Source organism: Mucilaginibacter galii (genome assembly GCF_014635825.1).
In the GTDB taxonomy this organism is placed as follows: Bacteria; Bacteroidota; Bacteroidia; order Sphingobacteriales; family Sphingobacteriaceae; genus Mucilaginibacter; species Mucilaginibacter galii.
Window position 1 is genome coordinate 230,685 of the sequence record NZ_BMDO01000002.1, and the last position, 186,304, is coordinate 416,988.

Below are 186,304 nucleotides of genomic sequence, written 5' to 3' on the forward strand. Positions count from 1 at the left end.
CTTGGCCGCCACTTGGAATCCTAAATTAGGTTATGCTTTTGGTTCGGTATTAGGCAGCGAGGCCGCTTACCGGGGTAAGGATGTAATTTTAGGCCCGGGTATCAATATTATTCGTTCGCCATTGAACGGGCGCAATTTTGAGTACCAGAGCGAAGACCCCTACCTGGTATCGCGCATGGCGGTAGGCTACATTAAAGGGGTGCAGGATCAGGGTGTGGCGGCTTGTGTAAAACATTACGCGGTCAACAATATTGAAACCAAACGTACCAGCATTAACGTGGAACTGAGCGAGCGTGCCCTGCGCGAAATTTACCTGTCAGGCTTTAAAGCAGCCGTGCAGGAAGGTGGCGTATACACACTCATGGGTTCGTACAACAAAGTACGCGGCGAGTGGGCTACCCACAATAATTACTTAATGAACCAGATCCTTAAAAAGGAATGGGGCTTTAAAGGCGCCGTAATTAGCGACTGGGGTGCAGTACACAATACGCAGCAAGCACTATGGAACGGTACCGACGTAGAAATGGGTACTGACCTCTCGTTAGGCAAAGTGCCCGATTACCGCAAGTACTTCTTAGGCGATACGGTGGTAGCGCTGGTAAAAAGCGGTAAAACGCCCGAGTATATTATTGATGACAAGGTTCGGCGCATCTTATACGTGATGCTCAAAACCCACGTTATTGATAAGCAACGTAAAAAAGGTAGTTTCAATACCAAAGAGCATCAGCAAACTGCCCGGAAAATAGCCGAAGAAGGCATTGTGCTGCTGAAAAATCAAAACAACATTTTGCCTTTAACTTCAAAGGTTAAATCAATTGCGGTTATAGGTTTTAATGCTAACCGTCCGCAGGGATTGGGTGGTGGCAGTTCGCAAATTAAGGCCTTTTACGAGGTGACTGCTTTAGAAGGCCTGAAAAGACAAGCAGCCAAAGGTGTAAAGATCACTTACGCACAAGGCTACAAAATTGAGCGCGGCGCACAGGCCGATGCTGCAATGATCAAACAAGCGGCCGATGCGGCGTCAAAAGCGGAAGTTGCCGTGATAGTAGGCGGCTGGACGCATGGTTACGATTACAACGTATGGGCCGATAACGCTTACGATGCTGAAGATACCGATAAGCCGAACATGAACATGCCTTTTGGTCAGGATGAATTGATTAAGGCGGTGCTTAAAGCTAATCCTAAAACCATTGTGGTGCTTATTGGCGGCGGACCTATTGATATGACTCAGTGGGCACAAAACACACCGGGCATTATCCAGGCCTGGTACCCCGGCATGGAGGGTGGCAACGCACTGGCCGGCATTATCTATGGAAAGATAAATCCATCGGGTAAGTTACCTATGAGTTTCCCAAAAACTTTGGCCGAGGCACCAGATCATGTATTGGGCGATTTTCCTAACAGTAAAGACAGTAACACAGTATACTATAACGATGATATTTATGTAGGTTACCGTTATTTTGATACTTATAAGGTAGAGCCGCAGTTTGCCTTTGGCCATGGCCTATCGTACACGCAGTTTGCATATAGCGGCATGCAGGTTCAGGCGGCTAACGGCAAAGCCACCGTAACTTTTACCGTTACTAATACCGGTAAAACTGCCGGCGCCGAGGTGGCGCAGGTATATGTTCACCAGGAAAAATCGTTGTTGCCCCGCCCTCAAAAGGAGTTGAAAGCTTTTGACAAAGTATTTTTACAACCCGGGGAGAAAAAGCAGGTAACGCTTATTCTAAACCAGGATGCATTTCAATATTTTAACGATGTAACGAACAACTGGGTAATGGAAAAAGGAAACTATGATATTTTAGTAGGCGGTGCTTCTAACAGCATTAACCTGACAGGCACAGCCACTTTATAATTTAATAACCAAGACAGGTTAACAGCGCAGCTTTCTTAATTGGAGCTGCGCTTTTTTGTTTGTATGCCATGTAAAAATGTGTGTAAGCCTGGTTGTTTTGTACAAAAAATGAAGTGTAAAAAGCCTCCGATGCAGTTTGCGTTAAGGATTGCAACGGAAAGCCCGGAATGCAGCGTAGCGGAATGAGGACTGGCAGTGTAAAGCCTGACCCGAAGGGTAACGCCCAAAAGGTTTAATTTAAACGTATAATTTAATGAATAAAGCGCTCTTACCAACTTAAGGTTAGTTAGTTGAAAGACTTGTAAAAAACATTCAACCTGTTTTAAAATACATGTTAGCTATACCAATTGCATCTATTTTTCCCTGTAGCGTTTTTTTAAGCTACTTTGCGGGCGTTTAATCAGGCGATCATCGCTATAATATTGTATCATGACCTATTGCTTGGGCATTAAAGTTAAAGAAGGCCTGGTGGCCATTGCCGATACCCGCATTACCTCCGGAACCGATGTTACCATCAAAAAAAAGTTGTTCACCCTGCAAAAAGAGGGCTGCTCCTTATTTATCATGACCAGTGGACTGCGCTCGGTGCGCGATAAAGCCATTGTTTATTTTGATGAACTGATGGAACATGGGCTGGACGATATCAACAAGATGTATAAGGCCGTAAATGCTTTTGGCGAACAGGTACGGCGTGTAGGCGAAGAAGACCGCGAAACGCTGGAGAAAGCAGGGTTCAAGTTTAACCTGAACACCATTATTGGCGGCCAGATGAAAGACGACGAAGAACCCAAGCTTTTTCTGCTGTACCCTGAAGGTAACTGGGTAGAACTGGGGCATGGTGCACCTTACGTTATTATTGGTAACGCTGCCCAGGGCAAGGCTATATTAAACCGGATATTAACTAACGATTGCAGCATGAAGCTGGCCCTCAAAGCCGGGTTCTTATCGTTTGATTCTACCCGTATTAGTGCTGCCGATGTAGATTTTCCAATTGATGTTGCCCTTTATAAGGCCGATAGTTTTAACCTCATAGAGCATCATTACGAAAAGGAAGATCTGGAGAGCGTATCGGCGCAATGGGATAAAGAACTAAAGGGAGCACTTAAAAACATTTCAAACCAATGGATGGATACGGCGTTCGGTAAATTAGGGAAGAGCACGAAAAAGCGTAAAAAAGTATGAAGTTTAAGGTAATGGGCGCGTTAGGGTATGAGGTTAGAGAACCTTCTACCTTTATATTGAATATTCATGCCCTGCGTACACCGGCCCAAGCCGTGCTTCAGGAATCTTTTTTAATTGATCCGTATTACAAGATAGAAGAGTTAACACCACAACACAGCGAAAATCGCTTCATTCGTGTGGAAGTTACCGAGCCTGCCATTGTTAATATTAACTACAGCGCTGTTATTGATACTTCTTACAAGCAAACGGCTGGCAATTTGCTAACCCATGTGCCGGTAATGGACATGGATACCTCTGTGTTGCCGTACCTTTTCCCCAGCCGTTATTGCCAGTCGGATAAGTTATTCCGTTTTGCACACAACAAGTTTGGCAAAATAGATAATGCCTTTGAAAAGGTGCTGGCTTTAACCAATTGGATCCATGACAATGTGGAGTACCTGAGCGGTTCTACCAATTCGCAAACCTCGGCTTATGACACCGTGACCGAGCAGGCCGGTGTTTGCCGTGACTTTGCACACTTGGGTATTGCGCTTTGCCGCGCTTTAGATATACCTGCCCGTTACTTTACCGGCTATGCCTATCAGCTTAATCCGCCCGATTTTCATGCTTGTTTTGAAGCCTTTATAGGCGGTGATTGGGTTATTTTCGATGCCACCAAACTGGTACCCCTTAACGGGCTGGTTAAAATAGCCACCGGCCGCGATGCTGCCGATGCCTCCATTGCCACGATTTTTGGCAACGTTAACTTCCTGTCCATCTCGGCCTCCTGCGAACTGGCCGATGAGGATTTTGAGCCGGTATTTTATGACGGTAAAAAGCCTGCTGGGTTAACCTATTTGTAAACATAAAATTGAAGTAATGAACTTAATTCATCAGTTTATGTCAAGACGAAGCCAAGCCAAATACAGGCTTTTAGTAGCTGGAGTTGTTCTCCTGATGAGTTTTATTTTTAATAAAAACGCCATAGCACAACAGCAAGATCAGGTAGTACGGGTGGCCAAAGTACGGGTGGATGCCGGGCAGTTGGTGCAATATAATAAAGCTTTAAAAGAGCAAATGGAAACGGCCATACGTTTAGAGCCGGGGGTATTATCTTACTATGCCGTTGCCGATAAAAAAGACCATACCAGCATCACTATTTTCGAGATCTACGCCAATATGGCTTCCTACAAAGCACACATAGAAACGCCTCATTTTAAAAAGTATAAAACCACGGTAGCGCATATGGTAAAGTCGCTCGAACTTACCGATGTAGATATTATTGGCGTAGCCAAGAAACCTGGTATGTAGTTTCAGCACATTTGCTGGATGCCATATAATGTTATGCGCTATACCTATTTACTTACATCGTACGGAATATCTAAGCAACTCACATATGGCAATGCTTTGCCGCCCCGTAAGCGTACATTCGAGTGTGCGTTACTGATACAGGTTGCTTAGTATTTTTTAATGTAGTTATCTGTTTTTCAAGTGGTTATAACTATGGCATGAATATCATTACTATGTGGTAAGTAATCTCCTGTTATGATCAAAAATTACTTTAAAACGGCTTGGCGTAATCTCCTGAAAAACAAAATGCATTCGTTTATTAACATTGCAGGCCTATCAGTAGGTATGGCAGTGGCTATGCTTATTGGTTTGTGGATATGGGATGAATTGACTTATAATACCAGTTTCAAAAATTATGATCGTGTTGCGCAGGTAATGCAAAACGTTAAAAACAACGGTGAGATACAAACCTGGGAAGATACACCTTACCCGCTTGCAGATGAGCTAAGAAAAAATTACAGCAATGATTTTAAATATATAGTACTCAATGCCGGGGGATTTGGTAACCATATATTAGCCGCAGACGATAAAAAGCTATATGTTTTAGGCAGTTATTTTGAGCCTCAAATAACAGAACTGCTTTCCCTCAAGATGGTAAAAGGTAGCCGTAATGGGTTACAAGATCCAACCTCTATTTTAATATCTCAAAAAACAGCCAAGTCATATTTTGACAACGCCGATCCTATCAACAAGGTAATTAAACTGGATAACCGTATTAATGTAAAGGTAGCAGGCGTTTATGAAGACATGCCCGCCAATAGCAGATTTGCCAATATGGGTTTTATGGCGCCTTGGAAACTTTATTTTAATACCAGCAGTTGGATATCAACGGCCGAAGACCCCTGGAGACCCAACGCTTTTTCGCTCTACGTGCAACTGGCAGACAACGCCGATATGGACAAGGTGTCTTTAAAAATAAGGGACGTAAAGCTACGTAAGGTAAATGCCGAACTGGCAAAAAAGAAGCCTGCCCTGTTTTTACAGGCAATGCCTAAATGGCATTTATACAGTGAGTTTAAAAATGGCATTAACATAGGCGGGCGCATACAATATGTTTACCTGTTTGGTATTATTGGTGTATTTGTATTGCTGCTGGCTTGTATTAATTTCATGAACCTAAGCACTGCCCGCAGCGAAAAGCGGGCTAAAGAGGTAGGCATACGCAAAGCTATAGGGTCGTTAAAAAGTCAGTTGGTTTACCAATTCTTTGTTGAGTCATTTTTGTGTGTGTTTATAGCATTTGTACTATCAGTAATGCTGCTCCAATTAAGTATACCTTTCTTTAATGAAGTGGCCGATAAACAGGTTCATGTGTTATGGAGCAACCCGGTATTTTGGCTATTATCCATAGGGTTTAGTTTAATAACCGGTTTAATTGCCGGCAGTTATCCTGCATTTTATCTCTCTTCTTTTCAGCCGGTAAAAGTGCTGAAAGGTGCTTTCCGTATGGGTAGTATGGCCGGATTGCCGCGTAAGGTATTGGTAGTAATACAATTCACTGTATCTGTAACGCTCATTATTGGTACTATTGTAGTGTTCAGGCAAATACAGTATGCTAAAAACCGGCCTATCGGTTACAACGCCAACAGCCTGCTGGCCGTGAGTACCGTAACCCCCGATATTCACAACCATTTTGAGGTTGTGAATAATCAATTGCTAAACAGCGGAGCAATTACTGCCATGGCCGAAAGTGACAGCTGGCCTACATATTATGGCTCAACCAGCAGCGGTTTTGAATGGCCGGGCAAAGACCCCAACATGAGCGTAGACTTTCCCACCAACGATGTATCCTATGATTATGGTAAAACCATTGGTTGGACCATTAAACAGGGTCGTGATTTTTCCAAGGCATTTGCCACAGACTCTACCGCTTTAGTAGTTAACGAAACGGCTGTTAAGTTTATGAATTTAAAAGATCCTGTTGGGCAGGTAATTACCTGGGATGGCCATAAATGTACTATCATTGGTGTGGTTAAAGATATGGTGGTACAATCTCCTTACGGGCAAATAAGGCCTGCTATTTATGATTTAACCACCTCGCTTAATTACGTAATACTGCTCAAATTGAACCCTAAAATGAGTGCAGCCGATGCTGTGAGTAAAATTGAAGCAGTGTTTAAACAATACAATCCTGCACAGCCCTTTGCCGGCACATTTATAGATGAAGAGTACGATCGCAAATTTGGCAACGAACAGCGCATTGGTAAACTGGCCAGCTTTTTTGCCGGTTTGGCCATCTTTATTAGCTGTTTAGGCTTATTTGGCATGGCTTCGTTTATGGTGGAGCAGCGGGTTAAAGAAGTGGGGATCCGTAAGGTTGTAGGGGCTTCGGTATTTAGTTTATGGCGTTTACTCTCGCTCGATTTTGCCGGCCTGGTAGTTATTGCTTTAGTAATTGCCACTCCGCTGGCTTATTATTTTATGCATAACTGGTTACAAAGTTTCGAGTATCGATCTGCAATTAACTGGTGGATCTTCATCATTACCGGTTTGGGCGCGTTATTAATTACCATGCTTACCGTGAGTTTCCAATCGGTTAAGGCAGCATTAGCCAACCCGGTAAAAAGTTTAAAAACAGAATAGCATCACTCAATTAGTTGCTTGTAAGATGTATCTCAATTATTAGGCACAACAAAACATGCTACTATAAATTAGGTGTACTATTCTGCTTCATTTTAATGTTAGCTCTCTTTAAGCAGCCATTTCATTTTGATGCTCTACCGACCATACGCCATCGCCTTCAATTAAAAAGCAAACTAAGGCTGCCAATACCGAACAGGAGAGCCAAAACTCGGCGTAAGGGCTAAAAATATTCTGGCTCAGGTTTACAAACAGCACAGCTACTATTAATATAGGCAGGTTTAACAGGCAAAATAAGCGGGTGTGCGAACCTATGGTAATAAAGAAGCCGCCAATAACGTGCAGGCCAATAATTAAATGAGCGGCTAAACTTAGTACAACCGCCGTCCCTAACCGGTGCTGCATCATGAGGGCCGTAAAAGCATCGAGATTTAAGGCAAATAGTATGCCTTTCCATATCAGGATAACACCTAACGCAATCCTGAATAAATCTAACCACTGGGGGTGATGGTGATCGCCCCAAATTTGAATTTTGGTGAGCAATTTCATGATGTTTATAATTGGTATATTTTATAACGTACATGCTCAATAGATGTTGCGTTTTATGCTAAAATTATGTAGTTAAATAAACCAACCAATTCGTTAGTAATAAGTACTATAAAGTCTGTTCCTTTAATATAGAAAGCGCCTTCTTCAAATCGGCTTTAGTTTTATGAATATCCTTCCAAGGGTCTTCTATATTCTTTAAACGTTCGGGCATGGTATAGATGGTGTAATCGGCCAAAGAAAGCTTATTATTTACTTCATTCCAGTTCAGTGGGGTAGACACTGTAGCACCCGGCTTTGGCCTTACCGAGTAGGGTGCCGCAATAGTTTGCCCGCGGCGGTTTTGCAAAAAGTCGATGTAGGTTTTATTCTTCCGTTTAGCCGGACTGCGTTCAATACTGGTGGTATCCGGCAGTTTATCGTGTATAAGATGTGCGGCGTATTCGGCAAAGGTTTTCACAAAATCATAGTCGTATTGTGCGCCTAAGTAACAATAAATATGTAAGCCTTTGGAACCTGAGGTTTTGATGAAAGTTTTCAACTTCATGCGGTCAAACACCTCTTTGGTTTTTAAGGCTACCTCAACCGCTTCGGTAAATGGTACGTCGTGCGGGTCTACATCTATCACTACATAATCGGGGTTATCGGGCGTTTGGTAATTGCTCAACCAAGGGTTTATTTCTATGGAGCCATAGTTAACCACGTACATGAGTGTGGCCTCATCATCGCCAACAATGTAGTTGATGTTCTTATCATTACTTTCCGAGTATAATTTTTCGGTCTTAATCCAATCGGGCAAATGCGTTTCGTCCACATCCTTCTGAAAAAAGCCCGGATCATCAATACCGTTGGGTTGGCGGCGCATAGAGAGAGCCTTGTCTTTCAGGTAAGGGATCATTAGGGGGGCTACTTCTTTATAATAGTTGAGCAGCTCGCCTTTGCTAATGCCTTCTTTTTTCCAGAATAGCTTATTTTGATTGGTAAGCTTAACCTTTTTTTTGCCGTAGGTCACTGTGGTTTCATCGGCCAGTTGCTTGTCGGGTGTTTCCTGTAAAACATGATCGGCTTCTTTATCCATGCGCAGGCCTTTAAATACCGGGTGGCGCATACTGCCGTCTTCTGTCCATTCCGAATATAGTACTTCGCATACCAGCTCGGGCTTTACCCAAGTAGTTTTGCCATGATAGTTAACTTTTTCGGGAAAGGGTTTGTCGTCAGTTACGAGTGGCTGTAACTGCTCGAACAAGTCCTTTAAACTTTCGCCGCTGAAGCCGGTGCCACAGTTGCCCACGTACCTGATGTTTTCGCCCTGTTGTATACCCAATATAAGTGAGCCTATGTGCTTACGGCTGCCTTTTGGCGGCGTATAACCGCAAATAATAGCCTCCTGCGATGCCTGGATCTTGAATTTTAACCAACGGTCAGACCGGCGGCCACCATCGTAAGAGCTATCAGGATCTTTACCTATTATGCCTTCCCAACCTTGTTTTTGTGCTTTTACCAACAGCTCGGTGCCATTGCCTATGCTATGTTCCAGGTAGAATATGGAAGTATCTTTAGGAAAAGTAGCTACGAAGGTTTTCAGCAACTCCTTTCGCTTAATTAAGGGCAGCTCCCGAAGGTCGTGCCCTTCCAGTTTCAACAGATCGAACACATAGTACTTGAGCGTGCGCTTATTTTTTTGGCTATCGTAATTTTGCAGGTCCTGAAAGGCACTACGGCCATGACTATCCTCTACAACGATCTCCCCGTCAAGCACTGCACTTTCAGGAAGGTTTTTTAAGGAATTAAATACTTTTTCGTACTTCTCGTTAAACTCTATGCCATTGCGCGAAATTAAGGAGGCATCTTTACCGGTATAGCCAATGGCCCGGTAACCGTCTATTTTCATTTCATAAAGCCAGTTATCATCGTCAAATATTTTTTGCTCCAATTTGGCCAGCATAGGCTTATAACGGCGGGTATGCACTTCTTCGTCCCCTTTTTTTGCTACCGGCTTTTTCTTTTTTTTAATCTCCTCTTTGGCAACCGGCAAGTCAATGTCCAATAGTTTATGTTTGGGCAGCTTCTTAGTTTTGCCGTCTTTATTGTTTTTAAGCACCTTAATGTTGTCGGGTACAAAAGCTTCGCTATCAAAACTTTCAGTTACGGAGTACTCATCTTTATGTTTGATGAGGAGCCAGGCGTTATCATCGTCCTTATTAGCATTGTGCAATTTAACCAAGGCAAATTCACCATGCAAAATCTTACCATGCAGCCTGAATTTAAGGTTACCCGCCTTAAGGCCGGCATGCAGGTTCTTAATATCGTCTTTACGGTCTTCGGCTAATGATTCGTAAGTGCCTTGGTCCCAGGTAATCACGATTCCGCCGCCATATTCGCCGTTAGGGATCACACCTTCAAAGTATTGGTAATCAAAGGGGTGGTCTTCAACCATCATAGCCAGCCGCTTATCGCCGGGGTTAAGCGAGGGCCCTTTGGGTACGGCCCAGCTTTTGAGCACGCCATCCAGCTCCAGCCGGAAATCGTAATGCAGGCGTGAGGCATGGTGACGCTGTATTACAAAACTCAGGGTTTTGTTATCGCCCTTGCCGCCCTTGGGTTCTGATGTTTTTTTGAAATCGCGCTTGGCTTCATATTTTTCTAAACTCATGGCTTAAGCTCCTTTCTTGTTCAGGCTTTGCATTAACTGGTCGTAAAGGTCATCGCTGCTGGTTTTGGCCACCTTCATTTTCTTAATAGTTGGGCGTTTGCCTTTGGCCTTTGCTTTGATGATCTTCATTAGCTCATCTGCATATTCATCCTTAAATTTCGATACATCAAAATCTTCGGTGTATTGCTTAATGAGCGCTAAACCCATGTCCAGTTCTTTTTTGCTGATGGCGGCATCGGGCAGTTTTAAATCTTCGGTAGAGCGCAGCTCCTGCGAAAAGCGGATACGGCTCACCACCAAGGCATTATCTACCGGGTGAATAATGCACAGGCTTTCGGTATTACGCAATACAAAGCGGCCTAAGCCCGCCTTGCCGGTTTTTTTGAGGGCCTGCAACAACAGATTATAGGCCTTACTATTCTTGGCATCGGGCTCGGCATAGTACGAGGTTTCGTAATACATAGGGTTAATATCCTCGGCTTCTACAAAGCTTTCAATTTCTATCAGCTTAGTTTTTTCGGGACTGGCATCCTCAAAATCGCGTTCTTCCAGTACAATATATTCATCGTCCAACTTGTAGGCGCGTACAATTTTATCATAAGGCACTTCCTTGTGGGTATTTTCGTTAACTTTCAAATAGCGTATATGTGCATGGTCGCGGCCATCCAGCATATCCAGGTCAAGCGAGCTGTTTTGCACGGCCGAATATAGCTTAATGGGAATGTTAACCAGCCCAAAACCAATGGAACCTTTCCAGATAGACCTCATCATAACGTTAAGTATTAGATATGGATAACCAATAAACACAAGCATGGGTTTGCTGTTGTTGACTAATGTTTACAGTTGGAAAGGTAGATGTGTGGTAGTTATCGTTGCCTTTAATACTAATAACCTTGTTTATAAGCTATTACCATCTAAAATCGTAATAGAAAAACAGGGGTTATTAACACGTCTGTTAATAACTTATCAACTTTTGTAGAGAAAAGCATTGTAAAACAAGCACATACAGGCGTGGTTGTTGCTTTGTAATGCACGGGTATGTTTACAGGACACTAAAAAATTTATGCCATGAACAACCGATTTTATCATAGCCTATACACGTTCGGTCAACAAATAAAAACAGTTAGCCGTACCGAGAAAACAAAGCTGAGTAATTACTTTATTGTAGTGCATCCGGGTGTGCCTATTATTGGGAATAAGGAAAAAGCCAAACCCGAACTTGATTTTGTGGAAGGATGTCCCGATCCTATAAAAACTCAGATTTTGCACATCTATCACCAAGCTTTTGCCTCATGACCCCACAATTACAACAAATTCAAACCGCGTTGAAAGAAATGGTGCTTACCTATATTGAAGCACAAAAAATAGATATTGAACCCTCATTCGATACGAAGGTAAACGCTGCGGAAACCAACATCAGGGTGATCGCCAACAAGCGCTTACCTTTTGCCATTTATGATTTAATGAAGCAGCTGCATGTACTTAAAGACATTGAGTTTGAAAACTCCGAAGCATCGGTGCAATACGTGGTGCAGGTGGTGGGCAGCATAACTAATTTTACCGACATATGGGAGCGCTGCCTGGCCAAATGGGGACAACAATCGGCCACGCAGGTGGCCATTCAAAACCTGTTCGAGCTTTGTGAGAGTATTAAAGGGAATTATAAAACCCTGTCGGATTTTATGGCAACCCCTCCTAAATCCTCCCCAAGAGGGAGGACTTTAAAAAAAGCTTTATTATAGCTCCCTCCCTCTTGGGGAGGGCCGGGGAGGGGTTTTACGGCATTGGCTTCAAACCCTCCCACCTTACTTTCCATGTACCATCTTTAGGGAAACCCGGATTATATTTGGTATTGCCATCCCAGCCGGCACACATCATGGCTACGGCAGCCAGTAAGCCGCCATTACCCGGCAGGTAAATGGTTAGGCGATCATCTTGGTAATTATGACCGTTAACCAAATACGTATTGGTTTTAATAGGCATAAACAAACCGTCGATGGCTTTTTGTGGGTCGCCTAAACGGGCGGCACTCATGGCTACCATGGGGAAGTCCCAGCCCCAGGTGTCTTTCCAGTCCCAGGTGTTCCACACCAGGTCGAAGGTTTTTTTCATTACGCCCATATCCAGGCGTTTATTGTAAGGCACCATGCCTAAAGAGCCTAATACCGATGGGTGATCGGTTTCAAATTTGGGATTGGTATATGAGTCGGGCACACTTTCGGCCGCCAGGTAAACACCGTTGGCTTGCGGGAGGGCCGATAGTTTGGCAAGTACATCGGCATATTTTTCATCGGGTGCCATGCCCAAACGTTTGCGCCATTGCTGGGCTGTGGTGAGCGTCCAGTACGAGTACTGCAGTTCGTAGGTTGGGTTAAATGTTTCTTCAGGGTTGTAACGTTCCTGGGCCGGTATCAGGCCTTTGCCTAAAATATAACGGTCTTTATCTTTTTCATAAAAAGGATAAGAAGCCATAAAATCGGCCGTAGCTAAAACCAGTTTTTTATAATTATTTAGCGTTTTGGCGGTCGGATGAGCGCGGTAAGCCAGCTCCGCGAAATAAACAATATGCGGTTGCTGCCAGATGAGAAATGCGCCTACCGATGATGGACTTTCGTTACCCTCAGGGTCGGTCATTTTTTGCCAGCGTACACCTTCGTAACCCTGGCGTTTGGCAATAGCTTTGGCGTTGTTGTAAACCTTGGTATACCACTGCATACTTTTTTCCAGCAGTTCGGGCCGTCCCCAAAGGGCAAAATGAATGCCGTGCCACCAGTGCATTTCCAAATGGGGCTTGCCGTACCAACTGTTATACGTTAAGCCGGTTTCTTGCGGAGGATAAGAGCCTGCACATTGAATTTTAGTAAGGTATTGTGACAGGATAATACGGCGTTCCAACTCCTTAGCCTTGGGGTTGGTGCTACCAGAAAAATCTACCGCACCGCCGCTTTGCCAAAAGGCTTTCCAGCTTTGCATGCTGTTAATCTGTACTGCCGTAAATGCCGGGACAGCTGCCTGCCTTTTAAGGGTAAACAAATAGCTTACCTGTAACTGGTTGCTGTTTCCCTTAGGGGATAGTACAAACTCATGTGCTGTGGTGTTTTTAACCGATGCCGTACCGCTCCAAATTAATTGGGTAAAGTAGTTGTTGGTATCTAACTGGTGTTTAATTACCGCTTGTTGTGCACCATTTTTGACGATGCCCGAAGTATGCTTGCCCGGGTTCTTGTAATTGTCGCCCATATCACCCCACTCATTGGTAGGGAAGGGGTAACGCAGGCGCACCTTTAAGCGGCCCTGAGCCAGCAAGGGCGATTGGATATTGAATGAAACTACATCCTGCTGCTGGTGTCCCACCGTAATAACTTTAACCGGCACACCTTCCAGCGTAAACCAGCTGCTGATCTCACCGGTCCATAAATTCAGTTTCTGGTCAATATTATGTATATCGGCAGGCGTGGCCAGGCTGCCATTCTTTTTGGTGAGCAGCAAGCCCACGTTTCCTAATTGCAAGCGGTGCACATTTTGGCGAAACCAGTTAGCCGCATCCTTATTACGTTGCGGATTATTGATTTGTACCGAGTAAGTAACCGACCTGCCGTTAAGCTGGTAAGTACGCAGGGTTTCGTTAAATTTATAACCGGCCGTGTCAATAAAACTATGCCAGCCCCATTCGCTTTGTGTACCCAGCGGTACCCCCTTGTGGTAATGTTCAGGAAAGGTTTGCATGCCGGTGGCATCTACCGTAAAGGCAAACTTGCCATTGCCTACTGATAGCGAAGCTAAAGAATCCATCGCCTTAACTTCTACATTGTGGCGCTGTACCAAGGCCTGCCGGTTAATGCGTTGGGGTGTTTGTGCATGGGTGTTGAGCACTAAGCCTAAGCAGCCATTTAATAAAAGTGCTATTTTTTTAAGGTTATTCATTTCGTGTTAAAGTTATTCCCATCAGGCCAATCACTACATCGTTGGCCACGGTATTGAGTTCTAAACTTTTGAGTTGTTTGGTAGGGTCCAGGTACATATCCAGTACAGTGGCTGCACCGCCATCTATGCCTTTATTGCTAAAGCCTTTTATGGTGGTGTAGGTTTTCCAGTCGAGCGTGGCGATGCCGGTTTTGAGGTAAACGCGTAAAGGCTTGGCTGCGTTAGTATTGAAAGCGTAACCATCATTATCGTAATCCTGTTCAATGGGTTGCCAGTTTTCAGGGTTGCGCAGGGCCAGCACCTGACTACTGCCATCCTGGTAACGTATGGTGACGGTGCCGTTGGTAAGCCGCGTTTGCATAGGGTTGGTAGAACCCGCCATTAACAAATAAGCATGTGATGCCTTGCCGTTTAAGGGGATGTTTACGCTGCGCGGATAATTATCCCACTGCGAGGTAAAGGCAATATTTTTACCCTCGCCGCCCGGTGTTGCAAACGCAATATGCTGCGGCAGTTCGAACTGATTTTTATTGTTTGCTGCTACTTTGCGCAGTCCGCTATCATCAATATTTGCCATGGTCAACGGATAACACCAGTTGCCAATGCCTTGCACGGGCAATTGCAGCGTTACACTTTTTGGCCGTGGCGATAGGTACTGGTTGGTGAAGATGTTTGTAACGGCATCATTGAAGTTTGCCGCCATATTTACCGTTTGCATGGAATTGGATGTGGCTTGAACGATGTGCCAATTGACAATGGTGGTATCGGTAACATGCCCCTGGTATTGTAGGCGGATATGATTACTCCCCGGCACCAGATGCTTCAGCGGAACCATAATTTCGTTGGATACGCCATTGGATGCAACATCAAGTTTTTGGCTATATCCCTCATTAATTTCAGGATTGACCTGGATTTCAACCTGTCCTTTATTGGCATAATTGCGTAGGATAAATCGAATTGCATCAGCATGCTGTTCTAAATTATACCGAATTTCGACCGGCTCCGGGTGAACAGCCATATCCAAGGGCTGCCACCAGGTAAGTGCACCCTGTTTTAATTGTATAAATGCGGTATGATTGCCCTGCATCGGCTTCAATACATAGTTTAACTTGTGAAGCGTGAAAGATTGTGATGCCAATATGCCTTGCGGGTCGGTTATGTTCACAATACTGGCTTTATCAAACGCCTGCAAATATTTTTGTCCGGCAACGCGGTCAAAGCTTAATGTTTGGTTGTCTAAAACGGCACTTCCCCAAGTGATTTTTACCACATACTGCTTTTGACTTCCGGCCGTAATTTGTATAATGGGGCTGCCTACAGCCATGGTTTTAACCGTCCATTTGGCTGGTTTGCCATTTACCGTTATTCCGGTTATTTGAGCGGCACGGGCATTAATTTCGAGGTTTAAAGGTAATGTTTTGGGCAGCGCAGAGGTAATGGTGTATACATCAGTTGTGCCGGTTCGCTTAAAATCAAAGCGTATATCGGGTACGTTGAGCGATGCATAGTTCCATTCTTGCGGCAGGCCCGGTTTTATGGTTAGTGTATTATCCAGTAAATTGGGCTGTATACCAAATAGGCCTTCTACCAGTGTACGCGCGGTAATGCCAATAGGATCAGCAAAATCGCGGTACAACTCACCCCGTATGGCATCGTAAAAAGATAATTGCTGAAAATTTCCTGGGCTGGCACCCAAATACATGCTCTCCAGCAAAGTGCTTTTCCATAAATTGAAAGCATTGTCCACGCAGCCACCTTGCCAATAAGCCAGCGCCGTGTGCATGTTCTCGGCCATGGCCACATTATTGAGCGACCAGGTGTAAGGCAGCCAGTTAGTGGTAGATAGTACATGATAATTACCCGTTAAGCCTTTAGCTTGTATGGATATATGCGGTATCTCATTATCCACATATTTTAGGCTTTGGTAGGCTTGCATGGCATCCGGTACGCCTTCGTCAATAGCATGGTAAATGGTCCACAGCCCCGGCGAGGTGTGAAGTAATTGATTGCCTAACAAATCTTTAAACTCAGCATAAGTGCCTTTTTCGGGCATCCAAAGTACATTGGCAATAGCTTTTTTAATTTTATCGGCTTCCTTTTCGTACGGCTTCGGATCATCGCCTGCAAGGCGGGCCAGTTGCGCTGCAATTTTATTGGCGCGGTAGTTATAGGCCGATGAATGGGTTACGCCGCCGCCGCTATATTGCAGGGCATCGCTGGCCCAAATGCAGCAATAGGCATCGTACAGGCCATCGCCATCCTGGTCATAATTGCGTTTTTCCCAAACGAGGTGGCGTTTAATAACGGGCCAAAGCTTTTTCACCTCGTTCACATTACCCGTCCAGTAAAAGTGGGTAAGCATCTGGTCTATAAAAACCAGGTTCATATCATAGTGATGCGGGCGGATATCGCCATTTGGATTGCGGCTAATGTAACCGCTGCTAAACATGCTGTTGCCCAGTTTTTCCTGCTGGCGGGCCAGGTGTAAAGCGGTATCGGCAATTACAGGGCCGCTTTCGGGACTGGTAATTTGTGACAGGGCGTAGCTATTAAAGTGCATCGACGCCCGGTCATGCCAGCCTAATGGATCGGCTACATAAGCACCGCGCCAGGCGGGTAACCGTGCCCGCCAGGCAATAGCACCATGCATGTACGAGGGGTTTTCCCAAATGCCATCGGCTGCAACGGCCAAAGCACCACCTAAGGTATTGATGTAAGGGTCGGGTGTGTTGAGCTGCACACGTGAGGTAAGTAGCTTACGGGCAGTTTCGGCAGTATTTAGCAGTTTCGGAATTTCGTTATAGGTGCTTTTGCTGATGCCTGGGCCTATCATCCAGTACAAAGGCTGGCTGGTGTTTTTGATCAGTCCACAAATTAAAGGTTTGCCTGTGGCCGATGAGTTATATAAGGCCAAAGGTGTAGTCTGTTGCTCGGCATTGGCTTGTTTTGCTGCGGATGATGGCGGAAATAAACCGCTGATTATTTTTTTGGTAACAACCGTTTGGTTCTCATTAGCCAAACTTTGCTCGTTCTGGTAACGAGTAGCTTCGGTGGTAGCCTTTGCATTAAAATCGAGCCGGAAAGTGTTTTGATCAATTAAATACCTGTTGTTGGTACAATATTCGGGCTTTAAATAAAAAGATGATTCAGGGTCGGCACCAATGTCGCCATCGCGCGAAAACTTTTTGCCGGTAGCGCCACCATATGCCCAAAGCAGTTGAACACCTGTTGCACCCTTGATCTCGGCTTTGAGCAGCAAATTGTCGGCGGTTGAACCGGCCAGCAGCCAAAGTTCAATACTACCTTTGCCCAGCATAGGGTCGTGAATGGTATACAGCATAGAACCAGCACGGTAACGGGCCTCGATGCTTTGCGCATTAATAAGCCATTTACTTTCGGTTCCGTTTACTATACCTAACTTGAGGTTGCCGCCCATACCAGAAAGGTATAAGGCAAATTCAGGCAAATCGCCGGCCTCCACTCTAAAAGCGGTATTGGTGCCGTATATGGCCCGGTTAAAACGGCGTGTGCCGTTGTTAATTACAAAATCCTTACCATCGGGCCGGTAACGCATACTCCGCTCAATACCATGCCAGGGTGTACCGGTGGTTTGTGCAGTTGCCTGGGGGCCATAAAAGGTAGACAGGCATCCGGCTAAAAACGCCAGTACCCTAAGTTTTTTAAATTCAGCTATTATCACGATATATTCTTAGACCACCGGCATGCCTGCCATGGTTGGCTTTAAATAAAATCAGGGGCGATAATTCCCTAAAGGTGTGCAAACGTTAAGAAATATCAAAATTTAATTTACTGTATACAGGACAGGCAATGACGATTATAATAAGTGTATAAATGAAAAATAATAATTTAAACCAAATATTTTTAAGGCAACTTTTGTTTATTTGTATTGATAACCAATTAACTATTTATAAGATCAGGGACTGTACCTGCACTGTTGCGCGGTATGTTTATGCCTTGAAACTGTGATTTAAGCCTATGAAGATCATTAAACTTGTTACACTAACATTGCTGCTTCCTTTGCTGCTTAAAGCGGCGCCCAATGCACCATTTGTTGTTAAAAGCCCTAATGGTAAAATTGTGGTTAAGGTGGGCTTAACCGGAGGTAAATTAAACTATGAAGTTAGCCGCAACAATGAGCCCGTTATTTTAAGCTCAAAGCTTGGGCTGGTTAGGGAAGACCAGGATTTCTCAAAGGGATTAGCCATGGTATCGGTACCCGAAGAACTTGGAGTGATCGATCATTATGAACTGGCTACGGCCAAACGCAAGAACATCACTTATAAAGCTACCCTACAATATTTTCATTTAAAAAATGCCAAAGGCAAATTGATGGACGTTATTTTTCAGGTCTCTAATGATGGCGTGGCTTTCCGCTATCATTTTCCCGATAAATCTACCGATGTAAAGAAGATCACAGTCGAGGTAACTTCTTATAAATTTAGTACGCAAACTAAGGGCTGGCTACAGCCTATGTCGGTTGCTAAAACAGGATGGGCGCAAACTAACCCATCTTACGAAGAATATTATGAGCAGGGTGTTGCCGTGGGTATGCCTTCGCCTATGAAGGCAGGATGGGTTTACCCGGCCTTGTTTCAAAGTGGCAACAACTGGGCTTTAATTACCGAAACATTTCCTGATGGCGATTATTGCGCTACCCGTTTAAAGGCCGAATCGTCGGGAGGGGAGTACAGTGTAGGTTTCCCGGACCCGGTAGAAATTTTTCCGGGCGGTGCTTTAGGGCCGCAATCTAAATTACCCTGGTACACGCCTTGGCGCATTATCACCTTAGGGTCTTTAAAAACTATTACAGAATCTACTCTGGGTACCGATGTAGCCACTCATGCACCTAAGATGGACCTATCATTCATAAAGCCTGGTCAGGCATCATGGAGCTGGGTTATCATGAAAGACGACTCTACCAAATACAGTGTGCAAAAACGCTTTATTGATTATGCCGCCAGCATGAAATGGGAGTACTGCTTAATTGATGCTGATTGGGACCGCAAAATAGGGTATGAGAAAATTGAAGAACTCGCTAATTACGCCAAAACCCGTAACGTAGGGTTATTGCTTTGGTATAACTCGGCAGGCAGCTGGAATACCGCGCCGTACACGCCGCGCGATAAAATGCTTACCCACGAAAGCCGCGCTAAAGAATTTGAACGCTTAAGTAAAATGGGTATTAAGGGTGTTAAAATTGACTTTTTCGGCGGCGATGGTCAATCCATGATCCAGTATTACCATGCCATATTGAAGGATGCGTTGACTTACAAGTTACTGGTCAATTTTCATGGTGCTACCTTGCCGCGTGGTTTGCAGCGTACCTACCCTAACCTGGTAAGTGTAGAAGCCATTAAGGGAATGGAGTTTGCTACTTTTGAGCAAAGGAACCAGGATATACAGGCACAGCATTGCGCCACAATTCCGTTTGTACGCAACGTTTTCGATCCTATGGATTTTACGCCCATGGTATTTGGGCAAATCCCTAAAATCAAACGCAAAACTACCAATGCATTTCAATTGGCTTTGCCGGTACTGTTCCTTTCGGGTGTGCAGCACATGGCCGAAACGGATGAAAGCATGGCTTCGGCCCCTGATTATGTTAAAAGCTTTTTACGCCAGTTGCCCGGCCAATGGGATGATGTACGTTTTGTAAACGGCTACCCCGGTAAACTGGCCATCATAGCCCGTAAAACCGGCAACCGCTGGGTAATTGCCGGGGTAAACGGCGAAAACGTAGAAAAGGATATTAAACTTGATTTGTCGTTTTTCAAGAAATACACCCGCCGCACTTTGATCAACGATGGCGATAGCGAATTTTCATTTGCTACTAATAATGTAAGCGCAGCAAATGCTCAAACTGTTAAGGTAAAAGGTAACGGTGGTTTCGTATTGACGCTGATGCAATAGTATAGCGTCTAAACCCCTCCCTGCCCTCCCGAGGGGGGAACTTATCCTGCTTCACAGTTCCCTCCCGAGGGGTGCAGTTGGTTGAGCGTTGGCAGGGAGGGGTTTATACGCTTTACAATCCTATATTCATCACTTCACACTATAAGTTTTTACCGCGGTGAAAGGTACGCCTGTATTGGTAATACCTTGCACTACCACCCTAACGGTGGTTTTGCTGTCGCTGTTGTAATAGCTTATAGCGCTGCGGCCGTTTTGTACGGTGCTGCCGTTGGGTTCCCAGTGCAGGGTAGCGCGGCTATCTGTACGTGTATCGTTTTTGGTTTGATTGTACATGGGTTTGTAAAAGTCGCGGGCTTCGTAATAACCGTTCACTTCAGCCTGTATGGCACCCGGTTCGGGTTTTTTAAAGGCATCGGGTTTTAGGGTTAGATAGATAACGAAAACCGGTCCTATAGCTGATGGGTTTTTGCTGTTGAAACGCTCGCGCGGGCTGGCATCGGCAGCGCTGTCGGGCGTTACCATGAGCGATTGCCCGGCAATGAGTTTTTTGATTACCACCTGATCAACTGACGATACCGGCAAATCTAAATAAGAGTTCGATATCATACTGGTTACCTCCGCCGGATCGGCATCGGTAAACAAGGCATCGCGGTTATTGATCACAAAGCGTGGTGTAAGCTGCTTCCCATCAGCCATAAAAAACAAGCGATTGTTCTCTGCGTCTACCCGTGCCTGGGTGGAGGCAAATTGTATGTAATCGCGCAGGGTATTATACCGGTAATCCTCAGGTTTTACCTTTAAAACTTCATCTTTATACCCAAATGAGGTAACGGCGCGGTCGCGCAGCACCAAGGGGTTATTATTCTTTACCTGCACTTCTTTCAGGCGTATTAATGTATCGCTCAGGCTGCGTTGCTTGGCCTGCGTTACCTGTTTTACCAGCGCTGCTGTACCGGCGGGCGATAGCTTTACCGGAGTGCCGTTATCTAACTGATAATTCTCTACAGACGGGCGGTTGGTGTTTAACGAGTCGAGTGTTATAATGCCCAGGGCTTTACCTTTTGCATCTTTGGAGTTTAAACGGAGGCTTTGCGGGCCATAAAGCTGCAGGTTATCAAAGTAGTATTTCCCGGTGGCATCGGTTTGTGCAGAAAACAGGCGTCCGTTGGTAGCTTTGGCGGCAATCAGGGTTATATTAGCTCCCGGTAGTGCAATGTTTTTCTTGTCCTGCACCTTGCCCGAAATACTTAAGCCTTGCTCGGGAATGTAAGCAATACGCAAAGCCGTATCCGCCAGTCGTTTCCAAACAAAATCGCGCCAGCCTTGAGTAAGTAGTAACAAGTCGAGCTGTTTAAAGCGCTGCACATTGGTGGTGTCAAAGTACCTGGCAGCATAGGCAATATCGCCTTTTAATTCCGATTGCAGTAATAAGTAGGAGGTAATGTTCCCCTCCTCGGGTGCAACCAGGCCGGCATCAACAGCCGACATGGAGAAGTTACTTCCTAATGATTGACCTTTATTATCCGTGAGTAACACGTTGGCCACCACTTGTTCGCGTGTGGTGTAAGTGCTCTTGTTGAGGTTTAGTTTTAAATTGATCTTTGCAAAATGCTCATTATAAATCAACCGCTCACAGTTGGGTTTTTGCTGTGCATCATATAAAGTAAGGCTGCATATACCTCCCGGCAACTGCGATGCAGGTATAATTACAGCCGCCGTGTTGCCCTTAAGCTGTAAGGTTTGTTGAAAAGTTAATTTGCCATAGCTGCGTGCTTTAAGCGTTAAAGTTTGGTTAGCGTACTGCGCCGCAGCTTGTTCGCTGCAACTAATTACAGCATACAAGGTAGTATCCTTTTTTAACATCTTTAGTGCAAGGCCACTGCTTAATGGTGCAGGAAGATCTGTAGTTGTAACTTTTCGGCCAATTGTATACTTGGCTTTGTAGGTTTGCCCGGCTAAAGGTAATAGTGTAAACATGCCCATGCCCAGGGTATCGGTCGCGAAATTAGCTACCGTATCGCCAGAGGATGAAAAGATTGCACCTTTTACGGTTAGCCCTTTTTTGGCCGAGGCCTCAGCCTTAACGGCAACCAAACTGCTTACCCCGGCAACTAAAGAGCCACCTTCGGGGAAAAAGCGTACTACTTCTTCCTTAGCAATGGTATTAGAAGCCGCTGCTGGTTTTACACTTACGACAGTGATGTTTTTCTCAAAAATAAAATTATCGCCAAAGTTGCGCATCCAGTTGGTGTATGCCCTGAGGCGGTAGTTGCCTGCCCTGATAGAATCGGGCATTTTAAGGTCGCCTTTGCCTAAGCCGTTATTTAATGCAATAATTTCATGAAAAAGCATTTGATTGGCCGGGCCAATAAGCTCTACATAAAGGTTTTTGCTGGTACCTATGAGCCGACCGTCTTGCGCATTAGTTAAATAGGCTTTATACCAAAGGTCGTCTCCGGGGGTGTAAATCTGCCGATCTGTATGAAGATAAACATTCTCAAAAAAGAGCTTTACCTCCTTTTTAGGCGTATTGTTTTGGGCATAGCAAGATAGTACAGTAAGCAGCCATACTGCACAGGCAAGTAGCAATCTGAATTTTTTCACGGGAAATTGTTTATCTGTTAAAAGACGGTTTAAATGGTTGTTAAAATTACAAATTCCCAACTATTATTTTAATGATTATTACAAAAGTCCAAATAATAGGATGGTGCAGGATGGTTGAATGATAATAAGTAGATAGTTTTAGTAACTGATAATATAGTATTGTTTGCCCCATCTTCAGGCAATTGCTTATTAATCAAAACCAATTGTAAAACCGAACATATGAATAAAAGTTTACTTACGTCTTCATTGGCTAAAACTAAGCCTGTACCAAAATTCGTCAAATTGACACTTATTAGCAGTCTCTTGTCTTAGGCTGTAGCTTAAGCCTTGTATTGCAGCCGCTTTCTATAAAAAATCTAACAGTTATTAGATATTCTATGATGTATAAATTACTTAAAAATTTATTTCTGTTTTTTTGCGTGGTCGTATTTTTCGGAGGCTGCCGTAAAGAAGCCTTTGATGCCTATTACGGCCGTCCCGATAATTTACAACCACCTATATATCAGGTGTTGAGCATTAAGGGAAATTTTACTTCCTTATTAGCGATCATTGATAAATCGGGATATAAAAGCACCCTGTCTGCAGCTGGTTACTGGACGTTTTTTGCCCCTAACGATGAGGCATTCAAGAAGTATTTTACCGAAAATAATACTTCTTTAGCTGCTATTGACTCTACTACAGCCCGTAAACTTGTTACTTACTGTCTTGTTTTCAACGCGTTTCAAACCAATCATATTGCCGATTACCAGGCACCTACCGGTTGGGTAGCCAACAACGCATACAAGCGCCGTACAGCTTATTATGATGGTTTTTATACTGATAATGGTCCTGATGGTCCTGCAACGGTATTGCTTTCGGCTAACCGCAATGCTAATACCTTTGTGTTTGGCGATAATAACAATAAGTATATTCCTTATTTTTACTCGTCGTACATGTCGTCTAAAAATTTGGGTGCGGCAGATTATAATTATTTCTTCCCTAATACGCCATACACCGGTTTTAACGTAGTAGATGCAAGTGTAGTTAATAAAGACCTTATAGCCGAAAACGGTGTAATTCATGAAATTGACCGTGTAATACAGCCGTTGCCAAGCATTGAGCAAAAGCTAGCCGGCAATACCCAATACAGTGAGTTTAAGAAGCTGTTCGATCGTTTCATGGTGAGTTACATTTTAAATAATGATGCCGCCAGCCGTTATAATATACTAACAGGCAAAACTAGTAAGGTTTATATTAAGCAATATGCCGCCTTACTGGCCTTTGCTTTAGGTAACGAAAACTATGTTAAGGCACAGGATAACGACGGCCAGTCTGAGGGTTACTCTATGTTAGCGCCAAATAATGAGGCTTTTACTAAATATCTTAATGAGGTCATATTAGAGTTTTATGGTACCGTTGATAAACTGCCAAGCTCCATAGTTGCCGATTTGCTGAACGCCCACTTGTTTAGCACCACACTTTGGCCTACCAAATTTTCCACTACCAACAACTTTTTAGGCGAGCCTGGCCGCATCAGCGCCAGCAACAACGTAACTGATAGGCAGTTTTGCAGCAACGGAATATTTTATGGTACTAATGCAGTACAGCAGGCCAACGTGTTTAGCACTGTTTATGGCCGTGCTTACTTAGATCCTAATTATTCGTTAATGAGCAGGGTGTTGAGTAACATGAAAGCAACTATAACCAACCCGGGTTTGCAATTTACTATTTTTATGGTGCCCGATGTTACCTTGCGTTCGTTAGGGTATGATTACAGCACCGCTACCTCTCAATATACATATACTTTAAACGGTACAACCACCAGCGGTAACGGTCCGCGCGATAATTTGCAGCGCATTATTAACCTGCATGTGATCTCAACACCTAATAAAGAACTAAACAACCTGAATAGCCAAGGCATTATTGAAGCCTACGGCAGTGAGTATATTAAATGGAATAACAATACGGTATTTGCAGGCGGTAATCTCGAGTCTACCAATGCTTCATACAAAGCAATACCTGTGGTTAACTCCAGAGATTATTCAAATGGCCGCGTTTATTACCTGCCTGCGGGCGCTATGCTTTACCCAACCGGTACTGTGGCTTCGCAAATTGCAGTAAACGCAACAACGCCAACCTCGCCTTACTATAGCTTTTACCAGTATCTGATCAACTCAACAGCTTATAATACGGTCGCCGGCGAAATTGCCGGTTTCATAAGCGGAGCAAACTATACCGTATTTATTCCTACCAATGCTGCAATACTGCAAGCCGTACGTGATGGAATATTACCAGGTACCATTACCAACAATGCACTTACAACGGCTTCTTTCAACCCGGCATCGGTTGATGATAGGGCCAAGGTTGCGCGTTTTATACAGTTTCATATCCTGAATGGTATTAGTATAGCTGCCGACGGGCAAAAGAGCCCCAATGGTGCGGGTTTCCCAACCTTCCTGACCAACTCGGTGGGCGATAAGCTGGAACTGATCATTAACAATCAGCCCAATAATTTGAAAGTAACCGATAATCAGGGCCGTGTGGCTACAGTGGTTAATGGCAGTGCCAGCAACTATTTAGGTACCCGCACATTGCTGCACCAGATTGACAACTATTTACGATATAACTTTTAACGATTCAGGACCACCTTATGAGAAGATTTTTTTACCTAATTATTTATTCGGTTGTTATCCTGTGTGGTTTTACTGCGTTTGATGCCCAGGCACAAATTGCGGAGAAGATCCTGATCAAAGGAAGGATTACCGATGCTAAAGATAAACTCCCTATCATTGGCGCTACTGTAGTAGAGCAGGATAAAGATAAACGTACAATAACCGGTGTTGCTACCGATATTGATGGAAACTTTGCTATCAAAATAAGTGATGCTACTCACAAGCTTACCATATCAATTATAGGTTATAAACCTAAAGTGCTTGATATTGGTACCCGGCGGATATTTAACACCACACTCGAATCTAACAGTAATTCGCTTGGTGAGGTAACGGTTACCGCAAGGCAGCAAACCAATAACGGTAGCGGTTTGGTAATTGACAAACGCGATCAAACTACATCAACCGTAACCTTAAATGCCAAGGATGTAGAAGAGTTGCAGGCTACTACTATTGACCAGGCTATTCAGGGCCGTTTACCGGGTGTTGATATCGTTTCCAACTCGGGCGATCCGGGTGCGGGTATGTCTATCAAGATCAGGGGTACCAGTTCTATCAACGGCGCTACCAACCCGCTTATCGTAGTTGATGGCGTACCATTTGAAACCACTGTGCCTTCGGGCTTTAACTTTGCCACGGCCGATAATACCCAGTACGCCGATCTGTTAAGTATAGCGCCTTCTGATATCCGCGACATCTCTATTTTGAAAGATGCTGCTGCAACAGCGGTTTGGGGTTCAAGAGCGGCTAACGGTGTGCTTATTATCAACACCAAAAGAGGGGTTAGAGGTGCACCAACCATCACCTTTACTTTTAAAGGTACTTCTACACAGCAGCCAAGCGGTATCCCGCTTTTAAACGGCGACCAGTATTCTTCATTCATTCCCGAAATGTACATGAACGTTACCGGTAACCCGTTGAATACACAAACTACCAAAGAGTTTGCTTATGATCCTTATGATAAATACTACTATAGCAACTACAGCCAAAATACTGATTGGGTAAAAGCCTTATCCCGTCGTGGTAGTGTGTTAGATAATAATATCTCCATATCGGGTGGTGGCGAAAAGGCACGCTACTTTGCATCGGTAGGCTACAACAGCCAGGTAGGCTCTAACATTGGTACTGGGTTAGACAGGTTGAACACCCGTTTAAACTTAGACTACATTGTTTCAGACAAAATCCGTTTCACCACTTTCGTATCTTATGCTCACACAAACACGCAGTTTAATTATGCTGGCAGCAGCAACGGTTCGGGTAACGATGCCGTGCGTAACATTGCTTCGGTAAGAGCGCCTAACAGCAGTATTTATGAGTACAACGAGTTTGGTTTATTAACACCTAACTTTTTTACGCCTGCAAATAACGTTCAGGGTCAGTACCCGGGTACTTACAACCCGGTAGCTATGGCGCTGTCGGCACAAAACAACCTTATAAATGATCGTATAACACCACACTTTTACTTACAATACAACGTGAGGCCGGGTATTTTTAACATTACTAGTGATGTGGTTTTCGATATCAGTAATGGTAAGCAAGCCCGTTTTTTACCGCAACAGGCAACCGGTCGTCCGTTTACCGAAAGCACTGTAAACCTTGCCTCTAATTCAGATTACGATACATATAGCATATCTACCAAAACTAACTTTTTATATACTCCCCGTCTTAACGAAAAAAACTCTTTCACAGGGTTAATATCGCTGCAAAGCAATGATATTAAATCGGTAACACAGGGCCAATTGATCACTAATACAGCTTCGAGCGAGTTACAAGATCCGTTGTCGCCGGGACGTGTAAACAGTAACGGTGCTATTGGTTCGGGTACTTCGCAATACCGCAACGTGGCCGCTTTAATAAACGGACAATACAAATACCTGGATCGTTACATTATTAACGTTGCCTTACGCGGCGATGGTAGTTCACGCTTTGGTTCTAACAACCGTTATGGCTTGTTCCCTTCGGTATCGGGCCGCTGGCGCGTATCGGGCGAGCCTTTTATGAAGAAGTTTGGCAAATGGCTGGATGATTTCAGTTTCAGAGGCAGTTACGGCGAAAGCGGTAGTGCTCCAAACGGCGACTACCTGTTTTATAACAACTACGTAAGTACAACCACCAACTATGCAGGCCTATCGGGTTTATACTCTAACAACATACAGCTCGATAACCTGAAATGGGAAACGCTGCAAGGTATGGATGCCGGCGTAAACATTATCATGTTTAAAAACCGCCTGAATATTGATTTTGGTATTTACCGTAACCGTACCAAAGATCTGTTAACTACCATTAACCTTTCCTCGTTCAACGGTTATAACTCGGTATTGTTAAACGCTGGTACGCTGGATAACCAGGGTTTTGAGTTCAGTGTGTTTAGTACGCCTTACAAATCAAAAAACTTCATTTTCGATTTCAGCTTTAATATTTCCAACAACATCAACGCTCTGCGTTCGGTATCTCCTTACTATCCTACGCAAAGCGGAAATACTAACGTAAACGGACAATACCTGTCTTTACTGCAAGTGAACAACCCGCTTGGTTCTTTTTATGGTTACAAGTTTAAAGGCGTTTACAAAGATGCCGATGCAACCATAGCCCGCGACGGTAATGGTAATAAAGTGTTAAGCCCTAATGGTACACCTGTTCAAATGCGCTTTAATTACCCTGCGGTTGATTACCAGTTCCAACCGGGTGATGCTGTTTATGAAGACATTAACCACGATGGTAACATCAACTACCAGGATGTGGTATACCTCGGCAACGGCAGTCCTAAATTTACCGGTGGTTTTGGTCCTACCTTTACTTTCAGGGGTAATCTTAAATTACAGGCTTACTTTAACTTCCGTACCGGTGGTCAAATTATTAACGGTACCAAAATAAGCACTACCAGCCAGTACAGCTTTAACAACCAAAGTACAGCCGTATTAAGAAGATGGCGCTCACCAGGCGATGAAACCGATATACCTCGTGCGTTGTACAATTTTGGTTATAACTGGTTAGGTTCTGACCGTTATGTAGAAGATGGTTCTTTCCTGCGTTTCAGGTCAATTACTGCGCGCTATACCTTTAACAAGGCTTTTGCCCGCCGTTTAAAAACCAAGAATCTTAGCGTTTACTTAACTGCAGAAAACTTGGCCATATTTACCAAATACACCGGTCAGGATCCGGAGGTTTCTACCAGGGGTGAGGGTATAACACAGGCTACTATTGATTATTCAACCACGCCGCCGTTGAAGCAATTCACTTTTGGTTTAACTGCAACATTTTAACATTTTAAACTACATACAATGTTTAAAAAATTACTTTATAAAACGCTCCTGGTTACAGTACTGGCTGTTACGGCAACCTCTTGTAACAAGTTTCTGGAGCTGCGCCCAACCGATGGTATAACCCGCGATAAGTTCTGGCAATCAAAAGAACAAATACAATCGGCCGTTATTGGCTGCTACACCGCCATGCAAACCGGTGGAAGCGGACGTGTACCTACCCCTGCCGAATCTTTCTTTACCTGGGGTGAATTGCGTGGCGATATGATATCACCGGGTATAGGTATGAGCATTGATGAAAACAACGTGGTTAACGTGGCCATTTTGTCTACCAACTCCGTAACCGACTGGCGTAACATTTACCGCGTTATAAATTTTTGTAACAACGTGATCGATTTTGCACCCGGCGTAAAAGCACTTGATAACACGCTTACCCAGGAGCAGTTGAATGCCTACCTGTCTGAGGCTTTGACCATCAGGGCACTTATGTACTTTTACCTGGTGCGCAGTTTTGGCGATGTGCCTTTGAAACTGAAGTCAACGTCATCAGACAGCGAATTGGTACAGCTGGCTAAAAGCAGTAAAGAAGAGGTGCTTAAGCAAATTGAAGCCGATTTAAAACTGGCCGAAAGCTATTCAATTATTTCTTATGGCGACCTTATATCTGACAAAGGACGTGTTACCCGCTACACAGTAAATGCCCTGCAGGCCGATGTTTACCTGTGGATGGATAATTATGCTGATTGTATTACCGCTGCCGATAAGATCATTAACTCGGGTAAGTTTGCCTTGGTTCCGGGTACTAACAATAATACATGGTTTAATACTTTGTATGGCACAGGAAACTCGGTTGAGGGTATTTTTGAATTGCAGTTCGACTCGCAGATCTTAAACCCTTATTTCTCAATGTTTACCACTAACCGTCGCCGTTACCTGGCCGGACCTAGTGTACTTGAAGATGTGTTTACTGTTGATCCTAATAATGAATTTAATATCGACATACGTGGCATAGGTACCTCCGTACGTCCGGGCGATCAGTCTATTTACAAATACATTGGTGTAGATATTGCAAGCCCCCGCACACAGGATATATCTTATGCACACTGGATTTTCTACCGCTATGCCGATATTCTGCTGTTAAAAGCCGAAGCCTGCGCTAACTCGGGACGCGGACAGGAAGCTTTAACCATTATTAACCAGATACGTACACGTGCACGGGCTATTGATTTGTCAGCACAAATTGTATCGCCCGATGATGTAAAAGGTTTAACCGATTATATATTGGCCGAGCGTGCCCGCGAAATGGCATATGAAGGAAAAAGATGGTATGACCTGCTGCGTAATGCCAAGCGCAATAACTACGCAAGGTTAGACATATTAACCCAGGCCGCTATTATATCGGTGCCGGGCAGTGTTCAGCAATCAGCTGTTAATAAATTAAAAGATCCAAATAGCCACTATTTTCCTATCAACCAGTACGAAATACAAACGGATCCTAACCTTATCCAAAATCCTTTTTATAGATAATTAGTAAACCATAATTGTGAGTAAGATGAAAAATATAAAGAATAGGATTATGCCCGCTGTTATAGTAATATTGGGCATACTGTCGGTAATTGGTTTTAATAGTTGCAAACGCGAGCATATTACATACTCTACCACGAGCGATGTAAATATGTACAGCTATCTGGAGCAAAATCCCGATCAGTTTTCCATGTTTAAGCAAATCGTAGATAAGGCGGGTTTTTCCACCTTTATTAATACCTACGGTACCTATACGCTTTTTGCGCCTAATAACACCGGTGTAACCGCTTACCTGAAAGCTAACGGTAAAGCCAGTGTAGATAATATAGATGAGGCCACTGCCAAAAAAATAGTAAGCATAAGCCTCATCGCTGATACGATTAATACGCAGTTGTTTACCGATGGTAAAATGCGTGCTCCAACCACCTCGGGCCAGTTCTTAATTACCGGTGCCAACAACGTTGGTGGCGTATCCAGTATAACCATTAATCGCCAGGCTAACCTGGTAAAAGGTAACGTAAGGCTGGGTAACGGTATATTGCACGTTATTGATAACGTTTTGTTGCCGGCCGAGCAAACTTTGGCGAAAATGGTAGAGCAAAATCCAAATTACTCTATCTTCTCCGAAGCATTAAAAGCTACCGGGTTTTACGATAGTTTAAATGTGGCTGCTACTTCTGCTACAAATCCAAGCCGTAAATTCTTAACCCTTATAGCGCAAACCAATGCGGTTTTCAATGCTGCCGGTATTGCCGATTTTAATGCGCTTAAAGCCAAATATTCTACTAAAGGCAATCCTAAAGATCCTACCGATAGCTTATACTTGTTTGTAGCGTACCGTGTATTCCCGGAGTTGTCTTACCTGTCAGACGTTGTTGCGGCATCATCACACCCTACATTGGCGCCGCTTGAGGTTACCACAAGCATGCTCGATGGCGAAAAAGTGCTGTTAAACAACGATTACTTTAACGGGGTATTGGAGCCGGGCGTGTCTTTAGATCGTACCCTGAGCGACAACTCAGCCTCTAACGGCGTATTGCACTCGAGTGCGTCCAATTATAAAATTAAGGTGCGTAAGCCTACTGCCGTATACTTCGATTTTGGCGACCAGCCCGAAATACGACGTGCACCAGGCGTATACCGTGGTATAGATAAATCGATAGTATTTGAGCCCGGCGAGCTGTCAGAAGTTACCTGGATCAATCAAAGAACCAGTGGTCATCAACAGTTTACTTACAAAACAGAACCGGCCGTTCCACGTGCGGGCGAATATTTCTATGGTAATGATTTTACATACTGGGGTTTACGCTTTCAGCCAGATCCTAAAGGAGGGATGTCTCAAATAGAATTTAAAACGCCTTTGCTGGTTAGAGGCCGTTACAAAGTGTGGATAGACTGGAGACGCGACGCCGGTACATCACCCATCGTGGTTAGCTTTGATGGTCAGGCCCTGCCTAATACGTTTTTTGTAAGCGAAATAGTTAACGACAATCAATCAGACGCATTACTGGAGAGCAAGTTCCTGAAACGCTATTCAGAATCGCCGGTGACCGGAAACTCTAACGGAATGGTGAGTAAGATGGTGGGTATTATCAACGTGACCACTACAGACAGGCATTATATCAGGTTTAACGCAACAGGTGCTGTGGGTAAACAGATCGGTATGGACTGTGTAGAGTTCAGGCCGGTGGATATGGCCAGCCAGATATTGCCTAAGCTTTATCGTGATGGCACACTTAGATATTAATAAGCGCTAACCAATTACACAACACAAGATAATTACCGAATGAATTTATATAAATCAAGATTCCTGCTCTTGCTTCTGTTGGCTACAACGGCCCTCTCGGCCTGTAAAAAGCAGTGGGACGACCGCACCGCCATAGCCGATCAGCAGTTGGATAAGAACCTGATGCAAAAGATACAGGAAAACAGTAACCTGAGCATTTTTGCAGGTTACCTTACTAAAATCGGTTACGATAAAGTGCTTTCTGCCTCTAAAACTTATACCGTGTGGGCGCCTGATAACCAGGCCCTGCAAGGTATAGATGCCACAATTGTGGCCGATACTGCAAAACTGCGCTTATTTGTAAGCAATCACATTTCCAATCAGGCCTATCTTACGGCAAATGCCAATCCATCGTTAAGGGTACGCACCTTTACCGGGAAACGCATAACCTTTACGCCTACCACGGTAGAAGATGCTACCATTACTACCGCTAACCAGTATGTTAATAATGGCGTATTGCACATTATAAATAAAACCCTTGCTCCTAAATTGAATATTTATGAGTACATACAAAGCCTAACCACGGTAGGAGCACTGCACAAAGCTTACCTGCAACGTCAGGACAGTACGTTTGTAGATTCGTCAAAAGCCACGGTAGCCAGTGTTGATCCGGCAACGGGCAAAAATGTATTGGTGCCCGGCACAGGTATAGTTACCCGTAACAAGTACTTTACTAACGTAGCTAATTTAGCCAGCGAAGATAGCTTATATACCTACTTTGTATTAACCGATGATGCTTACAATGCCGAACGCAATAAAGTAAGCCGCTTTTTTATAACCAGTTCGGTTGATACGACTATGAATATGCTGGCAGCTTTTAATGTGCTAAAAGATGTTGCCGTAAAAGGAGTAATACCACAAGCTAATTTGGGCGGTACTATTCTATCGGTTAAAGGCATACAAGTTCCGGTTAACCCGGCAGCCATTGTACAAACCTATAATGCCAGCAATGGTATAGTGTATGTTGTGAATAGCATGAACTTTAAGCTGGAGGAAAAAATTCCACCCATTATTATTCAGGGAGAAACGCCAACGGGCTTTTTAACCACAACTAACAGGGCTAATATACAGTATCGCACCAAAAGAGACAATAACGGGGTACTTTATAGTGATATACAGCTTTCGGGCGCCAACTTGCCGGCCTCTTATTATGCTCGCTACAGGTTAAGTAACCTTTATACTTGCCAGTATACAGTGGCATGGCGTGCTATTAACGATTTTGCCTACGCAACAGCTACAAACCTTTCACAGCGTTTAGGCTTTAGCCAAATCGGGTACTTTTTTGTTCCGGCTACAGGGTCGGTTTATTCTGCGCAGGTGCAGTTTCCGTACACAACGGTAACCCCGCAAAATTTTACCGAAGTAACGTTAACATCGGCTACAACAAATGCCAGTTTTATTCCTATTGCAACGCCAACCATTAATGCAACAGCGGGTACCTTAAACGTAACAAAATATGCATCGGTTAACATGTACTTGCAGGGGTCAACCGGTACAGCACTTAACACCAACGTGTTTACTTTAGATTATGTTAAACTGATACCTATCTACTAATAACCATACAACCTTCACTATGCAAATTTTTACTAAATCAGTTAGTTTAATCCTCTTCCTTTGCCTGTTGTGTGGTATTAAAGCCAAAGCCCAGCAAACAGATAGCTTAACAACCGCGCAAACAGATAGCGTTGCGCGTTACAAAACCGATTCGCTGGCCAGGGCGCAGGGAAAAAAAATAAGTGGTATCTTAAGAGATGCAGCCACAGGCAAGCCGGTATCGGGTATCAATATTAGTGTACCGCAATACGCTGCCGCTATTAGCGATGAAAAAGGTGCGTTTACCGTAAGCGTGCCCGATTATGATGCACTTTTACTTGTAAAAGGCCAGGGCTATCAGTCTAAAGAAATCCCTTTGAAAGGGCGTACCACTTTGCCACCTGTACTGCTTTTTGAAGAAAACTACAATTCTATATATGATGTGGCTAAGTTTCCTTACAACCTGGTGCCGCTTAACCAGGTGGCTAATGCCGTAGGCTCGGTAAACACCTTAGGTGCCTGGGAACCAACCAGCCTTGAAATGCCCGATACTTATTTACAGGGTAAAGTTGCAGGTTTAAACGTGGTACGACGCTCGGGTACGCCAAACGTTGGAGCCAATCTTTTCCTGCGCGGCTTTAATTCATTGTATGGTACCAATGCACCTTTATTGGTGGTTGATGGTATGATATACGATACCTTTCATTATGGTAATTCAATTATTAAAGGCCATATTAATAATCCTTACGGTAATCTTGATCTGCGCGATGTGCAGAACATTACCGTGCTTAAAGATGCTGCTGCAAGCGCTTATGGTACCAAGGGTGCTAACGGTGTAATCTTGCTATCTACCAACGGAAACCCCGACCTGGCAACCAAGATAGATTTGGGTATTTACAGCGGCTATAATTTTACCGGTTCAAATTTCCGCCTGCCTATGATGCAATCGGGCGATTACCGTACTTATTTGTCTGATGTATTGCGCACCAGCAGCATGACAGCTGATCAAATTGCGGCACAGCCTTATTTTAATGATAATGTAAATAACGGCATCTATGCCAATTATCATAATAATACCGATTGGCAAAAGCAAACCTTCAAAAACGGGTTTAACCAAAACTACAACCTGCGTGTATCTGGTGGTGATGATGTAGCCCGTTATGTACTGGCTTTAGGTTATGGCGATAATAAAGGCATAACCCGCATGACCGATATTACCAAATTTAACACCCGCTTTAACGCCGATCTGAATATCAGTAAAAACTTCACGGTTAACGCCAATTTGTCTTTCAACTACAACGAGCAAAAACTACGCGATCAGGGTATATCACCAAAAACCAACCCGCTGTTTGTAAGCCTGGTTAAATCGCCCTTATTGCGTGTAAGGCAGGTAAATGCACAGGGGGTTGAATCGCCAAACCTGGCCGATGTTGATATTTTTGGTTACAGTAACCCCGAAGCATTGATCAACAATGCACAGGAGCTTAACCGTAACTACCGCTTTTTTGGTAACCTCAATTTCAGGTACCAAATAAACCGTTACCTTTCTGCACAAACCCTCATTGGCATAACAGCCGACAAGGTTCGCGAAAATTACTTTATACCACGTGCAGGCGTAGTTAACGATACCACCGCAACCGCTATTGTTGATAGCCGCCTGGGCAGCCAGGTGCAGCGCTTGTTCAATATTTACAGCGATACCCGTGTGTCTTACAACCGTACATTTAACCGTATACACGCTTTGGCCATTAACCTGGGCACACGTTATACGCAATATAATACCAATACTAACTTTAACTTAGGTGCCAACTCGGCTATTGACCAGTTAATTACCGTAGGTACCGGCGATCCGTTGCTGCGCCAAACCGGTGGCGATATTGGTAAATACCGTTGGGTTAACAATTACTTTACTACCAATTACCAGCTTTACAATAAATACATTGTTACGTTTAACTTAACTGCCGATGCTTCTTCAAGGTTTGGTACCCAGGCCAATGGCTTATCGTTAGGTGGTGTGAAAATGGCCCTGTTGCCATCATTATCTGCCGCGTGGGTAATGTCATCAGAAAAGTTTATGGCCAACCTCAATTTTATTGAGATGTTAAAGCTGCGTGCCAGCTACGGCTTAACCGGTAACGATGATATAGGTAACTATTCTGCCCGTCAGTTCTATGTTTCTCAAAATTTACTGGGCTTGCAAGGCTTGGTAAGAGGTAATTTTGGCAACCCGCAATTACAATGGGAAGTAGCCAAAAAGCTGAACTTTGGTTTGGATGCATCGTTTTTACAAGAGCGTTTAAATATTACGGCCGATGTTTTTCGTAACACCACCAGCAAAATGCTAACCCAGGAAAGCGTGCCAAGTGCATCGGGTTTGGTGTATGCCTTAACCAATAACGGTGGTATGCAAACCAACGGTGTTGAGCTATCGGTAAGCGGCCGCATTATTAACAGCCCCAATTTGAAATGGGATTTAGGCTTTAACATTGCCACATACCGTAATAAAATCACCAAACTGCCGGGCAACAGCATGCAAACACAATATGCAGGTGCCACTATCTTAACCCAGGTAGGTATGCCGGCTAACTTATTTTACGGTTACAAAACCAACGGCGTATATGCTAGCAATGCCGAGGCAACAGCCGCCGGTATATCTTACCGCAATGCACAAGGTAACCTGGTTGCACAACAAGGTGGCGATATGCGTTTTATAGATGTAAACGGCGATAAGATTATTGATGATAATGACAAACAAGTTATAGGAAACTCTAACCCCGATTTTACCGGCGGTATTACTACCGGGCTTACCTACAAACGCTTTAGCTTGAATGCTTTGTTTACCTACACCAAGGGTAACGATCTGTACAACTACACCCGCAGGCAAATAGAGTCGGCTAACGGCTATCAAAACCAATCGCTGGCTGTGGTGAACAGGTGGCGTGGCGATGGCCAGGTAACCAGTGTACCAAGAGCATCTTTCGGCGATCCGTCGGGTAACTCCAGTTTCTCTGACCGCTGGATTGAGGATGGCTCGTACCTGCGCCTGCGCACCTTGTCTGTTTCTTACGATGTTCCTTTAAAATACAAAGGTTTCAAATACCTTAAAGTATATGCAACCGGTAATAATTTACTAACCTTTACCAAGTACCTGGGTTACGATCCGGAATTTGCGGCCACCGAGAGCCTGCTTACCAATGGAATTGATACTACGCTTGAGCCGCAGTTTAAAACCGTACAATTAGGTATTCGCATAGGTATATAGTAATTACAAGTTTGATTAATAACAACATGAAAAGATTTTCATTAACACTCATAAAAAAAGCCGTATTGTTACTTTGCCTGCTGGTGCCATTTTCCTGCAAAAACATGCTGGATATAGCACCCGAGGCACAGGTAGATATTACCAACCATTACCGCAATGTGTACGATGCCAACGCTGCCGTAATTGGAATATATGGCCAGCTGATGGGTATTGCCGACAGGTACATGGTACTCAACGAGTTGCGGGCCGACCTTATGAGCCCAACCAATAATGCAGACCAGTACCTGCGCGAAATTAGTACGCATACAGTATCGGCCAATAACCCCTGGGCCGATCCTAAGCCGTTTTACAAGATCATTTTAAATTGTAATGATGCGCTTAAGAACTTCGACATTATGTTAAAAGATGCCAAGTTTCGCCGCGATGAATACAACCAGCGTTATGCTGATGTGGCTGCGGTAAGAGCATGGTTGTATTTACAATTAGGTATTCACTGGGGTTCGGTGCCATACGTAACTGATGCTTTGGAAACTGTGGAAGATTTGAAAGATGAAAGCAAGTTTCCGCGCATTCCTTTTAACGATATGCTGGATAAACTCATCGCCACGTTGGCTAATGGTTATCTTGATGTTTACACCACTTCGGCCTCAACCACCGGTTCAACCAGTACTTCGTTAAATACCACGGTAGATGGTTACCCAACTAATTTGTTCTTCATTAACAAGCGTTGTTTACTGGGTGATTTATACTTGTGGAGAGGCAAATACAGCGATGCTGCCACACAATACCGTTATGTAAGCGAAACTGGTTACCGGACCGATCCAGGAGCTGTTAATGCTTTTTGGCAATATAAAGTCACCTACAGTAATTTCAGCATTAATTATAGCCGTCCGGGCGATGAAACCTCCCTTATTGATGATAATACAACAGTAACCGGCTGGCGCTCTATATTCGGTGCTCAACCGGGTACCGATATTAACTCGGAATGGATTTGGACATTGCCTTTTGATAAAAACTTTCAGCCTGTTAATCCTTTTATCGATCTGTTCTCTAACCAGGGTGGCCGTTATTTACTAACTGCCTCTAAACTGGCTTTAGATAACTGGAACTCACAAACGCAAAGCAATGGTTTCCCTTACGATGCACGTGGCAGGCTTACCGTAAAAACCATTGGCGGGCAACCGGTAATTGCAAAACAGCTGTACTACTACTTAAATGGTACTACCCTTGTGCCAACCAATGTTCTGCAAAAGCAAGGCCGCTGGTTGTTGTACCGTTCGGCAACGCTTAACCTGCATTTTGCCGAGGCTGCCTGCCGCGATAATTATGTAGATGTTGCTTATGCATTAACCAACGCAGGTGTATTACAGGTATTTAGCGGGATATTTCCAACCGTAGCGGCTATAAGCACAGGAAGAAACGTACCTGCCGATGCTACTAATATCATGATCACTAATCGCCCGGCACCTTATGACCTGGATGCCCGTTATGGTGATGTGCCTACTTACAGAGGTCCTTGGCATCGTCAAATAGGTACTCGCAGTCGTGCAAATTTGCCTAACCTGCCTATATCTTACATTAACGGTGGACCCGGTTTAGGCGGAGATGTAACCACTATGGAAAACGCCATTATTGATGAAGACGGCCTGGAGCTTGCTTACGAAGGCCAGCGCTGGGGCGACCTGCTGCGCATAGCACTTCGCCGCAACGATGCCTCGTTTGTAGCAACAAAGGTTTACCAAAAACTACTGCGCGATGGCAACCCGCAGGCTGGTGCCGCACTCAACAAATTGTCATCGTTGGACGGCTTGTATTTGCCCTTCAAATTATAATTTAAAAAGAACCCTATCAAGGCAGCTTTTGTAAAAGAGCTGCCTTTTTTCGTTTCAGTGGGTGTACGAAATCGTACATTAATTGTTCGGTTTCGTTCGATGCAAGAATGTATGGTTGATTAAAAATTTAGTAATGAGTCACTTATATTGTGGCTTGGAAAATGAGGCTTATATTTGGCAGCATCAAACAACAATAATGGAAGAACACATATGGAACCTTGTTGAACTATATCTATCTGGCGAAGCATCGACCGGTAATATGGAAGAACTACGGTCGTTACTGGTGCTTTATCCATCTGTTTACCTATCGGTAAAAGAGTTCCTGTTAAACTATCAGGACCCTGACCCCAGGGTTTCTGCATCACAGATCAGTGCTTTTCTGGTTGATACTAACCGGGCTATTGCGGATAGGCAGGAGCAACGTCATAAGCCTTTACAAACTGCATTCGCTCTCCCGCTTGTGGCGAAAACCCAACGGATCAGCCGGTCGCAAAACATCCGTAGTGAGGCAGCCATGGGCATGCAGTTTTTAAAAATCGCACTGCGTAACCTCCAGCGAAACAAAAGCATTTCGTTCATTAACATTACAGGCTTGGGTATTGGCATTGCCAGCGCCGTACTTATTTTATTATGGGTGCAAAACCAATATAGTTACGACCAGTTCCACCAAAACAAAAGCAGTATTTATCAATTAATTAATCGCCAAAAAGCTCATGGTGAAATAAATGCCTGGCCTAATACGCCAATCCCTATGGCACCGGCTGTAAAGGCGCAATTTGCTGAAGTGAAAGATGCGGTGCGTATTAACTGGGTTGGCTCTTTTGTGCTCAAGTACGGCAGTAAGCAGTTAGAAACTGAGGGTTTCACAACTGATCCTGGTTTCCTCAAGGTGTTCAGTTTTCCGCTGTTAAAAGGAAACGCAGCTACGGCGCTAAATGGCACGCATTCCATAGTGCTTACACAAAAGCTGGCCAATAAGTTATTTGGAACCGCCGACCCCATGGGTAAAATTATGGCAGTTGACAGCACCCGCAATTTCATAGTAACCGGTGTATTAAAAGACCTGCCCAATAATACTACGTTTAATTTTGAATACCTGGTGCCATGGAGTTACATGAAAGAGGTAGGTTGGGAAAACAACAGTTGGGATTTCTCTTCTATTCAAACCTTTGTGCAGCTTAAACCCGGCGTAAGCGAACAGCGAGCCAATAACTTATTCAAGAACATATACCGGCAACACGGATTTAATGATGGTAAAGAAATATTTGTTCATCCCCTAAGTAAGTGGTGGCTGTATTCGAAATTTGAGAATGGCCGGTTTGTGGCAGGGCAAGCCAAGGTGGTGCATTTATTTGAGGTAATAGCCTTATTGATCATGCTCATAGCCTGCATCAATTACATGAATTTGGGTACTGCCCGTAGTGCAAGGCGGGCTAAGGAAGTAGGCATCAGAAAAGTATCGGGCGCAGGCAAAGGTTCTTTAATAAAGCAATTCCTGGGCGAATCGGTACTAATTGCTTTTGTAGCAGGACTGTTGGGTTTATGCATGGTTTATGTGAGTTTGCCATTCTTTAATACCCTCATTGGCAAAGAGCTAACTGTACCGGTTAAAGAGCCCTACTTTTGGCTAAGTGGTATTGGTTTCATCCTGTTTACCGGTTTGGTTGCAGGCAGTTATCCGGCATTTTACTTGTCAGCGTTTAAGCCGGTAAACGTTTTAAAAGGAACGTTTAAAGGTGTAACTGCACTTATTGCACCGCGTAAGGTATTGGTGGTTATGCAGTTTACCCTCGCTATTGTTTTCATTATTTGCACCACCGTAGTTTACCGGCAAATAAAGTATGCGCAAACACGCGATACAGGTTACGATGTAAACAACCTGGTATACATATACATGAAGGGTAACACTGCAGCTAAGTACGACCTGATCAAAAACGAGCTGCAAAACAGCGGAGCCATTACCCAAATTACCCGTACCAATTCGCCTGTTTTAGATATCTGGACCGACAATACCTATCAGGGTGCCAAGGATAAACCCGAAGAGAAAATAAGCTTTGCCGAATACCTGACCGATAAAGGCTTTACACAAACCATGAACCTTCCGCTGCTGGCCGGCCGTGACATTAATGTAGACGAGTTTGCTTCAGATACCGCCGCCGTTTTGATAAACCAGGAAGCGGCTAAAAGAATGGGATTTGCCAACCCCATAGGACAGAATATTAAGAGTTGGGCAGGCACGTTTCACATTGTGGGCGTGGTTAAGAATTTTGTTGCCGGGTCGCCCTACAGGTTATCTATGCCGGCTGTAATTCAGGGCTCCAAAAAGAATTTTGGTACCATTAACCTGCGGCTTAATAACAGTAACAGCGTTGCCGACAACCTAAGCAAAATTGCTGCAGTGTTTAAAAAGTATAACCCCGATTATCCCTTCAATTATAGTTTTCTGGATGATTCATATAAGATCAAGTTTAGCAGAGATCATGATGCCGGGAAGCTGGCGGCAGTATTTTCGGGCCTTACTATCTTTATTTCCTGCTTGGGTTTGTTTGCACTGGCAGCCTGTATGGCCGAGAACCGGGTAAAAGAAATTGGCATCCGCAAGGTATTGGGTGCTTCGGTTACACGCATTGCCACCTTATTAACCAAAGACTTTTTGGTGCTGGTGCTTGTTGCGTTTGTTATTGCCTCACCCATAGCCTGGTGGCTCATGAGCGGCTGGTTGCAGGGTTATCAATACCGCGTTAACATAAGCTGGTGGATATTTGGTATTACAGGTGTATGCGCCTTAATAATTGCCATTTCAACAGTGGGCTACCAGGCCTTGAAAGCGGCAACCAGTAATCCTGTTAAAAGCTTGCGATCGGAGTAGGTACGAAGTGCTCCGATAATAAAACATTTTTTATAACATAGGCCGATATTCAGCTATAAAAAAACGGACAGCAGGGGTTATCCACGCTGTCCGTTTTGTATTTGAGATTAAGATTGATTACTTAACACTCACCGTAATATTCTCACGGTTGCTGTGGATGGTTTTGATCCAAAGCAGTTTGTTCTCATTGTCAAAATACCAGCCCGATGCGTTTTGCAAAGCATCGGCATTACCGGCCTTCTTTAAATTTTCACCGTTTTCGGTTACTGTACCCGGAGCAACGCCATCCCAATGTATTTTAGCCATGTAAGCATGGCTTGCAGGCACAAACTTACCCTGTGGTTCAGCAATGTTCAGGCTGTAGCCTGAGGCGTTCAGTGCGCTTGTAATGCGCGTTTGGCTGTAATCGCCTTGTTTGTATTTTAGGCTTAAACCATCATCTTCGTACAAATCAAAGCTTGAACTGGCCGCCGGGTATACATCCAGGGTAATTACGTCTACCGGTTTGGCATCCATGTAAGCCATTTCGGGCTGCATAGGTATAATGCTGCCTGCTTTAACGAACAACGGCAGCTGATCCACAGGTGTTAGTATGTGGATGTACTTTTTACCGGTATAAGCCTGGCCGCTCCAATAATCCACCCAGTTACCCTCGGGCAGGTAAATGGTACGGGTTTGGGTGCCTTTAACGGTTACGGGGCAAACCAGTATATTATTACCAAAAAGGTACTCATCGCCTATATCGTACACATTAGGGTCGTTTTGATATTGCAGTACCAGGGCACGCATTAACGGCATACCGGTTTCATACTGGGTAAAGGCATTACTGTAAATGTATGGCGTTAAGCGGTAACGTAGTTGGTCGTACTTTTTGAAGTTAGCCAGCGCTTCGGCACCATAGTTCCAGGGTTCTTTATAACCGGGGTGATCCATGCCAAACACCATAGCCACCGGGCTAAACATACCAAACTGTACCCAGCGCATGTATAACTCCGGGTCAGCCACGTGCTCAAAACCACCCATGCAGTGCGACCAGTAACCCACACCCGAAAGACCAATGTTTAAACCCGCCTTAATAACCGGGGCGAAGTACTGCCACTCGCTTGGCCAGTCGCCCGCAAAAATGTAGGGGTAGCGCTGTATACCGGCATAACCCTCGCGGGTTTGGTTTACCCCTCTAAAGCCGTTAAATTCCTGAAAGTGCAGGTAAGGCGCTTTAGCATATGCAATAGGAAAAACGTTGTGCAGTTTTTCCACCGCTTTACCGGTTGGGCCTACTTTTTCGCTTTCATTAGCCAGGTGACCAAACGCGCTGCCTTCATCGGTTTTAAGCATCTTCGCGCCAATAGAGGCTACGCGCATTACGCCGTTGTTCCACCACCAGTCGGTAGCTTTAGGGTCAAAAAAGTTAACGAACTCGCCGGGTTTTCCATTCTCGGGGAAGGTGTAGCCTTTGGCGCGGGCCTGGTCTAAGAGGTTGTAAGTTTTACCATTGTCGAAGCGTGGGCGCAGGTGCAAGCCCACTACTTTAAGGTTTAACCCGTAAAGCGTATCGAACATGGCTTTAGGGTTCTTAAAAGTTTCGCGCCACTCAAACGAGGTAGCGCCCTTGCCGCCTACCTTGCCAAATATGCGCCAGGTAGAATCCAGGAATAAAATATCTAACGGGATACCCATTTCGCGCATTTTGCGCACCAGGGCAATTACATAAGCATCAGAGGTAGCCTCTTCATGCCCCCAGGTACCGCCGCTATAAGTGCCCATGTGTAGGCCAAAGGCAAACTTGGGCAGCATAGGGCTTTTACCGGTGATGGATAGGTAGCTTTTCAAGATCGAAGGAAAATCGGGACCGTACATAAAGTAATAGTCCAATTGTCCGCCATGGGTGCTAAAGCTGTATTTATCGCCGCTTTGATTACCCATATCCCACTCGGTGGCATTGGGGGTATGCAAAAATATGCCGTATCCACGCGTGCTCATAAAGAAAGGCACGGGCGAGTAGTTGGCTTCGTTAATATTATAGGCGCCCAAGGCGTTGTTCTTATTTTTGCCGCGGCCAACATTAAGGTTTAAGTTTTTATTGCGCTGGTCAATAAAGTCCATACGCTCACCAAAGCCAAAGAAATGCTCATCGGCCAGTAATTGCTTGCTGCAGCCCGCCGTTTCACCTTTTTGCCAAAAGCCTTCCTGGTCAGCCGAGAGCAGTTTGCCTGCGGGAGAGTAAACGCTTATTTTAAAAGGGGAGGAGTTAACCACCACCTTAATGCCCGATGTGCTTAAAGTTACACCACCCTTTGCAGTTGATGACTTAACCACCACACTGGGCCAGGTGTAGCTTTCCTGCATCAAAAATTCATCGGGCTCAAATTTACCGTTCTGGCTCATGCGTACCCTGAACATGGTGGGCGAGCAGAACTGTAATTTTACGGTTTCGCCCTTTACTTTGAAAACGTAATCGGTACCATTTTTGGCCGGTGCTTTAACTGGTTGGGCCTGTGCAGGCACTGCTATGATAGCAATGCCTGCCAGGCCCAAACACAATAGTTTATTTAATGCTTTCATTATCTGCCTAATCTGTAAACCTCGCTTCCGGCTAATAAATAGCAACCCAAACCGTAATCCTCAAAATCAGGAATATGATCGTAGCTTACCGGTTGCCCGTCTTTGGGTTCCTTGCCGGTGCCCTGTACAAAACCCAGCATCCCATCAGGGTGCAAACAGTCTTTAGCCATGGCGTTCCATGCTTTGGTAATAATAGGCACGTATGTTTTCTTTTTCAGGATGCCATTGTTAACACCCCAGGCCATACCGTAGGCAAATAAGGCGGTGCCGGTAAGCTCTTTGCCGCCAAAGTGCGTAGGGTCCATTAAACTCACGTTCCAGTAACCATCAGTACGTTGCAACGGTACCAGTGCTTCAATCATGTCTTTATACATTTTTAGGTATTCCTCGCGGTGGGGGGCATTTTTAGGCATTACTTCCAGCACGCGTACCATTGCAGCCACTACCCAGCCGTTTCCGCGCGACCAGTAGCAGTTAGCGCCGTTAGGCTCCTTGTAAGGCGGCACAAAGTCCTTATCTCTCCACCATAAACGCTCCTGCGGATTGTATAAGCCCTTGCCGCCATGTACCGTTTTAGAGTAATTGTAAATCTGGTACATCTTCTCGTAATAGCGGTCGTCTTTGTAAATGGCGCCTAATTTGGCAAAAATGGGCATGGCCATTTGAAGGGCATCTATCCAGTGCCAGTCGTCAACTTTATCGCTGGCAAGCATCAGGTCTATGTTCTTTTTGGTAGGCTCAATATACTCTGGCTTTTTATCTAACTCGTATAGCTCGATATAGGTTTGCGAGCAGCACTGGTTATCGGCATTACGGGTGTTAATACCGTCGCGGGGTTCCCATTTGTGGTGGTTGCTCCAGTCTAAAGCATATTGGAGATATTCTTTTTGTGGATTAACCTTGTTAAGCGCCATTAATCCTTCGTAATAAACGGCACGGGTCCACAAGTTACTGGTGCGCACACGGCCCACATTGGTAACTGCACCCGGATCGGGCCATTTTTTCATGAAATAACTATTAGCCAGTGCCATATCGCTCACAATTTTGGCTTTTTTAGGCAGCTTTTGTGCCTGTAAGCTTTTAAAGGGGGCAACCAGCAGCAAGCCTGCTACTAATACCGGAAGGGTTAATTTATTCATCAATTTTTATTGTAGTTTATGATAGATCTCTATTTCGTTAATGGCTAAAATGGCCGTGGCTTTTTTCTCGGGTACGGCCATGCCGTTCGCATCTTTTTTGCCGGTAACCTCTACCAGTCCAAAACCGTCCTTATCGGTATTGGCGCCGGTAAGCTCAACCGTAAGGGTTTTGCCTTTGGTGGGTTTTACGGGGATAGTGACATAACCTAAGCTCTGCGTGGTTTCGCCGGTGTATACCACCTGGTTATCCACTTTGATGCGGATAGGGTACTTGCGGTTACGCCAGTTATCCAGCTTCATGGTTACCTCGTCAATTTGTTCGGGCTGTGCAAATGTATATTTTATCCAGCCGTTTTGTGCGTTACCATCGCTGGTCCAACTGGTAGTTTCGTTGTCATCGTAGCTGTTGTTGGCCTTGTCGGCGTTAGAGCCCGAGCTTACGCTGGCAATATCGATAGCCTTGCGGCTAACAGTGTAAGAAGGGCCTTGTGGTGTTGGCCCACGTTTTAAGCTGCCTTTAAGCTCCGTAGCAGCTATATAATTACTAATGCCTGCATTGACCTGCACCGGCAATGAAGTTAGGTTGATCGTAGCTCCTTTTAAACCATCGGCGTTAGCCATTAGTTGGATATTACCTGCCTCCGGCATGGAACGTAAAATAACACGGTTAACACCACACTCAACCGGCAGGCTCTTCACTAAAATATAATTACCCGGGCCTTGTGCTAAGCCACCGCGCCATTCGGCAGGGCCGCTTAAACCGAAGTTGATCATGCTTAATGCCGTGGGGCAACGCTGACCTTTAGCATCCACCACTTCCACATCCACAATAACCAAATCGGCGCCATCGGCCTTGAAACCGGTTGGGCTAATGTGTGGGGTGAGCTTAATAGCGGCGGGTTCACCTGCGGTATTTAATAATTCTTCGTTTAGTTTTTTACCTGTGTTATCAAAGCTAACGGCTTTCAATTCGCCGGGTTGCCAGTTTATGTTTTTGAAAGTGAATACGAACTGGTTCGATTGTTCGCCATAACCTAACGATTTACCGTTCAATAACAACTGTACTTTATCGCCTGTAGAAATTACATATACATCTTTTTGAGTTCCCTTGGCATAGTTCCAATGGCCTACTAAATGGATGCCGTTCTTGTTAGGATCTACCCAGCCGTCCCAAATTACCTTGTGAGTGTAAAAGCCGTCTTTCGGAATACGCAATGCATCAACCTCGCCGCTGCGGCGGTAGTTTTCGGTGCCACGGAAATGGGTGTTAGAATCGGAGAAGACAATGTTTACCCCGCCCGAGCTTACCCGTTTGCCGGTACCCGGGCGCTCGTGCCAGTAATCGTACCAGCGCACGGCGTTCTCTACCGCGTGCGAGTCGGTGTTGCGGTTATAGTTAAAGCCGCTTTCTTGTTTGTATTTAGGGCCATCACCATTTTTGTGGTAAGGGGGCGAAAACTCGTCCCAGTACTTACGCAAAGCTTCATCGCGCGAATACTCCATAGCCCAGAAAGGTATTTTAGCGCTTTTGTTAACGTAAAGCATTTCGCCGCCATACTCGGCCGCAGGACTTTCCAGCATTTCGCGCGAGCCGGAGGCACGGCCACCGTGCGGGTCAAACTCGTCGCGGATGGCTTTCATGTCTTTCATGTGTTCCTCAATGATCCCTTTGTTGCCCGATTCATAAAACAGGATACTGGGGTTATTGCGGTTGTAAACCATGGCATCGCGCATTACTTCTAACCGTTGCTCCCAGCGGCGGTCTTTAGGGTCGCCCTCGGCATCACCGGCGGGCATAGCTTGTATGAGGCCCACCCTGTCGCACGATTCCACATCCTGTTTCCAGGGGGTAACGTGCATCCAGCGCACTAAGTTGCCGTTGCTTTCCACCATCATGCCGTTGCTGTAATCGCTTACCCAAGCCGGTACAGCATTGCCTAAGGCAGGCCACTCGTTGGTGCTGCGCTGCGCGTAACCATGCATTTGCAGTACGCGGTCGTTCAGCGTAACCATGCCGTTAGCAAATTCAGTTTTGCGGAAACCGGTACGGGTTTTTACCACATCAACGGTGGCGCCATCTACTTTAAGCACGGTGTACACATCATACAAATAGCCATAGCCCCAGCTCCAGAAATTGAGGTTGGTAAGCGGCATGTCGGCCTTGATGATCTGCAACTGGCCGGGGGCAATAGTGGCCTTACCGGCGGTAGTAGTTTTGATCACTTTCCCGTCAGCATCGGCCACCACTACATCTAATTGAACCCTTTTTGGAACCGAATAATCGTTCTTGACCTGGGTTTCAACAGCCACTGTGGCTTTTTGCAATTTTATATCAAAATCATGAGGATAAATGTAAATTCCTGTGGTTTTAAAGGAAGAATATAAGGGAAGCGTTTGGTATACTTTATCGGTTACGTGCAGGTACACATTTTTGTTGATACCCCCGTAATTGGCATAAAAGTTAGCATTGTTCCATTGAAACTGGCTGTTGGTGGCCTTTTCGCGATAGTCCCAGCGGTTGTCTATACGGGCGGCTATTTCGTTGTCACCATTGAGGTTTACCTTATCAGTAATGTCGAAACCGAAGGCCATAATGCCGTTCTCGCTCAAGCCAATGGGCTTGCCGTTGAGGTAAAATTCACCAGCCTGCCGTATACCCTCAAACTCTAAAAATAGTTTTTTACCTGCACTACCGGGCGGCACCCTGAACTTTTTGCGGTACCAGCTAATGCCTACGGTAAGGTCGTGAATATCTTTTTTAAAAGCATCGTCCTCGTTAAATGCATGAGGCAGGGTAATGCTTTGCCAGTTAACGTCGTTAAATTCAAGCTTTTCGGCACCGGTGGTATCGCCTGCATAAAGCTTCCAGCCGGGGTTAAAATTGTATTTGGCACGTGGTACAGGTAGCGATTGGGCAGTAACCCGCCGCATTTCTGCCATAACCATCAAGACTAATAAAGAAATAAGTAATACTCTCCTCATGTAAATTGGTTATAATAATGATGCGTGAAAAGGGCTTAACCCTTGCTTAAGCAGAAAAAAAGCGCCCCTCCCCATCCCCCCCGGAGGGGGAGGGGCTAATAATTAAAGTCCTCCCTCCCAGGGAGGATTTAGGAGGGGCTTATTTCAAGTATTTTCTCAAAGGGCTTTTACTGTCTTTAATGCCTTGGGCTACCAATTTAGCGTTCAGTTGCGCACCTGCCTTTATGGTGTGTGTATGATCTTTATCGGTAAAGTATACGGTGCCTACTTTTTCCTGACCTTCTTTATCGTAAACTTCAGACACTATAGTGTTCAGGTCGATAAACTCAGCGCCGCCTTGTTTGGCAGCTTGAGAGGCCCATAAGCCATAATCGTTAGTGCTGCGATTTACTTTGCCATCTTTCCAGCTGTTGCGAGGAATAAGGGAGCATACCAACACGGTAGCGCCTTTAGCTTTAGCCTCGCCAATCATTTTACGCAGATACCAGCCATAGCTGTGTATCACTTCCTGCTTTTTGGTGAGCGGGTTAAACAGGTCTTGACTCTCGTCGCTATTGCTTTTGATAGTGCCGCGTGCGCGGGAGGTATCAACCAGCGGGCTCGAATCGTTATGCCCGAATTGCATTACTACAAAATCGCCGGGTTTTATATTAACCAGCACTTTATCCCACCAGCCCTGTGTTTGAAAGGTACGGCTGCTGGTACCGCCCAGGGCATCATTCTCTACTGTGATTTTAGTGGTATCGAAGTAGGTACCCACATAGCTGCCCCAACCCCATAGGCCACCATCGCCTTTGCCTTTACCGTTCTTTACGGTAGAATCGCCTACCAGATAGAGCGTTGGCTTCGGTTTTTGCATAAAAGAGAACAACACGCCGGCTATGACTACAAGACCTAAGGCCAGGATACCGGTTCTTAATTTTGTATTTAACATCGTCTTACTTTAAAAGATATTTATTCAATGCAATTGCTTTATTGGCTTTAATGCCTTCTACTACCGATTGAGCGTTTACGGTAGCGCCCATTTTGTTAGGGTGAGTATGATCGCCCGGGAAGAATTTCTTTACCGAATCGGTTCCCCATTGGTCATATTTATCGGCCGTGATACCGTTCAAATTAATGAAAGCCACTTTTTCTTGCTCGGCCACTTCTCTAGCCCACTTACCGTAATCGTTATCGGCACGCAGCACTTTGCCATCGCGAAACTCGTTACGCGGAATCATAGACAGCACGATAGGCGTTGCACCCTTGGCCTTGGTTTCGCGGATGAACTTGCGCAGGTACCAGCCGTAAGTATGTACAGTTTCTTTAGTACCGTTTGGCCAGGTTAATTCCACTGTTTCTTCGCCTGTGCCTTTTAAAACGCCACGGTAGCCGGCTTTACCGGTATCGGGCTTGCTGCCTTCGTTATGGCCAAATTGCATCAGCACATAATCTCCGGGGTGCAGCATGGAGTCTACGCGGTGCCAGCGGTTTTCTTTAATAAAGGTACGCGTGCTGCGCCCTGCCATGGCCTGGTTGTTAATGCTAACTTTGTTTTGGTCGAAGTAATCGGGGAGGATAGAGCCCCATCCCCATTGCACTTTGTCGTTATTATGCACGGTGGAATCGCCTATAAGATAAATAATAGGCTTGGTGGGCTGTTTAAAGGCCAGAGCGGCTATAAGCACAATGAGGCCTAACCCCGAGAGTTTCAATAATTTCATATATAATTGGTTCGTAGTGGTATGAGTGTTTATTGGTTAAATAGTTTAATACCCCTCCCAACCCTCCCCAAAAGGGAGGGCTTTTAAGAGCTTATTTGGTTGCTTGCAAGGTTAACGTAGCATCTGGCAAACCGGCCATGCTGGCGTTGAACGTTATGGTGCCTGTATTGGCATTGGCTTTAACAATGGCTATGCAACTGCCTTGAAACGCCTTGCGCTCGCTGGCCTGGTAGGCTTCATGGCTTAGAATATTGCCGTTATCTACCGCTTGTATTTTGCCCGCACCGCTTACCGCAAACTTGATGAGGTTATCGGCATTAGGGCAGGGGATGCCTGCGGCATCAACCAGGGTAGCTTTGATAATAGATACCTCATCAAATGTATTGGCTAGCTTCGTTTTAGTGGCCGATAAAATGATCTTGGCAGGTGCACCGGCCGATTTAAACTCTTCGCTGGTTACCTCTTTACCTTTGTTGCGGCCTACCGCACGGATGGTTCCTTTTTCAAAGTTAATGTCCCAGTCGCGCGGCGAATCATCGGCAGGTTTAGCTTTTACTCCTTCCGATTTTCCGTTAAGAAACAGTTCCACTTCATCGCAATTGCTGTATATCTGTACTTTGGCGTTATCGTAAGTGTCAAAGTCGGTAGGGGTCCAGTTAGCTACCCAGGTACCGGCACCGGCGTTGTCAGATTTACGGACAATGTGTACCACAGGTTTGTCACTCCACCAGCTTTCACGTTGCAAGCCTTGCTGTTTCCAGTTGCCTGCGCGGTCAAATAGACCTTGGTTATTGGTGGTTTCGGGCCAGTCGGCTTCGCCCAGGTAATCAAAGCCTGTCCACAAAAACTGACCGGCCATGTAAGGTTTATCTCTTAAAGCCAGCCACATGTTTAGCACGTGCGTGTTTTCGGTGCCTATCACCTTCCAGTTGGGATGGGCTTCATGTGCGGCAATCAATTCGTTTTCGCGGTAGTTTTGGCCTACCACATCCATCATATTGGCAAAACCGTTGGCATAAACCCCCGAAACGTTGGGGCGAAACAAGGCCATGGTAACCGGGCGACCTGGGTCTAACTGATGTATCAGGTTTTGCTGATCGCGGTATTTCTTAAAGCCTACCGAGTCTTTAAGGCTATCGTGAATTTCGTTACCCACGCTGTAAAGTACGATAGATGGATGGTTGCGGTCGCGCATCACCATATCGCGGGTGTCGCGTTCCCACCAATCCGTAAAATACAAGTTGTAGCCTTTTTCGCCATTGTTCTTGGCTGCAGTCCAGGTGTCGAAGGTTTCATCCATCACTACAAAGCCCATTCGGTCGCAGAGGTCTAAAAACTCAGGCGTTACCGGGTTGTGCGAAGTACGGATACCGTTAACGCCTGCTTGTTTTAACAATTTAAAGCGTTCTACCCAAACATCCAGCGGTACGGCCGCACCTACAGCACCACCATCGTGGTGTAAGCAAACGCCTTTGATCTTAATATTCTTACCATTCAGCCAAAAGCCGGTGGCCGCCTCAAACTTTGCTTCGCGGATGCCGAAGGTGGTTTTAACATCGTCCAGCACTTCTTTGCCTTTAGTAACACGCGTAACAGCGGTGTATAAGGCAGGCTCATCTAAATTCCAAAGTTTTGGATTATTAACCTGGGCCTCTAAATTAAAATCGGCAGTTTGCCCGGCTGCTATGGTTTTAATACTGCCTGTGGCACTTACGGTTTTACCCGTTGCATCTGTAATAGTAGTACTTATGGTATACTCGCCCGCTGCTTTGGTGGTATTAATTACCTGCGCCTGAATTTTAACGGTACCTTTTGTTGTGGTAGCTACGGGTGTGGTTACGTAAACGCTCCAAGGGGTAAAATGTACCGGGTTTAAAGCTACTAGCCTAACATGGCGGTAAATGCCGGCACCGGTGTAATAACGCGATGCGGGTTGTATGCTATTATCAGCCTTGACAGCTATGATATTGGGTTTGTCAAAAGAAACGTAGGGTGTAACATCGTATATAAAGCTGCTGTAACCGTAGGGGCGCTTACCTAAATGTTTGCCGTTTACCCAAACATCGCTGTTGGCCATTACGCCATCAAACTCTACCGTAATATTTTTACCGGCATCGGCTTTGCCTAAAGTAAACTGCTTGCGGTACCAGCCTATGCCTGCGGGTAAGTAACCTCCGCCGCGGCTGGTAGGGTTTGCCTGGTCGTACGGGCCTTCAATGCTCCAATCGTGCGGCAGGCTAAGCTTGCGCCAAGCTTTATCGTTAAAAGTGGTTTGTTCAGCACCGGTGGCATCACCTTTATAAAACGCCCAGTTATCATCAAAGGAGGTAATGGATCGCTGTGCCTGCGTAGCCGATGTTGCTGCCAGCAGCAAAGCAACCATTAATTGTGTTCTTTTTTTCATGGTGGATTAATGCTGGGTTGTTAAGTTCGGAATGGTTAGGGTGCTGTTATCGGCAGCAGTAATTTTGCTGTTTTCCCACTTCCAGCCTTCGGCAAATTTCACGCTTCCGGCAGTGGCAGCACTAATATCTACGTTTTTAAAATGGAAGTTTTGCAATGCAGATTCTGGTAAGCCAATGGCATTTACTGCTTTTTTAGCGCCAGTGGCTTTAATGTTGCTAATGTATACATCCTTAAAATGAGGAATCCCTTTAGAGGTAGGTTCAACCTTGGTCAATAATTTTTTCCAGTGCGGAGGCAGGTTGCTTTCGGTATATCCCTCGGGCAATTTGGAGTAACTGTAGCTTGGATTCCAGTTCAGGGTAATTTGAAAAGCCGTGCCCACACCGTTCATGGTAATATCGGTAAAGTGTATATCTTCCAAAGTACCACCGCGTGTAACGGCCGACTTTAAGTTTAAGCCGTTGCTGGTGCCGTTGCCGGTTAAACGGGTAGCGTACACGTGGCGAATATCGCCGGATGTTTCGCTGCCCAGCGTTAATAAGCCCGAGCCTGCACGGGCAATACAATCACGAACGACCACGTATTCGGTTGGCTTATTTACCCGTAAGCCGTCCCAGTCTCTACCTGCTTTTAAACAGAAGTCATCATCGTTACAATCAATATCGCAGTTTTGAATTAAAATTTTGGTAGATGAATCTACATCAATGCCATCGGTGCTTGGGCCATGCCCCTCTACGTTGTTGCGAATGGTAATGCCATCGATGGTAACTTGGGTAGAGTATAGCAACTGCACCGTCCAAAAGCCGGCCTGTTGCAAGGTAATGCCTTTAATGGTGACGTCGGTGGCGTTAGTTACCAGTAAGGTACGAGGGCGTTTAGCGTCGTAGTCAATAATCCAGCGTAATCCCTTGGCATCATACTCTTTGCGCATGGTGCGGTACATATCCCAAAATGGTTTACCCTGTGCGTTTACCAGCCCCTTGCCAGTAATGGCTACGTTGCTTTGGTTCAGGATATTGATGAGGGCGGCAGGCCATTTCATCTCAATGCCGGCTACACGAGTATCAATTTCAGGGTAATCGGCTATGTTTTGGCTGCCCATTAATTCGGTGCTTTCATCAAGCTGCAGGTTTACATTGTTTTTAAGAAACAACGAACCGGTTAAGTATTTGCCTGGCTTAAACTTTACAATGCCTCCACCTGCGGCTGCACATTTATCAATAGCCTGCTGGATAGCCTTGGTGTTAAGCGTTGTACCATCGTTAACGGCTGCAAAATCGTTCACCAAGTAGGCTTTGGTTTTTGAAGGGAACTTTTTGGCACCTACAGTTTTTACCCAACCAGGCTCATCTGCCGCTTTGACCAAGGGTATGTAAAGGAATAACAGTAATGCGGTAAAAATATGCAGGTGCTTTTTCATAAGGCAGGTTGCAAGTTTCAATTGCCATCGGGCTTTACAGATGAGTTTTTTGGACTCATTGGCCAGTTGAAACTATCGATAGCATCAGGGTGCGATGGGTTAAAGTTGGGCATATCAACTAAATACTTTTTCAAGCCTAAATCTGATGCCTTGATGCCTTCTACGATGCATTTAGCCAATTCGTAGGCACCATAAGGGTTAAAGTGTGTATTGTCTTCCAGTGCTTTATCCTGGCCGGGAAAGGTGTTGGCGGGGTAATGTACAAATGCTTTTTTAGAGGGTTCCACACCCATAGCATCGTAAAAGCGGGTGGTCATTTCGTTAAGATCAATAAGTTGTACCTTTTCCTCCTGCGCTACTTTACGTGCTGCGGCGGGATAATCGCCCAGGGTATTCACCGTTTTGCCGTCGGCATTAAAAGAACGGCGTGAAGTGGAGGTTACAATAACCGGGATGGCGCCTTTTTCACGAGTTCTGCTGATGAAGGTCTTAAAGCGTTCGGTGTATGATTTATAAGGGCCATCGTTAGGGCCTTTTTCTTTCTGATCGTTATGGCCAAACTCAATAAAGAGGTAATCGCCGGGTTTGATAATGCTCATTACTTTATCTAAACGCCTGCTGCCCATAAAGCTGCCCAGCGTTAAACCCGATTCGGCATGGTTGGCTATAGCTACACCCGGCTTAAAAAAACGCGGAATCATTTGTCCCCAGGATGCCCATGGCTCATCATCTTGGTCTACCACGGTAGAATTACCTGCCAGGTAAACGGTGATCTGGTTATCAACTTTTTCTATCTCCATGGCGTTAAGGCGGGTTTTACCATCAAACTCGAGGGTTAATTTGTTGTCCCAATCCAGTTTGCCAACCTCGCGTGGTTTCAGGGCCACTTTTACGCCGTTGGCTATTTCGGGTATGCGCACGTTGACAATGAAACTTACCTTTTTAATTTCGCCCGGCTTGGTGGTTACGTTTTCGAGCATCAACCTGCGCGATTCGGCTTTTACCGTGGTTTGGCTCGCGTTTTGGCTATCGCCCAAGGTTAGGGTTATTTTGTAATTACCCTCGGGAACCGCTGCCGAAAAGTAAAAAGGCTGATCGGCGGTTATAAAACCGGTACCAGCTTTGCCTTTGCGGACAACGGCCTGCACAGTGGTGCCAAAATCAAAGCCGTAGGTATCTGTATAAGTTTTAGCAGGGGTTATCTGTGTAAAGCCTGGTTTGGCCTTACCGCTGCCAAAGTCAAATTTATAGCGTCTGCTTTGGGCATAGGTGTTCATGACCATGCCTGCAAGTACCGTTGTTAACGATAGTGCAATAATTTTTACGGAGGTTGACCTCATCATTGTAGCGTAAGTTAAATGTTCACAGTGGTTTATACCTGCGCTGATGCAGGTTTGGTTATAAACTGTAGGCTCAAATTTATTTTAAGTGAGCTTAAAGGGTATCCTGTACCGTCCTGCAAAGAGCACCGCAAAAGCCTCTCTGCTCTTAAAATTCGGGATTTATAACAGGATTGATACATGACATTGCCGGTTGCAAATATTACTCCCCCTCAGGGCGCCGGGGCGCTTAGCTTTATGTAAGTTGGTTCGTTATTGTAGTTCAGCTACTTGAAGAAGGCTAAAATGCAGTAGATGAAAGTTTAAAAATCTTCATGTTTTTTTCATAAATCTTCATATTTCCTCAAAAAACTTCATGGCTGGGGTCAACACTAATTCACTGGTTGCAACAAGCTATTTTACTGCCTTCAGTTTTTCATATTCGGCCGCGGTTACTTTAAATACCGTACCATGGCGGATGCCCGAGGGCAGTTGCACTTCGTCAGAAATATCTTTCCAAGTCTTGAGGTCGGTGGAGGTTATGGCACCATATTTATGGTTGCGGTATTTATCGAAGTACACAAACCATTGCTTGCCAATTTGCAGGGTGGTTGGTCCCTCGGCCCAGTAGTCGCCGGTTATTTTAGGGTCGGTTTGTTTGTAGGGGCCGGTCAGTTTATTGGCATAAGCAATCTTAATGTTCTTTTGCACCGGCTTCAGCGTTTCATCCTTAAAAAACATGATGAATTTTTTGCCTTGCGGTACTATGGTAGCATCTATGATGTTAAACTCCGGATCATACAGCAGCTTGGTATTAGTAAAGGTTTTAAAGTCTTTGGTTAGCGTATAGTACAGGCGGTGATTGTAGCCCGCTTCGGCTGTGCTATCGACCGCAGGGTAGCGGCCTTTAATGGTTGTGGCCCAATAGATCATGTATTGCTTCGATTTGGCATCGTAAGTAACCTCGGGTGCCCAGGAGTTACGCGCGCCTTCTTCTTTAGCCATTACGGGCAAAAATTGCTGTTCCGACCAGTGGATCAAATCGGCCGAACTGGCGTATCCTATTCCTTTATCGTTCCAGCTAACAGTCCACACCATGTGGAAAAGCCCATCGGCACCTTTAATAATGCAAGGGTCGCGCATGAGGCGGTCTTTGGCCACCGCCGGTTTCAGGAAAGAACTATCGTTTTTCAAGGCTGTCCATTTAAGACCGTCGGTGCTGGCGGCCAAGTGCAATCCATCGGCACTGCTGCCTTTAAAATAACAGAAAATATAAACCTCTTTAGGTGTGGTTTGCGCCTGCACAAAAGCAGGAATAAGGAGTAAAAACAGGATAAAAAGCTTCTTCATGAATATAAATGGTTTGTAGCAGGCAGCTAAATTAGCCAAAGGTATAGGATTAGGTAAGGATAAAATAGTTTAACCGTCCTACACTGTCTGCCAAAATATAGTACTTTAAAAATTATTGGATTTAATTTGCCAAGCCTAATGTACATTAGTACATAAACCTGTCGGCTCTAACCAGGCCGGTACACAACCAATAGATTATGAAGATAAAAGCCGGATTTTTGCTGTATTGCGCCATGCTTGCAGGGTCATCAACTTATGCACAAAAGGTAAATGATGTAGTTACGCCTTTGCACGCCATGAAGGTTAACTACCCGGTGCCTTATGATGTGCCCAACCAGGCTAAGGTAAAACAAACGCTCGACCGCATACTGGGCTACCTGGACAAAGGTACCCCTGCACAGTTCGTTAACCGCAGTACCAATGCCGTGGTAAGTTTAGCTGCCGCCGATACCAATACCATTTTCAAACCCGGCGATTTCAGGCTCACCAGTTACGAGTGGGGCGTAACCTATGCCGGCATGCTATTGGCCGGAGAGGCCACCGGCGATAGCCGCTATACCGAGTATACCAAAACCCGGCTCAACTTTTTGGCCGATGCCGTACCTGCATTCAAAAAGCTGGATCAGCAACATCCATCGCGCCGTAACCCGCTGCATTCGGTAATGCAGCCCGGTGCTTTGGATGATGCCGGTGCACTGTGTGCGGCCACCATTAAAACCATCTGCATGGGTGGTGCTTCGGCTAACCTGCGCCCCATGGCCGATAACTTTATCAACTTTATATCCACCAAACAGCAACGCTTTGCCGATGGTACGCTGGCCCGTAACCGTCCGCAGCAAAACACCCTGTGGCTCGATGATATGTTTATGAGCGTGCCTGCTCTGGCACAAATGGGCAAACTAACCGGCGATAACAAGTATTATGATGATGCCGTGAAACAGGTGCTGCAATTCAGCGCCCGCATGTTTAACCGCGAAAAAGGAGTTTACATGCACGGTTGGGTACAGGAAATGGATGTGCATCCGCAGTTTCATTGGGGCCGTGCCAACGGCTGGGCTTTAATGGCCATGACTGAGTTGCTGGATGTATTGCCTGCCCAACATCCGGGCCGTGCTGCCGTACTGGCACAGTACCAAGCCTTAGCCAAAGGGTTGGTGGCTTACCAAAGCAGTCAGGGTTTCTGGCACCAGTTATTGGATCGTAATGATAGCTACCTCGAAACATCGGCTACCGCTATTTATGCCTATTGCCTGGCCCGTGGTATAAACCAAGGCTGGCTCAATGGTAGAGCTTATGGCCCTGCTACCCTGTTGGCTTGGAACGCCGTAACCACCAAAGTAAATGCCGAGGGACAAGTAGAAGGCGTATGTGTAGGTACGGGCATGGCCTTCGACCCGGCGTTTTATTACTACCGCCCGGTTAATGTGTATGCTGCCCACGGCTATGGCCCGGTACTGCTGGCCGGAGCCGAGGTTATCAATTTATTGAAGAAACACACCTTTGAGGTGAATGATAGTGCGTTGATGATGAAGAATTAAAACCCCTCCCTAACCCTCCCCAAAGGAGAGGGAACAGGGTTTGTTTTATAATTCCCTTGCCGCCTCTCGAGGGAAGGAATTAGGTTTCGTTTTAATTCCCTCCCTTGTGGAGGGGTGCGGCTGGATGGTGCATTGGCAGGGAGGGGTTTGACGATTATGGTTGATGAACTGCTCCATTAGACCCCTCCCTGCCCTCCCGAGGGAGGGAATTGGAAAGAAGCATTAAGGGCAGCACTGTTCGGCAATCCTACAATATTTTAAAAGAGCGTAGGCCTGTCAGTATACCTACAAATAAGAGCGTGGGGATGACAGAAAAGCGGGCCAGCGTGGGCCTTGTGCGGGTGAAGCTTTTTTCTGTCTTGATTTTTTTGTTACTTTTTGTATCAAGACAAAACTAAGCGATAGCGATCTCATGAACACCTTTAAAAAACAAACGCACGTGAATAACGTAATGGGCCTCTCCGGCCAAGAGGAGACGAAGTACGTTCACAGTACAGAACAAAGTTCAAAACGCAATAACCACTCGTATAAGATTTCACAATCTTTCAAAATGACACCATGCTTACTGAACCTTAATCATCTTCTTACTAACTGCTCCAGCAGGCAAAACCTCAAAACCACTTACATGATGTAACTGGTGGTTTGTCCATGGCCTTTGGTGCCATACGTGCGGATATTACACCAGTTGGGCTGCGCTTGTAATTGTGTAAGGTTAACAAGCAGAATCAGTAATATATAGGTTTGCGGGGGTAGCTTCTTTTAGAGGGCGATGCAATCGCCAGCCCATGTTAAGCACTCGTCGCAGACGAGCGCAGGTTGCGTTTAACTCCCTCCCTCTTGGGGAGGGCCGGGGAGGGGTTACTTCACCTTCTTCACGCCCTCGCTCGTCATGATCACCCGTTTAATGGTACCATCGGCGTTGTAATATAAATCATCAATACAAACCGACCGGTGATAGCTGCCCGCATCGGGTGTGAGAGCGCCGTTGTGGTAAATAAAATAATCTTTGCCTTTAAAGGTAATAATGGCCTGGTGGTTAGTGTTGGAGTTTCCGGCTATTTCGTTAATAATGCCTTTGTATACCCAAGGGCCCTTGATGCTGCGGCTCATGGCATAAGCTATTTTTTCGGGGAATTCGGTAGCGTAACTCAGGTAGTACCAGCCTTTACGCTTGTGCAACCAGGGCGCTTCGGTAAACTTGGGTAAGCCTTCCACTTTCATCATAGGGCCATCCAACTCGGTCATGTTGTTTTTGAGTTTGGCGTAATGGCAGGTGGTGTTACCCCACATGAGGTAAGCTTGCCCGTCATCGTCTATAAAAACAGTAGGGTCAATATCGTCCCAGCTAATTTTGGCCTCGGTGGTCATATCGTTGGTAATAATGGCCGAACCGCGGGCATCTTTAAACGGACCTAAAGGGTTATCGGCCACGGCAACACCAATAGCTTTTCCATGAATGGTGCCGTGTTCTACGGCTGCATACCAGTAAAATTTACCGTTGCGCTCAATTACCTGTCCGGCCCAGGCATCACCTTTGGCCCAGGCAAAATCTTTTACTTTAAGCGGAACGGCATGTTCGGTCCAGGTCACCATATCGGGCGAGGAGAACACTTGCCAATCGTTCATTACGTAGCGCGCCTGGTTTTTTGGGGCCTCATCGTGGCCGGTATACAGGTACACTTTGTCTTTATATACCAAAGCGGCAGGGTCGGCGGTATACTTATGAGTAATAATGGGGTTGCCGGTAGCATGAATCACGGTATCGGCAACAGGAGCAGCTGTTTGGGTGGCCCGGCCATTAAAAATGGATGGAATGGCCAGTAGGAGCGCTGCTTTTAAAATGGTAAAGTAAGTAAGATTCATCATGGAGGTGTTGGCAATTGGTTTATTGTATTAACAGCGCATTGCCATGCCGGGGCCTTATGCCCGGTAACGACAAATTTTTGATAATAAGTAATTTGCGATTGAGGTACTAAAATTTCATGATAGTTCAGGATAGATGAGCCTGCCCGAGTGAGTACCTTGTGCCCTTAAACCAAGTAATAAACAAACATCCTGCAAGCAGTTTTTAGCCGTTCCTATCAAATCAAAGATATAAATGTTAAATTGATAATTATAACTTTAGATATGTTGCCGGTTAAAATCTTCGCTGCTTCCGAAGGAGTTAAAATTTACCTATGAAGTTAAACTTTCTTGCCGGTTGCGCACGTATTTTAAAGCCGGTTCTGTTTACGGCATCTTTGCTGATAGTCAATTGGTATGAGGCCAGCGCCCAATTGGGTAGCCAACAAATTAAATACCTTTCGGGCCGCGACAACCGTACCAAAGTACAATGGGATTTTTATTGCACCGGCGGCCGTAAAAGCGGTTACTGGACTAAAATAGCCGTGCCTTCCTGCTGGGAGCAACAAGGTTTTGGTGCTTACAATTATGGCCGCGATTATAAAACTTATGGTAAAAACTTTCGCTTTGCCGATGAGCAGGGTATCTATAAACTAAACTTCGCTGTGCCTAAAGCCTGGGCCAATATGGATGTGTATTTGGTTTTCGAGGGATCGATGACGGATACCGAAGTAAAGATCAATGGTAAAGCCACAGGCGAAAAACATCAGGGCGCTTTTTACGAGTTTAAATACAACATCAGCAATAAGCTCAAATTTGGCAGCAATAACCTGCTCGAAGCCCGCGTAAGCAAAATGAGTGCCGATGCCTCGGTAAACAATGCCGAGCGTTTGGCCGATTACTGGGTGTTCGGCGGTATTTTTCGACCGGTATACCTGGCCGCTTATCCCAAACAACACATTAGCCATATAGCTATTGATGCCAAAGCCAATGGCGATTTTAAGATGCAGGTTTACCCCGAGCATTTGAAACAAAATATGCAGGTAGTTACCCAGATAACCGACCTAAAGGGTAAGCTGCTGAAAAGCATGACCGCTAATGTACGGTCGACCGATTCGGTAGTAAATATAGCCGCCAAGGTAAACAACCCATTGCAGTGGACTTCCGAAACGCCTAACCTGTATAAAGTAAATGTGGCGTTAAAATCTGGCGGCAGTACCATTTATCAAACGACTGAAAAATTTGGTTTCCGTACTATTGAGATCCGTAAAGGCGATGGTATTTACATCAACGGCGTTAACGTGAAGATGAAAGGCATTAACCGCCATAGCTGGTGGCCCGAAACCGGCCGTACCCTCAACGATGATATACAGCTGATGGACGTAAAGCTGATGAAGGAAATGAACATGAATGCGGTGCGCATGTCGCATTACCCGCCCGATAAAAAGTTTTTGGAAATTTGCGATTCGTTAGGTTTATACGTGTTAGACGAATTAGCCGGATGGCAAAAAGCTTACAGCACTGCGGCAGGTAAAAAGCTGGTGAAAGAAATGGTGCTGCGCGATGAAAACCATCCATCCATTATTTTTTGGGATAACGGTAACGAGGGTGGTACCAATAAGGAACTGGACCAGGAGTTTGTGAAATACGACTTTTCTAAACGCCCGGTTATTCACCCGCACCATAAGCCGGGCAATGCCTTTAACGGTATAGATTGTAACCACTACGAAGATTACTATAGTAGCAAGAACATCCTGAACGATTCGCTTATTTACATGCCTACCGAGTTTCTGCATGCACAGGATGATGGCGGCGGCGGTACCGCCATGGCCGACTTTTGGGACCTGCACTGGAAGTCGAAACGTTCTGGTGGTGGCTTTATCTGGGCTTTGGTTGATGAGGGTATTGTACGCACCGACCAAAACAATATTGTTGATGTGAACGGCGTAAACGCCCCTGATGGCGTGTTAGGTCCGCACCGTGAAAAGGAGGGCAGCTTTTTTGCCCTGCGCGAGATTTTCTCGCCCGTGCATATAACTATGAAAGACCTGCCTGCTAACTTTAACGGCACCATCCCGGTAGAAAACCGTTTTCATTACACCAATTTAAACCAGTGTACCTTTAACTGGGAACTGATTGATTACCGCAAGCCTAACGAAACCGATGGTGGCTACATCACCAAAAAGAAAGGCACATTAACGGCACCCTCTATAGTGCCTGTAGCTGCAGGTAACATGCAAATTAACCTGCCCACCGATTGGAAAAGCTACGACGCGTTAACACTTTCGGCTTACGACCCGTTCAAGAACCTTTTATACCGCTGGGTGTGGAAAAATACCAATGAGCGTTTATTAAATAAGGTGATGGACCTAACCGGCACTAAACCGGTGCAGGTAACCGAAACCGACAGCACCCTGTTGCTCAAAGCGGGTACCATTAGCATGACCTTTAACAAACGCAACGGGCAAATATTGAGCATGACCGGCAACACGGGCGATAACCTGTCGTTTGGCAGCGGACCAATGCCGGTAAGCGGAACCGCAACGTTTAAGGACATCCGTCACCGTACCGAGGCCGATGGTGAACTGGTAGAAGTTACCTACACTGGCGATATGAAATATGCCCGCTGGAAAATGTTCGGCAGCGGCTGGGTAAGCCTTGACTATGAGTACGATCTGCCCAAAGGCGATTACCCTTATGCCGGGATTACCTTTACTTACCCCGAAAACTTTGTACTGGGTGCCAAATGGCTGGGCAAAGGCCCTTACCGGGTATGGAAAAACCGCTTACAGGGTGTAGTTGATAACGTTTGGGAAAACGCCTACAACAACACGCAAACCGGCAGTGCTCCCTGGATATTCCCGGAGTTTAAAGGTTACTTTGCCGATATTGCCTGGATGGAGTTCAACACTGTAGAAGGTAAGTTTGTGGTAGCTGCCAAGGAGCCTAACCTGTACGTTCGCTTGTTCGATTTTTATGGCTTGTCGGGTATAAAGCCTTTCCCAAGTCTGCCGTCGGGTAACCTGTCGTTCTTGGATGCCATACCGGCTATGGGTACCAAACTGGGTTTAAAAATTGACGGTAGTACGGCTAAATTGGGTCCGCTTAGCGAGGCCAACCATTTAGGCGGAACTACAAAACGTACGCTATACTTTTACTTTGGACTGTTAGAGCAGGCCGGAAAAAATACCCAGCAGTTTACTCGCCCTGTGGTAGATGAATTGTTTGACAGTTCACCATCAACAGCCCCGGCTAAGAAGTTAAAAGGGCAGTAGGGGATACATAGAAGTCGAGCATTCTGGCATCCGCACCCTAATGCTCGGTTTATATAACAATTGCCATGTCAGTCTGAGCATGTCGAAGACCTCACCAAGCGGCGAATGCTTCGACAAGCTCAGCATGACAAATTAGTCAGTAAGAAGACGCGTCATTGCGAGGTACGAAGCAATGACGTAATAAAAGTAAAACCAATGTCTTCTTCCCAAACCCTCCCTCCAGGGGAGGGTTTAGGAAGGGTTTATAAACTATACTATGCAGAAAGTAGCCTTTAAAATGAAGCTTAAACCGGGCTTCAGGGATGAATACCAAAAACGCCATGACGAAATATGGCCCGAGCTTTCGGCGCTGTTGAGAACGAACGGCATCAGCGATTATACCATTTTCCTGGATGAGGAAACCAGTACCCTGTTTGGTGTGCAACTGCTGTCTGGACAATCGTCGCAAGATTTAGGTGCTACCGAAATTGTGCAGAAATGGTGGGCCTACATGGCCGATATTATGGAAACCAACCCCGATAATTCGCCCGTGAGCACGCCGCTCATCAAAGTTTTTCATCTCGATTAATATTCTTAAAATAAACTAAACGCATGTTCATCAAGCGATTTATAGCTATAAGTGCCCTATGTATAACCGCAGGTGCGGCCATGGCGCAAAGCAAACAGGCCAGCGTATGGCCTGCCGTAAAAATGCAAACCCGCCCCTGGACCCGCTGGTGGTGGATGGGTAATGCCGTTGATCAGAAAAACATTGGCAACCTACTGCGCAAATATCAGCAAGCCGGTTTTGGAGGGGTAGAGGTAACGCCTATTTACGGTGCCATTGGGTACGAAAGCCGGTATATAGATTACCTGTCGCCCAAGTGGATGGACATGCTTAATTATACCGCCACCACCGCCTCACAACTGGGCATGGGCATGGATATGAACACAGGTACGGGCTGGCCTTTCGGCGGTCCGCAGATCAAAACAGCCGATGCCGCTACCAAGATCATTATTCAAACGTATAAACTCAACCCGGGTGAAATCGTGAAAGACGCCATTAGAGTTAACGACCCTAAACAACGCGATGTAGCCGTATTACAAGCCTTGGTTGCTTACGACGATAAAGGTAACGTAACCAACGTAATGGATAAGGTAGATGCCAATGGCAACTTCAATATGCCACCGGTTACCGTAAACACCGAAATTTATGCTGCCTTTGCCGGTAAAACCCTACAAAAGGTTAAACGTGCTGCCCCGGGTGGCGAAGGGTTTACATTAGACCATCTTTCAAAAACTGCTACTGATACTTACCTGGCCCGCTTTACCAATGCTTACAAAAACGGCAGACCTAATGTACGTGCTTATTTTAACGATAGCTATGAGGTGTATGGTGCCAGCTGGTCGCCGGGCTTATTTGATGCTTTTCAAAAAGATCATGGGTATGATCTGCGCATGCACATGCGCGAGCTGACGAGCACAGATGGAAACGAAATGGTAGGCCGTGTAAAATCGGACTATCGCGAAACCATGAGCAATATGCTGCTGCATAACTTTACCCAAAACTGGACCAACTGGGCGCACGGACTAAAAAGTATGACCAAGAACCAGTCGCACGGCTCGCCGGGTAATTTGCTGGATCTGTATGGTACTGTAGATATTCCGGAGTGCGAAACTTTCGGCTCAAGCAAGTTTAACATACCCGGTTTGCGCCGCGACAGTGCCGATGTGCGCAATGTTGACCCTGATCCAATTATGTTAAAGTTTGCTTCATCGGCAGGGCATGTAAACAGTAAACCGCTCATCTCGAGCGAAACCTTTACCTGGTTAACCGAGCACTTTAAAACCTCTTACTCGCAATGTAAGCCCGAAGTGGAGCAGATCTTTTTATCGGGCGTTAACCATGTATTCTATCACGGTACTACCTATTCGCCCGAGGATGTAAAGTTTCCGGGCTGGTTGTTTTATGCCTCCATGAATATGGTGCCCGATAACAGCCTGTGGAGCCATGCTACCGGGCTGAACGGTTACATTACCCGTGTACAATCGGTATTGCAAGCAGGTAAGGCCGATAACGAGGTGCTGATGTACTGGCCCATTTATGATGCCTGGGCACATCCTAAAGGGATGGATATGCCGCTGGCCATTCATGATATTAAGGAGTGGTTAACGCCTACGGCTTTTTATAAAAACGCCAACGAATTACAGGCCAAAGGCTATAGCCTTGATTTTGTGTCAGACTTAGCCCTTTCTAAAAGTTCAGGCAGCAAAGCTGGTGTAAAAACAAGTGCCAATGCCAATTATAAAGTGCTGGTAATACCTGAGTGTAAATTAATGCCGGTAGAAACCTTACAGCAGATATTGAAACTGGCCGCAGGAGGCGCTACCGTAATATTTCAAAAACTGCCCGAAGATGTACCAGGCTTGGCTAATTTAGAAACCCGCCGTGCAGCATTGAAACAAGCACTGGCTACTTTAAAGTTTGCTAATGCTGGTGGTGTAAAACAAGCGGTAGTTGGCGCGGGGCGCGTTATGCTGTCGGGCGATCTGGATGATGCTTTAACGGCTGTTAACATACAAGGTGAGGAATTGGTTAAAACAGGGCTTAAATTTATTCGCCGCGATGTGAATGGGGCTAAATACTATTATTTGGTTAACCATACCTCTAAGCCTGTTGATAAAACAATTGGACTTAATTGCAGGAGAGCTGGCAATGTCATATTGATGGATCCTCAAAGTGGCCGATATGGCGCTGCTAAGTCTGTAAGCGTTATTGCGGATGGTGAATCAACTGTTGTGTATACAACTCATGTTAGAGTACAACTTCAACCCGGCGAAGCGCTAATTGTATTTGCAGGTGCTAAACCGCAAACCGGATTGCCAAAATGGAAATATCTGGATAAGCAAACCGGTGAAATTGCGCTGGCTAACCCATGGAACCTCACGTTTACCCAGGGCGGCCCTAAACTGCCATCACCAAAAAAGCTGGATAAATTAATTTCATGGACCGACTTGGGCGATACTACGGCCGTTAGCTTTTCGGGAACGGGCGTTTACACCAGTACATTTATTTTACCTACTAACCCCCCGGGCGAGTGGGTGCTGGACTTAGGCCAGGTTGACGAAAGTGCCCGTGTTTGGATCAACGGTAAAGATGCCGGTATTTTGTGGAGCATTCCGTTCAAAACCCGTGTTGGATCGATGCTGAAAGCCGGTACCAATACTATCAAAATAGAAGTGGATAATTTGATGGCTAACCGCATTCGCTACATGGATCAGCATAAAATAGAATGGCGCAAGTATCACGAAATTAACTTTGTGAATATTGACTATAAACCGTTCGATGCCAGTAACTGGAAACCTATGCCTTCCGGCTTGTTAGGGCCGGTTAAGCTGGTACAGTATAAGTAAAGCCCCACCCCGGCCCTCCCCGGGAGGGAGGGAGGGAGTCTAATAAAAGTTGTATTTTAAAAGTCCTCCCTCCCGGGGAGGATTTAGGAGGGGCTTTGTTGTTTGGCATATATCATTTATAAGTGTAGATTTGATATTTATGAGAAGAAAATATTTTGCCGCACTTTGCCTGGCTGCCTTAACCTTAAGCAGCAGGGCGCAAAAAAGCGTGCCCATCACAATTAATGCCGATAAGGTGACCGCACAGGTGAAGCCTACCATGTGGGGCGTTTTTTTTGAAGATATTAACATGGGAGCCGATGGGGGCCTCTATGCCGAGTTAATCAAAAACAGGTCGTTTGAGTTTGGTATGCCACTCATGGGTTGGACGGTTAAAGGCAAGAACCTGAAAGAAGGTGACGCTTTAGTTTTGAACCGTCAGCAACAGCAGCAAGCCAATCCGCGCTTTTTGCGCTTAAACGTGCGTAATGCCTCTTCTAAAAACGATGTTATTTTAAATAATGAAGGTTTCAGGGGTATAGGTACCAAGAAAGGCTTGTCTTACGACTTCTCGATCATGTACCGCCAAGCATCGCCCGGTGTAAAACTGCATGTAGAATTGCAGGACGAAAAAGGGAATGCCATTGGCGAAAGTGTATTAATACCTGCCGAAAGTGGTGCCGAATGGCACAAACAGGGAGTGAGTTTAACTTGTAAGGCAACGGTGTTAAAAGGCAAATTCCAAATATGGTTTGAGGGCAATGGTACCATCGACCTTGATATGATCTCTCTTTTCCCTGGCGATACCTGGAAAAGCCGTAAAGGTGGCCTGCGTGCCGATATGGTACAAATGCTGGCCGATATGAAACCCGGCTTTATCCGTTTCCCCGGTGGCTGTATTGTGGAAGGTAGAGACCTTTCTAACCGCTATATGTGGAAGAAGACTTTAGGCCCTGTAGAAGACCGCGAACTCAACATCAACCGTTGGAACACGGAGTTTAAACACCGCCTCACCACCGATTATTACCAAACTTACGGCCTGGGCTTTTTCGAATACTTCCAGATGGCCGAAGATATAGGCGCCGAGCCACTGCCTATTATCAATTGTGGTATGGCTTGCCAGTTTAATACTGCCGAGGTAGTGCCCATGGAACAGTTAGGCCCTTACGTGCAAGATGCCTTAGATTTGGTTGAATTTGCCAACGGCGCTGTAACCACCACCTGGGGTAAAAAACGTGCCGAAATGGGACATCCGGCACCATTCAATTTAAAAATGATGGGTATTGGTAACGAAAACTGGGGCCCTCAATACCTGGAGCGCCTGGTTGTTTTTACCAAGGCACTCAAAGAAAAATATCCTGAGATTAAAATAGTGAACAGCTCGGGCACCGATCCTAACGGTGATCGTTTTGATTACCTGAACGCATCGCTGCGTAAAAACAAGGCCGATTTGATTGATGAGCACTACTACCGAGCGCCCGAGTGGTTTTTAAGCAATGCCACCCGTTACGACAGTTATGATAAAAAAGGCTCTAAGGTTTTTGCCGGCGAGTATGCCGCCCAAAGCGATGGTATAGCCAAACCCACCAACCAAAACAACTGGCGTACCGCCATTGCCGAAGCCGCTTTCATGACCGGCCTCGAACGTAATGCCGACGTAGTGAACATGGCCTCTTACGCACCCCTTTTTGCCCACGTAGACGGCTGGCAATGGACTCCGGATATGATTTGGGTAGATGATCTGCATGTGTACGGTACGCCTAACTATTACGTACAAAAAATGTACTCTCTGTATAAGGGTACCAGCGTAGTAGGCATCAGCTTAAATAACAAGGTGGTTGCCGGTCAGGATAGCTTGTATGCATCGGCCGTAGTGGATGCCAAAACCAATGAGCTTATTGTGAAGGTGGTAAACGCATCTGCTAATGCACAAACGCGTTCTATACAAATTAAGAGTGCGAAGAAATTACCGGTAAGCGCTATTAATACCTATATTACTAATGATCTAAAGGCGGTTAACTCTTTTGAAAAATCAACCAACGTTAGTCCTCAGGACGAACGTATTGCCGTTAAGGGTAAAAACCTGGCGCTTACGCTAAAACCATATTCATTTAATATTGTAAGGCTGCAGTTAAAATAATTCCCCACGGCTAAAGTATAGATAGTCAGTATACTTGCCTCAAAAGGCGGTTTTTGTAAAAAAGTTCTTGCAGGTAATAACTTAAGTTAAAGTCGGCAAGAACTTTTTTTTGGTGTGCCCGTACAAAGCGGTCTAATCGAAAATACTTCCTTTAAGCCGTATGCGTTTATATACCTCTTTATCCAACATTAAATACTTAGATAAGAGTTACTCCTTAAAGTATCTTTTTATCTCATTTTTGGGAGTACACATTCCGTTAATAGGCATTATTGTATTTGTGCTGATATCTGGCATCAAATCAATGTCGCCACTAATGGTTATAGAGTGTGTATTGGTTTTTACCTTAATTGCCTGCGCCATTACGCTGCTGGTACAAAATGCACTGGCAAAACCCATCATTATTACTAAAAATGCCCTGGTCGATTATCTGGGTAATAAAACGCTGCCTGCGCTGCCGTTAAATTTTAAAGATGAGGCGGGGCTGCTCATGAGCAATACCAACACGGCCCTGCATGAGCTGGATAATTTGATTAAAGAAAAACGCGACTTTATTTACTTGCTGTCGCATGATCTGAAAACGCCGCTGCATAATGTGATCACCCTGGTTCAATTGATGCAGGAAGATTATAATAACCAATCTAAAGACGAGTATTTGCACCTCATCAAGCAATCTACCCGCCATCAGATACAAATGATTGGTAACGTGCTGGATTTGGCCACCAGCGATTTTGCCAGCCTGGCCAACCCCGTCAATATCCATTTAGAACAGGTAATGCACCGCATTGTAAAAGACCTTTACATCAGTTTAAAAAACAAGGAGCTGCAAGTACTTATAGATGTGCCGCTTAACATGCAACTTATAGTGAATGAAGATTTGTTTGCCATGGCGTTAAGCAATTTACTGGTTAATGCTATTAAATTTAGCCCACGTAACACCGATATTATGGTGCGTGCCGTTGATATGAAAGAGCATATTATGATAAGGGTAGTTGATTACGGTATTGGCTTTAAGGCTGGCAAGGCGCCAAGTTTCGAACCATTTTTTAAAGGTAGCCGTCCGGCTGCCGACGGAGAATCGTCTAACGGGTTGGGCTTATACTTTACCAAAAAGATCATCACTTACCATGGCGGCACCATCACTGCCGAAAGTGAAGGCGAAGGTAAAGGTGCCAAATTTATTATCAAGATACCTAAAAGGGCAGCGTAAAATGGTTTTGCTGAAGCTTATAAAACAACAAAGCCGCAGATTTAAATAACCTGCGGCTTTTGTTGTAATTTGGGGTAGCTTTTACTGGTAATTTTCGCTTACGCGGCTATTTACTTTATTCACAGCCTCGTCAGTGTACTGTTTAGCCTTCTCAATCCATTCCGGCGCTCTTTCGTTCCAGTCATCAATAATTGATTTACCATCTTCCACGCGTTTTTTAGTGATGTGTTTAATGCCGTAGGCTGCTGCTGCGCCTACAATTGCCCATTTTAATAAGCCCATGTTGTATAATAATTTAATGTTGTGTCAATAAAAACTAAACAATGCAAGTTTAGTGCCAATTGTAGCTTAACCTGTTGATGCTGAACTTAAAGTGTTTTAACACGCCGGGATTGGTATAGCGGATAACACAAAACCCAGAAGTGCGTGTTTAACCACCTATGCGCCGCTTGCTGCAAAAATGGTTAAAGCAACCTATTATACGTTTATCAGATAAGTACTCTTCACGGCCCGATGCCAAGCGGGTGCATGCTGCCCTTACCGATTTATACAACTCCATCATTGGCAAGCCGGGTAAGCGGGGTGTGGTTATTCCGTTCGATGCCGGGAAAGATAAATTTGTGATCCTTTCAGATCAGCATAAAGGTGCCCGCAATCATGCTGATGATTTTGCCCTGGCCGAAAAAAATTATTTGTCGGCATTGGATTATTACCTGGGCGAACACTACAATTACGTAAACCTGGGCGATAGCGAAGAACTCTGGAAAAACGGAATATTTACGGTACGAAAGTTCAACAAAGCCACCTTTAACCACGAAAAGCTCTTTTTGCAGAACAAGGCTTTCTTTAAAATTTTTGGCAACCACGATCTGTATTGGGATAACGATCCGTTGGCCAGCATTATGCTGCTGCAAATATATGGAGAGCGGCTCAAGGTTTATGAGGGCCTGGTGTTACAAACCAAAATTGAAGGTAAACCGCTCAGTATCTATCTAACCCACGGTCACCAGGGCGATATGCAGAGCGATGGTAATTGGTTTAGCAAATGGTTCGTGTCGAATGTATGGGGTCCGTTTCAGGCTTACCTCGAAATTAACCCCAACACCCCCGCCACTAACGACCATGTAAAAACGCAGCATAACCAAATTATGTACGATTGGAGCAGTCGGCAAAACAACCTGCTGCTCATTACCGGGCATACCCATCAGCCGGTGTTCCGTTCGTTAACACACCTGGAGCGTTTGTATATTAATTTGGAAGAAGCCGAAAAAGCCGGCGATAAGGACAAGGTTAAGAGCCTGCAACAGCAAATTAGCATGCATGTGCAAAAAGGCGAAGATAAGTTTACTTTTCCCGGCTACCGTCCATCATACTTTAACAGTGGCTGCTGTTGTTTTGATGATGGCGACATAACCGGCATCGAAATAAGCGATGGCTGTATGCGACTTATTAAATGGGAGTACAACCCTGCCGGGCAAAGCGAAAGAGTAGTATTGGAAGAAAGCAGCTTAACCGATGTAATGGCCGGCCTGGCCGAAATACCGCAATAAGCCACGTTTAAGCAGCCATTATTGCTAAATTTGCAGCCGATACTATGAATAAAGCCCTCTCTCTTTTTGATTTCTCTCAAAAAATAAATTATAAAAATGAGATCCTGTCCGGTTTAACCGTAGCCATGACCATGATGCCCGAGTCATTATCGTTCGCTATTCTGGCTGGCTTCCCGCCGTTGGTAGGGCTGTATGCAGCCTTTATTATGGGTTTGGTTACGGCAGTATTTGGCGGGAGGCCCGGATTAATTTCTGGTGGGGCAGGGGCTACGGTTATTGTGCTTATAGCGCTCATGAAATCTAACGGTATTGAATACGTATTTGCCGCTGTGGCTCTTGCAGGTGTAATACAAATTTTGGTTGGCGTATTTAAATTAGGCAAATTCATCAGGCTGGTGCCGCAACCGGTTATGTATGGCTTTGTAAACGGACTGGCCGTCGTCATTTTTATGGCGCAGTTAACGCAATTTAAAACAGTGGTAAACGGGCAGGTAATCTGGCTAACCGGACAACCGTTGCTGATTATGGCAGGCCTGGTGGCTTTAACCATTGCCATTGTAATTTTACTGCCGCGTTTTACCAAAGCGGTTCCGCCATCTTTAGTAGCAATTATTGTGGTTTTCGCTATTGTATTGGGCTTTGGTATCCACACCAAAACGGTAAAAGATATTGCAGCCGTAAGCGGAGGGTTTCCACCGTTTCATATCCCGGCCATTCCGTTCAACTTTGATACTTTGAAGCTCATTTTTCCTTACTCGCTTATTATGGCAGGCGTTGGGCTAACCGAGGGATTGCTCACCCTTAACCTGGTAGATGAAATGACCGCTACGCGCGGAAACAGCAACCGCGAATGTGTAGCACAGGGTACTGCAAACATTCTAAATGGTTTTTTCTTTGGGATGGGTGGCTGCCCCATGATTGCCCAAACGCTGGTCAACCTTTCGGCAGGGGCGAGGGCAAGGCTATCGGGTATTATAGCAGCGCTCACCATCTTAGTGATCATTCTATTTGGTGCTCCAGTTATTGAACGTGTGCCTATGGCTGCCTTAACCGGAGTAATGATCATGGTAGCTGTTGGTACTTTTGAATGGGCCAGTTTCCGCATTATTAATAAAATGCCAAAGCAGGATATTTTTGTAGGCATATTGGTGGCCATAATTACTGTTTGGCTGCACAACCTGGCGCTTGCAGTACTCATAGGTGTAATTATCTCAGCACTGGTATTTGCGTGGGAAAGCGCCAAGCGCATTCGTGCTAAAAAGTATGTAGATGCCGCGGGCGTTAAGCATTATGAAATATATGGTCCACTGTTTTTTGGTTCGGTAACGGCATTTAATGAGAAGTTTGATGTAGCTAACGATCCCCAACAGGTAGAGGTTAATTTTATGGATAGTCGCGTTGCCGATATGTCGGCCATTGAAGCATTGAACAAATTAACGGAGCGTTACCACCAGGCGGGTAAAAAGTTATACCTCACCCACCTAAGCAGCGATTGCCGTACGCTGCTTAAAAATGCCGATGAGGTAATTGACGTAAATGTTGTTGATGATCCTGCCTATTTGGTGGCAACGGAGAAGTAAAAAGAAGTTTAAAGGCTTAGGGTATCTTCGCTAACAGCGTAATACTTATTGCGGATCCAAAAAGCCAGGTTAACCAACGCAATGAGTGCCGGTACTTCTACCAGCGGACCAATTACCCCTGCAAAGGCCTGGCCCGAGTTAATGCCAAATATGCCAATGGCTACAGCTATTGCCAATTCAAAGTTATTACCGGCTGCCGTGAACGCTATCGAGGCGCTCTTGGCATAGTCGGCCCCAAGGTATTTACCTGCCCAAAAGCTCACGATGAACATCACCGTAAAGTAGATCATCAAAGGAATAGCGATACGCACCACATCGAAAGGAATTTGAACAATAAGCTGTCCTTTAAGACTAAACATGATTACGATAGTGAATAGCAGGGCAACGAGCGTAATGGGTGATATAAAGGGAATAAACTTCTGCTGGTACCAATTTTTACTTTTGATCTTAATTAATAACAGCCTACTAATTATACCAGCCGCAAACGGAATACCCAGGTAAACACCTACACTTTTGGCTATCTCACCAATGGTTATATGAATTTCTAATCCCCTGAAGCCTAAAAGCGTGGGTAGCACCGTTATAAAAAAGTAGGCATACACACTGTAAAGCAATACCTGGAAAACACTGTTGAGTGCCACTAACCCGGCAGCATACTCGCGGTTGCCTTGCGCCAGCTCATTCCATACAATAACCATGGCTATGCAGCGGGCAATGCCAATAAGTATTAAGCCGGTCATGTATTCAGGCTTATCGTGCAAAAATAGAAGAGCCAGCGTAAACATGAGTATAGGACCAATGATCCAATTCAACAAAAGTGATACGCCCAGTACTTTGGTGTTGCGGAAAACTTCACCTAAACTTTCATATTTTACTTTGGCTAAGGGCGGATACATCATTAAAATGAGCCCAATGGCCAGCGGAATATTGGTGGTTCCGTTCGAGAATGAATTAATAAAGCTGCCCGATGTTGGTACAAAGTAACCTATACCCACACCCAAAGCCATAGCCAAAAAAATCCATAGCGTAAGGTATCGGTCTAAAAAGCTTAGCTGCTTTCGTTTTATAACAGGGTTGCAATTATTGCCGCTCATTGATGTTTAGGTGCTCATTTACGAATTGTTCACTGTAAACTTTGATCATATCCCGTGTGCTGCGGAACGATTGCATTACCTCTTCTTCGGTACCCGTAGCCTTAGCCGGGTCTGGGAAGTTTTGATGAAAACGCTCGGCGGTTGTAGGAATATATGGGCAGCGTTCCTTGGCATTGTCGCACACGGTAATCACATAATCAAATGGTATGTCTGTATATTCATCTACATTGTTAGATGTATGCATTGAGATGTCAATACCATCCTCGGCCATAATTGCAATAGCTTTCGGGTTTACGCCATGGGTTTCAACACCGGCGCTGTAAACAGTTGCGCGGTTACCCGCATAGTGCCTCAAATACCCCTCGGCTATCTGGCTGCGGCAACTGTTGCCTGTACATAACACTAAAATGTTTTTCATAATATATGAGGATTAACAGCAGCCGCTTCCTGGTTCACAAGTTGCGGCACTTGTAGTAGCTAAGTTCTTTAATTGGATAAGCGGCTTAGCGGTAGCGGGTGTACAGCATTCTTCGCCGGTAGCCGTGGTGCCGCAGCTTTGACCGCGGTCTATAGCCTTGCATTGCGTAAAATCGGGGCGCAGGTCAACTACCATGTTATCTCCATCTACTGTGATTTCGCCTGGATACATTTGCCGTGTATCATATACCGAATTACCGAACTCAATTTTAATGGTAGCTATAGGGTTTAAGGGCATTGCTTTTTCAACCAGTTGTATAATAGCCATAGCCTTGCTAACGGTCATGGCACGTTCGCTGTCTTTAACCGAAGGTTCCCATAACTGCACAATAATTTCCGTCCAGGCATTCATCACGCCGCCACAATCCACAGAGGTAATCGGGGCTTGCTTTATTTCGGTGATATGGTAAGAGGCATCTACCAATTGGTTATTGGCATACCTGAATTGCAGGTGCTTATCGGGGTGTATGGCAATAGCGCTTCTAAAGCTTTGCCAATTCATTAACTGTTTAGTTTCCATAGTATATCGTAATATTGCGATGTTTTTAATTAAATTTTTTTAACAGCAGGTGTTAATCGGTTTATATGTTTTTAGCAAGGCATTTATCTGTGAGCCTAATTCTTGCCAAACCGCAGGGTTAATGCAATAGCAAACACTAACGCCTTCAATGGTTCCTTGTATAATACCCGCTGTTTTCAACTCTTTTAAATGTTGAGAAATAGTGGCTTGTGCCAAACCTAACTCGTTTACCAGATCGCCGCAGATACAGGCGTTAGCCTGTATAATTTGTTGCAAAATGGCAATACGTGCCGGGTGAGCCATTGCTTTAAACAGTACAGCCATGCGGTTTTGCTCACTGGTGAATATTTCAGTTTTAGTTAAGCCCATAAATACATTGCAATATTACGATTGATTTTTGATTTTGCAAAATAGGTGAAGATTATTTGGGAGAGACAACATGAATTTTCCGCTTAATTACCCATCTAACAAAAACACAAACAACTCTTTAGGTCCATGTGCACCCAAAACCAGCGTTTTTTCAATATCTGCTGTGCGGCTGGGGCCGGTTACAGTGGTGATCATGCTGGGCAGGCGTTTGCCGTATTTGTCGTTCAGCAGCTTAAAGCCATCTTTAAGGTCTAACACCAACTGAGAGGTATAGGCGAGCACAATATGCACCGGTGGATAAATGCTTAACCTGCGGCCGGCCATGCCGGCGTTGCTCAGCATAATACTGCCATTGCGTGCTACAAGGGCTTCGCACAAAGTAAAGCCAACCTCGGCCTGGTCAAAATCTTTGTCGGTTTCGTAGTAGGGGTACTCATATTGCTCCAATATTTTTTGCAGGTCGGGTTCCCAGCAATAGATCTTGTGCCATTTGCGCTCCTCGGCCAGGTTCAACAGCGATTCGAGGAATTGTATCTCATCTTCACAAAAAACAAACTGACCCGATACCGCCAAAAACTCCTCGGCAAACATAACCTCCAGTATTTCATCCTCTTTGGGCTGGGCATACAAAGGCAGGTCTTCCTGGTTAGGGTAGGGGTTGTCACGACGCTCTAACAAGGCCTTACGTACCTTCTTCAGCATTTTTTCTTTGGACGTGGTATTATCTTTCATGCAAAAAAATAAAGCCACTATTTGCATAGTGGCTTTAAGTATAATCAGAATATTAAATTAATTGTTTTCAGTGCCGTCTATACGGGCAGTTTCGGGGTTAGTAACGCTCTCAGGGATCGCGTTATTATCAACATCCGGGTTTAAAGCCGCTTCGCCGTTCACAAATTTATCATAAGTGGTACGGTTTTCAAACGGACGCTCACCTAAAAGTTCAACCAAATCCTGCTGAAACAATACTTCTTTTTCGAGTAATTTGGCAGCTAACAATTCCAAGCCTGCACGTTTTTCGTTAAGCAGGTCTTTGGTGCGTTGGTAAACGCTGTCAATCAGCTTACGTACTTCCTCATCAATCAGTTCGGCAGTGGTATCTGAGTATGGTTTGTTAAACTGGTACTCACCCTGCGGATCGTAAAACGATACGTTACCCACTTTGCTGTTCATACCATAGATTTTAACCATAGCGTAAGCCAGTTTGGTAATGCGTTCTAAATCGCTTAAAGCGCCGGTAGATATACGCCCGAAAACAATGTCCTCGGCCACACGGCCACCCATACTTACTACCATTTCGTCCATTAATTGGTCGGTAGTATGTAAGAACTGCTCTTTAGGCAAGTATTGAGCATAACCCAACGCAGCAACTCCACGCGGAACAATAGATACCTTAACCAACGGATCAGCATGTTCCAAAAACCAGCCCGATATAGCATGACCAGCCTCATGGTAAGCCACAATGCGTTTTTCTTCGGGTGAAATGATCTTGTTCTTCTTCTCTAAACCGCCAATTACACGGTCAATAGCATCCTGAAAATCCTGCATATCTACCGCAACTTTATCGCGGCGGGCAGCAATCAGGGCAGCTTCGTTACAAACGTTGGCAATCTCTGCACCTGCAAAACCAGGGGTTTGCGCCGATAGTTTCTTGGCATCAACGCCTTCAGCCAGTTTTAACGGACCTAAGTGTACTTTAAAGATTTGCTCACGGCCAATTAAATCTGGCTTATCAATAGAGATCTGACGGTCAAAACGTCCGGGACGCAGCAAGGCTGAATCCAAAACATCAGGACGGTTAGTAGCGGCCAGGATAATGATACCCGAATCGGTACCGAAACCATCCATTTCTACCAGTAATTGGTTAAGCGTATTTTCACGCTCATCGTTACCGCCTACAATATTGTTCTTACCACGGGCACGGCCAATAGCATCAATCTCATCAATAAAGATGATACAAGGCGCTTTATCCTTGGCTTGTTTAAACAAATCGCGCACACGTGACGCACCAACGCCCACAAACATCTCCACAAAGTCAGAACCTGACAGCGAGAAGAACGGAACCTGCGCTTCACCTGCAACAGCTTTAGCCATTAGCGTTTTACCTGTACCCGGCGAACCTACCAGCAATGCGCCTTTAGGAATTTTACCACCCAGGTTAGTGTATTTTTTAGGATTTTTAAGGAAATCTACGATTTCCATTACTTCTTCTTTAGCTTCCTGTAAACCGGCTACATCGTTAAAAGTAACGTTAACCTGCGCTTCTTTATCAAATAGCGTAGCTTTTGATTTACCAATATTAAAGATTTGACCGCCAGGGCCGCCACCTGCACCACCACTCATGCGGCGCATAATAAATAACCATAAACCGGCAAATAACAGCAGCATAATAATGCCTTGCACCAGCCAGTTTGACAGTAAGCTTTCGCGTTGCTGTGCGTACTGGATAGGCACACGGTTAGCATCGGGCACATCTTTTTGCGCTGTAGCTATAGATTGCTTTAAGCTTTCGTAAGAGGCATCTGTAAAAATGTATTGCGGTGCCACGGCATTGCTCATGCTTATTGCACGTTTATCTTTAATGTCTTTGTATTGCGGCTTGGCTTTTAAGCTATCTTTTTTAATGTAAACTTCGGCAATTACACGGTCGCCATCTTTGTAGGCTACCAGTTTCTCAACATCACCGGCTTTAAGCATCTGCGATTCAAATCGCTGAAAGCTTACCTCGGTGGCATTGCTGCCCCCTAATATGTAAGGAACTACCAGCAGGGCTAAAATTACAACGGCGTAAAGCCACATAAAATTAAACCGGGGGGGCTTAGGCGTAATTTTTCTATTCGGAACCCTGCGAAATTTGGGTTTATCTGATTTACTGTTATTATCTTTCATTTTGTTTCGAGCTCATACATTACCATCTTTAAATTAATTAGTACAGGTTAAAAAAGCAGATGGTCAGGCGCTTTTATAGTACTTTATTTCCGCATCGCCCCACAGATCTTCAACGCCGTAAAACTCTCGTTTTTCTGTTTTGAAGATATGAACAACAATGTCAACATAATCCAGTAAAATCCACTCGGCATGTTCAAGACCTTCTTTGCGCCATGGGTCTTGGCCGGTAGCTTTGAAAATTTCGTCTTCTATACTGTTGGCAATGGCTTTAACCTGCGTACCCGAATCGGCATGGCAGATCACAAAATAATCAGACACAGAGCTTTTTAAATTACGAAGATCTAATCTGACGATATCATTTCCCTTTTTCTCCTGAATGCCGTGAATGGCCAGCTCAGAAAGATAAGAGGATTCATTTAGTGCTTTGTTTTTTATCATTAAAAACCTTTAATTTTGAACGATTTGAATGTAATAATTATTATTTACACATTACTACTTTGCAAAATAACAATTTTTTAAGAGCATTTGTTGGGCAAAACCTCATTACCCTAAAAGAAGTTGACTCAACAAATACATTCCTTAAAAATATACTGGCAAATAATGAGCCATTACCTGATGGAACGGTCATTATGGCAGAAAGCCAAATAGCCGGTCGTGGTCAGCAGCAAAACAAATGGTACAGCTCAACTGGTGAAAGCCTCGCCTTCAGTATCTTGCTTAAACCCCATTTTCTTGCGCTTGCAAGCCAGTTTCAGTTAACACAAATAGTAAGCATTGGAGTATACGAAACCTTGCTACCCTTGGTTGGCAACAAGCTGAAAATAAAATGGCCTAACGATATTTACGTTGGAGGGCGTAAACTTGGAGGCATCCTTATTGAGAACCAGGTGCAAGGTAGCGCCATCAAAAATTCGATTATTGGTATTGGCCTTAACGTAAATCAAACGAATTTTCCTGCCTGGGTACCTAATGCGGTATCGCTCAGGCAAATCTTACAAACAGATTATGATTTGAAAGCTTTAATGTTTGAAATTTGCAGCCATATTGAACGTTGGTATTTTAAACTAAAAGAGGGTAACGGTAGTCAATTAAATGAGGCTTACCTGCATTCGCTTTATTGGCTGAACAAAAAAGGGCGGTTTAAAGTGCAAGATGCTATATTTGAAGGCATGGTTACCGGTGTTAGTGCCGAAGGGTTACTACAGGTAATGCAAGATGGCCACGTAAAAGCTTACAATTTAAAAGAGATACAATTTATACATAATTAGAAAACGATGAAGAGAATATATTTAGTGATGTTGGCCATGCTGTTTACCGCCGCAGCATTTGCTCAAATTGAGGCACCTGTAAAATGGAGCTATGCGGCTAAAAAAATAAGTGCTACTGAGGCTGTGGTACTGGTAAAAGCCACTATTGAACCGGGCTGGCATATCTATTCACAAAACTTAAAAGACGGCGGACCGGTTGCCACCAGTTTTACCTTTACACCTGCCAAAAACTACACGGCGATGGGTAAACCTGCCGAGCCAAAGGCTATAACCAAGTATGAAGATTCTTTCAAGATGAATGTAAGCTATTTTGAAAACTCGGTAGTTTTTCAACAAAAAGTGAAGTTGAAAGGTGCCGGAGCCACTACCGTAAAAGGTAAAGTAGAATACATGACCTGCAACGACCGCAAATGTTTGCCACCCGATGAGGTTGAATTTAGCGTTTCGGTAAAATAAGCAGCACCATAATAATAATGAGTATACAACGCAGCCGCCCGGCATTCTTGTTCTTTACCGTACTGTTGGTAGTATTGGGCTTTATATTTAATAACGGCGTGGCTAAGGCGGCCGCAGTGCAAACAGCCGATACCATATCTACAGCCGGCATTGAGTTTACCGAGTCGACCCCGGCAAAGGCCGATACTGCGGTTGCTGTTAATCAAAACAAGCCTACAGCTATTAAAGCTGTTAGTGCAACTGCTGTTAAAGAAACCGAAAAGCCTAAAACGCTTTGGCAAATATTTATTGCAGGGTTAGTAGGTGGCTTTGCCGCACTCATTATGCCTTGTATATACCCGCTATTGCCGCTTACAGTGAGCTTTTTCACTAAAAAAGCGGGATCACGAAGTAAGGGTATCTGGCATTCATTAATTTACGGCATTTCTATCATCGTTATTTATGTAACGCTGGGGTTAATTATCACTTTAGTTTTTGGCTCCGACGCTTTAAACTCGCTGGCTACCAGTGGAGTGTTTAACCTGTTCTTCTTCGTACTATTGGTAGTATTTGGTATTTCGTTCCTTGGAGCGTTTGAACTTCAGCTGCCAAGTTCGCTGGCCAATAAGCTGGATGCCAATTCGGATAAAGGCGGTTTGGCAGGGATATTTTTCATGGCAGCTACGCTGGCCGTGGTATCGTTCTCCTGTACAGGACCAATTATTGGATACTTACTGGTAGAAGCTACTTCCAAAGGAGAACGCCTGGCACCTATTATGGGTATGCTTGGCTTTTCATCGGCGCTGGCTATACCGTTTACCATATTTGCATTGTTTCCGTCGCTGTTAAAATCGCTGCCTAAATCTGGTGGTTGGTTAAATAGTGTGAAGGTGGTTTTGGGATTCCTGGAATTGGCTTTTGCTTTAAAATTTTTATCGGGTGTGGATTTGGCCTACCACTGGAACTGGTTCGACCGCGAGGTGTTCCTGTCTATCTGGATCGCGCTTGGCGTTTTACTCGGATTGTACCTCATCGGCAAGATCAAGTTCTCGCACGATAGCGACCTCAAGTATCTTTCGGTACCGCGCACCTTTATTGCTATTTTGGTATTTGCCTTTACTATTTACATGATCCCCGGTTTGTGGGGGGCACCGTTAAAGGTAATTAGCGGGTTTTTGCCGCCGCCTGCCACGCAAGATTTTATGTTAAGCAACAATGGCGGGGGAGGCGAAGTTGAACCCTCTCAAACAGTTTCTATCAAAGTGAAAAAATATGAAGAACTGTTTAAGCGTGGTAAACATGCTGGCTTGAACGAGTGGTATGATATGGATCAAGCCATGCAGGTTTCAAAAGAATTGAATAAACCCATCCTGATAGATTTTACCGGTTGGTTTTGCGCCAATTGCCGTCGAATGGAAAACGAGGTTTGGAGCGATGCAGCTGTACATAAACGCCTGTCAAACGATTTTGTATTGCTGGAGCTGTATGTTGACGAAAAGCAGGAACTCCCGGCTAATGAGCAGATAGTTTCTAAATTCAGCGGTAAAAAAATTAAAACTATAGGGAATAAGTGGAGCGACTACGAAGCTTCAAAATTTAATGTAAATTCGCAGCCATATTACGTAATTGTAAATGCTAAAGGTGAGGTATTGGTACCTCCTCAGGGTGCAAATTACAGCGTACAAAATTATATTGAATTTTTAGACAGCGGCAAAGCCGCCTATGAGAAAAACAATGGCAGAAATTAAAAATATAGGGGTTTATACCTCAGGAGGCGACTCCCCGGGTATGAACTCTGCTATACGTGCCGTGGTACGAACGGCATTATACTATAACCTCGAAGTTACCGGTATACGCCGGGGCTATGAGGGGATGATTACCGGCGATCTGTTCCCGATGGATCGCAAATCGGTAGCAAATATTGTACAACGCGGCGGTACTATTTTAAAAACCGCCCGCAGCGAAGAATTCAGAACTCCTGAAGGCCGCCAAAAAGCATATAAGCAGTTAAAAAGATATGGCGTTGATGCTCTCGTTGGTATTGGCGGCGATGGTACTTTTACCGGTGCTAAAGTGTTCAGCAATGAATTTGGTATTCCAATTGTGGGTTTGCCGGGTACTATTGATAATGATTTGCAGGGTACCGATTTTACCATTGGTTATGATACCGCCATTAACACAGTGGTAGAAGCGGTGGATAAAATTCGTGATACGGCAGAATCTCATGACCGCTTGTTTATTGTAGAAGTAATGGGGCGTGATTCGGGACTGATTGCCCTGCGTACTGGTATTGCCTCGGGTGCCGAAGCTATTCTGATACCGGAAACCAAAACCAATATTGAAGCTTTATACCATCGTTTAGAGCAAGGCCGCAGAGATAAATCATCCAAGATATTGATCGTGGCCGAAGGTGATGAAGCCGGCGGTGCGTTTGAGATTGGCCGTTTGGTTAAAGAGAAATATCCTAACTACGATACCCGCGTATCGGTATTGGGACACATGCAGCGTGGCGGTCATCCAACCTGTATGGATCGCGTATTGGCCAGTCGTGTAGGTGTAGCCGCTGTGGAAGCCTTAATGCATGGCCACAGCCATGAAATGATAGGCGTTATTAACGGACAAATTTCTTACACGCCTTTCGAAAGTGCTATCAAGCATAATGTAGAGGTAGATGCTAATTTATTAAGAATTGTAGATATACTTTCTTTATAACAAAATAGAATTAACGAAAGGGGCCGGTAGCTATATAAGTTACCGGCCTCATTGCGTTTTATACTTTTAGAAGAAATTTAAATTTCCTCCATAGTACTCAATCTTCGATAAATTTTTTTACCTGAAAAATAAGCTGTTGTTGATAGAAGTATTAACATGATAGCAATGCCTGTAAAGTAACCATAGCCAAACCGCGAGAGGTCACTATAGTTGGTATGTAGGGTTATAATGTTAGCTACTATAATAAAAATTAACAAGCAACTTATAAAAAAGATAAAATACTTCATAAAGTAATGGTCTTTACACTAAAGCGGTAGCTATTGTATAATGAATGGATAATTACTTGGTTACTACGGTTGTAGTAGGGGTGTAAATACCAAAAGTAAGGGCGGCTAATAAGCCGTTTACAAAGCTATGTTTTATAGTTACGGTGTAATCACTTGCGCCAGCTGCAAGTTCATTTGGGTTAGACACGCTTAAAGGTGCTAAACCGTCAATTAAATAATGATTCCATTTTGACACCGAAACGTTTGATTGTGCACCTTTACCTACATTAAAAGTGTTTACATAGCAAGATGATAAAGACATTACAGCTATAACAGCCGCTGAGTAGAAAATTTTTTTCATAAAATGTTATAAGATTAAAGTTGAATAAACTGTAGCAATAATAAGCAAAAACTTATTATTTACTAAACATAAGTTTGGTTTTTGAAAATATTTACTTGTTGTTATTAGTATTACTTATAAATGCTTACTTTACAGGATGGATAAATTACTGATTTCCAGCTATATATTGTGTCGACTTTGCGTGTTTGAGGTCAATGCCCAGCCTTTACGGAAAGACTCGGTGGTTAAAACTGCATATAACGACGTAAAAAGATTTAAACTCTATAAGGAGGAGTTCAAAAAGTTTAAAAAGAATAAGACTAATAGCAATTCCGACTTATTTAAGCCCACAAAAGCAACCGTAAGTGATACCGCCAGTTTAGCAGATTCGGTCTATGTAAATGCGTTTAGGAATGCTGCGTACAATAAAACGCTGAAAAGGCGAACTACCGGGCATTATTTTTTAGTAGGCGGGGCGGTTTATGTGGCAGTAGTTGCAGTAGCCAGCGTTGTTGTATTATTTGTACTTTTAGCCAAAGCCACAAAATAAGTTGGGGAGGAATAAGTACCTATCGGCGGCATTTTTAAAAGTATCATCTATATAAACATTAAGCACATGTGCAAGGCGCTGATAGTTTATATCCTGATTTCCTGTAGCTGTATTTTTGGTGCATCCGCCCAATCATTAAGTCAGTATTCGCTTTCGAAAATTGGGAGGCAGGATGGAACGAGATTTCACCCGGACAGGAAAGGGCTTAGAGCCATCCTTAAAAAAGGAATGAATAAAAGTTCTGACTTCTTTAAACCACATGAAGCTGATGCTTCAACTGCTGCCTACCTTACCGATTCGGCCTATGTAACCGCATACCGGGAAGCTGCTTACATGCGAGCGGTTAGTTATAGCCGTTACACGGGAGGTATACCACCTATGCTGGCATCGCTGATTGCAGGCATTGTGGCGGTAGGAGCCGTTGGAGGCATTTTCTTGCTTTTCCATAAGTTAACTCATTAATCAGCTCAGCAACTTGTGGTTATATTGTTTTTAGTTTTATTATTTTTTTCTATCTTTGCAGCCCCGCAGAAATAACTCCGGGGACATGTTGAATACATAAAGAAAGAAAAATGGCAACTAAAATCAGATTGCAAAGACACGGTAAAAAAGGAAAACCCTTTTACTACATCGTAGTGGCAGATGCACGTGCTCCACGTGACGGTCGTTTTATTGAGCGTTTAGGTTCATACAACCCTAACACCAACCCGGCTACTATCGACATTAATTTTGACAAAACTTTTGAATGGGTAGATAACGGTGCTCAGCCTACTGACACTTGCCGTGCTATACTGTCATACAAAGGTGTAATGTACAAAAAACACTTACAAGGTGGTGTTAAAAAAGGTGCTTTAACTCAAGAACAAGCTGACGAGAAATTTACAGCCTGGACTGAGCAAAAAGAAAACAAGATTTCTGGTAAAAAAGAAACTTTAACCACCACTAAAGGCGAAGCCCGCAAAGCTGCTTTAGCCGCCGAAGCTAAAAAGAAAGAAGAAAGAGCTGCAGCTATCGCTGCTAAAAATGCTCCTGTTGCAGAAGAAGAAGCTCCAGCTACCGAAGAAGGTGCCGAAGCAACTGAATCTAACGAAACAGCTGAGTAATTTTAATACTCAAGTACTATACGCAATAGCGGAGCTGCCCATTAACGGCGCTTCGCTATTGTTGTTTACAGCATAATTAGTTTATGAATACAGAAGATTATTTCAGAATAGGTACCGTAACTAAAACCCGTGGCTTAAAAGGCGAGTTACAGGTATATACCGATTTTGACGGATTGCAGGATATTGACTTCAGCGCTATATTTTTTGAAGTGGCAGGCAAGCTGGTGCCTTACTTTGTAAGCACTGTTAAGTATCCTATGGCCAATACCGCTTACTTGTTTTTAGAAGAGGTAGATCATATTGATAAAGCGGCTATACTGGTAAAGAAAGACCTGTACCTGCCCAACAAATTAAAGCCTGCCAAAGATCCGGATGCATTTACGCTGATGGATTTGAAAGGCTATATTGCTATTGATGAAACCCACGGCGAATTGGGCGAGATTACCGATGTGCTGGAGTACCCGCAGCAGGTAATTGCCTCGGTGCATTATCAAAACCGTGAAGTGCTTTTTCCGCTCAATGCCGATTTTATTAAAGGGATTGACATAGAAGGTGGCGAGGTGTACATTGATTTACCTGAAGGTTTACTGGATGTATACCTGGAAGGATAGTTGAGAAGAGATTACAGAGTACAGAATCAAGAATCCAGATATAATTTGGGGTATTGATATTTCGGTTAAACAATCTGTACTCTTGACTCCATATTCTGTACTCTTACTTTAAATATTATGCGTTTCGATATCATCACTGTACTTCCTGGTTTGCTTGAAAGTCCGTTTGCACACTCTATTTTGCAGCGTGCACAAAAAAAAGGGCTGACCGAAATTCATGTACATAACCTGCGCGATTATTCTACACAAAAACAAAAAAGTGTAGACGACTATCAGTATGGCGGTGGCAGCGGTATGGTCATGACCATTGAGCCCTTTGCTGCATGTATTGAAAAGCTGAAAGCCGAGCGTGAGTATGACGAGATTATATTTATGAGCCCGGATGGCGAAACACTGAACCAGGGCATAGCCAACCAAATGTCGGGCCTGAAGAACATGATGATCTTGTGTGGGCATTACAAAGGTATTGATCAGCGCATACGCGACTTGTTTGTAACCCGCGAGATCTCTGTGGGAGATTATGTACTCTCGGGTGGTGAACTGCCCGCAGCCATTCTTGTAGATGCCCTGGTTAGGCTGATCCCCGGTGTACTGTCTGACGAAACCTCGGCCCTGTCCGATTCCTTTCAGGATGGTTTGCTGGATGCCCCGGTATATACCCGCCCGGCCGATTGGAAGGGGCATAAAGTGCCCGACATCCTGTTGAGCGGTAACACCCCCGAAATAGAAAAGTGGCGCTTTGAACAAGCCATAGAACGCACCCGCCAGCGCCGCCCCGATTTATTGGATGAAGAATAGATGCGGAGATTTAGGTGCGAAGAGCGGGGTTTTGAAAGTCAGGCATTTAGAATAAAATTCGAAGAAGCCTTTTGGGTTAGCAGGTAGTAAAAGTGCTTTGGTTAGCCTTAACAAGAACTTATCTTACCTCGCTCCCTAAACCTCGCAACCCCGCTTCCGTATATTTAAAACTTTTTTCACAAACCACTTTTAATTAATCAAAATTATCCCTATTATTGCAATCCGATTTTTACGGGCTAAAAATCGCTTTAATAGCTTAAAATCATGGATTTAGTAAAATTTGTTGAAGAGCAGTCAGCAGAAAAAAAGCAGCTTCCTTCGTTTAAATCAGGTGATACTGTAACTGTACACTATAAAATTAGAGAAGGTGTAAAAGAACGTATACAGTTATACCAAGGTGTTTGTATACAACGTAACAGCACCGGGAATACCGAAACCTTTACTGTACGTAAAGTGTCTAACGGTATTGGCGTAGAACGTATTTTCCCTGTTAACTCTCCAAACATCGAAAAAATTGAAGTAAACAGCCGCGGTAAAGTGCGTCGTGCTAAGTTATATTACCTGCGCGAACTTACCGGTAAAGCTGCACGTATCAAGGCAAAACGCGTTTAAGCATTTTTACTGATACGTACTTTACATAAGTAATACATTAAAGTCCTGATAACTTTTTAAAGTTGTCAGGACTTTTTGTTTTTTACCAGCTTTCATGCTTGCGAACAATTCTTGTCCATAGTTAGCAAGCAACCTGCCGCCCCTCCACTATTTTTCAAATAAATATTTATTTACACTGTTACCCAGCGTTTAGCTTTTTCGTAACGTATTGTAATTAGCACGGCTATATATATTGTACCTGATTTATTTGAATGAGCATTTTTACTAAGCAGACCACTAAGCTGTTGGAGGGCTGCAAAGCCAACAACCGCGCGGCACAAGAAGCTTTGTATAAGCGCTACTATGCAGATATGCTTAAGCTATGTTATCGCTACCTTAAATATGACGAACTGGCGCAGGAAGCGTTAAACAGCGGATTTTTAAAGGTTTTTCAAAATATAGACAGCTTTGATGAGCAAAAGGGAGAACCCGGAGCCTGGATACGTACCATTATGGTGCGTACCTGTATTGACTTAAGCCGTAAAGAAGCCAGATTTAATGAAAGCATAAGCACCGATGAAGTTGATGATGCCATTTTTGTTAACCCCACCGTGCTCGAAAAACTGTATGCCGAAGATCTGTTAAAACACATACAAACACTGCCAGCCGCAACCCAGCTGGTTTTTAATCTTTCAGTAGTGGAAGGCTTTTCGCACCAGGAAATTGGGGAGCAGCTCCATATTAAAGAAAGCACATCAAGATGGCATTTATCTGAAGCCAAAAAGCAGTTAAAAGCCATACTGGAACCAGCAGTTAATGAAGTTAACGAACCAACTGAAAATCAAAAGAAGTCGACATGAAAAGTTCAGCATGGTATCATAAACTTTGGCGTAAAAAGCTGGATGAATTGCCGGTAAAAGGCAATGCGAATGTCGGCTGGAAATTAATGGAGCAACAGTTGAATGCACATTTGCCGGTGAGTAATGCCGTTACAGGCGGAGGTATGGTTAAACCTTTAGTGAGCAAGTTAATAGCCCTGGTCGGTTATGTATTGCCCGCCGCAGCAATGGTAGGTGTAGGAACTTATGTTGCGGTAAGCACCGGTATAAAGCATAAACATGTAAATAAGAAAATCAAAAAAAACGAGTATCACGTACATAAAGCATCAGATAGCAGCAGGAAAGTGCAATTTGATATTATTGCTCAAGATACGGTGACAGCGGAAGATGCTAAAGAAGGCGATACCGTAGGTCAGATTGCTGTATACAATTCAATGGACAGTAAAAGCATTAATAGCTTAAAATATCAACCAAAGGATATCAGTAGCGACAACAACACGAAAGATGCCGCCGCACGGCTTAACAATAAATTTATTAACGGCAGCACCTCTTCAAACAAGCTAAACATTAATACTGCAAAGTTTGGCAGTAACAATCAAGTATTAAAAAAGAACTTTGTCGGCGTAGCAAAGCTTAGCGGAACTAATTATGGAAAAATTACCAATGGCCAGCGGAGCATTGATGTTGCTAATGGAAAGGTAGATTATAACCGCCGGATGTCCGCAATGCGAAATCCTGATGAGGTGGCTCTGTTTGGCGTACGGCAAAGAGGCAAGCCATTGGTAGTTTACGGAGCTCATACCTCGCCATTCGTTGCAAATCAATTCTCAAATCAAAATGATGCAGGTAAGTATGATTTTCCTAAGAATAAGTATATCAGTAACCAAGTGATTTTTCCTGAAGAGCAATTTCTTGATCGTACAATAGCCATTAAGCCAAAAGGAATTAGGAGTAAGCCTAATAAGGCAGCGGGTAGCCGTACAATTATTGAACTTACTACTCCTGCCTACAATTACGGTTTGCAAGCCGGCCTCACTACAGGCAGCGGGAGCACTGGCTTTTACCTGGGCTTAACAGCAAACTACGCATTAACCAAACGGTGGCTTGCAGAGGGTTCTTTGTTATACAACAGTTCCAGAACTATAACCGGTAATTTTTCTCATCCCAGCTATTATCGCCCCGATTCATCGGCCGCTCTATCGCTCGCCGATTCGAGGAAAGTACAGCCAATTGATGTTTCACTGAATATTCAATACAGGGTAAACAGCCTCATTAGCTTGAAGGCCGGCCCGGTGCTGAGCTTTGCAGGTAAACAATTAAACGTGAGTACCCGGCTGGGCGCTGTCGGTGGTTTCAGGGATACGCTCAGGCGCACTGGTACCATTGATTCTGTGCGTAACACTACTGTGCTTACTAACAAAGTAAACGTAGGTTTAAGCACTGGCATAGGCGTTAACCTCAAGCATTTTAATATAGAAGCCAGGTACCTGTGGCTGCCGCAATACAAAGTAAGTAACAGTTGGGGTAACTACAACCAACCGGCTAACAGGTTGCAAGTAGGGATAAGCTACCTGTTTAAATCAAAATAGCAGCTGATTGCCTTGCGTCAAAGTCCAATCTGCATTGCAGGCTGGCCTTTGTGTTTACAAATTTTGATTTAATTTATGGCTTAGGGTAAGTACGTTTCAACCAGGCCTCCGGTACGGGGATGATACAAATATTCATTGATTTTCCATCTTCCGACAGCATGGCCGACTGGATCTCTATCCGTGTACCATCGGGGCTAAAGGTTGGATGCGGATGATCTGCCGCGGTTTGCTTGTGCCCGGTAGACAGCATCGTCATTTCATGTGTATGCCTGTCTATGAGGTATACACTGCGCGAAAAATCATCGCCTACTGCCCAACGGCCATCTTTAGAGCCCCCTACATGCCATAAGCCGCTGCCGCTTGGCGTTTGCCCGGCTATAACCATTTCGCGGGTGCGGAGGTTTACTATGCCCAAACCAGTCGGCTTCTCGCGTGTGCCCGATGGTCCCCAAGCAGCTTCCTGTCCGGGGTTTGCACCGCCTACTGCCGTGCCGGGAGCGGCTGCACCTTTGGTTCCGGGTACTTTGCGGTGGCCCATAATGGCAATGGCTACCTCGTCGGGCGTAATTACAGCTTCGTGCGTTACCCATTCGGTAGCAGCTTCCGGGTAAAGCGGACGCAAGCCGCTACCATCGGCCTTAACCGTCCAGGTACGTTGCGGCGATTTACCGCCTGTTTCCCAGCAAAAAATAATTTCGCCCGGTATCCAGGGGTTCACCTGGATGTGGCCTATTTGAAACGGCACCGAAACAATGTAGCGTATTTGGCCGGTCTTTACGTTCATAGATGCTAAACCGTTAGGCCCCGCGCCCATTTTACGCGGACCAAAAGCGCTGTCTATTTTAGTGCCCGGCGTTAAATGTTTGTAAGCTTCATCCTTACCTACGTGGAAATAAACCTGGTCTTCGTTGGCATCTAAAGCCATATCGCCACCAGCACCCATTTCGGCGGGTATGGTGCCGCATACCCGCTGATAGGCATTTGCAGGTTGCATCTTGCCGGCCTTGCTGTCGGCTAATACTTTGGCCAGGTCAACTTCAATTACTTGTAACGGGCCGCCGCGGCGCAGGCCATCGGTAGCAGGTGCTGTGCTGCGCATATGGTAAAGCTTCATGCTTTTACGAGCCAGGTTAAGCATACCGGTATAGCCCCCCTCGGTTATTTGTACAATGTCGCCGCTTTTTTCGTTAACCGCGAGGGCTTCGTTCTTTGCCCGGTTAGAGCGGAATACCAGCCATTGCTCATCAGATGTCCATTGCGGGTGGGTTTGATAAATTTTGCTGTCGCCGGCTGGAGTGCTGGTTAAAAAGGTAAGCATAGTGCCGGTCACCGGGTCTTTTACCACCTTGCGTTCGGATGGAAAGCGTTTGCCTATTTGTGCCTGCGCCGATGAAATAATAACCGTGCAAGCCAAAGCGGTAATAAACAAATATGGTTTAATAGTCATAAAAGCAGGATACTTGTTACAGCACATAAACTTTCAGAGAATATATGCTGTACCGATTTAAAGAATAATTGGTTACTCTAAGCTAAAAGATCTGCCTCTGTTTGCTAAAACTTGCAGGATAGTACAGGTTACTGATGCCCTTGGCAGTCATGTGTGAAGGAGCATCTCATTATTGTTTAAGGAAAGTAATTGCATGAAGGTTAAATTATGGTGGTCGTAATTTTAACTACTTGAAGAAGTAAAACAAATGAATGAGTTTTAAGCTTTTAAGTTAAATTATAAGAGAGATGCCTAAGTGGTTAAAAGTTATTTTGAAAATTGTTGGAGCCGTAGTGCTCCTGTTTTTGCTGTTATCGGTGGGCTTGTTTATTTATATTAACTCTAACAAAGCCAAGGTTTTAACCCTTATCACATCAACGCTAAACAAAAATTTAACGGGCAAGCTTACCATTGGCGATATGGAAACCACCTTTTTTAAAGGCTTTCCGGGTATTTCGGTTTCTTTAAAAAATGTGTTGGTGAAAGATAGCCGCTGGGCCGAGCATCATCATACCTTACTTACCGCCAAAGACTTTGATGTCTCAATTAACACTGCTGCGCTGCTGCGGGGTGCGATACGCATCAGTAATATTGAAATAAGTAATGCCGCTATTGACCTGTATAAAGATAGCACAGGTTACAGTAACAGCTCCATTTTCAAGAAAAAAGATAAGACTCCTGCCAAACCTGATGATGATAGCGGAAGTTCGGCTGAATTCGGGAAATTTACCTTAAACAAAGTAACCTTTGCTGTAAATAATCAAAAGAACAGCAAGCTTTTTCAGTTTGATATTAACAAACTGGCAGGTAAAATGACTTATCCTGATTCGGGCTGGCATGCCGATTTGCAAATGGATGTGACCGCCAAAAGCATGGCTTTTAATACCAATAAGGGGAGCTTTATTAAGAACAAGCATTTAACAGGCCAAATGCTGGCCGGGTTTAATGAGGATAATGGCAAGATCAATATCTTGTCAAAAGACTTTAGCATAGGTGGTAATCCGTTTGTTATTGGTGCCAACTTTAATACCGCCAAAAAGGGAACTGATTTCGATATTCATATAGCGGCTAACCAAATTTTATGGCGTAACGCGGCCGGTTTGGTGGCAGCCAACATCAGCAAAACGCTTAATAAATTTAATCTCAGCAAGCCTATAGATATTACCACACTTATACAAGGCAACCTGGGTGGCGGCGATCCGCTAATTTACGCTACTGGAAAAATTCGCGATAATAAGCTTACCATACCAGGCGCCGTAATTGACAGTTGTAATTTTGATGCCGTATTTACCAATAACAATGTAAAGGGTAAAGGCTTTGTAGATGCTAACTCGGCTATACGCTTGTCGAGATTTACGGGCAGGTACAACCATTTACCTTTTGTAATAGATACCGGCAGCATTGTTAACCTCGAAAAGCCTATAGCTACCGGTAACTTTAAATCTACTTTTCCGCTGGTTAATTTGAATTATACCCTGGGGGCAGATATTGCTAAGTTTACTAAAGGACAGGCCGATATGAACCTCCACTACCGGGCGGATGTTGTAGACTATAAATTAAACAAGCCGGTTATTGCGGGTATCATATCCTTCAAGAACGCCGACTTTAAATACCTGCCCCGCAACCTGGCCTTAATCAACACATCGTTAAGTTTAAACTTTGTAGGTAACGACCTGGTATTGAAAGATACGCGTTTGCAAAGCGGGCGCAGTGTAATAACTATGCAGGGGAGGGTTAACAACTTTTTAAACCTCTATTACAGTGCTCCTGAAAAAATACTGCTTACCTGGCAAATTAAGAGCCCCGAGTTACGGTTGGGCGAGTTTCTGGGCTTTTTGAACAGCAGGCAGCAGGTAAAAACATCGGCGGCTACGCCTGCCAATAGCGGTAACGTGATAGACCAGTTAAGCAATGTGCTTGAAAAAGGAAATGCCGAAATGCATATGGATGTAGCTAAGGTTTACTACAAAAAGTTTTTAGCCACCAACGTAAAAGCCGATTTGCTAACCACTTCTAACGGTATCATTATTAAAAATGTAGGGCTAAAACATGCAGGTGGTGGTTTGCAACTAAACGGAAAGTTAATGCAGGGTAAGTTTCTCAATACTTTTGCAGTAAACACTACAGTAAGTAATGTGAATATAAGGGAGTTCTTTTACGCGTTCGATAACTTTGGCTTACACGATATTACCTCAGAAAACCTGAAAGGCTTCCTTTCTGCCAAAACGCAAATTACCGGTGGTATAACCGATCAGGGTAGTTTAGTACCACGTTCTGTTCATGGTACGGCAGCAATCAATTTAAAAAATGGTGCGCTAATCAATTACGATCCGCTGATTAAGGTGGGTAAGTTTGCTTTCCCTTTCCGCGATCTTAAAAATATTGAGATCCCAAAACTTGACGCCAGCTTTAACCTGGAGGGCGATAAGATCTTAATCAACCCCATGCAAATTAACTCAAGCGTGCTTAATGTTGATGTAGCGGGTACTTACGCCTTTACCCGCGGAACCAATATTAGTTTTGATGTTCCGCTGCGCAACCCAAAAAAGGATGAGGATATTACTGATAAGCAGGAACTGCAAAAACGCAGGATGCGTGGTATAGTGCTACACTTGGCTGCCAAAGATGATGGCACGGGAAAAGTTAAAATAGGCTGGAATAAAGACCACAAGTAGCTTACCTCGGCTGATTCATAAAAGCCATCACATCACCCTCGGTACCGGTGAACGGGCCCGAGGCTCCAATTTTTAAACCGGCCATAGCCGCAGCAAAATTACCTGCTTGTTCAATACTGGCACCTTTTACGCGCTGGTATAAATACCCGGCCATGTAGGTATCACCACAGCCTGTGGCATCGGTTATGGTTGGCGGTTTGTAGGCTGGTATCTGGTAAAACTGGCCGTTTGACAGTATAATTGATCCCTGGCCGCCCAGGGTAATAATTACTTCTTTTACACCTTGGTCTGCAAGTATTTGTGCGCCTTGGTTTATATCTGTGCATCCTGTTAAAACCTCAAGCTCATACTCGTTTGCTTTAAGGTAGTGAATGTAAGGCAATGCTTCAATTTTATCATGCCAGTCTACAGGCAGCACTTTGAGATTTTGAACCGTGCGCAGATAGCCCTGCACATCTAAAGACAACGTGCTTTTATCAGCCAGATATTTGATTACCTCCAGCTCCATATCATTGGCCAGTAGTGGGCCTAAGTGAAATATTTTGGCTTCAACAGGCTGCAGCTGCTCTACGGTAAACGGATCTGCTTGTTGCAATACGCGCTGTGTGCGATGGTCGGAGTTAAGGCCGTAGCTATTTTCAAAATAAACAGAATGCGCACTTACAGAGGCTTGTATTTTAATACCTTCGGTACGGAGGGCATCAACTACCGGCATTTCGCTTTGTCCTACTGCGGTAACCAAACCGAAGTTTACTTCCATTTGGCGTAGCGCTTTCGAAAAATAAAATGATGTTCCGCCTGCCATGTATTTGGTGGCCTTCGGAGTGATGATCTTGTCTAAAGTAATGTGCCCTACGCAGCAAATATCTAACATGTTTATGAAATAGTTACAAAAGGCTAAAGATAAGCTGCTATATTTATCTTTAAGCATAAATTTAAACTTATGGCAAAAGTCAGAGATTTAAACGACCCTGCCGGCATCAACGCCTACATTAATAAATTGGGAGCACCCCTAGCCCGACTAGTTGAAGCAACAAGACAAGTGATCCTGAATACAGACCCCATTACTGGTGAGCGGATCAAGTGGAACTCGCCCAGCTTTTTTACCAGGGCACTATGCAGCCTTTCGATCCTAAAGAATACAAGCGCGATATGGTGGTTATGCACCTGCATAGAAAAGCCTATTTCTTACTGGTTTTTCCAACCGGGTCAACCATTAATGACACCTCGAGTTTTTTAGAAGGAATTATGGGGATGGAAGGCGTATGGTAACCATTAAGTCTGTAGAGGAGCTTAATCATAAAACGGAGTTGCTGCAAAGTGCCATTACGGCCTGGTTGCAACTGGTAGATAAATAACTATCTTAGGATGTATTTGTTATGCCAATAACCAGCAGCCTTTTTATGAACTTATTTAACCATCAATCAGGGAAATACATTAGCATAGATACCGCCAGCATATATTATGAAGTGGCGGGTACACCCGGTAAACCGGTACTGCTTATTTTGCATGGCAGCTTAGGTAGTCTGGAAGATTTAAACCCGGTATTAACAAAGCTGGCCGAACGGTATAGGCTGGTGGGTATTGACAGCCGGGGACACGGAAAATCTTCGATGGGTTCATCGAGGTTAACCTATGAGCGCCTGCAGCAGGATGCCGAACTTATTTTGCATCATCTTCATATAGATAAATTAAGCATTTTAGGTTTTAACGATGGTGGTACTGTAGCTTACCGGCTGGCCGCATACAGTAAATTGAAGGTTGAAAAAGTAGTAACCATAGGTGCACGCTGGCATTATAAAAATGCCGATTATTTGCGTGTTATGCTGAAAGGCACATTTGACCATAGTTGGAAAGAAAAGTTTCCGGCTGTTTACAATAGTTATTACAAATTCAATCCGACGCCCGATTTTGATATGCTCACGCAAGCCCTGGTCAAAATGTGGCTCGACCCCGGATCATCCGGCTATCCAAGTTTTAACCTGCAACGTTATACTTCGCCATTGCTGGTAATCAGGGGTGATAATGACCATTTGTTAAGCCTTACGGCTGTTGCAGAGCTTTGCACGCTGCTGCCCACTGCCGCATTTTTAAACGTGCCCTTTGCAGGTAACGATGCACATAACACGCAAAAGGAAATGATTATGCTGGCGCTCGAAGGATTTTTTACAAAAGTCGCTTAACAGAAATTCATCAGCAGGCATTTATATATTTGCAACAAAAAAAAGATCATGATAGCACACCACGTATTATTCTGGCTTAAGGCCGATGCCACTCCCGAACAGAAACAAGCATTTCACGATAGCCTGCAAACTTTAGAGGGCGTAGAAACGGTTAAAAACCTGCATATTGGCACCCCGGCACCTATTGAGCGTGCAGTGGTTGATACCACTTACACCTATAGCCTCCTGGTATTTTTTGATGATATGGCCGGCCACGATGTTTACCAGGGCCATGAGTTGCACCTGGCTTTCTTAGACGGTTTCCGCCAGTATTTTGATAAAGTTGTTATTTACGATGCGCAATAAGCAGCATGTGAATTAAGCACCAAAGCCTCCGCAGTTAAATGGAGGCTTTGTTTGTTAAAGAGCATATTTAATTATTCATCAGCCAGCGTGATCCATACAGGACCGTGATCGCTGGTTTTTTCCCAGCCGCGCACCTGCTTATCAACACCGGCCTCAAGCAGGCGGCCCTCCACCTCAGGGCTCAGCAAAAAGTGGTCTATCCGTAAACCGGCATTGCGGCCATAGGCATTACGAAAATAATCCCAAAAGGTGTAAATGGTTTCTGTAGGGTAGAGCTTACGTATGGCATCGGTCCACCCTTGGTCAACCAGGTTTTTAAACGCGGCACGCACTTCCGGCCTAAAAAGTGCATCGTCTACCCAGCGCTCGGGCTTGTAAACGTCAATTTCGGTAGGCATTACATTAAAATCGCCTGTTAAAATAACGGGTATTTTATAAGTCAGTAATTTTTGAGCATGCAGGGTTAGCTGCTCAAACCAGCGCAACTTATACTCAAATTTTGGGCCGGGCGTAGGGTTGCCGTTAGGTAAATACAGGCAGCCTATTACGATGCCGTTTATAGAAGCTTCTATATAGCGGCTTTGTGCTTCGTCAGGGTCATCGGGCAGGCCACGGCGCAATTCTTTAATTTCAAACTGCTTTTTGGCCAGTATGGCCACACCGTTCCAGCTTTTTTGACCATGCCATATGGCATTATAGCCGGCCTCCTCAATGGCAGTTAATGGAAATTTTTCTTGCGGTGCTTTCAGCTCTTGCAGACAAACCACATCGGGCGCTGTTTCGTTAAGCCAGCGCAGCAATACCGGCAGTCGACCGTTTACGCCGTTCACATTATAAGTAGCAATTTTCATAGGCTTGTATCAGACTCTCTTTACAATAGTATAAAAATCAAGCCACAAAAAAGGGTGTAACCAACAGCTACACCCGGTGTAAGATTGCTGCAAGATATTACTGCGGGTAAAGCCTTTGTATAAGATTTGGAAAATAGCTTTCACTTATTAAACCTGCTGCATTAAGGTGCTGCCAGAAAGCTTCAGGGATGGTCTTGTCCTTCATTTCAATATTAGAGGCAACCCTGTTAGGGTTGGTGGTGCTTAGTGCAATGCTGGTTACGCCAGGGGCATTCAAGCCAAATTTTACGCAGGCGGTGGCTGGGTCTACCTCATGTTCGCGGCATATCTCATAAAACTGGTTACGCCAGTTTATCAATGCATCGCCCTCAGGGGTTTGAGGTAGTACCTCGCGGTAATTGTAAAAATTGCCACCGGTTAAAAAGCCGGCATTAAATACAGCCGAGTTAATGATGGCTGTACCCTTGTTTTCCAGCTCGGTCATGAAGTCTAACAAGTCCTGAGGATGACTGTGCAGGGTCATGCTGTTAGCTATCATCGCCCAGTCGAGGTCAATATCTGCCGAAATTTTTTGGATGATTTTCCAGTCCTTGGCGCCCACGCCAATGGCTTTTACCTTGCCTTGTTGTTTAAGTTCGGCCAGGGCACGGTAAGCATCCAGTATGTCTTGGTAGCGTTTGGTTTTGTCGGCTTCACTGGTAGCAGCGGCCATGTATTCGTCGGGGTCGTGCACCGATACCAGTTGCGCATCGTAAATGCCCAACAACTCATTGCCCTGCTCATAGCATTCCAGGATGCCTTCATAGCTTATTTTCTGAACGGCATCATGTTTCAGGTCTATCCAAACACCGGGCTCAAAGGTAGGTTCGGGTGTTTTAAGCTCGGTACGTACCCAGCCCAGCTTGTTGCTGATCAGTACATCTTTGGGGGCAATGTTAAGCTCTTGGAGGCATTTACCCAAATCTTCGAGTGCAAGGCCGGCGCCGTACTTGCCGGCCGAGTCAAAAACTGCCGGTTTTTGCGAATGCTGAATGCTTTGACTTACGATTTGGCATTTAACTTCGTGCGGCAAGGCTACGTATAGATTGCCAAGTCCGCTGGTGCCAAATATTATTTGAGGTAGGATAAGATCTTTCATTAATAGAAAATTATAAAACGGTAGATACGGGTTGATCTTGCGGTGTAACTTTAACCGCCACACGGTGACCTATTAAACCAAACAATGCAATAACCGCAAAGCATACCAGGGGCACTACATAGCCATACTGGATGTTGCCAGTGCTATCGCTCAGGTAGCCAAACGCGCGTGGAATAATAGCACCTCCAACAATAGACATGATGATGAGGCTGCTGCCAAATTCGGTATCGCCTTTCAGGTCTTTAATACCCAACGCAAATATGGTAGGAAACATGATAGACATGAAAAAGCAGATGCCTATTACCGTGTAAATGGTGATCATGCCATGACCAAAAATGGCCGACAGACAAAGCCCCACGTTAATGATGGCATAGAGCGCCAGCAGGTTCTCTGGTTTAATAAAGCGCATAAGTGCCGTGCCTACAAAACGGCCTATTAAAAAAGCCGTACCGCATACGGTTAAATAATAGGATGCTTTTACCTCCGACAAAGCTGCCGATTGTGACGCATATAAGATGAATAAACTAAATACAGATACCTGTGCCCCCACATAAAAGAACTGTGCAGCAACGCCCCATGACAGATGCCGGTGTTTAAAGGCATGTAAAATGTTTTTGCTGGAGGTCTGGTTATCGTCTGTCTTTTTAACTTCGGGCAGTTTAGTAAATACGAAAAAGAGCGCAATTACGGCTAATATACAGCCCAGTATAAAGTAAGGAGCTTTAACCGTAGAGGCTTCGTTGGCCAGCGCAATTTTGCGGGCACTCTCGGTCATGGCGCTGAGTTGCTTGGCCGAAAAGGCTTTAGTGAGTATGATCATACCTCCAATGGCCGGTGCCAACGCTGCTGCCAGCCCGTTAAAAGACTGTGCAAAATTGAGCCGCATGGTTGCCCCTTCCGGATCACCCAAAATGGTCATATACGGATTAGCCGCTGTTTCTAAAATAGTTAAACCGCAGGCAATGATGAACAGGGCTACCAAAAAGAAATTGTATTGCTGCGTGTTAGCTGCCGGTATAAACAAGAAGCATCCAATAGCAAAAAAGATTAAGCCGGTAACAATACCCCACTTGTAACCAAATTTCCTGATGATAACTCCTGCCGGTAATGCCATAAGGAAATAGGCAATATACACCGCCGAATCTACCAGGGTAGCTTGTACTGTGGTAAGCGTGAAAGACTTTTTTAAATGCGGAATTAAAATAGGATCGAGGTTATGGGCAAACCCCCATAAAAAGAACAAACTGGTTAATAGGGCAATTGCAAACAAGTTCTTATTCTGGCTCATAAATTATGGCGACTAACTGGATTTATCAAGAATAATTGGTTGCTCAAATTAAGGCTATTTCCATAGTAATGTTTAGCGTTAAGTTGTCTTTTTACTATGCTATATTAGCATAGGTTTGTGTACAATGCCTTGAATTGTCGCTATTGGGCTTAACAAGCCGATTGGGAAGCATTGATTTAATCCTGAATACAACCCTTTTTAGTTCGCCTGTGGCTTAAAAATTTCCTTACCGGTTCATCGTAAATTACCATTACTAAATATGCTATGGCAACCAGCATTACCACGGCGGCCGAAACGATGAATGCCAATTGAATTGTTCCCGGCTTGTGGCTGATATAATAGTTGCCAAACATCCATAACGCGGCATAATGCGTCATGTACAAAGGGTACGATATCTTCCCCAAAAAAACACAGGTTGTTTTAAAAAGGGGTTTTGAAGTTGCACCTGCACCTAAGGCGATTAGTAAGGGAAAGTAAAATAACACGATTGAAGGCTCAACTAACCAGTTCCATTTGGAGAACGGTACAATAAAGGCCAGAAATAATAATAGCGCTATACCCGTAAATCCCATTTTGCTTTTAATGATCAGGTTTGAACGGTAAATAAGCAATCCGGCTAAGAACGAGTATGATATGCGGGCGCTTCCGTCCCAAAAAGTAGGGCCGCTCCAGCCACCTAACAGGTTGCCCGAGTGGTAGCTTACAAAGCAAATAGCCGCTGCCGAAAGTAAAGTTAACAGGAGCAGGTAGCCGCGTTTAAGCCTGCACAATACCAGCGCATAGGCAATGTTGGCTATGTATTCCCAAAATAACGACCATGATGGTGCATTAAAACTAAATAGATTAAACCCGCGGTCGGCTATAACAGGCAATGGAATAAGCAAAACCGAGCATAAAAATGTTAGCAGTATTTTGCCGGTGCTATACAGTTGAGGATGGCCGCCAAACGGATCGAACAAAAAAGCCAGCAGACCTAAAACCGATCCGGCTACTACCAGCGGATGCAGCCTGATGATCCTCGCTTTAAAAAATTCCCAAACGCCTAAGGGTGCTATCCTGTCATCGTAAGCATACCCGATCACAAAACCGGAAAGGCAGAAAAAAAAATCAACAGCCAGGAAGCCGTGCCCTATAAAATTCTTGCTGGCATCGATAAAAACCCATTCCATAAAATGGAAAACTACCACAGCAAGCGCAGCCACACCTCTTAATCCGTCAAGAATATCGAAATGCTGTTTGGTTTGCAAAATTGGTGGGGCAGTGTTATTCTCTTGCATTTAATGTATTACAAAGGTGCAAAGAATATAGAGTTATATTGATTCAACTCTGTAATTCGTGGGAAGCTTAAACATTAAGCTTATATTTATTCTAACAACACTATGAATCTCAACTTCTCCGATATGACTTTAAAAATAAAATTTAACGAATTAAATCACGATGAATATATTTTTTACATTGATAATCATAAGAAGTATAAAGACTTCAACACGCTTGGCTTATATCGCTCAATAATCGAGAACGATAAATTGTCGTTACCGGAAAAAATTGCAACGAGAGATTATGCACATAAATCGTTTAAGAAAAGCTTTGATTTTCTGCAACTTAAAGATCCCAAGACTTTTGTCGACGTTTCAAGCTTAGGAATAAACCTCACTAAAGCTGATGAACGTAAGATGTGGGATGATGTAATAAAAAATCAACAAATCATATTGAACGACAAACGTATTAAGCATCGAAATTTTGGAACTCACTCAAAGCACGATTGTCCATACGATGATTGCATTTACAAAGGTTTGATGGTTAGGCCAAGCTCGAGATTAGCCTGGGGAAGCATGCATTTCGATAGTGATAAAAGCCGGTATCAGCAAAAAGCAAAATCAGACCGCCGAAAAATGGACAGAAAAAGGGAACAAGTGATCATCAGCGACCAAATTGACAATTAACGAAAAAGCCTTCAGGTCTTCTGAAGGCTTTAAATATAAATTCTAAACAACTCATACTATTGATATGAGAACTGGTAGCCCGTAGGGGAATCGAACCCCTGTTTCCAGAATGAAAATCTGGCGTCCTAACCCCTAGACGAACGGGCCAATTAACAAGTAATAAGTCTAAAGCATTAAACCGGCAGTTACTTATAACTTCCAACTCAAAACTTCCAACTTTTGTAGCCCGTAGGGGAATCGAACCCCTGTTTCCAGAATGAAAATCTGGCGTCCTAACCCCTAGACGAACGGGCCAATTGTTAATTGGCAATTTAAAACTAAGCCTTGTATGCACCGAAGCGACAAAACACGACTCGAAATTTAAAGAACAATCCCCTATTTTGGGAATGCAAAGATAGACGTTTATCTGAGAAATTAAAAAATTATTGAAGGAAAAAACATACTTTTTATCGGCGCCGCATTTACAGTGTATGCAGTACAAACAAAAGCGCGAAATATTTATTCTAACTGTGTTATTATCAAGGCCGGTGGCTTTATCAAAAAATAGTAACAAAATACATCATGAAAGCCCTTTGGAACAACCAAGTTATAGCCGAAAGCGATCAAACCATTATTATCGAGAATAATCATTATTTCCCGGCTGCAAGTGTTAAAAAAGAATTTATAAAACCATCTTCCACGCATACTACCTGCCCATGGAAAGGCTTGGCATCGTACTATACCCTGGAGGTAGACGGAGAACAAAACCGGGATGCTGCCTGGTATTACCCCGACCCTAAACCGGCAGCTGCCGAAATAAAAGATTACGTGGCTTTTTGGAAAGGTGTTAAGGTAGCCTTTTAATGAAAACGTACGATGCAATTATTATAGGCAGCGGACAAGCAGGCAGTCCGCTGGCGCGTAAAATGGCCAAAGCCGGTAAAAAGGTAGCCATTATAGAAAAGCGCTGGGTGGGCGGTACCTGTGTTAACGATGGTTGTACACCAACCAAAGCTATGGTGGCATCGGCCCGTGCCGCATACCTGGCCGGGCGGTGTAATAACCTGGGTGTATATATTGATGGGTACCGGGTAGATATGCCGCAGATTAAAAAGCGGAAGGATGATATCGTGATGCATTCGCGTAGTGGTAATCAAAAAAGTTTGGAAGATGATGAGAACATTGACCTGCTTTTTGGTGAAGCCAGCTTTACATCGCCTCAAACCGTAGCCGTTAAACTTAACAACGGTAGGAACGAAGAACTGCAAGCCGAACAGATTTTTATTAATGCCGGAACGCAAACTATTATACCCGATATTGAAGGGTTAAAAGATATTGACTACCTCACCTCTACCAGTATTCTGGAGCTGGAAACCGTTCCTCAGCATATCATGGTATTGGGCGGTAACTACATTGGGCTCGAATTTAGCCAGATGTTCAGGCGGTTTGGCAGCCAGATTACGCTGTTAGAGCGGGGTGAGCGCATTCTTTCGCATGAGGATGATGATGTAGCTCACGAAATGACAGGTATTTTAGAAGAAGAGGGCATCGCTATTCATGCTAAAGCCAAGGCTATCAAATTTGAAAAGGATGGTCATGGCAAAATACTGGTAACGGTTGATTTGGATGGCCGTACCGAGCAACTGGAATGTACGCACGTTTTGGTGGCTGTTGGGCGTTCGCCTCAAAGCAAGGCTTTAAACCTAAATGCTGCCGGGGTAGAGGTAGACGAGAAAGGTTACATTAAAGTAGATGATAAACTGCAAACCAATGTACCCGGCATTTATGCTTTAGGCGATATTAAAGGCGGGCCCGCCTTTACCCATATTGCTTATAACGACTTTACCATAGTTTGGCGTAACCTTTTAAAAGGCGAAGATTTGAGCACAAAAGGCAGGCCGGTACCCTATTGTATGTTTACCGATCCGCAGTTGGGCCGCATAGGCTTGTCGGAAAGCGATGCCAAAAAACAGGGACTAAAGTATGAAGTAGCTATCCTGAAAATGGATAGTGTAGCGCGTGCTGTTGAGGTGGGAGAAACCCGCGGACTCATGAAAGCTGTGGTTAACCCCGATACTAAAGAGATACTGGGCGTAGCCATTATGGCCGAAGAAGGTGGCGAAATTATGTCGGTATTGCAAATGGCCATGGAAGGTGGCATTACTTACGACAGGATACGCTATTGCATATTTGCGCACCCTACTTATTCCGAATCGTTAAATAATTTGTTTATGAAATTGGAAGGGTAACGTCCTGAAAAAATAATGGAAAGACAATAGCATTTAAAGCCTCTTTGCCAATACATTTTTGTAAAGGGGCTTTAATGTTCTACGTTAACCTGGTTTTTCAACGCTTGTTTATGAAAGCTATCAATGTTTTGCACCAACTCGGTAAACGGAATCTCGCCTGCTACGCCGCAATCGAACAGGTGAATAAAAGCCGATGGTTTCAGGCTTTCAAAATAATCGATAAGGGTGCAGGAATATACAATTTGGCAGGGGCCTTTAATGTGCTTAATTAAGCGTTCGATGCCTTTCTCAATAATAATTTCGGTAGAGTGGTTAGATACCAGTTCGCCCTGCGGGAATACCACCACCAGGTTTTCGGGCGTGTTGAGCAGATCGGCGGCGTAGTGCAACGATTTAAGCATTTCGCGGGTACCCTTTTCTATCGAAAAACCGCCGAAGAGATTGAACAGCATCCGCTTTTCCAAATGGTCGTGCTGCATCATAATGTACAACTTTCGTTTTAAATGGTAATATGCCAGGTAATTGCCAAAAAAACCATCCCACCAGCTAAAATGGTTGCAGAGTAACAATACCGAGTGTCCCGGTTTTGGGGTAAACGGCATCACCACCACGCGGTTAAAGGCCGTGTGCATGCGGTAGCGCATGTATTTGGCAAACCATTTGCTGAATAAGTTATTGCGGCGGGCGGGTATCATAAATTACAATTTACCAAATATTCGTCTAACTGCGCGGTAACCAGCCAGTGCCCCATGGGCACCTCATGTACTTGCGGATTTTGCAGCCGGTTGATGAATGGCATGGCCGCGCTTTTAGGGAACAGCATATCGTGCTTACCAAATATCAAATGGCATTTGATGTGGTGCTTGTTTATTTGGTCTGTTATTTTAACCACGTTGGGCTGCAACTGTTTGATGAGGTTTAAGGTATAATAAACATCCTGCCGCTTTTGCGGGGTGTCCATTTCGTTATAGGCTATCTTGTAAAGGCTCTCATCAATAAATTTTACCTTTTTTAGGCTTTTGAGTACGCCCGGTGCCAGCCAGTTGCTTTTGGTTACGGTTTTAAACAATAGCTTACCCACCGGCTGGTGCATTAAAAAGTTGAAGCCTTTATAAACCGATAGGCCATCGGGTGCCATCAAAATCACTTCATCAATCAAATCGGCATAATCTTCAAGCAACACCAAAGCCATGTTAGCACCAATAGAATAGCCCATTAAACTAACACGCTGGCGGCCATGCAGGTTAAACCATTCTTCGAGGTAATTGCGCATGAGGCTTTTGGGCATGCCCGATAGTATCTGCGTTTCGGGCCAGTTGTTAAGCCGGGTTTCGCCATGAAAAAAATGATCGAAACTGTAGACCCTGTACTGACTCAAAATAGATTTTTGCAATACCTCAAATTGCCGCCCCGTCATGCCGTAGCCATGAAACGCCAGCATGGGCCTGGTGCCCGTGCCATATTCGTGATAATGTATGTTACCTACCTGTGGTAGTTGTATAAACCCCATGTTAAGGCAATATTAGGAATTGATTTCGAATTTCGGATATTCAATTTCGAATTTGAAGAGATGCTATGTGAAATGTCAGTCTGAGCATGTCGAAGACTTTGCAAAGTGGCTAATGGTTCGACATGCTCACCATGACATAGCAGGCACATTCATAAATCTACTTAACCCAATCACTTACAATTTTAGCCGATAATAATGCCAACGGAATACCACCACCCGGGTGCACACTGCCACCACAAAAATACAGGTTGCTCACATTAGACGAACGGTTGGCATGGCGCAAAAATGCTGCAAATTGGCTATTAGAACTGTTGCCGTACAGAGAACCCTGGTACGAAGACGTTTTACTCTCGATGCTGCGCGGATCGAGTATGCTCTCATTTACAATGAGCGGTGCAATATCCTGCCCTAACTGTGCCGACAGTTTTCGAATGATATTTTGCCGTGCTTCGGTAATGAGCTGATCCCAATCCTGACCGGTGTTGGCCGGCACATTGATCATGGTAAACCAGTTTTCGCAACCCTCTGGAGCATCATCAGCTTTAAATTTAGAACTGATGTTGAGGTAAACCGTGGGATCGTGGTAAATGGTCTTTTCCTTCCAAATGGCGTTGAACTCTGCCTCGTAAACGGCGCTGAAAAAGATATTGTGCAAGTCTAATTGCGGAAACTGCTGTTTTACGCCCCAGTAAAAAATTAGTGCCGAACTGCTGCGCTCCTGTTTCAAAATATTTTCTGGAAATAAGCGCGGATGATTTTTTAGCAACTTACGATACGTAAACCACACATCCATATTGGAAACCACTATATCGGCCGAATGCAAAGTACCTTTCACCTTTAGCCCTTCGGCCCTTCCACCCTTGACCACAATTTCCTCCACAGGCTGCCCGTAATGGAACTGAACGCCTAAATCTTGCGCCAACTTAACCAAACTATCGGTAATGCTATACATGCCCCCATCCGGGAAATAAGCGCCAAAATGCTGTTCTAAGTGCGGAATTACATTGAGCGTTGCCGGAGCCCTATAGGGATTTGAACCATTGTAGGTGGCATACCTGTCATAAAACTGCACCAGTCTTTTATCTTGATAAAAGCTTTGATTGGCCTGATGCATCGTTCTGAATGCATCTATCTGAAACAGCCTTAATATTGATTTTACCGTTTGCTTACTCAGGTATGTTTTTAACCGGTGTAACGATTGCTCCAGGAAAACATGATTGGTAATATCGTAAATGCGGTTACTGTTACGGTAATAGTTTTGAATGTTATTGATAGATTCCCCCGTTTGTATATTTACTTCCTCTGCAAACTTATCCGGGTCGGCATAGGCTTTTAAATGCGTGCCATCCGGGTAAAAATAGTGGCAAACCACATCCAGCTTTTTATAGCTGAAATATTGCTCAGGGTCTTTACCGGCCAACGTGAACAACTCATCTACATACTGCGGCATGGTGAACAAACTGGGGCCTGCATCAAAGCGGTAGCCTGCCTGCTCAAACTCCGATAGTTTTCCCCCGGCGTAACTGTTGGACTCAAACACCTCTACGGCATAGCCCTTAACGGCCAGGCGTATGGCAGCAGCAATACCGGCTACACCGGCACCAATAATAAGGGCTTTTTGTTGGGGCATGGGCTACAAAGATAATTTACCTGGGCACAAAAAAAGCAGAACTGCTGAAGTTCTGCTTCTTATTCAATTAACTCGGTGTTGCTTATTATTCGTGCACACCTTCGCCAATTTCTTCAATAGTTTTGCGGTTAAAGGCATCCAAATCGGCAGGCGTACGGCTGGTTACGAGGCCATTATCTACCACAACTTCTTCATCTACCCATTCGGCACCGGCATTCTTCAAATCGGTTTGCAATGATGGGTATGAGGTTAACCTGCGCCCGCTAATCATGCCGGTTTCAATCAGCATTTGCGGACCATGGCATATAGCGGCCAATGGTTTACCTTCATCTAAAAATGCAGATACAAATGCTACGGCGTCTTTATTCTGGCGTAATTTATCGGGATTGAGCACGCCGCCGGGTAATACCAGGGCATCATAATCATCAGGACTGGCATCGGTTAAAACCACGTCAACATCTACCTCAATGCCCCATTTGTCTTTGTCCCACGCTTTAATTTTTCCGCTTTGCGGCGATATGATATGTACCGTAGCACCGGCGGCCAGCAGGGCTTCTTTAGGACTGGTTAATTCTACTTGTTCAAAACCTTCTTCGGTAAGTATAGCTACTTTACGATTATTTAAATTTGCCATGATGTATCAATTTTTAACCGCTTAACCTAAGCGGCACTTATACTACATTGGCGAATTTTTAAAGTTTTACGAAATTTAATTTATTGATGTTCCAGCGCGTAATTAATAAAATTGGTAGTTAAGCCGTAATCTTCGGTACCCTTGCGGCGGATGAAGTAAAAGTTACGGATGATTTTTAGGCCCTCTATTGGCACCTCTACCAAATCGCCCTCCGCTAGTTCGCGCTTAATTGATGGGCGAGGCATAAAGCCAAGGCATTGGTCGGCCAGGAGGAAATTCTTTAAGGCTTCGGTACCCCCCAGACGTATCTTTACCGATAGGTCTACCGGTTTGATATGATGATCGGATAGGGCTTTCAGTAAGGCATTCAACGTGCCCGAGCCACGCTCCCGTAAGGCCAGCGGGGTTTTAATGAATTGTTTAATGCTCAACGATTTGCCAGCCAGCGGACTTTTAGCCGAACAAACCGGAATTACTTCATCGGTCATAAAAGGCTGGTACGATACGTTGGTAAGCTTGTTATCTACCTCAATAATGCCTACATCAACTTCGTGGTTCAATAAGGCATTCAATATATACTCCGAGTTGCGATTAACCAGTTGCACACCAACGTTGGCATACTTTCTTTGGAACCCCGACAGTATTGGCGGCAAAATATACAGGGCAATAGTGGTACTGGCCCCTAAACGCAAATGCCCCGCTGCGTACGATTGATTGCTCAGCAACGCCATATCATATTCTGCCTTACGCTCAATCTCCGTCGCTTGTAAAAGGTATTCGTTCAGTTTTTTGCCAGCTTCGGTTAAAATGATGCTGTTGCCTTTACGCTCAAAGAGCGGAAGCTTATACTGATCTTCAAGTGCTTTAATGTGCTTACTAATGGCCGGTTGGGTTATAAAAAGCACCTGTGCCGCCTTTGAAAAGCTCAGGTTGGCAGCCACTTCTATAAAAACACGGTGAGCGAAAGAGATCATATTAACCGACGATGATAAGCACCGTTCAAATGTAAATGTTTTAGCGGTTCAAAACAGGTAGTTCATAGAAATACTTACCTTAGCCACGCCTTTACGCTATGGAAAAACGCCTCTTGCGCTATAATAAAACCTATTTGCTCATCCTGCTTGCCCTGGTAACAGTGGCATTTGCCGTAATGTCTTATAACCGGGGTATGCGGGCAGATGTTAACGGCGATTATTACATTTACTGGCAAACCGGCCTTCATTTCTGGAGTGGCGAAAAGATTTACACGCCCGGGCTCATAGATGGTGGCTTTACTTATCCGCCTTTTGCCGCCTTATTTTTTAGCGTTTTCTCCGTATTTCCATTCCATACCTCTGCATTTTTATACAGTTTTATTGTAAACTACGGTTTGTGGATAGCCTCTTTTGTGCTGATTCGAAAAATATTTAAAGAGCTTTATCCCACACAAGATTTTACATGGCCCATAACCCTGGCCTTGCTATTTTCCATTGCGTTTTACTGGCACAACTTTATTTGGATGAACGCCAATATGCCGGTGCTTTGCCTAACCTTGCTGGGCATTTATTACTACATTAAAAAGCAGTTTACCTGGAGCTATGTATTTTGGATGGCCGCCACCTTTTTCAAGATCACACCCATCCTGTTCCTTTTTTTTGCGGCCATTAAGCGCGGACCAAAGGATTGGTCTAAGATTATTTTAACCGCTTTGCCTTTTGTTATTATCCCTGCCCTATTAAGAGGTTTGCCTACCGGGATAAACGATTGGAAAGATTATTACCAGGCCTTTGTGGCTCCCTTTAGCAAAGGGCAGATAGACGAAAATATTATTAGCCTGGGTGTTCCGGCTTTGTTAAATAAACTGAATACCGGCAATGCCGAAATTGGCTATGCCCCGGTACTGCACTTATCGGCACACGCATTAAAGCTGATTATTTTAAGCTTTCAATTGCTGGCTATGGGTGCGTTAACTATTAAGTTTGCTTATGACCGTTATGTAAGGAAAATAGAAGATTTTAGCACTGCCGATTTTTGCCTGATCTTCCTTATTCCCCTGCTGCTGCCGGGACGGGTATGGGCTCATCATCATGTGTGTACCAGCTTTATTTACACTTACTTGTTCTATATCCTGCTTAAGCAAAAGCGAACAGCGCTTTTAATTGTTACCTGCTTTTTATGCCTGCTACTCAACGTGATTACCAAGGATGTGATAGGCCAAACGCTGACCGATGTATTGCGGCATTATAGTATAGTTACGCTGGTGATGTTGTTTGTAAGCGCACTAATCATAGCATTGCGCGAGCATGATGAACTCGGTCGAATACCAGATCAAGCCGTTAATTAACTTGTATGTCATTGCGAGCGATAGCGTGGCAATCTCCGCATGCCTGGTAACTAAGTGTAAAGAGATTGCCGCAAAGACATATTAATCTTTGTAGATCACTTCTTCACTCCATCAACTTCCAAACGCACCACATCATAACAAATACCACTGGTTACATTACCTGCGGGTACCGTTAACACAATGCTGTTCTGACCCGGTTTTAACAGTGATGTATCAAATGTAAAGTCCTTCTCTACCCAAGTGCCTTCTACACCATCGCGAACCATGCTGGCACCACCACCGCCAATATCAGTAAAAGGGCCAACGTCTTTACCGTTCACCATGATGCCTAACGAACGAGCACCCGAACCTACTATGCCAAACCGCAGGGTGGCTTTACCCGATGCTGGTACATCTTTCGGCATAGTAAAGTTGAAGGTCCATGGCGTAGCGCGGCCGTTATCTTTGCCGTCGGGTTTAAAATCGGTATCGTGCGGTACGTGATAGATATACCAGTCTTTAGCCGGGTCAGATTTGCCTATGGTAAAATTCACATCGTTAGGGAAAAGCTTAGCGTATTCAATATACATGCCCCAGTGCCAGTGGTCTTCGCCTTTATAAAACTCCTTAGCCGAGCGGTTTGGCATTCCAATTTGCCAAATCTGTTTGCCAAAGTGTGTCGGCTTCCATTCAATAGTGCCTAAGTCGAGCTTTTGTCCGGGCTTAATGGTTAAGGTGGCGGTAGCATCATAGGCACCTAAAACACCATCGGCAATCGCGTGTAACTGGTAGGTGCCAGGCTTGACGTTAGGTATAGTAAAGTTACCATCTGTAGTGCCTTTAGTCCAAAATTCGTAATGTTTGGCATCACTTTGCCAGTTTACCGGCTGCGGAGGGAAGTTAAAAGCAGGACGACCATTGGCTGCACGTGGCGGCAAATAAGTGCCACGGTTAGCACGTTTTCCATTAGGTAAAACCTTAGTGGCAGTATCGGCAGAAGCAGGGCGTACTGGCTCCGGGTTTGGTGCAATGGCCGGTGATGGTGCAACCTCTGCCATCATAGGGTGGGTAATGCGCGGTAGTTCTTTCTCGTCAGGAAAAGCTAAACCTACCAGCAGGTTAGTGAATTTTGTAATGGGTGCCTGTTCGTCTACCAGCTTCACACTTCCTTTTACAGTAGCACGATCAGTAGCGGGCGTGTAATCTACACCTTTAACCCAATTGTAAGGCCAGGCGGCTTGCTGTGCCTTAGCTTGCTTTTTAGCATCGGCAAATAGCGCCTGAGGATTGTTACCGGTAGGCACATAAATAAACATAGGGCCTACTACCTTGGTCCAGGGTTCGTTGGCGGCAAAGTTTAACTGGCTGCCGCCGTAGTGCGTACCACGCCAGTAATTAAGCAGGGTAGGGTCACCGCCATCGCCATCGTCCAAATGGCCGGTCAATTCAAAGTGATTGGGCCCACTGCTTAAATATTCAAACGATGGATTAATAATATACAAGCCCACCTTTTGTTGGGTAGACGACCAGCCAAAAGCCGGAATTTCGGACTGCTTGGCCGAGTAATCATATTTATGCTCGGCACGGCCCTTATAAATACCGGTAGTAAGGCGGCGTGCTTCTTTCATGTTCAGGTCGTCGGCTTCGTCCCAGTCTTTACCAGTAGGCATCATGGCGTTGCGCTGCTCGTCGATGGATAACCAGTCGAACACATTGCCGGCCAGTTTAAAGCCAAAGCGCGATTCGCCTACCGAACCGGCAGGGTAACTATCCTGGTGGGTGAAGATAGCGTAAGTGTACACACCATGCGCGCCACGTTCTAAGGTGTAGCGTATTTCGAGGTCGGCAATTAAACCACCGCCTTGTCCGGCGGCAGTGGGGTTGGGGCCTAAAATAGATTTACCGTCAGAGTAGCCCTTGATGGAAACTTCGCCGCGGGCACCGCCCACTTTGGCAGGGTCTATAGTAATGCTGGTCACTTCGCGTGCGGCCAAGGCCGGGCTTTGTTCCCAATACCCGGCATGATGGCCCGATACATAACCCATGAGCTCGATATTGGGTGTTGGCGTGTTCGGTGTTTTGAGCGAGGTAAGATCGCCGGTGCGCTTGTTCACTATTACGGTTAGGTAACCGTTGCTCAGGGTGTAGGTGGCACCATTGTCGGTAACAGTAACCGGCGGGTCGGCCGGGGCATTGGTATGGCTTTTTGTATAGATCGGCTGCTTGGGTTTGATGACCACAAATGATGAAAATGCAGCAAGGGCCACCAGCAACAGGAGTTTGTATTTGTTTTGCATAAATACTATTGAACAGGTTTGTAATGAGCTAAGAAAGCTATGATTGGTTATCAGGAAACCAAAGTAATTATCCTGTTTTAGTTAGCCATCCTGTACTGTGGTAGTGTGATGTTATTGTTACAGATGTAATGATACTGCTGTCTGGGCTGAGCAGGCCATTTATGTAAAACAAACATAACTGTTATTGCGCTGGTTATGATACCATACTATTAGCCGAATGGAAAAGTATTGCACGCCGGAGTTTGAATTTAAAAAGGTGCTTATCCTTTCAAACGTAACCGTGTTTATTATTTGCGTGCTTATCACTTGGCCATCCATCATTTTATATGCTTTAAAGGGTTATCGTTATTTGGGCATAGGTGGTATGTCGTTACTCATGGGAGTTTTTTTCATGATATTTTCAGTTCTGTTTAACTACTTGTCTAAAACGGTAACCATCTACTTCGACAGAAAGCGGATGTATGTAAAGGACGGCGACAAAGAATACACAGGGTATTTGAAACGTGATATACTGGGCTTTTACAGTTATAACTACGATGAACGCAGCTCGTCATTTATTACAATTAAAATAATCTTCAAAAACGGAAAGGTGATCAACATCACGGATGCCAATATTTCCTCCAAAAAAGATGCTGACAAAGAATTGATGCTTAAGCAATTCTTATTAACTGCAAAAAGGCAACTTGAATTTACCTTCATTAAAAAGAACCGTCGGCGTTCACTGCTTAAAATAGGCGCACATTGGTACAGCAGAGATCCAAACGAAAAAGACTCGAACGCAAATGAGGCCGACATTGTTTAAAGTCGGCCTCATTTTTATAAGTTATGATTAAGTTTAGCTTATACTCCTACAGCCTCGCCCACCAAATTTTTAGCAACCAAATACTCAGCAATTTGAACAGCATTGGTAGCGGCACCTTTACGCAGGTTGTCAGATACTATCCAACAATTTAGCGTATTAGGCTGGGTTTCATCACGGCGCAGGCGGCCTACAAAAACGTCGTCTTTCTCGTGTGCTTCCAGAGGGGTAGGGTATTGCAGGTTGGCTACATCATCAATAACCACTACGCCAGGTGCTTTGCTCAGCAGGTCGCGCAGTTCGGTTAAATCAAAATCGTTTTCAAACTCTACGTTAACCGACTCCGAGTGGCCACCCATAACAGGGATACGCACGGTAGTAGCCGTAACACGGATGCTGTCGTCGCCCATGATCTTTTTGGTTTCCAGCACCATTTTCATTTCTTCCTTGGTGTAGCCGTTGTCCTGAAAAACATCAATATGCGGCAGTACATTCAGGTCAATTTTATACGGATAAGCCATAGGGCCTTCAATACCGTTACGCTCGTTAAACAGCTGGTCTACCGCCTTAACACCGGTACCAGTAACCGATTGGTAGGTAGATACCACTACGCGTTTAATTTTATATTTATCGTGCAGGGGCTTTAGAGCCACTACCATTTGTATAGTTGAACAGTTAGGGTTGGCAATAATTTTGTCTTCGGCAGTTAATACATTGGCGTTAACCTCGGGCACTACCAGTTTCTTGGTAGGGTCCATACGCCAGGCCGATGAATTATCGATCACGGTAACGCCAGCCTCGGCAAATAGCGGGGCCTGCTCTAATGAAGTGCTTCCACCGGCAGAGAAAAGTGCAATATCCGGCTTCTGCTTTATCGCATCCTCTACAGAAACCACCTTATACGGCTTACCCTTATAGATAACTTCCTTACCTACACTTTTTGCGGATGCCACGGGGATTAACTCTGTTACGGGAAAGTTGCGTTCTTCCAGAATCTGCAACATTTTAGTGCCTACCAAACCGGTAGCACCTACTACTGCGACTTTCATTGTCTTGATTTAAACTTTAAATAATTAATAAACGTTAATTTCAAAGATACACATTTTGAGCATTCAAAATGCCTTTAAATGCCTTGTAATAAGGTTTTGCATGCCGATGGTAGGTCGTTTTTAGCATGAATGCACAGAATTTTATTTCCTCTGATTTTAAATGGCTGCAATAATCACTTATCAACGGCGTGCTTTCGGTAATACACTTATGTATTTAAAACTATCTGAATAATGCGTTTAGCTGCATTTTTTTAACTTTGCAACATCCAAAATATTATTTGCATGAGCGAGAAGATTTTAGTGATTGGCGCTAACGGACAAATTGGTACCGAACTGGTAATTGCCTTACGAAATAAGTACGGTGCCGAACAGGTTATTGCTTCCGACATTAATAATCCGGCTTATGCTATCCGTAACAGTGGCCCTTTTGAGTTTGCCAACGTGCTGGATAAAGATACCCTGCACCACCTTTTTCATAAACATGAGCCTACCCAGGTTTACCTGCTGGCGGCCATGCTATCGGCCACGGGCGAGCAACGCCCTAAAATGGCCTGGGACCTGAATATGAACGGGCTGCTGCATGTGTTAGACCTGGCTGTTGAGTTTAAAACCGCCAAGGTTTTCTGGCCAAGCTCTATTGCCGTGTTCGGGCCAAATTCGCCTAAGCAAAATACACCGCAGTATTGTGTAATGGACCCTAATACGGTTTATGGATTTAGCAAACTGGCCGGTGAGCGTTGGTGCGAATACTACCATACCAAACACGGGCTGGATGTACGCAGTATACGCTACCCGGGCATTATTAGCTGGAAAGCGGCACCCGGCGGCGGCACTACCGATTATGCCATCCATATATTTTACGAAGCCTTAAAAACGGGCACTTATCAAAGCTTTTTATCGGCCAACACCATGCTGCCCATGATGTATATGGACGATGCCATCCGTGCAACGTTAAGCCTTATGGATGCGCCGACAGAAAATATCAGCATACGTTCGAGCTATAATTTGGGTGGGGTGAGTTTTACCCCTGATGAATTGGCAGCACAAATTAAAACACAAATGCCAGGCTTCACCATAAGTTACGCCGACAACGACCCACGGCAGGCCATTGCCGACAGCTGGCCGCAATCTATAGACTACACACAAGCCCACCAGGACTGGAACTGGATACCCGAATATGATTTACCGCGCATGACCGCAACCATGCTCGAAAATTTAAAGAATAGTTTAGTTTTGTAGTTGATTTTTAACGATTGTTACTGATGTCAGTCTGAGCCTGTCGAAGACTTAGCAAAGCGGCAATGCTTCGACAAGCTCAGCATGACAAATTACGTTAGCGGCAACACATATATAATAACCATTAACTAAATAACTACTCACTAAAAATGGGAAGAGCATTTGAGTTTCGTAAAGAAAGAAAATTTAAGCGTTGGGCCAAAATGGCCGTACAGTTTACCCGTTTAGGTAAAGAGATCGTAATGGCCGTTAAAGAAGGTGGCGGTCACCCCGAAACCAACTCGCGCCTGCGCACGGCTATGCAAAATGCCAAGGCGGTAAACATGCCTAAAGACCGTGTAGAAGCGGCCATTAAACGTGCTACAAGCAAAGACGAATCTAACTACGAAGAAATTGTATACGAAGGTTACGCCCCTCATGGTGTGGCTGTACTGGTAGAAACCGCTACCGATAATACCAACCGTACGGTAGCCAACGTGCGCAGTTACTTTACTAAAGTAGGCGGCACGTTGGGTAAAACAGGTTCACTGGATTTTATTTTCAGCCGTAAATCTGTTTTCCATTTTGAACCGGGCGAGCGCGATTTGGAAGAACTGGAGTTTGAACTGATAGACGCCGGACTGGAAGACCTTTTTGTGGAAACCAATGAAGAAGGTAAAGATATAGCCGTGGTGCATGCCGCGTTTGAAGATTTTGGTAAGATGCAGAAAACCTTGGAAGGTATGGGCATTGAACTTACCTCATCTAAATTAGAGCGGATTGCGTTATCAACCACCGAAATTAGCGAAGAAGCTGCTGTAGATGTACTTAAGCTTATTGATAAACTGGAAGAGGACGACGATGTTCAGGCGGTTTATCATAATATGGCGGAGTAAGACCTCTCCCAACCCTCTACAAAGGAGAGGGCTTTAAATAAACGACGTCATTGCGAGGTACGAAGCAATGACGGTTAGGTTGAGATTAAACCCTAAATCAAAGCATGCCATTATCCACGTCGCGTAAGCAGCAAGCCAATATTAAATTAGCCTTTCAGGATGATATGTTGCTGATTGAAAAACCTGATGGAAAGCAGCAGGCTTTTCCGCTGGCATTTTTCCCGGCATTGCTGAATGCCACCGCAGAGGAGAAGGAGGAATGGGAACTAACTACCACCGGTATTCGCTGGAAAAAACTAAATGTTGATATTAGCATTTAATTAATATGCTGTTCGAGGAGTTTTTTAAAAAGAAGAAAATCAACCTGGTTGCCTTGAACGAGGCCGATGCCATGTTGTTTGCCGAATTTAAAGACCACTATGAGCAAATGGGCGAAAAAAGTTTCGACCATACCAAAAAATACTGGTTCAATAAACTGCGCCGACAATTCCCCTTACCTGCCGAACCTAAGGTAGAGAAATTTAAAGCCGAGAATCAGATAGCCGAACAAACCGTTGCCGATACGCTTACCGAGCCTACCCCACGCGATTCGGCCCCCGATCTAAGCAAGGTTGAACCACCGGTAAATGAACAAGCTACTCCTGCGGCACCGGCACCCAAATTAGGATTTAAGCCTAAGTTTAAGACGACCGTTACGGCACAGCCCCCGGCTGATGCAACACCTGCACCTCCGGCCGATGCCACGCCTGTACCATCGGCCGAAGCGAATGAAGTGCCTGTCAGAGAACCCACCTCTGTAACGCCTAAAAAGCCTGGTTTCACCCCTCGCTTTAAAGCCGGTGTAACAGCTGCGGCTAAACCTGCTGAGGAAAGTACAGATGCACCCAAAGCCGAAGAAGCTATTGTTCAAAATATAGAAACTCCCGTTGATGAATCTGCCGCCGTTACGCCAACCAAAATGGGTTTCAAGCCGCGTTTTAAAGCGGGAGTAACATCGGCTGCCAAACCTGCGGAAGAAGTTACCGACGACATAAAACCTGATCTGCCAGTTACAGAAACTCCAGACCAACCTGCTGCAGAGACACCGGCATCCGCACCTGCTAAGATGGGTTTCATTCCGCGCTTCAAAGCAGGGATAACGCAAACAAAAACGGTAGAGGAAGCTGTAAAGCCTGTTGATGAGCCAGAGTCAAAGCCCGAAGTTACCGAACAAAAAGCTGAAGCAAATTACACGCTGCCTTCACCTGCAAAATTAGGATTTAAGCCAAGGTTTAAGGCCGGGGTTACCAACACAAAGCCGGCCGAAGAACAAGCAGAACCGCAAAAAGCCGAAGCAGCAAAAAAGACACTGGATGCACCCAGTGAGCCAACTTCAACTACTATAGAAACTGATGAGGAACCACCTGCTCATCCAAAACCTGCCTATAAGCCTCGCTTTACACCCAATATGGTTAAGCGTAAACCACCTGAAGAGGAATAATTTATTGAATAGCGGGCAATCTCATTCGTTACAGATATACCCCTAAAATAAAACACCCGTTTACTCAATTGTAAACGGGTGTTTTTATGATAATGCGTTTGTTATTAGGCCGCTTTCTTAGTTACTACAGTTTTCTTTACTTCTTTTTTACAGCAATGACCGGCACATTTCTTTTTGTCTTTATCATGAGCAAAAGATTGAGCAGCAGATAATGTCATGGCGGCAGCCAAAATGAATGCTAATTTTTTCATGGTTACAGGGTTTGGTGTGATTAACTCTTAACGGCTAATTCGGCCAGTATGGTACGTCCGCCTTTAACTTTATCGCCAAGGGCTACATTGATCTGCGTACCTACTGGTAAAAATATATCCACCCGCGAACCAAACTTAATAAAGCCAAATTGTGCGCCCTGCTCCACTTCCTGTCCTTCTTTTACATACCATACAATACGGCGGGCCAAGGCACCGGCAATCTGGCGAAACAATACGGTTACGCCTTCGGGGCTTTCAATAGCAATGGTAGTGCGCTCGTTTTCGGTAGATGATTTGGGGTGCCAGGCCACCAGGTATTTACCCGGATGATATTTAAAGTACTTAACGATACCGGCAATAGGGTTACGGTTTACGTGCACATTTACCGGCGACATAAACACCGATACCTGTATGCGTTTATCTTTAAGGTATTCGGTTTCCTCTACTTCTTCAATAACCACCACTTTACCATCGGCCGGGCATATTACATGCTGGTTGTGGGTAGTAATGGCAAACTTGGGGCTGCGGAAAAACTGAAGGATAACAATGAACAGGAAAAACGACAGTACATAAACAAACCATTTAAGTACCATTACATCGGGGTAAAAAAAGTGCACCAGCGCATTCAGTATAAAAATGAACAAAATGCAAAGTGCCATCGAAGTGTATCCTTCTTTATGAAAAGTCATAGTTTTATTATAAGGTTGCAAAAGTACTAATTAACTCAAATTGCTGAACAAAATAATTTATAAACAACCTCTGGTTCGTTAAAATATCAAGCAGCCCCAATAGCAGGGTTTAATTAAAAATAAGATATAAATACACAAAAACCACCGGGGCTGCCAACAGCAAGCCGTCGAACCGGTCTAACAAACCGCCGTGCCCGGGCAGTAATCCTCCCGAGTCTTTAATATTCAGGCTACGCTTAAACATCGATTCTACCAAATCGCCCAATGTGCCCACTGTGCCTATAATAACACCGATAGATACCCAGTTGCGCCACGGTAATTCATGAAAGTAAATACTGATAACATACCCTACAACTGCTGCAATGAGGATGCCGCCTATAAAGCCTTCCCAAGTTTTTTTGGGCGAATGCCGTTCAAAAAGCTTGGTGCGGCCAAACTGACGGCCAACCAGGTAAGCGCCTGTATCGTTAGCCCAAAGCATAAGCAAAAAGGCCATCGGGATGTGAAAGTTAAACGGTTCGTTGGTTACAAAGGCCAATGCATGGAAAAAGATAAACGGCACCACCGTAAATATAAGCCCTAAAAAGGTATACCCAATATTGGCAAATGGGTTGGCCGATGTTTTATACAACTCCAATACAAATACAGCCAGTAATGGTAAAGTAAGCAAAAATATGGCCTTGTGCATTAACAAGGTATCGAGGTAAAAAGAGGCGGCAAATGCTCCGTAAATAACTACGCCGTTCAGCATACCAACAGGCAGGTTGGGTTGCAATCCTGCTTTTTTTAATACGCCGTAAAACTCTTGCAGGCAAAGTAAACCCAGTAAGCCGTAAAATATGGAGAAAGTTGTTGAGCCGGCAAAAAAAGAGCCCAGCATTACCGCAACGAAGAATATTCCGGTTATAGCACGTGTTTTCATAAAGTGATCTGATTCATAACCATCAGTTCAATAGCACGGCTAAAGTCTTCCTGGTGAATGTAGACTTCAATATTGCCAAAGCTATGGTGAGATGATGCCTGCCGGTTAAGCAGCACAGCGCCGATCTCGTTCTCAATGAGAACCTGTTTGGTGATCTCGGCCTGATAGTAATTGTTAGAGGTAAAAATTTTAACCCAGTTTTTTTCCATTAATACTGTTGATGGTCTTTCTTTTGAAGTGCCGCCGTACGGAAACTCCAAAACAAAGCTACGGTAATTATGATACTTAAAACATACAAACTGTAATTAAACGAGTGGGCTTCGTCGGGGTTTATGTCAATTTTTTTGTGCTGATACAGGTAGGTAATTACCACGGCCGATGCATTGTTTAAAAAGTGTGCCCATACCGCCGGCCATATGCTGCCGCTCCAGGCCGCAAAATAGCCAAAGAATACGCCCAGCATTAGCCGGGGTAAAAAGCCAAAGAACTCCAGGTGAAAAGCACTGAAAAGTGCGGCCGTTATCCAAATGGCCACATGGGTATTTTTAGTCCAGCGTATAAAAATAGTTTGCATGCAGCCCCTGAAAATTAGTTCTTCGGCAATGGCGGTTATTAAACCTATCAATAAAACGGCTTTAAGCACATCTACCCAGTTGTTCATTTTTAACAAAGCAGCGGTTATCTTCTGTGCCGATTGTTCTGATGCACGCATCCAGTTTTCCAACCCTCTCAAAAAATCGGGTAATACCATTTTTTGATTTACCAGCACCAGTACTTCCATTATAGGTGTACTCATGACCATGATCGAGAAAACCATCATCAGCAAAACCAACGGGAAACGAATATTGGTTTTAAGGTAGGCATCCGGCTCTTTCATAACAAACCTGCCAAAAATAACGGGGATAATCAGTAACGGAACGGTCATGCTCATGATCTGCAATATCCACATAGCTTCAATGGCATCCGGCGAATTGAGTTGAGAGGCTTTAATTTGTTGTAAAACTACAGTGCCGTAGCGGGCAGTTATATAACCTCCGCCAACAATTCCGCCTAAAAATATGAGCGCTATGGTAATGCTTATTAAGGTGAGGAGCTGTAAAGGCGGCGAAAGTTCCCGCTTATATTGTGGTTTTTCGGTGATCATAGAGTTGTTGCAAATTTCGTATTTTTGCAGCGGTTAAAGATAAGCCATGGCTGTACAAATTGGAAATATAGATTTAGGGGAGTTCCCGCTTTTGCTGGCGCCGATGGAAGATGTGAGCGATCCGCCTTTCCGTTACGTGTGTAAGCAATACGGTGCAGATATGATGTACACCGAGTTCATCTCATCGGAAGGGTTGATACGCGATGCCGCTAAAAGTCGCGCTAAGCTCGATATATTTGAGTATGAGCGCCCTATAGGCATCCAGATATTCGGCAGCGATATTAACAGCATGCGTACCGCTACCGAAATTGCCACCCTGGCCGGTCCCGATTTAATGGACATTAATTACGGTTGCCCGGTTAAAAATGTAGCCTGCCGTGGCGCCGGTGCCAGTTTGTTGCAAGATATTGACAAGATGGTGGCCATGACCAAAGCCGTTGTAGAAGCCACCCACTTACCCGTTACGGTAAAAACCCGCTTAGGCTGGGACGATAACACCAAGAACGTTTACGAGGTGGCCGAACGCCTGCAGGATGTTGGCATTAAGGCGCTTACCATACATGGCCGTACGCGTGCTCAAATGTATAAAGGTGAGGCCGACTGGACGCTCATCCGCGAGATTAAGAAAAACCCGCGGGTGCAGATCCCTATTTTTGGTAACGGAGATATAGATTCGCCCGAAAAAGCGGCTAACTGGCGCCTGGAATACGGTACCGATGGAATGATGATAGGCCGTGCAGCTATTGGTTACCCGTGGATTTTCCGCGAGATCAAACATTTTTTTGCTACCGGCGAACACCGCGAAAAACCTACCATTGCCGAACGTATAGATGCCTGTAAAACCCACCTCGATAAATCAATAGAGTGGAAAGGGCCTAAAACCGGTATATTTGAAATGCGCCGTCATTATTCTAACTACTTTAAGGGGTTAGATAACTTTAAGGAGTTTAGGATGAGGATGGTATCTACAGAGAATATTGAGGAGCTGCACGAGATATTATGGCAGATCAATGAGAAATATTCTGAAGCAATGGCTTGATTATTGAACTAAGAGGGTGTAAATTTGAACTTATGGCAATTACTACTACCATTACTGATGGGGTTAAGATCTCGGTCGAAACCCAGTACCAGCCCGAATACTCAAATCCGGCAAGTGAGCATTACATGTTTGCTTACAAGATAAATATTGAGAATTTAGGCGACTACACTGTGCAGTTAATGCGCCGTCATTGGGATATTTTTGATTCTAACGGTACACGCCGCGAGGTAGAAGGCGAGGGCGTAGTAGGCCTGCAACCGGTTATAGAGCCCGGCGAATCGCACGAATATATATCAGGCTGTAATTTAAAAACAGATATGGGAAGCATGAAAGGTGAATACCAAATGCTGCGCCTGATAGATAATACCATGTTCGATGCAAATATTCCTGAATTTTACCTCATCGCTCCTTTTAAGCTTAATTAAGTTATAATAGTATTTAGTAAAAAGTCCCGGCAACACCGGGACTTTTTTATTTGAGCTTGGCCATCATAGTCTGCAGTAAACATAAACGGTAGAGTAGCGTTACTCCATTAATCACTTTATTATGCCACTTCCCCATCAGGTTATTATTAAAATATCCCGATTTCGTCTTTTGTTAGATGCCAGTGCCGCTTTATTAGTGCCGTTTGGTATCTATTCACTTTTCCACTGGGGAGGCTGGGTCAAATTCATGATGGCTCTGGTTTGTATTGCCATTGGACTACTTACTATTTTCGCCAACTTCCACGAACTGCTTAAATTTAATGCTCCTCAACTTATTATTAGTAAAGACGGTATGCAAACCAGCAACGGTGAATTTTACCCATGGTTGGCTATAAGTAATGAAAAAATTGTTGAACAAGCACAAGGCCGTTACCGCAGCTACTTTTTGTACTTTGAAACGGCCGATGCAAGCAGGCAAATTGACGTTACTTGGCTAACCGAAAGCCCCTCCAAAATTATAGCCCTTATAAAAGAGTTTAAGCAAGGCCAGTACTAAAGCTCATTCCATATTCAAAATTACCCTATCAGTGCTTTTATTGGCTTGATTAAATATTGCGCATAGAAGTTCTTAATAGTACCCGGCCGTTTTACAGCGCCTAAGCCTCCGAGGTACATTCCAGCTGCTTCCATTTTAATGAAATACTTTTTGGAGGTTTGTTTGCCAATTTTTACCGTTTTGGTTTGGTAACCAATGTGCCTTACTTCGAAAGACGGCGTAACTGCCGGTACACTCAGCCTGAAGTTGCCCGCAGCATCGGTAATAACAGATTGTTTATTGGCTACAATGGTAACCTCCGCAAGCGGTTTACCTTGTTCATCTACCACCTTGCCGGTAATTACTGTACTTTTATTCACCGGGCTTTCTACCATTACTTCACCTACGGTAATTTGATCATACTGGCTTTGCACAGTTTTGGCTTTACTAACCGGAGCCTGCGCTTTAACCTGCTGCACAAATGAAAAGAGGGCCAGGGCAAGCATTAACCGTTTCCATAAACCGGCTTTAGGCAATTGCGGTGTACTAAGCTCTGCATTTACCGCCGCAAACTGCCCGGTATAAATGCGGCCGCATGTATTGTTGCCAGAAGCGGATAAGTGATCAATGATCTGCTGGTTGGTCATGCTGGTAAAGTCGATGACGTTTTTGCTGCAACTGCTACAAAAACGGCCATTTTCTGTGGCGCTCATGCCGGCCCAAGATTCGTGGCAAGGCTGCGGTTGTGTAATCTGGGTGATGGTTTGCATAATGTTATGTGTTGTTGGTTATGCATAGGATGCATGCTCATCGACTATTCCATAAAAAAACCTGAAAAATAATTGTCCTGTAAACAGCAGGCTTAACAGGGGCGAAAAGCATAAAATATACAGGTCTATTGTTTTATTGCAGGAAGAACTTACCCGACTGGAGCTGAATAGGCCTAACGGCAGTATTACCACACACTAACCATATTTTCAGTGGGTTAGCTTGCGTTATTGCGGCAAAATTTCATAAGTTTGATATACCAAAAATCTACTTTATGAAAAATGATGAATACGTTTCGAGACGTGGCTTTATACGCACAGCGGCCATAGGTGCGGGTGCCTTAACGCTGAGTACATGGCTGCCGGCCTATGCCCAAACCAAGCCCGGCAAAAAACTGGGTATTGCGCTGGTGGGCTTAGGTGGCTACAGCAGCGGACAATTAGCGCCTGCCCTGCAGCAAGCACAGCACTGTTACCTGGCCGGCATTGTAACCGGTACGCCTGCCAAAGCAACCGAGTGGGCGCAGAAGTATAATATTCCTCAAAAAAATATTTATAACTATGAAAATTTCGATAGCATAAAGAATAACCCAGATATTGATATTGTGTACGTGGTGCTGCCGGTATCCATGCATAAAGAATACACCATCAGGGCAGCGCAGGCTGGTAAGCATGTCATTTGCGAAAAACCCATGGCCCTTAACGTGGCCGATTGCCAGGAAATGATCAATGCTTGTAAAAAGGCCAACCGTATGCTCTCCATTGGTTACCGCCTGCATTTTGACCCCTACCACCAGGAAGTTATGCGCTTAGGACAGAAGCAGGTATTAGGTGCGTTAACCGCATTTGAGGCGGCCAACGGCTTTAAGTGGGGTAATGGTAACTTTGATGCCTGGCGCCTCAAAAAAGCCATGGCCGGCGGTGGCGGTTTAATGGATATGGGCGTTTACACCATACAGGCTGCCCGCTACACCACGGGTAAAGAGCCCATTGCTGTAACCGCACGGCAGGAGAAACTACGCCCCGATGTTTTTAAAGAAGTAGACGAAACGGTATACTTCGAGCTTGAGTTTCCGGATGGTTTAAAGGCCAAATGCCAAAGCAGTTATAACAATAACTGGAGCAGCCTAAAAGCCACCACACAAAAGGGTAGCTTCGGGCTCGATCCGGGTTTTCCGTACAATGGTATCAAAGGTCAATCTACATTAGGCCCCATCAGCTATCCTCCTATGAACCAGCAGGCCGCCCAAATGGACGATTTTGCGCAGTGCGTGAACTCTGGTAAAGCTACCCGCGTACCCGGCGAAGAAGGACTAAAAGATATGAAAGTGGTAGAAGCTATATACCGTAGCTTGGCTAATGGCGGGAAAAGGGAACTGGTTTAATCCGGTATCTGCTTAAACTTTTTGTTGAGTAAACTTTAAGAAATTTATTTATCTTGGTAAAAATGTAACACCCTTGAGGCCAATAATTTATCAGCCACACCCTGCATTGAGCGGCTTTATTAGCCACATTATGGTCATGGAAGCTACGTTTCGGCCAGAGTTGGATCACTTGGTATTTCCGTTTCCGCCTACACCCCAGCACAGCATACATTTTTACCCGCGCGACCCTATGCAAACGCAAAGGGTGAACAGTATTTTTGAGCAAACACCCGATTGCATTGTGATTGGTCCGCAGGTTACCAAAGTAAATCTCAAAATGGGATCGAACCATTGCATCGTCTCCGTAGTTTTCCATCCGGGAGGGCTGCACCGCCTGCTTAAAATGCCCATGCACGAGTTGTTTGATCAGGCTTATGAAGCCACCTGGCTTCTGGGCAGCGGACTAAGCGAGGTGAACTATAAACTGCGTGAGGCCAAGCAGCCCTTGGAAATGAAGACCATTGTAGATGAATATTTCCTTACCAAAATAGTTGCCTCCCCGGTTGCCGCTTTTGATATGGCCCTTAAACAAATGGTTAAAAGCGACGGCCTGTTGCCGATAGAACTGGCCGCTTCGCTGGCTTGTTTAAGCTTACGGCAGTTTGAACGAAAGTTTAAAGAAACAATGGGCTATTCGCCCAAAGTGTTCTCCAGATTGATCAGGTTCTCAAAAGCTTACCGTTTAAAAGAGAGGCAACCCCATTTAAGCTGGACAGTTATTGCTCACACCTGTGGTTATTTTGACCAGATGCATCTCATCCGCGATTTTAAAGAATTTACAGATGCTGTACCGGGTACTATTGCCCTCGAAATTAATAGTGTACCCATGGGTTTACAGGCCGGAATGAAGTTTTAAGATGTCGCTTTTGTACTATCGCGCCCGTTACACGCAAGGTAGTTTTGGTGCTATAAAACAAAGCACCATGAAAAAAAGCATTATTATCTCATTAGCAGCCCTGCTATTCACTTTTAGCGGTTGGGCGCAAAACCGTAAGCAAGATGCTCAGGCCATTGAAAAGCAGGTAGATGCTATGGTAATTAGTTGGAACAACCACGATCACAGCGATATGAAAAACTATACCACCCCCGATTGTGATTGGGTGAACATAGTAGGCATGTGGTGGAAAAACCGGAAAGAAGTTGAATTTAGCACGCAGTTTTACCACGATAGGATGTTTAAAAACACACCGATGAAAAAAAAGAATGTGGCAATTCGCTTTATAAGCCCTACGGTAGCCTTAGTGCATTTCACCAGCCATATAGGATCTTTTACCACCCCCGATGGGCATGCAATGCCCGAAGGTGACAACCTGGCCTTACTGGTATATGTAAAGCAAAACGGAAAATGGTTAATGACCGCCGGCGAAAATGTGGTGGTTGACCCGTTTGCCCAAAAGAATGCCCCGGCTAAATTTATGCCTAAGTAGGTAATACAATCGGCAGTTATTGGAAGAGGCCTAACTAAAAAAGCTCCGTTGCATATGCAAACGGAGCTTTTTGGTATCAAGAAATTAATCTCTGCGGCTGTTAAGCAATTGCAGGTAGTACAGCAATGTAGCCAGCGAGCCCAATGCGGCAACCACGTAAGTCATAGCGGCCCACCAAAGGGCATCTTTGGCCTCATCACGTTCCTGGCGGGTTTGCATAACGCTGTAATTATTATCTAACCAGGCCAGGGCACGCCTGCTGGCATCAAATTCAACAGGCAGGGTAACAAAGCTAAACGCAGTAATTATCCCTAGAGCTATAACGCCAATAAACAACACGGTTGGGCTATGGCTGAAGAATAACAGCATAACGCCAATCATTAAAGTCCACTGCACCAGTGTAGAAGCAGTTTGCACCACAGGCACCATAGCCGAGCGGAACGTTAGCCAACTATAAGCCTTGGCATGTTGCACGGCATGGCCACACTCGTGTGCCGCTACTGCGGCCGCAGCCACACTGCGGCTATGGTAAACATCGGGACTTAAATTTACGGTTCGGTTCTCGGGGTTATAATGGTCGGTTAACTGGCCTTCCACCGAGATAACCTGCACATTGGATATACCATAATCACGCAGCATACGCTGGGCAACCTCCGCACCTGACAATCCCGACGATAGACCTATTTCGGCATACTGCTTAAACTTGCTTTTAAAGCGCCACTGCACCACAAAGCTTACCAAGGCAATACCGATCATGAGGAGCCACGCTGAGTTGAAGCCGTCTCCGCCTATGTAACCTAATATCATGAGTATGTTGTTCATCTTAATTGCTATTTTAAGAAGTTGAGCAAAAAGTATTCCGCTGTGGTTTGGTGCGTGTTACGGTTAATTTTTAGATATTCTTTAATGGTATCAATGTCATTTGTGCAGTAAAGGTGTTAAATTGACATCAGGATATGATAAGCATAGCAGTTTGCAGTATTATAATATTGCGTTAGGCTTACCGGGTATTAACGTTAGATTTTTACGGCTGATAAATACTTATTACCCGGGATATATTATGGTGTTATGAGCATGAACTGGCGTAGGCTAATGCTGTTGGCGAGTTTAAGGTAATGCTGTCTTTTGCACTGCCGCTGAATAGCCAATGTTTGAGTAGCCGGGGTTGTTAAAACAGGGGCACCAATCTTTCTAAGGCCATACCGCGCGATCCTTTTATTAAAACCGTAGCATGGTGTACCGGCCTGGCTTTAATGCTGTTCATGGCCTCTTCGGCCGTTGGATAAAATGTGCCCTTAAAATTGGCTTGCTGCCTGTAAAACTCTGCCCCCACAAAAATATGCTGGTCGGCTGGTACGGCCAAGGCGGCTTCAATTACGGCTTTATGTTCGGCCGCAGCTTCGGCACCCATTTCAAACATGTCGCCCAGTATCATCACTTTATGTTCGGCCTGCATCTTGTTCAGATTAGCAATAGCCACGATCATGCTGCTGGGGTTGGCATTGTAATAATCGCAAATGAGCGTGTTGGTTGCCGTTTTTACAATTTGCGAACGGTTATTTTGCGGTTGATAACCTTCAATGCCGGCATTGATTTCAACAGGACTCAGCTTAAAATAATGGCCTATGCAAATAGCAGCCAGTATGTTGGGCAGGTTGTACTCGCCGGTTAAATGTGAGTTTACCTCGTAGGATGGGGCTTCTTTTTCTTTTACCATCCACTGTATAGCCAGGTAAGGCGTGTTTTGCAGCAAGTTGCCGTCAATGGTGTTTAAGAAAGACTGCTTACCGTAATAGATCACATTTTCGAGGTTGCGGCTTTCCTGCATAATTAACAGATCGTTACTGTCGGAGTTTACAAACGCAATCCCGCCGTTGGCTTTCAGGTAATCATATAATTCGCCCTTGCCCTTTTTTACACCCTCTACACCGCCAAAACCTTCTAAATGTGCCTTGCCAACATTGGTAATTAATCCGTGGGTAGGCTGGGCAATGGTGCATAGTAATTCAATTTCTTTTTGATGATTGGCGCCCATTTCAATTACCGCTATTTGGTGCGAGCTGTTGATAGAAAGCATGGTTAATGGGACGCCGATGTGGTTGTTCAAATTTCCTGCGGTAGCCAGTGTATTAAATTGCTGCGACAGCACAGCATTAATGAGTTCTTTAGTAGTGGTTTTTCCATTGGTACCGGTTAAACCAATTACGGGTATTTGTAACTGCTTGCGGTGGTAACGGGCCAAATCCTGAAGGGTGCTCAATACGTCATCTACCAGGATGGTTTTTTCGGACGTGCGATAGGCCGCATCATCAATGATGGCATAGGCCGCACCTGCTTCAAGCGCTTGAGCGGCAAAGGTATTGGCATCAAACTTATCGCCCTTTAAAGCAAAAAATAAACTTCCCAGCGCAATTTTGCGGGTATCAGTGCTGATTACGGGATGCTGTAAATAAAGGTCGTATAGTTGTTCAATGGCCATGCACAAATATAAAAGAGTTTGACGTAATGAAGTTACGGGATACGTTCAAAATTGCTGCCCTATGTTGTCATTTCGAACGATAGTGAGAAATACTGTTCGAGAAGTCAGTGCGTTTTGAACTTTAGTGTTGTGCTGAAGAACTTACTTTGTCTCCTCTTGGCCGGAGAGGCCCATTACTTTTGGCATAGCCCCAAAAGTAACAAAAACGCCTATCCATCGCAATCCCTGCCACTACACAAGGCCAACTCCCGGCCGGGTGCGCTGGCAGGCCCCCGCTTTTTAATTTCAGTATTGTTTTGAGTAAAATTTCAAAGCCCTGTCCTTTGGGGAGGGTTGGGAGGGGTTACCGATGCGCCAAAATTAACCACAGTTGCTTAACCACATGGTAAGCTGCCAACCCGAAAAACAGCACGGCAATACCGGTATTGATCATCTGTGTGCTTAACGCAAATTTGCCTTGAATATAGGTGGCCGATTTGGCGTAGGCGTATAAACACAAAAACGAACCGGCTGCCGATCCTAAGCTGAATATCACCAGAGGAAACAGTCCGGGTTGTATCCACTCATGGGCCAGCAGGTAGGTGCCGGCTATCATCCAGAAAATAATTTGCATTGGATTCACAATGGCCAGGATGATGCCATAACGGATGCTTTCTTTATCGGAGTAGGTTGATTTAGGGGCTTTTTTGCGGTTAAGCCAGGTAATGGTTCCCAGCGTACCAAAAAGCACCACCATGATCCAGTCTATAATGGTTTCTACATGCGGCTGCTCTGATAACCATTTGGCTGCCTGCATAAAAAAGAAGGTAAATACAAACTCTACGCAAGAAAAAGCCATGATAAAGCGCAAGGCCTGCCGCATGCCCCGGTTAATAGCTAAGGTGGTTAAGGTAAGGTTGATATTACCCGGAGGTATATAACCTATAAAGTTGACAATCAGCCCCAGGAAAAAGGTTAGGAAAATCATGGACCCAAAAGTAATCCGTTTTTTGAGATTTGTACGACCATTTTATTTGAGTAAGCACCGAATTTAAACTTTCTTTGCATTTCGTAAGATAGAATACTGAATGCCTGCTCCAAAGATCATATCCCTGCTGCCCTCTGCCACCGAAATTGTTTGTGCCTTAGGGTTAGAAAGCCAATTAGTTGGCCGCTCGCATGAGTGCGATTATCCTGAAACGGTAAAGCAGCTGCCCGTGTGTTCATACGACCGTATAGGCGCCGGTTTAAGCAGCTTGGCTATAGACCAACAAGTGAAGCGATTATTGACCAACGCTATTTCGGTATACGAGGTAAATACCGAACTTATGAAGCAGTTAGCACCGGATGTGGTTATTACGCAAGACCAGTGTGCGGCCTGCGCCGTATCGCTGCCCGAGGTAGAACAGGCCTTGGCTAATGAGTTGGAGAAACCTGCCCATATTGTTTCCTTACAGCCCGATAGTTTGGCCGACATATTTGATAGCATACAACAGGTGGCCAGTGCATTAAATGTTGTGCCTGCAGGTAATGCATTGCTGGAAGATTTACAGGAACGCGTTGACCTCATACAGCACAAGCTCAAATTTGTAGAGAACAAACCCACCGTAGCCTGCATAGAGTGGCTGGAACCGCTCATGGTATCGGGCAACTGGGTGCCCGAGTTAGTGCAGATAGCAGGCGGTACACCCGTACTGGCCGAAGCCGGCATGCATTCGCCCTATGTAGAGTGGGTAGATTTGCGCCTGCAAGACCCTGAAATTATTGTAGTAATGGCCTGCGGCTTTTCTATAGAGCGCACGTTGAAAGAGATTGACGTATTGCTGCAACTGCCCGGCTTTGCCGATTTGCAGGCCATTAAAAATAAACGTTTTTACATTGCCGACGGTAACCAATACTTTAACCGCCCCGGCCCACGTATAGTAGATTCAATTGAAATTTTAGCTGAGATCATTTACCCTAAGCAATTTATTTTTGGCTACGAGGGCGAAGGGTGGATAAAGTTTGAAGTGTAGTTTAATGAGTTTTGCGTTTGCCTTCATTATAGCGGCCACGGTAGGCCATTAATAAGTGATCTAAATTTTCATGGTTAATAGCATAGTGGCCTATGTCTATCCTTGTTGAACCACCTGCATAATTGTAACGCAATATCCAGCCCATATCGCGCCTGTTTCCGGGGGTTAAATGCTCGTTGAATATAACGTCCCAACTTTGCAGGCCATCTTTAATGGTTTCGATGCCTTTATTACTCAAAATCATTTGTGGCTTATGTTGAATAACATCTCTGATCATTGTAAATAGGAGATAGAGCATCCAAACCATTATACCTATGCCGGGTAAGGCCACCCACTTATCCATCCGTGGGTTGAAAGCGGCCTGCGTAATAAAAAAGCCAATTCCACCTATAACCAGGAAGAATATTATATTCAATAACCTAACGGCAGTAGAATAGTAAACTACGGTTTCGGCCGGTACCTCAACATCATCTTCAAAAACATCGGTTCTTTTAAATTTGCTTTGCAGCTTGGCCCACTGCTCGCGCTCGGTTTTTGTTTGAATAGTTATCCTATCTAAAAAGCTGCCATAGTTTGCATATAAGGCAGCACGCCTTGCAAAGTGTTTAAGCTCGTGTACGTTGTTAACATTGTTGAACGCCCATAATTTCCAGCGGGTAGTGCGCCTGCTCCAAAACCAAAACGGGAGTAAGTTAAAGGGGATGAATGTAACTATCCAGAACAAGCCAAACTTGGAAACAAAGCCAGCATCTTTCAGAGTAGCGTTACTCAAAATGGTAAAAAACATCCACCCTATAAATACGAAAAGGATTAGCCCGAAGGTAAAAAGGATGCGCGGAAAAAGCAGTGTGCTTTTACCTTTACGCACAACTTCCATTACTGATAAATTGTTGCTGTTTTCCTGAATTAAGGGCATTTATAATTGCGTAATTAAATCTTTATATACCAACACTTAGTCCTGCATAATAGTTTCTTAACGGGGCCGGGTTATAATAACGGTTGCCAACGGCATTCAGGTCGTTACCTAAGCTGTATTTTTTGTTCAGCAGGTTATCGCCACCGGCAAAAATATTGAGTTTAAGCTTACGGCTCATATTAATTTGCCAGCCTGCCTTGGCTTGCAGCAAGTGGTACGAAGCGGCGTAAACCGTATTGGCATCGTTAACCGGCAGGCGTGCGGTATAGTTATGCTGTACAAATAGGTAAATAGCCTGTGGGAGCCTGAATTGCAGACTGCTCACGGCTACCTGCCTTGGTACGCCCGTTAGGCGATTGCCCGAGTAGTTGGCATTGTTCACTATGTAATCGCGAAAACTGAAACGGCTCAGCGTAAAGGCTTCGTTAAACTGTATGCCGCGGATAAAGCCGCTGTTTTTAGGCGACATGATCCAACTGGTAAAGTTGACCTCTAACCCTAATTGTTTGGTGCCACCTGCATTGATAAAATAAGTGGTTTCGTTAGCGTTTTGCTGACTTACAATGCTGTTGTTTAAGCGGTAATAAAATACTGAGGCATCCAGTACCATACTCTCATCACGGTTACGCAGGCGGAAACCGGTTTCGTAGTTCCAGCCGTTTTCGGGTTGCAGGCCGGTATTGATAATGTTATTGGTCGGCCTCACCTCGGCAATGGTTGGCGTAGAGTACCCCCGGCTTACCGAGGCGCGCCAGATAAAATCATTAAAGATCTGATAAGAAAGTGCTACCCTCGGCATCAGCTGAGGTGTAAAGCTTTTTGTAGCTAAGGCCAATTGATTCAATGGAAAAACGTTCCTGAACTTATACTGGTAATAGTTAAGGCTCAAGGCAGCTTCTATATTTAAGCGCCGGTACAGGGTGGCCGCATAACGGGTAAAAAAGAAATGCTGGTTGGTATTCACCACATCTAAAGCTTGCGGGTTGCCTTTCGTGCCTTGCAGGTTATCGTAATTGTTAATGTCGGCATTGGTTTGCTGCCACTCGGCACCTAAGTTTAATTTCCAATCAAGTGTATTGGATGGCAGGCTGTTCAATTCAAAATAAGTGCGCCCCCCGTAGGTGTTTTCGTTACGCTGCTCATAATTGGTAATGAAGGGGTTGCCGAAATCAACATGGCTACCAAATATAGTAGCCACGTTACGGATACGGTTGCTGAAGTGATACTCGTTTACCAAACCACCATACAGCACCTTGGTATTGATGCCTATATTTTGCTGGATGGCCCCGGGCAGGGTAGCCGTGGCCGGGCGCGATGCCCGCGGGTTAGCAGCTAACTGCGCAAGCGTTAAACCACCAGGAGTTTGGTATTGCAGATCGGAATAAAAGCCCATGGCTTTTAACTGGTTGCCATTGCCATAACGGTACCTGTCTGCCAGTTGAATATATTGCCGCTGCATATAACTATGGTCGCGGTAGCCATCGTAGCTTTGGTAGCCTTGGTTAATATTTAATTCGTTGCTGCTCCATTGCTGATGCACTGCTGCATTCTCATGTAGCAAACCGTATGAGCCACCGGTAAAACTGAGGGATGCAGTGCTGCTATCTGCAAGCCTGCTTACCGGATTAATTAAGACCACTCCACCCGAGTTAGCGCCAAACAAGCTGCCATCGGGGCCTTTAAGCACCTCTATGCTATTCAAACTTCTAATATCAAGCGCGTTCAAATAGGTATTTCCCCCGGCATCGGTCAGTGGCATTTCGTCATAATATACCTTCACATAGCGCACTCCAAACGGCGACCGCAGTAAACTCCCCCTGATAGATAAGCGGTAACTCCCCGGCGTGCGTTCCTCCATCCGTATACCGGGAATGGTATTCATGGCACTCACCAGCGAATTATTTGGCTGCAAGCTTAATTGTTTGGCTGATAGAACACCCACTGATGCTGGAACGTGAAAAACCTGTTGTTCGCTTAAGTAACCACGCACTGTAACCGGCTGCAATTTGCGGGTGGTGTCTCTTTTAATAGTATCGCGCTGTTGCGCCTGAGCTAACAAGCAGGATAGGATAAGTACAGAAAAAATGAAGGTAGATGTTTTGAGCATGCAGTGCGAAAATACAAAAGTAGAAGCCCCTCCCAAACCCTCCCCGGGCGGGAGGGCTTAAGAAGAGCATATGTTTTAAAGTCTCCCCTCCCGGGGGAGATTTAGTGGGGGTTTACTTCTCCGCACTTACACGCCAGATCTTATTGCCGGAATCATCGGCTACCAACAGCGCACCATCTTTAGCTACGGCTACACCCACAACCCGGCCATAAACTTCATTTTTGGCCGGGTTGGCAATAAATCCGGTTAGGAAATCTTCGGGCTTGCCGGGTTTGGTGCCGTTAAAAGGAATAGCTATTACTTTATAACCTACCAGTTTAGAACTGTTCCATGAACCATGCTGGCCAATAAAAGCAGCGTTCTTATACTTGGCGCCAAAAGCGTCGCCACCGTAAAAAGCTAATCCTAACGATGCCGTGTGAGGACCTAAAGCCACATCAGGCACCAGGGTTTGCTTAACCAGGTCGGGGCGTTCGCCTTTGCGACGTGGATCTTCGTGGTTGCCAAAGTAGGCGTAAGGCCAGCCATAAAAGCCGCCTTCTTTAACGCTGGTCAGGTAATCGGGCACCAGCATATCGCCCAGTTCATCGCGTTCGTTAACGGCTGTCCAGATGGTATTGGTGCCGGGGAAGAAGGCTATGCCAACCGGATTCCGTAATCCGCTGGCATAGATTTTTTCATTTGAGCCATCCAAATTGATCACTAAAATGTTGGCACGCCGAGCCTCGTTGGCAATACCGTGTTCGGCTACATTACTGCCCGATCCTACGGTGATGTATAACTTAGTACTGTCTTTACTCACCAATAGGTTACGTGTCCAGTGATTATTATAACCACCGGCAGGCAGTTTCAGCACACGTTCGCCAGCAGCGGTAATGCGGGTATCGCCAGTGGAGTAAGGGAAACGCCATAAGCCGTCGGTATTACCTACATAAAAGTATTTACCTACAATAGCCATCCCGAAGGGGCGATTTAAGCCTGAAAGGAATAAGCCTTTATTGTCTACCACGCCATCGCCGTTACTATCTCTGAAAATAACAATGCTGTTAGGGCTTTCGCCCATGTTTTGCGACTCGGTTTTACCGGCTAATTTAGATTTGACTTTTTCCAGTCCTTTAGCCTCGGTGGTAGCCTGTGCGGCAAAAACATCGCCGTTGGGGGCTACATAAATGTTACGTGGGTTGTTTAGTCCTTCGGCATATAAACTAACTTTAAAGCCTGCCGTTGCGGTAGGGGTTTTACCCTTGGGCCAGCCAATAACTTTACAGAATACTGCCGAAGACTTGGTTTCGAACGGTGCGGGTAGATCTACCTGCTGACCAACGTTATCGGCAATCGTATCGGCTTTAGAAGGGTCGGGTTTCTGTTTTTGCTGGCAGCTTGTTAAAGCTAGCGAACCTGCTATAATAACGGAAAAGTAATGGAGAAACTTCATAGTAAATGATTAATAATTCTATGAAAATTAACCTTTTAGATAATTTATTGTTTTGAAGGAGAGTTTAAATCGTCTAAAACTTTAGTAATAATCTTAAAGTCCTCCCTCCCAGGGAGGATTAGGAGGGGCTCTTTAAAATTTAACAAACTTTTCTACCTGCTCATCCACAAACTTCATGGTTTTAACTTCAAACAGGTTGTCTTCCGCATTCATCTCTTTACGTATCAACGGAATGTGGATGCGAAGCGGCAATACATGCATATGCAGGTAGCTGCAAACGCCGGCAAAATGGTCAATACCACGAATGTTTCCATAGGTGCCCGATGATAGGCCTACCAGCGCTGCCTTTTTATCGTAAAAACTATCAGGAAAAGTACAAGCATCTACAAATGCTTTAAGTACACCCGGAAAACTGCCGTTGTATTCGGGTATAATAAACAGGAATTTTTTTGTGGCGTTTATTAGTTGCTGGATAGGTTCAAACCCGGAGCTGCGGCTGCCAAACATATCGGTTTGAATAAAGTTGGGAGGTAAATCCATAAGCGAGAGTACCTTGGCCTCTAAACCTTTATTTAACAGTAGCTTTTGATAATATTTAGCTAATTTTAGAGTTGAACTACCGGGACGGTTAGTAGAGGCTACGATGGTGATCATTTAAAAAAGTGTTTATAAGTTACACGAACATGCCGGGCTGCCTAATTGTTTAAATTCGTATCTTTATCCCCTGGTTGGCACGGAGCGAAAGTAGAAAAATTTACCTTCACTTCGGGTTAACGTGTAAGGTGTGGGCGTAGTAAAATTTGAGGTATCAAAAATGAGTAAAATAATTGCTTTGGCTAATCAAAAAGGTGGGGTAGGTAAAACTACATCATCTATAAATCTGGCTGCAAGTTTAGCTGTATTAGAATATAAAACACTGTTGGTTGATGCAGATCCGCAGGCCAACTCCACCTCAGGTATAGGCTTCGATCCGCGTACCATAAAGAACAGCATTTACGAGTGCATCATTAACCAGATTGACCCGGCCGAGGCTATCCAGAAAACGGAAACCCCTAATCTGGATCTTTTGCCTGCGCATATTGACCTGGTAGGTGCCGAAATTGAGATGATCAATTTAACCGACCGCGAGTACAAAATGAAAGCCATTTTGGATAAAATTCGTGATCAGTACGATTTCATCATCATCGATTGTTCGCCATCCCTGGGTTTAATCACCATCAATGCTCTAACTGCGGCCGATTCCGTGATCATCCCCGTACAATGCGAGTACTTTGCATTGGAGGGTTTGGGTAAATTGTTGAACACCATTAAAATTGTTCAAAACCGTTTGAATCCGCAACTGGATATTGAAGGCATTTTGTTAACCATGTACGATGTACGCCTGCGCCTGTCTAACCAGGTGGTTGAAGAAGTGCGCACGCATTTTGAAGACCTGGTTTTCGACACTATTATACAGCGTAATACTCGTTTAAGTGAGGCGCCAAGCTTTGGCGTATCGGTTATTATGCACGATGCTACCTGCAAGGGTGCGGTTAATTATTTGAACCTGGCAAGAGAGATCATCCGTAAAAACGGATTAACGCAAACATCGGGTAAGGCAACACCTGCAGCAGTTTAATTATTCAATGAGCGTAGAAAAAAAGAAAGCATTAGGTAAAGGGCTAAGCGCCCTGCTGAATGATTCGCCGAGCGTTAATACGCAAAAGAATTATAATTCGGTGGAAACTGATGGGCGTGCCAATAATAATAGTAACGGTAATAACGGCGGCGGCATGGGCTCGGTTAACGAAATCCGTATTGCCGAAATAGAGATCAACCCTTTTCAGCCCCGAACCGATTTTGACGAGCAAGCGCTCATTGAACTGGCCGAGTCTATTAAATTGCAGGGCTTAATACAACCCATTACCGTTAGGCGCGTTAACTCGCATTCGTACCAGCTAATATCGGGCGAACGCCGTTTGCGTGCCTGTAAAAGGGCAGGGTTGAATACTATACCCGCTTATATACGTACCGCTAACGACCAGCAAATGCTGGAAATGGCCCTGATAGAAAACATTCAGCGCGAAAACCTGAACGCTATGGAAGTAGCCCTGAGCTTTCAGCGCATGCTGGATGAATGCGGCCTGAAACAGGAGCAGTTAGGTGAACGCGTAAGCAAGAACCGCAGCACAGTAAATAACTACCTGCGTTTGCTTAAACTTCCGCCAAGCATTCAGGCTTCCATCCGCGATGGTGACATTAGCATGGGGCATGCGCGTGCGCTCATCACTATCGAAGATCCTATTAAACAAGTACACCTGCACCAATTAATTTTGCAGCAAAACCTATCGGTACGTAAGGTAGAAGAAATGGTGCGCAACCTGCAGAACGGAACGCCTAAAAAGGAGGAACGTAAGCCCGAACCTGTTCCTTTCCAAATACAGAAGATCCAAGATGACCTGGCTTCAAAATTCAGTACCAGGGTAAAGTTAAAGGTAAGTAACAAGGGTGCGGGCAGTATTGAAATCCCGTTCTTATCGCAAGACGATTTGAATCGTATTTTGCAAATGCTCGATTGGTAAAATGAACAGACATTTCATCATATTATGTTTACTCATCTTTTTTGCAGGTACGGCTTGTGCCCAAAAAATCGACACTGCAAAAACCACACGTAAAGATAGCCTTAACCGGGTAAAGGATTCTATAACCTCGAAACCGGTTATCCCTAAGGTGCTTAGTAAAAAAAATACTAAAAAATATAATCCCGATAGTACGCACAGTCCGGGGCTGGCCTTTAAGCGTTCGGCCATAATACCAGGCTGGGGGCAGTTATATAACCACCGCTGGTGGAAAGTGCCAATTGTATATACCGGGCTGGGTTTATTAGGGTCGGCTATTATATACAATCAAAAATATTATAAGCAATACTTGAGGATTTACAACCTTAAAAGGAATGCACAACAACCCGACGACGGCGACTCGGCGGAAATAAAAAAACTGTATTCAGACCTGGCCGGCGTAAGTACCACGGCTATTGAAGGTGCTGTAAACGGTTACCAGCGTAACATGCAGCTAAGCATATTGGGTGTGATAGGCGCATGGGGCATACAAATGATTGATGCTTATATTGATGCTAAGTTTATACACTCTTATACCATGGATAGGGACCTGAGTTTTAAGGTGAGTCCGGGTATAAATGCATCGCCTCTTTATGCAGGCGGTACCATGGCGGTTATGCCGGTTATAAAACTTACCTTTACGCTTAAGTAAACCAAAAATCAACCTTTAACCATCGTATAAGAGCTTAAAATAATGAAAATAGCATTGTTTGGTTACGGCAAAATGGGCAAGATCATTGAAAAGATCGCGCTTGACCGCCGGCACGAAATTGTATTAAAGATAGACCGCGATAACCAGCACGAGGCCACGCCCGAAAACCTGCAAAAGGCCGATGTGGTGATTGAGTTTAGCACACCAGCTTCGGTAATAAGCAACATAATTACCTGTATGGAAGCCGGTGTACCTATGGTTGTAGGTACCACAGGCTGGTACGAGCACTTAGAAGAAGTAAAGCAGCAATGCCTCGACAGCAACAGTACGGTGATGTACGGCTCTAACTACAGCGTTGGCGTAAATATCTTCTTCCACATTAACCGTTTGCTGGCTAAGGTGATGAACAATTACCCGTATTACGAAGTACAGGTAGAAGAAATACACCATACCCAAAAGCTCGATTCGCCAAGCGGTACGGCTATTACCATTGCCGAAGGGATACTGGAAGGCATTGAAGCCAAGAAGGAATGGAAAAATATCCTGATCAGCGATACCGGCGAAGCGGCCGATGATAACCTGAAATCAAATGAACTGCTGATAGAATCGCACCGGATAGAGAATGTACCGGGCACCCATACTGTGGTGTACGACTCGGAAGTGGATACCATTGAATTTAAACACACCGCTCACAACCGCAACGGCTTTGCCTTAGGCGCCGTGTTGGCTGCCGAATGGCTAAAAGATAGAAAAGGATTTTACCAGGTAACAGATATGTTTACCTTTAACGCCTGATTAATTTAGGCTTACTCTTATAAAGAAATTATGAATTGGAAATTCTGGGACAAAAAAGATAAAAACGAGCCCAAAAAGAAGAAGAGCGCTGCCCGTGAGTGGACCGACGCCATCATATTTGCTGTTATTGCCGCTACGCTCATCCGTACTTTTTTTATTGAGGCATACACCATTCCCACCGAATCAATGGAACGGTCGTTATTAGTGGGCGACTTTTTGTTTGTGAGTAAGGTAAACTACGGTGCGCGTACACCCATGACGCCCATTGCTTTTCCGTTTGCACATCATACCATGCCTATTACCGGCACAAAAGCTTATTGGGACGGTGTAAAACTGCCTTACTATCGCCTGCCTGGTTTCAGCGCTATTAAAAAAGGCGATGTGGTGGTGTTTAATTATCCTATGGAAGCCGATGAGCCTTTTAACCGCCCGGTAGACAAACGCGAGAACTATATTAAACGTTGCCAGGGTACGCCCGGCGATACTTTGTCTATAGCCGATGCCCAGGTATTTGTAAACGGTAAGGCTAACCAAGCCCCGCCTGAAGCACAGATCAACTACGAGGTAACTACCGATGGTTCAATGGTGAATTCCAAAACATGGGAAGAACTGCACGTAACCCTGCCCGATCAAAGCCCATACTATACCATGACCGCCGCCTCGGCCGCAGCCTTGAAGAAATTTAGCAATATTACCCAGGTAAAAGCGCATATAACTCCTAAAGATTCTATTGGCGATGGTGGTGCGGTATTCCCGTACGATCCTCATTATGCCAAATGGAACCAGGATAACTATGGCCCTATTATCATTCCTAAAAAAGGATGGACGGTTAAGTTAGATAGCTTATCGTTGCCTTTTTACAAACGTGCCATTACCGTTTACGAAGGCAATAAATTGGAGTTGAAAGGTAAAGACGTTTACATTAACGGTACCAAGGCCGATAGCTATACCTTTAAAATGAATTACTATTGGATGATGGGTGATAACCGTCATAACTCTTACGATTCGCGCTTTTGGGGTTTTGTACCCGAAGACCACATCGTGGGTAAAGCCATTTTTGTATGGATGAGTTGGGACGACAATGCCTCCTTCCTGCACAAGATCAGGTGGAGCCGCTTGTTTATGGGCATCCACTAAGAAGAATTGAACTTTAAGCCCTGGCAAACGCCAGGGCTTTTTTTATGAGTTGTGCTGTGTTTTTAAACGTGGTCAAGCTAACGGATGCAATAATGAAAGAGAGGCCAGCATAAAGGTTTGAGTGCATCTGTAGTGATACATTCTGATAAGCTTAAAGCATCGGGAATAAAGCACAACCGCCGCATGCCACATCAAGCTGCACTATGTCAATACATGGGTTAGGGGCATTAATAAAGGAGTATGCAATTCTACACTCCAGGTACTAAAAGAAAAAGCTCAAAGATCTTCAGTTGATGTTTGAGCTTTTTAATGTTGGAGCAGTTATAAAATAGGCGACCTGCTTTATACTACTTGTTATTAATCGTTAGTCGATCATGCGGTACAATGTCCAGTAATCGGTAACGTAAATTTTATAAATATTAAGCTTCGGATTTTTGCGACGGATACCATCCAAATAAAAGTCGGTAAGCTGCGTGTAGCCTAACATAGGGTTAGACTCGTTGGCTATCAGCACATAGCCATTGTATTTTTCCGGGGCCTCAATGGCGCTCAGATAGCTTGCCTGGTAAGGCATGGTTAGTTTACTAATGTCTTTAACATAACAGGCCACAGGGTACGCTATGGCGTCGTCTACCAGTATCTTATCGCTTTCGGGTAGCGTGTTAATATAGTCAGACATTTCGCGGTTCTGCTCTCCAATTTTATTGCTGGTGCGGTGTAGTAATACGTTGGCAAAATTATTTTCCTCTGGGATGTAAGATTTTGACAAGAAGATAAAACCGATGTAGAGTTGCACGGCAACCACAATGGCCAACCCCAACTTTAAGGCCCTTTGATTTCTGATAAAACGAACCCTGAAAATAATACAAAGTAATGCCAGTATTAAAAACAGCAGATAGTACTCATACACAAGGTTTACTCCATCGTATTTTACTTTCAAAAATTCAATTAATCCGAAAGGGGTAAGCAGGGTTAGTATCTGATAGGTGTTTTGCTTAAACAGGTAAATAGCCAGAATGATCATAGGGCAAAACACAATAGCCTTTAACGATACCAAAACCGATATTTCGGGGATGGCATATCTTGAAGCTACGCTGGTTAAGCTGTATTCAAACTTGTCGGCTATAATGTTCCAGGTAGCGTAAGGGCTTTCCAGGAAATAGTTTAGATCGTCGGCATGGGTAAGATTCAATACTTTATAGATCGCTATAGAGGCTATAGGAAGAATAAAGATGATGCTGTAAATAGAAAACGTTTTGTTAACCAGTTTACGGCGTAACGATGGATTATTAAAGCTAAGGTGAAGCCTGAATACAGATTCTTTTTCACTTAAATTTAAGCTGTGTATGGCAATTGACAATACCAGGGGTATAAAGAACAACGCCAGCCATATGCACTTGTAATCGCTAAAAACAAGCATCACAAAAAATATACTGGCAATAGAAATATGGTAAGTGGTGTTCGAATTATAGAACCGCAGCATGTTCAAAAAGAACAGGAAGAAAAAGATGAGCACCATGTAAATGGATTTACCAGAACATGCGGTGTAAATAAGTCCCGGATGCAGGGTAAACAAGATCACCAGCAGGAACAAGTAAAAGTTATCTTTATTACGCTTAACCATAGAGCTGGCCATAATGTAGAATAACAGCGCAGTACCCACAGCCGATGCCAGTACGGGTGCCAGTATAGGGTTGAAAAAGCTGAACAGGTAAGATCCGTAAAATGGGAGCAAAGGGGAGGTTAAACCCATTACACGCAATTTATTACCTAAACCATGCGAAATGATCTTTCCTTTTTCAATATAAAACAACGACTCGTAATTACTATAGCCCAGTTTGTTTAAATATACACCAACAAAAATGTAGTAAACAGCAAGTATAAAAGTAATAATAACAAGATAGTAGGATTTAGAGAGTTTCATTATTTGGCCGCGTTGTTTTGATTGTTTACTTTACTCAAACCATGGTTGGTTTTTTCCCAGTAAAAAGGATTCACAATAAGCTGGTAAAGGCCTTTATAAGCCGCAATAGAGTGCATTAACCAGTATAAGGGGTTGGCAATAGCAAATAAGATAAGCTCATAATAACGGCGTTTAAATACGGCCATCATGTTTACATAGATCATGAGGATGTTACCCACCATTAAATTGAAAATGGAGATGAACAATACCCAGTCTGGAAATATGGTACGTATGATACCTAAATCGAACACTACATAACCTATAAAGATGAGTATAAGTATAGGATTGATAAGGAACATGATAGGTGTAGCACCCACAAAGAAGTTAAACCCTAAGAAACCTTTAAACCCAATTTTGCGAATCAATCCAATAGGGTCACGCATGTGTACCAGGTAAGTTTGCATATAACCTTTGATCCAGCGTGAACGCTGGCGTATCCAGTTAGAGAAGTCGTTGTTGGCTTCTTCGTAAGTAGTAGAGTTAATTACCGCAATTTTATGTCCTTTTGCGTAAGCACGTACTCCCAAATCGGCATCTTCTGTTACGTTAAAAGGATCCCAGGCACCCAGTTCAATTAAGCTTGCCATTTTAAAGTGGTTGCTGGTACCACCTAACGGGATAGGAATATCCAGGGTATCCAGTCCTGGTAATACATAATCGAACCAGTATGAATACTCAAGGGTGAACATACGGGTCAGGAAGTTCTCGTTACGGTTAAAGTAGTTTAGCGCGCATTGTACGCATATGTACTCTTCAGGTAGCTTGTTAAACATGGCTACCACTTTCTTCAGCTGATCAGTATCCGGGATATCTTCAGCATCGTAAATGGTAAGATATTGGCCTCTCGAAAAGTGCAAACCGTAGTTGCATGCTTTAGGTTTGGTTTTAGGCATGTGGAAAGGAACCACAATTACTTCAAAAATGGCCGGGAAATCGAGATTACGTACCGCATTCAGCGTTTGATCATCGTCTTCCTCTATCAACAATTTAATGTCCAGACGGTCGCGCGGATAATCCAGGCTTTGTAAGTTCCAAATCAGTTTCTTGATCAGTTTATCTTCTTTGTATACTGGTAACTGAATGGTGTAAACCGGCAGCTCATCATCAACAATGTTTTTGATCTCACTTTTGGTAACCGCCTGGTAAAGTTCAAATTTGGAGCCCACCAGCGACAGGAACAACTTAAACGTAATGGTAAGCAGGAAGAATGTACTTAAAAAAACGTTAAGGATAATAGAAGTAACCTTAAAGTTCAATACCAAGCCGGCTGCAATAATGCCTATTAAACTAAATATGAATATTAACTGTTTTGAAGTGAAGGTTGTTAAAGCCGAACTTCCCTTATCGCTGTTCAAAAGTTCGAATACGGCCGATTTTACATACTTTTGGCCTAACAGTTTATGGCTTAACCAGGTAATATCCAAATCGGATGCTACAATGATGGATGGCTCCATATTATAGGTTAAACGTATAAAATCAATAAAAAGCTGATCATCAGGGTCGGCCATAATGGTTACGATCCTGTTGTTCTCTGCGCGCAGCGGTATCGCTAAACGCTCATCAGCAAATTTAAGGTCAATTTTATTGAGTACTTCTTCATCGTAAGCTTCTTCGCGTATTTGCTCCAATACATAACCTGCATTAGTTAGGGAGCGTTCGTAGTTCTTACGGGAGATAAAGCCAAAGGTAAGCGCAATTTTTATGGCCGATGATCCTATTTTGGCCGAATAGGCATCTATCTTGATACAGTCCTGCTCGGTTAAAAAGCCATCCTGCATCAGCAGCCTGAAAATTGAAGAGTTTTTGGTGCCCGAGTATATTTCGTCGGTATCCGTTGCAGTCAAACCTTCTTTTAGGGTATTGCGCATAGCTAATATACTGTAGTAGTAATTTATAAATAAGCAATAGCAGGAAATGATGATTTCCTGCTATTGCTATAGAAAAGAAGGGTTAATTATTCACCCATGTTATCATGCGACCGTTGTACTCTTGAACGTACATACAGGAAGCCTAATAATATAAGTACCAGTATGCCTAAGAGCACGTAAAGGTTATAGCTTTCCCAAAAACGGGCTAATCCGCTTTTAGCGTCGGTATACTCAATATTATCAGTGGTTTTGTCGATGTTGAACAGATATTTATTGTCGTTAACATCAGATACAGCAACGTTACTGTTAAGAGTTGATAGCTGCTCGGTAATTGCTTTAGAAGCTGATAAGAAAGCACCTGCTAAATCGCGGCCGGTTGCGGTAAGTACCAAAATGGCATTATTGCTGCCACGACCGTAAAATATTTGCGCTAAGCCGTTTGAAACAGAATCAGACAGGGTGTAAACCGGTTTGTTGTCTTCATTGCTGTAGATACGGAAAGCACGGTCAAAACGGATAGGAGCATCCGGGAACTTGCTCATTAACGGATCATCTTTATCCAGCAATGCTACAACGTTATATTTCTTCAGATCTGCATCGGTAACCTCGTTAGAGTAAGCAAATACAGGGAAATTGTTGCTGTTTAAGTTATTGTTTAATGCGTAAATAACCTCACCAACTGCAGCGGCTGCATACTTGGTATAGTTTTTACTTACCACAACGCGGGTACCACCTTCGTTGAAGGCTTCAGGGTATTGGTAAAAGCTTAAGGTGTTGTTAACAAACGGATTTCTTGATTCCAGGTAAGATTTATCAACATCTATTTCACCGAAGAAATTCAGGAAGCTATTCAGGCAATTACCGTTAGAAGGGTAGAATCTGAATTCTGCAGTTAAAGAGTTGTATTTACGGTGTTGGTAACGGTTAACTGCAACAGTTACATTCAACTTACCAGATTCGTTCAGCTTTTCGCTGCTGATAAGCATACCGTTTAAGTATACGTTGAAGAAACCGCGGTCGTTAACACTCATACCACTGTAGTTACCTACAAAGTGCATTTCTACCTCTTTAGGAGTAAAGCTGAAATCGCTGTTTTTAAAGTTGTAAACGCTACGTAACGAACCGATACCCGACATGAAGTTAGATACACCACCCACATCGCGGAAGGTTAATTTGGTACGTTGCTGACTTAGGTTTTTGGCCTTATCATTATCAGCAGTATTTATTACCAAGTAGTTACCGAAAGATGAGTTTAAAACGTTGTAGTTACCCAAAGCGGTAATGGCTTTATCGTAACCGCTATCATCGGCACCGGTAATGAATAGAATTTCGTTGTTTGAAAAAGCCTGGCGTGCAGCCGAGATGGAATTAACAGAACGGAAGCGGTTAGAAGTAGAATCGGTATTTGAGCCTTTGTGAAGGTATATTAAACCCTGACCACCTTGTGGAGTAACAGTTATAAGGCTGCGTTTGTCGGCAGGTAATAAATCCAGGTTACCAACCATAACGTAGTTTCTGATGCTATCAGGAACTTTATCTGCAGCATATACGCGCAGGTCGCTCACGGCAAGTGAGCGTTTAATTTTATTATAAGCCCAGGCTACTGCTTTTAAATCAAGCAAACTTGGGTTACTTGGGTAAACGATAGCTGTTTTAGATTCAAATGAATTGCTAATGTTTACTTTATTGGTTAAGCTTCCGCTGCCTTTAACTAATGAAAGGTAAGAGTTGCTCTTCACCTTGATCCACATGGCCGGGTTATCCAAGTCTTTACACTTGTTATCGGTAATGGTCAACAATGTTTTTACCTGTACCTTTAAAAACTGGCCGTTATCGGTTAGGTAGCTGCGGTTTAAAGGGATAACCAAGCGTTGTATCGAATCGCGCGTCATACGACCGCTGTATACTGGCTTGTCTGCAATTACTATGTTTATGTACGACAGATCTTTTATAAGCGCTTGTGATGGCTCAAAGTATAACACCAGTTTGCTGCTGTTCATATCAACCAGCGGGTCCATTCTAAAGTAAAATGAACTTACACCGCTCATGCCATAAATCACTTCATCATCATGGCCATAAGTTTTGAAGGAGATGCTGGTCTGTGCCAGCGTTGTCTTCGCAAACAGGGCGGTTACTAAAACTAAAAGGGTCAAAAATTTATTCATATCGAGTTGCAGGTTATTATATTAGTTAATGGCGAAAAATTCTACTTTAAAATAATTTCCATTGTCGTCGCTACGGTAAGTAAGCTCACCACCCATCTCAATGGTCATTAGTTTGGCAATGGATAAGCCCAGTCCCAGGCGGCTTTCAGCAGCAGATCCGGTGGCATCGTTAAGCGTTTTCAAACGGTTAAACATAAGGTCGAGCTCTTGCTGACCAATGGCTATGCCCTCGTCTATAATTTCAAATACGAATTTTTGCCTTTGAAGGCTTGTTACTATCCGTATGTTATTGTTGGTTTGTGAAAATTTAATAGCGTTACTCAGCAGGTTTTGAAACACCTGGCTGGTAAACACCTTATCCAACCTCACGTTTAACGGTAATTTAAGAATGTTATTAATCAGGTGAACGTTCTTCATGCTGGCCGTATCAACCAGTCCTTTAAACACCTGTTGGGCTACACTATTTGCGTCAAAGTTCTCAAGGTTAAATTTTATCTCGGTAGATTCAATTTCCTTAACGTCCATCAGCGTTTTAAGCAGGTACTGCATCTTATCGGCCGATTCGCTGATATAATGCGCAAACTCTTTCTGGTCATCGCTCAAACGCGAATCTTCTTCCCTGATCATATTATTACTCATCACGATAGAGCCTATCAGGTTCTTCAAGTCGTGGCCGGCAATATTAATAAAGCTGTTCTTCTGTTCATCAAGCCTGCGCAGCTTATCGTATTGCATATCAATGATGCTGTTCTTCTCTAAAATATCACGGTTCTGTGATTTAAGCTGCTCGTTAGATTGTTCGATGAGCAGGGTAGAAGCCACTTCACGCTGTATAACTTTATAACGGGCTGTAGGAATTAAGCACGATACCAAGGCAATAATAAAAAAGTACTGACCTCCGTTACTGATAAACATATCGAGACTGTACTGGCAAAGTATGTTGTAAAATATGGCCAGCAGCACAATAGCTACTAAAGACTGTATAAGCGAGTTAACCGGCTCCCAAAACACCTGCAAATTGAGGAACAGGATAATGAGGGAGAACATGAGGAAATAAACGGTAAGGTGGCTCAAGTCAACTATACAGCACAAGATGGACATAACCACAGAGAGCATAAAAAAGCTGATATGCAGCAATAAACGGTAATCGAGCTTTCTGGATTGGAAAAAGTTGTACAGGCCGTAAATAACAACTACTATAATAATACGGACTATAAAAAACTCTACCCAATAATTAGGCGTATATACAAAATCAATAATACCTAATAACGGGTACATGAATATGATAGTCCAGATAATGTTATTAGTTAGAAACCACGCTTTTTTACGGGCTTCTTTTTGATATTCTTCTTTATTGATTTGGGCAAGCATTGATTAGTTTTGGCAATAGTTAATTTATAATAAGGTTATACGTTTTTGGCCTTAAATGATTTTTGATGCTAAATATAGATAATTATAATTTACGGTACTCTGCATTAACAAAATTCAAACGTTTATGGCAATTAGTTGTGATAGTTTGCGTTGTAACCGCAAAAAGCACACCAATATTAGCGCAAAGCCGTAATGTTGTCTTTAACAGGGCGGCAAGTTTGGATAATGGTATGAATATTTCGTGGCTTGAACAAACGTGGAATGATAAAGCTTTAAACACAGAGCCGGTTACCGATGCCGACTTTAAATTGTTAAAGAAGTTAGGTTTTAGTAGTATAAGGCTTCCGGTAGCATTTGAACATTACGCCGCAAAGCGTGTACCCATTGCCCGGGTATTAAACCGCATAGACAAGGTATTAACCTATTGTAAGCGTTATGGGTTAAAGTTAGTGATCGATTATCATTATGGAAAGCTTAATGATGCCAATTATATAGCGGAAACGGCGGTTATTATAAATACTTGGACTTTGCTTACAAATAAGTATTTAAGCGTATCAGGGAATGAATTATATTTCGAAATATATAATGAGCCACCGCCTATAAATCCGCAAATTTGGAAAGATGCGGCTTATAATATTGTGAGTGCTATTCATAAAATAGATAAGAAACGCACACTGCTGGTAGGTGCTTCTAATTATAACAGTATTTACGAACTTAGCCGTATGGTGCGGCTGGCCGACGAGAACGTAATTTACACCTGTCATTTTTATGAACCTTTTTTATTTACACATCAAGGCGCGGCTTGGGTTGGTAGCCAGGTAGCAACTACTGGGGTTCCTTTTCCCTATAATGGGGAAAAATTTCCATTGCTTAACTCAAAGGCAAAAGGTACTTGGGGCGAAATCAATTATAATCAGTATAAAACGGATGGTAATGAACAATCAGTTAAAAATAAATTACAAATAGTTAAAAACTGGTCGGCTAAGTATTACGTTCCTGTAATATGCAGCGAGTATGGAGTTTACAACCAATACGCCGATGCTGATAGCCGTTGCCGCTATATTAGGGCCGTAAGGCAGGTACTTAAACAGTTGCAAATACCCGGTATATTGTGGGAATATAATGGCAACTTTTATATTTTTAAAGGAAAGCCAAGCCTCAATACCCTGCCGGTATGCATGCAGAAAGCTATAGGATATGTAGCTAATAGTAACAAATAAATAATATAAAAACCGGTTTTTATGAGTAGCTTTGCCTACTAACTACGATTATGAAATTTTTTGAAGAGAGCCGCCGCGAAGTGATGAAGCATATTGAAAAATACATGCTCGAAAAGATGCATGAATTTTTGAAGCCTATTGACCAGATATGGCAGCCATCTGATCTTTTGCCAGACTCTACCCGCGATACTTTTTTTACCGAAATTAAGGAATTACAGGAGAGTGCACAGGGGTTATCATACGATTTGGTTGCTGTATTAATTGGCGATACCATTACCGAAGAGGCCTTGCCTACATACGAATCATGGTTGGCTATGGTAGACGGTGTAGATAAAGGCGAGCATAGCGGCTGGATGACCTGGACCCGCCACTGGACCGCCGAAGAAAACCGCCATGGTGATCTGTTGAACAAGTATTTATACCTTTCGGGTCGTGTAAATATGCGCGCTATGGAGGTATCTACCCAATATTTAATTGCCGATGGTTTTGACATTGGTACAGGTACCGATCCGTATCGTAACTTCATTTATACTTCTTTCCAAGAAATGGCTACCAATATTTCGCACCGCAGGGTAGCGTCGTTAGCCAAAAGAGACGGAGATGTTTTGCTGTCGAAAATGTGCGGTGTAATTGCTGCAGATGAAGCCCGCCACGCTAAAGCCTATAAGCACTTCATCAGCAAAATATTTGAGGTAGATGCAAGCGAAGCCATGCTGGCCTTTGAAGATATGATGCGCAAGAAAATTGTAATGCCTGCGCATTTCTTACGTGAGGTTGGTTTAAAAATTGGCCAAACCTTTGGTCACTTTACCGATGCCGCCGAGCGCTTAAAGGTTTATACAGCTATTGATTATGTAGACATTTTGAAAACGCTGATAGACGAGTGGCAAATTGAAAGCATGACCGAACTTAACGAAGCCGGTGAAAAGGCCCGCGATTATATTGTTAAATTACCTGATCGTTTGCTTCGCGTAGCCGAGCGTATGAAAAATCCAATGCTTGAATATAAATTCAGCTGGATACACGGATAAGCCCCTCCCAGCCCTCTCCGGGAGGGAGGATGCTAAAATATAAAAGGTGATCTGTTTTGCAGGTCACCTTTTTTTGTAAGAAGAATGTTAGAGCCCTCCCTCCTGGGAAGGGGCTTTAAGATTCCTCCTCAATTCCATCAATATTATCACGCCCAGGATATTCCATGAACAGGTTATTCAGAATATCCTCCAGGGTAAGCGCATTTACATCATCTGTATAGTGCTCAGATTTAGTTACATGAATTTCTTGGTTGCTCTCAACCGTTATCCTGAATAGAAAATCTTCATACATTTCCGGTTGGGTAATTTCAACGCCGTTTTCAATTAGCGTGTATATAAAATCAATATCTGCCTGCCGCTGCTTTTTAAATAAGGGAGGCAGTTGAGTTTCTAAAAACGATTTAAGATCGGTGGTATTTACGGGGCTTTTGGTGTGTATAATCTTCATAAATCAGCAATTAAACGCTTATAAAGTACAAGTTAATTGAGGTATTTGTTTTTCAGTCTATTATTGCCCCACCAAACCTTATACGGTATTGATACGAGAGGATAAACACAAATTGATTTACATTTGTTAATTACGTTATAAGCTAACATATGAACTACAAATTACTGGGCCGTTCGGGGCTTAAAGTTTCAGAATTGTGCCTGGGCACTATGGGTTTTGGTACCGAAGGCGGCTGGGGGGCCGATGCGCAAACCAGTTTCAAAATCATAGATGCTTACGCCGAAGCAGGCGGTAATTTTTTGGATACGGCCAATGTATATAAACTGGGTACCAGTGAAAAAATCATAGGCGATTATTTAGCCAATCATGATCGCGACCAGTTTGTGGTGGCTACCAAGTATACGCTAAAAGATAACGGTACCAATGCTAATGCTTCGGGCAACAACCGAAAAAACATGATGCGTAGTGTTGAGCATAGCTTAAAGCGCTTGCGAACTGATTTTATAGATGTACTTTACCTGCATATTTGGGATAACATAACGCCGATAGACGAGGTTTTACGTGGGTTAGATGATCTTATCAGGCAGGGAAAGGTGAACTATGCCGCCATTAGTGATACGCCCGCATGGGTGGTGGCTAAGGGCAATACGTTGGCCGAGCTCATGGGCTGGAGCCAGTTCATAGCCCTGCAAGTAGAATATAGCTTAATACAGCGCACGCCCGAACGCGAACTTATACCAATGGCTAAACACTTTGGTATGACGGTTACTCCATGGGCACCTTTAGCAGGTGGGGCATTAACCGGTAAATATCTGCGTGGCGAAAATGGCCGTGTAAAAGCCGAGAGCAATCGCCGAAATGAGGACAGCGAACGTATAACCCGCGAGGTAATGTCTATTGCCGACGAACTGGGCGTACAACCTGCGCAGGTAGCTTTGGCCTGGATGATGCAGCAGGATTTCTCGTGTATACCAATTGTGGGCGCTACCAAAATAGAGCAGCTTACGCAAAATATAAAGGCGGCCGAAGTTATAATCAGCAATGAGCATAAGCTTAAGCTACACCAAGCAAGCAAGATAACACTGGGTTTCCCCGGCGATTTTTTTAACGAAGACAATGTGAAACTAAACTCGTTTGGTGGTTTTTATGACCGGGTTCAAAAGCGTTAACGCTTAGTAATCAGAGTCTATTTTTTTATAAGCGTTTAGATTAGATCCAAAATGTTTGCGTTTATCGTCTGTACTCTTGGCATTTTTGGGTCTGGCGCCTATTACGCCGTTAAAGAGCAATATTGCAAAAATTAACAGTGTAAAAAAGGTTACACCGGCAATTTCTGCCTGGTAGGAAGTTATAAATTTGATCATAGAGTGATGGCAATAATACTACCGGTTTGCAAGTTGTGTACCACCGTAATTTATTGGCAATCAATTAAAAGAAATGTATCTTGAAAGTAACCTATGTGCTTAATAAGAAATTAATTAACTAAAAATCTATAGCTAAAAGGAGTGTAGTTTAGTTAGATGGTTTTGCGCGAAACTGTGGTTATAAAGTTCCCCATATTGGGTTATAATTTACTCAAAAATCTACACGCTAATTTGTAGGGCTTATAACATTTTTAAAATAAAACTAAAAGTGTTATTTTTATTTTTGATTTAAAATTAGCTACTTATACGATGGGGTATGTTGGTAAATAGGGACGACTTACCCTGAATTTTTTTCTGACTAAACGTTTAGTCCAAACATCAAAAGCGCCCGTAAGAGCTAATAAGTTAATTATCGTTATCAAACTAATAGTAACGATAGTTATGGCTGGTAGATAATTAAGTAGTTGTGGGATCATCGTTAGTAGTCTGTGGCTAACATGCTCAAATAGCAAACCATTAATTAAAACAATTTATAAATAGTTAATATGTGGCTGATTTATAAAGATTTAAAGTTTAACTGCGGTGAAAGTAGTTTACTAAAGTGTAAGCTATTCTATACATAAATTAATATAAGTGTATCAAAAGTTAATAATAACCTGATTATGCCTTAATATACCTTCAAATCGTTTGAAGTAAAGGAGTACGGCAGTGTTTAACTTTACCTCACGCTGAATTTTCATCATTTTGAAGCCTGTTTTAATTATTATCTTTGCAGTTCGATGCAGTTAACAGAAACAACAGTTAAACAGGGATTTAAGGGCTACAATAATTATGGAGCCTGGTTGCGCAATAAGTATAAAGGCCACCGGGTTTTTAAAGTTATTGTAGATGGTGGTTTTACCTGCCCTAACCGCGATGGCTCTAAAGGCTACGGAGGTTGCACGTATTGTAATGTTGATTCGTTTACGCCATCCGTATCGCGCCAGGCGCCTACCCTGCGCGAACAAGTAATACAAGGTATGGAACGCGCCCGTAAGGGTAACAAGGCCGATAAGTTTATTATATACTTTCAGCCCAATACCAACACTTATGCGCCAACGCATTACCTCAAAATGCTTTATGACGAAGCTTTGAGTATTGATACCGAAAATATTGTTGGCCTTAGCATAGGCACACGTCCCGACTGTATCGATGCCGAAAAAATTGCGCTCCTCGAAAGTTATACTGACCGCTTTGATGTGGATCTGGAGATGGGTATGGAATCTATTTATAACGAAACGCTTGGTCAAATCAACCGTGGCTGTATGCATGACGATCTCATCAAAGCTCTTAAACTGGTAGAGAACAGCAAACTGGATATATGCGTGCACACTATCTTCGGTTTTCCGTGGGAAACCCGGGAGATGATGCTGCGTTATGCCGATGAGATCAACCGTTTTCCGCAGATCAAGTTTGTAAAATTTCACCACCTGCACATTGTAGAAGGCTCGGTAATGGGTGTAAAGTACAAACGCGAACCATTCAAACTTTTTAGCCTGGATGAATATGCCGATTTCCTGTGCGACTTGCTTCCGTTGGTGCGCCCCGATGTGGTAATTCAGCGTTTGTTCGGCCTGTCTGACCGTGAACTTTTAATTGCTCCTAACTGGCAACTTAAAAAATCAGAAATACAGTATTATATAGACCAACGCATAGAAAGCCGTGGTATTATACAGGGCTCTGCGTTCATGTAACCGGTCTTTGGTATTTGCTTTGTAATAAACACGCTATTAAGTAAGAGTTTAATTAAGCTACTGTGTCCCAAAAAACACTTCAAAACTATATTCCTGCCCTCACCGGAGTGCGTGCCCTTGCCGCATACCTTGTTTTTATATCCCACTTTGAATACATATTTGACGGGAATTTTCCTCATGCTGTGCAAAGATTTCTACAGGAGTTCCACATGGGGGTAACTATTTTTTTTGTATTATCAGGATTTTTAATCACTTACCGTTATTATAATAACTTTCATTTAACTAAAGACTGGTTTAAACAATATCTGAAAAATAGGGTAGCCCGCATCTATCCCATGTATTTTTTGCTTACAGTACTGGCCTTTGTATATTATTATTTTACACACGACCCCAAGATTACTAAAGGTTTCTTTTCCCCGGTGCTATTGTTGCTGATGCATGTCACGTTTATCCGTGGGTTTTTTGCCGATTTGTGGGATACGGGTATAGCTCAGGGTTGGTCTTTAACCGTTGAGGAGTGCTTTTACTTTTCGGCGCCGTTCATCTTCCTGCTCTCTAAAAGGTTTCGTAAGCTGTTCATCCAGCCGTTCGTAATAACAGGTGTAGCTTTATTGCTGGTATTGATCTTCCGTAATTTTGATTGGTATGGTTTCTTTGGCAACTTTACCTTTACCATGATCTATACTTTTTTGGGTCGTTGCTTCGAATTTTTTGTAGGAATACAATTGGCACTTATTTTACTTAATAAAGGAGTAGCTCGTACTAATAACATCAAGTATACCTATATAGGCTTTTTGCTCATGATGTTTTGCGTAGGTATTATGTCGCAGCTTAGTATCCCTAAAGGATGGATGGCCGGGTTGCATAATCCATTCGGAATTATTACCAATAACTACTTGTTGCCGCCTTGCATTGCTATGTTCTTTTATGGTTTGTTAACCGAGAGTACGGTTTTTAAAACCATCCTGTCGTTTAAGTTTGTGGAGTTGCTGGGCAAAAGTTCTTATATATTTTACCTCATTCACCTGGGGTACATCCGCGACTTTCTGAACGGTTGGATCAATAAAGCTAACGACTGGGTTTTTGAATATTATGATAAACACAATATAAGCTGGGAACACTCTCCGTTTGAAAATGATATCGTGAACCTGGTTATCCAGTTTGTGGTGCTTAATGCACTGTCTATCCTGTTATTTAAAACAATTGAAGAGCCCATGAATCACTACATTCGCCAATCAGATTTCTTGATCAAAAGCAAGAGTAAAGTTGCAGGCAAAGAATCTGTTATAATAAATAAATAAGCTAAATACGTATTTGTGAAATTAACCATACCATCTATACTGCTTCTTGTGGCCATCAACTTAACTTACGTGGTTAGTTACGCACAGCAAGGCAAGCAGGCAAAGCCCGAAATAAATAAGCCTGAACAAAAGGAGGATGAAGAGGAAGGCGAAATGTTTATTGATGTTAAAGCCGGCGCCAAGAGTTCCATTTTTGAAACTTCTTCAACTATTGATTACAAGGTTAACATCCGCAGTACTTACAGATCAAAACAAGAAGGAAAGTTTAGCTATTTGGTAACTACCGATGATGGTAAAAAAGTGTATGAATACTCATTGCCTTTAAAGATAGGTAGATCGGGTAGCAGGTCTGTTAGCGTATCTATACCCGCTAGAGCTCCTGGTTTTTACAGGCTTAGTGTTCAGTTAAATCTTACCGCTTACGATGATACCATTAGAAAAGTTTTTGGCGTATCTCCACAAAAAATTGTAACTAAACGCTTTAAACCCACCGATTTTGATGCTTTTTGGCAGAAGTCAAAAACAGCACTTCATGCGGTAGACCCACAATATAAAATCACAGAGGATAAAAGACAGTCTACCAAAGATATAAAAGTATACCTGGTTGAAATGCATTCATGGGGTAACGCCTTAATACGGGGCTGGCTTACTATACCGGTAAACCGGCCAAAGCGTTTGCCGGTGAGGTACAGAGTACCCGGTTACCTGGTAGCTATGACCCCAAGTTTTACTGAAGACGATTTTGCCGTATTCCAAATTAACGTAAGGGGTAATGGTAACAGTAAAGATGCCATAGATACTCGTGGACAACAGTATAACTTAATTAATATTAACGATAGGGATAACTACGTGTACAGGGCAGTTTACATGGATTGCTTGCGCGGGGTTGATTTTATTTGCGATAATGCTAAACAGTTTGGGCTCGATACTACACGTATATCAATAGATGGTGGTAGCCAGGGAGGGGCACTGGCCGTTGTGGTTGCAGCACTCGATAAACGTATAAAAGCGGTTACCACCGAAGTGCCATTATACTCCGATCTGCGCGATGCCTCGCGCATTACTCAAATGGTACCTCCAAAAGGGCAAACACCGGTTTGGTTATTAAACAACTATGTTAATACGCACAAAGTATTTACTTATGAGCGGCTTTATAAGTTATGGGATTACTTTGACCCCATAAATTTTGCGCCTATGGTTAAGGTGCCGGTTTTAATGGGTATTGGTTTGTTAGATGATTTATGCCCGCCCAGTTGTAGTTTGGCAATGTATAACCAATTGGGGTCTGAAAGTAAAGAGCTTTGGATAAGTGCTGATAAAGCTCATGAGGTAGATCCCATTTATTACAGGTTTCAATACGTTTGGTTACGCGAAAATTTATTATTGCCATAAAGCATAGTTCATAATGAAAAAATATATACAGTTTTTTATTCTTCCTTTGCTTTTAATTGGCAGTAAAGCTCATGCAGGGTGGCCTGTAGGCAAATATCATTACATATTAGCGCCTTCTTACAGTTTTTATACGGCAACCAGCGGTTGGGACAGAAACGGTAATTACTTTAAAAATAGCGGTCAAAAATTTATTGCACAATCAATAGGTATTTACGCAGCCTACGGTGTAAGCCGCAAGTTAGATTTAAGCGTAAGTGTACCCATTACCTATCAATCCATATCTTACGGAAATATATCTACTAACACCGTTGCCCTGGGCGATTTGCAGTTTGGCGGCAGTTATGTTTTAATTAACAGCAAGTTTGCCAATTACACTTCTTTGTACATAGGAGGTATTTTGCCGCTTTACACTAACACGAAGACGCGGATATTAGGATTAGGCAACGCAGGAGCAACGGCAAAGCTTTCGAATAGCGGTAACATTACCAAAAAAATGTTTTACAGTGCCGAGATCGGTTTTGCGCAATATGTTGGTGAGGGTGCACCGCAACAGTACTTAAGTACTATAACCGTTGGTTACTTGATTGATAAAAGGAACCAGATTGGTGCAGATATAGGTGGAGTAAGATCTATAAGTAACGATAAGCAGCTTACATTAAATACGTTTGCCAACCGTGATTTTGATTATTTAAAGGTGTCGGGTAATTATGGTCATGCTATTTCTAAAAGAATCAATGTAAATATTGCGGGTTTTTACACTATTGCAGGTTACAATACAGGTCAGGGATTTGGCGGCGCGTTGTCTTTACTACTACGTTTGCCTAACCCCTGATAATATGATTAAAGATGGTAGTCTGCATATAGACTGCCACGGTACTAAAAATTATCAATACATTTGGCTATAACTATATGTATTATAATTTTGGTTGTTAATATCAAATATGCTGGTAGCAGTATACTATAAATAATTATTTTATTACAGCATCAATAAATGCCCTATAATGTTCATAGCAGTACTTAGTAAAAGTTTTTTCAGATACAATAAAGTTTGGGGAACTGCACTCCTATTTGTTTGCTTCATAAGTTTAAGTGCATTTGCCGGTAAAACAGGTATGCCTGTCCACAAGGCAGCTGGTAAGCTTAAAAAAAGTGTTGCCACCTCAGCAAGAGTAAATGTTGGCAAAGTTGCTGATGACGATGGAGAGGTGGTTATTAATGCCGTTCCAGGTAATAAAGATGCTATTTTTTCGGCAAACAGTCCTATTAGCTATCATGTAAGTTTAGACAATAGGTACAACAGCAAACAAAGCGGTACCCTAAGCTACAAAATATTTACTTTGGCCGATAAGCAGGTAAGCGAACGTTCGGTTAATGTAAACCTTGGTAAAAAAAGCTCTAAAAGCGTTACATTAAATATACCAAGGCAGTCGGCCGGCTTTTATAAGATCCACATTATGCTAAACCTTACCGAGTATGATGATACCGTAAGACGTGTGTTTGGTGTAGACCCTACCCAAATAAGATCTGAACATGATAAACCTGCTGATTTTGACAGTTTTTGGAATAAAACGCTTGAAGAACTTGCAGTGGTAGAGCCAAATTTTAAAGTAACCGAACTCCCCGATTCATCGCGTGATAACCGCAGGGTATATGCCATTGAAATGAAATCCCTGGGTGACCTTACCATACGCGGTTGGATGACGCTGCCCAAAACCAAGAATAAACGTAAAAAGTTTCCGGTACTGCTGGGTTTACCCGGCTATCAGGTAAATTTAAATCCTATGTTTGGTACAGATGAAGACCTGGCCATTGTAGTGCTTAACGTACGCGGGCAGGGTAACAGCCGCGACCGCATACGTACCCTGCGCGATGACTACATTTTTACCGGACTTGAAGATAAGAACCGTTATGTAATGCGCGGTGCCATTATGGATTGTGTTCGTATGGTCGATTTTATTTTCTCACGGGAGGAATTGGATCATGACAACATCATGGTATCTGGTGGTAGTATGGGCGGCTTCCTGTCTATTGCCACAGCCGGCTTAGATCATCGTATCAAATTATGCTCTGCTCAAAACCCTATTTTGTGTGATGTAAAAGCCTTGCCGGGTAAAGTGGTTTGGCCGCTTAGAGATTTTAGCCGCTTCATCCGTATTAACCGTGGCTTAACCATGGAGAAGTTATTGGATAACCTTTCTTATTTTGATACCAAAAACTTTGCAACCAACATCAAGTGTCCAACCTTAATGGGTATAGGTTTGCTCGATCACCTGGCTCCGGCCGATAATGAGTATACCGCCTTTAACAATATCCCGGTCAAGAAACACATGATTCTTTTCCCTGAATTGGGGCACGAAGTTGCCTTATATTACAAGGAGTACGAAGGCCGGTGGATGAGAGATACATTTGCTTTATTTTAACAGTTAAATTACACAGCTTTGGCTAAAAAAATATTATTCGTTACCTTATTATTCAGTCTGTTCTTGAGTTCAAGGGCTTATTGCGGGTGGCCTACGCGCCCTGGAAGGCTTATATTTTCTCCTTCTATAAGCTATTTTACCTCCAGTAAAGATTGGGATTCAGTATCACGTAGGCGTGTAAAGCCCAACAATGGAAAATTTACAAGTACCATTGTAAATTTATATGCCGAATATGGCATTGTGCGCAGGCTGACGGCTGTTGCATCGTTACCTTACGTAAGTTATAAACTAAGCGATAGTGTTAATGCTCCACTATCCCAATCGGGTTTGGGCGATGCCGAATTAGGCTTGCGTTATTACTTAGCAAACATTAATTACAAGTACTATTTTACCCTGCAGGGTACTGCGGTATTGCCGTTATATAAAAATCAGGGTTTAGGTTACGCACAACCGGGCGGAGAGTTGCGTTTGGGCTTTTCGGGGGCAGGAAAAATTGGCAGTAAATTCTTCTCGTTAAGTTTAGAGAATGGTGTACGCAAGTACTTTGGTACAGATGGCCCGTTGCAAGACCGTTACAGTGCATCTTTCGGGATCACACTCGATAAGAAGTTTCACGACCAGCTAACGGCTGGCGTGTCGGGCATTATATCTACCAGTAGCTTTACCGCCTTTACCCGTAACATTTTTACCGCCCGCGATTACGAGTTTACCCAGGTAAGCTTAAGCTACGGCCACACCTTTAACAGCAGCTTCTCCATGTTTTTAACCGCCAGCCAATTTGTGGCAGGCCGCAATACCGGCATAGGTACTAACGGAGCACTGGCGCTCATTTATAAGATCGATAATTTCTTAGGTAAGAAGGTAAATTATTAAGGTTACTCCATACATAAACCTGTCTTCTCGAACGGCTGAAGCATTCGCCGCTTGGTGAGTTCTTCGACAAGCTCAAACTGACAAATTACCTAAGTAAGAAATACAAATTGCGTTTAATTCCAATTTTTATAAACGCGTGCAAGACAACTTATCTGGTCTTATCCATTTGTCATGTTGAGCTTGTCAAAACATTTGACGCTTAGTGAGCTCCCGATAGGCGCAGATTGCCAGGGTCAGCTGAGCTCTTCAAAGCATCTGCCGGCTTACCCAAATAATTCCTTAACCGCTTTCTCGCGAAATTTAAAGATCTGTTCAATCTTATTTTTGACCAGTACTTTATTGGCAATAGAACCTGCCGGTCCGTAACCAATGGCGTAATTTAGTATATCTGTCATTAATACACCACCGGGCACTTCTTTAAAATGATGCTGGTGGTGCCATAACGAGTAAGGACCAAAACGCTGCTCATCTACAAAGTATTGCTTATCCTGTACATGTGTTATCTCGGTCATCCAGTTTAGCTTAATGCCAAAAACCGGGGTTACTTTGTAGGTAATAATCATTCCTGCATACATTTTGGTATCCTGGCTGTAAGGCGAGGTTACCACAAATTTCATATCGGCAGGTGTAATTTTTTGAAGGTTAAGCGGCGACGAAAAAAAGTCCCAGGCTTCATCTAAGGTAATGGGAATAAATAATTCCCAGCGGCGTTCGTATGTTTTCACTATGAGCTAACGCTTTGCTTGCCAAACTGTTTGCCGGTGCTTACAACCAAAAGAGGAGCTACTGTACCATTTTGTTAGCACAGTAGCTGCTGGCAAATGCCTCGGGCTTAGCCTTAAACACAAAACCCATACTTAATATGTAGCCCATGGCCTCGTGCAGGGCCTGGTTGCTTTTAAACATGGGGTTAGTGTTTATGTCGGCGTGTACCTCCAGGTCAACATCGTACAGGTCAAGCAGGTCACAAAGTTTGTAGGCAATATCAATTGATTTTTGAACTTCGCTCAGCATTCGCTCTTTAATACTCATTTTTTGCGAAGTGCGTTCCTGATGAATGTACATAAAACCGCCACGTTGCTCGCGCAAAAACACAATAACGGTGGCAAAATCGGTAACGTCGCCTTTTACCTGCGAGTCGGTACCAATGCAAACTTTAAGCTTGTTGCCCAGTAGGGTTTCGCGCTCAATGGTTTTCTCAACTTCTTCTAAAATAGGGGTTTGCAGTATTTCACCGCTAAATTTTCTCCAGGTCATAAAAATAGATGGGTTTTTAATGACCTTTTTAAGGTCTATAAAAATAAGCGATAGTTATTTATATAAACGTTAAAGTGAAATCATTTATTTGTTAACATTGCGTTGGTTATCAACAATTTAATCCCTAAAATTGCCCCTACTGTAAAGTGAATGACACAATAGTGTTACTTGCATATCTTGGTTAGGTTAATCATATTAGCAAAAAATAGAATTTTATGAGGACAAATAAATGGCTATGGCTGGCTGCACCCGTGTTGGCAGTTGCGGCTTGTAAACAAACACCCGATAAAAGTGCCGAGGTACCCAAACGTGCCGAGTTTTTTGACAAAGCGGCTATGGATACTACGGTAAAGCCCGGAGATAACTTTTTTGAATACGTGAACGGTGCCTGGTTAAAGAAAACCGAAATACCGGCATCAGAAACAGGCTGGGGCGAGTTCAATATTTTATACAATAACAACCAAGCTCACATTCATGATATACTGAACGATTTAGGTACGCATGAGTATGACAAGGGCAGTAAAGAGCAAAAAGTAGCCGACTTGTTTAAAAGCGGTATGGATACAGTGACCATTGACAAAATGGGGTATACGCCTGTAAAAGGCGAGCTTGCTAAAATTGCGGCTATTAAAGATTATAAGCAATTAATAGCTTACGCTGCAGATAGTTTTAAAGAAGGAGACGGTTACCTATTTGGCTTTTACGTAGCCCCTGATGATAAGAACAGCGAGAAGAATATGGCCCAGCTTTATCAAACAGGCCTGGGTTTACCAAACCGCGATTATTATTTTAATAATGACGAAGCTTCAAAAAAGATACGTACTGCTTACGTAGCCTATATTGCGCAGCTCTTTACCTTAACCGGTACCGATAAGGCTACTGCTGCTAAAAATGCCGACGCTATTCTGAAACTGGAAACCGAAATAGCCAAATCGCATTCTACCCCGGTTGAACTGCGCGACCCGGTTAAAAACTATAATAAATTTACTGTTGACCAGGTTCAGAAACAGGTACCTGATATTGACTTGAAAGATGTATTTAAGCGCATGGGCGTTAGTACTGATACCGTTTTGGTAGGTCAGCCTAAATACTATGTGGCTTTAAACAACCTGCTCAAAACGCAGCCTATAGAAGTTTGGAAGAATAAGATCGCATTTACAGCTTTGAGCAATGCCGCATCTTACCTGAGTAAAGATTTCCGCGATGCGAAGTTCAATTTTTATGACAAGGAATTGAATGGGCAAAAGGTACAAAAAGAGCGCTGGAAACAAATGGCATCTGTGGTTGATGGCGGCCTGGGCGAATTGCTGGGACAGCTATATGCCGAGAAGTACTTTACCGCCGATGCTAAAAAACGTATGTTAGACCTGGTGAATAACCTGCAGTCGGTTTACAAAGAACGTATTGAAAAGCTGGATTGGATGAGTGCCGATACTAAGAAGAAGGCCACAGAAAAATTGAATGGCTTTATCAAGAAAATTGGCTATCCTGATAAATGGAAGGAGTACAAAGATGTTGAGATTGATAAAGCGAAATTCTACGCTAACCAGCAATCTATAGCTAAGCATGATTATAAAGAACGCGTAGATAAAGTAAACAAAAAGGTAGATAAAACAGAGTGGGGTATGACGCCGCCTACGGTTAATGCTTACTACAACCCCAGCTTTAACGAGATCGTTTTCCCGGCGGGTATTTTACAGTTTCCGTTTTTTGATAAAGACGCCGATGATGCTATTAATTATGGCGGTATAGGTATGGTAATTGGTCACGAAATGACCCACGGTTTTGACGACCAGGGTAGCCAGTACGATAAAAACGGTAACCTAAACGTTTGGTGGACCAAAGAAGATGCTGCTAAGTTTAAAGAAAAAACCCAGGCTGTTGCCACGCAATACGATGCTTATACCGTGTTAAACGGTATGCATGTAAACGGCAACCTTACTTTGGGCGAAAACATTGCCGATAACGGTGGACTGGCCATTGCCTACGAAGCTTTCAAAAGAACCGAGCAGGGTAAGGGTAATACTAAGATCGATGGCTTTACACCCGATCAGCGCTTTTTCTTGTCGCTTGCTCAAATATGGCGTAGTAAAAACCGTGATGAAACTGCCCGAATGCGCATCAACACTGATCCGCATTCGCCGGCTATGTACCGCGTAAACGGCCCTATATCAAACACTGATGCCTGGTACAAGGCCTTTGATATTAAACCTGGCGATAAACTGTACAAACCTGAAGATAAACGTATCAGGATTTGGTAAACGATTAAATGTAAAATAATAGAAGGGCTGCTCTTTGGGCAGCCTTTTTTATTACCTTGGTTTACGTATAAAATTATTCTTATGATCAAACGTAAAACCTTAATAGGTGCCGTAACATTTTTAATCATCAGCACTATGCTAAACAGTTGCTTTCTATGGCACGATAAAAACCGGGCCGACCGTGGCCGTCGATTCCCTCACGACGACCAGAAAGGGCAGAAGCAAAAAACTAAATAAGTTTCAAACCTTTCATACCTTAGCAAAAGCAAACCTTCCTTATTCATGAAACTGATTCGTGTAGCATTTCTTGCTTTGTTATTTCCTATAATTACCCATGCACAATCTGGCTATAAACCCGGGTATATAATTAAACTAAACGGCGATACGCTCAAAGGCTATATTAATTATAGCCAGCGGGGTATAACACCTAAAACTGTTGGTTTTAAACCTGAACTTGAAACTGTAAAAGCCTTGCGTTTTGAGCCTGCGCTGATCCGGGGATTTGAAGTGACCGGTGTTGATCAGTTTTTATCATTTACTGGCAAGGTGAGTATGGATAAAAATAAATTCCCTGATGTAGCTGCTACCTTAGATAGCACTACTGCACAATCAAGTATGTTTTTAAGAGTGGGTTATCAAGGTATGCCGCTTAGTGTATTTGAACAGCAAGACCAGCTCAAGGTGCGCCTGTTTTTTATGGAGGCCGGGCAGTTTCCCAAAGAGCTCATATACTACCAGTTTGTAGATAAAAATTCTGGTAACGGCGTGCGTAATGTTGAGTTATATAAAGATACGCTGCTTGCTATTGCGCAAAAATACAATAACAATAGCTCCAAAATTAGTCGGGATGTTAATGCGGCATCTTTTACATTAGCCAATATTGTAAATATTGCCAGGGAGATCAATAATGATCAAAGCAAGAATGTTGGAACAATGAAGGTTGGGCTCTTTGCCGGTATCGCCGTAAATACTGTCAGAACTAAAATGAGGGGACCAACCATATTCGAGGGACAATCAACTTCATACACCTTTCCGCGATTAAGCATCGGTTTAGATATTGCCGATGATAGGTACCTGCGTAATTTTATGTTTCGATTAGAGGCAGCTTATACAGCTAACCAGTCAAGGTTTTACACCAAAGATGGAGCCGGGGGCACAGTAGCACCCGTGGAGTACCGCTATAATTTTAACCAATCGCTGGTTACGGTGACGCCACAAATTATATATCACTTAATAAACAGGCAGCATATTAAAGCCTTTATTGGCATTGGGTTAAATATGACGTATGCTAAGTTTAGTAATGTTGAGTTTTTACGCAATCAAAAAGCAGAAGATGAGCCATATAAATTTAGTAATTCCTGGTTGCTGTTTCCGTTACAAGCAGGCGTAACACTTAACAAGAAGGTTGATATTTTTGTTGACTACACACTCCCTGCAACCAATGCCACTGCTGAGTTAATTAAGTTGAGATATACTAATTATGGTATGGGAGTTCATTACCACTTTGGAAAGTAATGAGAATAGTGAAATAGTCCTTATCCGGTTATTCGGTACCAAAACATTTGCCACCTATGGTTAAATGTTTCTTGTTCCCAATTTATATCAAACTTAGGTTTGCCCCACTTGCTGTAAATGGGTACAGCAACTTTGCAATGGAGCATTGTCGAGTCATTAACCATACTTTGTTGATACTCGACATCTAAAGAAGATTTTAGATAGTAAGCGATTTCTACAATAGTTAGGTTTTTTGAAGATCGGTAGATATATAAATTCAGGTCATGGAGATTTGTATACATCAACATTAAATGAGGTAATACACTATCAAGCGGCTCAGGATTTTTTTTGTCGTTTACTGTTTTCCTTAATCTTCGTAACTCTATAAAATTTTTAGCTGACGAGTCCGTAGTTTCTGATAGTATAAATCTGCAATTGTCGGAAATGTTATTCCAGCAAGATTGTCTGGCCTGTTCCAGCAGGGTTGTAGTCGCATCACGTAGTTGTTCTGATAGGTTTTCTTTTGTGATCATATTTATCCTAACTGTGATGATTGCAAATTTATAGATCTGCTGCAATTTATTTCACTCAATTGCATAAACACTCCAAAACGAAAAAAGCGTCACCACTTCTCACTCGAAGTAATAACGCTTTTTTGGCAGCATTGCTGCAATATGAAAGTATACCCACGTTTCATGAGTGCACTATGTTTTGCTCTGTGAAGCCTGCGTAGTTAACTAAACTGCCTTAACAGTTTTTTTAACCTTAATAGCATTTAAGCCTTTAGGGCCTTGCTCAGTTTCAAAAGTAACTTTGTCGTTCTCCTTAATTTGCTCTAACAGGCTATTGATGTGTACAAACACACTCTCCTGGCTTTGCAGGTCGCGGATGAAACCATAACCTTTCGATTCGTTGAAGAAGGTTAACACACCGTTCCTGATTAAATCGGCCGGGTCAGGTGGTTCCTGGCGTGGCACACCAATTTGAATATCTTCGGCAGTTACGATCTTTTTCTTTTTGGTTGGATCGGGAGGAGTAGAGGTTATATTGCCGTTTTCGTCAATATACGCCATCATATCGTCCAGGCTTTTTCCTTTATCGGAGTTGGCTTTGCGGTCTTCTGCTTTTTCTTTTTTCTCGCGCAGTTTAATAGACTTCTTTTTTTCTCGTTCTTTTTTACTAAATGTTTCTGTTGATCTACCCATGTATTGTTTTTAGTGTTACCCGGCTTTTACTTAAAGCCGGCTTTGTTGTGTGTTATATGCTTTTGGAATACTTTGGCTATTTAATAAATAAACGGCACCCGGTATATGTTTTACAAAAAAAGCATTCTCCCTTGTGCAAGGAGAATGCTTCACGAAATATGATATAGTGATTAAACTAATTTTACATTAACCGCATTAGGACCTTTACGGCCTTCTTCTACGTCAAAAGTTACTTCATTGTTCTCGCGAATGTTGTCGATTAGACCTGAAGAGTGTACAAAGATTTCTTTACCACCGTTGGTTGGGGTAATAAAACCGAAACCTTTTTCTTCATTAAAAAATTTTACTGTTCCTTGTTGCATTATAATGTATTGTAAATAAGTCCACAAGGTACGGTTAATAAATGGATAATCTACTATCGTAAATAAAATTGGGTTATATAGTTACATTATAACGACTATAGAATAATTATTTCTGTGCACTAATCAAAACTTGCTTGGCGCTTCAAACTTTAAACATAGCGGGACTAAGGTAGCTAATGCACTTTAAATAGTATTTATGCATATTTAATTAAAAAGAAACCCTATTTTGGTGTAAATATCCTTTTCATGAAAATTGCACCCCTTGCTAAACAGCTCTTTTTAAGTATTTGTATTGTTTGTTTATTTGCTTCTTGTAAGAAATTTAATGGTGATGTTGAACCTGTGGTTATTGAAAAGCCATCTGTTTGGGAGGCCGACAAACTGTTTCCCACAGGTAATTTTACTTCTTCAACGGTTAAAAATGGAAGCATTAAGCTGTTCAATACAGCAGGTAGTGTATCTGTTTGTACATGGGACACCACTACAGCCAACAATGAGCAAGCTTTTGCTGCCAGAAAGATGAGCACAATAGGGTTACCATATGGGTTTTCGGTAAACATTTATAACGTTAATCAAATTTTAAGTCAAAGGTTCCTGGTTTTTAGCGAAGGTGTATTAGTACCGCTTACTTTAAAAATAAGAGCATTGGATAATGGCAATCACGATAATTTTCTTGAAATACAAGGCAAAAATTTAGATCCTGCATTCAGACAATTTGAATATCAAACATACTCGGGTTTGCCAACTTATAGAATAATTGGTGATTATATTTTGATACCCTATAAAAAGATAGTTCCCAATAGCCCTGATGAGCTAATTTTTGCGGTTATTAAAATTAAAGCTAAAGTGGCTAACCAGCCAGCCGAAGCTACAGATGCGTTGGCCATAGAAAAAGTAACACTTGTAAACGACGTAAACACAGGTATTAATTTTTACGGTGCTATAGAAGATATTACCACATTGAAAGATAAGTTTGTAGTTAGCACCTACGGAAGCAGAACCCCACAAATATGTACTATTGATCTAAATGGAAGAATTGAAAACAAGGTAGCTATTTCATCTAATGGTTTTATACCGCAACCAAATAATGTATTACTGGGCATTAAAAATTCTAATGTTGATGGAAACTCTGGTTTTTACCGTTCAGCCGATTTAGGAAAAAGCTGGAATGTTTTTAATACAACCTTGCCTGCAGGTTTTGGCCTACTTTCCTTTTATACAATAAACAACACGCTTATTGGTATATTTAATAAGCAATTGTTTGAGGTCGCATTTACTGGCGACGATAGCAAACTAAACCTGAATATTAAGGAATTAACTACCGAAGGGCTTCCTGAAGATATTAAAATTAATGGAATATTTGTTTATGGCCCACAAAAAATAGCATTGACTACCAACAAAGGTGTTTATGCTAAAGATTTGCAAGATTTGCTTATTCAAAAATAAGAGTGGTAGTTATTGTATATCTGAAGTGTAGTAAGATTGCCTTTATATAAGGTAGAAACTATTATCAAAAAAATAAATCAGGTACTTGCATTGTATAGCAAGTACCTAATTATTTTGGATGATTAGCCTCCAAATCTTACCCCAGCTTCTTATACTTAATCCGCTTAGGAGCTACATCACCCAAACGTTTTTTACGATTCTCTTCATAATCGCTATAGTTACCCTCGAAGAAATAAACCTGCGAGTCGCCTTCGAATGCCAGGATGTGCGTGCAAATACGGTCCAGGAACCAACGGTCGTGACTAATGATTACGGCGCAGCCACCAAAGTTTTCGAGGGCTTCTTCCAGTGAGCGCAGTGTGTTTACATCAATATCGTTGGTAGGCTCATCCAGCAACAATACGTTCGACCCTTTTTTGAGTGTAATGGCCAAATGCACCCGGTTACGCTCACCACCCGATAGTACTTCGATTTTCTTTTGCTGATCGCCGCCGTTAAAGTTAAAGCGCGATACGTAAGCGCGTGAATTAATAGGTCGGTTGCCTAATAAAATGGTTTCCTGTCCGTCGGTAATGTTTTCCCAAACCGATTTATCGGCTTTTAAATCGTCGTGCATCTGGTCAACATAACCAAGCTTAACGGTTTCTCCCACGCGGAAAGTACCGGCATCGGGCTGATCCTGACCGGTAATTAAGCGGAACAAGGTAGTTTTACCGGCACCGTTGGGGCCTATAATACCTACTATACCGGCCGGAGGTAACGAGAATGACAGGTTTTCGAACAATACCTTATCGCCATAAGCCTTGGTTACATTGTTCACCTCTATCACCACATTACCTAAACGCGGGCCAGGCGGAATAAACAGCTCTAATTTATCTTCGCGGTCCTTGGTTTCTTCAGAGGCCAGCTTTTCGTAGTTGGCTAAACGGGCTTTACCTTTAGCGTGACGTGCTTTAGGGGCCATGCGTACCCATTCCAGTTCGCGTTCTAAGGTTTTCTGGCGTTTGCTCTCGGTTTTTTCTTCCTGGGCTAAGCGCTTGGCTTTTTGGTCTAACCACGAAGAGTAATTGCCTTTCCATGGTATACCTTCGCCACGGTCAAGTTCCAGTATCCAGCCTGCCACATTATCCAGGAAGTAACGGTCGTGCGTTACGGCAATAACGGTACCTTTATATTGTTTCAGGAATTGCTCCAGCCAGTCTATGCTTTCCGCATCCAGGTGGTTGGTAGGCTCATCCAGCAATAACACATCGGGTTCCTGCAACAGCAAGCGGCACATGGCCACGCGGCGGCGCTCACCACCCGATAGTACACCTATCTTGGTTTCTGGGTCGGGGCAGCGCAGGGCATCCATAGCGCGTTCCAACTTGGTGTCCAGTTCCCAGGCGTTTACCGCATCAATTTTATCCTGCAATTCGCCCTGGCGCGCCATGAGTTTATCCATGGCATCCATGTCCTCATAATATTCGGGCAGGCCAAACTTTTCGTTAATGTCTTCGTACTCCTTTAATATAGCAGTAATTTCGGCTACGCCTTCTTCTACCACTTCGCGTACTGTTTTTTCGGGATCAAGCTCAGGTTCCTGCGCCAGATAACCCACCGTATAACCCGGCGAAAACACCACCTCGCCCTGTATAGATTTATCTAATCCGGCAATGATCTTCAACAGTGATGATTTACCCGAACCGTTTAAACCTATAACGCCAATTTTAGCGCCGTAAAAAAAGGAGAGGTATATGTTTTTAAGTACTTGTTTTTGCGGCGGGTAAATTTTACTTACCCCAGCCATGGAGAATATTATTTTTTCGTCGGCCATTTAGTATTGTAATTGATTTTCAAATATCAGCCAAATAAAGCTGTATTGCAAAAAACAGGTAAGGGGTATTAAACTTTTAGTAAGCAGGCGGCATCAGGGCTTACACATTAATTATTTAACGGCAAAACGCATCGAAATATAATAACGTTACGTATACGTTGATAGAAACACAGTTATAGTGCGCTTATGTCGTTATGGCATTACTTGTGACTTAATAGCATACTATTTTGAGCCGGATTGTGGTAGCAAAATATTATTTGTTAAACTTTCTCGAAAAATTTAAATCAAATACTAAATTGCAAATGTAATTAATTGTAAATTACACGTAATTATTCCGTAAACCCTTATTGCAGGGCCCGGCTAACACGGGTTTTTAACAGATTACATTCAACAAACAATTTAAACAGGCCAATGCGTAAATGTTGGCAATATTGTTGATAATTGATAACAGACTTCCGATTGCGTACGTAATGGATTCATCCGGATGTTAATATAAACAAATTAGAAAGGTACTCGATGGAAGCTAAATTTTCGCCACGTGTTAAAGATGTGATCTCTTATAGCAGGGAAGAGGCACTGCGCCTTGGCCACGACTATATAGGGACAGAACATCTGTTATTAGGACTAATCCGCGACGGTGATGGGATAGCCATAAAATTGCTGAAAGGCTTAAATGTGGATACCGCCAAATTACGTCGTGCTGTTGAAGATGCTGTGAAGGGTACAACCGGAACCAATGTTCACATTGGCAGCATCCCTTTAACCAAACAAGCAGAGAAGGTGTTAAAAATCACTTATCTGGAAGCAAAGATATTTAAGAGCGATATTATAGGCACCGAGCATTTGCTGCTGTCTATTTTACGCGACGAAGATAATATTGCATCACAATTATTAATGCAGTTTAATGTGAACTACGAAATTTTTAAAGGTGAAGTAGAATCACACAAAAACGTAACCGATGAAATGCCGGGTTCATCAACCGGTGGCGATGATGACTTTAAAGAAGAAGAATCATTCAGCCAGCCTAAAAAGGTATCAGACATTAAATCTAAAACTCCGGTTTTAGACAATTTCGGCCGCGATTTAACCAAAGCTGCCGAAGATGGTAAACTGGACCCGATAGTAGGCCGTGAAAAAGAAATTGAGCGGGTATCACAAATCCTGTCTCGCCGTAAAAAGAACAATCCTATCCTTATAGGTGAGCCGGGTGTTGGTAAATCGGCCATTGCAGAGGGGTTAGCCCTGCGCATTGTACAACGTAAAGTATCGCGCGTGTTGTTTAACAAACGCGTAGTTACTTTAGATTTAGCCTCATTGGTTGCAGGAACTAAGTATCGCGGCCAGTTTGAGGAGCGTATGAAAGCGGTAATGAACGAACTGGAAAAATCTCCGGATGTGATCCTGTTCATTGATGAGATCCATACCATTGTAGGCGCCGGTGGTGCTTCTGGTTCTTTGGATGCTTCGAACATGTTCAAACCAGCCTTAGCCCGCGGAGAAATTCAGTGCATTGGAGCTACTACCTTAGATGAGTATCGCCAATACATTGAAAAGGATGGTGCTTTAGACCGTCGTTTCCAGAAGGTAATGGTAGAGCCGGCTTCGCCTGATGAAACTATCGAAATTTTAACCCGAATAAAAGATAAGTATGAAGAACACCACGGTGTAACTTATACGCCTGAAGCAATTAATGCTTGTGTGGCTTTAACTTCGCGTTATATTACCGACAGGTTCTTGCCAGATAAAGCTATCGACGCTTTAGACGAATCGGGTTCTCGTGTTCACTTGACCAATATTCATGTGCCAGAAAACATACTGGATATTGAACAAAAGATCGAACAAATCAAGGTTGAGAAAAACCGCGTAGTCCGCAGTCAGAAATACGAAGAAGCAGCAAAGCTTCGCGATACTGAAAAACATTTGCTGGAAGAACTTGAACAAGCCAAAGCTGCCTGGGAAGCCGAAACAAAATCTAAGCGTTACACCGTAACCGAAGATAATGTGGCCGAAGTGGTATCAATGATGACCGGTATTCCGTTGCAAAAGGTTGGCCAGGGCGACAGTCAGAAACTGTTGAACATGGGCACCAGCATTCAGGGTAAAATTATTGGCCAGGATGATGCCATTAAGAAATTAACCCGCGCTATACAACGTACCCGTGCCGGATTGAAAGATCCGAAAAAGCCAATTGGTTCGTTCATTTTCTTAGGACCAACCGGTGTTGGTAAAACGGAGTTAGCTAAAGAACTTGCCCGCTTTATGTTTGATACTGAGGATGCTTTGATCCAGATTGACATGAGCGAGTACATGGAAAAATTTGCCGTGTCGCGCTTAGTGGGAGCTCCTCCGGGCTACGTTGGTTACGAAGAAGGTGGACAATTAACCGAGAAAGTACGCCGTAAGCCATATTCTGTAGTATTATTAGATGAGATTGAAAAAGCTCACCCTGATGTATTCAACATCCTGCTGCAGGTATTGGATGAAGGTCAGTTAACCGACTCTTTAGGCCGTAAAGTTGATTTCAGGAATACCATCATCATTATGACCTCTAATATTGGTGCACGCCAGTTGAAAGATTTTGGACAAGGTGTTGGTTTCAACACTGCTGCCAAGGTTAATCAAAGTGATGCCCACTCAAGAGGTGTGATTGAGAACGCGTTGAAACGTGCTTTTGCACCTGAGTTCCTGAACCGTATTGATGATGTAATTATCTTTAACTCTTTAACCAAGGAGAATATTTACAAGATCATTGATATTGAGTTAGCTTCATTATTTAGCCGCATTAACGGTTTAGGTTACAAAATTGAACTGACCGATAACGCTAAAGAAGTAATTGCCGACCGCGGTTACGACGAAAACTTTGGTGCCCGTCCGTTGAAACGTGCCATCCAGAAATACTTGGAAGATCCGATTGCAGAAGAAATTCTGAAGGGTGAAATGGCCGAAGGTGATATTATGGAAGTTGACTTTGACAAAGAAGCCAACGAAATAAAGATCACTGCTAAAAACAGCGGTGAAAGCAAAACACCCGAAGCAGAACAACAAGGTTAAGCTTTAAATAAACTTTATAATAAAACGGCCGCTGAAAAGTGGCCGTTTTTGTTTTAATGAGTTTTTTGTTCGCAACGTAAGAAACAATATGTCTTTGCGAGCGAGAGCGAAGCAATCTCTGCGTAGGCTACAAACCTATCGTTCAGGGATTGCTTCGTTCCTCGCAATGACGGGTTGGAATTTTGCAACCCATGTCAGTATTACTTCCTATCCTTCTCCGCCGGATCATAATCAACAGGTAAGAGGTTAGCCACGCGCGAAGTACCCCAATTGCCCTCTACAATAACTGCCGTGGGGTTCAGTATCACACCGTTATTATCGAAAAATGCATATTGTTCTGTAATATCCATTAAGCTGGTCAAATTATCCGGAGCGTTCATTAAGGTGTTATTATAACCGGGGTCGCTCTTCTTTTTAGTGTAAAGCACATACAAAATATCTTGGTAAGCAAGGGCAAACACCCCTTTCATGTTGGTACGTTTCACTAGTGAATCCATCCGTAACGGCTTCGTCACCAGGTATTCGGTAAACTTATGCAGCCGGTTCTTGGCGTTCCAGTAGGTTAACGAGTCGCTTATAATGATGATGTTACCTTTATTGCTTACTGGCCTGAACTTTCTAATTTTAGCCTGGATGATGCTATCGGGCGGCCGTTCGGGGTTGGGCTTACGAATAAGTTGCAGGGTTTTAAATCCTTCCTGCGTATTTAAATTGCTGATGATCGATCTTAAATAATGTTCCATAGAACCCCGGTAGGCATTGAGGCGGTTTTTGTACCATCTCTTCATTTGCGACGGTTTGCCTTTCATGGGCTGGAACAAAACGTTGCCCATATAAAAGAACTTGCCGGTATTATAATCGCGGGTAAAATCGAGCAGTTTGTATTTAAGCGTGTAACCCAAAGCCCTGTTTTCAATGTCAAGGTAGTCGCTCGATGAGGCGGTTAATGTTTGATTGGCTTTATCGTAATCCAGGTCAAGCACTTCGGGGTTCAGTATTTTACATTGATCGGCAAACTCGGTAAGGCCAAAAAACTCGCGCTTAAACATGTTATAGTTGCGCTCGCGTTCCGGGTCGGGCTTTACCACAACCGCATTCAGCGAAATGGTTTTTGGCGTAAGCTCTATATAAGGTATGTTTAATAGTCCATTAACTAATACGGTACGCTGATAAGTTTCATAACCAACTACAGATACGATCATGTCATATTGTCCGGGTTTTACATTGTTCAGGGTATAGCTGCCATCTTCACCGGTAGAGCCACCTACCGTGGTATTACTCAAAAATACACTCGCTTTTACTACCGGCTTCTTATTGTAAATGTCAATCACCTTCCCGGTAATTACATGCTGGGCAAAACCCGATACGGCATATAATAAAAGACAAATAATGAAGGATAGGCGCATAAATCAAATTAACTAAATATTTAGTTAATAGTCAACAAAAAAAGCCACGAATATTTTTCGTGGCTTTTGATATAATTTACAGAGGTTATTTACCCATTTGATCAATAATAGCCTGCGTAACACCGGTAAAGGAGAAACCGCCATCATGAAATAGATTTTGCATAGTCACCATGCGGGTAAGATCGGAGAATAAAGTCACACAGTAATCGGCACACTGATCGGCGTTGGCGTTACCCAGCGGACTCATTTTCTCGGCAAAGTCAACAAAGCCATCAAAACCCTTTACGCCCGAACCTGCGGTAGTGCGGGTGGGAGATTGTGAGATGGTATTGATACGAACGTTCTTCTTAACACCATATTGGTAGCCAAAGTTGCGGGCAATGCTTTCTAACATTGCTTTATTATCGGCCATGTCATTATAATCAGGAAATACGCGCTGGGCAGCAATGTAGGTTAAGGCAATCACAGATCCCCATTCGCTGATGGCATCCTGTTTCATGGCTACCTGCAAAATGCGGTGTAAGCTTAACGCCGATATATCCATACCCTTGTGGGTAAAATCGTAATTGTTTTCGGTGTAATGAACACCTTTACGCACGTTAATACTCATGCCTATAGAGTGCAGTACAAAATCAATTTTACCGCCAAAATGTTCTTGCGCCTGGGTAAACAGGTTTTCAATATCGGCAGTAACGGTTACATCGGCAGGTATAACCGGGGCATTCACTTCTTCGGCCAGTTGGTTAATGGTACCCATACGCAGGGCAATAGGGGCATTGGTTAATACCAGTTCGGCACCTTCGGCTTTGCAGCGTTGGGCGGTTTTCCAGGCGATTGATTTTTCGTCAAGGGCGCCAAAAATGATACCCTTCTTGCCTCGTAATAAATTATAAGCCATGTTATTTCTTGTTGTTTATCGGGTTATAAAGGTAGAAATTATTTTTAACGTGCAACGCGTTTTAAAAGACAACTACCGTTTAGGCGATTTTGTATTGTATGGAGTTTAAATCCTCTTATTAAATGTTATTAGAGTTTGATAAATATATTTAATTAAAAAGAAATATATGTATAATATATACGTTAATAACTTTAAGCACGCATATTATATAACCTAAAATTTGCTTTATGGAATATGAGATGACACCCAAAAAACCTCAAACATAAGTTTTGGAAATAATCCGTTTAATAATATCGGCAATGGATTAACTTTTAGTCCCGGGGCGGCTGCCAGAATTTTGTCGTTTGTTAAAGAGAATTTCAATTTACGGCCTTTAAGCGGTAAGGGAGCAGGTAATGTAGATTATTATCTTTACAAAGATGTTCATAGCATCAATGATAAAAAGGTATTAACGGTTTATCCTATTTCGAATACAATCTACTTCGGTGTAGCTGTTTCTCACGGGGGTGATATCTATTTGACTTTTGATGGCTCTACATTATATGTTCAACAATATACCTTAAGCGGTTATGTGGTTGATAAATTAAGTATTCCTGCATTATCTGGAGTGAAAAGTTCTAATGGTACCTATGCTTTAGATCCTTTACCAAATGGAAAATACAAAGTTAACCATGGCAGAGAACGCAAGAAAAGCGAAAAGCATGGTGGCTTTTTTAGTGAGGGTATTGGGTTTACCTTTGATGTGATACCACTGTTCACCACTTTAAATGGGAAGAAGATGGAAAGAACAGATCTGCGTATACATCCCGATGGCAATGTGCCCGGAAGCGCTGGCTGTATTGCGCTTACTGCAAGTAATGCTGTACTCACTTCGTTTTACAAAGAACTAAGTGACTATATTGCCAAAAAAGGTTCTGTTGCGCTTAGTGTGAACGATCCTAAAAACCCCAATGTTATGAGTAATACACATATAGGAAAGAAAAACAATGAATAGAATAATTAAAGTAGCCACAGCATTCTTGTTTTTCTATCTGATTTATGGCGCATTAGCTTATGCACAAAAAAGCCTGCCTGCCAATTCATTTAATTACGATAAGTCAGTATCGGGCATTAGTTTGCAAAATAGAAAGAGTACTTCTCTTGTATTAGGTAATAGTGTATGGGAAAAACGTTTTGAAAAGGATGACGATTTTGGCTTTATACGTGTAGAATGCCTTAATGTTAACGCTAAACAGTTGCTACGTATCGGCTTTTTCGAAGGGGGGACAAAAAATGAAGTTCAGGTTTTCCAGGTATCCTATAAACCAAAAACGTATGATTTAAGTAGTAAAACAGTTAAAACCAAAATACCGGAATTTATAACGGGCCTGAAAATAAAGCTCGGCATGTCTGAACAACAGGTAATGAAAACTGTGGGTGATAATTGTAAAGTATCTGGTAGTAAAGGATTGAAGGTACTTAATTGGCACACTACCGATGCTAAAAGCTCTGTATTAAAAAACTACCAGGCTATTGGCTACTTCATAGAAGGCAAATTTAACAGTAAAGACCAACTGGTTGAATACTCTTTCGGATTCGATTATCCGTAAATTGATATTCCATGATGGTAGATGTTTAAATTCAACAATTTGAACATTTGTATAGGTAATATTAGCCATATAGCGCCAAGGAGTATTTTTCTATTGCATAGATTTACAACAAGGATTTCTTTCTAAGAACCATTGTAACACTATACTTATCTATGATGAACAATAAACGCAAGGCGTTATGGCTGGTGGCTGGCTTTGTAATTTTAGCAGGCACAGGTTTGCAGGGGCGTTCGGCTACTTTTCCGCGTCGGTTAAAATTTACAGCTAAGGCCGATAGTTCACAAAACCTCACACCTTACTTTACACCAGCCACAACTGCCAAAAAAACGCCCAATGCCGAAGGCTTTATTCAGCGGTGGCTGCTCCTGGAGCCCATTAATAAGCCTAACCGCAGCAACGCAGTATTTACCGATAGTTATTTACGTACGGCCTTTGCCACCGAATATTTTCCAAACCAATTTACGGTTGTGCCTAAAAACGGAGAAAAAGTAAAGGTGGGTGAGCAGGAATTAACTTGGCATGCCTTAGATAACACCAATTTCAATGTGAAGTTGTTCCGCTTTTCTACCGGGTTAAAAAAACAGACTTACGGCGTTTTGTATTGGGCGGTAACGGTGGTAAATAGTCCGCGCGAATTGAAAAATGTGAGAATGGCGGTAGGGTCAAACTCGGCATCTATGTGGTGGCTCAATGGTAAGGAAGCATTGCTGCTTTCGGGCGATAGGCGCATGGTGATGGATGACGGCGTTTCTACCCGTTTAACCCTTAATAAAGGAAAGAACATTATTCGTGGCGCTGTAATTAACGGACCTGGAATGAGCGATTTCTGCGTTCGTTTCCTCAACGATAAAGGTGAACCCCTTAGAGATGTTATCATTACTAACCAATAAATTAGCTGCTCATCCTGTTATGAAATCTATACTTAAATTATTAGGCACAATAGCCGTGTTTTACCTTTGTTCAACTCAAGCTGCGAGGGCACAAATTGGAAAACCATTTATCCATGATCCATCAACCATTACCCTATGCGATGGCAAGTACTATACTTTTGGCACACGCGGAGGCGGGTTAATATCTGAAGATGGCTGGACCTGGAACGGCGGCGCAGAAAGGCCCGGCGGCGGAGCGGCACCGGACGTGGTAAAAATTGGCAACCGTTACCTTATAGTGTATGGTGCAACCGGTGGGGGCTTAGGCGGTGGGCATAATGGAAAAATACTAACCATGTGGAATAAAACGCTCGACCCTAAATCTCCAGATTTTAAATATTCGGAAGCGGTGGTCGTAGCTTCGTCTGACGGTAAAGAAGATAACGATGCCATTGATCCTGGTTTATTGTTAGACCCAAATGATGGCCGGCTGTGGTTATCATACGGTACTTACTTTGGTTTTATTCGTTTAATTGAGCTCGACCCTGCTACCGGACAGCGGAAAAAAGGTAATCAGGCGATTAATATTGCAATCGATTGTGAGGCAACAGATCTAATGTATCAGGATGGCTGGTATTACCTGCTTGGAACGCACGGCACCTGCTGCGATGGTACAAACTCTACCTACAATATTGTGGTGGGGCGTTCGCGTAAAGTAACCGGTCCGTATCTTGATAATGTAGGCAGAGATATGATAAAAGGCGGTGGCAAAATGGTATTGGCAGCGGGCGGCCGGTTAATTGGTCCCGGGCATTTTGGCCGCATGGTGTTGGCGGATGGTGTTCAAAAAATGTCTTGCCACTACGAGGCCGATCTGGATCAGAGTGGGCGTAGTGTGTTGGGTATTCGTCCGCTGCTTTGGAAAAACGGATGGCCTGTTGCAGGCGATAGCTTTAAAGAGGGAACCTACGAAATAGAATCGGAGCGTAGAGGATATGCACTCGAGTTAGGTGTTGATTTTGTAAGGATGCCCGGCGGCATGCGAGGTTTTAATCATGATGACAATGAACCGGTAAAATCATTACCGGCGCAGGAACTGGCTGATGTGGTTAAAACCTGGCCGGCAGGTAATATTGGAGTTAGAATAGGCGATTACATGTTTCGGCCACACCAAAAATGGACCATCACTGCAGTGCCGGGTGCAGGTGGGTATTTAGGTGCTCCCTATTACAAAATAGTAATAGCCGGAACAGAAAAGGCATTAGCCGCCACTGCCGAGGCCGAAGTAATTGCCGTTCCGGCATTTACCGGTGCGCCCGAACAGTTGTGGCGTATTGAGCAACTCACCGATGGCACTTACAGAATAATGCCTAAAGTGGTTCCTAATTCAAAACAACAATTGGCCTTGGTTTCATCAGGAGACAGTACACCCACACTGGCCCCGTTTGATATGAAGAGCGATAATTCTAAATGGAATTTTAAGGTGCAATGATGTATAAAGTAGCGTTTTTATGGTTGTCTTTACCTGTAAGGTTGGGCAATGCTAAACCCACCAGCTTTACTGCAGCTTTTCAATTTGGTGTAGCTTTTTAAAAAGTATGACCGGCTTATAAACCTATTAATTAGGTTTAACAAAAGTTAGCAGAAGTCTAAATGAATTGGTGAGTGCTGACCAGCTTTGTTTAAACGGCTGTTTAAGCATTGAAATGATTAACCAGCTTATAGTATAAACTATAAGCAAAGCCCCCATGGCTTTATCGGGGCTGTTAATAACAACACTGCCTTTCAGCAATACTATAATGATCGCTATTACCGCGGTAGCAAATAAAGGAAGATTGTGTTGTTTCATAAGCGTTTAATATTAAATGATTAACCGTATGATGTTGAGAGTGCTATACTCAAAAGTACCAATTATTAATCAGTTAATTTAAACTGTATACTTATACTAGACTGCATTTTATGGGTACCGTTGGGCGTCAAAGCTGGAGCCCACTTGGGTGCTTGCCTTAACACGTCAATTACGGCTTCTTCACAACCGTAGCCAATTCCTTTTAGTGTTTTATAGTTACTTAAGCTACCGTCTTTTTCAATAGTGAATGCTATTTCAACTTCCCCCTCTACATTATGCTCAATAGCTTGCGGCGGATAATTGAAGTGCTGCTTTATAAAAGTTATATAGCGTTCTTTACCATCAAAGAGGTAAGGCTGTGAGTATGCTACGATGCCATAATAATCTAATATCAGCTCATTGGTTACCACTTTAAACACCGGGATTTTTTTGGCGTATTTTCGTTTAGCTGTTAATGCAACAGTTGGTAATAAGTTGATCTTTGTAAAAGTTTCGGGAAGGTGAATTTCAACGTAGCGGCTACCGTTTACTATAAATTGGTATGGGTTATCGCGAAAAGGAGATAGGGTAAGCGTGTCATGAAATAGCGCTCCTTTCAAAACAAATTTGCCCTCTTTGTCCGTATCGGTGCCTACATAGTAACCCGAGTAAATAAAATCTCTGTTTTTAGAGTATAATGTTAAACGGGGTGCTACTGCGCCGGTTGCATCATATACAATACCTGTAATATTAATGGTGTCTTGTCGTATTTTTTTAAACTCGGGTTTGGGATTTCCCGGCCGGAATTGTGCACTTGCTAAAGCGGAATAAAAAAGACAAGCGGGGAATATAATAGCTATTTTCATTTGTCGAATATTTATAGACCACCAAAAAAGCGTCATTACGAGCAATAGCGAAACAATCCCTGCACAACATATAACGCACTACTTTTCCATGCAGAGATTACTTCGTACCTCGCAATGACGTTAGCTTTAAACCTATCAGGCATTCAACAACTCTCTTGCATTTTGCAATGCGCTTTCGCCCGGTTTATCGCCGCTTAGCATTTTGGCAATTTCTAACACACGTTCCTGCTCGTTGAGCTGTTTAATTTGGGTGTAGGTGGTAGCGGTTTCGTTGTTTTTATAAACAAAGTAATGGCTTTCGCCTTTACTGGCAATTTGAGGCAGGTGCGTAATGGTAATTACTTGCAGGTTACCCGCCAACCGTTCCATAATAATACCCACTTTATTGGCTACTTCTCCCGATACTCCTGTATCTATCTCATCAAATATAATGGTAGGCAAAGCAGTGTAACGGGCAATGATAGATTTAATGCTCAGCATCAAACGCGACAACTCGCCGCCCGATGCTACCTTGCTCATTTCGGCCAAATTATGACCTTTATTGGCGGTAAACAGGAAGCGGATTTGGTCGGTACCGGTTTTAGTGAGTTCGTTATTGGTGGTTGGCGTATGCTCAATTTTAAGGTGTGCATTGCCCATGCCCATTTCGGCCAGGGTATCCATTACCTGGGTTTCAATATCGGGCAGGGCTTTAACGCGGTTGGCCGATAGCTGCGCAGCCAGACTTTCTAACTCTTCCTTTTGCAATTTAATTTGCTGTTGCAAGGCCTCAATTTCCTCATCGCCAAACAGTGCCTGTTGTATCTTGCCCGATAATTCTTCATGCAAGGCCAGTAACTCGGCATTACTGTTTACGCGATGCTTTTTTTGTAGGTTATAAATAAGGCTCAAACGGGTATTGATCTCATCAACCCGGGCTTCGTTGGTTTGCGTGCGTTGCTCCAGCTGTTCAATTTCTGAGGCAACATCTTTGATCTCTATCAAGGCGCTGTTAAGGCGCTCATGCAACCCGGCTATCTCGGGGTTAAATTTCTCTAAGGCCGATAGTTGTTGGTTGGCTTCTTTTACTTGCAGCGTTACGGCTGTCTCGCCATCTTGCAACAAGTATAAAGCACCGGTTAAATTGCGCTTTATTTCTTCGGCGTTATTTAAGGTATAAAGTTCCTGCTCTTGTTCTTCCTGCTCGTCGGCCACTATAGCTGCCTTATCCAGTTCATCAAACTGGAACTGGTAGTAGTCCAGGTCGGCTTTTGCTTTGTCGCTATCGGCAATGAGTTGCTGCAGGCGTGTGGTGTTCTTTTTATAAGCGCGGTATTTGGTTTGATAGTCGGCTAACAGGGGCTGATGTTTAGCCACACCATCCACCACTAAAAGCTGGAAAGCTGGGTCATTAATTTCTCGGGTGGCTTGTTGGGAATGAATATCGATCAGTTGTTCGCCCAGTAATTTCAAAGTTGCCAAATTTACCGGTGTATCGTTCACAAAAGCGCGAGATTTGCCGTCGGCCGATATTTCGCGACGCAATACCGTTTCCGCCTCGTAATCCAGGTCGTTCTCCTCAAAAAAAGCTTTCAGGTGAAAGTCGCCAATTTTGAACGTTCCCTCAATTACACACTTCTTTTGCTGATTAAAAAAGTACTTGCTCTCGGCCCGCTGACCTAAGATTAACGATAGAGCGCCCAAAATAATAGATTTACCGGCACCTGTTTCGCCGGTTATAATGTTCAAACCTGCATCAAAATTGATCTCCAGGTTATCAATTAAAGCGTAGTTATGAATGTTAAGCTGGTGCAGCATGTAAGTTTATCCTTGAATACAAAGATACTCAATTGCAAAACTAATGCCTAACAGTTTAAATATTTGGCTAAATAAATTAGCAGAGGTTTTCTGATGGGTAGAAGTAGTGTTTCGCTGTCTTAAGGTTGTGATTAATGGCTTCATCAAACTCCTGCTAAAATTGTCGAGTCTTTTAGAAAGCAATTTTCACAAAAAAAACCTCCAAAAATCTGCTCATCTATTTTTATGAAGTTTTTTAAACTTATATCTAATTATCCAGAAGTTTTCCGAAGAAATATGAGTTTCAACAACCTTAAATACACTTATTTCTGTAATGTTTGGTATAAATTGCCATTGGCCGGGTCGGCCTGCGATAAAATGTTCATGGCCGCCAAACGCTGCTGCGGATCGGCCTTGGAAAATATGGATACGAGTTCGCTGCGCTTGGCTAAAAAGAATAGGGTGGGCAAGGTGGCACCAACCCGTACCCTGTCTAACTGGGTGAGCACCGGCAAGGCATCAAATATGGCTTTGCGGGCATTAGCGGCGTTTTCTACCATCAAGTCCAGGCCTAATCTGTGGTAAGTGTACAAGAACTCACGCAGTGGGATGTAAGTTTTGTTCATCGTATTTTCCGAAAGCCAGTAGCGGTTAGTATTGTTATCAAAGGCTTTCCAGCCACGGTAAGATGAACTCTGTGCATTAATTACAACTGTTTGAGCGTTAGCATAATATGGAGTTCCACCATATCTTGAAAAGCTGTCGTAATCAAATGCCAATATCATATAGGCATAAAATGCCATCACCGAACTCAGGTTGCTCTGGAAATTCTGATTGTTAAAATCAATGGTTTCGCCTTCGGTATAAGTAAAGTCAAAATCGCGGTCATTGATGCTGAAAAGCGGTGTATTGTAGGCTGCATTATATACCGGGCGGGTACTTTGCACCTGTAATTCGCCGCTAAAACTGGTGCCGTTATCCCAGGATGTAACGGTTAATATAAAGTTGCAATCTATCTTTTCTGAGGGCTGTATATTATCGGCGCTCCATTTACGGCCGTTCAAAAACTCACGCATGGCTGTTTGCAGCGAGGCAAAAATACGTTTATTAGTCGTCGCAATTTTGGGCGATAATACCTGAACCCTGGCATTAAGATCTTGTGCTTCAGCGGTAAAGCTTAATACACACAGCAATAAGATATACAAGCCCGGGTACTTCATGTTACAGCAGTGAAATCAATTTTTGGCAAATATCAGCGGCTACTTCTGCTTTACTTTTAGTGTCGAAAGTGGTTTTCTCCAAGCTGCGATCAATCATGGTTATCTTATTGGTATCCAGCTTAAAGCCGGCACCATCATCGTTTAACGAATTCAAGATAATAAGGTCGAGGTTTTTCTTATGCAGTTTATCAATGGCATTTTGCTCTTCGTTTTGCGTTTCCAGCGCGAAACCTACCAGTAACTGGTTGCTGTGTTTGCGTTCGCCCAGTACTTTCAATATGTCGGTAGTCTTTTTCAAGTCAATACAAAAGCTATCTTCCTGTTTCTTGATCTTTTGAGTGGCTACAGTAATTGGTGTATAATCGGCCACGGCGGCGCTCATAATACAGGCATCGGCCAGTTCAAAATATTGAAGGCAGGCATCAAGCATTTCTGCAGCGGTGGTGACATCTATACGTGTAATGTGCTTTTGCTGAGTGCTTTGTGCGGTAGGGCCGGTCACCAGGGTAACGCTGGCACCTTGTTTAGCCAGTTCATCGGCAATGGCAAAGCCCATTTTACCTGAAGAATGATTGCCTATGAACCGTACCGGATCAATAGCCTCATAAGTAGGCCCGGCAGTAACCAGTATTTGTTTACCGGCTAAAGGCAGAATTTTACTTGTATCAGCCGTTATAAAGCTGACGATCTCTTCGGGTTCGGCCATACGGCCTTCACCGTGTAAACCGCTGGCTAATTCGCCGGTGCCGGGTTGTATTAAAATGTTACCGTAACTCTGCAGCTTTTGCACGTTGGCTAAAGTAGCAGGATGACGCCACATATCCAGATCCATGGCAGGTGCAAAATACACCGGGCATTTAGCCGATAAATAGGCGGCCGTTAGCAAATTGTTGCATTGACCGTTTGCCATTTTAGCCAGTGTGTTAGCGCTGGCAGGAGCAATAATAAAGAAATCGGCCCAAAGGCCTAATTCCACATGGTTGTTCCATGTGCCGGTATCGGGCTCAAAATATTTAACCAGTGCCGGTTTTTTGGATAGGGTAGAAAGGGTTAGCGGGGTAATAAAGTTAACAGCATCGGCCGTCATAATTACCTGCACTTCGGCACCAGCTTTAACCAGCAACCTTACCAGCGTGGCCGCCTTATAAGCCGCAATACTTCCGCATACACCTAATACAATTTTTTTGCCTTCAAGCATGATACAAAAATATCATTTAAATATACATTCCATAAAAAAGCCCTTCTTAAACAAAGAAGGGCTTTAAGTATTTTAGTGCTATGTATTAAATAGCCTGATCTTTACTTGGGTTACGGAAGTAAACCTTGTCTTCTAAAAACTCCTGAACTGCTACCAATGATGGTTTTGGCAAACGTTCGTAGTGTTTAGAAATCTCAATTTGCTCGCGGTTTTCAAATACCTCTTCCAGGTTATCGTTTGATGAAGCAAACTCAGAAAGTTTTTGAGTAAGCTCTTCTTTAATGTTGTTAGAGATTTGATTGGCACGTTTAGACATAATGACAATAGACTCATACAAATTGCCTGTTGTTTTGTCCAGGTCGCGTAAATCGCGGGTTACGGTACTGCTGGCTACAGTAGGTTTAACGATATTATTGTTGCTCATGTTCGTATATTTAATTATTGAGGGCTTTTTTGATTTTGACGATCGGTAATTGATTGTTGTTGTCCGGTTGATTTAGTGCTGTCAGCAGCTATCTTCTTAGCTAATTTACCTTCGGCTTCGTACTCGGCTATCACGCGTTTGGCATGGGCTATACCACGCTCGCTGTCTTTGCGGTAATCGGCAGCATCGCGCAGGTACTTACTGGCCGTATACTTTTCAGTAAATTGATCGGCGTAAGCCATAGTTTGTGTGTAACGCTCTTCCTGGCGGTATTCTGCACTATTTTTAGCGTACAAATACTGAGCTTTAACAATTAAGAACTCCATTTCCTCGGCATACTTGGTATCTGGATAGTCGCGGAGTGCGTTATTGAAGGCCATCGTAGCCGAAAGATAATCACCAATATCCAAATATAACCTGGCATTGTTATAGGCTTTGGTTTCCAGCTTATCCCGCAGATTTTGTATCAATTTACCGGCTTCAACACTGCGTTCGCTTTTTGGGTAAAGGTTGATGAACAGTTGTAGCGTTTCGATAGCCTTGGTGGTATTGGTTTGATCTAAAGACGCGTTTGGCGAATCGAGATAAAAGCAGTAGGCCGACATGTAACGGCATTCTTCGGCACGGGCACTGGTTGGATACGAATCGGCGAAGTTTTTGAAGTGATATTGAGCCGAAGTATAATCCTTTGAATTATAATTGGCGTAAGCGTTAAAGTAAAACAAATCCTCTGCCTCGGGCAAGCCGCGATATTTAGGCATCAGCAGCTCAAACAGCTCCAACGCTTTAGAATAGTCTTTTTTATTATAGTATTTTACGGCTTGTTGGTATTGCTTAGCCCGGTCATTACTTTCTTTCAGCTTTTCGTAACTGCTCTTGCAGCCACCAAACACCAAAACCGAAGAAATTAACAAGCCAGCAATAATAGCGCGTTGCTTTTTAAACATCCTGCAAAGATAATTATATAATGTAAATCAATCAATTATTATTTATCGGCTAAGTTACTCCGCTTATTGCTACCCTGAGGCATCCCTTATTACATTTAACATCTTTTAACTTACGGCCACTTTTGTTTTAAAGGATGGTTTTGTGGGTTAGATATTTGCTTTACAACGGTATCAGGGTAGATGACAGTAAAGACGATTGGTGGCGCAACTTTAATTTCACCAGTTGCAACGTTAGCAGCCCGGGCAATAATGCCTTTGAAACCTAAGGTTATATCTGCCGCGACAATATTGTTCAAAATTATAGCGTATCTGGCTATTCTTTTGGCATCGGCGAAACGTAAACATCCAATTATAACACCGTTAAAAATTGCTGACTTAATGGCAACGGTTTTACCCTAGTAGGTGCGCACAGCGTATCAACAGTTAATGCTATACTATATAAACCACAGGTAATTGGTAAGACCACAAGTCTTAAACCTGTGTTGTTTCGGGAGCACAGGTTTGCGTTATAAAATCAACTATCTATACTATAAAGATGCGCACCTATATATATGGAGTAATATGGCTTGCAATGACATTCATTACAAGCTGTAAAAATAAAAGTGCGCATCCGTCGCAAACGCGAGGCACAACAACAGCTATAGTGCCGAAATTAAAGCACGGTGCGAACATTACGGATTATGACGAAACACCTATCATGCTATAATAATAGATAATCAAAACTGGCTGACCGAAAACCTGGAATTAACAGGTTATAACAAGAGCGATAAGATCCTTGTAGTGACTAACGACAAATCATGGCGCTTGCAAACTACGGGCGCTTACTGAAACTGTATATATAATGATGAAAATAACGAAGAAGCCTACGGAAGGCTTTATAGCTGGAATGCCTTAACAAACATGCGTAAGATTGCACCAAAGGAATTGCATCTCCCTACGGAGCAGGAGTGGAAGGTAATGCTTGCTTATTTAGGAGGTAATGGTGTTGAGGGCAGTAAGCTTAGTGCTCTCAATACTGGAAAGCGCCAAATAATACGGCAATCAATCGAACCGGGTTTACCGCCCTGCCTGTCGGTATTAGTAATAACAACGGAATGTACGATAACGGAGGCATTTCTGCTACTTGGTGGACGGTGACCGGCGAAGCACAGGCCGATTTTGCCACCAATTACAGTATATATAATAACAGCATAAAGGTAAAACCGATGTAGATGACCGCAGTTGCGGTTTTAATGTAGGCTGCGTGAAGGATAAGTGATATAAGCTAATACATTCATTAAAACAATTCTCCTTGACAATAAGGCAGTTGCGTTGCCGTAAACAGAAAATCGCATAAGATGTTTGCGAGGGCAAAAAATAAACCTACTTTTGCACTCCCAAATCGAAGGAAAAGGGGTA

152 protein-coding genes and 2 tRNA genes (1 of these 154 running past the window's edge) are annotated in these 186,304 nt (G+C 43.7%); 80 read left to right on the plus strand and 74 right to left on the minus strand.

What is annotated here, in order from left to right; all coding sequences use genetic code 11:
* The 5 genes from IEV61_RS06125 to IEV61_RS06145 form a co-directional block, all read left to right on the plus strand.
* On the plus strand, positions 1-1,858 hold the 3' portion of the coding sequence (locus IEV61_RS06125; protein ID WP_188414776.1) for a glycoside hydrolase family 3 C-terminal domain-containing protein. The gene continues 314 nt to the left of window position 1, outside the view; the window shows 1,858 of its 2,172 coding nt (coding positions 315-2,172); its start codon lies beyond the left edge, outside the window; it ends in the stop codon at positions 1,856-1,858.
* A gap of 429 nt (positions 1,859-2,287) precedes the next feature.
* The gene (locus IEV61_RS06130; RefSeq protein WP_188414778.1) at positions 2,288-3,040 is read left to right on the plus strand and encodes a proteasome-type protease; all 753 of its coding nucleotides are present in this window, start codon (positions 2,288-2,290) and stop codon (positions 3,038-3,040) included.
* A complete protein-coding gene (locus IEV61_RS06135) occupies positions 3,037-3,882 on the plus strand; it encodes a transglutaminase-like domain-containing protein (RefSeq protein ID WP_188414780.1) in 846 nt (281 codons plus the stop codon). The genes IEV61_RS06130 and IEV61_RS06135 overlap by 4 nt, the downstream gene beginning before the upstream one ends.
* Positions 3,883-3,976: 94 nt before the next feature.
* On the plus strand, positions 3,977-4,330 hold the full coding sequence (locus IEV61_RS06140) for a putative quinol monooxygenase (protein WP_229747054.1): 354 nt from the start codon (positions 3,977-3,979) through the stop codon (positions 4,328-4,330).
* Between the two features lie 234 nt (positions 4,331-4,564).
* Positions 4,565-6,952, plus strand: coding sequence for an ABC transporter permease (locus IEV61_RS06145; protein WP_188414784.1), 2,388 nt, complete (start codon positions 4,565-4,567; stop codon positions 6,950-6,952).
* A gap of 108 nt (positions 6,953-7,060) precedes the next feature.
* Here IEV61_RS06145 and IEV61_RS06150 read toward each other — a convergent pair whose 3' ends face one another.
* From IEV61_RS06150 to ku, 3 genes are all read right to left on the minus strand, one after another.
* On the minus strand, positions 7,061-7,498 hold the full coding sequence (locus IEV61_RS06150; RefSeq protein WP_188414786.1) for a DoxX family protein: 438 nt from the start codon (positions 7,496-7,498) through the stop codon (positions 7,061-7,063).
* Between the two features lie 106 nt (positions 7,499-7,604).
* Positions 7,605-10,148 carry a DNA ligase D gene (gene ligD / locus IEV61_RS06155; RefSeq protein WP_188414788.1) on the minus strand — a complete coding sequence of 848 codons (2,544 nt, stop codon included), beginning with the start codon at positions 10,146-10,148 and terminating at the stop codon, positions 7,605-7,607.
* Positions 10,149-10,151: 3 nt separating this feature from the next.
* Positions 10,152-10,916 carry a non-homologous end joining protein Ku gene (ku, locus tag IEV61_RS06160; protein WP_188415072.1) on the minus strand — a complete coding sequence of 255 codons (765 nt, stop codon included), beginning with the start codon at positions 10,914-10,916 and terminating at the stop codon, positions 10,152-10,154.
* 300 nt (positions 10,917-11,216) lie between these two features.
* Between ku and IEV61_RS06165 the strand changes: the two genes are divergently transcribed.
* Positions 11,217-11,444, plus strand: a complete 228-nt coding sequence (locus tag IEV61_RS06165) for a hypothetical protein (protein ID WP_188414790.1) — start codon at positions 11,217-11,219, stop codon at positions 11,442-11,444.
* On the plus strand, positions 11,441-11,890 hold the full coding sequence (locus tag IEV61_RS06170; RefSeq protein WP_188414792.1) for a hypothetical protein: 450 nt from the start codon (positions 11,441-11,443) through the stop codon (positions 11,888-11,890). The genes IEV61_RS06165 and IEV61_RS06170 overlap by 4 nt, the downstream gene beginning before the upstream one ends.
* A gap of 34 nt (positions 11,891-11,924) precedes the next feature.
* Here the strand turns inward: IEV61_RS06170 and IEV61_RS06175 are convergent, their stop codons facing one another.
* Both IEV61_RS06175 and IEV61_RS06180 read right to left on the minus strand, forming a co-directional pair.
* Positions 11,925-14,072, minus strand: a complete 2,148-nt coding sequence (locus IEV61_RS06175) for a hypothetical protein (protein ID WP_188414794.1) — start codon at positions 14,070-14,072, stop codon at positions 11,925-11,927.
* A complete protein-coding gene (locus tag IEV61_RS06180) occupies positions 14,065-17,772 on the minus strand; it encodes a DUF4450 domain-containing protein (RefSeq protein WP_188414796.1) in 3,708 nt (1,235 codons plus the stop codon). Before IEV61_RS06180 ends, IEV61_RS06175 begins: the two co-directional genes overlap by 8 nt.
* Before the next feature lie 296 nt (positions 17,773-18,068).
* Between IEV61_RS06180 and IEV61_RS06185 the strand changes: the two genes are divergently transcribed.
* A complete protein-coding gene (locus IEV61_RS06185) occupies positions 18,069-20,003 on the plus strand; it encodes a glycoside hydrolase family 97 protein (protein WP_188414798.1) in 1,935 nt (644 codons plus the stop codon).
* A gap of 129 nt (positions 20,004-20,132) precedes the next feature.
* On the opposite strand, the gene IEV61_RS06190 is transcribed toward IEV61_RS06185, so the two are convergent.
* Entirely contained in the window at positions 20,133-22,607 is a 2,475-nt protein-coding gene (locus tag IEV61_RS06190; RefSeq protein ID WP_188414800.1) for a carboxypeptidase-like regulatory domain-containing protein, read from the minus strand.
* A gap of 377 nt (positions 22,608-22,984) precedes the next feature.
* On the opposite strand from IEV61_RS06190, the gene IEV61_RS06195 reads away from it, so the two are divergent.
* From IEV61_RS06195 to IEV61_RS06230, 8 genes are all read left to right on the plus strand, one after another.
* Positions 22,985-25,219, plus strand: a complete 2,235-nt coding sequence (locus tag IEV61_RS06195; protein ID WP_188414802.1) for a fasciclin domain-containing protein — start codon at positions 22,985-22,987, stop codon at positions 25,217-25,219.
* Positions 25,220-25,236: 17 nt separating this feature from the next.
* The gene (locus IEV61_RS06200) at positions 25,237-28,518 is read left to right on the plus strand and encodes a SusC/RagA family TonB-linked outer membrane protein (protein ID WP_188414804.1); all 3,282 of its coding nucleotides are present in this window, start codon (positions 25,237-25,239) and stop codon (positions 28,516-28,518) included.
* Between the two features lie 18 nt (positions 28,519-28,536).
* Positions 28,537-30,042 carry a RagB/SusD family nutrient uptake outer membrane protein gene (locus IEV61_RS06205; RefSeq protein WP_188414807.1) on the plus strand — a complete coding sequence of 502 codons (1,506 nt, stop codon included), beginning with the start codon at positions 28,537-28,539 and terminating at the stop codon, positions 30,040-30,042.
* A 49-nt stretch (positions 30,043-30,091) separates the two neighbouring features.
* Positions 30,092-31,786, plus strand: a complete 1,695-nt coding sequence (locus tag IEV61_RS06210; RefSeq protein ID WP_188414809.1) for a fasciclin domain-containing protein — start codon at positions 30,092-30,094, stop codon at positions 31,784-31,786.
* A gap of 39 nt (positions 31,787-31,825) precedes the next feature.
* Entirely contained in the window at positions 31,826-33,379 is a 1,554-nt protein-coding gene (locus IEV61_RS06215; protein WP_188414811.1) for a fasciclin domain-containing protein, read from the plus strand.
* 19 nt (positions 33,380-33,398) lie between these two features.
* Positions 33,399-36,620: a SusC/RagA family TonB-linked outer membrane protein gene (locus IEV61_RS06220; protein ID WP_188414813.1), complete on the plus strand. Its 3,222-nt coding sequence runs from the start codon at positions 33,399-33,401 to the stop codon at positions 36,618-36,620.
* A gap of 26 nt (positions 36,621-36,646) precedes the next feature.
* Positions 36,647-38,452: a RagB/SusD family nutrient uptake outer membrane protein gene (locus IEV61_RS06225; protein ID WP_188414815.1), complete on the plus strand. Its 1,806-nt coding sequence runs from the start codon at positions 36,647-36,649 to the stop codon at positions 38,450-38,452.
* A 196-nt stretch (positions 38,453-38,648) separates the two neighbouring features.
* Positions 38,649-41,321, plus strand: coding sequence for an ABC transporter permease (locus IEV61_RS06230; protein WP_229747055.1), 2,673 nt, complete (start codon positions 38,649-38,651; stop codon positions 41,319-41,321).
* Positions 41,322-41,438: 117 nt separating this feature from the next.
* Here the strand turns inward: IEV61_RS06230 and IEV61_RS06235 are convergent, their stop codons facing one another.
* From IEV61_RS06235 to IEV61_RS06275, 9 genes are all read right to left on the minus strand, one after another.
* A complete protein-coding gene (locus IEV61_RS06235) occupies positions 41,439-43,883 on the minus strand; it encodes a glycoside hydrolase family 31 protein (RefSeq protein WP_188414817.1) in 2,445 nt (814 codons plus the stop codon).
* Positions 43,883-45,022 carry a glycoside hydrolase family 88/105 protein gene (locus IEV61_RS06240; protein ID WP_188414819.1) on the minus strand — a complete coding sequence of 380 codons (1,140 nt, stop codon included), beginning with the start codon at positions 45,020-45,022 and terminating at the stop codon, positions 43,883-43,885. Before IEV61_RS06240 ends, IEV61_RS06235 begins: the two co-directional genes overlap by 1 nt.
* Positions 45,023-45,028: 6 nt before the next feature.
* Positions 45,029-48,004: a DUF4982 domain-containing protein gene (locus IEV61_RS06245; RefSeq protein WP_188414821.1), complete on the minus strand. Its 2,976-nt coding sequence runs from the start codon at positions 48,002-48,004 to the stop codon at positions 45,029-45,031.
* A 139-nt stretch (positions 48,005-48,143) separates the two neighbouring features.
* A complete protein-coding gene (locus IEV61_RS06250; protein WP_188414824.1) occupies positions 48,144-48,938 on the minus strand; it encodes a rhamnogalacturonan acetylesterase in 795 nt (264 codons plus the stop codon).
* A 4-nt stretch (positions 48,939-48,942) separates the two neighbouring features.
* Positions 48,943-49,710, minus strand: a complete 768-nt coding sequence (locus tag IEV61_RS06255; protein WP_188414826.1) for a rhamnogalacturonan acetylesterase — start codon at positions 49,708-49,710, stop codon at positions 48,943-48,945.
* Positions 49,711-49,801: 91 nt separating this feature from the next.
* Positions 49,802-52,114, minus strand: a complete 2,313-nt coding sequence (locus IEV61_RS06260; RefSeq protein ID WP_188414828.1) for a glycoside hydrolase family 2 TIM barrel-domain containing protein — start codon at positions 52,112-52,114, stop codon at positions 49,802-49,804.
* Positions 52,115-52,120: 6 nt separating this feature from the next.
* Entirely contained in the window at positions 52,121-53,536 is a 1,416-nt protein-coding gene (locus IEV61_RS06265; protein WP_188414830.1) for a glycoside hydrolase family 28 protein, read from the minus strand.
* Between the two features lie 17 nt (positions 53,537-53,553).
* The gene (locus tag IEV61_RS06270; protein WP_229747056.1) at positions 53,554-54,879 is read right to left on the minus strand and encodes a rhamnogalacturonan acetylesterase; all 1,326 of its coding nucleotides are present in this window, start codon (positions 54,877-54,879) and stop codon (positions 53,554-53,556) included.
* A 390-nt stretch (positions 54,880-55,269) separates the two neighbouring features.
* Positions 55,270-56,205, minus strand: a complete 936-nt coding sequence (locus IEV61_RS06275) for a glycoside hydrolase family 43 protein (protein WP_188414832.1) — start codon at positions 56,203-56,205, stop codon at positions 55,270-55,272.
* Positions 56,206-56,402: 197 nt separating this feature from the next.
* On the opposite strand from IEV61_RS06275, the gene IEV61_RS06280 reads away from it, so the two are divergent.
* The gene (locus tag IEV61_RS06280; protein ID WP_188414834.1) at positions 56,403-57,743 is read left to right on the plus strand and encodes a glycoside hydrolase family 88/105 protein; all 1,341 of its coding nucleotides are present in this window, start codon (positions 56,403-56,405) and stop codon (positions 57,741-57,743) included.
* Positions 57,744-58,601: 858 nt separating this feature from the next.
* On the opposite strand, the gene IEV61_RS06285 is transcribed toward IEV61_RS06280, so the two are convergent.
* Positions 58,602-59,609 (minus strand): glycoside hydrolase family 43 protein, encoded by a 1,008-nt coding sequence (locus IEV61_RS06285; RefSeq protein ID WP_188414835.1) that lies wholly within the window; start codon positions 59,607-59,609, stop codon positions 58,602-58,604.
* A gap of 311 nt (positions 59,610-59,920) precedes the next feature.
* On the opposite strand from IEV61_RS06285, the gene IEV61_RS06290 reads away from it, so the two are divergent.
* The 5 genes from IEV61_RS06290 (at position 59,921) to IEV61_RS06310 (ending at position 69,579) form a co-directional block, all read left to right on the plus strand.
* Positions 59,921-62,860, plus strand: a complete 2,940-nt coding sequence (locus tag IEV61_RS06290) for a glycoside hydrolase family 2 protein (protein WP_188414837.1) — start codon at positions 59,921-59,923, stop codon at positions 62,858-62,860.
* Between the two features lie 256 nt (positions 62,861-63,116).
* The gene (rhaM, locus tag IEV61_RS06295; RefSeq protein ID WP_188414839.1) at positions 63,117-63,428 is read left to right on the plus strand and encodes an L-rhamnose mutarotase; all 312 of its coding nucleotides are present in this window, start codon (positions 63,117-63,119) and stop codon (positions 63,426-63,428) included.
* A 23-nt stretch (positions 63,429-63,451) separates the two neighbouring features.
* On the plus strand, positions 63,452-66,253 hold the full coding sequence (locus IEV61_RS06300; RefSeq protein ID WP_188414840.1) for a glycosyl hydrolase: 2,802 nt from the start codon (positions 63,452-63,454) through the stop codon (positions 66,251-66,253).
* Positions 66,254-66,392: 139 nt separating this feature from the next.
* Positions 66,393-68,372: an alpha-L-arabinofuranosidase family protein gene (locus IEV61_RS06305; protein WP_188414841.1), complete on the plus strand. Its 1,980-nt coding sequence runs from the start codon at positions 66,393-66,395 to the stop codon at positions 68,370-68,372.
* 160 nt (positions 68,373-68,532) lie between these two features.
* A complete protein-coding gene (locus IEV61_RS06310) occupies positions 68,533-69,579 on the plus strand; it encodes a sensor histidine kinase (protein ID WP_188414842.1) in 1,047 nt (348 codons plus the stop codon).
* 81 nt (positions 69,580-69,660) lie between these two features.
* Here IEV61_RS06310 and IEV61_RS06315 read toward each other — a convergent pair whose 3' ends face one another.
* Complete coding sequence (locus IEV61_RS06315) at positions 69,661-69,861, minus strand: YtxH domain-containing protein (RefSeq protein WP_188414843.1); 201 nt, start codon at positions 69,859-69,861, stop codon at positions 69,661-69,663.
* Positions 69,862-70,019: 158 nt separating this feature from the next.
* Here IEV61_RS06315 and IEV61_RS06320 point away from each other — a divergent pair, with 158 nt between their 5' ends.
* Together IEV61_RS06320 and IEV61_RS06325 are read left to right on the plus strand one after the other, a co-directional pair.
* Positions 70,020-71,129: a metallophosphoesterase gene (locus tag IEV61_RS06320; RefSeq protein ID WP_188414844.1), complete on the plus strand. Its 1,110-nt coding sequence runs from the start codon at positions 70,020-70,022 to the stop codon at positions 71,127-71,129.
* Between the two features lie 44 nt (positions 71,130-71,173).
* Positions 71,174-72,709, plus strand: coding sequence for a SulP family inorganic anion transporter (locus IEV61_RS06325; RefSeq protein ID WP_188414846.1), 1,536 nt, complete (start codon positions 71,174-71,176; stop codon positions 72,707-72,709).
* A gap of 8 nt (positions 72,710-72,717) precedes the next feature.
* Here the strand turns inward: IEV61_RS06325 and arsB are convergent, their stop codons facing one another.
* From arsB to rsfS, 7 genes are all read right to left on the minus strand, one after another.
* Positions 72,718-73,803: an ACR3 family arsenite efflux transporter gene (arsB, locus tag IEV61_RS06330; protein WP_188414848.1), complete on the minus strand. Its 1,086-nt coding sequence runs from the start codon at positions 73,801-73,803 to the stop codon at positions 72,718-72,720.
* The gene (locus tag IEV61_RS06335; protein ID WP_188414850.1) at positions 73,790-74,221 is read right to left on the minus strand and encodes an arsenate reductase ArsC; all 432 of its coding nucleotides are present in this window, start codon (positions 74,219-74,221) and stop codon (positions 73,790-73,792) included. Before IEV61_RS06335 ends, arsB begins: the two co-directional genes overlap by 14 nt.
* A gap of 12 nt (positions 74,222-74,233) precedes the next feature.
* The gene (locus IEV61_RS06340; RefSeq protein ID WP_188414852.1) at positions 74,234-74,800 is read right to left on the minus strand and encodes a DUF6428 family protein; all 567 of its coding nucleotides are present in this window, start codon (positions 74,798-74,800) and stop codon (positions 74,234-74,236) included.
* A 39-nt stretch (positions 74,801-74,839) separates the two neighbouring features.
* Positions 74,840-75,169: an ArsR/SmtB family transcription factor gene (locus IEV61_RS06345; protein WP_188414854.1), complete on the minus strand. Its 330-nt coding sequence runs from the start codon at positions 75,167-75,169 to the stop codon at positions 74,840-74,842.
* 87 nt (positions 75,170-75,256) lie between these two features.
* Entirely contained in the window at positions 75,257-75,901 is a 645-nt protein-coding gene (locus tag IEV61_RS06350; RefSeq protein WP_188414856.1) for a LutC/YkgG family protein, read from the minus strand.
* Between the two features lie 57 nt (positions 75,902-75,958).
* Entirely contained in the window at positions 75,959-78,058 is a 2,100-nt protein-coding gene (gene ftsH, locus IEV61_RS06355; protein WP_188414858.1) for an ATP-dependent zinc metalloprotease FtsH, read from the minus strand.
* A 63-nt stretch (positions 78,059-78,121) separates the two neighbouring features.
* Positions 78,122-78,496 (minus strand): ribosome silencing factor, encoded by a 375-nt coding sequence (gene rsfS, locus IEV61_RS06360; protein ID WP_188414860.1) that lies wholly within the window; start codon positions 78,494-78,496, stop codon positions 78,122-78,124.
* A 59-nt stretch (positions 78,497-78,555) separates the two neighbouring features.
* On the opposite strand from rsfS, the gene IEV61_RS06365 reads away from it, so the two are divergent.
* Genes IEV61_RS06365 through pfkA form a run of 4 tightly spaced genes read left to right on the plus strand, consistent with a single transcriptional unit; the run spans position 78,556 to position 82,473 of the window.
* Positions 78,556-79,326: a biotin--[acetyl-CoA-carboxylase] ligase gene (locus tag IEV61_RS06365; RefSeq protein WP_188414862.1), complete on the plus strand. Its 771-nt coding sequence runs from the start codon at positions 78,556-78,558 to the stop codon at positions 79,324-79,326.
* A 6-nt stretch (positions 79,327-79,332) separates the two neighbouring features.
* Positions 79,333-79,782, plus strand: a complete 450-nt coding sequence (locus IEV61_RS06370; protein WP_188414864.1) for a protein-disulfide reductase DsbD N-terminal domain-containing protein — start codon at positions 79,333-79,335, stop codon at positions 79,780-79,782.
* Between the two features lie 17 nt (positions 79,783-79,799).
* The gene (locus IEV61_RS06375) at positions 79,800-81,509 is read left to right on the plus strand and encodes a protein-disulfide reductase DsbD family protein (RefSeq protein ID WP_188414865.1); all 1,710 of its coding nucleotides are present in this window, start codon (positions 79,800-79,802) and stop codon (positions 81,507-81,509) included.
* Positions 81,496-82,473, plus strand: a complete 978-nt coding sequence (gene pfkA / locus IEV61_RS06380) for a 6-phosphofructokinase (RefSeq protein ID WP_188414867.1) — start codon at positions 81,496-81,498, stop codon at positions 82,471-82,473. The genes IEV61_RS06375 and pfkA overlap by 14 nt, the downstream gene beginning before the upstream one ends.
* 339 nt (positions 82,474-82,812) lie before the next feature.
* Here the strand turns inward: pfkA and IEV61_RS06385 are convergent, their stop codons facing one another.
* Positions 82,813-83,100, minus strand: a complete 288-nt coding sequence (locus tag IEV61_RS06385; protein WP_188414869.1) for a Bor family protein — start codon at positions 83,098-83,100, stop codon at positions 82,813-82,815.
* Positions 83,101-83,236: 136 nt separating this feature from the next.
* Between IEV61_RS06385 and IEV61_RS06390 the strand changes: the two genes are divergently transcribed.
* From IEV61_RS06390 to IEV61_RS06425, 8 genes are all read left to right on the plus strand, one after another.
* Positions 83,237-83,629, plus strand: a complete 393-nt coding sequence (locus IEV61_RS06390) for a hypothetical protein (RefSeq protein ID WP_188414870.1) — start codon at positions 83,237-83,239, stop codon at positions 83,627-83,629.
* A 228-nt stretch (positions 83,630-83,857) separates the two neighbouring features.
* Entirely contained in the window at positions 83,858-84,091 is a 234-nt protein-coding gene (locus tag IEV61_RS06395) for a hypothetical protein (protein WP_188414872.1), read from the plus strand.
* Between the two features lie 110 nt (positions 84,092-84,201).
* Complete coding sequence (locus IEV61_RS06400) at positions 84,202-84,732, plus strand: 30S ribosomal protein S16 (RefSeq protein WP_188414874.1); 531 nt, start codon at positions 84,202-84,204, stop codon at positions 84,730-84,732.
* Between the two features lie 83 nt (positions 84,733-84,815).
* Complete coding sequence (gene rimM / locus IEV61_RS06405; protein ID WP_188414876.1) at positions 84,816-85,343, plus strand: ribosome maturation factor RimM; 528 nt, start codon at positions 84,816-84,818, stop codon at positions 85,341-85,343.
* 117 nt (positions 85,344-85,460) lie between these two features.
* Positions 85,461-86,141: a tRNA (guanosine(37)-N1)-methyltransferase TrmD gene (trmD, locus tag IEV61_RS06410; protein ID WP_188414877.1), complete on the plus strand. Its 681-nt coding sequence runs from the start codon at positions 85,461-85,463 to the stop codon at positions 86,139-86,141.
* Positions 86,142-86,405: 264 nt separating this feature from the next.
* Positions 86,406-86,753 carry a 50S ribosomal protein L19 gene (gene rplS / locus IEV61_RS06415; protein WP_188414879.1) on the plus strand — a complete coding sequence of 116 codons (348 nt, stop codon included), beginning with the start codon at positions 86,406-86,408 and terminating at the stop codon, positions 86,751-86,753.
* A gap of 251 nt (positions 86,754-87,004) precedes the next feature.
* Complete coding sequence (locus tag IEV61_RS06420; protein ID WP_188414881.1) at positions 87,005-87,592, plus strand: RNA polymerase sigma factor; 588 nt, start codon at positions 87,005-87,007, stop codon at positions 87,590-87,592.
* The gene (locus IEV61_RS06425; protein ID WP_188414884.1) at positions 87,589-89,160 is read left to right on the plus strand and encodes a porin family protein; all 1,572 of its coding nucleotides are present in this window, start codon (positions 87,589-87,591) and stop codon (positions 89,158-89,160) included. Before IEV61_RS06420 ends, IEV61_RS06425 begins: the two co-directional genes overlap by 4 nt.
* Before the next feature lie 73 nt (positions 89,161-89,233).
* Here IEV61_RS06425 and IEV61_RS06430 read toward each other — a convergent pair whose 3' ends face one another.
* Entirely contained in the window at positions 89,234-90,607 is a 1,374-nt protein-coding gene (locus IEV61_RS06430) for a TolB-like translocation protein (protein WP_188414886.1), read from the minus strand.
* A gap of 287 nt (positions 90,608-90,894) precedes the next feature.
* Here IEV61_RS06430 and IEV61_RS06435 point away from each other — a divergent pair, with 287 nt between their 5' ends.
* Positions 90,895-93,321 carry an AsmA family protein gene (locus tag IEV61_RS06435; protein WP_188414888.1) on the plus strand — a complete coding sequence of 809 codons (2,427 nt, stop codon included), beginning with the start codon at positions 90,895-90,897 and terminating at the stop codon, positions 93,319-93,321.
* Position 93,322: 1 nt separating this feature from the next.
* Here IEV61_RS06435 and IEV61_RS06440 read toward each other — a convergent pair whose 3' ends face one another.
* A complete protein-coding gene (locus tag IEV61_RS06440; RefSeq protein ID WP_229747057.1) occupies positions 93,323-94,252 on the minus strand; it encodes a PfkB family carbohydrate kinase in 930 nt (309 codons plus the stop codon).
* A 152-nt stretch (positions 94,253-94,404) separates the two neighbouring features.
* Here IEV61_RS06440 and IEV61_RS06445 point away from each other — a divergent pair, with 152 nt between their 5' ends.
* From IEV61_RS06445 to IEV61_RS06455, 3 genes are all read left to right on the plus strand, one after another.
* Positions 94,405-94,593, plus strand: a complete 189-nt coding sequence (locus IEV61_RS06445; RefSeq protein WP_188414889.1) for a hypothetical protein — start codon at positions 94,405-94,407, stop codon at positions 94,591-94,593.
* Between the two features lie 131 nt (positions 94,594-94,724).
* Positions 94,725-95,504: an alpha/beta fold hydrolase gene (locus tag IEV61_RS06450; RefSeq protein ID WP_188414891.1), complete on the plus strand. Its 780-nt coding sequence runs from the start codon at positions 94,725-94,727 to the stop codon at positions 95,502-95,504.
* A 48-nt stretch (positions 95,505-95,552) separates the two neighbouring features.
* A complete protein-coding gene (locus IEV61_RS06455) occupies positions 95,553-95,849 on the plus strand; it encodes a Dabb family protein (protein WP_188414892.1) in 297 nt (98 codons plus the stop codon).
* A 71-nt stretch (positions 95,850-95,920) separates the two neighbouring features.
* On the opposite strand, the gene xth is transcribed toward IEV61_RS06455, so the two are convergent.
* The 4 genes from xth to IEV61_RS06475 all read right to left on the minus strand — a co-directional run bounded on the left by xth (position 95,921) and on the right by IEV61_RS06475 (position 100,403).
* Positions 95,921-96,700, minus strand: coding sequence for an exodeoxyribonuclease III (gene xth, locus IEV61_RS06460; protein WP_188414893.1), 780 nt, complete (start codon positions 96,698-96,700; stop codon positions 95,921-95,923).
* 97 nt (positions 96,701-96,797) lie between these two features.
* Positions 96,798-97,838 (minus strand): aldo/keto reductase, encoded by a 1,041-nt coding sequence (locus IEV61_RS06465; RefSeq protein ID WP_188414894.1) that lies wholly within the window; start codon positions 97,836-97,838, stop codon positions 96,798-96,800.
* A gap of 10 nt (positions 97,839-97,848) precedes the next feature.
* Positions 97,849-99,126 (minus strand): L-fucose:H+ symporter permease, encoded by a 1,278-nt coding sequence (gene fucP, locus IEV61_RS06470; protein ID WP_188414895.1) that lies wholly within the window; start codon positions 99,124-99,126, stop codon positions 97,849-97,851.
* 176 nt (positions 99,127-99,302) lie between these two features.
* Positions 99,303-100,403, minus strand: a complete 1,101-nt coding sequence (locus tag IEV61_RS06475) for an acyltransferase family protein (protein WP_188414896.1) — start codon at positions 100,401-100,403, stop codon at positions 99,303-99,305.
* A 123-nt stretch (positions 100,404-100,526) separates the two neighbouring features.
* On the opposite strand from IEV61_RS06475, the gene IEV61_RS06480 reads away from it, so the two are divergent.
* Positions 100,527-101,069, plus strand: a complete 543-nt coding sequence (locus IEV61_RS06480; protein ID WP_188414898.1) for a hypothetical protein — start codon at positions 100,527-100,529, stop codon at positions 101,067-101,069.
* Positions 101,070-101,141: 72 nt separating this feature from the next.
* Here IEV61_RS06480 and IEV61_RS06485 read toward each other — a convergent pair.
* Together IEV61_RS06485 and IEV61_RS06490 are read right to left on the minus strand one after the other, a co-directional pair.
* A tRNA-Glu gene (locus IEV61_RS06485) sits at positions 101,142-101,216 on the minus strand.
* Between the two features lie 75 nt (positions 101,217-101,291).
* A tRNA-Glu gene (locus IEV61_RS06490) sits at positions 101,292-101,363 on the minus strand.
* 267 nt (positions 101,364-101,630) lie between these two features.
* Here IEV61_RS06490 and IEV61_RS06495 point away from each other — a divergent pair.
* On the plus strand, positions 101,631-101,912 hold the full coding sequence (locus IEV61_RS06495) for a DUF427 domain-containing protein (RefSeq protein ID WP_188414900.1): 282 nt from the start codon (positions 101,631-101,633) through the stop codon (positions 101,910-101,912).
* Positions 101,912-103,297 carry a mercuric reductase gene (locus IEV61_RS06500; RefSeq protein ID WP_188414902.1) on the plus strand — a complete coding sequence of 462 codons (1,386 nt, stop codon included), beginning with the start codon at positions 101,912-101,914 and terminating at the stop codon, positions 103,295-103,297. Before IEV61_RS06495 ends, IEV61_RS06500 begins: the two co-directional genes overlap by 1 nt.
* A 71-nt stretch (positions 103,298-103,368) precedes the next feature.
* On the opposite strand, the gene IEV61_RS06505 is transcribed toward IEV61_RS06500, so the two are convergent.
* From IEV61_RS06505 to IEV61_RS06525, 5 genes are all read right to left on the minus strand, one after another.
* On the minus strand, positions 103,369-103,992 hold the full coding sequence (locus IEV61_RS06505; protein ID WP_188414903.1) for a lysophospholipid acyltransferase family protein: 624 nt from the start codon (positions 103,990-103,992) through the stop codon (positions 103,369-103,371).
* Complete coding sequence (locus IEV61_RS06510; RefSeq protein WP_188414904.1) at positions 103,989-104,807, minus strand: alpha/beta fold hydrolase; 819 nt, start codon at positions 104,805-104,807, stop codon at positions 103,989-103,991. Before IEV61_RS06510 ends, IEV61_RS06505 begins: the two co-directional genes overlap by 4 nt.
* Positions 104,808-104,964: 157 nt before the next feature.
* Entirely contained in the window at positions 104,965-106,437 is a 1,473-nt protein-coding gene (gene crtD / locus IEV61_RS06515; RefSeq protein WP_188414905.1) for a 1-hydroxycarotenoid 3,4-desaturase CrtD, read from the minus strand.
* Positions 106,438-106,522: 85 nt separating this feature from the next.
* Complete coding sequence (locus tag IEV61_RS06520; protein WP_188414906.1) at positions 106,523-107,071, minus strand: type 1 glutamine amidotransferase domain-containing protein; 549 nt, start codon at positions 107,069-107,071, stop codon at positions 106,523-106,525.
* Positions 107,072-107,151: 80 nt separating this feature from the next.
* Positions 107,152-108,045, minus strand: coding sequence for a LysR substrate-binding domain-containing protein (locus IEV61_RS06525; RefSeq protein WP_188414907.1), 894 nt, complete (start codon positions 108,043-108,045; stop codon positions 107,152-107,154).
* Between the two features lie 98 nt (positions 108,046-108,143).
* Here IEV61_RS06525 and IEV61_RS06530 point away from each other — a divergent pair, with 98 nt between their 5' ends.
* A complete protein-coding gene (locus IEV61_RS06530; protein ID WP_188414908.1) occupies positions 108,144-109,394 on the plus strand; it encodes a glycosyltransferase family 87 protein in 1,251 nt (416 codons plus the stop codon).
* A 95-nt stretch (positions 109,395-109,489) separates the two neighbouring features.
* Here IEV61_RS06530 and IEV61_RS06535 read toward each other — a convergent pair whose 3' ends face one another.
* Positions 109,490-111,670 (minus strand): polysaccharide lyase family protein, encoded by a 2,181-nt coding sequence (locus IEV61_RS06535; RefSeq protein WP_188414909.1) that lies wholly within the window; start codon positions 111,668-111,670, stop codon positions 109,490-109,492.
* Between the two features lie 217 nt (positions 111,671-111,887).
* On the opposite strand from IEV61_RS06535, the gene IEV61_RS06540 reads away from it, so the two are divergent.
* Complete coding sequence (locus IEV61_RS06540) at positions 111,888-112,472, plus strand: PH domain-containing protein (protein WP_188414911.1); 585 nt, start codon at positions 111,888-111,890, stop codon at positions 112,470-112,472.
* A gap of 38 nt (positions 112,473-112,510) precedes the next feature.
* Here IEV61_RS06540 and IEV61_RS06545 read toward each other — a convergent pair whose 3' ends face one another.
* Complete coding sequence (locus IEV61_RS06545) at positions 112,511-113,518, minus strand: aspartate-semialdehyde dehydrogenase (RefSeq protein WP_188414913.1); 1,008 nt, start codon at positions 113,516-113,518, stop codon at positions 112,511-112,513.
* 282 nt (positions 113,519-113,800) lie between these two features.
* On the opposite strand from IEV61_RS06545, the gene IEV61_RS06550 reads away from it, so the two are divergent.
* From IEV61_RS06550 to IEV61_RS06565, 4 genes are all read left to right on the plus strand, one after another.
* Positions 113,801-114,757: an NAD-dependent epimerase/dehydratase family protein gene (locus IEV61_RS06550; RefSeq protein ID WP_188414915.1), complete on the plus strand. Its 957-nt coding sequence runs from the start codon at positions 113,801-113,803 to the stop codon at positions 114,755-114,757.
* Positions 114,758-114,903: 146 nt separating this feature from the next.
* Positions 114,904-115,629: a YebC/PmpR family DNA-binding transcriptional regulator gene (locus IEV61_RS06555; RefSeq protein ID WP_188414917.1), complete on the plus strand. Its 726-nt coding sequence runs from the start codon at positions 114,904-114,906 to the stop codon at positions 115,627-115,629.
* Between the two features lie 104 nt (positions 115,630-115,733).
* Positions 115,734-115,949, plus strand: coding sequence for a DUF2442 domain-containing protein (locus IEV61_RS06560; protein WP_188414919.1), 216 nt, complete (start codon positions 115,734-115,736; stop codon positions 115,947-115,949).
* Between the two features lie 5 nt (positions 115,950-115,954).
* Positions 115,955-117,109 carry a hypothetical protein gene (locus tag IEV61_RS06565; protein WP_188414921.1) on the plus strand — a complete coding sequence of 385 codons (1,155 nt, stop codon included), beginning with the start codon at positions 115,955-115,957 and terminating at the stop codon, positions 117,107-117,109.
* 104 nt (positions 117,110-117,213) lie between these two features.
* Here IEV61_RS06565 and IEV61_RS06570 read toward each other — a convergent pair whose 3' ends face one another.
* The 5 genes from IEV61_RS06570 to IEV61_RS06590 form a co-directional block, all read right to left on the minus strand.
* Positions 117,214-117,360: a hypothetical protein gene (locus IEV61_RS06570; protein ID WP_188414923.1), complete on the minus strand. Its 147-nt coding sequence runs from the start codon at positions 117,358-117,360 to the stop codon at positions 117,214-117,216.
* A gap of 20 nt (positions 117,361-117,380) precedes the next feature.
* Positions 117,381-118,049 carry a phosphatidylserine decarboxylase family protein gene (locus IEV61_RS06575; protein ID WP_188414925.1) on the minus strand — a complete coding sequence of 223 codons (669 nt, stop codon included), beginning with the start codon at positions 118,047-118,049 and terminating at the stop codon, positions 117,381-117,383.
* Positions 118,050-118,158: 109 nt separating this feature from the next.
* The gene (locus IEV61_RS06580) at positions 118,159-118,971 is read right to left on the minus strand and encodes a phosphatidate cytidylyltransferase (RefSeq protein WP_188414927.1); all 813 of its coding nucleotides are present in this window, start codon (positions 118,969-118,971) and stop codon (positions 118,159-118,161) included.
* Entirely contained in the window at positions 118,968-119,180 is a 213-nt protein-coding gene (locus IEV61_RS06585; protein ID WP_188414929.1) for a putative signal transducing protein, read from the minus strand. The genes IEV61_RS06580 and IEV61_RS06585 overlap by 4 nt, the downstream gene beginning before the upstream one ends.
* Entirely contained in the window at positions 119,180-120,115 is a 936-nt protein-coding gene (locus IEV61_RS06590; protein ID WP_188414931.1) for a CPBP family intramembrane glutamic endopeptidase, read from the minus strand. The genes IEV61_RS06585 and IEV61_RS06590 overlap by 1 nt, the downstream gene beginning before the upstream one ends.
* A gap of 46 nt (positions 120,116-120,161) precedes the next feature.
* Between IEV61_RS06590 and dusB the strand changes: the two genes are divergently transcribed.
* The 3 genes from dusB to IEV61_RS06605 all read left to right on the plus strand — a co-directional run bounded on the left by dusB (position 120,162) and on the right by IEV61_RS06605 (position 122,135).
* Entirely contained in the window at positions 120,162-121,154 is a 993-nt protein-coding gene (gene dusB / locus IEV61_RS06595) for a tRNA dihydrouridine synthase DusB (protein ID WP_188414933.1), read from the plus strand.
* A 32-nt stretch (positions 121,155-121,186) separates the two neighbouring features.
* Entirely contained in the window at positions 121,187-121,579 is a 393-nt protein-coding gene (gene apaG / locus IEV61_RS06600) for a Co2+/Mg2+ efflux facilitator ApaG/CorD (RefSeq protein ID WP_373867826.1), read from the plus strand.
* A 121-nt stretch (positions 121,580-121,700) separates the two neighbouring features.
* Positions 121,701-122,135, plus strand: coding sequence for a hypothetical protein (locus IEV61_RS06605; RefSeq protein WP_188414935.1), 435 nt, complete (start codon positions 121,701-121,703; stop codon positions 122,133-122,135).
* Between the two features lie 20 nt (positions 122,136-122,155).
* Here IEV61_RS06605 and IEV61_RS06610 read toward each other — a convergent pair whose 3' ends face one another.
* Positions 122,156-122,884 (minus strand): carboxypeptidase regulatory-like domain-containing protein, encoded by a 729-nt coding sequence (locus tag IEV61_RS06610; protein WP_188414937.1) that lies wholly within the window; start codon positions 122,882-122,884, stop codon positions 122,156-122,158.
* A 272-nt stretch (positions 122,885-123,156) separates the two neighbouring features.
* Here IEV61_RS06610 and IEV61_RS06615 point away from each other — a divergent pair, with 272 nt between their 5' ends.
* The 3 genes from IEV61_RS06615 (at position 123,157) to IEV61_RS06625 (ending at position 125,732) form a co-directional block, all read left to right on the plus strand.
* Positions 123,157-124,266: a Gfo/Idh/MocA family protein gene (locus tag IEV61_RS06615; RefSeq protein ID WP_188414939.1), complete on the plus strand. Its 1,110-nt coding sequence runs from the start codon at positions 123,157-123,159 to the stop codon at positions 124,264-124,266.
* Positions 124,267-124,339: 73 nt separating this feature from the next.
* Positions 124,340-125,161, plus strand: coding sequence for an AraC family transcriptional regulator (locus IEV61_RS06620; protein ID WP_308472320.1), 822 nt, complete (start codon positions 124,340-124,342; stop codon positions 125,159-125,161).
* 67 nt (positions 125,162-125,228) lie between these two features.
* Positions 125,229-125,732, plus strand: coding sequence for an SgcJ/EcaC family oxidoreductase (locus IEV61_RS06625; protein ID WP_188414943.1), 504 nt, complete (start codon positions 125,229-125,231; stop codon positions 125,730-125,732).
* Between the two features lie 84 nt (positions 125,733-125,816).
* On the opposite strand, the gene IEV61_RS06630 is transcribed toward IEV61_RS06625, so the two are convergent.
* From IEV61_RS06630 to IEV61_RS06640, 3 genes are all read right to left on the minus strand, one after another.
* Entirely contained in the window at positions 125,817-126,554 is a 738-nt protein-coding gene (locus IEV61_RS06630; RefSeq protein ID WP_188414945.1) for a zinc metallopeptidase, read from the minus strand.
* Between the two features lie 346 nt (positions 126,555-126,900).
* On the minus strand, positions 126,901-128,211 hold the full coding sequence (locus tag IEV61_RS06635) for a UDP-N-acetylmuramoyl-tripeptide--D-alanyl-D-alanine ligase (protein WP_188414947.1): 1,311 nt from the start codon (positions 128,209-128,211) through the stop codon (positions 126,901-126,903).
* Between the two features lie 343 nt (positions 128,212-128,554).
* The gene (locus IEV61_RS06640; protein ID WP_188414948.1) at positions 128,555-129,178 is read right to left on the minus strand and encodes a LysE family translocator; all 624 of its coding nucleotides are present in this window, start codon (positions 129,176-129,178) and stop codon (positions 128,555-128,557) included.
* Between the two features lie 100 nt (positions 129,179-129,278).
* Between IEV61_RS06640 and IEV61_RS06645 the strand changes: the two genes are divergently transcribed.
* The gene (locus IEV61_RS06645) at positions 129,279-130,205 is read left to right on the plus strand and encodes a cobalamin-binding protein (protein WP_188414950.1); all 927 of its coding nucleotides are present in this window, start codon (positions 129,279-129,281) and stop codon (positions 130,203-130,205) included.
* 1 nt (position 130,206) lies between these two features.
* On the opposite strand, the gene IEV61_RS06650 is transcribed toward IEV61_RS06645, so the two are convergent.
* From IEV61_RS06650 to IEV61_RS06665, 4 genes are all read right to left on the minus strand, one after another.
* Positions 130,207-131,121 carry a hypothetical protein gene (locus IEV61_RS06650; protein WP_188414952.1) on the minus strand — a complete coding sequence of 305 codons (915 nt, stop codon included), beginning with the start codon at positions 131,119-131,121 and terminating at the stop codon, positions 130,207-130,209.
* Positions 131,122-131,143: 22 nt separating this feature from the next.
* Complete coding sequence (locus IEV61_RS06655; protein ID WP_188414953.1) at positions 131,144-133,228, minus strand: TonB-dependent receptor; 2,085 nt, start codon at positions 133,226-133,228, stop codon at positions 131,144-131,146.
* Positions 133,229-133,340: 112 nt separating this feature from the next.
* A complete protein-coding gene (locus IEV61_RS06660; protein ID WP_188414954.1) occupies positions 133,341-134,663 on the minus strand; it encodes a PQQ-dependent sugar dehydrogenase in 1,323 nt (440 codons plus the stop codon).
* A 132-nt stretch (positions 134,664-134,795) separates the two neighbouring features.
* On the minus strand, positions 134,796-135,317 hold the full coding sequence (locus tag IEV61_RS06665) for an NADPH-dependent FMN reductase (RefSeq protein ID WP_188414955.1): 522 nt from the start codon (positions 135,315-135,317) through the stop codon (positions 134,796-134,798).
* A 160-nt stretch (positions 135,318-135,477) separates the two neighbouring features.
* On the opposite strand from IEV61_RS06665, the gene IEV61_RS06670 reads away from it, so the two are divergent.
* From IEV61_RS06670 to lepB, 5 genes are read left to right on the plus strand one after another with little or no spacing between them, the layout of a single operon-like run.
* On the plus strand, positions 135,478-136,281 hold the full coding sequence (locus tag IEV61_RS06670) for a ParA family protein (RefSeq protein ID WP_188414956.1): 804 nt from the start codon (positions 135,478-135,480) through the stop codon (positions 136,279-136,281).
* A 7-nt stretch (positions 136,282-136,288) separates the two neighbouring features.
* The gene (locus IEV61_RS06675; protein WP_188414957.1) at positions 136,289-137,224 is read left to right on the plus strand and encodes a ParB/RepB/Spo0J family partition protein; all 936 of its coding nucleotides are present in this window, start codon (positions 136,289-136,291) and stop codon (positions 137,222-137,224) included.
* Between the two features lies 1 nt (position 137,225).
* Positions 137,226-137,912: a DUF5683 domain-containing protein gene (locus IEV61_RS06680; protein ID WP_188414959.1), complete on the plus strand. Its 687-nt coding sequence runs from the start codon at positions 137,226-137,228 to the stop codon at positions 137,910-137,912.
* Between the two features lie 42 nt (positions 137,913-137,954).
* The gene (gene dapB, locus IEV61_RS06685; protein ID WP_188414961.1) at positions 137,955-138,707 is read left to right on the plus strand and encodes a 4-hydroxy-tetrahydrodipicolinate reductase; all 753 of its coding nucleotides are present in this window, start codon (positions 137,955-137,957) and stop codon (positions 138,705-138,707) included.
* A 30-nt stretch (positions 138,708-138,737) separates the two neighbouring features.
* Positions 138,738-139,844: a signal peptidase I gene (gene lepB / locus IEV61_RS06690; RefSeq protein WP_188414980.1), complete on the plus strand. Its 1,107-nt coding sequence runs from the start codon at positions 138,738-138,740 to the stop codon at positions 139,842-139,844.
* Positions 139,845-140,208: 364 nt separating this feature from the next.
* Here lepB and IEV61_RS06695 read toward each other — a convergent pair whose 3' ends face one another.
* The 4 genes from IEV61_RS06695 to IEV61_RS06710 form a co-directional block, all read right to left on the minus strand.
* Positions 140,209-141,768 carry a hypothetical protein gene (locus IEV61_RS06695; RefSeq protein WP_188414982.1) on the minus strand — a complete coding sequence of 520 codons (1,560 nt, stop codon included), beginning with the start codon at positions 141,766-141,768 and terminating at the stop codon, positions 140,209-140,211.
* Positions 141,768-143,675, minus strand: coding sequence for a glycosyltransferase (locus tag IEV61_RS06700; RefSeq protein ID WP_188414984.1), 1,908 nt, complete (start codon positions 143,673-143,675; stop codon positions 141,768-141,770). Before IEV61_RS06700 ends, IEV61_RS06695 begins: the two co-directional genes overlap by 1 nt.
* Before the next feature lie 86 nt (positions 143,676-143,761).
* The gene (locus IEV61_RS06705) at positions 143,762-145,840 is read right to left on the minus strand and encodes a cellulose biosynthesis cyclic di-GMP-binding regulatory protein BcsB (protein WP_188414986.1); all 2,079 of its coding nucleotides are present in this window, start codon (positions 145,838-145,840) and stop codon (positions 143,762-143,764) included.
* 21 nt (positions 145,841-145,861) lie between these two features.
* Positions 145,862-147,211 carry a sensor histidine kinase gene (locus IEV61_RS06710; protein WP_188414988.1) on the minus strand — a complete coding sequence of 450 codons (1,350 nt, stop codon included), beginning with the start codon at positions 147,209-147,211 and terminating at the stop codon, positions 145,862-145,864.
* Positions 147,212-147,441: 230 nt separating this feature from the next.
* Between IEV61_RS06710 and IEV61_RS06715 the strand changes: the two genes are divergently transcribed.
* Complete coding sequence (locus IEV61_RS06715) at positions 147,442-148,431, plus strand: glycoside hydrolase family 5 protein (RefSeq protein WP_188414990.1); 990 nt, start codon at positions 147,442-147,444, stop codon at positions 148,429-148,431.
* 50 nt (positions 148,432-148,481) lie between these two features.
* Entirely contained in the window at positions 148,482-149,462 is a 981-nt protein-coding gene (locus IEV61_RS06720) for an acyl-ACP desaturase (protein WP_188414992.1), read from the plus strand.
* 115 nt (positions 149,463-149,577) lie between these two features.
* Here the strand turns inward: IEV61_RS06720 and IEV61_RS06725 are convergent, their stop codons facing one another.
* Positions 149,578-149,910, minus strand: coding sequence for a hypothetical protein (locus IEV61_RS06725; protein ID WP_188414994.1), 333 nt, complete (start codon positions 149,908-149,910; stop codon positions 149,578-149,580).
* A gap of 149 nt (positions 149,911-150,059) precedes the next feature.
* Between IEV61_RS06725 and IEV61_RS06730 the strand changes: the two genes are divergently transcribed.
* A complete protein-coding gene (locus tag IEV61_RS06730) occupies positions 150,060-151,079 on the plus strand; it encodes an aldo/keto reductase (protein ID WP_188414997.1) in 1,020 nt (339 codons plus the stop codon).
* Between the two features lie 3 nt (positions 151,080-151,082).
* On the opposite strand, the gene IEV61_RS06735 is transcribed toward IEV61_RS06730, so the two are convergent.
* Positions 151,083-151,274: a hypothetical protein gene (locus IEV61_RS06735; protein ID WP_188414999.1), complete on the minus strand. Its 192-nt coding sequence runs from the start codon at positions 151,272-151,274 to the stop codon at positions 151,083-151,085.
* Between the two features lie 779 nt (positions 151,275-152,053).
* Here IEV61_RS06735 and mnmL point away from each other — a divergent pair.
* From mnmL to IEV61_RS06765, 6 genes are all read left to right on the plus strand, one after another.
* The gene (mnmL, locus tag IEV61_RS06740) at positions 152,054-153,007 is read left to right on the plus strand and encodes a tRNA modification radical SAM protein MnmL/YtqA (protein ID WP_188415001.1); all 954 of its coding nucleotides are present in this window, start codon (positions 152,054-152,056) and stop codon (positions 153,005-153,007) included.
* A gap of 62 nt (positions 153,008-153,069) precedes the next feature.
* Positions 153,070-154,308 (plus strand): acyltransferase family protein, encoded by a 1,239-nt coding sequence (locus IEV61_RS06745; RefSeq protein ID WP_188415002.1) that lies wholly within the window; start codon positions 153,070-153,072, stop codon positions 154,306-154,308.
* A 15-nt stretch (positions 154,309-154,323) separates the two neighbouring features.
* Positions 154,324-155,700: an acetylxylan esterase gene (locus IEV61_RS06750; protein ID WP_188415004.1), complete on the plus strand. Its 1,377-nt coding sequence runs from the start codon at positions 154,324-154,326 to the stop codon at positions 155,698-155,700.
* A 13-nt stretch (positions 155,701-155,713) separates the two neighbouring features.
* Positions 155,714-156,532: a hypothetical protein gene (locus tag IEV61_RS06755; protein ID WP_188415005.1), complete on the plus strand. Its 819-nt coding sequence runs from the start codon at positions 155,714-155,716 to the stop codon at positions 156,530-156,532.
* Between the two features lie 169 nt (positions 156,533-156,701).
* Positions 156,702-158,120, plus strand: coding sequence for an acetylxylan esterase (locus tag IEV61_RS06760; protein WP_188415006.1), 1,419 nt, complete (start codon positions 156,702-156,704; stop codon positions 158,118-158,120).
* Between the two features lie 18 nt (positions 158,121-158,138).
* A complete protein-coding gene (locus IEV61_RS06765; RefSeq protein WP_188415007.1) occupies positions 158,139-158,993 on the plus strand; it encodes a hypothetical protein in 855 nt (284 codons plus the stop codon).
* 263 nt (positions 158,994-159,256) lie between these two features.
* Here IEV61_RS06765 and IEV61_RS06770 read toward each other — a convergent pair whose 3' ends face one another.
* Both IEV61_RS06770 and IEV61_RS06775 read right to left on the minus strand, forming a co-directional pair.
* Complete coding sequence (locus IEV61_RS06770) at positions 159,257-159,718, minus strand: SRPBCC family protein (RefSeq protein WP_188415008.1); 462 nt, start codon at positions 159,716-159,718, stop codon at positions 159,257-159,259.
* 58 nt (positions 159,719-159,776) lie between these two features.
* Positions 159,777-160,250 carry a ribonuclease H-like YkuK family protein gene (locus tag IEV61_RS06775; protein ID WP_188415009.1) on the minus strand — a complete coding sequence of 158 codons (474 nt, stop codon included), beginning with the start codon at positions 160,248-160,250 and terminating at the stop codon, positions 159,777-159,779.
* A gap of 215 nt (positions 160,251-160,465) precedes the next feature.
* Here IEV61_RS06775 and IEV61_RS06780 point away from each other — a divergent pair, with 215 nt between their 5' ends.
* From IEV61_RS06780 to IEV61_RS06790, 3 genes are all read left to right on the plus strand, one after another.
* The gene (locus IEV61_RS06780; RefSeq protein ID WP_188415011.1) at positions 160,466-162,511 is read left to right on the plus strand and encodes a M13 family metallopeptidase; all 2,046 of its coding nucleotides are present in this window, start codon (positions 160,466-160,468) and stop codon (positions 162,509-162,511) included.
* An 81-nt stretch (positions 162,512-162,592) separates the two neighbouring features.
* Positions 162,593-162,748, plus strand: a complete 156-nt coding sequence (locus tag IEV61_RS06785) for a hypothetical protein (protein WP_188415014.1) — start codon at positions 162,593-162,595, stop codon at positions 162,746-162,748.
* Positions 162,749-162,793: 45 nt separating this feature from the next.
* Positions 162,794-164,026 carry a hypothetical protein gene (locus tag IEV61_RS06790; protein ID WP_188415016.1) on the plus strand — a complete coding sequence of 411 codons (1,233 nt, stop codon included), beginning with the start codon at positions 162,794-162,796 and terminating at the stop codon, positions 164,024-164,026.
* Between the two features lie 20 nt (positions 164,027-164,046).
* Here the strand turns inward: IEV61_RS06790 and IEV61_RS06795 are convergent, their stop codons facing one another.
* The 3 genes from IEV61_RS06795 to IEV61_RS06805 all read right to left on the minus strand — a co-directional run bounded on the left by IEV61_RS06795 (position 164,047) and on the right by IEV61_RS06805 (position 165,572).
* On the minus strand, positions 164,047-164,538 hold the full coding sequence (locus IEV61_RS06795; protein ID WP_188415018.1) for a hypothetical protein: 492 nt from the start codon (positions 164,536-164,538) through the stop codon (positions 164,047-164,049).
* 204 nt (positions 164,539-164,742) lie between these two features.
* Positions 164,743-165,210, minus strand: a complete 468-nt coding sequence (locus IEV61_RS06800; protein WP_188415020.1) for a cold-shock protein — start codon at positions 165,208-165,210, stop codon at positions 164,743-164,745.
* 170 nt (positions 165,211-165,380) lie between these two features.
* The gene (locus IEV61_RS06805; RefSeq protein ID WP_188415022.1) at positions 165,381-165,572 is read right to left on the minus strand and encodes a cold-shock protein; all 192 of its coding nucleotides are present in this window, start codon (positions 165,570-165,572) and stop codon (positions 165,381-165,383) included.
* 246 nt (positions 165,573-165,818) lie between these two features.
* Here IEV61_RS06805 and IEV61_RS06810 point away from each other — a divergent pair, with 246 nt between their 5' ends.
* Positions 165,819-167,018 carry a hypothetical protein gene (locus IEV61_RS06810; protein WP_188415024.1) on the plus strand — a complete coding sequence of 400 codons (1,200 nt, stop codon included), beginning with the start codon at positions 165,819-165,821 and terminating at the stop codon, positions 167,016-167,018.
* Positions 167,019-167,154: 136 nt separating this feature from the next.
* Here IEV61_RS06810 and ettA read toward each other — a convergent pair whose 3' ends face one another.
* Positions 167,155-168,834 (minus strand): energy-dependent translational throttle protein EttA, encoded by a 1,680-nt coding sequence (ettA, locus tag IEV61_RS06815; protein ID WP_188415026.1) that lies wholly within the window; start codon positions 168,832-168,834, stop codon positions 167,155-167,157.
* A gap of 516 nt (positions 168,835-169,350) precedes the next feature.
* Here ettA and IEV61_RS06820 point away from each other — a divergent pair.
* On the plus strand, positions 169,351-171,885 hold the full coding sequence (locus IEV61_RS06820; protein ID WP_188415028.1) for an ATP-dependent Clp protease ATP-binding subunit: 2,535 nt from the start codon (positions 169,351-169,353) through the stop codon (positions 171,883-171,885).
* Between the two features lie 200 nt (positions 171,886-172,085).
* Here IEV61_RS06820 and IEV61_RS06825 read toward each other — a convergent pair whose 3' ends face one another.
* Positions 172,086-173,291 carry a carboxypeptidase-like regulatory domain-containing protein gene (locus IEV61_RS06825; RefSeq protein ID WP_188415030.1) on the minus strand — a complete coding sequence of 402 codons (1,206 nt, stop codon included), beginning with the start codon at positions 173,289-173,291 and terminating at the stop codon, positions 172,086-172,088.
* A gap of 85 nt (positions 173,292-173,376) precedes the next feature.
* On the minus strand, positions 173,377-174,189 hold the full coding sequence (locus IEV61_RS06830; RefSeq protein WP_188415032.1) for an enoyl-ACP reductase FabI: 813 nt from the start codon (positions 174,187-174,189) through the stop codon (positions 173,377-173,379).
* A gap of 337 nt (positions 174,190-174,526) precedes the next feature.
* On the opposite strand from IEV61_RS06830, the gene IEV61_RS06835 reads away from it, so the two are divergent.
* The 4 genes from IEV61_RS06835 to IEV61_RS06850 all read left to right on the plus strand — a co-directional run bounded on the left by IEV61_RS06835 (position 174,527) and on the right by IEV61_RS06850 (position 178,139).
* Complete coding sequence (locus IEV61_RS06835) at positions 174,527-175,183, plus strand: hypothetical protein (protein WP_188415034.1); 657 nt, start codon at positions 174,527-174,529, stop codon at positions 175,181-175,183.
* Positions 175,176-175,778, plus strand: coding sequence for a hypothetical protein (locus IEV61_RS06840; RefSeq protein ID WP_188415036.1), 603 nt, complete (start codon positions 175,176-175,178; stop codon positions 175,776-175,778). The genes IEV61_RS06835 and IEV61_RS06840 overlap by 8 nt, the downstream gene beginning before the upstream one ends.
* Before the next feature lie 152 nt (positions 175,779-175,930).
* Entirely contained in the window at positions 175,931-176,668 is a 738-nt protein-coding gene (locus tag IEV61_RS06845) for a hypothetical protein (RefSeq protein ID WP_229747058.1), read from the plus strand.
* A 19-nt stretch (positions 176,669-176,687) separates the two neighbouring features.
* Entirely contained in the window at positions 176,688-178,139 is a 1,452-nt protein-coding gene (locus IEV61_RS06850; RefSeq protein WP_188415038.1) for a family 43 glycosylhydrolase, read from the plus strand.
* 422 nt (positions 178,140-178,561) lie between these two features.
* Here the strand turns inward: IEV61_RS06850 and IEV61_RS06855 are convergent, their stop codons facing one another.
* The 7 genes from IEV61_RS06855 to IEV61_RS06885 all read right to left on the minus strand — a co-directional run bounded on the left by IEV61_RS06855 (position 178,562) and on the right by IEV61_RS06885 (position 185,202).
* Positions 178,562-179,341, minus strand: a complete 780-nt coding sequence (locus tag IEV61_RS06855; protein WP_188415045.1) for an energy transducer TonB — start codon at positions 179,339-179,341, stop codon at positions 178,562-178,564.
* A gap of 135 nt (positions 179,342-179,476) precedes the next feature.
* Complete coding sequence (recN, locus tag IEV61_RS06860; protein WP_188415047.1) at positions 179,477-181,138, minus strand: DNA repair protein RecN; 1,662 nt, start codon at positions 181,136-181,138, stop codon at positions 179,477-179,479.
* A 302-nt stretch (positions 181,139-181,440) separates the two neighbouring features.
* Complete coding sequence (porD, locus tag IEV61_RS06865; protein WP_188415049.1) at positions 181,441-182,337, minus strand: type IX secretion system protein PorD; 897 nt, start codon at positions 182,335-182,337, stop codon at positions 181,441-181,443.
* A 1-nt stretch (position 182,338) separates the two neighbouring features.
* Positions 182,339-183,535, minus strand: coding sequence for a bifunctional phosphopantothenoylcysteine decarboxylase/phosphopantothenate--cysteine ligase CoaBC (gene coaBC, locus IEV61_RS06870; protein ID WP_188415051.1), 1,197 nt, complete (start codon positions 183,533-183,535; stop codon positions 182,339-182,341).
* Between the two features lie 85 nt (positions 183,536-183,620).
* Complete coding sequence (locus tag IEV61_RS06875) at positions 183,621-183,959, minus strand: DNA-directed RNA polymerase subunit omega (RefSeq protein ID WP_188415053.1); 339 nt, start codon at positions 183,957-183,959, stop codon at positions 183,621-183,623.
* Positions 183,960-183,973: 14 nt separating this feature from the next.
* Complete coding sequence (locus IEV61_RS06880; RefSeq protein ID WP_188415054.1) at positions 183,974-184,906, minus strand: outer membrane protein assembly factor BamD; 933 nt, start codon at positions 184,904-184,906, stop codon at positions 183,974-183,976.
* Between the two features lie 110 nt (positions 184,907-185,016).
* The gene (locus IEV61_RS06885) at positions 185,017-185,202 is read right to left on the minus strand and encodes a hypothetical protein (RefSeq protein ID WP_188415056.1); all 186 of its coding nucleotides are present in this window, start codon (positions 185,200-185,202) and stop codon (positions 185,017-185,019) included.
* A gap of 538 nt (positions 185,203-185,740) precedes the next feature.
* Here IEV61_RS06885 and IEV61_RS20770 point away from each other — a divergent pair.
* Positions 185,741-186,043 (plus strand): FISUMP domain-containing protein, encoded by a 303-nt coding sequence (locus IEV61_RS20770; RefSeq protein ID WP_188415083.1) that lies wholly within the window; start codon positions 185,741-185,743, stop codon positions 186,041-186,043.
* Positions 186,044-186,304: the final 261 nt, after the last annotated feature.

What these genes read in the sequence shown, in the direction of transcription:
- IEV61_RS06425 (WP_188414884.1), top strand. Translation starts at nt 87,589, where the DNA reads ATGAAAAGTTCAGCATGGTATCATAAACTTTGGCGTAAAAAGCTGGAT.
- IEV61_RS06730 (WP_188414997.1), top strand. Translation starts at nt 150,060, where the DNA reads ATGAACTACAAATTACTGGGCCGTTCGGGGCTTAAAGTTTCAGAATTG.
- ku (WP_188415072.1), bottom strand. Translation starts at nt 10,916, where the DNA reads ATGAGGTCTATCTGGAAAGGTTCCATTGGTTTTGGGCTGGTTAACATT.
- IEV61_RS06265 (WP_188414830.1), bottom strand. Translation starts at nt 53,536, where the DNA reads ATGAAAAAGCACCTGCATATTTTTACCGCATTACTGTTATTCCTTTAC.
- rhaM (WP_188414839.1), top strand. Translation starts at nt 63,117, where the DNA reads ATGCAGAAAGTAGCCTTTAAAATGAAGCTTAAACCGGGCTTCAGGGAT.
- IEV61_RS06480 (WP_188414898.1), top strand. Translation starts at nt 100,527, where the DNA reads ATGACTTTAAAAATAAAATTTAACGAATTAAATCACGATGAATATATT.
- IEV61_RS06170 (WP_188414792.1), top strand. Translation starts at nt 11,441, where the DNA reads ATGACCCCACAATTACAACAAATTCAAACCGCGTTGAAAGAAATGGTG.
- IEV61_RS06325 (WP_188414846.1), top strand. Translation starts at nt 71,174, where the DNA reads ATGAATAAAGCCCTCTCTCTTTTTGATTTCTCTCAAAAAATAAATTAT.
- fucP (WP_188414895.1), bottom strand. Translation starts at nt 99,126, where the DNA reads ATGAGCCAGAATAAGAACTTGTTTGCAATTGCCCTATTAACCAGTTTG.
- IEV61_RS06505 (WP_188414903.1), bottom strand. Translation starts at nt 103,992, where the DNA reads ATGATACCCGCCCGCCGCAATAACTTATTCAGCAAATGGTTTGCCAAA.
- IEV61_RS06635 (WP_188414947.1), bottom strand. Translation starts at nt 128,211, where the DNA reads ATGGCCATTGAACAACTATACGACCTTTATTTACAGCATCCCGTAATC.
- IEV61_RS06290 (WP_188414837.1), top strand. Translation starts at nt 59,921, where the DNA reads ATGAAGTTAAACTTTCTTGCCGGTTGCGCACGTATTTTAAAGCCGGTT.
- IEV61_RS06320 (WP_188414844.1), top strand. Translation starts at nt 70,020, where the DNA reads ATGCGCCGCTTGCTGCAAAAATGGTTAAAGCAACCTATTATACGTTTA.
- pfkA (WP_188414867.1), top strand. Translation starts at nt 81,496, where the DNA reads ATGGCAGAAATTAAAAATATAGGGGTTTATACCTCAGGAGGCGACTCC.
- IEV61_RS06465 (WP_188414894.1), bottom strand. Translation starts at nt 97,838, where the DNA reads ATGAAAGATCTTATCCTACCTCAAATAATATTTGGCACCAGCGGACTT.
- IEV61_RS06220 (WP_188414813.1), top strand. Translation starts at nt 33,399, where the DNA reads ATGCAAATTTTTACTAAATCAGTTAGTTTAATCCTCTTCCTTTGCCTG.
- rimM (WP_188414876.1), top strand. Translation starts at nt 84,816, where the DNA reads ATGAATACAGAAGATTATTTCAGAATAGGTACCGTAACTAAAACCCGT.
- IEV61_RS06695 (WP_188414982.1), bottom strand. Translation starts at nt 141,768, where the DNA reads ATGAAACTCTCTAAATCCTACTATCTTGTTATTATTACTTTTATACTT.
- IEV61_RS06705 (WP_188414986.1), bottom strand. Translation starts at nt 145,840, where the DNA reads ATGAATAAATTTTTGACCCTTTTAGTTTTAGTAACCGCCCTGTTTGCG.
- IEV61_RS06435 (WP_188414888.1), top strand. Translation starts at nt 90,895, where the DNA reads ATGCCTAAGTGGTTAAAAGTTATTTTGAAAATTGTTGGAGCCGTAGTG.
- IEV61_RS06640 (WP_188414948.1), bottom strand. Translation starts at nt 129,178, where the DNA reads ATGATTTTCCTAACCTTTTTCCTGGGGCTGATTGTCAACTTTATAGGT.
- IEV61_RS06225 (WP_188414815.1), top strand. Translation starts at nt 36,647, where the DNA reads ATGAAAAGATTTTCATTAACACTCATAAAAAAAGCCGTATTGTTACTT.
- coaBC (WP_188415051.1), bottom strand. Translation starts at nt 183,535, where the DNA reads ATGCTTGAAGGCAAAAAAATTGTATTAGGTGTATGCGGAAGTATTGCG.
- IEV61_RS06660 (WP_188414954.1), bottom strand. Translation starts at nt 134,663, where the DNA reads ATGAAGTTTCTCCATTACTTTTCCGTTATTATAGCAGGTTCGCTAGCT.
- mnmL (WP_188415001.1), top strand. Translation starts at nt 152,054, where the DNA reads ATGCAGTTAACAGAAACAACAGTTAAACAGGGATTTAAGGGCTACAAT.
- IEV61_RS06255 (WP_188414826.1), bottom strand. Translation starts at nt 49,710, where the DNA reads ATGAAATTATTGAAACTCTCGGGGTTAGGCCTCATTGTGCTTATAGCC.
- IEV61_RS06370 (WP_188414864.1), top strand. Translation starts at nt 79,333, where the DNA reads ATGAAGAGAATATATTTAGTGATGTTGGCCATGCTGTTTACCGCCGCA.
- IEV61_RS06590 (WP_188414931.1), bottom strand. Translation starts at nt 120,115, where the DNA reads ATGATCACCGAAAAACCACAATATAAGCGGGAACTTTCGCCGCCTTTA.
- dapB (WP_188414961.1), top strand. Translation starts at nt 137,955, where the DNA reads ATGAAAATAGCATTGTTTGGTTACGGCAAAATGGGCAAGATCATTGAA.
- IEV61_RS06475 (WP_188414896.1), bottom strand. Translation starts at nt 100,403, where the DNA reads ATGCAAGAGAATAACACTGCCCCACCAATTTTGCAAACCAAACAGCAT.
- IEV61_RS06335 (WP_188414850.1), bottom strand. Translation starts at nt 74,221, where the DNA reads ATGAAAAACATTTTAGTGTTATGTACAGGCAACAGTTGCCGCAGCCAG.
- IEV61_RS06535 (WP_188414909.1), bottom strand. Translation starts at nt 111,670, where the DNA reads ATGCAAAACAAATACAAACTCCTGTTGCTGGTGGCCCTTGCTGCATTT.
- IEV61_RS06150 (WP_188414786.1), bottom strand. Translation starts at nt 7,498, where the DNA reads ATGAAATTGCTCACCAAAATTCAAATTTGGGGCGATCACCATCACCCC.
- IEV61_RS06840 (WP_188415036.1), top strand. Translation starts at nt 175,176, where the DNA reads ATGAATAGAATAATTAAAGTAGCCACAGCATTCTTGTTTTTCTATCTG.
- IEV61_RS06270 (WP_229747056.1), bottom strand. Translation starts at nt 54,879, where the DNA reads ATGATGAGGTCAACCTCCGTAAAAATTATTGCACTATCGTTAACAACG.
- IEV61_RS06530 (WP_188414908.1), top strand. Translation starts at nt 108,144, where the DNA reads ATGGAAAAACGCCTCTTGCGCTATAATAAAACCTATTTGCTCATCCTG.
- IEV61_RS06615 (WP_188414939.1), top strand. Translation starts at nt 123,157, where the DNA reads ATGAAAAATGATGAATACGTTTCGAGACGTGGCTTTATACGCACAGCG.
- IEV61_RS06720 (WP_188414992.1), top strand. Translation starts at nt 148,482, where the DNA reads ATGAAATTTTTTGAAGAGAGCCGCCGCGAAGTGATGAAGCATATTGAA.
- IEV61_RS06205 (WP_188414807.1), top strand. Translation starts at nt 28,537, where the DNA reads ATGTTTAAAAAATTACTTTATAAAACGCTCCTGGTTACAGTACTGGCT.
- IEV61_RS06260 (WP_188414828.1), bottom strand. Translation starts at nt 52,114, where the DNA reads ATGAAAAAAAGAACACAATTAATGGTTGCTTTGCTGCTGGCAGCAACA.
- IEV61_RS06830 (WP_188415032.1), bottom strand. Translation starts at nt 174,189, where the DNA reads ATGGCTTATAATTTATTACGAGGCAAGAAGGGTATCATTTTTGGCGCC.
- xth (WP_188414893.1), bottom strand. Translation starts at nt 96,700, where the DNA reads ATGAAAATTGCTACTTATAATGTGAACGGCGTAAACGGTCGACTGCCG.
- IEV61_RS06550 (WP_188414915.1), top strand. Translation starts at nt 113,801, where the DNA reads ATGAGCGAGAAGATTTTAGTGATTGGCGCTAACGGACAAATTGGTACC.
- IEV61_RS06140 (WP_229747054.1), top strand. Translation starts at nt 3,977, where the DNA reads ATGAGTTTTATTTTTAATAAAAACGCCATAGCACAACAGCAAGATCAG.
- crtD (WP_188414905.1), bottom strand. Translation starts at nt 106,437, where the DNA reads ATGCCCCAACAAAAAGCCCTTATTATTGGTGCCGGTGTAGCCGGTATT.
- IEV61_RS06210 (WP_188414809.1), top strand. Translation starts at nt 30,092, where the DNA reads ATGCCCGCTGTTATAGTAATATTGGGCATACTGTCGGTAATTGGTTTT.
- IEV61_RS06195 (WP_188414802.1), top strand. Translation starts at nt 22,985, where the DNA reads ATGATGTATAAATTACTTAAAAATTTATTTCTGTTTTTTTGCGTGGTC.
- IEV61_RS06215 (WP_188414811.1), top strand. Translation starts at nt 31,826, where the DNA reads ATGAATTTATATAAATCAAGATTCCTGCTCTTGCTTCTGTTGGCTACA.
- IEV61_RS06625 (WP_188414943.1), top strand. Translation starts at nt 125,229, where the DNA reads ATGAAAAAAAGCATTATTATCTCATTAGCAGCCCTGCTATTCACTTTT.
- IEV61_RS06670 (WP_188414956.1), top strand. Translation starts at nt 135,478, where the DNA reads ATGAGTAAAATAATTGCTTTGGCTAATCAAAAAGGTGGGGTAGGTAAA.
- recN (WP_188415047.1), bottom strand. Translation starts at nt 181,138, where the DNA reads ATGCTGCACCAGCTTAACATTCATAACTACGCTTTAATTGATAACCTG.
- IEV61_RS06775 (WP_188415009.1), bottom strand. Translation starts at nt 160,250, where the DNA reads ATGACCTGGAGAAAATTTAGCGGTGAAATACTGCAAACCCCTATTTTA.
- IEV61_RS06385 (WP_188414869.1), bottom strand. Translation starts at nt 83,100, where the DNA reads ATGAAAAAAATTTTCTACTCAGCGGCTGTTATAGCTGTAATGTCTTTA.
- rplS (WP_188414879.1), top strand. Translation starts at nt 86,406, where the DNA reads ATGGATTTAGTAAAATTTGTTGAAGAGCAGTCAGCAGAAAAAAAGCAG.
- IEV61_RS06345 (WP_188414854.1), bottom strand. Translation starts at nt 75,169, where the DNA reads ATGGGCTTAACTAAAACTGAAATATTCACCAGTGAGCAAAACCGCATG.
- IEV61_RS06795 (WP_188415018.1), bottom strand. Translation starts at nt 164,538, where the DNA reads ATGATCACAAAAGAAAACCTATCAGAACAACTACGTGATGCGACTACA.
- IEV61_RS06605 (WP_188414935.1), top strand. Translation starts at nt 121,701, where the DNA reads ATGCCACTTCCCCATCAGGTTATTATTAAAATATCCCGATTTCGTCTT.
- IEV61_RS06400 (WP_188414874.1), top strand. Translation starts at nt 84,202, where the DNA reads ATGGCAACTAAAATCAGATTGCAAAGACACGGTAAAAAAGGAAAACCC.
- IEV61_RS06805 (WP_188415022.1), bottom strand. Translation starts at nt 165,572, where the DNA reads ATGCAACAAGGAACAGTAAAATTTTTTAATGAAGAAAAAGGTTTCGGT.
- IEV61_RS06875 (WP_188415053.1), bottom strand. Translation starts at nt 183,959, where the DNA reads ATGAGCAACAATAATATCGTTAAACCTACTGTAGCCAGCAGTACCGTA.
- IEV61_RS06245 (WP_188414821.1), bottom strand. Translation starts at nt 48,004, where the DNA reads ATGAGGAGAGTATTACTTATTTCTTTATTAGTCTTGATGGTTATGGCA.
- IEV61_RS06780 (WP_188415011.1), top strand. Translation starts at nt 160,466, where the DNA reads ATGAGGACAAATAAATGGCTATGGCTGGCTGCACCCGTGTTGGCAGTT.
- IEV61_RS06135 (WP_188414780.1), top strand. Translation starts at nt 3,037, where the DNA reads ATGAAGTTTAAGGTAATGGGCGCGTTAGGGTATGAGGTTAGAGAACCT.
- IEV61_RS06500 (WP_188414902.1), top strand. Translation starts at nt 101,912, where the DNA reads ATGAAAACGTACGATGCAATTATTATAGGCAGCGGACAAGCAGGCAGT.
- IEV61_RS06845 (WP_229747058.1), top strand. Translation starts at nt 175,931, where the DNA reads ATGATGAACAATAAACGCAAGGCGTTATGGCTGGTGGCTGGCTTTGTA.
- apaG (WP_373867826.1), top strand. Translation starts at nt 121,187, where the DNA reads ATGGCAATTACTACTACCATTACTGATGGGGTTAAGATCTCGGTCGAA.
- IEV61_RS06175 (WP_188414794.1), bottom strand. Translation starts at nt 14,072, where the DNA reads ATGAATAACCTTAAAAAAATAGCACTTTTATTAAATGGCTGCTTAGGC.
- IEV61_RS06230 (WP_229747055.1), top strand. Translation starts at nt 38,649, where the DNA reads ATGGAAGAACACATATGGAACCTTGTTGAACTATATCTATCTGGCGAA.
- IEV61_RS06495 (WP_188414900.1), top strand. Translation starts at nt 101,631, where the DNA reads ATGAAAGCCCTTTGGAACAACCAAGTTATAGCCGAAAGCGATCAAACC.
- IEV61_RS06675 (WP_188414957.1), top strand. Translation starts at nt 136,289, where the DNA reads ATGAGCGTAGAAAAAAAGAAAGCATTAGGTAAAGGGCTAAGCGCCCTG.
- IEV61_RS06850 (WP_188415038.1), top strand. Translation starts at nt 176,688, where the DNA reads ATGAAATCTATACTTAAATTATTAGGCACAATAGCCGTGTTTTACCTT.
- IEV61_RS06420 (WP_188414881.1), top strand. Translation starts at nt 87,005, where the DNA reads ATGAGCATTTTTACTAAGCAGACCACTAAGCTGTTGGAGGGCTGCAAA.
- arsB (WP_188414848.1), bottom strand. Translation starts at nt 73,803, where the DNA reads ATGAGCGGCAATAATTGCAACCCTGTTATAAAACGAAAGCAGCTAAGC.
- IEV61_RS06715 (WP_188414990.1), top strand. Translation starts at nt 147,442, where the DNA reads ATGAATATTTCGTGGCTTGAACAAACGTGGAATGATAAAGCTTTAAAC.
- IEV61_RS06825 (WP_188415030.1), bottom strand. Translation starts at nt 173,291, where the DNA reads ATGCGCCTATCCTTCATTATTTGTCTTTTATTATATGCCGTATCGGGT.
- IEV61_RS06315 (WP_188414843.1), bottom strand. Translation starts at nt 69,861, where the DNA reads ATGGGCTTATTAAAATGGGCAATTGTAGGCGCAGCAGCAGCCTACGGC.
- IEV61_RS06525 (WP_188414907.1), bottom strand. Translation starts at nt 108,045, where the DNA reads ATGATCTCTTTCGCTCACCGTGTTTTTATAGAAGTGGCTGCCAACCTG.
- IEV61_RS06630 (WP_188414945.1), bottom strand. Translation starts at nt 126,554, where the DNA reads ATGAACAACATACTCATGATATTAGGTTACATAGGCGGAGACGGCTTC.
- IEV61_RS06455 (WP_188414892.1), top strand. Translation starts at nt 95,553, where the DNA reads ATGATAGCACACCACGTATTATTCTGGCTTAAGGCCGATGCCACTCCC.
- IEV61_RS06680 (WP_188414959.1), top strand. Translation starts at nt 137,226, where the DNA reads ATGAACAGACATTTCATCATATTATGTTTACTCATCTTTTTTGCAGGT.
- IEV61_RS06375 (WP_188414865.1), top strand. Translation starts at nt 79,800, where the DNA reads ATGAGTATACAACGCAGCCGCCCGGCATTCTTGTTCTTTACCGTACTG.
- IEV61_RS06650 (WP_188414952.1), bottom strand. Translation starts at nt 131,121, where the DNA reads ATGCCCTTAATTCAGGAAAACAGCAACAATTTATCAGTAATGGAAGTT.
- IEV61_RS06305 (WP_188414841.1), top strand. Translation starts at nt 66,393, where the DNA reads ATGAGAAGAAAATATTTTGCCGCACTTTGCCTGGCTGCCTTAACCTTA.
- IEV61_RS06645 (WP_188414950.1), top strand. Translation starts at nt 129,279, where the DNA reads ATGCCTGCTCCAAAGATCATATCCCTGCTGCCCTCTGCCACCGAAATT.
- IEV61_RS06540 (WP_188414911.1), top strand. Translation starts at nt 111,888, where the DNA reads ATGGAAAAGTATTGCACGCCGGAGTTTGAATTTAAAAAGGTGCTTATC.
- IEV61_RS06240 (WP_188414819.1), bottom strand. Translation starts at nt 45,022, where the DNA reads ATGAATAAATTAACCCTTCCGGTATTAGTAGCAGGCTTGCTGCTGGTT.
- IEV61_RS06855 (WP_188415045.1), bottom strand. Translation starts at nt 179,341, where the DNA reads ATGAAAATAGCTATTATATTCCCCGCTTGTCTTTTTTATTCCGCTTTA.
- IEV61_RS06340 (WP_188414852.1), bottom strand. Translation starts at nt 74,800, where the DNA reads ATGGAAACTAAACAGTTAATGAATTGGCAAAGCTTTAGAAGCGCTATT.
- IEV61_RS06275 (WP_188414832.1), bottom strand. Translation starts at nt 56,205, where the DNA reads ATGAAGAAGCTTTTTATCCTGTTTTTACTCCTTATTCCTGCTTTTGTG.
- IEV61_RS06585 (WP_188414929.1), bottom strand. Translation starts at nt 119,180, where the DNA reads ATGGAAAAAAACTGGGTTAAAATTTTTACCTCTAACAATTACTATCAG.
- IEV61_RS06570 (WP_188414923.1), bottom strand. Translation starts at nt 117,360, where the DNA reads ATGAAAAAATTAGCATTCATTTTGGCTGCCGCCATGACATTATCTGCT.
- ligD (WP_188414788.1), bottom strand. Translation starts at nt 10,148, where the DNA reads ATGAGTTTAGAAAAATATGAAGCCAAGCGCGATTTCAAAAAAACATCA.
- IEV61_RS06790 (WP_188415016.1), top strand. Translation starts at nt 162,794, where the DNA reads ATGAAACTGATTCGTGTAGCATTTCTTGCTTTGTTATTTCCTATAATT.
- IEV61_RS06165 (WP_188414790.1), top strand. Translation starts at nt 11,217, where the DNA reads ATGAACAACCGATTTTATCATAGCCTATACACGTTCGGTCAACAAATA.
- IEV61_RS06575 (WP_188414925.1), bottom strand. Translation starts at nt 118,049, where the DNA reads ATGACTTTTCATAAAGAAGGATACACTTCGATGGCACTTTGCATTTTG.
- IEV61_RS06580 (WP_188414927.1), bottom strand. Translation starts at nt 118,971, where the DNA reads ATGAAAACACGTGCTATAACCGGAATATTCTTCGTTGCGGTAATGCTG.
- IEV61_RS06145 (WP_188414784.1), top strand. Translation starts at nt 4,565, where the DNA reads ATGATCAAAAATTACTTTAAAACGGCTTGGCGTAATCTCCTGAAAAAC.
- IEV61_RS06390 (WP_188414870.1), top strand. Translation starts at nt 83,237, where the DNA reads ATGGATAAATTACTGATTTCCAGCTATATATTGTGTCGACTTTGCGTG.
- IEV61_RS06710 (WP_188414988.1), bottom strand. Translation starts at nt 147,211, where the DNA reads ATGCTTGCCCAAATCAATAAAGAAGAATATCAAAAAGAAGCCCGTAAA.
- IEV61_RS06820 (WP_188415028.1), top strand. Translation starts at nt 169,351, where the DNA reads ATGGAAGCTAAATTTTCGCCACGTGTTAAAGATGTGATCTCTTATAGC.
- IEV61_RS06655 (WP_188414953.1), bottom strand. Translation starts at nt 133,228, where the DNA reads ATGCTCAAAACATCTACCTTCATTTTTTCTGTACTTATCCTATCCTGC.
- IEV61_RS06565 (WP_188414921.1), top strand. Translation starts at nt 115,955, where the DNA reads ATGCTGTTCGAGGAGTTTTTTAAAAAGAAGAAAATCAACCTGGTTGCC.
- IEV61_RS06760 (WP_188415006.1), top strand. Translation starts at nt 156,702, where the DNA reads ATGTTCATAGCAGTACTTAGTAAAAGTTTTTTCAGATACAATAAAGTT.
- IEV61_RS06300 (WP_188414840.1), top strand. Translation starts at nt 63,452, where the DNA reads ATGTTCATCAAGCGATTTATAGCTATAAGTGCCCTATGTATAACCGCA.
- ettA (WP_188415026.1), bottom strand. Translation starts at nt 168,834, where the DNA reads ATGGCCGACGAAAAAATAATATTCTCCATGGCTGGGGTAAGTAAAATT.
- IEV61_RS06440 (WP_229747057.1), bottom strand. Translation starts at nt 94,252, where the DNA reads ATGCTTAAAGATAAATATAGCAGCTTATCTTTAGCCTTTTGTAACTAT.
- IEV61_RS06395 (WP_188414872.1), top strand. Translation starts at nt 83,858, where the DNA reads ATGAATAAAAGTTCTGACTTCTTTAAACCACATGAAGCTGATGCTTCA.
- IEV61_RS06200 (WP_188414804.1), top strand. Translation starts at nt 25,237, where the DNA reads ATGAGAAGATTTTTTTACCTAATTATTTATTCGGTTGTTATCCTGTGT.
- IEV61_RS06350 (WP_188414856.1), bottom strand. Translation starts at nt 75,901, where the DNA reads ATGAAAGATAATACCACGTCCAAAGAAAAAATGCTGAAGAAGGTACGT.
- IEV61_RS06250 (WP_188414824.1), bottom strand. Translation starts at nt 48,938, where the DNA reads ATGTTAAATACAAAATTAAGAACCGGTATCCTGGCCTTAGGTCTTGTA.
- IEV61_RS06450 (WP_188414891.1), top strand. Translation starts at nt 94,725, where the DNA reads ATGAACTTATTTAACCATCAATCAGGGAAATACATTAGCATAGATACC.
- trmD (WP_188414877.1), top strand. Translation starts at nt 85,461, where the DNA reads ATGCGTTTCGATATCATCACTGTACTTCCTGGTTTGCTTGAAAGTCCG.
- IEV61_RS06880 (WP_188415054.1), bottom strand. Translation starts at nt 184,906, where the DNA reads ATGTTTAAAAAGCAACGCGCTATTATTGCTGGCTTGTTAATTTCTTCG.
- lepB (WP_188414980.1), top strand. Translation starts at nt 138,738, where the DNA reads ATGAATTGGAAATTCTGGGACAAAAAAGATAAAAACGAGCCCAAAAAG.
- IEV61_RS06510 (WP_188414904.1), bottom strand. Translation starts at nt 104,807, where the DNA reads ATGGGGTTTATACAACTACCACAGGTAGGTAACATACATTATCACGAA.
- ftsH (WP_188414858.1), bottom strand. Translation starts at nt 78,058, where the DNA reads ATGAAAGATAATAACAGTAAATCAGATAAACCCAAATTTCGCAGGGTT.
- IEV61_RS06700 (WP_188414984.1), bottom strand. Translation starts at nt 143,675, where the DNA reads ATGCGCAATACCCTAAAAGAAGGTTTGACTGCAACGGATACCGACGAA.
- IEV61_RS06430 (WP_188414886.1), bottom strand. Translation starts at nt 90,607, where the DNA reads ATGACTATTAAACCATATTTGTTTATTACCGCTTTGGCTTGCACGGTT.
- IEV61_RS06280 (WP_188414834.1), top strand. Translation starts at nt 56,403, where the DNA reads ATGAAGATAAAAGCCGGATTTTTGCTGTATTGCGCCATGCTTGCAGGG.
- IEV61_RS06755 (WP_188415005.1), top strand. Translation starts at nt 155,714, where the DNA reads ATGAAAAAATATATACAGTTTTTTATTCTTCCTTTGCTTTTAATTGGC.
- IEV61_RS06185 (WP_188414798.1), top strand. Translation starts at nt 18,069, where the DNA reads ATGAAGATCATTAAACTTGTTACACTAACATTGCTGCTTCCTTTGCTG.
- IEV61_RS06130 (WP_188414778.1), top strand. Translation starts at nt 2,288, where the DNA reads ATGACCTATTGCTTGGGCATTAAAGTTAAAGAAGGCCTGGTGGCCATT.
- IEV61_RS06810 (WP_188415024.1), top strand. Translation starts at nt 165,819, where the DNA reads ATGAAAATTGCACCCCTTGCTAAACAGCTCTTTTTAAGTATTTGTATT.
- porD (WP_188415049.1), bottom strand. Translation starts at nt 182,337, where the DNA reads ATGAAGTACCCGGGCTTGTATATCTTATTGCTGTGTGTATTAAGCTTT.
- IEV61_RS06785 (WP_188415014.1), top strand. Translation starts at nt 162,593, where the DNA reads ATGATCAAACGTAAAACCTTAATAGGTGCCGTAACATTTTTAATCATC.
- rsfS (WP_188414860.1), bottom strand. Translation starts at nt 78,496, where the DNA reads ATGATAAAAAACAAAGCACTAAATGAATCCTCTTATCTTTCTGAGCTG.
- IEV61_RS06310 (WP_188414842.1), top strand. Translation starts at nt 68,533, where the DNA reads ATGCGTTTATATACCTCTTTATCCAACATTAAATACTTAGATAAGAGT.
- dusB (WP_188414933.1), top strand. Translation starts at nt 120,162, where the DNA reads ATGGCTGTACAAATTGGAAATATAGATTTAGGGGAGTTCCCGCTTTTG.
- IEV61_RS06665 (WP_188414955.1), bottom strand. Translation starts at nt 135,317, where the DNA reads ATGATCACCATCGTAGCCTCTACTAACCGTCCCGGTAGTTCAACTCTA.
- IEV61_RS06725 (WP_188414994.1), bottom strand. Translation starts at nt 149,910, where the DNA reads ATGAAGATTATACACACCAAAAGCCCCGTAAATACCACCGATCTTAAA.
- IEV61_RS06545 (WP_188414913.1), bottom strand. Translation starts at nt 113,518, where the DNA reads ATGAAAGTCGCAGTAGTAGGTGCTACCGGTTTGGTAGGCACTAAAATG.
- IEV61_RS06235 (WP_188414817.1), bottom strand. Translation starts at nt 43,883, where the DNA reads ATGAAAGCATTAAATAAACTATTGTGTTTGGGCCTGGCAGGCATTGCT.
- IEV61_RS06285 (WP_188414835.1), bottom strand. Translation starts at nt 59,609, where the DNA reads ATGATGAATCTTACTTACTTTACCATTTTAAAAGCAGCGCTCCTACTG.
- IEV61_RS06735 (WP_188414999.1), bottom strand. Translation starts at nt 151,274, where the DNA reads ATGATCAAATTTATAACTTCCTACCAGGCAGAAATTGCCGGTGTAACC.
- IEV61_RS06520 (WP_188414906.1), bottom strand. Translation starts at nt 107,071, where the DNA reads ATGGCAAATTTAAATAATCGTAAAGTAGCTATACTTACCGAAGAAGGT.
- IEV61_RS06610 (WP_188414937.1), bottom strand. Translation starts at nt 122,884, where the DNA reads ATGCAAACCATCACCCAGATTACACAACCGCAGCCTTGCCACGAATCT.
- IEV61_RS06555 (WP_188414917.1), top strand. Translation starts at nt 114,904, where the DNA reads ATGGGAAGAGCATTTGAGTTTCGTAAAGAAAGAAAATTTAAGCGTTGG.
- IEV61_RS06560 (WP_188414919.1), top strand. Translation starts at nt 115,734, where the DNA reads ATGCCATTATCCACGTCGCGTAAGCAGCAAGCCAATATTAAATTAGCC.
- IEV61_RS06800 (WP_188415020.1), bottom strand. Translation starts at nt 165,210, where the DNA reads ATGGGTAGATCAACAGAAACATTTAGTAAAAAAGAACGAGAAAAAAAG.